The sequence below is a fragment of the Lacrimispora sp. genome (genome assembly GCF_031982545.1).
In the GTDB taxonomy this organism is placed as follows: domain Bacteria; phylum Bacillota; class Clostridia; order Lachnospirales; family Lachnospiraceae; genus Lacrimispora.
Genome location: NZ_DALYXB010000011.1, coordinates 57,672 through 223,695 on the forward strand (window position 1 = coordinate 57,672; position 166,024 = coordinate 223,695).

Below are 166,024 nucleotides of genomic sequence, written 5' to 3' on the forward strand. Positions count from 1 at the left end.
TCTGCCGTCCTTGTTCGTCAGCGTTTCTTCAATAAAAGCCTGTGCATTTCTGGCTGCCTGTAAATATATCCCCTCCAAAAGAATCTGATACCCCTTTGCCATTCCTGCAATCATCAGACCATTCCAGGAGGTCAGAATTTTGTCATCTTTATGAAGTTCAGTCCGCTTAAGACGATAATCATAGAGTTTCCTGCTAAGCGCAATGATCTTCTCATCTTTTTTTTCATAATCATCATTATTGATGAGATTTAAAATATTTTTCCCTTCAAAATTTCCATCTTTTGTAATTCCAAACCACTGACAGTAGAATGGGGCATCTTCTTTTAGTATCTGTGTGATTTCATCCTGGTCAAAAACGTAGAACTTTCCTTCTACCCCTTCGCTGTCTGCATCCTCTCCGCAATAAAACCCACCATCTTTATCCGTAAGGGTTTCCATAATGTAACCCAGTATTCCTCTGGCTGCTGACTGGTAAAATGGTTCTCTGGTTATTTTATAAGCTTCCAGATAGGCATAGGAAAGAAGGGCGTTATCATAGAGCATTTTTTCAAAATGAGGAACCAGCCACTTTTCATCGGTAGAGTAACGGGAAAACCCTCCCCCAATATGATCATAAATCCCACCCCGGTACATATGCCTTAAGGTTGATTCACATATTTCTCTGGCAGACTCGTCCTTTTCATAGATGGAATGGCGAAGGAGATAAATCAGATTATGGGGCATGGGAAACTTTGGTGCTCTCCCAAATCCACCCCATGTACTATCATAGGAGCGCTTTAACTGCGCGGCAGCAGTTAAGAACAATTCCTTACCTGGATCATCCTTACTGCCCCCACTGCTTTTTTCCTCTCCATTTAGATACTGGGTTATTTCTTCTCCGGCCTGTAGCACTTTTTTCCTGTCATTTTTCCAAAGTCCGTCTATCGCATTCAAAACCTCAATCAGACCCGTATTCCCCCATCTGCTGTGCTTTGGCAAATAGGTGGCCGCATAAAAAGGTTTCTGATCCGGAGTCATAATAATTGTCAGAGGCCAGCCTCCTGAGCCTGTAAGAGCCTGACAGACTGACATGTAAACCGAGTCAATATCAGGCCGTTCCTCACGGTCCACTTTGATTGATACATAATTTTTGTTTAACAGGCCTGCCGCCTCCTGATCTTCAAAGGACTCATGAGCCATGACATGGCACCAGTGGCAGGTAGAATAGCCGATCGATAAAAAAATTGGTTTGTCTTCAGCTTTTGCTTTCGTAAATGCTTGTTCACACCAAGGCCACCAGTCGACTGGATTATAAGCATGTTGAAGTAGATAAGGACTTTTTTCATGTATTAATCGATTGGATATTTTGCTTGTTGTCATAGGGCATTACCTCCTTAAATAAAGATACAGCCTTATTATACCCATTTATATAAACGAATGAGATCCTTCACAAATATTTCTTCGTTTGTAAATTGAATTTTATTATTATTTAAAAATCCATCCATTGACTGGATTGTTTTTTCGATCACAGAAATTTTCCACTTTTTGCTTAAATCTTTTTTAAAGCTAATATAAATTTCATTTTTTGTTGCTTCATATACGATTGAACACAGAGTATTCTCCTGACTGGTTTTCCTTAAAGCTTCAAATGCTTCATTAATTCCAAAGCCATGAATATTATTATGAATATATTCATGTGCACAAATATATCTGTCAGCACCAATCCCATTTACTTTATCATAATTTACTCCCTTAAAATCTCCATTTGGAAAATTAGTCATAATAATAAAATCATGGTGAATAGGACTTACTATATTTGTTACATCTCCTTCTTCCAGAATAAATGCATCACCAGTTTTATCAGCAATCATAGTATGTAACCCTAAATCTGGATATAATGGATTTCTAGGATACGATATGACTCTTTTATTAAGTATGTCATAAAATTCAGATGCTTTTCTTGTTTTTTTCAGTGCCTCGTCAAAAGTATTAAAAGCAAACCAATCATTCTCGTCACAACTTGATTTAAAACCCGGACTATATTGGACTGCCTGAGTACAAATAAAAAGACCCTCACTATTAAAACCAGCGATATCCCTATATTGATTAGCTACTAAGCCTGAAAAGAAAAATAAGCTCATATCATTATAACTACTGACTTTTAGTTTTAAGTCAATGTCATCAGTGTCAAAATTCATACCATAAATAGCTTTATTTTGACTGTATACTGCAAAACTTGTACACATTTTGGAACCCTCCTTTATATATATCATTTGTTCACCACTTTTTAAATTCCATCCATATGATATCACCAGACATCTCGTTGGTTCAACCTGCAACATGATTCTGAATCAAAAATGTGCCATTTAAGCATACATATCAGAGCCCTGCCCTCATAGATGAAATAAGGAGCAGACATTTCGCCTGCTCCCATACTACAGTATGATACTGCAGAATACGTCGGACTTCCATTTACTATTTTGGTACTCTCACTTCTTTCATTAAAAAAATGAGTGCGATAATATTGGGGACTGCCATCAGCCCATTCCAGATGTCGGAAAATTCCCAAACTGTTTCGAGTTTCGCCAGGCATCCCACAAATACTGCGCAAAGATAGAGAAGTGTATAGATCTTACCTCTTAAAATACGCTGCAGCGGATAGAGAATGTTTCGCTTTTTCAGGCTTTCCGCCAGATATCCCGCGGCCTGTTTACCAAGATAATACCAGGCTATTATGGTTGCAAATGCAAATACCAGCATGGAACCGGATACTACATATTCCCCCAGTCCCCCCAGTCGTTTAGAAAAGCTGAATGCGGTAAGGGCCGCGCCGTCATAACCGGAGCCTGCCGCGTCCCCTTCTGTCATACACAAAATCACAAAGGCGGTCATGGTGCAAATAATAATAGTATCAAAGAAAACTTCAAACATTGCCCACATTCCCTGTTTTTCAGGCGTGGTATTTTCAGCTGCTCCATGTAAAACAGCCATACTGCCAAGCCCGGCTTCATTAGAGAAAACACCTCTTGAAATGCCATATTGAAGGCTTTTACTGATTCCAAAACCGGCTGCTCCTGAAAAAACAGATACAGGCTGGAATGCGTCCTTAAAAATAACATGAAAAATATATGGAATTTTATCATAACAGGACATAATAACAACCATGGAGAACAGCATATAAATTCCGGAGGCAATGGGAATCATACGTTCCGAAACTGAAGCAATCCGGCTGATTCCGCCAAGAACAACGAGGCACACCAGTCCGGTCAGAAAAATCCCCACTAACCCAGTTGGAACCTGAAAGGAGTATTTAAGCGTTTCTGCAATGGAGTTAGACTGAACCATACTTCCCATTCCAAGTGATACCATGATGCAGAGAAAACTGTAAATCATACCGAGTGCCGGCAGTTTCAATCCTCTTTCCAGATATACCATAGGCCCGCAGATCCATGCTCCGTTCTGGTCTTTGTAGCGGTACCGGATTCCTAACATGGTTTCTGCATATCCTGTCATCATACCGATTACAGCAGATACCCACATCCAGAAGATGGCTCCAGGTCCTCCGGCTGTCAAAGCAGTCGCCACACCCACAATATTCCCAGTGCCTATTGTTGCTGCAAGAGCCGTACAGGCGGTTTGAAATCTGGTCACATCTCCTTTGTCTCCCTCTTCGTCTTCCTCCTGTATGCTCCCAATGGTCTGTTTCCACCAATAAGCAAGCTTTCTGATTTGAAAAAATCCGGTTTTAACCGAATAGATGATCCCAATTCCCAGAAACAGGAATAACAGCCAGGGTCCCCATACCATTTCGTGTATGTAATGAATCATTCCTTGTGCTCCCTTATGTCCTCTTTATCACATATTCGTGCCGGAATGATTGTATGAAAATTTCCATTCATTTTTATACAAATTTAACTTTACTATGATATAATCTTATTATGTGCTTAATTTTAACAACTAACGCGAGGTGAACAATATGCCCGGTTTTACCACCCACTACTTATTAGGTGTTAAAGCATACAACAATATGCCTAACACTCCTTTAAAACGAATTATTTCCAAATATCGCTGGCTCTATCAGCTGGGTCTTCAGGGTCCGGATATATTTTTTTATAATATCCCCATTCTTCGTCACAGGGATTACCGCAATGTAGGTTCCTATATGCATGAAAATCATGTAAACAGCTTTTTCGTTACCTGTATCAATCATATTGGAGCCATTGAATCAAGACAGCAGCGTGAGCAGGCCATTGCATACATGAGCGGCTACTTCTGTCACTATATTGGAGACTCCATCTGCCACCCTTATGTATATGGCAGGATCGAGTACGATATCAAAAACTCCGGGAACTATCACCATGGTCTTCATGCCATGCTTGAGAATGATATAGATGCTCTGTTACTCATGATTTATAAGCAAAAAAAACCTTCCCAGTTTAACCAGGCTGCAACCATCTGTTTAAACGGTCAGGAAATGCAGTTTATTTCCGGTTTTTTATCATCCTGCATCAATGAAACCTACTATCCCTTAAATTATCGGAATAATTATCAGGTTACCTCCCGTATGGTATCCAGATCCATCCTGGCGATGCGTCTGGGCTGCCGGACACTCGCGGATCCAAACAGCAGGAAGAAAAACAGCATAGAATTTGTGGAATCCTTGTTCCTTAAAAATCCTGTTGCTTCCCGTAAACTGGTTACTGATATCACCTCTGATCCGGTGGTAACATTTAATCTTAACCATGACACGTGGTGCAATCCCTGGGACCGCAGGCTTGCTTCTAAAGCTTCTTTTCCTGAGCTGTTCCATCAGTCCATGTCCAAATGCGGGAATGTATTTTTCCGGTTAAATGAAGAACTCACATCTCCTGTTCCGTTAAACAGCCTGGATCATAACAAATTACTGCGGGAACTGGGAAATTATTCGTATCACAGCGGACTGGCTGTCGATTCCAACTAAATTTTTATATTCTTATATTAAAAAAGCATGGATCTTAAAACGCCTCGCGTTTATCCATGCTTTTCATATATTCTTTACTTGGAAGCCTGTGTCTGCTCCGCTTCTGTTTCATCCGCAGCTTCCGTTTCATCCGCTTCTTCCGTATCATCAGCAGCGGTTGTTTCCATTACAACTGCACCTTCCTTTGGTACAATCTTCTCGTCAGAGCCTTTTGGAATATCCATATCCACCAGCCAGTATTGCTGCTCTTTCATCGTATAATCCGGCATAACAATTAAATGCAGATCATAGTCCTTAAAAAAGCCGCCGTAAGAAGTCTCAGTTGATTTCTCAAAGCTGAAATCCTGATCTGCTGCCACATCGTTTAAATAGCGAACTGCGGCATTTGCAAATGTAACTGCTTCTTCCGGAGTCGTCCCTGCTTTAACAACCAGATTTAAATCAAGTTTTTTCTCCTTCGGATCCATGCTGTAGTTTACGCTGAGAGCCATAGGATATTCTTTATTATCCACAAACTCTTCATCCATATCATTTCCAATCTGAGTCCAGTCCAATACGATTCCCTGCTGCGTTTCAAAGACAGGTTCTGCAGAGCCACCGCTTGCAAGAATATGGCTCTGGGTACAGCCCGTTAACAGCATCGCTGATACGGCACATATCATTAGCACTTTGTTCCTCATCATAATATCCTCCTTAATGAACATCACCATTATATCCGATCCTATCCTTTTTTTGTAGTGCTTTCAGCAAAAAGTCAGAAAAACTTCACAATTGCGTTAGACTTTTTGCTGGTATTAATGGCTTGTTTTTCCTCTATATTAAGGGCTGACTTGAAAGCATCCTTATCCGGGGGCATAGACAAAGAGCTATCTGCTACTATGCCCAAAACAGCATTGTGTACAAGGGTGGTTTTCTATTACCTGTTTCCAGTATGGTGCCATATCCTATTTTAATGCGCAAACACTTTCCCCATATATTTTAAAGAAATAAATTTATATGATTCAGCCTTGCATTTTTTTATAGACCGTGGTATTATGTTCAATATTAAGATATAAATATTATTTTTGAACTATAAAGGAGCCATGTCATGAACAACAAAGAGAAAATATCATTGATAAAAAAGCTGGATATTATGACCACCCTGGTACCATTTGCAGCAATCGTTTTATTATGTATCCTGTTTCTTACATATCCCAAGGCGTCAGGTGCTGTGCTGGCCTCCATACGATCCTTTATTGGAAATGAGCTGGGCAGCTATTACCTTATCGTAGGACTATTCACATTTATCTGCTCCCTCTACATGGCCTTTTCCAGATATGGAGCAATCAAACTGGGAGACTGTGAGAAACCCCAATATTCAAATTTCAAATGGGGAGCCATGATGTTTACCGCAGGTCTGGCAGCTGACATTTTATTTTACTCTCTTTGTGAATGGCTGCTCTATGCAGGGGAGCCCCATATAAAAGATATGGGTTCTGTACAGGACTGGGCTTCCACCTATCCTCTGTTTCACTGGGGTCCAATTCCATGGAGCTTCTATCTGGTTCTAGCCGTTGCATTTGGATTTATGCTTCATGTAAAGAAACGGACAAAGCAAAAGTATTCAGAGGCCTGCCGTCCGATCCTTGGTAAACTGGTAGACGGGCCAGCAGGGAAACTGATTGATTTAATCGCTGTTTTCGCTTTACTGGCAGGAACTGCTACCACATTTTCTCTCGCAACACCGCTTCTTTCCATGGCAGTCAGCCGGGTGACCGGACTGCCTGAATCCAGATTCCTGACCATAGCAATCCTGATCATTATCTGCGCAGTATATACGTTTACAGTATATTTCGGCATGAAAGGGATTTCAAAGCTTGCTGATTCCTGTACCTACTTATTCTTCGGACTTCTCCTTTATGTTCTCATTGGCGGAGGTCAGGCGAGGTATACCATCGAAACAGGAATAACAGCAATCGGTAACCTGACACAAAACTTCATCGGTCTGTCCACCTGGACTGACGCGCTTCGCACCTCTTCCTTTCCTCAGAACTGGACTATCTTTTACTGGGCGTACTGGATGGTATGGTGTGTGGCCACTCCCTTTTTTATCGGCGCCATCAGCAAAGGGCGGACGATCAGACAGACTGTTCTGGGAGGATATTTCTTTGGCTTGTCAGGAACGTTTACTTCTTTTATTATATTAGGTAATTACAGCCTCGCTCTTCAGACAAAGGGTATTCTGGATGTTATGGGTATCTATCAAGCAACACAAAACCTTTATCAGACTATTATGGCTATTTTAGAAACACTTCCATTTTTTAAGATGGGTCTGGTGCTTTTAGCTCTTACCATGATTGCTTTTTATGCCACCTCCTTCGATGCACTGACACTGGTTGCCGCTTCCTATTCCTATAAGGAGTTGCCGGAAGATGAAGAGCCTCACAAACACGTAAAGCTGTTTTGGGCTATCCTTCTGATGCTATTTCCAATTGCACTTATTTTCTCAGAAAATTCAATGGCAAATTTACAGACTGTATCCATTATTGCCGCTTTCCCCATCGGCATTATCATTATTCTCATTATCCTCAGCTTCTTTCGGGATGCAAAGGAATATTTAAAAAAGCAAGAATAATAATTTAATGAAAACTTCCGCTAAAATAACAGCAAGGAGATATGTAGTCCTTATAAGACAACGTATCTCCTTTTTGAAATTATTAACAGTTATGATTGGCTGGTAATCTGCAGCAGTCTTTTTTATTCATAAATCTGAATTTCCGTACTGGAGTGAGAGGGTACCTGCTTCTCCTTTGGAGGAAGTTTCTTATAATCTCCGTAAATCCAGGTAAGGACTTCATGCCAGCCCTTGGGAGCCATCAATTTGATATCTTCAAATTCCAGATCCACAGTTTCCTCACACCATTCTTTCTTTAAGGTCACATATAAATAATCCGGCTGATAATTACTATAGTAGCGCAGTCTGCTTTTTTTCTTCCGGTCTTTCACCGCTGCCCAGTATTGAAGTTTTCTTAAAACCCCCATAGGAATTAACTTGCCAATCAACGCCAGAATTCTGACACATATTCCATTTAACAGACTGTATTTTCTTAAATCAAGCTTATATCTGTGTCCCATGGAAAGTCCATAGATAATGGTATGAAGCAGCAAAGTTACGGTTGATGAAACCTTGTTTTCCGGCAACTCATCAATGGTAAATAAATCCACCCACAGATGATTCAGTCTGCCTTCATAATATTTCATCTCAGCAGTATCTTCATGGGTTCTGCTTTTCTTATAAATAATTCTGGCTGTGAAATCGTAAAAGGCCTTTCCTCTTCGCAGATCCTTTGGTTCAAGAAGTTCCATCTCTTCCGGCAGCTCTGACCGTACTACCTGCAAAAACGCCTCATAATTGGTACGGGTAAACGCTACATCTGCATCATCATCCCAGGGAATAAATCCTTTGTGCCTGACTGCACCCAGAAGTGTCCCGGCATCCAGTAAATATTGGATTCCGTGTTTTCGGCAGATCCGGTCAATCTCTTTTAAAATGCCCAGATTCGCCTGATGCACCTTGGTCAAATCATACTCCTTCATAACTCCTCCATTCTGATGAATCAGGAAAACGGAACTTAAGCCTGCTGGTTTAAGCCTTCTTTTATGGTCTTCGCCATGTAATCGATCATTTCATCGGTCATCCCCGGATAAACCCCAATCCAGAATGTGTCCTGCATAATCCGGTCTGTATTCTTCAGTTCACCTACAACCCGGTATCCGCTTCCTGATTCCCGCATCTGATTAAAGCATGGATGCTTGGTTAAATTGCCTGCAAAGAGCATTCTGGTCTGTACACCTTTTGATTCCACATACTGAACCAGCTGGTTTCTGTCAACGCCCTCTTTACAGGTAATAAGAAATCCGAACCAGCTTGGTCTTGATCCAGGACAGGGCTCCGGAAGAATCAGTTTTCCCTCTGTACCCTTTAACGCCTCGTAAAGACGGCTGAAATTATGGCGTCTGCGTTCAACAAAGGAGGGGAACTTTTCTATCTGTGCACAACCGATGGAAGCCTGCATATCCGTTGCCTTTAAATTATAGCCGAAATGAGAGTAAACGTACTTATGGTCATATCCCAGAGGAAGTTCGCCGTACTGGCGGTCAAACCGATGTCCGCATAAATTGTCTGTACCGGAAGGGCACACACAGTCACGTCCCCAATCCCGGAAAGAACGGATAATCCGGTTTAACAGAGAATCATTGGTGTAAACTGCTCCACCCTCTCCCATGGTCATGTGGTGAGGCGGGTAAAAGCTGGAGGTCCCAATATCTCCGATGGTACCTGAGAAATGCTCTTTCCCATCTAAAGTATAAACGGTGCCCAGTGCATCGCAGTTATCTTCCACAAGCCATAAATTATATTTATCGCAGAACGCCTTAACTGCCGTTAAATCATAAGGATTACCAAGTGTATGGGCGATCATGACTGCCTTTGTCTTCTCAGAGCGGGCTGCCTCCAGCATGGTAACATCGATGTTGTACTGGGGAATGGTCACGTCAACAAATACCGGTACTGCGCCATATTGAATCACTGGTGTTACAGTTGTGGGGAATCCCGCCGCTACTGTAATTACTTCATCTCCTCTTTTGATCTGACGCTCTTTTAAAAGCGGGGAAGTAAGTGCCATAAATGCCAGTAAATTTGCTGATGATCCCGAATTGACCAGGGAACAAAACCTTACTTTTAAATATTTAGAGAATTTCTTCTCAAATTCATCGGTATAGCGTCCTGAGGTAAGCCAGAACTCCAGGGAGCTATCTACCAGATTAACCATTTCCTTACTGTCATATACTCTGGACGCATAAGAAATTCTGTCACCGTCTTCAAACGGCTTCTTCTGATTGTGATACGTATCACAGTATTCCTTTACAAGTGCAAGGATTTCTTCCCTTGCCTCTTTTTCTGTTTTTTTATCAAACATAGAATTGTTTCCTCTCTTAATCTATTGGTTAAAAAATTCTTTGATCTGAAGATCCATTACCTCAGTCATATCTGCTCCGGCCAGATATTCTCTGGTCCATTCCACAGTCTTTTCCACGGCTTCCTTCACTCCATACCTGGGCGTCCAGCCAAAGACCTTTTTCACCTTTGAGCAGTCCAGCTTTAAAAAGCTGGCTTCATGAGGTCCTCCATCGGGTGTGACAGACCAGGTAATTCCCTGTCCCCATGCTTCACAGAATAAATTGGTTAACTCTCCGGTTGTGACACAATCCTTATCATCGGGACCCACATTATAGTATCCCTGATAAGAAGAGTCCTCATACTGCTTCATGGCAATTGTCATATATACAGCCAGAGGCTCTAAGACATGCTGGTAAGGTCTTGTAGAGTCAGGATTTCTAAGTACGATTTCCTGGTTTTTCATGGCAGACCGGATGCAGTCCGGAATAATTCTGTCATTTGCGAAATCTCCTCCCCCTATAACATTGCCAGCCCTTGAAGTGGAGATAGCTGTTTTCCCCTGGGAAAAGAAGGACTTGGCATAGCTGTGGGTCACCAGTTCCGAACAGGATTTGCTGTTGGAGTATGGATCATAGCCATCTAAGGGATCATTCTCCCTGTAACCATATTCCCATTCCTTATTTTCATACACTTTATCGGTTGTTACATTGAGAAAAGAACGGACCGTCTCAGTAAGACGGATGCATTCTAAAATATTGACCGTGCCCATCACATTGGTCTCATAGGTGTAAACCGGATCCTTATAGGAATCTCTTACAATGGGCTGTGCTGCTAAATGAAAAACAATCTCCGGTTTTGCCATATCAAAAACAGTTTTTAAATGATTTAAATCCCGGATATCTCCAATGACAGAATTCATCTGTGCGGATATATCCGCTACTTCAAACAGCGCGGGATCCGTAGGTGACTGGAGTGAGTACCCAGTTACCTCTGCTCCTGCTTTTATCAGCATACGGCTGAGCCATGCTCCTTTAAAACCGGTATGCCCGGTAAGAAGAATTCTCTTTCCTTTGAAAAATTCAGAAAGTTCCTTCCAGCGGTCATTTGTTTTATTCGTCATATTATTTCTCCCATATCTTCCAGGGTGCTTTCCCGGACTGCCATAACTCTTCCAGCTTCTTCATCTCTCTCTGGGTATCCATGCACTGCCAGAAGCCAGTGTGATGGAAGCTCATCAGTTCTCCTTCTGCTGCCAGTCTCTGTAATGGCTTCTGCTCCAGAACTGTAGAGTCATCTTCCAGATAAGAAAAAATCTCAGGATTAAATACCATAAAACCGCCGTTGATCAGGCTGGCATCTGTCTCGTCCTTTTCCCGGAAGGAACGCACAACATCGCCTTCATCAATATCTAAAACTCCCTTTAACTGGGCAATATTTACCGTTGTCATGCTTGCAATTTTCCCGTGGCTTTCATGGAACTTTAAAAGTGCGTTTAAGTCCACATCACAGACTCCGTCTCCATAGGTAAGCATAAACGGTTCTTCTCCTATAAAGGGCTGTATTCGTTTCACTCTTCCGCCAGTCATGGTATTAAGTCCGGTATCCACAAGGGTTACCTTCCACGGTTCGGAATAATTATTATGTACCTCCATGCTGTTGTTGGCAAGGTCAAACGTCACATCGGAGGTATGAAGAAAATAATCTGCAAAAAATTCTTTCACTACATACTGCTTGTATCCCAGACAGATCACAAAATCATGGAATCCAAACTGGGAATAATATTTCATAATATGCCATAAAATGGGCTTTTCACCGATTTCAATCATTGGCTTTGGTTTTAAATGACTCTCCTCACTGATTCTCGTTCCAAGACCCCCTGCTAATAATACAACCTTCATCCTGCTTCCTCCTGACATTCTCTTATTCATATTCATGGTAAGCCTTCCGGTAAAAATGCATCAGCACCTTTACAACTGGTCCCGGCCACATCTTTTTAAACATCTCTGTCTCTTCTTTTATACGGCTGTTATCCTCTATGGCTGCCTTTGTCGCTGCTTCTTCATGAACCCGGTAATAAAGAACGGGTTTCTCCACACAGATAAAACGTCCTGGCAGCTTAGACAGCTCATAAAGCGTATCCCAGTCCAGGGCAAAATGATAGGGGGAGGTAAAGAGTGGTTCCCCCAATTGTTCCTTATTATATGCACATGCAGGACAGCATATGGAATTTCCAAATAGCAGTACACTTTTTTTAACCCAGGACAGATGACTGAGGAATCGCAGCCTTAAAGGCAGACGTAAAATCCGCTTGATAAATTCAACCGGCTCAAATGCTGCCAGCTTGTCCTTCTTTACAACAACATAACCGCCGGTAAATAAAGTCATGTCCGGATAACGTTCATAACAATTCATCAGATTTTTTACATAGTCTTTCTGATACAGATCATCCTGATGGGCAATGGTCACAAATGTGGAATCTGCCATGTAATAGGCAAAATTCCAGTCATCCCGGATACTGCTTTTCTCGTGTCTGATAAACAGGGGAATCCCGTACTGATCAGCCAGACCGCTTATATAGGTACTTGGCGTGGATGTACACAATATCACATCGGATTCCACACTTTGGGTTTTAATCGATCGGATACAGGATTCCAGATAAGGCGAATCCTTATATGCACAGATTGCAAATGTATGTGGTTTCATTCTTTACCTCAAAATACGTTTGTTTTTGTCTGGCTATGATTATATCATAAAAACAATAAAACATACTACCATATTCATTATTTTGAAAGAAATTGGGGGTATCAACAGCGAAAAATAAATTTTTTATTAAATTAGCACTCACCTGTTGACAGTGCTAATAATGAGTGTTATATTACATGTATAACAAATAAATCATTTAATCATTGGAAAGGAGATATGGCTTATGATGATGCCTAGCATTTTTGGTGAGAGCTTATTGAGTAACTGGATGGATTTCCCCTTTGACCGTTCCTTTTTCGGCACAAAAGAAGGTATGAAAACTGATGTGAAGGAAGTTGATGACGGCTATGAACTGGATATCGATCTTCCAGGATTTCAAAAGGATGATATCAAAGCCCGGCTCACAGACGGCTATTTAACCATAACTGCATCAAAAGGAGAGAATAAAGAAGAAAAAGACAAGGATGGCCGTTATATCCGCCGGGAACGTTATTCCGGAAGCATGAGCCGTAGTTTCTATGTAGGCAATGCCGTAAAAGAGGAAGATATCCGTGCTAAATTTGAAAATGGGATTCTGAAGCTGTCCGTTCCAAAGAATAAGAAAACTGAGATCGAACAGAATAATTACATCTCCATAGAAGGCTGAAAAAAGGAGGTCCTACCCACAGGACCTCCTTTTTTTATATCAGTTCTATATAAGCCTCAATCAGCTTTAATGTCTGTTCCATTCCTTTCACATGGGTCCGCTCGGTTCCATGGGAAGCATGTACGCCCTGTCCGATCAGTGCAGCCCTGATGTCATGTCCGCCACGGATGGCTGCCCCGGCGTCAGAACCGTAATGGGGGAATACATCTACGGCATAATCAATCTTTTTCTCCTTTGCCAGGGAAATGAGACGGTTGGTCATTTCATAATCATAAGGTCCGGATGAGTCCAGGGCACAGATCGATACCTTCCGTTCGTCCCCTGATAAATCATCTCCAAGAGCTCCCATATCCACTGCGATAAACTCCACAATGTCTCCCGGTATCCAGCTTGCGCCAAATCCAACCTCTTCATAATTGCTGATTGCAATTTTTAACGTCTTTTTCGGCTTTCTCCCTGATTCACTGATGTCCTTTAAAACCCCTAAAAGAACTGCCACAGAGGCCTTATCATCTAGATGACGGGACTTGATATAGCCACTTTCCGTATATGAAAACATAGGATCAAAGCTGATATAATCACCTGGTGCGATCTCCAGCTTTCTCACATCTTCTTCACAGTCAGCCATCTCATCTAACCGTACTTCCATGTTCTTTGGCTTTCTTTCCAAAGTCCTGGCGTCGTCATAAGTATGAACAGAAGGCTCTTTGGTAAGTATTGTTCCGGTATAGGTCTTTCCGGTTCTGGTATGAACTTTGCAGTACATTCCCTCTATGGACTCCATCATAAATCCGCCCACTGGAACCATAATGAGCATCCCTTTTGAGGTAATGGAACGCACCATGGCGCCCAACGTATCAACATGGGCGGATAAACCAAGAACTTCCTTTTCTTCGCCTGGAACTTCAATAATCAGTCCGCCTTTTTTATTATAACAGGCAGCATATCCAAACCCTGCCGCTTCCTTCTCCACTGCCTTTAACACTTCTTTGGTGTATCCGCTGGGACTTGGAATATTCACGATTTTTTCCAATATGGTTGTTACATATGTCATTGTTTCCATCATATTTGCCTTCTTTTCTGGTTTTTTACTATTTTAGCAGATCTTATAACGGAAATCCAGTGAAATACAAAAAAGGCTGGAAAGCCATCCGGTTACCGGTATGCTTTCCAGCCAGTCATCACTTTTTATTATACTTCAAAAATCAGATCGCCGTAGCTTGGAAGTGGCCATAAATCCCTATCTACAATCATTTCCAGCTTATCTGCCGGCTCACGAAGAGCTGCCATTGCAGGTACTACTTCACTGTGGTAAGCAGCTGCCTGTTCTTTGTTTTCTCCAATTGACGCACATTTGTCAGTAATATCAATGAGAGCGGAAAGTGCTACCTTCATATCAGAAAGATATGCGCTCACCTCGGTGAGAAGTTCTTCCTGCACACTGGTATCAGCAGATGGGCATGCTGACTTAACCTTTCCTAACGAATCTGCAAGAACGGTTGTATATTTCACAACTGCCGGAATAAGCTGCTTTCCTGTCATATCAATCATGGTTCTTGCCTCAATATTAATGGCTTTTGAATAGGTCTCATATTCGATCTCAACACGGGACTCTAACTCAGCCTTAGTAAATACCTTGAATGATTCAAACATGCTGATGGATTTTTCTTTTGTAAGAGCAGGGATTGCATCAACCATTGCTTTGATGTTTGGAAGTCCTCTTCTCTCTGCTTCTTCTACCCATGCATCAGAATAACCATTGCCGTTAAAGATTACTCTCCTATGTGCTGCCAGCTGTTCTTTAATCATATCATGTACAGCCGTATCAAAGTCTTCTGCTTTCTCAAGTATATCTGCCGCTTCCTTAAATGCCTCTGCTGTAATGGTATTTAATACAACGTTAGGTGATGAGATGGAATCAGAAGAACCTACCATACGGAATTCAAATTTATTGCCGGTGAATGCAAATGGTGAAGTTCTGTTTCTGTCAGTTGCATCTTTAAATAAATCTGGCAGAGTCTTAACGCCTGTCTTTAAGGTACCGCCTGACTTGGAGTGAGTTGCCTCACCTGTGCTGCAAAGCTGATCCACTACGTCCTCAAGCTGTTCGCCGATGAATACGGAAATGATTGCTGGAGGTGCCTCGTTTGCACCAAGTCTGTGATCGTTTCCAACATCTGCTGCAGACTGACGGAGAAGATCGGCATGCTTGTCAACTGCCTTTAAGATACAGGATAATACCAGTAAGAACTGAATGTTCTCATGTGGTGTTTCGCCTGGATTTAATAAATTAATACCGTCGTCACTGGTTAAGGACCAGTTGTTATGCTTACCAGAACCATTTACGCCTGCAAATGGCTTCTCATGAAGCAGACAGTTTAATCCGTGACGGCCTGCAACCTTCTTTAAGGTTTCCATAACAATATGATTGTGATCAACTGCCACATTGGCCTGCTCATAGATTGGTGCCAGCTCATGCTGAGCCGGTGCAACCTCATTATGCTGGGTCTTTGCAGGTACGCCAAGCTTCCAGAGTTCTTCATTTACTTCCTTCATATACGCTGCAATTCTCTCACGAATGGAACCAAAGTAATGGTCTTCCATTTCCTGTCCCTTAGGAGGCATTGCACCGAATAAGGTTCTTCCGGCGTAAATTAAGTCTTTTCTCTGTAAATATTTTTCATGATCAACGATGAAATATTCCTGTTCCGGTCCAACGGAAGGAGTTACTCTCTTTGAAGTGGTGTTGCCAAACAGTCTTAAAATTCTTAAAGCCTGCTCATCAACCGCTTCCATCGATCTTAAGAGAGGAGTTTTTTTATCGAGCGCTTCTCCTGTATAAGAACAGAAAGCAGTGGGAATACAAAGTGTAACACCAATTGCATCTTCTCTTAAAAATGCAGGTGAGGTACAATCCCATGCAGTATAACCTCTTGCTTCAAAGGTTGCTCTTAATCCACCGGAAGGGAAGGAAGAGGCATCTGGTTCACCTTTTACCAGCTCTTTACCGGAAAACTCCATGATTACCTTACCTTCTGATGTGGGAGAGGAAATGAAGGAGTCATGCTTCTCGGCAGTAATGCCTGTCAGCGGCTGGAACCAGTGTGTATAGTGAGTTGCGCCTCTCTCAATTGCCCAATCCTTCATTGCATGGGCTACTACATCTGCAATGGAAGGATCCAGTTCTGCACCGTCTTCAATTGTTTTCTTTAACTTCTTAAAAACGCTTTTAGGCAGACGCTCTCTCATAACGGTCTCGTTAAATACATTCTTACCGAACAGCTCGGCTACATTCACAACTTCGCTCATAAATTTTCCATCCTCTCATATTAATTTCCACTTAATAAAATTAAGTCTGATTGTTATTTTAGTCTCCTCATTATCTGAATATGCACATAAAACAGAAAAGGCGCCCTCCTATCATAAGGAGAACGCCATTGTTCTTAATTAAAATAAACCATTTTCCTAAAAAAATCAAGTACTTTTTTCAAAAATATTTTTTTTAGAAGGTTTTTAAGCTTTTCCAACAGAACCGAATAACTCCATCTTCTCTTTTACAGTCGCTTTAATGGCATCCGTTCCTGGTGCAAGAAGCTTACGAGGATCAAATCCCTTACCCTCTAAATCTTTGCCTGCTTCAATATACTTACGGGTTGCTTCTGCAAAGGTAAGCTGGCACTCTGTATTAACATTGATCTTGGCTACGCCAAGGCTGATGGCCTTTTTAATCTGGTCTTCCGGAATACCTGTCCCACCATGAAGAACAAGTGGCATGTCACCTACTTTATCTTTTACGGCTGCCAGAGTATCAAAGCTTAAACCTGCCCAGTTTGCCGGATATTTTCCATGAATGTTGCCAATTCCTGCTGCCAGCATGGTTACGCCTAAGTCAGCGATCTGCTTGCACTCATCAGGATCTGCACACTCACCCATACCAACTACGCCGTCTTCCTCGCCGCCGATGGAACCAACTTCAGCTTCAATGGAAAGGCCCTTTTCATTACAAACCTTTACAAGCTCGGTTGTCTTTTCCACATTCTCAGCAATTGGATAATGGGAACCATCGAACATGATGGAAGAAAAGCCTGCCTCGATGCACTTATAGCAGCCATCATAAGAACCGTGATCCAGATGAAGTGCCACTGGAACACTGATCTTTAATTCTTCAATCATGGCTTTCACCATAGCCGTAACGGTTTTATAACCTGTCATGTATTTGCCAGCGCCTTCGGAAACTCCCAGAATAACCGGAGATTTCAGTTCTTCGGCTGTCAGTAAAACAGCCTTTGTCCACTCAAGGTTGTTGATGTTGAACTGTCCAACTGCGTATTTTCCATCTCTTGCTTTTTCAAGCATCTCTTTTGCTGAAACTAACATATCACAGACCTCCATATTATTTATTGTCTTACATTTTTTTATTATAACCTATTTTAACTTATTTGGAAAGATTATTTTTTTCAAGATTGTTTTTTTTATAACAAAGTTACATTTTGCTTTCAGAAACATTTTGTTCTATAATGAATACAAACAAATAAATGAACAACAGGAGAGTTTTCATGAGACATAAGATAAGATTCGCCGGTCTGGACAGCCAAAACAGGGAACAAGCTTCAGAAATCAACCCCAAACACCCGGAACTGTTTACAGGTCCACAGCTGAAACATCTGATCTTTCCTCTGGTGATTGAACAGATTCTGGCTGTGTTTATGGGAATGGCGGATACCATAATGGTGGCCTCCTGCGGAGAAGCGGCTGTATCAGGCATCTCGATCGTAGATACCATCAGCGTCCTCTTAATCGGATTATTTGGAGCCATGGCGGCCGGCGGGTCAGTCGTCACTGCCCAATATATCGGCAAAAAGGATGATAAGAATGTAGCCAGGGCTGCAGGGCAGCTGTTTCTGGCAATCGGAGGTATTTCACTTTTTTTAATGGCCTTCACACTTATATTTAACGAGCCGCTTCTCCAGGTTATCTATGGATCCATTGACAAGGATGTACTGGAAAATGCAAGAATCTATTTTTATATATCTTCAATATCCTATCCGTTTCTGGCATTTTATAACAGTGCGGCAGCACTGTTTCGGGCAGTGGGCAATTCCAAAGTTTCCATGCAGATTTCCCTTTTTTCCAATCTGTTCAACATAGCTGGAAACGCCCTCCTCATCTATGTATTTCACTTAGGTGTGGCTGGCGCAGGAATTTCTACCCTGATCTCCCGTATCATCTCAGCTGTATTAATTCTTATTCTGTTAAAAAAGCAGGGGGAATTCCCTGTAGAATTCCGGCTTAAACCGGATAAACGCATCCTTGGCCAGATCCTCTATATCGGAATACCAAACGGACTGGAAAACAGTATCTTCCAGCTGGGAAAGCTGTTGTTATCCAGTCTGATTGCCGGCTTCGGAACAGTTGCCATCGCAGCAAATGCAGTGGCCAGCACCATCTGCGGGCTTGAAATCATACCAGCCAATGCAATCGGAATCGCAATGGTAACCGTAGTAGGCCAGTGCATTGGAGCCGGTGAACTTTCACAAGCCCGCCATTATATGGGCAGGCTTGTGAAAACAGCTTACTTGTGGCTGCTGGTTCTGAATTTGTCCCTTCTGCCCTTCTTAAGAGTGATCTGCGGTCTGTTCCAGCTCTCCGCTGAGACAAGTGCACTGGCGATAGAACTTATGGTTTATCACAGCATCTGCTGCATGCTGATTCATCCTCTGTCATTTTGCCTGACCAATGGTCTCAGGGCGGCCAACGACGTCCGTTTTACCATGACCGTATCCATCTGTTCCATGTGGATCTGCCGGATCGTAATGGCATACTTATTAAGTCTGTATTTCGGACTTGGACTGATGGGGATCTGGATTGCAATGACGATCGACTGGCTGGTGCGCGCCATATTTTTCACGACCCGGGTTTTAGGCGGGAAGTGGCGCCGATACGCAATGCGAAGTTTAAATTAAGCCAAAAAGCCCATAACGGTTTCTTTCATTCTATCCCCATCGCACTCGGTCTGATGAAGAACTGGTGCGGTGCGGATTTCTTCAACTGCCTGGGGAATATCAATCCCGGATACGTTTGATAAAAGGTCGATGATCCTGAATTCATCTTCCTCCGAATTCTTACCTTCCAAAGCCTCTAAAACACTTCCGGAAAACTTATAGGGGCTGGCTGTAGAGGCGATAACCGTCTTAGTTTCATCCTTTGACTGTTCTTTATACTGACGGTATACAGAAGCGGCAACACCTGTATGTGTGTCAATCACATATCCGGTGCGGTCAAACAGATCTTTGATGGTTCTCTGATTCTCTGCCTCTCCTGCATATCCTCCAATAAAATCTTCCATAAACTTTTTCATGGCTGGTGTAACAGTATAGCTGCCTGTTTCATTAAGCTCTTTCATAAGTTCTGCATTTTCCTCTGCATTACAGCCGGTGCTTAAATAAATGAGGCGTTCTAAGTTACTGGAAATCAGAATGTCCATGGAAGGTGAACTGGTGAGAATAAAATCTCTGTTTCTGTCATAGGTTCCTGACTGAAAGAAATCATAAAGAACTTTGTTCTCATTGGAAGCACAGATTAATTTTTCAATGGGAACTCCCATCTGTCTGGCAAGATAAGCGGCTAGAATGTTGCCAAAGTTTCCAGTTGGAACAGCTACATTGATCCGCTCCCCATCTGATATTTCTCCCCCTGCCAGCAGTTTTCCATAAGCATACACATAATAAACCACCTGAGGCACCAGTCTTCCAATGTTAATGGAATTGGCTGATGATAACTGATATCCCTTCTCTTCCAATTGAGCGGCAAATTCCTTATCACCGAAGATTTTTTTCACGCCTGTCTGGGCATCATCAAAATTTCCGTGAATGGCTGCCACATGGGTATTCTTTCCTTTTTGTGTTACCATCTGAAGTTCCTGGACACGGCTTACTCCGTTCTTTGGATAAAAAACAATAATCTCAGTTCCTTCCACATCAGCAAATCCAGCCATGGCTGCCTTGCCTGTATCTCCTGAAGTAGCCGTCAGTATCACGATCCTATTCTTTACCTGATTCTTTTTTGCAGCAACTGTCATCAGGTGAGGAAGTATGGAAAGTGCCATATCTTTAAACGCAATGGTACTTCCATGATATAATTCCAGATAATACGCACCGTCTGCTTTCGCAAGAGGAGCAATCTCTTCCGTATCAAACTTGCTGTCATATGCACAGTTAATACAGCTTTTTAATTCCTCCTCTGTATAATCGGTGAGAAACAGCTTCATCACTTCATAAGCAGTTTCCTGATATGTCAATGTAGAAAGTTCTTTCATGGTCTTGTCTAGCTTCGGGATAAAGCTTGGCATAAACAACCCGCCATCTGCTGCCAGCCCTTTTAAAATTGCCTGGGAAGCCGTCACATTGGCTTCTTTGCCTCTGGTACTCTGATAGGATAATTCCATGGTATCGCGTTCCTTTCCTGCTCTCTCTTAATAAGTGTGATTGAAAAAACCTTGCCAGCATTGTAGCACACTTTAAACTCGGGCGCAAGAAAAACAGACAAAAAAGTTTTCTTATTGCGGACATATGTTCTTGTATAGAGGACATTTTTCTAATTTGCATCTCCTGCAATGATGTGGTAAGATACTGTCAGAAATGCAGAAAGGAGTTACTGTCACATTGAACTATCCTAATATTGTAAAAGGCAGTTTTATTAACCGCCCAAACCGCTTTATCGCTTATGTGCAGATTTTATCAGGGGACGGAGAAGAAAAGACCGTAATCTGCCATGTTAAAAATACAGGCCGCTGCAAAGAACTTCTTCTGCCGGGCGTTACAGTACTCCTTCAGTATCATCCGGAAGCATCTGTCCTCGGCAGGAAAACAGAATACTCTCTGATCGGTGTCTATAAAAAAAGGGAGAAAGACACACTGTTAATCAATATGGATTCCCAGGCGCCTAATTTAGCAGCTTATGAATGGATCCTTGGATCTGAGTCAGTTTGTGATGTAAAAAGAGAGGTCACCTACGGTCAATCCCGATTTGATCTGGCTTTTCAGTTAATCGGCAAAGATGAGTCTGGATGTGTGACCCACACTCCTGCATTCATGGAGGTAAAAGGGGTGACCCTGGAAAATCACAACCATGCTCTTTTTCCTGATGCTCCCACAATACGGGGTATCAAGCATATCGAAGAACTGATTCATGCAAAAAATGACGGATATGAAGCCTACCTTCTGTTTGTAATTCAGATGAAAGGAATGACCGGCTTTTCTCCCAACGAAGAAACCCAGCCCGAATTTAAAGGAGCTTTAAAAAAGGCCTTAGCTGCAGGAGTTCACATCCTTGCATATGACTGCCAGATTACGGAGAACTCCATGATTGTGGACCAGCCGGTACCTTTGATTCTGGACTAACGGGATCATTCTTCCTCACTCCAGATAGAAATCCGGGGTGCGGGATAAAAGCTCCCTGCGGTCAACAATCCGGTATACCCTGTTTTCCTTTCTTATAACACCATCGTTGCAAAGCATGTTCATAACCCGGAATGTCTGGCGGTAGCTGGCTCCAATGGATTTTGACGTATCTGCCAGTGTCTCCAGAAAAATTCCTTCCTGTTCCGCAAACAGAATAAACGCACAAAGCCGTTCTTCACAGGTATGAAGAGCGGTAATCACACTCTTTTTGGAACTTCTAATCAGCTTTGATGCCAGTTCTTTCCCTATGTCATTGACAAAAGGGAGATTCTGTTTTAATTTCTCTTCGTATTTTTTATAGGGTAGACCGATGCAGATAAACTCTGTCACTGCACTGATGGTAGCGTTTGCAATATGGGAACCCGTCATTAACTCCACATCACCAATTATCCCTTCTGAAATATAATAGCAAAGTAAAAGATCCTTTCCATTGGCAGAAGCAGAACAGACCTTTGCTTTTCCAGAAACAACCAGAAGAAAATATTTCATCTCCATACCTTCCTGCAAGATCAGCTCTCCAGGTGCAAACCGAAGCAAAGCAGAATCACCAAGATCCATATCTGATAAATGAAACTGAAAATATATATTTCTGATTCTCTGTTCCGTTAAATTCATCTGCATCCCCTTCTCCCTGTCTCTTTCTGGAGTATGACATATGTCATACCGTCTTGTCAACGGGGTATGGTATGCTTGGATTCGAAATCGGAGGTGATTTTATGTATTATTTTCTTTCTCTCCTTGCCGGCGTAATTATATCATTTATGATTGCGCTCAATGGAGGTCTGACAGCACAGTACGGGGTATTTGGAGCGGCTGTTATCATTCATATCGTAGGTGTTTTATTTGCATTTCTTCTGCTTCAGCTTCTTCGTGACTCCAGTCAGAAGTCAGCAGAAAAACTCCCCTGGTGGCTATACACAGGCGGAATCATCGGAGTGCTGACGACTGCATTCAGTAATTTCGCATACGGGAAAATCAGTATAACAGGAATTATTGCCTTAGGGCTTCTGGGACAGGCAATTGCTTCCCTTGTCATAGACTGGCTGGGACTCTTTGGAATGACAGCATATCCGCCTAAAAAGCACACGCTGGCTGGACTGATCCTGGCCTTTCTTGGCATTGTTGTCATGCTGAACCATTCGTTCTACGGAACAGCATTTCCGGTTCTGATCTCTTTTCTAAGTGGGATTACCATCGTTCTCTCCCGCACGGTCAATGCTGGTTTATCAAAACACACCGGAGCTCTTAAAGGTTCCTTTATCAATCATCTGACAGGACTTCCGGTAACGCTGATTCTTCTGTTTCTTTTTGGAAGAAATGAAGCGGTCTTTCACAGTTTTATTCTTTCCCCCCATGTCTGGATCTACCTTGGAGGAACGTTAGGAGTTATCACTGTTTTACTTTTCAATGTAACAGTTCCCAAAATTCCTTCATTCAGGCTTACGCTTCTATCCTTTACCGGACAGATTTTTACCGGAATTATACTGGATCTGATTACCAGGAAAGGCTTTACTATGGCGACCTTTTCAGGTGGTCTTCTGGTCGCCGCAGGGGTTGGGATCTCCATGGCTGGAGAACGATTTGCTTTGCTATTTAGAAGCAAATTTCCCGTAACAGACGAGATTGGATAAGATCAAAAAAACAGGGTAGAAGCTGAAAAAGCTGGGATGTATACAACTTTTCAGACTTCTATCCTGTTTTAAAATTTCCTTCCCCCACCACCCATGGTGCGGCCAGAATTTGTATGAACAGTGCTTCGCCCCCCTGAAGACATTCCGCCTCCAGATGAGCGGTTGCTTCCCCCAGTATCTCGGGGTATGATCACATGGGTCACAACGCTATTCACTAAATTGTCATTTTGCCGTGAATAATGAAACTCGCAGTCTGCCCGGTAAGCCAGAAGGGAGTTAGCTGCTCTTCCTCTCTCTTTCGTCATGGAATACTGACTTTTCACACCACCGCACACAGCTGCGGCTGCGGCTACCGCCACTAATATCGCCAACGCAGCTTCATACCACTCTATATTTCGGTAAACACTGATCTCTCCCGTATCGCTATTGTAATTATACTGGCCTCCCGGTATCCCTGCCCGGTAATATCTGGTCACTCCGGACAGATAAGTCCTGGCACAGGCTGCATAATCACCCTGGCTGATCTCTTTATACGCATCATCAAGAATTGCATTCCATCTGCTGTCAGTCAGAAAACGGTTCATCTTTCCTACAGGCAGAATATACATTTCCCTGTTATCCATATCAATTAAAAATAAAACTCCCCGGTAATCACTCCCCACTCCGAAATTTCTTTCAATATAGAAGCTTTCCGCATAGTCCTTTGCAGCTTTCCCGCCGGTATCATCAGATGTTACGATCACCACATCCATATTCATCTCTTTTTTCATAGACTGGATTGTAGTTTCAAATTCCTCCTTCTCATCTGCCGAGAAAAGATCTGCATCATCATAAACCCTTGCTTCGTTCCCGTTATGTTCCTGATTCTGCATCGCGTAAGCAGCTGGCATCTTTCCAAATAACAGGAATACAGATATCAGGAATATTAAAATGCCAGAAAATAGTTTTATTATTCTCATATAAAATACCCCACAAGCAGCAGTAACAGACACACAGGGACAAATACTTTCGCAAAGAGAAGCATCAGCTTCCCTTTGTCAACCGGGATCTCGCCGCATACCTTTCCTGTTTGTCCATTAATGGTGAAATAATAAATCCGATTTTTACTTTCATCATTATAAGTAAGCGTCCACACTGGAAGAAGTGCATATTCCCATGTCTCGTCCTCTAACTTTATATCCTGATTTTCAACCCTTACAGAATCATAAGACGAGATGCTGTTACGCAGTGTATCAGCTGCAAAGGTTCTGATCTCAGACTTTACCTCATCTGTAAATTCCTGGTCCTCCATATCTCTGCGCTCTGCAACGAATCCGGAGAGATATCCCATTGTAAAAGGTATTAATTTGTCAGTCTCAAATGGAAGTACACCTTCCACCAGTTTATGGTTTGCTTTCTTTAATGCATTGCGTGGTACAAATTTTACCGGCATGGTGCCGGATCGATTCACTTCATATGTCTTAGTCTCCGTATACCTTCTGTCACCACTTTGCCATACCCGGATCCGCTCCGCTCTCGCTTCCAGACTTCCCTGAGTGGTACAGCTATATAGAAGATAGGGAAAATAGACGCCTGTGATCTTTTCAATCTGATCCTCACTGTAAAATGCCTTGGGAATATATCGTTTCTTCTTCAGCCAGTCCCGAAAGATCGCTGTAGCCTCTTTCTTATCATAAGAAAAGGGGATCACATAATCCGGATGAAATTCCCCGCTCAGACGCTGGGATAGGATAACCGGGTTATGGCAGTAATAGCAAAAGGACGCTGCAGTGGTGCTGTCCGTTACAAGTTCAGCACCGCAGCTGGGACAAGTGTATAATAAAGTCTCTGGTTGAACCGCTGATTCTTTCTTTTCTTCCTGCGTCTTTTCTTCCTCATTCATGAGTGCTTCCTGTGCAAATTCAGACAAACAGTATTCACAGGCATACTTCTGCTTTTGAGGATTAAACTTTAACGGCCCCCCGCAGTTGGGACACTTATAGGATATAATCCCACTCATGGCCTTGGCTTTCCGCATTCAGAACAGAATTTACCGGTATTAACCGCTCCACAGCCACAGGTCCAAGGGCCTTCCGGCTTTTTGCTGCCGCAATCCGGGCAGAATTTACCTGTGTTAACGCTGCCGCAGCTACAGGTCCATGTTTCCTGTGCACCTGCATTCTTTGCTGCCTGATTCATCTGCATCTGATTTGCATTGGCTGCGGAAGCAGCTCCCATAAATCCACCTGCAGTATTCATTCCCATACCCATTCCCATAAATCCTGCCAGTGAACCATTGGCATTGCTTCCCGCTGCCTCGATTCCTCTGGCCGCGGCGCCTTGAACATAACCTTCCCGTATGCCCGGATCACTGAGCATTGCTCCCTGATTTCTCATCTGAATTAATGATTTGGATTCTTCATCGTAGGAGATGCTTGCAATTCCCACAGACTGGATTTCAATTCCTCTTCCGGCTCTCCACTGGTCATCTAACACATCTGACATGTACTGCCCCAGTTCTCTGCCCTTGGAAGCTACATAAGATATCCGGATTCCATCGGCAGACATCTGATTAATGGAAGACTGGAGGGCTTCTAAAAATTCCGATAAATACTGCCCGTTAATATCCTCCACTTCAATATGATCAGCATTCTTTGGTACAGCCTCTGCATAAAAAAGAATGGGGTCTGTTACTTTTATGGAATAAGTGCCGTGAGCCCTTAAAAACAGCTCTGCATTGTAAAACTGATCGAAATAATTAATGGGATTGGGTGTGCCAAACTTGATTCCCTTAATTTCCTGCAGATTTATGAAGTAAACCTTCTGGGCAGTCGGTGTCTGACCTCCAAAACGGATCCGGTCAAAGGATTCGCTGACTGCTTCCTTTAACTGACCATTAAAAAGAGAGGGCATGGATGAATTCTTAACGGTAAAGTATCCAGGCTCCCCTGTATAGTCAATTACCTTTCCACCGTCAACCAGAAGCATAAACTGGTTGGGGTAAACATGAATGACGGAACCGTCTGAAACCGTATTATCAGTTCCCTTTGTATTGGATCCTTTCCGAACCTTTACACCGCTGGTAAACAGGGTCTGATCTCCCATATTGCCTGCCTCTATCACTTCCAGCCACTGGTCAGCCAGTGAGCCTCCGATTGCTGAAGTCAACGCTTTTACAATTCCCATTCCGATTCCTCCTTTAGATTTTTATTACATATTATACTGCACAGATGATGTCTTGGCTATCCCCTGCCCCGCATCATGGCAATTTCTTTTGCATATCCAGGTAAATCATTGGGTGTTTCCAGATAAAAAGGCAGATTCTTAAGACTGGGATGTTCAACGATCCGTTTTAACGCATCAAATCCGATCATTCCTTCTCCAATTGCTGCATGCCGGTCCTTATGGGAACCAAGGGGATTTAAACTGTCATTTAAATGTATGGCTTTCAACCTGGAAAGACCGATGATCCGATCAAATTCATTTAAAACTCCATCTAAATCTCCGGCAATATCATAACCTGCGTCCCAGACATGGCAGGTATCCAGACAGACTCCCATGCATTCTTTTAATTCAACCTGATTAAGAATTTCGCGAAGCTCTTCAAACGTTCGTCCCACTTCGCTGCCTTTTCCCGACATGGTTTCCAAAAGAACCGTGGTTTTCTGGTCTGATCTTAAAATCTGATTCAGCATATGGGAAATATAACGGATTCCTGTTTCTGCTCCCTGGCCAGTATGGCTGCCAGGATGAAAATTATAACAATTACCAGGAATATATTCCATTCGATCCAAATCATCTTTCATGGTATCTCTGGCCAGTTCCCTCAACCCCTCGTCTGCAGAGCATGCATTGAGCGTGTAGGGGGCATGGGCAAGAATCCGGTTAATTTCATGCTCTTTCGCAAAAGAGAGAAAACGCCCGATATCTTCCGGATCAAGTTTTTTGGCTTTCGTTCCTCTTGGATTTCTTGAAAAAAACTGAAATGTATCCGCACCGATCTTCACAGCTTCTTTGCCCATGGCGAGAAATCCTTTGGATGAAGATAAGTGACAGCCGATTGTAAGCATAAAAATCTCCTTCTTATTTTTTTCTTTTTCTTCTTCTCTTGGGCTGACTGACGCCCTTTATGGCTATCAGAATAAATATGGCTGCCAGAAGAAGCTGAATCAGGATGCTTAACAGCACCCAGTTATTCATGATGAAATTATCCGGGTGAGGTCCAAACCAGTTATTTAAACTGCTTATCACCGGATTAATCCCCGCCTGTTTGTTGATCATCACGTAAAAGGTTGCCACTGGATTTAACAGTAGCAAATACAGGCAGGGACCAGAGTTTGCCTGATCTGTCACTCCATTAATACTGGAAGCATAAGAACTGTCCATATTCATTCTTGCCATGGAAAGCATAAATATATTGACTGCATAAGTTCCTGCTGCTATAAAAACCAATACCCCGTAGCTCACCACGGTGGCTACAGTTGATCGTTTTAAAAGAGAGGAAAAACAGATTCCCATACTTCCGCAAAGAAGTGCAACGGTCAGATAACAAAGCAGCAGCAGAAGCACATCATGAATCATTACTCCGCCATACACAAAGGAAACCGCAAGCAGAGGGAAGCTGGAAACCACCATGAGAAACATGGTACTGAAAGATGATAAAAGCTTTCCCCATATAATTTCTGATGGCTTCATGGTTGTGGTCAGCAAAATATCAAGGGTCTGCCGTTCCCGTTCACCGCTTATACTCCCTGCAGTGAGTGCAGGCATAATAAACATCAGCATAACAAATTCCACAACTGCGACAAATACGTATAAAGTGGTAAAGGATGAATACTGGATCTCAGCCGTCAGCTTTACCCGTTCTACTACGGAATACATATTTAGCAGAATTACCAGCGCCAGGATGGAATTAAAAATCACCAGAATCAGTGCCAGCCGGAAACTTCTGGCGCTGACCATGGTCTCCCGCTTATAAACCGGATTCGTTTTCATGTACAAGCACCGCCTTTTCTTTATCAGGATCTGTAATCTGCATAAATAAGGATTCCAGACTCCCCTGTTCCCTGCTAAATCCATGAACCATTACTTCCGCATCAATCAGCTGCTGAAGTAAAATGGCCTCATCCTGCTGGTCTCCGATAAAATTCACCCGGATATCCCCTTCCTTGACTGCAATCGTCTGCACACAGGGCTGGCTTTTTAAAATAGTAAGGGCTTTCTCCTTACTGCCCAGAATGGAAATAACCAGGGGATTGGTCGCATTCACCCGCCTTAAAATCTCTTCCATGCTTCCGCTTAAAACCATCTTTCCCTGGTCAATGATTCCGATATCAGTACACAGCTCAGACAGCTCAGACAGAACATGGGAGCTGATAAAAATGGTCTTTCCCTGTTCTTTCAGTTCTTTTAAAATCTCCTTAAACTCAAACCGTGTTCTTGGATCCAGACCAGAGGCAGGCTCATCAAGTACCAGCAGGAGCGGATCATGAATCAGGGCTCTGGCCAGACAGAGGCGCTGCTTCATGCCTCTTGATAAACTGTCTACATAGAAATCTGATTTATCCTCCAGCCCTACCTGTTCCAAAAGAGTCATATACCGGCTTCTGGCTTTGAGACCATTAATTCCGTAACAGGAAGCAAAAAACTCCATATATTCATTGACCTTTAAGTTGTCATATACTCCAAAAAAATCAGGCACATAGCCGATTTCCTGCTTAAGTAAATTCAAACCGTCAGACACATCTGTCCCGTTAATTAAGACCTGACCGCTGTCTGCAAATAAAAGGCCTGTCATAATCTTAATAGCAGTGGTTTTTCCCGCTCCATTGGGTCCTACAAAACCATACAGGGATCCTTCGGGAATCATTATATCAAGACCGTTTAAGGCATGAAATTTGCCGAATTTTTTCTTTAAATCTTTAATCTCTAATATCATTTATTCCTCCCCAGAACCATCAGCATGGGCAGTGTCACATACCAGTTGTTTTCTACGCTGTCCTCACAGACATATTTGACTGTCAGTGTATTACCCGGTGATAAATATGAGACCAGTTCCCTCGCCGAATATTCTGTTTTTCCTGGATCCATGAGATCATAATTACCAGTATCGTGATTGTAAAAGTACATTTTCCCTTTAAATATATTGGTATAATTCGTACTCTGACTGTCTAAAAATTCTTCGGAAGGATTCTCAAATATCAGTTTCTCCACGCTCACATCATTACCCAGAGAATATTCCAGCGCAACCGGATCCACGCCGTAGATGGCATTGGTATCCGAATAATACTGTCCGCTTACTGTTGAAGGCATTCGCATCAGCGCAGATCTGTAAGTCTCATCATCCTTTTTCAAATTTACATTGATGGCAGAGGTATACATAGTTACCCCATAGGTCTCATATCCCCCGTTTACAAGGAACTGATTATCCTTCTGATCCTCGCTGAACGCTACAATCCGTGCTTCCTGGTTGTAAAAAGAGGAATACCGGTCCAGATAAAAGCTTAAAATATTGGTTCTTGAAAGAGCAAGCATATAATCCGGGTCTTCTATATCCGCCTTTGAATACTGGTAGCCTCCTGTTACCCGGGCAGATACCTGGAAGGAATTATTGATGGGATAATTGATAACAGAAACCCCATCCAGCTGTTTGGTCTCCCCTGGCTTCAGCTCATCAATGATAACCATCTTGCCATACATGAGAATCCCTACCTTTTCCACAGAAAAAGGATATTCATTGGTAACCGTTCCATATACATTTCCATTAAACAGAGTGATTTTCGCCCACAGGCCCTTCCGGTTATCATTTGAAGTTCTTTTCTTCAATGCATAGTATTTAGGCGAAAATGCGGCTGCATTCTGTGCAGATACTCTTGTTCCGTCTTCCCCATAGCTGATCCGTACATTATAATCTTCACTACCTGTAAACTTTGGCACAGGAGCCCTTTCATAGGACTTGCTTCTGGTTATGGGGAGAAGGTTATAGGAGGGATCTAATAGTATGGAATAGGCTCTGTTATAAGGGGTTCTCATATTAATATAGGTATATTCATCCTCATAATTTTCGGAATTATCAAAAATTGTGGCATAGGTAAAAAAGGTGTCCCGAAACCTGGTTTTGGCACCCATGAAGTAAACCACCACAGTAAACAGAAGAGACACAGACACAATCGCAGTCCTGTAATAACGTCTCTTGTCTTTCCGTTTTAAAATCAGATAAGTACCTGGTCCCACCAGCACAATATAGGATAAAATAACGATGGAATAGAACGCAAGACCTGGAAGCTTATCCACGTCTCCAGTATTAAGCATGTTCTGAACGGACCAGAACTGGCCGGAATTGCCGCTATATAAATAAGAAGACAGATTATTTAATCTGGTTTCTCCAAGGAGAGCCGTAAACATCTTATCAACGTAGGAACGCTGTGTTTCGCAAAACGGAGCAATATCAACAAAGTCATAGGCTGCAACACCGACAACTCCTTTTCCCCTGACTGCAGCTGTTAAAACAGGAAACTGATCATTAGACAGGACACCGGTTCCTCCCTTTAAAGAGATATCGGCGCAGACAAGATTCATAAAGGAATCTCCAGGACCATTCGTGGCATACTCCACTCCCATGTCCACCGATTTTTCTGCAGGTACTTCGTAATCTTCATTGAGCAGGTCTGACCGGAACGCATACAGCGTATCATCTGCACGGGCGCCGGTTCCAAGAAGAAGGGTTCCTCCATCCTTTACCCATTCCATTATGGCAGATATCTGATCCTTTGAAAGCTTTCTGGTATCATAATCGGTTATGACAAGTACATCAAGCAGATCCAGACCGATCACATGATCGGGCAGCTTCTCCGCCTGCATAGGAAACGTTCTTATTTTCACAGCGCTGTAATTGACTCCCACGCCCTCCATGTAGGACAGTTTCTCCGGTGCGTCAGACAATATACCTGCATAAAGTTCTGCCACATCTGTGGGCACGTTCATCTTTAAGCGCTTTCTTATTAGTTCTGTACCCTGGGAATCTAACAGCTTTACATATAAAATATCCGCTCTTCCCACGGGAATATCCAGAGATTTCTCTACAGAACCCATGGCATCCAGGGTAATGGGGTAATCGTACTGATAGATGTCATAATCGGATTCCATCGCCTCGACGCGCACTGTACCGTTAAAGGGTGATGCAGACTGGCTTTTCAGTGAGAAATTCACAGGAACATAGCGGTCTGCCTTGGCGTTTCCGTCATATCCATATGTAACCTCCATGCCGATACCGGAAGTATTCTCACCAACATATTCTTCAGAATAGGAACTTCCCCCATTCCCGCCATTCTCCGTACCATTTGCGGTCATGCCGAAAACAGGCAGCAATGAGCTGCCTGCCAACGTGAGCGCCATGGCACAAATCAGGGATATCTTTCTGAGTTTCATTTTGTCACCCTATCTTTCCAAAGTTCTCTTTATTCACATCAAAATTAGTTTTCAGTTTTACCGTAAATACAGTTCCTGACAAGTCACTGGAGACATGAATGGTTCCCCCGTGCATATCCACAATGCTTTTGGATATGGCAAGGCCAAGACCTGTTCCTCCTGTATTGGTGGAACGAGACTGCTCCACACGGTAAAATTTGTTGAAGATCAGAGGAAGTTCTTCTTCCGGTATGACATATCCGTAGTTTACCACCTGGATCGATACAAGTTCTTCACTTCCATGTACCTTAACCAGGATTCTCTTTCCATCTGCTCCGTATTTGATTGCATTATTAATGAGATTATCAAACAGACGGGCCAGAAGATTGGCGTCTGCTGAAACGATCTGGACGGGGACATTGCTTTGCAGCTCATAGGAAAGGTTCCTATCCATAAAACTGGGATAAAACTCCTCCAGCAGCTGGCTTAAAAGTTTTATAACATCCACTTTTGAAACGTTCATTGAAATCTTTCCGTAATTAAGCTTGGTAAATCCAAACAGATCTTCAATCAGCTTTTCCAGCCGTTTTGTCTTTACGTATGCAATCCCTATGTACTTTTTCTGCAGTTCCTGGTCAATAACTCCATCTTTGGATAAGAGCTCCAGATAACCGATGGTGGAAGTAAGCGGTGTTCGCAGGTCGTGGGCAATATTGGTAATCAATTCATTCTTTGTCCGCTCCGCTTCCCGCTCTTTATCCATTAAATCTCTTAAATCTCCAACCATCTTGTTTAAACTGGCTGCCATGACGGAGAACTCATCATCCCCTTCAAGATCCACTGTTATGTTTAAATCTCCTTCAGAAATCCTCTGCATTGCATCGGAGATTCTTCCGATGTAACGCATGGATTTTTCCTGAAGCAGGAGAAACGTCACTGCGAATATACCAATTCCAAAAACAACATAGATAATTATCACCACCACATCAAATGAGGTGAGCATCTCAAGGAACGCATTGTCCTTTTGAGTGCTCCTCATATAAGATGCAATCAGCGATACATTGGTTACCAAAAATATCTCGATCAGAACCGTTACAATGGCACTGTAAAATATATTGGCAATGACCCGGGTATGGAAACGATGATTGATATCATTTTTCAATTTTGTATCCTACCCCCCAAACAGTTGTGATGATCTTGTTCTGTCTGGTGTCTTCCTTCATCTTTCCTCTCAGACGCCTGATATGTACCATTACCGTGTTATTGGCTTCATAAACCTTTTCATTCCATACTTTTTCAAATATCTCATCTGTACTGAACACTCTTCCCGGATTGGAAGCCAGCAGGTACAGGATATCAAATTCGATGGGGGTAAGTTTTATCTCTTCTCCATATACCGTCACCTTATGATTATCCTTATTGATGGTCAGTCCCCTGATTCCTATTTCATTCTTTGCCGATTCGTTTACCGCACTGTTGGGATTAAGCTGGGTATAACGGCGCAGCTGAGATTTGACTCTGGCAGTCAGCTCCAGTGGATTAAAGGGCTTTGTCACATAATCATCTGCACCGGTTCCAAGTCCTAAAATCTTATCTAAATCTGTTGACTTGGCACTGAGCATAATAATCGGAATGTTGTTGGTTTCCCTGATCTTCTTGCACATGGTCAGACCGTCCATCCCAGGCATCATAATGTCTAAGAGTACCAGATGGATCTGAGTCTTTGTCAGAACCTCCAGTCCTTCTTCTGCATTGTTTGCCTTGTATACTTTATATCCGTCACTGACCAGATAAATCTCCACCAGATCCGCAATCTCTTTCTCGTCATCCACAACCAGAATGCTTATTGTCTCGGACATTGAAAAATACCTCCCTTGTCGTTATGTAAGCGGCGTTCTCAAATTGAAAAAGAAAAAGCCTGCATCCATTTTACCACAAGAAAGGTATCTTTGCCTTACTATTTTCTTACAAAAAACCTATAAAAAGGTAAATCAGGAACACCCTCTCATCCCTGACTTTCAGTCGGAATAAACACCCTGCTGCCAGCCGGATCCAGCCTGCCAAGTTCCGCTCTGACATACAGAGATGCCTCCTCACAAAACTGCTCCTGGCAGTTGATCAGGGTCTTTCCTCTTTTATCCGGCTTCTCCCATGTCCCATCCGGCTGCAGAATATGAGCCTTAACATTATCCTCTAATTGTATTTTCAGGACATGCATAATTCGTTCCAGGAGCTTCTCATCTTCCACAGGGAACATAATTTCCACCCGCTTATCTAAGTTTCTTGGCATCCAGTCGGCACTTCCAAGATAAAGTTCCGGACTTCCGTCATTTTCAAAATAGAAGATTCTGGCATGTTCCAGAAAATTACCTACAATGGAATGTACTGTAATTTTTTCACTTAAACCAGGAACACCTGCTTTTAAGCTGCAGATGCCTCTTACAATCAGCTGTATGGTCACTCCTGCGCAGGAAGCTTCGTACATGGCAGCAATCACCTCTTTGTCACACAGGGAGTTCATCTTAGCTATAATGTGAGCTGGCTTACCGGCCGCCGCATTCCTGGTTTCCCGGCGTATCATCTTTAAAAATCTGGCTCGCAGCCAGATGGGTGCCACAACCAGTTTGTTCCAGTGAAGAGGCTCCGAATATCCGGAAAGCATGTTAAATACTGCAGTTGCATCCTCTCCGATCTGAGGGTTGCACGTCATCAGTCCTAAGTCTGTATAAAGCCTGGCAGTAGAATCATTATAATTTCCGGTACCCAGATGAACGTAACGGCGGATGCCATCCTCTTCCCGGCGCACCACCAGGGTTATCTTACTGTGAGTCTTTAATCCTACCAGTCCATAAATTACGTGACAGCCGGCTTTTTCCAGTTTCTTCGCCCAGTTGATATTATTTTCCTCATCAAAGCGGGCTTTCAGTTCCACCAGAACAGAAACCTGTTTCCTGTTGTCCGCAGCTTCCAAAAGAGCGGCAATAATCGGGGAATTTCCGCTGACCCGGTAAAGGGTTTGTTTTATTGCCAGTACCTCCGGATCCTTTGCGGCGGTTTTTACAAACTGAACCACGGGATCAAAGGTCTGGTAGGGATGATGAAGAAGAATATCTCCCTTACGGATATTTATAAAGATATCATCTTCATTCATCAGTTCAGGAACCTGCTGCGGAATGTAAGGGATTTCCTTTAAATGATCAAAGCCATTCAGTCCGTACATCTTCATGAGGAAGGTTAAATCTAAGGGACCTGCAATCTCAAATATATCACTGGAGTTTATATTTAATTCTCTCTTTAAGGTCTTTAACAGGCGTTTATCTATTTTATCTTCCACTTCCAGACGGATGGCTTCTCCCCACTGACGTTTTTTAAGCTGCTTTTCAATTTCTTCCAAAAGATCAACAGCTTCCTCTTCATCAATGGTCAGATCGGCATTCCTCATGACACGGAATGGGTGGGAGGTGACAACGTTGTAATTTAAAAACAGACTTCCCATGTTCCGTTCAATAATCTGTTCCAGAAGGATAAAGGACCGCTCCCCTGATTCATCGGCAGGAAGCTCCACAATTCTTGGAAGAACACTGGGAACCTGCACCATGGCAAACTCAAGTTCCTCTTCACCGCTTTTCTTTTTTAAAAGTGCCGCGATGTTTAACGATTTATTTCGAATCAGAGGAAATGGTCTGGAGGAGTCCACAGCCATAGGAGTCAGCACTGGATAAACATCCCGGATGAAATACGTATCTGCAAACATGCCCTCTGCTTCACTTAAATCTTCGTGACTGGAGATGACACGAAGTCCGTTCTGCTTCAAAGCAGGAAGTATGGAACGGTTATAGGTGGAATACTGCAAAGAAACAAGCTCATGGGTCTGTTCGCTGATCTTCTCTAACTGCTCATCGGCTTTCATGCCTGCAATATCCGGTTTGGTGTATTTTGCATGAACCATATCCTTTAAGGAAGCCACACGAACCATATAAAATTCATCTAAATTAGAAGCTGTTATGCTCAAAAATTTCAACCGCTCAAAAAGAGGCAGGTTTTTATCTCTTGCCTCACTTAATACCCGGTAATCAAACTCGATCCAGCTCAGCTCTCGATTTACATAATTATCCGGATTGTAATAAATTTCATTCATGTCTGCCATCAGGATAACCTCCTCTTCTGCCTCAGTACAGGCCTGATACCAAATATCTCCTCAAAAAAATCTGCCTTCTGATTAAACGATAATGCTTCCAGTGTCATATCTCCTTCATAAGATGTGGTTACTACAAGCTTCCCTTCCTTAACATTCATCCGGCTGTCTGATAATTTCTGTTTGTGGCTGCGATCCATGGAATTGGCAAGCCTTAATATGGCTGTCAGCTTTGCAATTAAAATGGTAATATCCTCATGAGACAATTCTCCCTTTGTATTACGGAATAATTCCTCATTGAGCTGCACCCGGTTATAATCAAATTCCAGACCGTTGTACCGTACTACATTGGCAATAATTTCCCGCTCCATATGGGACAGGCCAATTATTTCAGTTGACATAATAATGTTATAAGCGGACTCACTTGGCTTTCTCATGCTGATAAATTTGCCGCATGCATGTAAAATGGCCGCAATCTGTAAAAGAAGCCGCTCCCGTTTGCCCATACCGTGATACTTCTTCATGCAGTCGAAAATTCCAAGTACATACTTTTCCATGGAAACCGTATGAGGACCATGACACTTATAACGCTTTGCCATGTTCCTGGAGGCGGCCAGAATATCCTCAGAAAAATCATGATGAAATTTCACTGTCCTGGCTTCTTCTGCGTATTCTGCAGCAATGCTGTCGCATAAGCGGATTCCTGGAATCCAGAACATCTCAGCTCCGGTCAGTTCCAAAACACGTTTAAAAATAATCGCGGCAGGAACTAAAAGAGCGGCGTATTCTGCATTGACACCAAACCGGTCCTGAATCTGGTCCAGAGACATTAACTTGATCTTTTCATAAAAAATAATAAATTCCTCCGCAGTGATCCACTCTACCGGCTTTCCGCCATGGCTTTCTCTTGAAAGATAAAGAATGCTCTCCCCGATACCGATGAGGTTTTTAATCTCACGGTCTCTTAAATAAACCTTGCGGAACGTGTTTAACTCATTGTCAACCATCTCTTCAATCAAGGTGTTCTGCATCTGGGTACTCACCTGCATATCGCCCATCATCTCACGGATCCTCAATACTCCAAGCATCAGATTCTGGGTGGATATAAGAGCGTCCTTATCAAACAAGGATACCTGCATACTTCCAAATCCCACATCTACGATGGCAGTCCCTTTTTGTATAATTTTATTAAATTCCGCATCCTTGGAGGCGATTGCCTTGTAACTGATAAAACGCTGCTCGGAATTGCTGATAATCTGAACCTCAATGCCGGTTCTTACCCGGATCTGATCCAGTACGATCTGACTGTTTTTTGCTTCCCGAAGTGCGCTGGTCGCATAGGCACGGTATCCTGTGACTTTATAGGACTGCATAATATCTGCAAAGTCTTCAATTACCTTGCACATTTCGTCTACTAATTCGTAGCGGATTTTTCCGTTCTTATAGGTGTCCCTACCAAGGGCGATGACATGGCGGACATGATCAATCTTGCGGATTCCCGTTTTAGGGGAAATCTCATAGATGCCAAGTTCAAGTTCAAAAGATCCCACATCAATAGCGGCAAATAATCTGATTGCCATACTTGTCCTCCTCACTGCCCTCTACAGGACAGTTTTTTACTATTCTACCTTATTTTATTCCCTTTTGTGTCAAATATCGGTAAAATTTGCAAAAAGATTAATTATTTTTCTCTTTTGCCAAAAGATAGGTAATAAACTGGCTTGCAGTTCTTCCAGATAAACCGCCGTGATTCAATTCCCATATATTTGCTTTTTGGTAAAGTTCTTCTAAGGGCATGGAAATCTGGCTGCGGGATGCCAGCTGTTTTACAATCTCTTTAAATTCAGCTGGTTCCGGAGCACCATAATAAATGGTTACACCAAATCGTGCCACAAGGGAAAGCTTCTCCTGGACGGTATCATTATTATGTAATTCATCATCCAGTTGCCTTTTATCGCTGAATTTTTCACGAATTAAATGACGGCGGTTTGAGGTTGCATAGATTAAAACATTGCCAGGCTTCTTTGCAAGCCCGCCCTCGATAATCGCCTTTAAATATTTATATTCCAGTTCCGTATCCTCAAAAGATAAATCATCCATATAGATGATAAACTTATAATTTCTGTCTTTAATTTGTTCCTGCACTTTGGTAAGTGTATGAAACTGGTGCTTATATACTTCTATAATCCGTAGACCTCTATCATAATATTCATTTAAAATAGCTTTGATACTTGAAGATTTCCCGGTTCCGCTGTCGCCAAACAAGAGAACGTTATTAGCCGCCTTCCCATCTAAGAATGCTTCCGTGTTCTCAATCAGCTTCTCCTTCTGCCTTTCATATCCCACAAGTTCATTGAGATAGATGTGATCCATACTGGTAATGGGAATGATCTGAGGTTCCTGATCCGTCTCCTCCACGCGAAAAGCTTTATTCAAGCCGAATTTTCCTACGCCAAAATACTTATAGAATAAGGTTATTTTTTCTCCAAAGGCTTTCACGTCCGGAGCTTCCTTTAACTCTACTGCAAGCGTTACGATCTGATCACGGATTCGTCTGTTATAAATTTTACTGTTGCCGTTATTGGCATGGTAATCAGAAAGGGCGGACCAGATTCCCTCTTCTTCCCCGCAGTCTAATGCCCGTATGTCCTGATCAAACAGCTCCTTCATAATCTTAAAATCATGGGCAGCCAGTTGATTTAATGTTCCCAGAATGGGACCTGTTATTTCGCAGGACGTACTGTAAGCGTTTTCGTTATCTGCCAGGCACAATGCTAAAAAACAATGCCAGAGATTCCCCTCAAAGCCATAAGATGCTGCCAGCTCGATAAGCTGACCGGCACAGGCGCAGGATTCCGGCATTGTTTCTGTATTTTTTTCCTGGATAAGAGTCAGCTGTCTTAACATCTGGTCAAAAAGTTTCTGATATTTTAAATCGCGGTATAAAATCAGTTCCTTCACGTTCCTTATTCCTCCCTGTGTAAACGGAAGTCCGGCCTTAATGCAGGCCGAACCTCTCTAAATTCCTTAATAATTTCCCAGGACTCTCATATTACGTCCCTCTTCTAAAATCCCTTTCAGAGCATTCTGAATGGAACATTCACTTAAATTCCCTTCCATATCTACAAAGAAGCGGTATTCCCAGTTTCTTCCCGGAATGGGCCTTGACTCAATCATAATCATGCTGACTCCGTTATAAATCATATTGCTCAGCATGTTGTAAAGAGTACCGCTCTTATGAGGCAGTTCAAAGCTGATGCTGATTTTTTGTGCTTCCTCCCGGTAGATTCTTTTATTTGACAGGATAATAAACCGGGTGGTATTGGACTTATTATGATTGATGGAAGAATTAAGAACTTTCAGTCCATAAAGTCTGGCAGCGGTCTCACTGGCCACAGCAGCCTGAGTGGGATCTCCTTCTTCGATAATCTTTTTAGCAGCAGCCGCGGTATTCTCCACACTGATCTGCTTCCAGTTCCTGTTGGCATTTAAAAATTCTGAACACTGCATCAGTGCCTGGGGGTGGCTGAATACAGTTCGGATATCTTCCGTTCTTGAATCTTTCAACCCTAACAGCCCATGATTTACGGTTAAAAATGTCTCAGCCACAATATAATTGTTGTATTTCATCAACAGGTCATAGTTGTCGATCACTGCACCGGCAGAGGAGTTTTCAATGGGAAGCACCGCATAATCTGCTCGTCCGGACTCCACTTCCTTCATGGCATCCTCAAAGGTAACCACATGATAACAGCTGATATCAGTTCCGAAATACTGAAGCGTGGCAGCATGACTGTACGCACCCTCCACTCCCTGATAAACCACTTTTACCCCATCTGTGGGAATACTTTTTACCGGTTGAAAGGTATCTTCCCCTTTCATTCCATGCTCCGCCATCAGCTTGTACTGATAATGGCGGCTGATGGTCATCATCTGGGTAAACAGTTCACTGACTGCCTGTTTCATGAATGCATCTTCCACCATTCCGGTTACGGAATCAATTTTTTGTGTTTCCCGTTCCTTATCATAAACCGGTTTTCCGGTTTCAATCTTAAATTCAGCCACCTCGCCGCTCAGTCTCATCCTCTTTTCGAACAGTTCCACAATTTCACGGTCAATGCTGTCAAGCTGTCCTCTGATCTCAAGCAAGTCTAATTTTTTCATATGTCCATTCCTCTGCCTTATCTGTTGGTCTTTTTTACCGGCCCGTCAGCTTTCCCTGAAGGGAAATTTCTTCTTCCAGCATACTCTCAATCTGTCTTTTTACATAAGCACCGGGGAATTTTTTAGATTCCGGTTCCAGTTCTTTCACCAGAAACGGCTCACCAAATTCAATGGTTACTTTTGAAGACCGAATGAATGGAAGGTGCTTCTCAAATACTTCTGCCGTTCCGGATATGGCAACCGGAACTACCGGACAGCCGCTTTTCTCTGCTATTTTCAAGCTGCCTTCCTTAAAAGGAAGAAGTTCCATTATATCTTCATTTGTGTTCCTGGTTCCTTCTGGAAAAATCCAGACAGAGACTCCGTTTTTCACCTGCTCAATTCCCTGGAGAATGGTTTTTAACCCTTCTTTTACATTGTGTCTGTCCAAAAACAGGCAGTTCACATGCTTCATCCAGCTGGAAAGCAGGGGGATTTTTTCCATCTCTTTTTTAGCCACAAATCCCACCAGACCAGGAACTGTGGTATAGCCAACAAGAATATCAAAATAGCTTCTATGATTTCCCACATACAGAACAGCCCGGTCACCTGGTATCTTTTCTTTTCCTTTTACTGTAATTTTAACTCCTGCAAAAAACAGGATAATCTTAAAGATCCACCGGACGTTAGAAATACTTCGTTCATCGCTTGCACGAAGGTTCTTTTTACCAGCCATGTTCTCAAAAATCAGAACCGGGATGCTTAAGATCAGATAAAATATAACGGATGCTGCTACAAGAATAAATCGAATCATTGGTCTAATCCTCCATTCCATCTATTATATAGAATGGACTCTTTAATTACAATACTACCTGCCTTTCTTTTTTGTAATTTGTTCGAACAATAATCCCGTAGCAAACCACAGCGGTGCAAAATCCAGACGAATCAGGCCGTCAATGTTGGTGCTCCTGCCGGTATAATCCCATGGGCAGATTCCCCTGCCGCGTAAAAGTGTTCCGGAGAAATACTCTGCCACAAAAATCAGCACCATATAAAGGAATCCATGACGAATGGCAATATCCGTCCGGGCAGCAGCCAGACCAGTTCTGGGATTGACCCAGCGGTCAATCATCATTCCAATGGGCGCCAGAAATGCTCCACATCCATAAATAGGAAACATAAGAAGAGACGTCTGACCCATCAGACGCAAGTCATGGCGTAAGAAGGAGTCTGTTGCAGTAAACATTACTTCCAGGCACCAGCCTGTAACCCCGCATTTACAAAAATTTAAGGGTAACTCTTTTAAGTTTAATTGTGATAGTATCTTCATAAGCATCATTATGTGCCGGATATGGAGATATTATGTTGTGCTGTAAAAGAATTCTATAAAAGAGGTGAGAGAAGTCTGCTGCCCTGTTCCTTAATCCGAATGAAGATACTTCTGGCTTCATATCTCTCTGGCGTAATCTCTTCACATACCTTTAAATCTTCCAGAAATAACTCTTCTAATTTTCTGGTAGTCTCTTCATCATAGATTACTGCATTGACTTCAAAATTCAGTTCAAAGCTGCGGATATCCATATTGGCAGTCCCATAGGAACTGACTTTTCCGTCTGTCATCACACCCTTTGAATGAAGAAATCCATTTTCATAGGTATAGCATCTGGCGCCTTCCGATAATAGATCTCCCACGTAGGAATAGGTGGCCCAGTAAACAAAGGGATGGTCCGGTTTGCAGGGTATCATGAGCCTGACATCTACTCCTGACCTGGCAGCCATCCTGAGTGCAGAAAGAACCGCGTCATCGGGTACGAAATAGGGAGTCTGTATATAGATATGGTGCTTTGCTTTTGAGAACAGCCGGATATAATTATCCCGGATCTGTCTGCTTCTGGCGTCAGGACCACTTGCAATAATCTGAATTCCAAGTTTTTTTTCTACCTGATTGATATCCACTACTCCCATATTATAAAGACAGGCTCCGTCCTCGTCTTCACAAAAGTAAGTCATATTTTTAAATAAGTTTTCCCCAACTGCATAATTCCAGTCCAGAGCGAAACGGATCTGAAGGCTTAAAACAGATCCACCCTGAAGTTTTAAATGAGTATCCCTCCAGTAACCAAACTTAGGGTCTTTGGAAATATATTCTCTTCCTATATTAAATCCGCCCACATAACCAATCCGGTTATCAATCACTACAATTTTTCTGTGATTTCTATAGTTAATACGCAGGTGCAGCCTTCCAAGCACTGGTGGGAAGAAGATACCAACCTTAACACCGCTTTCCTTTAATATATCCCATTTTGATTTGCGCATAAACCTTCCACCCATACCGTCACAGAGAATCCGGACTTCTACACCGGCCTTTGCCCGTTCAATTAATATGGGAATGATGGAGTCAAACAGTTCATCATTCTTAATAATATAATACTGCAGATGGATAAACCGGCTTGCTTTTGAAAGTTCTTCCCTGAGATCCTGGAACTTTTTCTCCCCATCGGTAAAAATTTCAATCGTATTATCAACGGTCAGAACGGAACCTGAGGTTTCTAAATTGTACATGACCAGATCGGAATAATCCCTTGCAAGGGAGGAATCCAGCCCGATATCATGACTTTTTAAAAACTCCTCCTGATTTCTGGCAGAGTAACGCATCCGGTCCTCCACTTCCTTAACCCGGAACATCTTACCCTTTCTCATATCCTGACCAAGTATAAGATAAAAGAGAAACCCGAATACAGGAATAAAATACAACGCTAAAAGCCAGGTCCAGACTGCCTTTGGATCCCTTCTTTGAAAAAAAACAATGATAACAGAAAGAATCAGGTTTATATAGATTAAATGATCCATGAGCCATTTCCAGACTGCTATGCTCTGATACCAGACAGATTCCATATGAAATCACTCCTTTCTCTTTCTAACCGGTTTCATCGTTTCAAGTATTTCATACCTTCTACATGAAACAGTTTTCCTATTTTCTGCTCTTTCATTCTAATAATTTTATGGTGTGACTCCTGCAAATAGTCTCAAATCTATTTTCCAAAAAGGGTCCCCGCAGCTGCGACGACCCATTTGTATCCACTTCATTTACAAAAACTGATTTTTTTCATTGTCATACCGGTAATCAATGGAGGCCAGTGACTTTACAATCTCTTCTTCCTCGATTCCCAGGCTCAGACAGCACTCACTTAAAGATGGATAATAATCTCTCAGCTGAGTATTCATGTAACTGAGCAGCATAACCGGATCTTTGGGTATATTAGCCATTCTATTATCTCCTGCACCTGTTTGTCCCTCATTTTAGCATAGATTTCTTTTATTTTCAAGAAATGCTCTATACGAATGAAAAAAGAAATGCTACAATCAGGTTCATAATCCATCAGGAGGTATTTGAAATGAAAAAAATAATGATGCTTGGAACCGGTGGTACGATTGCCTGCAAAAGAGGAGATTCTGGTTTAAAGCCCCTTCTGACTTCAGACGAACTTCTCTCCTATGTTCCCGATGCGGCGGATTTCTGTCATGTGGACAGTCTTCAGATAATGAATATAGACAGCACCAATATGCAGCCAAAGCACTGGCTGGTAATTGCAAAAGCCATTGAAGATCATTACGATGCTTATGACGGCTTTGTCATCTGCCACGGCACGGATACCATGGCTTACACAGCAGCAGCTCTTTCTTATCTGGTGCAGAACTCCCCAAAGCCCATTGTCATAACCGGTGCCCAAAAACCCATTGACATGGAAAATACAGATGCAAGAACCAATTTATCTGACAGCCTTCGTTTTGCCAGTGATGACCGCTCCCATGATGTAAACATCGTTTTTGATGGAAAAGTTATTTCCGGTACAAGAGGAAAAAAGGAACGGACCAAAAGCTACAACGCATTTTCCAGCATTAATTTTCCCTATATTGCAGCAATCCAGGATGGACATGTGATCTTTTATCTGAATGACAAAAAAAATAACCGTTTTGGAAGTCCCCTGTTTTTTCATAAGCTGAATTTTAACGTGGCACTTTTAAAATTGATTCCATCTATGGGTGCAGATGTTCTGGATTATATGGCAGAGCATTACGATGCAGTTATCATTGAATCCTTTGGTGTAGGCGGTCTGCCCTCCTATGATAGCGGTGATTTTTATAAGGCCATTGAAAAATGGATTTCTCTCGGAAAAACCGTGGTTATGACCACCCAGGTAACCAATGAAGGTAGTAATATGTCAGTTTACGAAGTGGGTCATTCCATTAAGAAAGAATTCGGACTTCTGGAAGCATACGATATGACCCTGGAGGCCACCGTAACCAAGCTCATGTGGATTCTTGGAAAGACAAAAGATCCAAAGGAGATACGGGATACCTTTTATCATACCGTCAACAGAGATATTCTGTGGACCCTGCCAAATACCAATTCATAAAATACAGCACAAAGGGGAGTCCTGACACGGACCCCCCTGTTTTTTACTCCAGATAAGCAATCAGTTTATCCCCTTCTTCTGAAACATCAATCAAAATAGTACTTCCTGCATGGATCTCGTCTCCAAGAATCACCCTTGCAGCAAGAGTCTCCACATGTTTTTGGAGATACCGTTTTAACGGTCTGGCTCCATATACCGGATCATACCCCTGCTCCACTACAAATTCGCCCGCCTGGTCTGTCAGTTCAATCTTTATCTCACGATCCTCAAGCCTTCGGTTTAAATCCTTCATGAGCAGACTTACTATACCGGAAATGTTACTCTTATCCAGTGGCTTGAACAGAATGATTTCGTCCAGACGGTTTAAAAATTCGGGTCTGAAATGGGATCTTAGATCACCCATTACCATCTCTTCTGCCGCTTCTGTAATATTCCCATTGCTGTCTATCCCTGAAAGAAGATACTGGGAACCAATATTGGATGTCATAATGATAATGGTGTTTTTAAAATCAACCGTCTTTCCGGTGGAATCGGTGATCCGTCCATCATCAAGAACCTGTAAAAGCACATTGAACACATCCGGATGAGCTTTTTCCACTTCGTCAAACAGCACTACGGAATATGGCTTTCTGCGTACTGCTTCGGTAAGCTGGCCGCCCTCATCGTAACCTACATATCCGGGAGGAGCTCCAATCAGTCTGGATACGGAATGCTTTTCCATATACTCACTCATGTCAATTCTCACAATGTTGTTCTCTTCATCAAACAGACTCTCTGCAAGCGCCTTGGCAAGCTCTGTTTTACCCACACCGGTAGGGCCTAAAAAGAGGAAGGAACCAATGGGTTTCGTGGGATCTTTAATTCCAGCCTTGGATCTGATAATTGCTTCCGTCACCTTTAAAACAGCTTCTTCCTGTCCAATCACCCTCTTATGGAGTTCCTGATCCAGATGTAGCGTCTTGTTTCTCTCACTCTCTGTCAGACGGGAAACCGGGATTCCTGTCCATTTGGATACAATTCTTGCAATCTCATCTTCCGTTACACTTTCCCGTACCAGGCTTAAATCCTGATTTTTCACCCGCTCCTCTTCCTCTGCCAGTTCCTTCTGAAGCTGGGGCAATCTGCCGTACTGAAGCTCTGCTGCACGGTTTAAGTCGTATTTCTGCTGAGCTGTCTGGATTTCCCTGTTGAGATTTTCAATCTCTTCTCTTAAGGAGGAAAGACGTTCTACCGATGCCTTCTCATTCTCCCATTGAGCCTTTTGTGAGGCAAATTCATCATGAAGCTCTGCCAGTTCCTGCTGCAGCTCTGCCAGACGGTCCTGGCTTAAGCGGTCTGCCTCTTTCTTTAAGGCGGCTTCTTCTATCTCCATCTGCATGATCCGCCTTGACAGCTCGTCAAGCTCAGCCGGCATGGAATCCAGTTCAGTCTTAATCATGGCGCATGCCTCATCCACCAGATCAATGGCCTTATCCGGAAGAAAACGTTCACCGATATAACGATCAGAAAGGGTGGCTGCAGATACCAGAGCAGAGTCTGTGATCTTTACTCCGTGATAAACCTCGTACCGCTCCTTTAATCCTCTTAAAATAGAAATCGTATCTTCTACAGTCGGCTCATCAACCATAACAGGCTGAAATCTCCGTTCCAGTGCCTGGTCTTTTTCAATATACTGGCGGTATTCATCCAATGTGGTCGCACCGATGCAATGAAGCTCTCCTCTGGCAAGCATGGGCTTTAGCATATTGCCTGCATCCATGGATCCTTCTGTCTTTCCTGCTCCAACAATGGTATGAAGCTCATCTATAAAAAGAATAATCTGACCGTCGCTTTTTTTCACCTCATCAAGAACCGCTTTTAAACGCTCTTCAAATTCACCCCGGTACTTTGCGCCTGCCAGCAAAGCACCCATATCAAGTGCAAACAGCCTTTTATCTTTTAAGCCATCGGGTACGTCACCTCTTACAATTCTCTGTGCCAGCCCTTCCACAACTGCGGTCTTACCAACTCCCGGCTCTCCGATTAATACCGGGTTATTCTTGGTCTTTCTGGACAGAATCCGGACTACATTACGGATTTCGCTGTCTCTGCCGATGACTGGATCCAGTTTCTGATCTCTGGCTCTTTCTACCAGGTCATACCCATACTTTGTCAGCGTATCGTAGGTTGCCTCGGGATTATCACTTACCACTCTCTGGTTGCCTCTTACTGTGGATAATGCCGTCAAAAAATTCTCTCTTGTGATGCCATAGCTGCGAAACAGTTCTTTTAATGCCTTTGATGGCTGTTTTAACATGGCAAGGAATAAGTGTTCAACCGAAACATACTGATCTCCCATTCCCTTTGCCTCATCCTCCGCACTGATTAAAACCTTATTTAAATCATTGCTGATGTAAAGCTGTCCGCCGCTTACTTTAGGAAGCTTCTGGATTGCCCCTGCAGCTTCATCAAGAAATAACTCTTTTTGTATATTCATCTTGGTGATCAGTTTTAAAATCAGGCTGTCTTCAATGGTAAGAAGGCTGTACAGCATATGTTCCTGTTCAATCTGCTGGTTTCCGTATTCATACGCAAGCTTTTCGCAGTTCTTCACAGCCTCCATGGACTTCTGTGTAAATTTATTAATGTTCACGGCAATTTCCTCCTTTATCCGGCTCTATACAAAAATCGTTGCATTTGTTCTATATGTAATATAACAAATGCGTTTAAAAGTGTCAAGATACTTTTGATTAAATTTATGATTTATAAATAATATCTTACAGTTTCCTTTCCCTCATTGTTTTTTCTCAAGGGTTCGCTTATAATCGATTCATACAATCTCTGAGAAAACCGGAAGGAGGAGAATATGAACGACAGACGCCGCTTTTTTTCGGCTGCTGCCATTCGCCTGGCAGCAGCCGCACTTTTTTCCGTCTGGTTTGCTGCATACGGTGCAGACCCTTTTATCAGCTATGCCCATACAAAAGATGAATCCATTTATATTTCCGGAAACTGGGTGAAAGATGACGCCGGTTGGCGCTACTTTAACCAGTGGAATTCCAAATATCCCGCCGGACAGTGGATCGAATATCAGGGTAATTCCTATTATTTTATGGATAATGGATATATGGCTACTGGCTGGCGTTATTTAAACAGCCATTGGTATTACTTTAATCCGGAAGAAGGAAGTACACAGGGAGCCATGGTAACCGGATGGATTCGTGACTCTCATTATAATAGCACCTTTTATACAAACCAGATAGGGATTATGGTGACCGGATGGCATAAGATTGATGCTCACTGGTACTACTTTAATCCGAGTTCGGATGGTGTTGTGGGGCAGATGGCAGTCAGCCGGGTGATTGACAACTCTTATGTGAATGCAGACGGGAAGATGAATGAAGATCGTTAAAAAGGGCAGTGCCGTTAAGAAACGGACACTGCCCTTTTTTCAATTCCACGAAACCGCAGTGCAAATATAACTGCGCGGAAAAACCAGTCAATAAACATACCATACCAGATCCCCATTACTCCCAGATTCATGACCTGCACGAATAAATAAGAGGTACCGATCCGGAAAAGCCACATGGAAAATACAGAGACCATCATGGTAAACTTTGCATCCATAGAGGCTCTTAACGCATATGGAACCGTAAACGAGATTGGCCACACAATCATGGCAAAACAATGTACCACGATCATCTGGGCTGATATCTGCGCTGCCTGGGGAGACAGATTGTATATGGATACCAGCTGGTCTGAAAATAGAACCATAACCGTACAAAGGACTAATAAAATACCATAATTAATCCCTACCAAAAGCCTGGAGTAATACTTGACCTGTTTGATTTCTCCTGCGCCCACACACTGACCCACAATGGTAATTAAACCAAGTCCGATGGCATTACCGGGAAGGTATAAAAGAGTCACCAGGTTTGATGCCACTGCATAGCTGGCAATGGCCGCAGTCCCAAGAGACGAAACCAGGCTCTGAAGCGCAATCTTACCAAACTGAAACATACCGTTTTCCAGACCGTTTGGAATGCCAACCACCAAAATATTCTTTATCATTTTAAAATCCGGTTTCAGCTCGGAAAGCCGCCTGATTCTTACCACATTGTCCGGATTCTGTATCAGATAAAACATCATGACAGCTGCAACAATACGGCTTATGAGAGTGGGATAAGCCACGCCTTCCACTCCCATATGCAGACCATAAACACAAATCGTATTGCCGACTATATTCACCACATTCATAACAAGTGAAACAAACATGGATATCTTGGCATTTCCCATAGACCGAAAAAGTGCGGCACAGGAATTATAGATAGCTATAAATGGATAAGACAGGGCCGTAATCTGAAAATAAATCACAGCAGCGTCCATCACTTCCGGCTCCACATTGCCAAATATCATACGAAGCAGAAGCCGGTTGCCTGCCAATGCAGCAAAAGTAAGCACCAGGGAGAATAAAGCCGTTACTCCCATCAGCTGACCTGCTGCTTTACACGCATTCACTGATTGTTTTTTTCCTAAATACTGGGCGGAGATTACCGCACCACCGGTCGCCAGCGCGGAAAGAATCTGTATAATCAGTATATTAATGGCATCCACCAGAGATACGCCTGATACAGCCGCTTCCCCAACCGCCGCCACCATGACCACAGCCACCATACCTACCAGGACGGCCAGGATCTGTTCTACAATCAAAGGGGCCAGAAGCCCGGTTAAATCTTTTCTTGAAAACATAAATTATTCCTCATTGGTTGTCTCGAATGGGTAACGTATCCCCCACTGTCTTCTCAGCTCGTCCATCACTCTCATTACATGCAGAGTGGTCTGGTGAGGCATCTGCGGGCACTCAGTCCATCCCTGTTCAATCGCGTCTTTACTGGCCAGAACCTGATATTCATATCCGGTGATCTGTTCCGGTCTCTGATAGGAGCCCACCAGCTTCCGGTCTGTATTATATACACAAATGGATTCAAAATTATTGATGTTTTCCACAACCAGGAACCCTTTTGTTCCATAGATAATGCCCTGACGGTCAGAAAGAACCTGAACGGAACTGTTCAGTACAGCCATCTTACCGCCTGGATAAAGAAGGGTAATGCTGTTTTGGGCATCCACTCCTGTCTCCGTCTTAATCACGCTGGAGGTAATATCAGTAATCTCATCACCAAAAACAAGAGATGCAAAATTAAGGGTATAAACTCCTACATCCAGAAGCGCTCCCCCTGCAAGCTCCGGGGCCACAATCCGGTGCTTATCTGACACTAAGTAGGCCAGATTGGCAGTGAGCGTCATGGGTTCTCCGATGATACCGGAAGCAAGAACTTCCTTCAGCGTATCCGCCATAGGCATATACCGCACCCACATGGCTTCTGTAATCATCAGGTTTTTCTCCTGAGCCAGGTCAATCATCTCTTTTGCCTGGGAATAATTAGCTGCAAATGACTTTTCACACAGAACATGCTTTCCATGTTCCAGGCAAAGTCTGGCATTTCTGCTGTGCTCCGAATGGGGAGTAGCAATATAAATCAGCTGAACCTCACTGTCAGCCGCCAGCTCTTCATAGGAGCCATAAGCTTTTTTTATAGAAAAACGTGCTGCAAAATCTTCTGCCTTTTTAAGGTTCCGGGAAGCAGCACCATATAAACAGACTTCAGGCATCTGAACCATGGTCTCTGCCAAAATTGATGCAATTCTACCTGTTCCCATGATTCCAATTTTCAATACTTCCATATTTTATCCTCCAGCTGATTATTTTAGTTCTTTAAGTATAACACATGGATAAAGCCCGTACAACATCAATGCTCCTCCATCTCTAAAACCAGCTCCATAAACGCCTTCATCTCCCTGCTGAGCCATTTATCCTTATGATAAACAATCTGTCTCCAGGTTCTTAAATAAAATTCTTTCATGGAAAGAGCTGTTAAATTTCCCTGCTCTATCTCCTCCCTGATTGTAAACTCCGGAAGAAAGGAGATTCCTTCATTCTGTTTCAGCAGTTTTATAATAAATTCCGTATTCCCTATTTCCAGGTATGGGTGAAGTTTCTTATCATCCGAAGCCAGATACTGTTCCAGTATAAACCGGTAGCTGGCATCCTTTTCTGTTAAAATCAGGGGCTGAGTGATTATCTGGTCAATGGTAAGTCCGGTTTCCTTTGCAAAGATATGATCCTTTGATGCGGCAAATATGATTTCTTCCGGTTTCTCCAGTATTTTAACCCATTTGGCATCATACATTCTGCGATCCAGAAAATAAACCATATCCACCTGATTGCTGTTCATCATGTTCAGCAGGATCTCCGGAGAATCAATCACAATATTAATGTTTACGTTGGGGTACCGGTGATGATACTCCCAGATTAATGGAGGAAATAAAGTGGAACAGATGGATTCAATGGTGCCGATCACAAGAGTGCCAGTCAGCTCTGAGGACTGGCCAAGGGCATTACGGGCATAAGCCACATTCCTCATAATTTCAGATGCGTACTGGTAAAACATCTCCCCTTCATGTGTTAAAGTAGTCTGCTTCCCAATCCGGTCAAACAAATGAACGTTTAATTCTTTTTCCAGCTGTTTAACCTGAACCGTCACTGCTGCCTGAGAATATTTAAGCTTTTCCGCCGCCCTGCAAAAACTTTTTAAATCAGCAACTTCTAAAAATGTTCGTATCTCACGGAGTTCCATAACAATCCTCTCTTAATTTAAAATTATTAAACGTTATCATAAAAACATTAAATTTTACATTCATTTATATTTATGGTACATTAAAGTCACTCAGAAATCAACTCAAAGGATGAGTATTTTCAGGACACGATTAGAAAGGACTTTAAAAAAGTATGGAAAAGGCAGATTGTAAATACCGCGCCTACGTGCAGATTCTAAAGGAAGAGCTGGTTCCCGCTATGGGCTGTACGGAACCGATTGCTCTTGCTTATGCCGCTGCAGTGGCTAAAAAAACTCTGGGAGCCATTCCTGACAAGGTGGTAGTTGGTGCCAGCGGGAGCATTATCAAAAATGTAAAATCCGTCATTGTTCCCAACACCGGTCATCTGAAAGGAATACCGGCAGCTGTAGCTGCAGGAATTGTGGCGGGAGATCCGGAAAAGGAACTGGAAGTTATTTCCTGCGTTACACCGGACCAGATCACCGGTATGAAGCAATTTATGGAGGAGACTGAAATAGGGGTTGTACATATTGATCATGGAATCACATTTGATATCCTGATCACTCTGTACAAAGGACCCTCCACATGCACAGTGCGGATAGCCAATTACCATACCAACATTGTACTAATCGAAAAAGACGGAACGGTCTTAAAACAGCTGGATGCCGGCAAAGAAGAAGAGGCACTGACTGACCGGAGCATACTCAGCATGGAAGATATCTGGGATTTTATCAATACCGTTGACATTGCTGATATCAAAGAAACACTGGACCGCCAGATCCGGTACAACTGGGCCATTGCAGAGGAAGGCCTGACCAATGACTACGGCGCCAATATTGGCAAAGTACTGTTAAATAGTGCAGGCAGCGACATTTCCCTGAAAGCAAAGGCTATGGCTGCCGCCGGTTCCGACGCCCGCATGAATGGCTGCGAACTTCCTGTCATCATTAACTCCGGCAGCGGCAATCAGGGAATCACGGTTTCTGTTCCTGTCATTGTCTATGCCAGAGAATTAGGCGTCAGCGAGGAAACCATGTACCGGGCACTTGCTTTATCCAACTTAACTTCCATCCATCAAAAGACTCCCATCGGAAGATTATCCGCTTATTGCGGAGCGGTAAATGCCGGAGCGGGAGCTGGAGCCGGAATCGCTTATTTATGCGGAGGCGGCTACGAGGAAATCATACATACCGTTGTCAATGCGCTGGCCATTGTATCTGGTATCGTATGTGATGGGGCAAAGGCTTCCTGTGCGGCAAAGATAGCCTCTTCCATTGAAGCGGGGATCTTTGGATACAGCATGTACAGTCAGGGACAGCAGTTTCTCGATGGGGACGGCATTGTCACAAAAGGCGTAGAGGCTACGCTGAAAAACGTTGGCAGATTGGGGAAAAAAGGAATGAAGGAGACCAACGAGGAAATCATTAAAATCATGATAGGAGAATAGGTATGAAAAAATTAGTAAGTAGTTTACCTTTTAAATTACTTCTGGGGGTCATTGGGGGAATCTTAATTGGACAGCTGGCTGGTGAACAATTGATGAATGTTGTGGTGACAGTCAAATACATATTGAACCAGATCATTGTATTCTGTGTTCCGCTCATCATCATCGGCTTTATTGCCCCATCTATCACAAGATTAGGCAATAATGCTTCTAAAATGCTGGGGATCGCTGTTTCTGCAGCTTATATTTCTTCCATAGGTGCGGCCTTGTTTTCCATGGCTGCCGGATACATTATAATCCCTCATCTGTCCATCTCACCAAGTACAGATGGCTTAAAGGAGCTTCCCGGAATTGTATTCCAGCTGGATATCCCTCAGATTATGCCGGTTATGAGTGCTCTGGTATTTTCACTTTTACTGGGTCTTGCCGCTACCTGGACAAAAGCTGCAGCAATTACTCAGGTATTGGAGGAATTTCAGGAGATTGTCCTGTCCATTGTAACAAAGGTCGTCATACCCATTCTACCTGTTTTTATCGCATTTACATTCTGCGCTCTGTCCTATGAAGGAACCATCACAAAACAGCTACCCGTATTCCTTCAGGTAGTAATAATTGTTATGGTTGGACACTATATCTGGCTGGCAGTTCTGTATCTGATTGGCGGCGCCTATTCCAGAAAGAATCCCTTTGATGTTCTGCGCAATTACGGCCCTGCCTACATCACTGCAGTAGGAACCATGTCTTCAGCTGCCACTCTTGCAGTCGCTTTAAAATGTGCTAAAAAGTCACAGCCCACCTTAAGAGAAGATATGGTGGACTTTGGTATCCCGCTTTTTGCAAACATCCACTTATGTGGATCTGTACTCACCGAGGTTTTCTTTGTCATGACTGTATCAAAGATCCTTTACGGCTCTGTTCCGTCTCTTGGCTCCATGCTTTTATTCTGCGCTCTGCTGGGTGTTTTTGCAATTGGCGCACCAGGGGTTCCCGGAGGGACGGTTATGGCATCTCTTGGTCTGATCACCGGAGTTTTAGGTTTTGATGAGACGGGCACTGCTCTTATGCTGACCATCTTTGCACTCCAGGACAGCTTTGGAACTGCATGCAATGTAACGGGAGACGGAGCTCTCACCATGATTCTCACCGGCTTTGCAGAAAAACATGGAATTAAAAACCAGAAAATAGAATCTGGAATGTCATAAGTTACAATGTGGGTCCTGGCAAAGAATTAAGTTTCTCTGCCGGGACCCACTCTGATTGTATCCTTATTAATTCAGCTCACGCTTCAGTGTTTCTCTTACTGCTCCTGCTCCCGTAATCTGGGCACAGAACATTTCTTCAATCTTTTCTCCAATGCCAGCCTGATAAAGGTCAATTCCAAAAATATGCTCATTAGAGAGGATTTCCTTCAGCTGCCCATGATACGTCTCCGGTTTACCAAACTCAATTCCTTTGAGCTTTTCTGTCAGTTCGGGAATCATAGGGTCAGAGGAAAGTTCAAATGCCTTACCCTGGTCATCCACTGCCAGAAGATAGCGGCACCAGCCTGCAATTGCCAGCGGAATGGCTTTTAGTTTTTTTGCATCTCCGTATTTTTCCACATATGCTTTAATTGTCTCACCATAACGGATTCCCACCTTCTGAGATGTATCCGTAGCAATTCGCTGAGGTGTATCAGGCATAAAAGGATTGGGGATTCTGACACGGATCACTTCGTCAACGAATTCCAGTGGAGACAGAATTCCTGGGTCAGTTACGACCGGCATTCCTTCTACCGGACCGATCTCATGAACCAGACGGTTCAGCTGCGCATCCTTCATCTCATCTGCAATCAGGTCATATCCAAGAACGCAGCCATAAACAGCCAGCGCTGTGTGCAGCGGATTTAAGCAGGTGGTAACTTTCATACGCTCTACTTTATTAACAGTATCCCGGTCTGTCATATACACTCCGGCTTTCTCAAGCGCCGGTCTTCCGTTAGGGAATTTGTCTTCAATTACCAGATACTGAGGTCCTTCTGCATTGACAAATGGTGCAATGTATGTTTTTTTGGAAGTGATCACCGGAGCCATATCCTCTACTCCTGCTTTTTCCAGTTCGCTGCACACAGAATCTGCAGGTCGTGGTGTGATCTTGTCAATCATAGACCAGGGGAAGGAAACAACGGATTCATCTTCCAGATAGTCAACAAATGCTTTCTCTGCAAATCCCCGGCTCTCCCACTCTTTTGCAACTGTCACGATGGACTGTTTCAGTTTTTCGCCATTGTGAGAACAGTTATCCATAGAAACCACTGCCAAAGGTGCTTTATTTGCCTTAAACCGTTCAAGCAGAAGCGCACATACCACAGCCATGGCAGAAACTGCTTTTTCAGGACCATTTTCCAGATCTGCCAGGATAAATGGGAAATAACTTCCTTCGGTTCCTTTCAGTGCATAGCCTTTCTCTGTAATGGTGAAAGAAGCCATCTGAAGTTCCGGATTTACAAAGATCTCTTTCAGACGATTCCACTCAGCTGCTACACCAGACTGGGCTCTGACTGCTTCTGCCAGGGATCCGATTACCTTTTTTCCAGTAGAACCATCTGCGTTTAAGGTTACTGCAAGAACCAGATTGTCATATGGATCATAGATCTTATCAATTACATCAAAGTCAAAGGTCTCCACACAGGTAATTCCCTTGGTGCTCTCGCCCTGTGCAATTAAGATATCTGCAATTCCACCGATAAAGATACGGAAGATATTACCTGCTCCAAAATGCACCCAGACCGGTGACTCTTTTGTTTCTCTGACCACTGTCTCAATGTCATAAAGCGGAAGGCTGATTCCAGCCGCCTCCCAGGCTTCTTTATTCTTTAAACCTTCTAATGTCAGCTTCATACCGGCACTGCCTCCTTAGTTTTTTCCAGATTCCTTATCAATGGCTTCCCATAATCCCTGAAGATATACTGCACCCAGCGCTCTGTCATAAAGACCATATCCAGGCATGGCAACCTCATCCCAGATCATTCTTCCATGATCCGGACGGATTACGCCGTCAAATCCTGTTTCATACAGTGCTTTCATAATTGCATGCATGTCCATGGATCCGTCAGAAGAAAGATGAGCTGCTTCTTCGAAATCTCTGTCACTGTTATATTTTAAGTTTCTTACATGTGCAAATGAAATTCTTCCTTTTGCAGCTCTGATAATATCGCAGATATCGTTAGCCGGATTGGAGCCAAGTGATCCTGTACATAAGGTAATACCGTTGTATGGCTTGTCAACTGCTTTTAACAGTTTTACAATTTTTTCTTTGTCGCGTATGATTCTTGGAAGACCAAAGATCGGCCATGCCGGATCATCGGGATGAATCCCCATTTTAATATCATATTTTTCACAAACTTCGCCAATTGACTCCAGGAAATAAACAAGATTATGAAACAGTTTCTCATCATCAATGTCTTTGTATGCTTCAAATAATGCTTCCAGACGGGACAGACGCTCTGGCTCCCAGCCTGGCATTACAAAGCCGTTGGACATCTTTTCTACAGATTCCTTCATATGTGCAGGGTCGATTTCATCTACTACATCCTGATTATAAGCAAGTACGGTTGATCCATCCGGACGTACTCTTGCAAGATCGGAACGTGTCCAGTCAAATACAGGCATAAAGTTGTAGCAAACCATATGAATTCCTGCTTTTCCAAGATTTTCAAGAGTTTCGATATAATTAGCAATATGCTGTTCTCGTTTTTCCGTACCAATCTTAATATCATCAGAGATATTAACGGATTCAATTCCTGCGATGGTAAGGCCTTCTTCTTCCACTACTCGTTTCAGTTCAGCAATCTCTGCCTCTGTCCAGACTTCTCCTGCCTGCTTTCCCATCAGAGTCGTGATTACACTTTTCACTCCAGGTATCTGTTTGATTTGTTTCAGGGACACACTGTCATATCCTGGTCCATACCAGCGTAAAGTCATTTCCATCGTTTTGTTCCTCCTGTTTTGCAATCAGTTATCGTTTTACTTTATCATGAGGCCGGCACATAATAAGTCCTGTCCTATTATATGCTAGTATTGCCCAGCCAACCAAACATGTATGAATTTCTCTTTTACATGTCTTTCTATCTTGTATGGTAGTATATTACGGAGAAATATTCAATATGTAATTTTGTATATTTTTTATCTTGTTTTTTGTGCAATATGACATTTTTTCACTTTTAAACCTTATATCATTGACATTCACTCGCTTTCAAAGCATGATACTTGTATACAAGTTGTTGCTCATTTTCAGGGGTTATAAATAAAACAATAGATAAACTTGCTGTTCAGTAGTATACTAACCGTATGCTCCTGCCTGCAGGATTTATATTTTGATAAGAGAGGTTTTTTATGAAATTGTTCGATCGGTCTCCCGGAGAGAATGCCAGAAATTATGCGATACGTGTTCTTCTCTATAATATTATTAACTTAGAGCTTGCTCCAGGAAGTGCAGTAAGTGAAAACGAGCTTTCTTCCACTTTGAATCTTTCAAGAACACCAGTCAGAGAAGCGCTGATTGAACTTAGCAAATCCAGCCTTGTTGAAATACTGCCCCAGCGGGGAAGTTATATTTCAAAAATAGATTATGAACGAATTGAAGAAGCCCGCTTTATGAGACTTGTTTTAGAGAACGCCGTGGTAAAGCTTGCCTGCAAAAATCCTGAACCGGTGGACTTAAAGAAGCTGAAGGACAATATCAGTGAGCAGAAGTTCTGTCTGGAACAGGAAGACACTGCCAGATTTTTTCCACTGGATAATGAGTTTCACATGCTCTTGTTCCAGTCTGTGAATAAGGCCAGAACATTTGAGATCATCCAGTCCCAGATGGTACATTTTGACCGGATCAGAACTCTTTCCTTAAAGTCCAGTAAACCCACCAAGATCGTGGAAGATCACGAGAATATTATCTATGCCATCGAGCGCAGGGATACAGAGCTGGCTGAGATTCTGATGACCAGGCATATCAACAGACACCAGATGGAAAAATCAGAACTTGTGGCAGCATTCCCCGATTATTTTATTCAATAAGAAAAAAATCCCTCTCAGACAACGACTATGTCCAAGAGGGATTTTTCAGATATTTTGTTTTTTTATTGGTATATTTATAAGATGACACATATAATTATACTGGCAGGTACAAACTGCTGGCAATCGTGTATAGGGTGGTAGGCCTCGATTCTACATAGAATGGAGGTGTTGCTCATGAAGAATTATGACTTTAAGGACCTAATGTCTTTTGGTATGTTCCTTCTGGCACTGCTGACATTCGTCTTTATGACGTGTCATTAACCGCAAAAAGCCTTCCCTGTACTTTGGCCGGTCGGGAAGGTTTTTGCTTTTCAACTTAGCCAACCACCCTGTGGCGATTGCCTTTCTTTATTATATTATACCTGCAGTATATAATATTACAAGTACAGGCATTTATTTTAAATTCATTTCAGAAATTTCTAGCAATCCCCTTAATTTTCATTCAGTCTGGCAAGCTTTTCTGCCTGATCTGCTGCAATCAGAGAATCTAAAAGTTCATATATATCTCCATTCATAATGGAATCAATCTTATAAAGAGTCAGCTTAATCCGGTGATCGGTCACACGGCCCTGAGGGAAATTGTAGGTTCTGATCTTCTCAGACCGGTCGCCTGTACCAATCTGGCTTCTGCGGGCCTCTGACTCGGAATTCTGTCTCTTCTCCAGCTCAATATCATAAAGCTTGGAACGAAGCAGGCGGAATGCCTTCTCCTTGTTCTGAAGCTGGGATTTTTCCGTCTGGCTGTAAATTACAATACCAGTCGGCATATGTGTCAGACGAACAGCGGAATCCGTTGTGTTGACGCACTGTCCGCCGTTACCGGAAGCACGCATAACATCGATTCTTACGTCCTTATCTTCAATCACTACATCTACATCTTCCGCTTCCGGCATAACTGCCACAGTAGCCGTAGACGTATGGATTCTTCCGCCGCTCTCTGTCTCCGGTACTCTCTGAACACGGTGAACGCCGCTTTCGTATTTCATCTTGGAATAAGCGCCTTTTCCTGTAATCATGGCAACAACTTCCTTAAAACCGCCGATTCCGTTTTCATTGACGCTGATTAACTCTACTTTCCATCTCTGTGCTTCTGCATAATTGACGTACATGCGATACAGCTCAGAAGCAAAAAGGGCTGCCTCGTCGCCGCCTGCTCCTGCGCGGATCTCCAGCATAATATTCTTATCATCATTGGGATCCTTGGGTAAAAGAAGTATTTTCAGTTCCTGTTCCAACTGTTCAATGCGCTTTTTAGCATCGGATAATTCCTCCTTTGCCATATCCCGCATCTCTTCATCGCTCTCTTCCTCAAGAAGAGTCACGCTTTCTTCCACGGTCTGTTTTGCTTTCTTATACTGGGTATAAGCTTCTACCAGGTCTGCTAAATCCGCCTGTTCCTTCATCAGCTTCCGAAACCGGTTCTGATCCTCTGCAACAGACGGGTTATTCAGTTCCTGCATCAGCTCTTCATAATGAATTAATATATCATCTAAACGATCAAACATTGGTATCCTCCAAAATCTCACCAAAAGGGTCTATGCCCATTATTTTTCTAAACTTCCGCTCACTACGCGGTCCAGTCCCGCTGCATCGCACCATGACCGGATGTTGACAAAACCTGCTTCCCTAAGCAATGCTCTGACTGCATCATTTTGATCATAACCGATTTCCAGATAGAGCGCACCGCCAGGATTTAAGTAATCCCGGCCTTCTGCTGCCAGCTTTCTGTAAAAATAAAGACCGTCCTCTTTCCCGTCAAGAGCCAGAAACGGTTCATGATCCCGAACCTCCGGCTGCAGCTGGCTGATTACTTTGGTGGGAATGTAGGGTGGATTGGACACAATCACATCAAACGTTTCATCTGACCCAATGGCATCAAATAAATCGCTAAGCAGGAAAGTCATTTTCTCTTTCCCTAAAATTGCTTCCCCGTTTCTCTTCGCTACCTTCAGCGCTTCAACAGAAATGTCTGCTGCTACAACCGATTCAAACCCGCCAAGCTTAGCAAGGCTGACAGCGATACACCCGCTTCCGGTGCACAGATCAAGCACCCTGGGATTCCTGCCTTTATAATCCTTTAAAATCTGTTCCACCAGAGTTTCTGTATCCTGTCTGGGAATCAGAACATGCTCATTGACAAAAAAGTCCAGCCCCATAAATTCCCTGCTCCCGGTTATCTGCTGAAGTGGAATTCTCTTTTCACGAAGAGCAAGCATATGGTAAAAATCCCGGATTGATTCTCCCGATTTCTCTGTTTCATTCATAGTCCTGTTCCGGTCAATCAGAAAATGAGTCAGATCTGTATGGAAAGCTTCAAGCAGTAAATATCTGGCATCAATCTCAGCTTCCTGTATCCCTGCTTTATTAAGCCGGTGCGTTCCTTCTCCCAGCAGTTGATTTAACGTTACGCTCATGGCTGATTCTCCGGAAAATTCTTTTTAAGAAATTCTCTCCAGTCAAATACTGCTTCTACAGAAGCAATTCCTACCTCGATCATGGAATCATCTGGTTCACTGGTAGTCAACCCCTGCATCCACATGCCCGGTCTGCTTAAAATATCCACCAGCTTTGAATCACTGCGGCCTGCGATACGCAGACACTCATAGGATACCCCTGCAATTACCGGAATGAGAATAATACGGCTTAAAATCCGAAGTGGCAGAGTCTTTACCTGAATTACCATAAAAAATAAAATACTGATAATCATAACAATTAAAAGAAAACTGGTTCCGCAGCGCTTATGTTCCTTGGAACTGTTCCTTACATTTTCCACATTCAGTTCCAGTCCGTGTTCCAGACAGTTAATACATTTATGTTCGGCCCCATGATACATGAAGGTACGTCTGATATCCTCCATACGGGATACCAGCTTGATATAAGCGATAAAAATGCCAATCCGGATTACACCTTCTAAAACAGCCATGATAGTCTGTGACTTAATAAAATGGTGAAATATGTTGGCCAGAAACAGGGGCAGCACCATGAATATGCAGATTGCCATAATCACGGAAAACACCATCACCATGCTCATAAGCGCTTTTTCCATCTTTTCACCAAAGACCCGCTCCAACAGCTTCTCAAATTTAGAGGGTTCCAAATCTTCCTCATCGTCTTCAAAGAAACTGGCAGAAAAAGTAAGTGCTCTCATCCCCAGTATCATGGAGTCGGCAAAGCTGAAAATACCTCTGAAAAATGGAAGAGAAAACAGCTTTACTTTTTCTCCCATACTAATATACGTATCTTTTTTTACTTCAATGGTTCCGTCCGGCTTTCGGACTGCTGTGGCATACTCATCCCTGTTTTTCATCATAACGCCTTCAATCACGGCCTGACCGCCGATTCCTGAATACTTCATACGCCAACCACCTCTCTGTAGGAAAATAGGTGCAACAAAATTCTAATTTCAAAAAAGGTTGAGCTAAAGTGTTTCCACTAAACTCAACCTTTTCTTTGCTCCAAACTTATTCAGCCTTAACGCCATATTTACGATTGAATTTATCAATACGTCCACGAGCGGAAGCAGCTTTCTGCTGTCCGGTGTAGAATGAATGGCATTTAGAACAAACTTCTACGTGGATGTCTTCCTTTGTAGAACCAGTTACGAATTCATTACCACAGTTGCAAACAACCTTTGCCTGGTAGTAATTTGGATGGATTCCTTCTTTCATGATTTTCACCTCGCATACTCAGATTTCTATTAAATCGCGGTTTGTAAACCGACTTTGTCTAATAAACAGCTTGTACAGTATATCATAGAAAATTTCTTAATGCAAGCATTTATTTATATAAAAGATCTCAGCTTTTAGAAAAACCGCATCTTTTTTGACATATCTACGAATTCACGGTTGTTCTTTGTTTTTGCAAACAGATCCAGAATCTTTTCTACCGCATCTTCTGGTTTTAATGTATTGGTCGCCTTACGTATCACATCAACAGCCTCTGCCTCTTCCCGGGTAAGCAGCAGATCGTCTCTTCTGGTCCCGGACTTTAAGATGTCAATGGCAGGGAAGATTCTCTTCTCGGACAGCTTTCTGTCAAGCACCAGTTCCATGTTACCTGTACCTTTGAATTCCTCGTAAATGACGTCGTCCATACGGCTTCCCGTATCCACAAGTGCTGTAGCAAGTACGGTAAGACTTCCGCCCTCTCTCATGTTTCTTGCTGCGCCGAAAAAGCGTTTGGGCATATGAAGTGCGGCCGGATCAAGACCACCGGAAAGAGTTCTTCCGCTTGGTGCAACCGTTAAGTTATATGCTCTTGCAAGGCGGGTTATGCTGTCTAACAGAATCACCACATCTCTTCCATGTTCCACAAGACGCTTGGCTCTCTCAATTACCATCTCTGACACCCGTTTGTGACGGTCAGGAAGTTCGTCAAACGTGGAATAAAGAACCTCTACATTGTTTCCTACAATAGACTCCTTGATATCGGTAACCTCTTCCGGGCGCTCATCAATGAGAAGTATCATAAGATGAATCTCAGGGTGATTGAGTGTGATTGCCTTGGCCACCTGCTTTAATAACGTGGTCTTACCTGCTTTTGGCGGAGATACAATCATACCTCGCTGTCCCTTACCGATAGGAGCTAATAGATCCACCACTCTCATGGCAGTGGTACTCTTTCCTCCATCCGTCTCCATATGAAGGCGTTTATCCGGAAAAATAGGGGTCATATTCTCAAAATTCGGACGGCGCTCTGCCATATTGGTGGGATATCCGTTGATTTTCTTTACATATAAGAGCGCTGCAAACTTTTCTGCAGCAGTCTTTACTCTGCGGCTGCCATGAATAATATCTCCGGTCTTCATGTTAAAGCGACGGATCTGTGATGGCGCTACGTAAACATCGTTCTCACCTGGAAGATAATTCTCGCACCGGATAAATCCAAATCCGTCCGGCATTACTTCCAGGATTCCATGTGCATCAATACCGCTGTCAAGCTCCTGAAGCTCAGGACTTGGCTGAAAATCCACCTTTGGTTCTTCCATCACATATTCCGGTCTTGACTCGGTTCTGACAGGGTTTTCACTTCTTACGGGGTTTTCACTTCTAACAGGCGCTTCGTTCCTGCCAGACATGTCATTTCTTACCATTCCTTCATTTCTTCCGGAATTCTCATATCGGTTATTGTTTTCAGAACCGGGGGGCCCTGCAGGACGGTATGGTCTCTGCTGTGTATCCTGACGATAAGTACGGACAACAGTTTTCTTTATATTATTTTGAACCGGCGCATTCGGCTGCTCTCCAGCGGTCTGGGGCTGGGAAACGGGCGGTCTGCTCACTTCTTTCTCTGCCTGTTCGGTCACCTGCTCTTTGACGGGTTCGCTGCTTTCTGCCACAATACTCCCTGCTACAACTGCAGAATCAGAAGCTTCTCCTTCCTTTTCACAGAGTATATTTATAATATCGGGCTTTCTCATGGAACTGTAGCCCTTTATCCCCTGGGCTTTGGCAAGCTCCTTTAACTCCGCTAACGGCAATGTCTGTAATTTATCACGCATATTAATCTCCTTCATGATTCCTAATACCAGTTGTTTCGTAATCTTGGGAATGATTTACGATAGAATATCGTAAACAGACGACCGGAATATAATTCCGGCCCTAATCATGTTGAATCAGGTCGTACGATATGCCTATTATATACCTTAATATATAAAAAGAAAAGTTATTTTTTCAGAAAGCTTAAGTGTTCCCCAATTTTTTTCTCGTAACCGTTTTCCGTAGGCCGGTAAAACTCCGTTCCTACCAGTCCATCCGGCAGATATTGCTGATCCACATAGTGGTTTTCGTAATCATGAGCATAGAGATATCCCTGTCCGTGACCAAGTTTTGCTGAGCCTTTATAATGGGAGTCCTGTAAATGCACTGGTATGGGCATGGTCTTCTGATTTTGCACTGCTTCCCGGGCTTCAAATACTGCCACACATGCCGCATTACTTTTGGGTGCGGACGCCACGTAGGTAACTGCCTGGGATAAAATAATCTGGGCCTCAGGAAGTCCGATCCGTTCCACAGCCTGGGCAGCCGCTACCGCCACCATAAGAGCCTGGGGATCTGCATTCCCCACGTCCTCTGACGCACAGATCATGATTCTTCTGGCAATAAATTTAATGTCTTCTCCTGCGTAAAGCATTCTTGCAAGATAATAAACAGCGGCATCAGGGTCTGTTCCCCTCATGCTCTTAATAAATGCAGATATGGTATCGTAGTGGTTATCTCCGTCTTTATCATATCGGACCGCACGTTTCTGAATGCATTCCTGGGCTACTTCCATGTCAATATGGATGATACCATCCTGGGAGCTGCGTTCAGTCGTCATAATACCAAGTTCCACTGCATTCAGTGCAGCTCTGGCATCGCCGTTTGCCACATCTGCCAAGAAATCCTCCGCATCCGGATCAATCACTGCATGATAAGCGCCCATTCCCTTCTCATTATCATAAACAGCGCGGTGAATCAGTGTCTTTATATCTTCTTTTTCCAATGTTTTCAGTTCAAATACCCGGGAACGGGAAAGAAGCGCACCATTCACCTCAAAATATGGGTTTTCCGTAGTCGCGCCGATTAATATTAATGTTCCATCCTCTACAAATGGCAGGAGATAATCCTGCTGCCCTTTATTAAACCTGTGAATCTCATCTACAAAAAGAATGGTTTTCTTTCCGTACATCCCAAGAGAATCCTTGGCCTCTTTCACGATTTCTTCCATATCTTTTTTTCCGGCCACAGTCGCATTCAGCTGTTTAAAATCCGCACTGGTTGTATTGGCAATGACTCTGGCAAGAGTGGTTTTCCCAGTTCCCGGAGGTCCGTAAAATATCACTGATCCAATCTTATCCGCTTTAATGGCCCGGTAAAGAAGCTTATCTTTTCCAATAATATGCTGCTGGCCCACCACCTCTTCCAGGGTGGAGGGGCGAAGCCTGGAAGCAAGAGGGGATTCTTTTTCCATCGTATTTTTTCTCATATAATCAAATAAATCCATTTCCTATTCCTCCATACGTTGTGCCGTATTCAGTCAGATAAACAGGGCTTATTCTAATCTCTTTTCCTTTATTATGGGCAGTATGGCGCCTTTTGTCAAGAACATTTGTTCTCTGTATATTTATTGCATCTAATTTCATTTTAAACGGTCGCAAAATGTGTTACTCTCCAATTGTAGTAAAAAATAATTTCTTATAGGAGGGTATATGAGTACAAAAAACAGTAAATCAACAAGTACTATGTCTGAAGAGACAGGCCTTATGAATGAGACCACCGTACAAAAAGCAAGCGGTCCTTCTTCCATCCGTAATATCTCTTCCCGGGAACTGGTCAGGGAAATCCGTATCGGCTGGAATTTAGGAAATACCCTGGATGCAACAGACGGTTACGGCCTTTCTTCCGAAACGTCCTGGGGCAATCCAAAAACGAATAAAGCCATGATTGATAAAATAAGGGCAGGCGGCTTTAATACCTTAAGAGTTCCAACTACCTGGGAAAAGCACCTTGGACCTGCGCCAAACTACACCATCGATCCTGCATGGCTTAACAGAGTTGTGGAGGTTGTGGATTATGGCATCCAAAACAAAATGTTCGTTATTTTAAACCTTCATCATGAGGAATGGCATTTTCCTTCCTACGCAAATGAAGCTGCTGCCACCAGAATTCTTACAAAGGTTTGGGCACAGATTGCGGAAAGATTTAAAAATTATGATGAGCATCTGATCTTTGAAGGTCTCAACGAACCACGGCAAAAAGGTACGTCGGACGAATGGAACGGAGGAAACAGAGAAGGTCAGGAAGTCGTAAACCGTTTCAATGCAGCTTTTATAAGGACCATTCGCAGTTCCGGCGGCAACAACCCTTTCAGACATCTGATGATACCGCCTTATGCCGCTACCTCTTCCACAAATGCCTGGGATAACTTTGTTATACCAAACGATAACAAAATCATTATCTCCATACACGCTTATACTCCTTATGACTTTGCCCTGAACATTTCCGGAACTCGGGAGTGGCGCCCTGATAACCAGGCAGATACCGGAGCCATAACCTATCTGATGGACAGTATTGAACGCTATTTCACTTCCAAAGGTTATCCGGTTATCATTGGTGAATTTGGTGCAATGAATAAAAATAATTTAAAACAGCGTGCCGATTGGGCATATTACTATGTAAAATCAGCCAGAGCGAAGGGGATCCCCTGCATCTGGTGGGATAATGGTGCCGTAAGTGGTGACGGGGAGCTCTTTGGTCTGCTGGACAGAACAAATTGCAGCTTTTATTACCCTGATATTGTAAATGCCATGATGGAAGGGATTCAATAAATCAGACTGACTAAAGGAGCGATTGCTCCATAGGTGATTTATCACTTATGGAGCAATCGCTCCTCTCCCGTTTAAATGAATTCTGATTAAACGAACCGCCCCGGAATATAACCAGCCTTTTTTACAATATCTCTCATCTCTTCGTCTGTTACTCTTTCTTTCATATAAACAACAACCTGTTTTCTTTCTAAATCTGCAGCAGCATAGAACCCATCAACACTGTTAAATGCATTCTCCACCTTTTTTCTGCAGTTGGCACAGGTCATTCCATCTACCTGGAGAGTCGCAGAATAAGGATAATTGGATTTATTCGTGTCTGCAGCCTTCACTTTCTTTACTACTTCACTGCTGCTGCCGCAACAGCCCTGTTTTGTCCTTTTAATGGAACTTTTCAATCCGAAATAACAAATCACGATTAAAACCGCACAAATGACAGCTGTTGACATGGTAACTCCTCCTTTGTTATGTAATGGACATTTCTGTTCTAAGTATATTATATAACGAAAACACCGGTATGGAAGAGGTTTTAATGATACTATTTTTCACTATCCATGGTAAAGCATGATTAATCAATGGATAATTCATCCGCTGTAACAAAGGTATAACCCTGTTTGGTTAATACATCGATTGCCTCCAGCGCAGCTTCCACTGAGGTTGGGAACACATCGTGTAGTAGAATGATATCCCCTGGTTCCACATGTTTTACGATGTGACGGACAATCTTTTTCGTGTTCTGGGTTTTCCAGTCCAGTGTATCCTCATTCGATTTACCTGGAAAATCGATCTATTCTGCATCCACCCATGTTCCATATCTGAGTATCAGCCTGTTTGATTGTCCGATTATCCAGCTGATAATAACAAAAATAACAAGCCAGGGTAAAAATGTACTTCCTAAAAACCGGACATCAAACGATTCCGCTGCCTTATAGGCAAAGAACACGCTAAAAAAATCTATTAAAATATAGAGAAGTTTCCACGGAAGACTGAGTTTGATTCTGCACCCGCATTTACCACAAGGCAGATTACGAAAGAATGGTTGTGGTATTCTGAAAGAATAGCCTGCAATATACTGATGTTTGCATGATGCGGTTTCATTATTTCCCAGCCTTACATTACCTCACTATTTATTATTTTCATATCTCATTACTATTTTGTAATATTTATACTTAACTTATATCATAGCCATACAGCCCAATCTCCATAATCGTAGGTACCGCTGCCATGATGTAGCCTGCCCTCCGCTTTCAGCTGAGAAAATGCATCTCTCATACGGCTTACTATTTCCGGCTGAATATCCAGGTTATGATGTGCCGGAAATATCTTTTTTACTGGCAGTGCTGCTATTTTTTCAAGTGATGCCAGATATGCCTGAGGATCGGTGGAAGGATAGTAAGCAAACAGCGTGTCCTTATAAACCAGGTCACCGGTAAATAAATATCCCCGATCCGCTTCCCAAAAGCAAATATGCCCCGGAGAATGTCCCGGTGTATGTAACACAGTGATCTTCCGCCCTCCCAGGTCGATGGTATCACCATCTTTCAATACCCGTGTTGGCACACCCTGAAAAAACTGGTAGGTATTTACCTGATACCCTTCCGGTAAATCACACCGGTCTGTGACCATATCCCGAATTGTCTCCATTGACAGGGGAAAACCGCCAGTCAGCCAGTTAAGTTCCGCCTCATGGGCATAAAAATCCGGATAGTACTGGTGCCCGCCAATATGATCCCAGTGGATATGTGTTGCCACTGCAGTGATCCGTTTGTCTGTCAGTTTCTTTACTTCTTCTGAAATATCGCAGATACCAAGTCCGGTATCAATGAGCAAACACCGTTCGTTTCCTTCAAGCAAATAGCAGTGCGTTTCCTCCCAATGGCGGTATTCACTGACAATGTGTGTATCTGCATCAATTTGTTCCAGTGTAAACCATTTCTCCATCACAATTACTCCTTTACTCCAGTCTTTGAATAGTATTTTTATCCTTTAAACTAATTATAAGTAGAATACCACCATACTTACATGCTATCAATCTTTAATTCTCAATACTCTTGACATACCTTGGTATTCTAGGTACAATATTAATATACTTAGATAATCTATGTATTAAATCAACAACCGTGACGAAAAAGAAAGGAGACCATTCTATGGATAAACGGTATATGGCCCTGGGAACCTCCATGCTGGTTCTAAAACTTTTAAAAAATCAAAGCATGTACGGATATCAGATAATACGTGAACTGGAACAACAGAGCCGTGATGTCTTTAAACTTCAGGAAGGCACACTCTATCCAATCCTGCACACTCTGGAACAGCAGGGAGCCGTTACCAGTTATCAGCAAACGGCAGACAATGGGCGGAGGCGCAAATATTACGCAATCACCACTCACGGTCAGAAATTACTGAACGAGAAATTGAAAGAGTGGGAGGTCTATCAGACCGCCATCAATCAGGTAATTGGAGGTGTTCTGTTTGAATAAAAAAACTCCAGAATCACCAGTATCACAATTTTTAAATGAAGTAACTGACCAGATTTCCTATGAGCCGCTGCGCCCTTCCATACGCCAGGAGCTGGAAGATCATATGAATGACCGTATGGAGGATTACAAAGCGAATGGACTTTCCCATTCTGACGCAGAGGAGCAGGCGCTTCGCGACATGGGAGATGCGGTAACGATTGGTGCGGAGCTGAATGAAGCCCATAAGATACAAAAGGCCCCACAGCTTACTTTAATCAGCGCCCTTCTTTTACTCACAGGCTTTATTTTTACCAGCTTTATGTCATGGAGGCCACTTTTTATGGCAAACAGCCTCCTCTACTACATTGCTGGTGTCACAATCCTTATATTCACTGTGCTGAAAGGTTATCCTTTCCTGATCAGATACAGAAAAACAATTGCATTGTTTACAGGCTTTCTTTATCTGGTTCAAATACTGCTCTTTATTATGACGCGTGTTAATGGACGCTTGTATGGAATACCCAGCACTGCCTATTTTGCCACAATACTGTTTGTCCCCGTAATTACAGTTCTTTTATATTGCTCCCGTCAAAGTAAAAAGAAATTCCTGACTATAGCTGTGTTCTGTACCACTGTATGGATGCTTCTCATGTATGCAGCCAGACCATTTCTTGGGGATACTGCAGAGATTATTTTTCTTCTGAGTACACTGGGAACCCTTTGCTTCATGATTCACCGCGGTATACTTACTGGCCCCAAAAAATATCTTTATCCGGTCGCACTGGCATTTATAGTATCTATTGGAAGCCCCCTTTTCCTCTCAGAATCCGGCAGGTATAACATGGATACATTTCTATCTCCCCAATCCTCTGTGGACAGCACTTGGGACGATACTTACAATGGTGTTCTCATACAGGAACTGCTTTCAAAAACGCCTCTTACTCACGGTCTGAAACTATCGCCAGCGGAAATGATGGATTATGGAACAGGTGCATGGTATTTTACTTCCCGTAATCCAGGTAACATTGGAATTGATGCAACCGGCATTAAAACACCGGAACAGCAAGCGGAATTCGATAAAAAGGTGGAAGCACTCCGCCATCAGAAATATTTACCCAGGTATATTCATTACCAGGTGGAGGATGTGACTCTCTGGGATATCCTGCCTCAGCACTACTATAATAATTATATGATAGCGGTATTTATCTTTCTCTTTGGCTGGATTCCTGGACTTGTGCTAATCGGAGCAATCGGACTTTTTTATCTGTTGCTTTTATCGTATTCCTTCCGAATCAATGGAAAGCTGGCGTCCGCATTGGCGTTTAGCTGCAGCCAGTGCCTCCTGTGGCAGGGAATATTATACCTCTTGGGAAACTTTGGTCATCAATATGCCTCTTTCCCCAATCTGCCACTTATTTCAGAAGGGCAGTTAAGTATGCTTTGTAATACGATTCTTCTTGGTCTGATATTTTCGGCTTACCGGCATGACCATGTAATGGAAGAACCCGTAAATTATAGACCAATTACCTCTGGCTGAAACTATATAGCCAGGATCCAACCATATGAGAAAGCCTCAAAACCGGAAATAACATTAATAAATCCTTCCTTTGAGCCGAAATAAGATATAGTGAATAAAATTATAAATGACTAAAGAGGAAAATGACTATGAAAAAAAACAGGATACTATTATTTTCGCTTGTAATTGCTTTGGGGCTTCCCTTAACCGTATCTGCTAAAATTGAGCATGGTATTAGAAAAGGACATTCTAAACTTCAAACTGACGGTACCTACAAATTGTATCAGACATATCGCAAAGAAGACGGTAACATGGCGAGAAATGAATGGCTACAGGTGGGAGATGATAATAACTCCGTGGGTGTATCTTATTTTCAGTATTATGGCAATGATGAGAATATTTTATCTAACACTACTACTCCTGACGGATCCTTAGTAAATTATGATGGTTCCTGGTACAAAAACTGTCCATCTGCCGCAATCACGGAAACAGAGGGCAGCCGAATTGAACACAATAGTGCAATTTTTTTTCCATTTTCTTATGATGGAAGTGTTATGAGAAACGATTATTTAGGCTTTACAATGAATTATGATGAAACAGACTATCAAAAAGGTATCGAATTGGGTATGAGAAATTATACTTGCGCAAGCGATTATGCGGTATGCTGGATTTCCTTACCAGATGGTACTAAAGCAGATGTAAGAATCATCCCATTTGACCTGAGTACAGATGACGCTATCAAAGCCAATATTGAAAATGATCAAACGAATAGTTGGGCAAATATTTCGTATGACGAAAAGGTAATAGGGGGGCAATTATTTAAAGGGTATCGTTTATATTCGAAAGAGACCTACTATGATGACGAGGTGAATAAACCAAATTTATCCTCTTCCCTGATTACGCAATCCATTACGAAGATTACCAATCCAGTAATTACTTCAAGAGTATACAGGCCAATACCTGGTGGAGCAAGCCTGGGAATCGAATTTACCATAAAATCTCCTGAAGCAGAAGCCCAGCTTATGAATTGGCTTAATTCACGCATAACCATAACAAAGTAAAATTTAATAAAGAGATTTTTCTTTCATTGCTGCAAATGCCCGGAATTCCCCGCTTTGGGGTAACTTCCGGGCATGCTTATTGCAATCAATACATACTTTATACAATTATTCTTTACTCTTTGCTTTCTTTAATCCAGCAGCTTCTTTCCCGCTCATATGTTCAATTTCAAGTTCAATCATACAGACACCCATCAGTCCCTTATCCACTGCCTGAGAACGCTGGGTTTCATCAATATCAGGGGAGTATCTTGCTGTTAAAATTTCAAGCGCTCTTTTTTTCTCCTCTCCCTCCATAATGCGTGCTTTGCCGAATGCTATAACACTGCGAAAATAGGAAGTATACTCTTCCTGCACAATCTCATCCTGATCAATGACGCAAAAAGAGACTTTTTCATTCCTCATGATTCCATCTAATTTATGACCTGTTTTGGCTCCATGAAAGTAAATCTTATTATTATGGTAAATATAACTCAGGGGCACTGCATAAGGGTAATCATCATCACCTGACACAGCAAGCACGCCTGATGTTGCCCGATTTAAGACCTGAACGCATTCCTCTGACGACATTACCTGATTTTTACGCCGCATTTCTCTAAACATGTAAAACTCCTTTCACGAGAACCGTTTAATCTCTGTTTGTCAGTTATATAAGAGCTGCCGTAATAATGGACATTTTATAAACTTCGTCTGCATTACAGCCTCTGGAAAGATCATTAATTGGCGCATTTAATCCCTGCAGGATTGGTCCGAACGCTTCAAATCCGCCTAAACGCTGTGCAATTTTATAACCAATATTGCCGGCATTGATGTCCGGGAAAATAAAAACATTGGCCTTTCCTGCAACTGCGGATTCCGGAGCTTTTGTTTTTGCCACAACAGGGGAAAATGCCGCATCAAACTGCAGTTCTCCGTCTGCCGGGAAATCCACATTCATTGCTTTTAATTTCTCTGCTGCTTTCCTCACCTTATCAACCGACTCTCCCTTTCCGGAGCCCAGTGTGCTATAGGAAAGCAGAGCAACTCTTGGATCAATGGAAAACCGTCTGGCTGTCCGGGCTGTTTCACAAGCGATCTCTGCCAGTTCTTCCTCATTGGGATCCAGGTTAATCGCACAGTCTCCCATTGCATACATTTCATTTTCTTCCTTCGTCTCTCTGTACAGAATAAAACAGCTGGAAACGATTTTGCTGCCCGGTCTGGTTTTAATCAGCTGAAGAGCCGGTCTCACTGTATCTGCAGTAGAATAAGTAGCTCCTCCTAAAAGGCAGTCGGCTTTTCCCATCTTAACCAGCATGGTACCAAAATAGTTGGCCTTTTTCAGGGCTTCCCGGCAAGCAGCTTCGTCCATCTTGCCTTTTCTTAATTCTGTCATTTTTGATACCATTTCATCCAATCCGTTATAATTCTGAGGATCGATTTTCTCAATTTCATCCACCGGCCAGTTACACGCAATGGCAGCATTCTGAATCTCAATCGGATTTCCCAAAAGTATTGGAGTAAGAATTCCTTCGTGGTGCAGACGATTGGCTGCTTCTAATATTCTTGGATCAGTGCCCTCTGTAAAAACGATCCGCCTTTTTTGCATTTTCAGTGCGGCAATCATTGGTTCAAACATGATTCCTACCTCCGTATCTTATTTTTATGCAGTTTTTCCATAATTCTATTTTATATTACTTGATTAATAAAAACATTATAGCTTAAGCAGTAAAATATAACAACAGAACCTGTGTCTAAAAATCAATACAGCCCGGACCATAAAATAACAGTCCGGGCTTCTATTACTGTTTTTTCATAATTTGGAAATCAGAGGATATCATACATCCGCCAGCTTAAATTTACCCACCTCACTGTATAACAGAGCCGCCTGCCCGGACAGTTCCTCACTGGATGCGGCGCTTTCCTCCGCAGTAGCAGCATTGGTCTGTACAACAGATGAGATCTGTTCAATTCCCTGGTTGATCTGCGAAATAGATATAGCCTGTTCCGAGGATGCCTCTTTAATTTTAAGTATAATCTCATTAATTTGAGACGCTTTTAAGGAAACCCGTTCCAGAGCAGCTGCCGTGTTTTCTGCCAGTTTGGAACCATCCGATACAGCTTTTATAGAATCTTCAATAAGAGAAGAGGTTTGTTGCGCTGCTGTGGCCGATTTGGTAGCCAGGTTTCGCACCTCATCTGCAACCACTGCGAAGCCTTTTCCTGCAGAGCCTGCTCTGGCTGCCTCCACAGCAGCATTTAATGCGAGAATATTAGTCTGGAATGCAATATCATTAATGACTGCAATAATCTTATTAATTTCTCCGGAGGAATTACCGATGTCTTCCATGGACCCCAGCATCTGCTTCATGGAAGCATTGCTTTCCTTAATATCCATAACTGTTTCTCCGATATAATCGGCAGCCTCTGCCACACTGGCAGCATTCTTATGTACCAGTTGGGATACATCTGCTATGGAAGCAGATAATTCTTCTACAGAACTTGCCTGCTCTGTTGTGCTTTGAGCCAGTGACTGTGCTGTATCAGAAATCTGTCTGGAGCTGGAATCTACATGTCTGGAGGAATCCGCAATCGTAGTCAGGGTCTTATTAAGAGAGGAAGAAATTCGAAGCAGGGAATTCCTGATAGAGGAAAACCTGCCTGTATATTCCTGGCTCAGCGTAATTCTCATATCTCCTCCGGCCATAATATCCAGAACTTGCGTAATCTCATTAATATAGGAATTATATTCATTCAGCTGCCGGAGTGTTTGTCCGGTTGCAACACACAGCTGCCCCAGCTCATCTTTGGTTATCCTTCTCTCATCTAACTCGAGAGATAATTCCCCCTGGGCAATCCGCTTGCTGATTCCAGTAATGTACTGGATATTTGTCTTTAAATAACGGATGGTTTGAATGGAAAAGAGAGCAATGATAAAAATTACTGCTGCTATGCCGGCAACCGATGTCTGTATACTATGGGTTACGCTGCTTTCAATTTCAGCAGAACGGGTTTTGGCATAATCCTCAAGCAGTTCTGTCATCAGATTAATATTTTCCCTTGCTTTGGCGAAGCTGGACTGGGACATTACCATATCTCCCGTTCCGTTTTTTATGTCATATGCATTCAGCCATGTTTGAAAATCTGTCTGAAATGCTGTATTTAACTGCTCTAAGGTAACATTTGCAGTGGAATGGGGAAATTTCCGGTAAAGTGTTTCGTTGGATTTTACATTATCAAGTGCGGAGGTAACACGATCCTGAACCTGTTTGATATTTTCTTCATAATCGGCAATTAGTTTGTTTTTGTCTTCCTCTGTTAATTTATTCATGTTTAAATACAACTCTTTTTGAGCAATGGCCGCCTGATAAAAATCACGGTCTGCATTTAAAATTTCAGCGGTACTGACAAAAACTTCATCGTATAAAGCCGTTTTTGAATCTTCCATAATCTGGTTCGATCGATAGATAAAAAACACCAGCAATAATATGAGTGCGAAGATCGCGGGAAAAATAATCAGCCATAATTTGTTTGCAACTTTTAGATTTTTAATGATGTTCATAGCTTTTACCTCCACAATATTAGTCAGCTGGTACTTCTTCAGCTCTTGTGGATAATATCGACAAAAATGTGGGTCGAATAAGCCTCTAATTCTTAATATTCACTATATTTTTGATCATTAATTAACAATTACATTTTTATTCATAAATATTTCAATTATTATACATTGTAACAACAATGCAATACCTATATTACATATGTTCCAGCATTGCTTTGGTCAAGCTGTTTTCGCCCTGATAAACTCCTTAAATGCATTAAAATCACCTACTGTGAAACCAGCCGGATCTAAGATGATTCCGCTGCTTTTTGCAAACATTAAGACATAGGAATGTTTTAGTTCATATATTTTAAGAATCTGATTATATTCCATTGTCATTGAAAAAGTCCCTTGGTTAATTTTTATATTATCTCCAAACTGTATTACTGCTTCAGGATCTTTTCCATTAAGCAGCCGCTTATTGCTTTCTTTCAGTTGCCTTATGGTGAAAGGGGGCGTAATCAGAATTGTAAAAATAAGGATAAACAGACAAACTCCAAAAACTGTAACGAGAATGTAATCCTTCTTCATCATTGTAATTCCTGCCATGATAAACGCAATGGGAGCAAATACTGCTCCCATGAAATAAATTCTTTTACACAATACCTTATGTACATATTCTGATAACATTTTATCATCCGTATCGTATCTGTTTTCAAATAGAATATTCATTTTATGGCACCTCTCTTCCCGCCGCCTCCTGCTCCTTCGGACATTCACCCATTCGTGCAACAGAGATGGCATACAGATAATCTTTTATATCATCTTTCGTTAAATTCATTTGTTCCAGATAAAACCGGGACAGTGTCTCTTTGATAGTTCTTATCTCCTCCGGATTATCTGCACCGGCTGGTATCGGTGTGTATTCAATTAAATATACGGTTCTGGCAATATCATAGAGCCGGTTTCCCCTGCAGATATTCATAAAATCTATGACAGATATGCTGCCCAGGGACAGCATTAGATTACCTGGGTGGAAATCACCATGACACAGCGTTGTACCATCCTCCAGCTGTTCAGCCAGATGAAGGGCTTTTAGCCGTTCTTCCTTTGTTATGCAAGCTTTCTTAATCTGATGAATCAAGAAATCCTTATAATCCGGCACATTTCTGATATGGTGTTTTAATATGGCCTCATGGGCTTTTGCCATAAGAATTGCACATTCCTGCAGATTGCCGGTTCTTAAGGTCCAGTCAAGGAGGGATTCCCCCGTTACCTCATCATAAACAATACCATTTTTCCCTTCATATGTAATAAATTCATATGCTTTGGGTTTTGGAAAATCCATATCATTAACAGCCATGGCATTTTCATATTCCCGTATTGCATCCTGATAAGGATATCCCTCACGAAAAAGCTTTACTACTCTTCCGTTTTCCCACTCATATACAGTTGCAGTGTTGCCCACACCAACTATTTCCCCTGGATTTATTGATCCTCTCCTGTTTTTCTTCTTTTTTATCGTAATTCCAGTTTCATCTCATACTGATTTACTGTATTGTAAAAACCAGTAGCTGTAATAAACTGAAGCATTGCATCCCCACGGGTATCAATGTTCAGTATCTTTATTTGATTTGAGCTGGTTTGATTTATTAAATCTGTCAGTATGATGCTGCCGATGCCCTTGTTTCTCCAATTCTTATCCACAGCAATCTGAGGAATTTCACCAGTTGATTTATCAATTATTCCGTAACCAACAATACAATTATTTATTCGTACAGCCGAGATATCAAAGTTCTCCCGCGCCGCCTCTATCGATTGTATGGAATTTTGCCAGGAAGGCTGGTAATCCCAGAACTTAACAAACAATTCCCAATCCGGATCCATAACCTGTTCTGCCTGCTGTAACAAATCAGTTCTGTTTTTTCCCCAATCCATCTGGCAGCATAAAAATTCTCGTTCAACTGTGAATCCATTTTTAATGTAAATATTTGCAGCAGAGGTATTGGCTGTCAGAACTTCCAGGACATATTGTTCTACTCCTGATTTACCAAAGTTCTGTCTTGCTGTCTGGAGCATATGATTGGTGATTCCCTGCTTTCTAAACTGCGGTATAACTCCGGTTCCCACATCGTATGCAGTTGCTTTTCCATTCCACGTTCTGCATCCATTTAGGATAAATCCTACCAGGCTGTCTTCTTCAAAAGCCCCTACCGATACATTGGGATCAAATCCTCTCCGCTTCAGCATTTTTTCAAATTGAGAAAAAGTCATATTCATAGGAACCTGGTAATCGGAAAAAGCTTTTAAAAATGACTGGTATATTTCTTCTCTTCCCATGTGAATTAGCGATTCATAATGCAGCATAACTGCTTTCACTCCCCTCTGCCGAAAAATAGAGTCAGTCCCTTTTCTGCCTCCAACTCTGCAGCTCAATGATATTACCTTCCGGATCTCTGGCATAAACAAAGACAGCTTCCGTATCGTTAGGATAATCTGCAGTTACCAGTTCTCCCACCTGGCTTCCTCCGGCACGTATCATTAATTCCAGGGTCGTTTCCACATCATCTACCTCAAATGCAATATGGGCAAAACCAGGGCGATTTACTTCACCTATCACGGACTCTCTGACTGCATCATAGGAAAATATCTCCAGCGTAGGGTGATCCTCTCCATATCCCGGCAACAACAGATGTTCTCCAGTAATATGAGCATTATGTAAACCTGTTAACTTATCCAGCCACTGCCCTTTTAAATCCCGCTCCTCGCCAATACTTTTGCAGTGGAACACTTCTTTGTAAAATATAATCAGTTTATCAGGGTCACTCGCAATAATATTTGTATGTACGTAACGAAACATTGTTTTCATTTCCTTTCATTTCTAACATTCGCTGACGGATAATCATTTAATTTATAAATTCCAGCGTTTTCTTACAAGTATTCATTCTGGCCTGAATCCCGATTGGCAGTATCCCATGATTTTTGCCATGTCCAAAGTCATCACAGTACATGACCGGTATTCCATTTTTCTTTCCAAAACGAGTCAGAATATCTGTCAGCTCTTCATTCATTTTTTCAGAGTAATGTCCAAAAAGCAGACCCGTCACATGCTCAATTATCTCACCCTGCTCAATCTGCGCTAAATGAGCACTGATTTTTGAAGGTTCATTGAAAGCTTCGTAATTTTCAAGAAATACAATATAATCTTTTTTATTATCTAAAGAGAAATACTTATTTCCGGTTAAACAGGCAAAACGTGTGGTATAGCCTCCAATGAGAGTCCCCTCACATACCCCTTCATTGATAGCTGACCATTCACTGTTTTTCTCAAATACGAATGGAGTTTCACCTGTAAAATGTGCCTGAAACTGTTTCAAATCATAATGACTTAAATTTTGGAACACACCAGGAAACTGTCCATAATAAACCGTTAAACCGGTCTGGGCATAAACCGCATTTAAGATTGTAGTCCCATTGCTGTAGCTGCAGATAATCTTTGGGTTATCTTTTACCGCCTGAAAATTAATAGCTGGAAGGAATTCATTCCCCACATTGCCTCCGCCAAACAGGATCATTTTAACTTCGGGATCCAAAACCATGTTGTTAAAATCATCCGCTCTTTCCTGCTCACTTGCAGCATAACCATATGTATTTTTATATAAATTATTTCCTTCTTTTACCTGATATCCAAGTTTTCTGATACCAGCAAGAAATGGCACATAACGTTCCCTTTCTGCCGTATGACAGGGAGAAATAATACCTATGGTGTCTCCTTTTTCTAATCTGGATGGATTCATTTTGTATGTCCTTTACTAAATGAAATCAGCAGTTACTTTTTAAAAATATTAAAACCTGGATTTTTCATAGTTATAAGGGATACTGGTACCTACAACCACATCCTCAATCTTATCAATAATCAGCCAGTCATCCATATTTCCCTGATGGTCAAAGGTCAGCGGTGGTTCGATCTGACAGACTTCGTCAAATTCAACCAGGCACAAACATTTTTTATGCCAACGCTCTTTCTGCTTATCTGTCAGACTGAGCTTGTCCTGATTCTCCTCTAATATTTTTGTTATTTCCTCATCTGCCAGCTTTACATAATTCTGAACAGATTTTACAACGGCATGTGCAGAGATTTCACCGGTTCCTTTCTCCATAAAATAAACTATTTCATCTTCAAATACTCTGCTATGAGGGATTTTACGTCCAGCTGCCCCTCTTACCACCATTGTCTTTGTACCGGATATTATTTTATCTAAGACACGTTCTCCTTTTTTGCCCTGATTCTCGCAGTAAACCAGATGTACCATGAATCTTCCCCCTTTTTTCATTATGGATTTATAATACTTCAATTTTCCAGCTATGCTCCAGTATCCTGGTGAACGGGTAATATCATCTCCATTCCAGCGCCCCTGTTGTCACTTGGCCGGATACGAAACCCCTGTTCCTGATCTCTAACGGTTATGGTAATTAGTGAATTCTTTAATGCAGTCTCAATCTGCTGCTTTGGTAATATACTCCATCCCACAGATGCTCTAAGCCTCTGATAATCTTTCACGGTCAAATCATCTTCCTTCATTTCCAGTTCCATAAATACTCCTTACCCGAAGTCTTTTGTCATTTTATAACATAATAATATCATGTCATTTTCTTCCACTTCAAAAGTTTCTGATTTTTTGAAACCATGATTTATGTAAAATTTGATTGCCCGATCATTGGATGATAATACCTCCAGTGTGCAGCGTATACATTTTTGACGCACCATCTCATCTTCAATTTCCTGATAGAACAAATGGCCAACACCAATGCCGATATATTGGGGTAAAAGATAAAATGCATGCCATTGGGCATAGGTTTTGCCATCGACCATAGCAGTTCCAAACACAGTACTGCCGATAATGTTTCCATTATATTCTGCAATGAGGCAGGTGTCCCCATTTTGAATACTCTCCAGCAGAATAGGCTCCCAGTGATCTGCTTTCAGTGTAGATAAAAATTCATGATTCATTAAACCTTCATATGCGGACACGTAACTCAGCATGATTTGTTCACTGACTTTCTTTATATCAGCCTGTGTTGGGATTCGATACGTAATTACCATTTCAGCCTCCAGCATAAATTTTTTTATTAAGACACCGTTTATTTTATTATCTTAAAAAATTCATCCATTCCATATGTATAACAGGTTCGAGCCTCATTCAGCAAATTGTTATAAAAAGTAGCTGCAGATGCCCTTCGCTCATTGCCGATTTCAGTCGCCCTTTTAGTATGAAATTCATCATATATTTTTTCCAGCTTGTATTTATATTCGTGTAAAAAAGATGGCTGTGTATCATTAGATCCATCTAAAACAGTTCCATCGTCACCCAATGAATAAAGGGGCTCAGATGCAATTCCTAAATACAATAATGTTCGGGCAATTCCAAGCGTACCTGTTGCATCTAATTTATCAGAATCATACAGGATCTTTGCCTCAATACTCTCTGGAGAATTACCGCCTCTGTAACTGTGAGACAAAATGCAGTCTGATACATGGCGGGCGGATTCTTTTGTCCAATTATTATCGAGTAAAAAAGTGTATGCCTTTTTGCTGCCTGCCACTTCGTGCCTGATCCGGGAGTCATCAAACTGATCCTGCCGCCCTATATCATGGAGAAGACAAGCAGCGATCAGCACATCAATATTTACATCTTCTTCATATTTGGCAATCTCCAAAGCTAAATAGAGTACACGATAAATATGATCCCTATCATGAGCACAATCTTTCATACAGACCAGCATAAATTCCTCTATCTTCTTAAATTCTTCTTTGTTCAATATTCACTCCTCCATTATAGATTCAAATCACTCTCCGCTAACATCGAGGCACTTCTGTCATGAGGTGCCAGTATGGGATTGTCTATGGGATATTTGATTCCAATATCAGGATCGTTATATGCAATCTGGCGAGAAAACCGCTGATCAAAAGGTTCATCAAAACGCATTACATTCATCGTGCCATCTTCAAGAGACAAAAAGACATGACCAAACCCTTTTGGAATATAGATCTGCTTTTTATTTTCAGCACTTAATTCCACTCCAACCCACTGTAAATACGTAGGAGAGGCCTTTCGTAAATCAATTGCATAATCAATACCTCTGCCTTTGATACAATACAAAAGTTTTGTCTGGGGTTTGGGATTATTCTGAAAATGGATGCCATAGAGTGTACCTGCTTTTTCTGAAAAATACACCCGCTCCTCTATGTAATCGAAATTTATTTCTGACTGCTCCAGCTGGCCTTTGTTATAAATGCAGTATGAATACCCTCTGTTATCAGACTTCGAATCATATTCAATAATTTTAACTTCCTTCAGTTTTGTACTTTCAATCTTCATATAATAACCATCCCCCGGGATTTTACCGTTTAATACAAATTGCATGCTTTTAAAATGTAACTTAATTTGGTCAGAAATTTAAGCCTGCCTGATACGCATTTAACAGATGTTCGGCTATTCGCAGGTTTCGTTGCTCCTCATCCCAATGGGTGGTGCCATCAAATATAATCAGTTCCTTTTCAAGAGCTCTGTTTCTGATTCGATCACCCAGCATTACAATTCTCATTGCATTGGATTCACCGGTTTCTTCCAGTGATTCCATCGTTTTTCCTGCAGATACCATAAATAATGCCTTTTTAAGTATTTTCATCTGTGGATTTGGATTATATGCAAATCCGCTTGTCCATACCCGGTCAAACCACCCTACTAATTTTGCAGGAGCCTCCGTCCAAAAAACAGGATAAATGAATACGATTGCATCAGATTGCTGAATTTTACGTTGTTCTTCCATTACGTCGTCAGCTACCGGAGTTTCAGTACTATAGTAGGCCTCTCTTTCATATTCATCTTCTGACATTACCTCATTAAAATTCATCTCATACAGATCAGAAACAATAAATTTGTGATTTGCATCGTTTAGACCTTTTAAAAACTCCTGTTTCATATCATGAGTAAAGCTTTTTTTACTTGGATGGCAATACACAACAAACACTTGCATCGTTTTAACCCCCGTTCTGGTTAAGAGAACTTTTCCCATCGTTTTGGACATATGCTTTTTATTTCTTTTTATGAGCAGTAATGACGGTAAAACTATATGCGTTAATAGTTAAAATGCAGCCGTCAACAGCCACATACCAGTTCTTTCCTTTTCTATCTATGCTTTCTTAACTTTATTTTTACACCATGAAATTAAATCCGGAGTGTCCAGACTCAAATTCTTTTTAATTCTGATAGTACCTAATTCTGTTGCTTCCTCCAGTAATTATAAATATAAATCCATAAGAATCTCGTCGTAATATTTACCGTCAATTTTAAAGAAATTTTTATGCCTGCCAACCTCATGAAAGCCTATTTTTTTATATAAATTAATAGCATTTATATTATCGTTTTTCACGCCTAAATGCAGTATCTCTGTCTGCCCATTTCTTTTAGCAAACGAAATCATTGCTTCCATTAAGTACGTCCCTATACCGAAACCCCAGTATTTCTTTTTAACTGAAATAGAGAGTTCCGCCTGATGAGAGATTCTTTCTTTCGGTGAAGTCATTATACTGCCTACGCAGACAATTTCATCTTCGATTTTTCCAACTAACAGAGCAGAAACATCAGACTCCAGTAGGTTTTCTATAAAAATCTCTTCCGCTTCTGTCGTTATTTGAAAACCATTTGCTCCAAATAATAAATTATCACTTTCTCCACCTATAAGATTAAGAAATTCCACCATCCCAGCTGCATCCCCTTTGGCAGCCTTATTAATTTGTAATATCATATCATTTTTCAGTCTCATTACGCGTCCCCTGTCCTACTCAAATATTCAATAAATGCCGGATCTGCTCCTTGGTAACCCCCACATTTTCAACTGCATCCAATTTTATATCTCCCATCCTGTACGCAGGGACTGCCCATACACCGGAATGTTCAAACGCGAGTTCATTGGATTCTTTCAGTTTCTCAAGGTAGGTTCCCTGTTCTAATGAAGAATTAAATTTAGCAACATCAACCAGATCACTGACGTAATCGCCAAGAACATCAATGTCTTCAATATTAACATGATCTTGGAAAACCGCCTGATACATACGGTCATGGTATTCTATAATATCAACTCCATGTTCCAGTGCATAAAAATAACCCTGTATGCACAGATCGCTATGGGGACCGAACCGTTCTGGTCTTGGATGAGATTCACAAGGATGCCAGACTATGGTCTGATCCGGGTACTCCGGCATAAGTTCCTTTAGATAGTTATGCGCTCTCAGGCAATACGGACAGATATAATCGAAAAAGATGTGTAATTCATTTTTCATTGTAAATCACCTCACTAATCTTAATAATTTAGCAAACTAAATCGATAGATACATTTTTCCGTTTCTCCGATTTTTCTCATATCATTATCCTCTGGTATCTCCACAATCTCTTCTAATGTTCCACCAGCGTATTCACAGGTTTTCCTTGAAGCATGGTTATCGGGATTGCAGGTGATAATAAGATAATCCATCTTATGTTTTTTCGCTAACTGAAACAGTAACAAACAGGCTTTCCCCGCATAATGGTGACCCCTGTATTTCTCATCTATATGATACCCGATATTGCCGCCATAATATGCATTTTTGTTATATCCAATTCGTAAATCGCAACCGCCTACCTCATCTCCATGCATATCACAGATTGTAAAATGATAGGCCGGAAGCCATTGCTTACGGATATTACCAGCCGTCTTTTTGTCCAGCTTAAGGTAAATATCTTCACCCTTTAAAAACTCCATATTTATAACCATACGTTACCTCTCTATATATCTGTTTTTATTAATTTCCTATTCATTCATTTCAGCAATATAACTGTCCTCTCTTGCCGTGATCTGTACCCATGCCGGCCGAAACCCACTTTTTATGGCGTTTCGGGCAGATTTCAGGTTTGACCATGCGCAGCAATAAAATGGAACAATTCCTTTTCCCAATATTTCTAAAGCAAGTCTGCTTGTAAGACTGGAAGCAATTCCCTGTCTTCTATATTCCGGCATTACATCTATACCGATCTGCCACATGGTATCACAATCGGCAGATGCTCCCGCAAGTCCGATCAGTTTCCCGTTATCAAATGCTCCTACAGCCAGACTATCAAGTTCTTTCCGCTTTTCGCATAAAGCATTGCTCCATTCCGGCAGATAGTATTCTGCAAAATGCCCAGGTTCCATAACCTTAGTATCATATTGACAGGGTAACGGTTTTAATACTTCCATATCGGGTAAAAAATACTCTGCCATAAAACAGACATTCAGATGATAAGGCTTTAATCTTTCCATTAATCTATGTAGATTCGGTGTTTCAAAACAGTGCTCAACCTGATATTTTGTTATGTACCACTCCACTTCCTTTATTAACTCTTCGGAAGAAGACGCAACTATGTTGTTTCCATAAGAAGTTAAATCACAGAAAAAAGGGAGCTTTAAATATTTTCTGGCCCTGGGATTCTTTACAGAACGTACAACCTTATTTTCATTACTCTTAAAATCCTCTATACAGCAATTACTATCTATCGCAGATTGCTGCATAGCGATTTCCATGACTTCTTTATTATTCATAATACTCCTTCAAGATTTCCCGACCAGCCACTCTTTTGCTTTCTCCAGATCATCCATACAAACCATTAGAAAATTAGTATCTGCACTTCTTTTTTTTACATATCGTTTCAATTTCATCGTCAGACCTATAAACACAACCTTACGCAGCTGCCGCTTTAAACTGGAAAATTCATTTATTATCTGATCCAGAATTTCACCATCAATATCTGATTCATTCACAACCACGGCTATAAATGAACTGGAAGACGGCTTTTGAATTTGTAATAAATCCTCCATGAATTTCTGTTTCAATAATTCTGTCTGATCACAAAGGGAATCCAAGTGCTCACACCATATTTCTCCACCATTATAAGACAGAGAAAACGATTTTTTCTTTAATCCAAGTTTATATTTTTCCATTATTTGTTCACCCATCAAATCTTATGCTCCATGCAAATGGAGTCCTCCATACCGGCATACTGACCATAATTTGGAATAATCTGATAACCTGCTTTTTTATACATCATATGAGCCGCTTCCAACAGCCGCCCTGTTTCCAGAACGCACCATTTGTAACCGTTAATTCTAGCCTTTGCCTCTAATCTTCGGATTACTTCCGCTCCCATCCCCATATGACGTTGTGACGGATCCACATAGACCCGCTTTATCTCCACATGATTTTCATCAAACCGTTTATATGCTCCGCATGCAACTGGTTCACCATTGTTGTATGCCACAATTACATCATGTATGCTGTCTCTCTGATTGAACTGGTGATACTTACTTCTTTGATATTGTTTTCCCACTATTTCATCAAGCGCCTGGTCCAGCTTTGTGCATAGCATCACAAAATCAGGATCTTCTCCATCTGTATCCTTAAATTCAATCTTTGACAGATTGCTAAGTTTATCTTTCGCCTTTTTACTGAACTTACTTATTAAAGAATCATATGCCTCATCAATCATCTGAAACAGAAACTCCTGATCTGAAAATGCATCTAAATCAATGGTATTCCAATGGGGCTGTTGAACGGGAGGGCAATGGTATCCTCTTACTATTACCCCCGGGTAGAGCTGACGATAGAGATATGCTTTTTCCGGTTCACATTTTAAGGTGATTTTATAAAAATTCTCCTGGGGGTTAAGCTGGGCGAATATTTTCCCCATGACCTTGTAACAGATTGGATATTCTCCAAATGGCCTGGCTTCATAGGCACCAAGATGACTGAGACAGTATTCTTTTATGGCTTCGATTATTTTTATATGATTTTCCATAGTACCTCCCGTTTTCAATCTTTTACACTATAATATCATATTTTTTAAAAATATATAATTGATTTATCTCATAGTTTTTTAATTTATCTGCAATAAAAAAGGCTTTGTTCATAAAATTGCGAACAAAACCTTTTTTAACTTAACTTTAAATTTATTTCCGTTCTGCACGCCTGCACGCAATCATCCCATAAGCGATCACACTTTCCATTTAAGACTGATATAATCTTCCCTGACCACCACTGTTTCCAGATAAGAAAAAGCTACAGCCCGTTTGTCTTCTTTACTTAACTGAGAAAATATAATCTTTTCCGGATATACGGATTCATAGGCTAACCGTTCTTTCTCTTCCAACAGTTTTTTCTTTTTCTCCGAAAGTTCTTCCAGTTCTTTATTAACGTAATCCACTGTCAGTGGGCTGACTGTTTTTGTCTTCAAAACCTGCATTAAATTTCCAACTGCTTCCTCAATCCGGATCAGTTCCAGTTCCAGTTCATTGGTTCCATTGTTGGTCTCGATGGGAGCAGGTTTGCATCTGTCAAGAAGTTTCTGCAGTTCCGATTGTACAGAACCCTCAATCTGTTCAATTCTCATCTGAGGTTTTAAATCACAATCCAGAAAATCCTTTCCGCGGCACCTTATGGTACGGACTGTTTCCCCATCTGATTTACGCTTGTATTTACGAACCATAATTGCTCTGCCGCAGTCTGCACATTTTAACAGTCCCGTCAGCCAGCTGTTGCGGGGCCCGTCATTGGAAGCTACCTTCTCATTGGTATCCAGTTTTCTCTGGCAGCGAAGCCATAGCTCAGAATTAATATATCCAGGCCAGTTCCCAATGGCAAAGGTGGCCTCCCTGGAATCCAAAGCATCTTTTGTCACCGCTCCTTTTTTTCCTACCAGCATACCACCGTGCTCCCCATTAAAGTCAGAAAGGGAATTAATCATGTTTACTCCCAGTTTTTTAAAGTATGTGTAAACGGCATGATCACATTTCACACTGGCTGGATTTCGAAGTACCCGCCCGATGGAGCAGGCTGACCATTTCTGGCTGTTTGGTCCAGGTAATTGTCTGGTTGCCATCATTCGTCTGATATCCCCCAGACTGGTGGTGGGATAAGCGTAAACCTTCATAATCTCTTCCAGGATCTTTATGTTATCCTCTAATTTTAATGAAGACACCTTTTTATCTCCCTGAGTGACTGTTGTATTGCTGTAACCATAGGGGGCGGGACCTCCTGGCCATCGCCCCAGTTCAATCCTGTCATAATAATTATCATAGACTCTTCTTGATATCTGCTCACGCTCCATCTGGGCAAACACAGCCATAATAAATATCATTGCTTTTCCTATGGGAGTGGAGGTATCAAAATTTTCCGTAACAGAAATAAACTCAACCTTATATTTGCTCATGTATTCCCAGGTATTGGTAAAATCCAGAAGCGACCTGGTAAACCGGTCAAGTTTGTAAACAAGAATCCGGTTAATCGTACCCGTCTTTATATCATTTAACAATTTAAGAAATTCCGGTCTGTGTACCACGTCTTTCCCTGATATCCCTCTGTCTATGTATAATCTGGGTTCACCAATTGCCATACTTCTGGCAAAACTTAATTGGGTCTCAATGGAGAGGCTGTCTTTTTTATCAATTGACTGTCTGGCATAAATCGCATCCATATGGCTTTATTACTTTCCCTTCTTTATATGAACCATTTGCTCTTTTACTAAAAGAGAACCATTTTTTTCGGATTGTGATTTATGAAAAAAAACTAATTGAAGCTCTTCATATACCTTCTGCACATGATTCTCCCGGTCCTGAATGGTTTTATAGACGGGATAAATATTTTCCACTCTCATGCAGTACGAATTCACCTCATTTATGTAATTGCTTGTTTCAATATATGTCAGCCATTGATATTTAATCCACATAGACAGGCTTCTTTTTAATCCAATTGCGAGTCAGGCTCAGATTCAGATTCCGCCTTTTTTTTCTTCTTATGCAGAATCAGTATGACGATCAGCAGCAATAGTAATACTGTCATTGTAATGGTTATTGTAATCATATATCTTACTATCTTTTGGTATCCATCCCATGCCTGGCGTTCATAAGCGGCAGTCTCACTGTTTTTATCAATTAGCGGATCTGTCTGGTCTTCGGTCCTGTCCTCCTCATAAATCCCTCGGTAAATCTGGGCCTGCACAGGCGGAACTGTGACCTCCCCACCATATACAGCTCTGATATTTTTAACCAGCTTCCTCCCTTGCGCCTGAGCGTTACGGACCATATTCCCATTTCGCTCTACCGGTTCTCCAGTCCAGACAATACCCGTTATTTGATAATAGTCCCCAGGGAGATTTAAATACTTCAAAAATTCTTCTGCATAGTCTGTTAGCGGTACACCGTTGGGGATTTCTCTATTCCCCAGTAAATAGGTATCTTCCTGATAACCGGAAACCTCTATGGGAAATGTAAAATCGTAGTCCCAGTAGAAACATTCTTCCACCTGAGAAACTACAGGCAGTTCTACGGTCTGTTTCAGCTTCAAATCTTCATTTACTACCTGAACCCATGCCGTTTCCGGCATACGGTCAATATACTCCACTCCTTCATATAAAATCGAGGATTCCGAATATTCAGTTTTTTCTTCTGTAAAAATATCTAAAATCTCACTGTTGGTTAAATGATATTTTTTTCCCTCTTTCATTACAGTTTCCAAAGGTGCATATTCTTTGGCACTGCCCACAAACGCTGGGGAATCAACTGTTAAAACATCGCCCGACCTGATATCTTTTCTTATTTCAATGGATTTTTCTGCCCCGTATGACAGAACAGGACCAGTTATTAAGGACAGGAAGATTAAAAATACGGTGTTGATTATAAAATGTTTAGCTGTCATAGCCAATTTAGTTAAACGGCAAATCCGGATCATCAATTCCATCAGGAATATTCATAAATCCATCTCCCATTGCACCGGAAGGCTCGGGCCTTGGTACCTGACTTTCTCCTGATGTAAAGTTCTTACTGTCAGCAAACTCCTGCTCATCCACAATTACTTCAAATGTGTAAACCTTTATGCCATCTTTGTTTATATAGCTTCCGGTCTGTATCCTTCCGGACACCAGCACCCGCATTCCCTGGCGGAAATATTTTTCTGCAAATTCTCCTGTCTTATCGAATGATACGCAGTTAATGAAATCAGCCGTTGGCTCAGTGCTGTCCTGGTTCCTGCGTCCTCGGCGGTCAACAGCAAGTGTATATCTGGCAATTGCCATTGTACGTTCTCCTTGTGAATATCTCACTTCCGGATCTCTTGTCAGCCTTCCCATTAAAAATACCCGATTCATTTTTTCCTCCATTCTTCCCCTGTCCGAATTTGGCAGAGGAGATACTTTTGTTATTTAGTTGTTTCTCTTATATTAATAGTTCCTGTTCAAATCATCTCATTCATTTCGTTGATTGACCTGGTACCTCCTCTCAAAAAGAATTATTGATTTTTTGTAAATGCACACAACAACATGGGGAAATTGAAATAGAATACACAAAAAAAATAGAAAAATAGTCATTTAGAATAATGATCATTACAATAAGATAAAAAGCAAATAATACGTTTAAAGGGAAATTAATTTAAATACTAAAAATTTAGAAAAATAATATAATCATAGAAATGAATTTAGATTTTAACAATTTCATCCTATCAGATAAATTATATTTAGTAAAGACCTTTTATAAAAAATCTCAGCAAAAAATCCTCAGAGCAACATATCTGCCCTGAGGATTTGAGTGCCTTCACCCTTTACTTTAACGGGACTTCCCTTCCACTGTCTTCAGTAAAGAATCCATAATAAAATCCATTTGTGCGTTCATGGACGTAATATCGCTGAACCAGAACATTCCGCTGGAGTTTTGCACCAGTCGACCTTCCCTGACTGCCGGAAGGCTCTCCCACACCTCCACACCGTTCAGCTCAGCTATCCTCTCATCAGAAAATATGTAATCTCCTACATAATCCTTAAGGGTCTCATAGGAAATATCTATGAAATTCACCCCCTCTTGATCCATAACCTCTTTCTGGATTCTCTCCGGTGCTTTTAAACCTAAGTATTGATAAATGATCTCGCCGCCTCGTCCATAATTATCGCCAAAGGCCCTTAATATTCCCTTTGTCTGGTTTTCCAGAAGTATAACATTCTTATCCGCCAGTCCCTTTTCAGAAAGCTGTTTCTTAGATTCTTCTGCCTTTTTCTCAAAGTCTGACATAATCTTCTCTGCCTTTTCCGGTACTCCAAATACCTCTCCGAAAAATGCAAGCCTGTCCTTTACTTCCATATCGTAATAATTTCTTGCCAGAGTTGGTGCAATCTTTGCCAGGCTCTCATAATCATCTGTGTTGTTCCAGATAATAAGATCAGGATCCAGCTCCATAATAGCTTCCGGATTTAACTCAAAAGCATCCACAACAGTAATGTCTCCCAGCTCTTGTTCAAATACAGCGTCGTCGTTAAAGGAGGTGCCTACCGGGTGAATCCCAAGTGCAAGTAAATCCCCCTGGAAGAATGCAACTACCACCCGCTTTGGATTGGCCGGTATTTCTACATCTCCATATTCCATCTTAATGACTCTAGTGTCTTTGCCTGCAGTCGTCTCTTCGGCTTGTTCGGTAACCTTTGAACCAGCTTCGGGAGCTGCTCCTTTATTTGCTGCTCCGCAGGCAGTAAGCAGTAAAGCAGATAACGCTGCAGCTGCCAGTATACTTTTTCTCTTGTATTTACTCATGATATGAGTACCTCCCGTCTTTAGTAAGTCTCAACTAACTGGAGTTAGTATATCATAAATATATATCTTTGTACAGGTTAGAGAAAAGTTCCTTCCCAGATTTATCTATTGGCAGCTGCCTTCATAATCAGAGCACCCACGGCGGCCCCCGGATCCTTTAATACCCGGGAAGCTTCCCCTCTTGTTGCCGCCCTGCCATGAACCGCAACCATAGTCGTGGTATTTTCAAATCCTGCCCACGCGGCATCGGCTGCCTCCTGGAAGGCCATCTCAAGAGAAATACCAGCATTTAAGCCAGCTGCCAGCGCGTCTATTCCAGGCAGAAATCCATCCAGAAAAGTTTTCTCTCCTGGTTTTGCCTTACCAAGATCAGCAACTCCGTCCTGATATGCCTGAAACAGAGAAACAACATCCTGATCCGTAAGTTCCGTTTTTCCCTTTAAAACTTTTCCTGCACGCATAAGACCCGCAGCCATTAATGTCCCCATGGTTGAGGGAACCTTATTGCCCATGGTTTTACCTGCCTTGTAAAGCAGTTTTCCAAGATCCGGCTCCATTCCATCAGATACCGAATCATAGGCAGAACGGAACCCGTCAGACATGGTTAAGCCTAAATCACTGTCTCCCACTACACTGTCAAGTTCTATGAGATAATCCCGGTTTATTTCCATTATTTTGCTGATCCTGCCCAGCATGGCAATCAGTTCCTGCTGATTCATATTATTCTCCATTCATTTCTGCTTAAAAAACGGCGTATCTGCCGGGGCATCCAGATAACCTTTCAGCTCTTCATCCAGTTTTAAAAGAGAGATGGATAAACCCGCCATTTCAATTGAAGTAACATATTCTCCCACATAGCAGCGATGAACCCGGATATTCTTTTCTTTTAGTATCTGATGAACCTTTCTTGCTACAATGTACTGCTCATCCAGTGGTGTTGCCCCCAGACCATTTACAAGAACTGCCGTTTCATCCCCTGGTTCATAAGAAATATCGCTTAAGATTTTATCAACCATTTCCTCTGCAATCTGATCTGCAGATTCCATTTTTCCCCGGCGGATTCCTGGCTCTCCATGGATCCCCATACCTAATTCCATCTCGTCCTCAGCAATCTCAAATCCAGGATGACCCACTCTTGGTACCGTACAGGGTGTCAGCGCAACTCCCATAGTTCTTACATTTGAAGCTGCCTTTTCTGCAATCCGCTTTACTTCCGAAAGATCTTTTCTTAAGGCCGCTGCTGCACCCGCGCATTTATACACGAAGAAGATTCCTGCAACTCCTCTTCTGGTATTCTTCCCTCCATCTTTTGCTGGCGGAGAGGCAACATCTTCTCCGGCAACCACCTGTTCCACGCGAATTCCTTCTTCCATGTCCGCCATCTCAGCAGCCATATCAAAATTAAAAATATCCCCGTTATAATTTCCGTAAATATAAAGGACTCCAGCCCCTGCGTCTATCCGCTTTGTCACTTCCAGCATCTGATTGGCGCCTGGCGACTGAAACACATCTCCTACGCAGCAGCCATCTAACATCCCATCTCCAACATAGCCTAGAAACAAAGGAAGATGTCCGGATCCGCCTCCTGTGGCAATTCCAACCTTCCCTGCTGTCTTTTGGGTCGTTACCAGACAACGAAGATCATTTCCTGTAAAGGTAAGTTGATCTGGGTGTGTCAGATAGATTCCTTCCAGCATTTCATTTACATAATTTTCCGGATCATTCATTAACTTTTTCATTCTTTCGCCCTCTCCTATTTTGATGAAATCCCATAATAAGCGTTTACATATACCCCAATAATTTCTTCCTTTGATGGTTGAAACGGATTGTCGTCCATACAGGCGTCAGCCATTGCAAAGTCAGCCAGCTCGCCAAAAGCACCGGGATCCACAGAAAGCTCACTTAAGCATTCTTCCAGTCCGATTGCTTTTGACAGTTTTCTGATCCAGAAAACCGCCTCCTTTACAGCCTGTTCCCCTGACATGGTCTCTGCTCCCTCTATGCCCAGGCTTTGTGCCACTTTCTTATAACGCTCAGCAATGTTTTTATTACTTCCATTGAATTCCATTACATAGGGTAATAGAATGGCATTGCAGACACCATGGGGAAGGTTGAACCGCCCCCCCAGAGAATGTGCCATGGCATGAACCATCCCAAGCCCCGCGTTGGAAAACGCCATTCCCGCGCTGTATTCTGCATAAGCCATCATTTCTCTGGCAGTTTCATTTCCTCCGTCTTTTACGGCTTGGGAAAGATAGCGGCTGATAACCCCGATTGCCCAAAGGGCATCTTTATCTGTAAAAGGTGTACACCGTTTTGAAACTGCCGCCTCAATTGCATGTGTCATTGCATCCATTCCAGTAGATGCTGTCAGATTTTTGGGCATGCTCATCATAAAGTCAATATCATTGACAGCGATACTCACCATACAATTGGTGTCCACCATACACATTTTTGTGTGCTTGTCCGGATTGGTTACAATATAGAATGATGTGACTTCTGAACCTGTTCCGGCCGTTGTATTTACTGCCACAACAGGTATTCCAGGTCTGTCAGATTGATTTATTCCCTCGTAATCTTCAATCCGCCCGCCGTTTTCCAGTACAATGCTGACTGCCTTGGCTGTGTCAATGGCGGATCCGCCGCCAACCGCAGTCAGAAAATCAACGTTTAAAGCTTTTGCTGCTTCCAGACATTCATTAATTACTGCCACTGCAGGATTGGGCTGCACCAGATAATAGACCGCATACTCGATTCCTGCTTCCAGTAAAAATAGCCCCACTTTATCCGCAGCTCCGCTCTTAAACAGAAACTGATCTGTTACAATGAGTCCCCGTTTCAAACCTCTTTTTTTAAGTTCCGCAGGCAGCATTCCAATGGATCCCCTTCCAAAAAAACTGGTTGCAACTGCATTCACTCTTAAAAGCCCCATAGTAAATTCTCCCTAAAATTCTATATTTCTGAAATCACCCGGGTCGATCCGTTTTAATACAGAAAGCTCATTTTTAGTTGGAGACGGGGTGATTGCGATTCGTGAGTATTTAACAGGAAATCCGGTGTTATCCTGTACTTCCTTAAGAGATGAAGTTTCGTGTATGGTATCCAGAACCAGTTCTCCATTTTCCATTTTAAAGATGCAAAGAGGAGTTACAATCCGGTCTACATTTCCTTTTGTTGTAATGAAATCCACCTGGTTTACAAAGGTCCGTTTATCATGCTTTGTTCTCCAGATAACAGCCCGCTTTGCAGTCGGTATCAGGACTGCACTTCCTGCACCTCCCGGAAGCCTGACTTTTGGTTTCTGATAATTACCAATGACTGACGCATTCACATTGCCTCTCATATCAAACTGGACACCGCTTAAAAATGCCATATCAAGCCCTCCTCTCATTGATAAGTCAAATACCTCCATAAGAGGAAAGCAGGATTTTGCACCATCTAACAGCTCACTGCCTGCACTGGTATATTTTTTAAGCTTTCTGGGGGACGGATCGACTCCTCCCGGTATGTTTAAATGCACAGCATGGGGAGCATGGAGTTCCTTAGCAAGGAGCACCGCAATCATTGGCATATGGGAAGACACTCCGTGAAATACTTTATCTCCATCCTGAATCATGCGTGCCATTGCGCACACCATAATATCACAGATCCGGTTATCTCTTTCCATCATTTTTACCTCCCCAGCCTCTGCGGTCCGCCTTTTCATATGCTGAAAGATAAACGGCCAGACCCTCCTGGTCCTTAATCTCTTTAAATATACCAATACCTTTTGCATCAATATCATAGCTCCCCGCGCAGGAACAGGGGGCAGCACCTTTTGCTGCATGAACCACTCCACCAACCAGAAAATGAGGAATGTCCGCTTTTTTTGTACCGCTGGAAAATAAAGAACCAGGAACGATATGTTCTGCTGTAAGAATCACACTTTTTGCAGCTCTGGAAAGCAGGACATCTTCAAACTGCGGACCTGCAATTCTTGCATTACCGTCTTCATCTGCTTCCTGAACATGAATCACTGCCACATCCGGACGAATTGCTTTCACTACCGTAACCATTTCATTGGTAAACGGATCCTGTATCCTGGTAAAATAATCATTTTCTTCAATTAAATCGCTGACTGTCAGACCTTTTACCGGCATAAAACCAATTCCATAGCTGGCTGCCCGAAGTGCAGAAATAACGGTATAGCAGGCATGCTCATTTCCTTTTACCCGCCCGCTTTCCACTGCCTTTCTGTAATGCATTGCCAGTGAAAACTCACTTTCATAGCTGATAAACCCGGCATCTACGCTGGTTACGCATTCTCCCAGGCACAGCATATCCACATCCATTGCGCCCGCAGTTTTCACCAGTTTTAAATTACGCTTTCTCTGACGTACCAGTTCTCTGATAAAAGCCATAGGCGCGCGGTGAAGCACATTCCCGCCAATTCCCAGAACTGACCCGTCACTGACCAGGGCTGCCGCTTCCTGCATTGATATTATTTTGCTCATGAACTCCCCTTTCCAGCCTGTTCCCCTACTTAGCCGCATTACATGCAATCTGTATGGCATCCCAGACGCCTGCAAACGGAGGCGCATAAATAAGGTCCGTCATTCCCAATTCTTTCGTTGTCATCTTGCAGTGAATGGCCACGGCAAATACATCCGCCCGGAGAACTGCCCCTTTTTCTCCGCAGGTCTGGGCACCAAGAATACGTTTGGTTCCCTTTTCATAGATCAGCTTAATTGTAATAGGCGTAGGATCAGGATAGTAAGCCGGATGATCATTCACGGTAACAAGCAGCGTATTATAATCCACAGAGAGGCGTTTCGCATCGGCTTCGCTCATGCCGGTCCGTCCCAGTTCCAGCCCGCATACTTTAACAGCCGCAGAGCCCAGTGCTCCCTGGAATACTTCACTGCCTCCTGCCAGATTTGTTCCGGCGATTCTTCCGCATTTATTTGCAACCGTTCCAAGAGCCAGATAGCTGTTTTCATTTAGAACTTCATGATAGACCAGAATACAGTCACCTGCTGCATAAATATCAGGTATGGATGTTCTCATTTCCCTGTCTACGATTATTGCTCCGTTTTTTCCTCTTTCTATTCCGGTATCCTTTAGAAATTCTGTACTGGGTCTTATGCCAGCTGCCACAATCACTAAATCTGCATCATAGCTTCCTTTATTCGTAATCACGCGATTGATATACAATCCGTCGCCTTCAAACGCCTCCACCTTTTCATTGACATGAAGCTTTATCCCCTGCTTTAACAGTTCCTCCTGGGCGAGCACAGTCATTTCTTCATCAAACGACGCCAGAATTCTGGAGGCCGTTTCTATCATGCGTACGTTTTTACCTATATGTAAAAAAGCCTCGGCGCATTCTACACCAATGTAGCCCCCTCCTACGATAACTACATTCCGGATCTTTTCCATTTTGGAATATTCCTTTAAAAAGATGCCGTCTTCCATATTCTTTAATGCATGGACTCCCATCAGCTCTCTGCCGGGAAAAGGAGGAATTACTGCCTCTGCCCCCACGGCAATCATCAGCTTATCATAAGCGTCCTCAAACTCTCTGCCGGATTCCAGATCCCTTACCATAATCTGTTTTTTCCCAGCATCAACTCTTATCACCTCATGCCTTAAAAACGTTTCTATCCCCATCTTGTCAAAGGCCTTGCGGCTGCGGGCAATCATTTTTCTGTAATCCTCGTTAAAGTCTCCCACATAATAAGGCAGCCCGCACGCACCATAGGAAAGGAATCCGCCCTTTTCGTATACGGTTATCTGAATATCAGAATTCATCCTGCGTATCTTGGATGCGGCACTCATGCCTGCCGCTACTCCTCCAATTATAATAATCTTCATAAATTGTCCCCCATCAGGTTATATCAGCTATTTCCCGCTCTGCTGATTCCATTGCTTCCCTGGCTGATAATTCTCCTGTAAAAGCCTGGTAGATTTTTTGATAAAGGATTGCATTTTTATCCCCTGACCGGTTTATATGAGGGAGAGGTCCTGCAGACTCAATCATCATTTTCTGCACCGGAAACCATGGAGCGTTACCTTTCTGATAGCTTGATTCTCTTACAGGAGCACCGCTTAGCCTTCCTGTTTTACAGTCAATTACAGAAGAACGAAGATATCTTAAAAAATCGCTGGCAGCTTCCCGTTTCCTGCTTTCTGAGCAGATGGCAAAGGACCACGTCACATTCCAAGCCGTTGAAAATGTACTGAAGCCTAAATCCTCCGGCTCCAGACATCCATTCTCCCATACAGCTCCAAGCTGCCCGCTCCAAGTTACTGCCATGACAGCCTTTTTCTTTCGGATTGCATCAGCAATTTCTTCATTTGCAAAGTGTTCCGTACCTGCCAGTGCATATGACTTACATTCACAGTAAGACTGAAGCCCTCTTATGGCCTTTTCATCTCCACAGATTGGATTTCCTTCTGAATCATAAGCATCTCCTCCATACATGCGAAGAAAAGGAAGTGCATCGGTAAATATTTCTGAGGAATCTGCCTTCATTGCCACGGCCTTTCTCCCATATACTGCCGCTAAAGCTTTTGCCGTATCCAGGTATTCCTGTGGCGTGATGACAGGTTCCAGTTCCTTTCCAAGCACCTTATTAATCAGACTCTTACGGTACACAATCATATGACCGTCACAGAAAGAAGGTGATAAGTATGCCTTGTCCTGATAGCTCATTTCCCTGACAATGGCAGGAAGGATATCCTCCTCTTCCAGCTCAAGTTCTGCCAGATAGCCCTTTTTTACAAAATCAGACAGCCATAAATGACCCGCTACCATAATAATGTCATAATCACCGCTTCCGGTAAGGGATTCCATCATTTTGTCATAATACTCTGACCACGGTACAATTTGAAATTCCACGTTTTCCTTATATCCGTCCAGAATCCCCAATTTCTTATCCAGATAACCATTTACTGCCGGATCTGCAACTGCTAGAACCTTTAATATCTCCTGCTCCATATTAACTCCCTCCCTCTGTTTATTTCCCCAATTGAGGAGGTGCATCTACAATACCCACAACAAAAGCATCAACTGGTGCTGATCGGTCAAGGGCAAACTGGGTCGTATTGTCCGTGGTTACCAGCACCAGTTCCCCGATTCCGGCTCCCATGGTATCAGCCGCCACAAATATATTCTTTTTTTCTCCGTAATACGGTTCCACTAAAAGGAGCTTAAACCCCACCAGATTTCTGCACTTTCTTGTGGAAACCACAGTCCCCATAATTGTTCCTAATATCATCTGGCATCATCCTTTCTAATGGTGACCCACTGCCCCTGTCTGAGCAAAAATGCATTGGCATCATCTGTATCTACATGTAAATCAAGACGGCTCTCACTGGTAATCCGGACAAGAACCCGTCCAAGCACTCCTGCTTTTTCTCCGGGAACCAGCACATTCACCCGATCCCCATCTGATACGCCAAACCAGCTGGCCTCTTCCGGGGTCATATGGATGTGACGGTCGGCAATGATAACACCCTCTTTTAAAGAGACTTCTCCCACAGGGCCCTTAAGCAGGATTCCCGGAGTTTCCTTTAAATCTCCGGAAGTCCTGACAGGAGGCTTAATGCCCAGGATTCTGCAGTCACTCAACGCCATCTCAACCTGACTTTGTTTCCTTTCGGGACCCAGAATCCGGACTTTCTTAATGAACCCTTTGGGACCGCAGACCTCAACCTGTTCTTTGCATGCAAACTGTCCAGGCTGGCTTAATAATTTTTCTGGTGTCAGCTGATATCCTGCTCCAAACAGTGTTTCCACGTGATCTCTTGATAAATGTACATGTCTTGCCGATATGCCAACCGGAACCTGATAGGGATCAGTACTTAACCGGTTCCAGTGTTCCAGAACCATTTCTGTTATTTTCTGTATCAGTTCTTCCCTGTTATCCATCAGACACTGATTCCTTATTTAATCAGCGGGATAATTCCTGCTATGGAATTATGGGGTCTTGGAATTACATGAACAGCCACCAGTTCTCCCACTCTGGAAGCAGCCTCTTCGCCTGCTTCTACCGCTGCTTTGACCGCTCCCACATCTCCCTGTACCATAACGGTTACCAGACCTGAGCCAATCTTTTCTGTTCCCACCATTTCAACATCTGCTGCTTTTAACATGGCATCTGCCGCTTCAATGGATGCGGTCAGACCTCTTGTTTCAACCATTCCCAGTGCCAGCATACCCTTCTTAACCGATATCTCTGCCATTTCCTTCTCCTCCTGTTTTATCTTCATTTTCATGTTCCTTACCTGTCTCAGTTTTTGATTCTTCCTCATGTCTGTCTATCATATTTAGCAGTTTCCACACCTCATGATGCGGGTTATTAATGGAGACACATACTTTTATGTTGCTCTCGCCCACGATCCGACCGGAATCTCTGGCCGCTTCCATTGCCGCATAAACTGCTGATGTCTCGCCTGCCAGCACAGTATGGCACATCCTGCCGCCCAGTGTCTTATGACAGCTTACAAGTTCCACCTGCGCCGCTTTCAGCGCCTGATCAACCACAAAAACTGTATTGGCGTAATAATTTATTTCCAGTACTCCTATGGCGTTTCCGTTTCTTTTCATGATAACCCACCTTTTCTGCCGGAACTATTATCACTATTTTGCTTTTGGCAGAATTTTGTCTATATCCTGATGTGGTCTGGGAATCACATGGACAGCTACCAGCTCTCCGATTCTGGAAGCCGCCGCTTCCCCTGCTTCGGTAGCCGCCTTAACTGCTCCGACTTCTCCGGTTACAATAACGGTCACCAGCCCGGAACCGATCTTTTCCGTTCCCACCAGTTCCACGTCTGCCGCCTTCAACATTGCATCTGCTGCTTCTATGGAGGCAATTAATCCCCTTGTTTCAACTAAACCGATTGATGTGGATGCCATACCATTCTACCTCCTCTAATTATTTATATTTTCTTCCGTGAATGTTACCTTTGTTATGCGGGCCAGTTCTTTTGTTCCTTCGTACGGCCTTTCGATCATCCGGACCAGGACTTGTTCCGGGCTGTTAAGTTCAAGCGCTGCCCGCCTTGCTGCTTCACAGGCTTCCTTTACATCATCCACCCCACCCTCAAATTTCACCTGGGCAGTAAGAGGGATAAATGCTGCTGCATCCTTGGGATTTATGGTATCGATGCCAATGATTTTCACGTCTGCAGCCTTGCACGCTTTATCCATGGCATACAAAACCGCTCCATATCCTGCACACTCCAAAAAGCCAATTGCCATATGTACCTCCTTAAATGATCCTTAAGCCGCCTTCTGCCAGCATACATCTGCGTCTTCTGGTAAAGCTTTTCGCACAGGTGAGACCTTCACCCGTAGGACCTGCGATTGTCATTGTGGTATGTCCTTCTCCCCCGATACCCACACCTCTTAGCGTAGCTCCGTTCTTTGTAAAGATCGTGGTTTCGATCTCCTTTGCAAATCTGGTCATGTTCTCCACATTCCTGGAAAACATGGATGCAGTATGGCGGTTTCCTGATTCTGCCGCTTTTGCGCTTTCCATACATTCCTCAAAGGTGTTTAAACGGACAATGGGAAGAACCGGCATCAGCTGCTCTACCATGACAAAGGGGTGATTCCGGTCTGTCTCACAAATCAGAAGACGTACATTCTTATCACAGTGTATTCCAATTGCATGAAGGAACAAAGCTGCATCCTTTCCAACCCATTTTTTATTTACTTCATAAGTGCCGTCCTTCTCAATCATGGCAAGTTTTAAAATCTCCTGCAGCTGATCTTTTTGAAGCAAAAATGCCCCTTCCTGCTGCAGCTGGAAAATAAGTTCCTCGGCAGCCTGCTCCATGACAAAGACTTCTTTCTCTGCCAGGCATAAAATATTATTATCAAAAGAGGCGCCCCGGTAAATCTCCCTGGCTGCCAGCTTTATATCTGCGGTATCATCTACGATAACAGGCGGATTGCCTGCACCCGCTCCAATCGTCTTCTTGCCAGACCGTAACAGCGCATTCACCATCCCCATTCCTCCGGTTCCAACCATCAGACGGACTCTTGGATCAGAGGTCATAATATTAACCGCTTCCATGTCGGGTTCTCTTTGCATGGTAATAAGATTTGCTGGCCCGCCGCTTTCCACAATTGCCTGATGAAGCAGCTTCAGGCAATGAGCACAGCAACGTCTGGCACCTGGATGAACATTAAACACAACCGAATTGCCCCCGGCAATCATGCTGATCGTATTGTTAATAATGGTCTCTGTAGGGTTTGTAGACGGTGTAATCGCTCCAATAACTCCAAACGGAGCGTATTCTTCTATCATAAGGCCGTTGTCCCCCGAGATTGCCTCTGTTGTCAGGCATTCCACTCCCGGTGTCCTTTCAATGACTGCCAGATGCTTCTGAAGCTTATCTTCCACGCGGCCCATACCGGTTTCTTCCTGCACCATGGCTGCCAGTGATTGGGCGTGTTTTCCTGCAACGGATCGGATCGCCTCAATAATCCTTCTCCTGTCTTCTACCTTATAATGATTGATCCAATCCCGCTGAGCGTTGTAAGCCGCCTCAATTGCGTCCTCCACCCGGTCAAATACTCCGTTGTCGCTCGGGGAAGGAATCACAGAAGGCGTCGGACTTTTCTTATCCAGCCCTGCAAGCACTTCTCTTACGATCAGTTCAATCTCCCTTGTCCCAATTTCCATTTTTTCCTCCTAGTTAAACTGCCCCATGACTCTTCTGACAACCTCAGCAATAATTTCATCCTTTGCCTTGCTCAAATGCTCTGTCTCTTTCTTTTCCACCGTTTCTTTTGGTATAGAAGAAATTCCACAAGAACATCCCCCTTCTTTAAGAGGGGAAGACTGCCCAGGTTTCACAAGCGGGGTTACACCTTTTAATTCATGAACCGGCGGATTAAGTGGAGCCTGAATCGGCGAAGCTGGCCAGGCTGGCCGGATATCGGAAGAAGTAATTACATCTCTCATATTGGTTTCCTGTAAGGAACAGGGTGGAATTCCGCCTGCAGTAATGCCCAGTTTTTGCCGGATATCAAGCAGTTTATTTACCTGGTCACAGGAAAGTACGTTCTGACGGCCGATGATATTCCCTGTATACATCAATATGGTTGCATAATATTCAATGGACTCCAGTCGGTAAAATGCCTGAAAAATATCTTTCCCCCAGGTTAATGCTCCATGATTTGCAAGGAGTACTCCATTGTGGGTATTTACAAACGGTGCAATGGAATCAGGAACTTCTTCCGTACCGGGTGTTGCATATTTTGCAATGGGAATGGAGCCAAGCCCCAATACTGCTTCCGTCAAAACAGCCGCATCCAGACTGATACCTGCAATGGCAAAGCTGGTTGCCACCAGAGGATGGGCGTGTGTAACTGCCTGTACATCCGGATTTTCCTGATAGACCCTTAAATGCATCTTTACTTCTGATGAGGGTTTTGAGTTGCCCATAAGTACCCTGCCGTTTAAATCCATCTTTACAAGCATTTCCTGTTTCATAAATCCCTTGGATACGCCGGTGGGTGTTGTCCAGATCGTATTCGGTCCCACCTTACAGCTTATGTTTCCATCATTGGAAGCCACAAAGCCTTTGTCATACATACGCTTGCCAATATCCAAAATTGCCTTTTTGGCTTCAAAATCAGACATGTATTTCACGCCCTGAACTGTCATCATAACGATCCCTCCAAAGTTCAAACGACTGGATACATGGCTTGTCTGAACTTGTCAATTTTTGCTGTATTTTAGCAAATTTATATTTGTTTTTATGTGTTTTATTTTGTTTTGTTTTTATTTTGATCATTTTTTCTTTACATTTAGTCAAAAAAAATATACAATATACATATATGTCACTGTATTCTTATGGTTTCATACTGCATTTCAAAAAATTTGTTCGCAGAAAGAAAGGAACATGCCTATGTTAGCAGTAACAAGGAAAGCCAAAATCAAAGATATTATATTAGAAAAGAAAAGCGTTACAGTAACGGAATTATCTAAAATATTTTCCGTAACCGAGGAAACGATACGCCGAGATTTAAAGCAGCTGGAAGACGACGGTTTCCTTACCAGAACTTACGGAGGTGCATTCATACAGGACGGGGTGGAGAACAATGTAGAGCTTACCATAAGGGAAACCGCATATATGGAGAGTAAGAAGTCCATTGCTAAAAAATGCCTCTCATTGATACATAACGGCGATTCCATCTTTTTAGATGCCTCCACAACCGCTCTCCAGATTGCCCGCGAGCTTCAGGGAATGCGCCTGACCGTGGTTACCAATTCCCTTCTCATTATCAATGAGCTTCAGGATAAAGAAGATATACGTCTTATAACCCTGGGAGGCTCCTATGCGCCAAGAGATAAGGCATTTGTCGGCAATACAGCAATCCGGAATTTGGAGTCTTTCTATCTGGATAAAACCTTTATGTCCTGCAGAAGCATATCCATGGAACACGGAATCACCGATTCCAACGAATCAATTGCAGCCATACGGCAGACTCTGCTTACACGCAGCAATTATATCTATCTGGTAGCGGACCATTCCAAATTCAATAAAACCTCTTTCATCACCATATCTGGCTTTGATGCAATTACCGGATTGATCACCGACAAAAATCTTGACAGCCAGTGGACCGAGTATCTGACTAAATATAATGTCACCCTGTATGAGGCCATCGACGCCTAACCCGGTCTATCAGGAGGATGTCCCTTAAAGTAAGGCATCCTCTTTACCGTGACTCACCTTTTAACGCTTCCTGCTTCCTTCTGAATATCTCTTTCAGCGACTCACTATATGGCTCTCTTGCGATTCCATACTCCGTCACAATTCCTGCAATTAAATCATGATCCGTCACATCAAATGCAGGATTAAAAACCTTCACTCCTTCGGGAGCCATTGGTTTTTCATACCACATCTCCACCACTTCCGCTGCAGGACGTTCTTCAATGTGGATTTCCTTACCAGTCGGTGTATTTAAATCAATTGTAGAGGTCGGTGCGCAGATATACATGGGCACGCCGTAGCGTTTCGCAGCCAGTGCCACCATGGAAGTTCCGATTTTGTTCGCAGTATCTCCATTGGCCGCCACTCTGTCACACCCTACAAACACTGCATTGACCCATCCCTTACGCATAACAGAAGCGGACATATTATCACAGATAACGGTTACATCAAGTCCGGATTCCTTTAACTCAAAGGATGTCAGTCTAGCTCCCTGGAGCAACGGCCTGGTTTCGTCTGAGAAAATGCGGAAGTGATATCCCCGTTCCTGTCCCAGATACATGGGTGCCGTTGCAGTACCATACTTTACAGTGGCAAGCTGCCCTGCATTGCAGTGCGTCAGCAGACCATCTCCTGGTTTTACAAGGGTAAGACCATATTCTCCAATCGTCTTACACACCCAGATATCCTCTTCTCTTATTTTTACAGCCTCTTTATGCAATTCCTCTACGATCTCAGAAACAGACTTGTTTTTATTGTCTAAAACAATTCCTTCCATTCGTTTTAAAGCCCAGGAAAGATTCACAGCCGTCGGACGGGCTGAATCAAGATAATCCTTTGCTTTCCTGAATTTCTGTAAAAACTCTTCAAAATCAGAAGCCTCAATCTCTCTTGCTGCCAGATAAATGCCAATTGCTGCCGCCACTCCGATTGCAGGCGCCCCTCTTACTTTAAGAAGATAAATGGCGCTCCAGATATCCTCCTGTTTTGTTAATGAAAGAATTTCCGTGTTATACGGAAGCTGTGTCTGATCTATAATAACCAGGGCATGGTTTTCTTCATCAAGTGCCACTGTGTCATAATCCATAATGGATTTCTTTTTGTCTTCACTCATGTTTTTGCCTTTCCCGTCTTTTATGATTGGTACTTACCTACTGCCTCTTTAATCGCTGTTAAATAGTCTGCACCACAGCGGAAGGTATCCCGGTTCATAATATATTTTTTGGCCAGCGTGACCACAATTCGCTCTGCTCTGGTACGTTTTGTTTCATCCGGAATGGTTGTAATATCAATTACATTGGCCATGCCCACAATCCGGCGGATTGATTCCAGTCCGGCAACGCCTGCTGTATCAGAAAGGATCCGCTCCAGATACCACGCTTTAAATCCCGGTACTTTTGCCATACGGTCAGTGGCATATTCATCAAATACCTGATTATATTTTTCAATAAAAAGATCCACCACATCGGAAATGGTCTGAAGGCACCATGTACAGAACTCTGCTTTCTTTTCTTCATCAGAAATGACAGCATCTCCATTGCACCATGCAAAGAATATATTTGCTATTACATTGCCGATATCGTAACCCATTGGTCCAAAAAATGCGAATTCCGGATCAAAAATGAATGTGTGCTCTTTATTAATAAAAACAGATCCTGTATGCAGATCTCCATGAATCAGCGACTGTGCATGATTCATAAATTCAAATTTCAGTTTTGAAGCTTCCAAATGCAGTGCCTGATCCTCGTAGAGCTCTTCCCTTACAAAATCCAGATTGGGTGAGAATACATTGTTTCTGTGGTTATAGTCAATAAAAGGTTCGCTGTACACCAGATCTTCGCTGATCTCACATAAATCTGGATTGATAAAGCTCTTTACCAGTTCCTTTTTTTCCTTATGCCCCATTACCACATCCGTGGTTCGCAAAAGGGAATTTACCATAAATGTGGTCACATGATCTGCAAACAGAGGGTAAATTTCATGATTGATCAGGCCGGTACGCATCATGGTATGTCCGGTCATATCTTCCATGATCATGGCGCACATCACACCATCGTAAAGATAAACCTTAGGAACCAGTCCCGGCGCGTACATCTCCTGAATGCCCAGAATCTTAGCCTCTATTCTTCCTCTGTCCGTGGAAATATGCATATCAGCAGAAATTCGAAGAGCCTCGCCTGCCTGTTTTACAATTATTGATTTACCGCTTTTTCCATCCTTTACCCGAAATACATAGTTTAAGTTTCCGTCACCAATTTCCTTACATTCCAGCTCGGCTCCTTTGTCAAAATAGGAAAGCTTTTCCCGTACGTAATCTGGAACTTCTGGTGCCTTCATTAAAAAATAACTGTCGTATTTAGACATTTTTGTCACCTTCCCCGTTCATTTTATAATTCTCTGCTTAGTTTGCATTCTTTGTTTTTCCGCTGGCATAGGTCATGGCAAGTGCAATTGCCAGAACTGCGCCCTTAATTATGTTCATTGCATAATACGGAACGGACATCATAATAAGTCCATTTTCCAGCATACCTACTAAAACCGCCCCTGCAAACGTTCCAAAAGCATTGGCCTTACCAGCCCCTAATACGGAAAAGCCAATATAAGCTGCGCATACAGACGGCATTAAATATGCATCTCCGGCAGAGATCTGTGCTGTTCCCACACGTGCTGCCAGGCAGATGCCGCCAATGGAAGCAAAGGTTGCTGACAGAAAATAGGCCAGAATCTTATACCTTGCCACAGGAATTCCCGAAAGCTCGGCTGCCTCAGGGTTACCTCCTACCGCATACATATATCTGCCATGCTTTGTAAAATTCAGAAAGAAATAAGCAAACAGCACGACACAAACCATGATGATAATCAGCCACGGTTCTTTTCCCAAAGCCCTGAATGCCTCGGGAACAAGACCTGGCGCCTGAGTTCCATCCGCCCTGGTCATGCGCTCCGTAATGGCGCCGCCCTTTGAATAAGTCATGGAAACACCCTGATACATAAACATAACGGAAAGTGCAGCAACCATATCTGGTATCTTAAACTTAACAATCAGAATGCTGTTAATCACCGCAACGCTTAAACAGATTAAGACGGTAAGAATTATCGAAACGCCGATGTTGATGTTATGCCATACAAAACAGGTCATTACAAATACATTTGCCAGCTGCGCCGTAGCTCCTATGGAAAGATCCATTCCATTAACCGCCAGTGCAAAAGTTAGACCAATCGCAATAATTGTAGTAATCGACACGGCACGTAAAATTGTGATCATATTGGATTGAGTCAGAAACATGCTTGTCCCCGTATCCTTACTCCAGTTACCAAACGTAAACAGAATAAACAGGATTACCATTGTTGCAATCGTACCCCATCTTGTTATAAAATCCCCTAAATTACCTTTCTTTTTTACCTTCTCTGCCCCAGACATATCATTTACCTCCCGTCGAATAATAAAGCAGTTCCTTCTCATCCGTATCCGCTGCTTTTAGCTCCCTGATGATCTCTCCGTCATACATGACATAGATCCGGTCACAGATACTTAATATTTCCTGAAATTCGCAGGTTGCATAGATGATGCCTTTCCTTTTGGCAGCTAGTCCTTCAATCAGCTCATACATATCCTGTTTGGCACCTACATCAATTCCCTTTGTGGGCTCATCGAAAATATAAACTTCCGAATCTTTATTCAACCACTTTCCAACTACTACCTTCTGCTGATTTCCTCCGGATAAAAGAGAAACCACCTGGTTTTCAGACGGTGTCTTGATCCCAAGATCACGGATCATACTTCTTGCATCCTCTTTCTCCCGTTTTTTATTGACAACCGATAATTTGTTGGTATATTTCTCCATAGCCGCCACGGAAATGTTGGATACTACCGTATCTGAGATTAAAACGCCTTCCTTCCTGCGTTCCTCCGGAACCAGAGCCAGACCGTTTTTTACCGCCTGTGTGGGACCTTTCGCACGGATTACTTTTCCCCGGAGCTTCATAGTACCGCTTTTAAGCTGATAGGCAGAAAACAACGTCTTACATAGCTCTGTCTTTCCGGCTCCTACCAGACCTGCCACACCTACGATTTCCCCTTCACGTACGGTTATGGTTATATTCTTCACCTTGCCGTCTTTCTCGGTAAGGTCCTCTATTTCAAGGAGCGGTTCCCCAATTTTACATGCTTTTTTAATATAATTATCCTCATAGCAGCGTCCCAGCATATATTCCACCAGGGTATTTACCTCCAGTTCTTTCGTAAGAGGCAGATTTGTTACCAGCATACCGTCTCTCATGATGGTGATGCTTTCACAAATTTCGTATAGCTCACTCAGCCTGTGAGAAATAAATACCACACCAACATTTTCTTTTGCTAATTCCCGGACAACACGGAACAATTCCAGTGTCTCGGAATTAGAAAGAGGCGCTGTAGGTTCATCTAATATGAGAAAACGGCACTTTTCCACCACACACCGTGCAATTAAAACCATCTGCTTTTGTGCAAGTGTCAGCGCAGATACCGGCTTATTAATATCAACTGCCACATTTAACTTTTCAAGTACTGCTTTTGCCGCCCGTTTGATTTCCTTCCAATGTACAATCTGTTTTTTTCCCATTTTATTGACCAGGGTGTTAAACATCACATTTTCAGCAACAGTCAGATATGGGATTAAAGCTGTGTCAACCTCCTGAAACACAATTTCTATTCCCAGATTTTTTGCATCTTTGGGGCACCGGATTTCCACCGGTTCCCCTCCGACACTGATTTGTCCTGTATAATGTGTGTTAACACCGGCAAGCACTTTCATCAGCGTAGACTTGCCGGCACCATTGGCTCCAACGAGCGCATGAATGCTGCCACTTGTCAAACTAAAATCAACTCCATTTAAAGCCTTAACCCCTGGAAACTCTATGGATATATCCTTCATTTCAAGCTTTATCTCGTTCATGACGTCTCTTCCTTACCTATGTAATGACTGTGAAATGAATCCCGCTATTCTACATAAAGCCCTTTAATCACATCGGTAAACAGGGCTCCTTTCGGATCTTCGGCATCGCCCCAGCCATCTACAATCTTGCCAAGATCACCCATGGTGGTCTCTGCACTCAGCTGCGTTGTTACGATGTTGCTGGCATTTAAATCAAAATAACTTGGAGTCTCTGCTCCTAATAACTTAAGAGCAAGAAGGCGGGTATCCACGATTCCAATCAGCTTTGGATCAACTGCCGCAGTCGATTTCCACACCTGAGGATTCTTAACCATCAGCTGGATATCATCATTGGATACGTCAATGGTATACATCGGAATATCTGTTCTGCCTGCATCATTGAGTGCCTGCAGAACTCCCTTGGCAAGCTCATCATAGCATCCCCAGATTGCATCTACGGATCCTTCCGGATACTTGGGAAGAATCGCTGCTGTCTTATTGGTCATATCTCCTCTTGCATTGGCAGAGTCAGATGGTGCAATTACTTCCAGAGTCTTAATCTTTCCTTCGTCTTCCAGCTTTGCATAAATCTCGTTACGCCTGTCCAGAGGAGGAATGCCAGGACCCATAAATGTTTTCAGCACCTTCATGGGATATTTACCTCCCTTTGCCTCAAATTCCTTCATCATATAGCCCAGGGATAGTTCTGCAAGTGCCTGATCATTCTGAGCGGTTGATGTTACGCCATCCAGAAGAAGACCATTTGCATCTCCGCCTTTAAATGGCATGGTATCAAACGTAACAACTGCCATTCCCTTATCTCTTGCAGGCTTTAACATATCGTAAGAATAAGAAAGCTGTCCATGAGATACAATCAAACCATCATAACCTTTTGCAATTACCTGCGCTACCGTCTCCTGTGCTTTTGCATCGTCCCCATCTGTAACAAACGTATCCACAGTCCACCCAAATTTTTTGCCTTCTGATACACAGCCATCGAGGAATTGCTGTGTATGATCGCCGGCAGCTAAATTTCTGACTACAGCTACTTTCTTACCTTTCAGAGAACCGGCAGCCTGTGCGTCTGCTACCTTCTGCGCTGCTGTTGTGGTTTCTTCTGTTTTTGAAGCTTCTGTTTTTTTCTCAGTTTCTGCAGCCGTAGTTGCTGCTGTTGTCCCGCTGCCGCATCCCGTTGCTGATAAAATCAACGTTGCCGCAAGGACCATTGCTAACCCCTTTTTCATAAAAATAAACCTCCTTAAAATGAAAAAATATAGTTTATTGCTCCGGACACACCCCGATATGTCCTTTATGTGGAAATTGTAGCATATTATTTTTGCTTTTTCAATATTTTTATTTATTTTTATTGATTTATTTTTGTTTTAAGTTGTTTTATTGTTGACTTTGTGTTGTTTTTACATTTTTTCCTTTTGTATTTTAACATATTAGAGATTCAGACAATTTTCAACCATCAAAACAAAATCAATCAACAAAATAGTTTAATAACCAAATTAATTTCAATCAAATAAGGAAATGGTAAGGTCGGATCCGGGTTAATTTGAATATAGAAAAATGTCGCATTATGGCTAAAATTGTATTACGATTTATAGCTGATTATTATGGATTACAGTTGCATTTTACGAAGCAAAGTTATATATTAAGGTTATATCATTCATTTAATCGACGAAGAAGTCAGAACGCGCGCGTTTTGACTTCTTTTATTATTGAAAACTTAATTCTAACTAATTAACGATGGAGTTTATGCCTTCTCAGGCTAGGCTCTTTTTTTATTTGATTTTAAAGGAGGAATTTATGAAAAAGCAAAACCAATCAACAATCTTAAGACAAAAAGCCCTGACACTGACAGTACTTTTTGGATCAGCCTTATTTATTATTTTTCTTGGTATGTTTTTTTGTGCTTTTAGTTTTTTCAATCATATTAGCATTAAAGTTTTAAATTCACAGATTCCCGGAGCGATATTGGGTTTATTGGTGATGTATCTGGGTATCCGGTATTATTTCTCGGTAGGCAGGCTTAAGGAGGAAGTTTACAAAAGTACGTCGGAGTTTTGCTGGAATCATTTTATGAAGGAAAAGAAGAAGTAAGATTATTGGGAAGTAAAAAATGTTTCAATAAAAAGGAGGTTATTTTCATGAAAAAAACAGGAACAATCATTGGTTTACTGATCGTATTAGGAATAGCAGCAATCGCACTGGCTTTGGCTTTTTCTTCACCAGGCAGTGCAGATCCAACAGGTGCTTCCTATGTAATGCCTACCGGAAAAGAGACAATTACAGATGTGGCTACGATGGCCAACAAAGCCTATTATGGTGCTAATTTTACCTGGATTATGATAACCGGCTTTATGGTATTCTTTTTCCAGTGCGGTTTTGCCATGGTTGAAACCGGATTCTGCCGTGGTAAAAATGCAGCTCACACTATGACAATGAACTTTATGGTATTCTTAGTTGGCGCTGTAGGATATTTTCTTGTTGGTTTTGCACTCCAGTTTGGCGGCTCCGGCGGCGCTGCAGGCCTGGGAACAGGGGGAGGTGCACTTAACGCCATGTTGTCAATACCCGGAATTGGTGGTATTCTGGGTTATAAAGGATTTCTATTATCAGGTGACGGTGTCTATGATCCTGGTATCTATGCATTATTTTTCTTCCAGATGGTATTTATGGATACCACCGTTACGATACCAACCGGTGCTGTTGCAGAACGAATAAAATACTCCGCAATTGTTATTACTTCATTTTTTATTTCCATGTTTCTCTACCCTCTGTTCGGAAACTGGGTATGGGGCGGGGGCTGGTTGTCAACCCTTGGTAAAAACTTTGGTTTGGGACACGGCGTGGTAGATTTTGCCGGTTCTGCAGTCGTTCACTCCATGGGCGGCATGCTTGCTCTGGCTGGCGCAATTGTTATTGGTCCAAGAATTGGTAAATTCAAAAAGGACGGAACTACAAGGGCATTTCCGGGACACGATATTCCTATGGCCATTATTGGAACCATTATCCTATTCTTCTGCTGGTTTTCTTTTAATGCCGGTTCCACGCTGAACGCTTCGGATTTCAGGCTTTCTGTTGTTGCTACTAACACTATGATAGCCGGTGCAATCGGTGGTCTGGCAGCCATGTTTTATATGTGGATCAGATATGGGAAACCAGATCCTTCCATGACGGCAAACGGTGCACTGGCAGGCTTGGTTGCCATTACTGCACCCTGTGCGTTTGTAAATGCCGCTTCTTCTTTTATTATTGGACTAATAGCGGGTATATTGGTTTGTCTGGCAGTATCTTTTGTAGAGAATCATTTAAGGCTGGATGATCCCGTAGGCGCCATTTCTGTTCACTGTGTAAACGGTCTCTGGGGAGTTCTTTCTTTAGGCTTATTTGCAGATGGGTCCTACGGAGATGGAATCAACGGTGTTGCAGGTGGGGTGAAGGGTTTATTCTACGGTGATGCTTCCCAGTTTGCAGCCCAGTTTATTGCAGTAATTGTTCTTTTTGTATGGGGATTTGGTGCATCTTATGTATTCTTTCGAGTTCTGGACAAAGTTTGGGGCTTAAGAGTATCACCAGAAGCAGAACTTGCCGGACTGGATATTCCAGAAATGGGTGTAGCCGCATATCCGGATCTTCAGTTAGTAAAGTCTGAACTGGATTTTGACTCTGCTGACAACGCGGAAATTAAGCAGTTACACAGATTTAAAAAGGGGTAACTAAATATTAGGGCAATATCCAAAAGGAGGTATTTGTATGAAGAAATTAGAAATTATTATTAAACCCGAACGATTGGAGGATGTAAAGAAAATTCTCAATGACAATAAGGCAAATGGTTTAATGATTTCAAATATTATGGGTTATGGCAACCAGAAGGGTTATAAGACAATCTACAGAGGAACGGAAACTACGGTTAATCTGCTTCCAAAATTAAAAGTTGAAACTGTTATACCTGCAGAAATTGCAGAAGTAATTGTTAATGAAGTAGTGGCACAGATTAATACCGGTAATTACGGTGACGGTAAGATTTTTATCTACGATGTAGATGACGTAGTCAGAATCCGCACTGGAGAACGTGGGAAAGATGCATTATGAGATAACCAAATCAACCAATGGGAATCTGAACGCCTTATAAATCAAGGCATACAGCTTCCCATTGGTTGCGTTTACCTGACTCTATCGCACATGAACAATATTTACAACGCATATTGCAAATTCCGCTGTCAGGTTTTATCATGATATTAAGATTTTTCATAGCATTTTTTCATATATGATATAATCTGTAATGGCAAAAATAGATCAGGCAGGGATCGCATAATGAATAATCCGATTGAACTTCTGGAAACAAAATACTGCATTAATCATATTTACCGGCAGAGAGCCATAGCAAGAGAGAAACTCTTTGGTATACTGGATGATTCCATGAGCAGCAAACTGACCTTTATCAGTGCGCCGGCCGGATTCGGAAAAACAACTCTTTTAAGTTCCTGGATAACAATGCATAAAAAAAGATCATTAACTGCATCATGGCTCACTCTGGAAGCAGATGATAATGAAGAAAACAGATTCTGGATTTATTTTATATCTGCGATAAAATCAACAATACCAGAAATTGGCGAAAAGTCATTAAATCTATTAAGCGCCTCCCGAATAGGCGGTATAGAAACAATGATTACAGTACTAATCAATGAGATTCTGGAGAGCAGAAAAAATTTCCTTTTTATAATTGAAGATCTGCATGTAATAAAAAACAGACTGATTTTTAATGGACTGAAATTCTTCATTAATCACATGCCTTATAATATACATCTGATTCTTACAAGCCGCCTGCATATAACATCCCAGCTGTCAGGAATCGTGCATCAAAATAGTATCATTGAAATTGGAGAAAATGAGCTTAAGTTCAGCAAAAAAGAAGCAGCAGCATATGCAAACGAGATCATGGAGTTAAAGCTTACATACGATCAGTTAACCCGGCTTTATGAATTAACGGAAGGCTGGCCGGTAGGACTTCAGATTGCCGCTTTATATTGTAAACATAAGGGTCCAGAATCATTATCAGACATTGAAACAATGATATTTCAGTCAAATTTTGCAGCTTATTTCATGGAAGATATTTTAAACAGCCAGTCTCCTGCTCTCTATGAGTTTCTGATAAAGACATCACTGTTAGATGTGTTTTCCCTTGAACTGTGCCAGGCTGTGACTAATATGGAAAGCAGCGGTGATCTGTTAAGGCAGGCGCTTGAAATGAATCTATTTCTCTCCTGTTTTGATCAGAAAGAGGAATGGTACCGGTATCATAGTCTTTTTGCAACTTTTTTAAGAAAGAAAGCATACGAAAATGAGCCTGAATTAGCAAAAGATATATATGGGAAAGCGGCACAATGGTACGAATTAAAAGGCTACACACAGGAAGCCTGCACCTGCTATCTGAAAGCACAATGCTACGAAAAGGCAATTTATCTGATTGAACAGAACAGCAGTCCTCTGATTTATCAGGGACATTTCACAGTAATTGAAAAATGGATCGAATCTGTGCCGGCACAATATGTATTCGGGAATATACGGCTGATGCTGGATTATGTGTGGATTTATTTAACCAGACATAAAATCAGTGACGCCAGTTATTATATAGAACTGATTGAAAATAAATATGAAGAGGAAGCATTAAATAAACAGCTTGATATGAAAGGGGAATATCTTATTGCAAAAGCATTTATTAAAATGAATCACCTGGAAGAGAGTATTCAGCTGCTGAAAAGTGCCATGGAGCTGGTGGATCAGTTTAATCCCAACTATGCGGCTGCCTTAATGAGTATTGCAACTACATACATCGTTCATGGAGATAATTGGGAGGCAGAACAATATTATTTAAAAGCACTAACCGCAAGCCTTAAAATAGGAAATCTTTATTCGGCTGCTTATTCATGGGGAGGTCTTGGCATGATGTTGACCTGCCAGGGCAGATTAAAAGAAGGGGAAATTCTATATCAGGAAGCAGAAAAATACTTAAAAGAAAAAGGAGGAAACTCCATCCCTTTATTAGGTATTATCTATTCCGGATTATCCGAGATCTTTTATTTAAAAAATGATATAGAACTCGCTGCTGATTATTCAGATAAAGCAATTCAAATGTTTGAACAAAGCGGTATCTTTGATATAAAAAATAATTGCTATGTAATAAAAGCCCGCTCATTGTTAGCAAAAGGGAAGGACCACAGAGCAATTGAAGTAATTAATAAAGCTTTGATTCTTTCAGAAAAAGAAAACACCTATGGCTTTAAAAGACATATTGAGTACTGCAGGGCAAGAATTTTTCTGGATATGGGTGATATTGAAAAAGCAGAAGAATTCATTGAGCAATATCAATTGTCCCCTACGGATAATTTGCAAAAATACAATTTGCATGATTATGTTTTACTGGCCGAGATACTGGTTAAACGAGAGGAATATGAAAATGCACTTCTTTATATTGATAAAATATTAAAACTGGACAGTATTGGGGGGCTTTATGAAACTCAGTTAGAAATACTGAAATCAGACGCGTGGCTAAGATTATCAAAACCTGAATCTGCTTTTACGGAGTTGCACAAGGCTCTTATTAAATGCCGGAATGAAAATTATTTAAGATTATTCATCAATTACGAAACCCGAATGAAATCAATACTAACTGAATTTCTGACCAAGGAAAATACCGTCTCTGATAATAGAAGTATCATGTATGCCAAAGACATTTTAAACTACTTTAAAAATACATCTAAAAATACAGTCAAAGGTGATCCACTTTTAACCAAAAGAGAATTAGAGGTTTTAAAACTGATCAGTTCCGGGGCAAGTAATGAGGAAATCGCCCAATTGTTATATATTTCAATCAGTACAGTAAAAAGTCATGTACTGAATCTGTTTACAAAGCTGGAGGTGAATAGTCGTTCTAAAGCAGTTATAGAAGCAGAAAAAAGAGGAATAAATCATACTATTTACTGATTTATTCAGCTTCAAAATGTTGTAACATAATTGTTGCAAAGAATATTTTGGAGGAAAAATCATGAAAATTACAGCAATTATTGGAAGCCCCAGAAAAAACGGTGATTGTTTCAAAACTATTAAAATGATAGAAAACAGCTTTAACAGAATCAGCGAAACGCAGGTAGACTATATATTTCTCAAAGACTTAGATTTAGGATTTTGTAAAAGCTGTCTCTTATGTTATACAAAAGGAGAACAGTATTGCCCCCATAATCAGGTTACCGGTTTGTTACTTGAAAAAATGGCAGACAGCGATATGGTGATTTTTGCCTGTCCTGTTTACGAGCAGCACGTTACTGCATTAATGAAGAATTTTTATGATAATTTTTCCTTTCTGTTTCATAGACCACGTTTTTTTGGCAAAAAAGCAATTCTTCTTTCTTCCACAGGAGGTTCTGGTTTAAAAGGAACACTGAGCTATATGAAAATGGCGGCAATCGGCTGGGGATTTGATATTGCAGGTGTGGTAGGCGTCTGTGGATCTTCACTTTCAACTGATGAGAAATATAAAATGATTGTGCAGAGTAAAATTGACAAACTGGTAAATAAAATATGCAAAAACAAAAAAGAAGGTCAACCCTCTTTATATCAACTGGCAATGTTCCGGGCGATGCAGTGTAAAGCCATCAAATCAGCACAGAAGAAAAATGTGGAATATAATTATTGGCTGGAGCGGGGCTGGTTAGATAAAAATTATTATACCAGTAATAAAATAGGGCTTGCCAGACAAATTTACTCTGAATTTTTAAAACATGTAATGAAAAAAATGATGAATGGAGAAAATATATTAATTAACTAACTGGATATGGAGAATATCCCAGCGATCGAGTAAACCTCCAGATTGATACAAAATAGAATTATCAGTTTGGAGGTGTTTTTTACAGAGAAATTTTTATACTAAAGCTGATTGGGAATAATACCTATAACAATATCGTAGTTCTTTGCTAATTCTCTTTTATTATCCTCAAACTCCAGTTTAAAGATAGTAACCTTCCGTCCTCCAGCCGCATAGAACACATCTTGAAATGCTTTTAATTCTACCGCTGTTAAGTCAAAAGGGATACATACAGCCATAGTTGGTTTAAATATTTTATATTTTATTCCTGGAAGAATATTTTTAAAAATCCATTTCACTACTGTGACAGTCTCTAAAAATTCTGCAACCACATTTCTCTTAAAAGTGGAATAAACAAAAATCTTACCCATACCAGCACGTTCAAAATCATTGGCATATTGGTATACTTCTTTCCCAACTGCTATGACTTTATGCGATTCATTCATAGCGATAACTGTATAATCAGAGTATGTTTGCATTGACCTTAAAGTATATCCTCGTATTTCAACGGGAGAGAAATCCCCCTCTATTCGTTTGTTCCCCATACCTATATTACCTGCCGTTTTTAATTAGATATTTTTCATTATATCTATATTGTACCTTTTTTTCAATTGCCAATATTTATTTACATTAAATATGTTAGGTCTCTTTTAATCATTTCTATATTTTACATCTCTGTGCAACGTATCTATATTCGATACACTTGGCCAGGCAACTCAAGTATAATTTAATCTAAATAAGTGATAGTGTAGAATATATTCAATAATCCTCTTTTCAATCAATTTCTTCATTTGTATAGTAGGAGGTGGTTTTGGTATCCATAGAATTTTGGTAATAATTATTTGCTATTAATTGTAGACTATCAGCAATTATATTTAAACACTCTTGTTGTTTTTTTGATATTTCTAAGGATTTTTCTTCCATTTCCTCAACAGAATATACCGGGAGTTGCTTGCTTAAATCCAAACAAAAGCTTTCGGAGAAGTTATCTGTTTCACTTTGGTATTGAATAGTCATCTCAAACGGTACACTGGGCTTATGATTTACGTCTGAAAAAAAGAAATCAAACTTTTGACCGATACCAACAAGTCTATAATGTGAATTGTTCAGTTTCCCGAAATCGAAAAAACGGTTCGGATGTAGTGAATCTACAAATTCTTGGCGTATAGAAAATGTCAAATCTTTTGCAACCATATTTCCGTGATTACATATACTAATACCACAGAACAGCCGGTTTTTCAGTATATATTCACAAGTTATATATGGGCGGTTAGATTTCCTATATTGTTGTTGCATTTCATCAACTTGCCTTTGAGATGCATTTGCAGCTTTGTAATTAGCGCGGCAAATAAGTATTGTTGCAACAACATAAACTACGGTAATTAATACTGTAAGTGACCCACTGTGTTTATCTAAAAATGTGATAATTTGTTTTACTGCTTCCATCTCAAGTTATCCTCCCCTTATATGTCTGTTTAATAATCAACTTTCAAGCTTCTTTTTATATTTTATCTCTTTTCTTCTTAAAAACCAATATTTTTCAAATAAATTATCGTAAATCTATTTAGCTTTTTTAAATATTGAATTTTATCAATTTTTTTACCTAATAATCTTACAAGCTGTACTTTTGATTAGTTTAGCAGTTTACTTTATTAATCGCACCATTTATAATTATAAGAAATATTATAATGGAAGGAAAATATTATGCTTATAATATATACACTTATGTATATTGGACCAACGTATGCATTACTTTTTGAAATAGAGAAATTAAAATATAAATTCCGTTTACGAAGTTTATTATTTTTGCTAACATTGCAGTATTTAAACATAGGACTATATTCATTAAATATTGGAGTTATGCCCAATAGTCTTAATTCAGTAATACTAATATTTGCATTTTTTATTGCATTAATATATATGATATATACTAATATTATTGAAGATACTATTCTTTCAATATTAACATCATTTATCTTTATTTTTGTGTTGTTACTGTTTATCCTATTATTTTGCATAGTTATTATTACAAAAGGAATATTATTGTGCGTAATTTCATTTTCCATATATCTTGTCTGTATGTTTTTTTTGGAGTCAGGTTTAAAGAAAATAACAAAATCCTTTAATCGTTTTATTTATAGCATCTTTAATCTAAGTATCGGTATAATCGGATTTATAATACTTGTAATAGCTTATAATAATCCTACAGAATTAACACTAAGTAGCATAAATAAAGCATTTTCACAGTACTCAAATAATTACTCACAGAGTATCTTCCTATTTATTATATTTGCAATATTTAACTTAATAGTCTTTTCACCATTGAAATCTTCAGCATTAGATATCCTTGAGAGATTTCTATCCAGTAATTGATTGTTTGTATTCACTAAAATTTAACAGCAGATCTTGAACTTTTGACGTCAACGCATTTATACTAAAATTGGCTCCAGGAAGATTAGCTGCATATCCGCACACATATGGAGTGAATCTTTGTATCGTTTCATTTAATTTCTTTTTAAATTCACCTGCTAATTTTCTTTACTTGCAAAGCATCCAAAGTCAGTAAGAAAATTAACTTCCTTTATTGCTCCTCCAGTTCAACTACCAGTAAGAATAAACAGATCTCCCCTTACCCAGTAACCGCATCAGGTATCAATGTTAATTCAGATTTATTTTCAGCAGAAATAGTATCACCTCCATATACTTCTATCATAATGGAGTGAAGCAGATTAAATATTCCTTTTGTACATTCCATAATAGGTCTAAAAAAGAGACCTAACATTTTTTAGATCTCCTTACTTGATTCTCCATTGTCTAACTGTATCGAACGTATCCACATCCCACAATACCACTGTCATATTGGTTGTGCACTCCAGTTCCTCGTTCCACGACCCATATGGCGGCCGGAGGTACTGGGGTCTGACTCCAGTAATCGCTTCGATCTGGCGATTATTTTCTTCAATCTGTTCACAGGCATTGGCTACAGCCTCTCTGCTCATCTGTACATGACTGTATCCATGGTTTCCGATCAGATGCCCGTCTTCCTGCATCTGCTTTACAATTGCTTCCTTACCCTTTACGTTTTCTCCCAACAGAAAAAAGGTAGCATGGACACCCCGTTTACGAAGGCCATCTAAAAGCAGGGGCGTATAAACAGAATGCGGTCCGTCATCAAACGTCAGTGCAATCTGCTTACTGCCGGAAAATTGTTCCCGAACTTCCTCCTTTGCTTCTCCTCCGGCATCTGCTGGCAGAAACAACGTATTTTTCGCCTCACTATAATTAAAAAACAACGCCCCTGCAAAGACGATATCAAGTACAATGACCGCCAACAGACAGGCCAATTTCCATCTGATTTTCATAAACTTTCAAGCCGGCTTTCTGCTTTTATTAATCAATCTATGGGCTTTGAAGCGAAAATACAACCAGAATATTTCTGTTTTTTTCTATCTTTTCCCTCTAAAATGCGTTATAATTATGTTATTAGTAATATATATTTAAATATTGTGTACAATCCCTAAGTGGAAGGAGCGGATTTAAATGGAGCACAAGATCATTGCAATCGGCAGACAGTTTGGAAGTGGAGGGCACGAAATCGCCTTCCGATTATCTGAGGAACTGGGGATTCCCATGTATGACCGGGATCTGGTGGAGATGGCAGCGGATAAACTGGGTTTGTCAGAAATAACGGTGGAAGCAGTCGACGAATCTGTATTTAACTCATTTCTTTCTTCCTACCGTTATAACGGTTTTGCCCCAAGAAGAGTACCATTAAATGACAGCACATTCGAGACACAAAGTAAAATCATAGAAAGCCTGGCACAAAAAGGGCCGTGTATATTCGTAGGAAGGTGCGCAGACTATGTTTTACGGGAATATCCCCAGTGCATGAACATATTTGTCTACGCATCACTAAAAGACCGCACAGAACGCATTATGAAGCGCTACAACATCTCAAAAAAAGAAGCAGAAACTTCCATTAAAAAGATGGATCACCGCCGCAAACAGTATTACGAAACATATACAGACCAGGGCTGGGGAAGTATTGAATCCCATCAGATTCTGTTTAACATCAGCAAGCTTGGTATTCCACAAACAATTGACACAATCAAACATCTCTATGCCGACTCCTTATTATCTGATCCGACTAAAACTAATACATAATCCCACTTTTAATTATTTTACAGAACAAAAACAGGCAGAAATCAGAAAAACCCTGTATTATTTCTGATTCCTGCCTGTATTAATTTTCAGTAAACCGGTATCCCACTCCCACCTCAGTTATAATGAACCGGGGATTGGCAGAGTCCTCTTCAATTTTTCTTCTGATGTTTGCCATAAAAACACGTATGGACTGATAATCATCATTTGTATCGTATCCCCAGATCTCATTCTGAATAAAATGGTGGGTTAAAACCTTTCCAGCATTTAAAACCAGCAGTTTCAGCATTTTATATTCAATGGGAGTAACGTGAACCTCTTCCCCTCTGACAATTAGCCTTCTCTTTTCAAAATCCATAAAAAACCCATCCAGTTCAAAAGCTGCTTCCTGTTTTATCATACCGCTTTTGTGCCTTAATGCCACGCGGATACGGGCCAGCAGTTCTCCGGCATGAAAAGGTTTGGTCAGATAATCATCTGCCCCCTCATCAAGAGCAGCTACTTTTTCCTGCTCCATCCCTCGTGCAGATACGACTATAATGGGAATATCAGACTCTTTCCTGATCTGGGATAAAACCTCCATACCGTCAATATCCGGCAGACCAAGATCCAGAAGTATAATGTCCGGGTTATTGGCATAAAAGTAAGAAATCCCAGTAAGACCATCATCTGCAAAGACAGAGTTGTATCCCTTGCTTTTCAGGGTAATTCTGATGAAATTCTGAATGCTCTTGTCATCCTCGATCACAAGAACGCTGATATCATTGATCATAGGTCTCCTCCATAGGCATCTCAATTCGAAAAGCTGCGCCTTTTTTGGGGCTCTGGTGAATTAAAATTTTTCCGCCATGAGCCTCTATAATTGCCTTACATATAGCAAGCCCAAGACCAGCTCCCCTCTGACGGTCTCCTTCCCGGTAAGCGGCTGTAAAAAAGCTGTCAAAAATATGATCCAGCTTATCCTCTGGAATACCTGTTCCATTGTCACTTACCGTAAATACCATATTCCCGCCCTCCGCTCCTGCAGATACGGTAATAACCGTATTATCTCCTGAATGGCGAATTCCGTTATCAATCAGATTTACCAGTACCTGGGTAAATAGTCTTGCATCTACACTTATTAGTTCTATCTCTGGTGGTGTTGCTGTCTTTAATGTGTGATCTCCCAGTCGTTTGGAAACCAGTGCGGCTGCACCCGATATCAAATCATCCACTACTTCTCTTTTCTTTCGTATTTCCAGTTTTCCTTCCTGAATTCTGGTCATGTTTAGCAGATTCTCAACCATGGAATTAAGCCACTCCGATTCTGTACTGATATCAAGCAGCATGCTTTTGGCACTTTCTTCATCTACCAGATCGTAATTCTCATAAAGGAAATTGGAGTTGCCTGCAATTCCGGTCAGGGGAGTTCTTAAATCATGGGAAATGCTTCTCAGTAATGTACTTTTAAGTCTTTCCCGTTCAATTTGAAGTCCTGACTCCTCTTTTTCCTCATTCAGCTGTTCCCGTTCCAGCACAAGAGTAATCTGTGAAATAACCATTTCCACATACATACGCTCCTCTTTTGTAAGCCCTCCATTGCTGCACCAGAAGATAATTACACCATACGTCTTACTCAGACTGCAGACCGGTACATAGAGGCAGGAACTATCCCCAAACTGGACTTCTCCATAGCCGCACACTGCGGAATTTCGAAAGCACCACTCAGCTGCCTGGTCGGAGAATCTCTCATCTTTCATTTTGAGTAACAGTTCCGTTTTTTTCCCCGTCAGATTTTGAAGGCTCTTCCTACTGTAGGAAATAACTGCCTGCCGCCCGGAAAGATTTAAGAAACCACTTCCTATGGTATTTAGTTTAAGCAGAATCTCCGCCCGTTCCCGGTCCAGATTCATTTGCTTTTGCAGCTTATCGGTTAATGATGCCGCAATAAATGCAACAATAATAAAGATCAGCAAAGAGATAATATAGTTGGGGTCATCCACCTGGAAAGTAAATCTGGGTGAGGTTAAAAGAAAATTAAACGTGAAAACAAACACAATGGAAGATGAAATACTCCAAAGCATACTTCTGGTCTCCACGCTGCAAAGAATGACACCTACCACATAAATCAAAAGCAGATTTTCAGCCCTTACGCCTATATGGCTTAAAACAATGGCAAGCAATGTAGACAATACCCAGATAACCGCTATCTTTCCGAAATTTCTTAGTTTTTGGAATCCAGTAAAGATCCTTTTTTTCATCTCCATGAATGATCAGCTGCTTCCTTCCCGTTTTATTTCTTCTAACATAGCACAAACCGGGTAATTCTTCAATCCTCCATCATGATGACTGTGTGAGATACTGTGCCAGCATATGAACCGGGCTGATGACCTGATCAATTCCAAGCTCCTTAAAAATCTCCACATTTCCAGGATTCTTTACCATGCAGACTGTTTTCCTCACAGAAAACATCTGTTTTGCCAACTGGCATATCTCCAGGTTATCTGCATCTTTACCGCTTAATGCAATCATTACTTCTGCTCCTTTGATGCCTGCGTCATTTAATACTTCTTCGCTTCCAGGATTACCGTAAACGATGGACACTTTATCATACTCAGCAGCAAGATGTTCGCAATATGCTCTGTCGTCATTTATTACAATCAACCTGTGTTTGTCTTTCATAAGAAGTCCAATCAGGTAATCCGATTCCTCTCTCCCACCCGCTATTCCAATTTTCATGATGCAGATACCTCCTCATATAATTTCTCTGTAAGGCGGTCAAATTCATCAGCTGATAGAGCAAATGGATAGATTGGTTTCATATTATACTCCCGAATCAGCTTCTCCTTGCTTTTATCGTTTAATCTTAAAAATACTTCCGGTACATGAAATATTCTTCCTGCAATCTGGGCTGCCAGCAAATTTACATTATCGTCACCAGTGGCCGCAACAAAAATCTGTGCCTGACTGATGCCTGCTTTTCTTAACAGCTCTGCATCCGTTCCGTCTCCCAGCACCTGCTCACCGGCAAATACTCCGGGCAGTCTGTGAAATGATTCCTCTGTCAAATCTATCACTATCATTCTTGTATTACGTGTCGAAAGCCGGTTGGCCAGTCCGATACCGAACTCGCCGGCTCCAACAATCATAATTGTCTTCATTTTTTGAAATAGCATATAAGGTCGTCCTTCCCTTCTGTCAGTTCATACTCATTTTCAACCCTATTTTACAAAATATACTCATAAAAATGATAGTGGGGATATGGGATCAGATATAAAGATTCTATAAAGAACAAAATAGTTTTGCTCATGCAAAAAGGGCTGCCCTGCCATAAAAATGGGGACAGCCCTAAAAGGCTTATTTCAGCTAAAGATTTAATTAAGCCATGCAAACATTAACTGCCTGCAGACCGCGATTTCCTTCTGTTGTTTCATAAGTTACCTTCTGGCCCTCTTCAAGAGTCTTGTAACCATCAGAAACGATTCCGGAGAAGTGTACGAATACTTCCTCGCCTGTTGCATCATTAACGATGAAACCATATCCCTTAGCACCATTAAACCATTTTACTGTACCGTTGTTCATAACGTGTACCTCCTATAATAAATAAAAAATAATTTGATATATCGATGAAACAAAAAATCACATATTTTTGTAAACCATCATCCGAAAATAATGACTTACAAAAATATGTGAAATCATAACTCCATTCGATATTACACGTACATTCTACCCCGAAAACGCAAAAATGTCAAGACAAAACTAATATTCCCCAATATTAAAAACAGGATCCGTTCCCTGTTTAAGGAGGTACGAACCCTGTTCAGTCATAGACGAAAATTTTATTACTTTAAAGTAACTTTTGCGCCTTCTGCTTCTAAAGCAGCTTTAACCTGCTCTGCTTCTTCTTTGGAAGCGCCAGCCTTTAATACCTTAGGAGCTCCATCAACTACGTCTTTCGCTTCTTTTAAGCCTAAGCCAGTAGCTTCACGAACAACTTTGATAACTTTAACCTTGTTAGGACCAACTTCTGTTAATTCTACGTCGAATTCAGTCTTCTCTTCTGCTTCAGCTGCTGGGCCTGCTGCTGCAACTACTACGCCTGCTGCTGCAGATACACCAAATTCTTCCTCACATGCCTTTACTAATTCGTTTAATTCTAATACAGATAATTCTTTGATTGCTTCGATAAATTCAGCTGTTGTTAACTTTGCCATGATAATATACCTCCGTAATTAATATGTTTGATTTTTTTAATGGAAGTTCAGCTCGCCTTTGGCTCACTGAACAGCTAATTTTCTAAATTCAAGCTGCGTTACGCCTGCTTTCATTAAGAAAATTATGCTTCTGCGCCCTGTCCGTCTGCAATCTGCTTGAGAACACGTGCAAAGTTTGTAATAGGAGACTGGATGCTTCCCAGTAACTTTCCAAGAAGAATTTCTCTGGAAGGAATATTGGAGATCTTCTCCATAGCTTTTGCATCATAGAATACGCCTTCTACAACGCCGCCCTTGATTTCAAGAGCTGGAGCTTTCTTTGCGAATTCAGCCAGAATTCTTGCTGGTGCTGTCGCATCTGTCTTGGATACAGCGATTGCTGTAGGTCCTTCCAGAACTGGACCCAGTGCTTCAAAATCTGTTCCCTTAGCAGCGAAACGGATCATGGTATTTTTATATACCTTGTAAGAAATTCCAGCCTCTCTTAATTTCTTACGAAGTTCTGTATCCTGAGCAACTGTGATACCACGGTAGTCTACAACTACTGCAGTCTCAGCGCCTTCCAGTAATTCCTTAATCTCGCTTACTACTGGCTGTTTTAATTCAACTTTTGCCATTATGGTTTACCTCCTGTTTAGTCTAAGCCCTGCAGTTACCTGCAAAAGCCTGTTCGTATAAACTGCAAAGGAAGTCCGATTAGCCCAGAGGGCTAACTGAACGGCTATTTTCCCAAATTCAGTCAACGCTTACGCATGACCTCACTTAGAAAAATATACCAAAGAAAAACCTCTCCGCCAAATGGACAGAGAGGTTTACAATTCATTTACAAAAAATGATTCTTGTACATTCCTCGGCAGGCGTTATCACCTTATGCCTTGCGGCACCTGCTGTCTTCGGCAGTTAATACTAAAATAGTATAACATTATCTATAATACATGTCAACCACAAAGCAAAATTAGTTCATTAACTTTGCTACATTCAGCTTTACGCCAGGTCCCATGGTGGAAGCAAGGGTAACGCTCTTTAAATAAGCACCTTTAACTGTACTTGGTTTTGCTTTAACGATTGCATCAACAAGCGTCTGGAAGTTGTCCGCTAACTGCTCTTCTGTAAAAGAAGCTTTTCCAACTGGCACGTGGATAATATTTGTTTTATCAAGTCTATACTCAACCTTACCAGCTTTGATATCATTGATTGCTTTTGTTACATCCATGGTAACTGTACCAGCTTTTGGGTTTGGCATTAAGCCTTTAGGTCCAAGGACACGTCCTAAACGACCAACTACACCCATCATGTCTGGAGTAGCAACAACTACATCAAAATCCAACCAGCCTTCGTTCTGGATCTTCGGAATTAATTCCTCTGCTCCAACGTAGTCTGCTCCTGCAGCCTGTGCTTCATCAGCCTTAGGACCCTTAGCGAAAACTAAGATGCGAACAGTTTTACCTGTACCGTGAGGAAGTACTACGGCACCACGGATCTGCTGGTCTGCGTGACGTCCGTCACAACCGGTTCTGATATGAGCTTCAATGGTTTCATCAAATTTAGCACTTGCATTCGTCTTAACTAAAGAGATTGCTACTGGTGCATCGTAGAGAACAGCACGATCTACTGCCTTAGCTGCCTCTGCGTATCTTTTTCCTCTTTTCATTCTAAATAACCTCCTAGTGGTATTGTCGGGGATTTTCCCTCCCACGTTACAAAACATCGCCATCCAAGATAAAGGAAGTCCGATTTGCCTTACGGCTCACCGAACGGCATGAGTTACGAAACTCTGCCGGCGCTATACTTGGCTTTGATTAAGAAGCTTAAGCCTCTACTGTGATACCCATACTTCTTGCGGTACCAGCGATCATGCTCATAGCTGCTTCAACAGATGCAGCATTTAAATCTGGCATCTTAAGTTCAGCAATCTTCTGTAACTCAGCCTTGGAAATGGTAGCTACTTTTGTCTTGTTTGGAACTGCAGATCCTGATTTAAGCTTGCAGGCTTTCTTCAGTAATACAGCAGCTGGCGGAGTTTTGGTTATGAAGCTGAAGCTTCTGTCCGCATAAACAGTAATAACAACCGGAATGATTAAATCTCCCTGGTCAGCTGTTCTTGCATTGAACTCTTTTGTAAACTGTACGATGTTTACACCATGCTGTCCAAGTGCCGGACCTACAGGAGGAGCTGGTGTAGCTTTTCCTGCTGGAATCTGCAATTTGATATATCCCGTTACTTTCTTTGCCATAATTAGGCACCTCCTAAATAAATGTGGTATTGTCGGGGATTTCCCTCCCACGAGCCTATACAACGGTATAAGCCGCTTTTACTTGTTACATCTTCTTTATCTCGCTGAAGTTCAGTTCTACCGGAGTCTCCCGGCCGAACATCTCAACGTTAATGGTGATGGTTTTCTTACTTTCGTTGATGGACTTGATAGCACCAACAGTATCCTTCCATGCACCGGAAGTTACCACAACGGTATCTCCCACTTCAAAGCCAACAATGACTTCTTCATTCTTGAATCCAAGCTTTTGCATCTCATCTTCTGTCAGAGGAACCGGTTTTGATCCAGGACCTACAAAGCCTGTCACACCACGGGTATTACGTACAACATACCATGTATCATCATTCATGAACATGTGTATCAGAACATAACCGGGGAACATCTTTTTATCGGCCTTTTTCTCCACGCCATTCTTCAGTTCGATGACGGATTCAAGAGGAACCGATACTTCCAGAATCTGATCCTGCAAGTTTCTGTTTTCGATTGTTTTTTCAATGTCAACTTTTACTTTGTTTTCATAACCTGAATAGGTATGGACTACATACCAATTTGCTTCTGACATAAACTCACCTTAACCCTTACGAATTATAAGATAAAACTGAGACCAAACTTGATGATCAGATCAAGAATCGCAATAATCAGTCCTAGAGCAACCGCAGATGACATAACAGCGATTGTTTGTTTCGTTACGGTTTCTTTGTCAGGCCAAACGATTTTGGTGAACTCAGACTTTATGCCTTTAAAAAAGCTTTTTTTCTGAACTCCCTCGTTGTTCACTGTATCTCCCATAAACTGCCTCCTAAACTAATTACTTCGTTTCTTTGTGCATTGTATGGCTCTTACAGAATCGGCAATACTTCTTGGTTTCCATTCTGTCCGGATGAGTCTTCTTATCCTTGGTCATGTTGTAGTTACGCTGTTTACATTCAGTACATGCCAGTGTGATTTTTGTGCGCACGACTTCCACCTCCACTTAAATTATCGTTGTTGTGTTTTCAGTCCCTTTTTTTCTGCTTCAAGAAATTTTGAGCATAAAAAAAAGACCTAAGCTCTTCCATTCGCCCAATTACTATAACATACGGGACTGGATTCGTCAATCTTTTTTTGTAAAACCTGTTAAAATGTAGATTCAGACATTATAACACGGGAAATTTAAAAAAGCAAGTCTAAAGTTTCCCGTGTCTGTTTTAATACTCGATCTCTGTCAGATAACGCCTTAGCGCATCCTGCCAGGAAGGCAGCGGCTGAAAACCGTTTTCTATCAGCTTATCCTTGCTGATACGGCTGTTCATGGGGCGTTTTGCCTTGACTGGGAACTGATCGGAGGTAACCGGTTCAACTGTAACATTCATACCTGCCTGTTTAAAAATCTCACAGGCGAAATCATACCAGCTGCAAAGTCCTTCATTGGTCGCATGATAACGGCCATACTTTTCTGTTTCAATCATATCTACCAGAAGGCGGGCAAGGTCAAAGGTATAAGTAGGAGAACCAATCTGGTCTGCTACAACGCTGAGTTTATCTCTGGTTTTTCCCAGATTCAGCATGGTCTTTATAAAGTTTTTGCCATTTACTCCGAATACCCAGGCAATACGTACGATAAAGTACTTTTTAAGGTTTTCTTCAACTTCCAGTTCTCCCTCGTACTTGGTCTGCCCATAGATATTTAACGGTTCTCTTTGATCGTCAGGCTCCCAGGGACGGGTTCCCAGACCGTTAAATACGTAATCCGTACTGATATACATCATTCGGATATCCAGTGCTTTACACACCCTGGCAATATTTCCGGTTCCCCTGGCATTCACAGCTCTGCATAATTCTACGTTGTCCTCTGCAGCATCTACAGCTGTATATGCGGCACAATGAATGACTGCATCAGGAGCAGCTTCCCGGATCACCCGGTTTACGCTTTCCTCATCCGTGATATCCATTTCTTGAATGTCCACGCCCACTGCCTCATGGCCTCTTTTTTTCAGCTCATTTACTACGTCATATCCAAGCTGGCCTTTTACGCCAGTAACTAATACTTTCATCGCTGCCTCACTTTACCATTGGAATTTATAAACGTTTTCCGTACATATTATCAAAATAATTCTGGTATTCTCCGTTTACAATGTGTTTCCACCAGTCTTCATGATCCAGGTACCACTGAATGGTCTGGCGGATTCCGGTGTCAAAATTGTATTTCGGCTTCCAGCCAAGCTCTGTTTCCAGCTTCTTGGGGTCAATGGCGTAGCGTCTGTCATGACCCGGACGGTCTGTCACATATTTAATTAAGCTTTCCGGTTTATCCAGTTCTCTTAAAATAGTTTTTACCACTTCTAAATTGGTGCGCTCGTTGTGTCCGCCTACATTATAGACTTCTCCTACTCTGCCTTCGTGAATGATTAAATCAATCGCCTCACAGTGATCCGATACATGAAGCCAGTCTCTTACATTCTCACCTGTTCCATATACCGGAAGATCCTCATCTGCCAGCGCACGGCTGATAATAAGCGGAATCAGTTTTTCAGGAAAATGATAAGGGCCGTAGTTATTGGAACATCTGGAAATAGTAACAGGAAGTCCGAACGTTCTCTGATATGCCAGAACAAATAAGTCTGCACTGGCTTTTGAGGAAGAATAAGGACTTGATGTATGGAGCGGAGTTTCTTCTGTAAAGAACAATTCCGGACGGTCAAGAGGTAAATCACCATAAACTTCATCGGTGGAAACCTGATGGTAACGCTGAATGCCATAGGTGCGGCATGCGTCAAGTAATGTGGTCGTACCCATTACATTGGTTCTTACAAAGCTTTCAGGATCCGTGATAGAACGGTCTACGTGACTTTCTGCTGCAAAGTTAACCACCATATCTGGTTTTTCTTTTTCAAACAGCTCAAATATAAAGGCTCTGTCCGCAATATCACCTTTGATAAAGCGATAATTCGGTTTGTCTTCTACCGGTTTTAAGGTCTCTAAATTACCTGCATAGGTTAAGAGGTCCAGATTGATAATCTCATAGTCCGGGTATTTATTTACCATATGATGTACGAAGTTTCCGCCGATAAATCCAGCTCCTCCGGTTACAATTATTTTCATTGATTTACTCCTTTACTTATCGATATATTTTCCTGCAAGCACATCCATCAGATACTGGCCATACTGATTCTTTTTTAATGGCTCTATGCTCTTTTCCAGCTGATCCTGTGTGATCCAGTGGTTTAAATAAGCAATTTCCTCCAGGCAGGCAATTTTTCTGTGCTGATGAGTTTCCATGGTACGAACAAAATTAGTGGCATCTACCAAAGACTCATGAGTCCCTGTGTCAAGCCAGGTGAAGCCCTGACCCAGAAGTTCCACATCAAGCATTCCCTCTTCTAAGTAAATGCGGTTTAAATCTGTAATCTCCAGCTCGCCACGGGCGGAAGGCTTTAAGTTCTTCGCATATTCCACAACTTTATTATCGTAGAAATAAAGTCCTGTCACGCAGTAATTGCTCTTAGGAGCAGATGGCTTTTCTTCAATGGAAATCGCTTTTCCTTCGGAATCAAATTCTACAATACCAAAACGCTCCGGATCATCCACGTAATAACCAAAAACGGTTGCTCCATCTTTTTTATTTGCTGCATGAAGAAGTCGTTTGGTAAGGCCGTGGCCTGCAAAGATGTTATCTCCAAGAATCATGGCAACGCTGTCGTCTCCGATAAATTCTTCTCCGATGACAAACGCCTGGGCAAGACCATCGGGAGAAGGCTGTACTGCGTAAGTTAACTGAATTCCAAACTGGGAGCCATTTCCTAACAGTGCCTCAAACCGTGGTGTATCATCGGGCGTGGATATAATCAGGATATCCCGGATTCCTGCATTCATTAAAACGGAAAGCGGATAGTAAATCATGGGTTTATCATAGATAGGCAGTAATTGTTTCGACGTTACCATGGTAAGTGGATACAGCCTGGTGCCGGACCCCCCGGCAAGAATTATTCCCTTCATTATTTGTTTCCTCCATATTCGTTCATACAGCTATCATAAAGGGTGACGTAACGTCACGGTCAAGTCTTTTTCTATTACTTTTTTCTTATTTTCTGCAAATAAATACTCCTGCCTGCTTTGTAATAGGAATATATCCCTTTTTTCCCATCTTCTTTTCCAGATAGTCCCGGAATTCTTCATATCTGTCGCTCAGAAACTCCTGCTGATTGCCGTGGCAGGATAATATATATTCCATCAGTGCACCTGCATCCGTCACTTCCAGATGGTCATCGTATATTTCTTTTCTTACAGATTTAAAATGTTTTCCTAAGATCTCTTCTCCATTTTCCAGCCCGAACACATCATAAAGATTTACCTCAGAAAGAGCGATTCTGGAATCAAACTCCATTACCAGCTGTCTGATCTCCTTCATATGTTCCCTGCCATAGGTGCTGCAATAAAAGATTCCGTCTTTTTTTAAGACGCTGGTAACCTGAGTCAATGCGGCATCCAGATTGGTTAAATAAAACAGCACATGATTGGCAGCGACAGCATCAAAGCTTTCTTTCGGTTTTTTAATCTGTCTGCAGTCCAGAACTTCAAATGCTATCTGCCCCTTTACCTGTTTTAAGTTTTCCTGGGCGTCACGAACCATGCCCTTGGATACATCCGTAAGGCATAGATTCGCATCGGTAGGAATCCGTTCTTTATTTACCCGCCATAATTCTCCGTTTCCACACCCAAGTTCCAGGATGTGTCTGCCATTTAGAGGCTCCATCTGTTTATAAAGCCACTGGAACCAGCCAACGGGATTGGTGGCATATTTTTTATGAAGACCAATCCGGATGCTCACATTGGCGGCATCCTTATATTGTTCCACCAGAGTCTTTTCCATATTTGTAATATGGATTAAGTGAAGAATTTTATTCCAGTCCGCAGCCTGGCGGTCGTCCACCAGTTTTGAGGTTTCTGTTAATGTCTGTTCTACCAGTTTCAAATGTTCAATTCTCTTACGGATCAGACTCAGCTGAAGCTTGATTGATTCTCCCACGTAGTCATGATCCTTATCATTAATGGTAATGGAGCGGATTTCATCCAGTGAAAATCCAAGATATTTAAGAGAGAGTATCTTTTGAAGTTTGGCAAAATCCGAATCAGTATAAAGCCGGTATCCGCCTGTACTCATGCATGCCGGCTTTAACAATCCCTGTTTGTCATAATAACGAATCGTCCGTATAGAGACACTGGCCTTCTTTGCAAACTCCCCGGAAGTATAATATCCCTCCATATGGTTCATATTCCTCTCCCCCTCTCCATTTAACCCTTATTACAGAATAATCTGATAATTTTCTATATCCAGAATTTTTCCAAACTTTTTCCCTACTTCACGTATTGTACCGCAATGAACGAAACCAAGCTGTTCGTGAAGTTTCACGCTTGCATCATTGCCTCCTGTAATTACAGATACAACTGTATGAATATCTTCTCTTTCTCTGGCCATATCAAGAATCGCCACCGCCAGCTTTCCGGCAATTCCTCTTCTGCGGTAATCCTTATCAACGTATATCGAAAGTTCTACTGTTTCTTTATATGCTTCTTTTGGGCGATAAGCGGAGAGACTTGCATAACCGACTGCTTTCCCATCTTCCTCTGCCACAATCAGGGGGTGATTTTTCACATTATGCTCACGAAACCAGACCATACGTTCCTCCATGTTTTTTGGAGTAAAATCAAAGGTTGCTAAACCATGTTCTGCCTCATAATTATATATATCCAAGAGCTGCTGCATATCTTTTTCTTCTGCGGTCCTGATATTCATTCCCATTCCTCCTGAGTTAATCAGTATTATTTATTTTAGTATCATACATCAAACTACTGCCCTCGTCCAATACAAATTGTTAAAATATACACCTTATTAATTCCCGATTTTTTCAGTACACGGGTACATGCTTCCACTGTACTTCCAGTGGTATAAATATCATCAATTAAAATCACATTTTTTACACCAGGAACTATTTTTCCCGGCATAAAAGCTTCCTCCAGATTTTTTAAACGTTCTGTGGGATTGAGGGCTTTCTGAGGCATGGTTTTTTTATTTCTTACCAGCATATCAGGAAAAACGGGAATATGAAGTTTTGCTCCGATTTTTTGCGCAAGAACTTCCGCCTGATTAAATCCTCTCTCTTTTTTTCTCGAAGGATGAACCGGAACGGGGACCAGACCGCCGGCCTCCATACGTCTTATCATCTTCTCATAACGCAGACTTATGGCATCTCCGTAAAAATCCAGATACTCCCGTTTGTTTTTATATTTTATTTTTGCCATTGAGGTTTTTGCGTGCTCATCATAATTAATCAGAGCCCTGCCATACTCAAAGGTTCTTTTGTGTTTTACGCAGTCAAAACAGTATTCCATCTCACTGCTAAAAAGTTCCTTTCCGCATTTTTTGCATACAGGATCCTTTACAAAGGAAAGCACTCTGACACAATCAGGGCAGATCAACCTGCCTTTGGGCATGACGATTCCGTCACAGACGGGGCATCTTCTTGGAAATAACAGATCGATAAAAAAAGAGGATTGCATAAGGATTGATTCTCCTTTTAAGAATGGAAAGACGGGCAGACATAGATTCTTGTCTGCCCAAAGAATTTAAGGCAGCTTATATATTTCGCAGATACGATCTTTCAGACCGGAATATCTGCGCTGTTCCATTTCATTGTTTACCATATCCTGAAACGTACCTGGCAGACCAACCAGGCAGACGCAGGTCTTTGCACGGGTAACTGCTGTATAGATTAAGTTTCTCGTCATCAGCATTCTTGGTCCGGGGAAAACAGGAATTACCACTGCCGGATACTCACTTCCCTGGGATTTGTGAATGGTTATGGCATAAGCGAGTTCTAATTCTTCTAACTGCTTATAGCTGTATTCCACCAGCCGCCCCTCATCAAATTCCACAGTCACAAGCTCGGCAAAGGAATTCATCTCACGAATAATTCCTATGTCTCCGTTATAAATTCCGGTTCCCTTTTCCACCGGAATCCCATACTTGTTTCTGACTTCCCATTCCATATTATAGTTGTTCTTAATCTGCATCACTTTATCGCCGGTCCGGTAAATCACTCCTGCCGATTCCCGTTCCTGCTTTGCCTCGGAAGGGGGATTTAAATATTCCTGAAGAATGGTATTGAGCCGCTCCACTCCCATAGCACCTTTTCTCATAGGTGTCATAATCTGAATATCAAAGGGATCTGCCTGCACATAGGAAGGAAGTTTACTTTGTACCAGTGTAATCATGGCATTGATAATGGTATTAGGTTCTTCCCTTTTAATAAACAAGAAGTCATTACTCTTTTTCCCAAGAGGAACCGTTTCTCCCCGGTTAATCATATGAGCATTCACAACAATATCACTTTGGTTCGCCTGACGGAAAATCTTTGTCAGCATTACCACATTAAAACTTTGGGATTCAATTAAATCCCGCAGCACATTCCCGGGTCCAACGCTGGGAAGCTGGTCCACATCTCCCACCAGTATCAGCCTGGTTCCGGGATTTATGGCTTTTAAAAGAGACTGCATCAGATGAATATCCACCATCGATGTCTCATCGATGATCACAGCGTCAGCATCCAAAGGATTCTCTTCATTCCGTTCAAAATGCATGGATACGGAACGCTCGTCTCCTGGAACACCGGACAGTTCTAACAGCCGGTGTATGGTCCGCGCCTCATAACCAGTGGCTTCTGTCATGCGCTTTGCTGCCCTGCCCGTAGGAGCTGCCAGCAATATCTCCATCTCCTCGCTTTCAAAAAAGCGGATAATGGTATTAATGGTCGTGGTTTTTCCGGTTCCAGGTCCTCCCGTAATAATTAAAAGGCCGCTGTTTACCGCTTCTACTACCGCCATTACCTGCTTTTCATCCAGCTCAATCTGCTCTTTTTCCTGAATCTTAATAAGCCTGGTTCTGATCTCGTCCTCAGGCATGGTTCCTCTTATATTTAAATCATGAAGCATCTTCGCCACATTTAATTCCATATAGTAATACTGGGAGGCATAGACAGTCCGCTTTCCGTCCGTCTCTCTGATCACAAGACGTTTGTCCAGCTGCATGTCCATCAGATGCTTTTCTATGGATGCCTGCTCCACTTTCAGCAGCTCAGAGGCAGATGAAAGAAGCTCGTCTTCCGGCAAATAAGTATGACCGTTTGAAGTCGCCTGCAAAAGGGTATACAAAACTCCGCATTTAATCCGAAAATCCGAATCTGTAAAAATACCTGCTTTTCTGGCAATCTCATCCGCCATTTTAAATCCCACGCCGGATATGTCATCTGCCATCTGATAAGGATTTTCCTTCACAATGCTGTAAAGCCTGGGGCCATATTCCTGGTAGATCTTCACTGCAAGATTCATGGAAATGCCATATTCCTGCAGGAACATCATAGCCTGGCGCATCTCTTTCTTTTGTTCCACCTGATTGGAAATAGACATGGCAAGCTTTTCGCTGACGCCCTTTACCTCGGAAAGGCGTTCCGGCTCTTCTTCCATAATCCGGAAGGTATCGGCTTTAAACCGGCGGACAATTCTGGCCGCCAATGCAGCGCCCACGCCCTTAATCGCCCCGGAACCTAAGTAACGTTCCATGGCAGCAGTATCCTCAGGAGCTTTAATTTCATAGCTTTCCACAGACATCTGCTCCCCATAAACAGGGTGTTCCGTTAAAATTCCAACCGCTTCAATCCGTTCCCCTTCACTGATAAAATGAAAATTGCCTACCAGCGTATACTCCTCACCGTCTTCTGAAAGGCTCAGCACTGTATAACCGTTGTCTTCGTTCCTGTATTTAATTTTTTCTACAAATCCGCAGACTGTCGCCATGTTTCCTCCGTAAATGGTAAGAGACTGCCGCAAAAGGAACCCTGCCGGAATCAATGGATACCGCCAGGGCTGTTAAGAGCAGTTTTATTAATCATCAAAGCTGATTAAAATTCTGTTTTATTGTTTCCGCCATGCATAAATTCAATAAATTTACCGGTTCCAATAGCAACTGCAGTCAGCGGATCCTCTGCTATCATAGTTGTAATGCCTGTCTTCTCTTCGATCAGTGCATCTAATCCGCTTAATAAAGAACCGCCTCCTGTTAAAACAATTCCTCTGTCAAAAATATCGGCAGCCAGCTCTGGCGGTGTTCTCTCCAGAACATTATGAACGGCGTCTACGATCTGCATCGCCGGCTCTTTTAACGCATCAAGAGTCTCGTCCGAAGTAACTACAATGGTCTTTGGAAGGCCTGTTACCAGGTTTCTTCCTCTTACTTCCATGGTTAAAACTTCTGGTCTGCGATAAGCAGCTCCAATGTTGATCTTGATCTCTTCTGCTGTTCTCTCACCAATTAAAAGGTTATGCTTCTTACGCATATAACGGACAAGAGCCTCATCAAAATCATCACCAGCCACCTTAATAGAAGTGCTGACAACTGTACCGCCTAATGAAATCACTGCAATATCGGAAGTACCGCCACCGATATCAACGATCATATTACCGCATGCCTTGGAAATATCAATTCCAGCCCCAATCGCTGCTGCAACCGGCTCTTCAATAATCGCTACTTCTCTGGCTCCTGCCTGATAAGTTGCATCTTCTACTGCTTTTTTTTCAACTTCAGTGGCTCCGCTGGGGATGCAGACACTGATTCTTGGCTTTCTTAATGTTTTCTTTCCTACTGCTTTGTTGATAAAATATTTCAGCATCTTTTCTGTTACTGTGTAATCAGAAATAACACCCTGGCGCAAAGGTCTGACTGCTACAATATTACCGGGTGTTCTTCCGATCATCAGCCTTGCTTCTTCTCCGATTGCCTTTATTTTATTGGTATCACGGTCTATGGCCACAACTGACGGCTCTTTTAAAACTACACCTTTTCCTTTGATATAAACCAGTATGCTTGCTGTACCTAAATCAATTCCAATGTCATTAGACATCATCATAATAATCTTCCTCCTGTTCGCTGTATCCTGTTCCCAGGGTTTCCTTTATCTTCAAATTTATGTTAATTGGTAAATGAAGTCACATTTTCTATCTTATTATATACAATAACATTACGTTTTGAAAGGGTTTTTTTAATTTTTATTTTGTTTATGTTTTTTTAATGTACGAGACACATTTTCTTCACATTTATATCATATACTGATAATACGTTATCCGAAAGGATGACGGGCCTTTTGTTTCAAGTAACTTACTTGAAATCACAAAGCTTTTTCATACTCATACCGGACGGTGCAAACCGTCCGGCCCCCCTAAAAAATTAATGAATCTGTTTCCCAATGGCGGAAGCGGATTTTTTTTATTCAAAATCGGGATTTGATTCTTTTTCAAGAAATCAAATCCCGTCTTTTTGTATTATCAGGATAACTTTAATGCCCACTCCCGACAGTCAATTACTTTCGTTGCAACTCCCTCATAAAACTCCGGTTCATGGCAGATCAAAAGGATACTGCCCTTATATTCCTTCAGCGCCCTTTTTAACTCTTCTTTTGCCTCCACATCAAGATGGTTGGTCGGCTCATCCAGCAAAAGAACATTGGTCTCTCTGTTTAACAGCTTACATAAACGAACCTTTGCCTGTTCACCTCCACTGAGTACCCGCACCTGGCTTTCAATATGATTGGTGGTAAGTCCGCATTTGGCAAGAGCAGAACGAACCTGATACTGGGTATAGGAAGGAAACTCTTTCCAGATCTCTTCAATGCAGGTAGTCGTGTTTCCAGGAGCCATCTCCTGCTCAAAATAACCAATGGACAGATAATCTCCCAGTTCCACATTTCCTTTTAAAGAAGGTGTCAGTCCCAGAATGCTTTTTAATAAAGTAGTCTTTCCAATACCGTTGGCTCCTGATAAAACTACCTTTTCTCCTCTTTCCATGATCAGATTCAGTGGTTTTGATAATGGTTCCTCGTATCCAATCACCAGTTCCTTTGACTCAAATATCAATTTTCCTGCTGTACGGGCTTCCATAAAATGAAACTCAGGCTTTGGTTTATCTTTTGTAAGCTCAATTACATCCATTTTGTCCAGCTTTTTCTGTCTGGACATGGCCATATTTCTGGTGGAAACCCGGGCTTTGTTGCGCGCCACAAAATCCTCCAGCTCTGCTATTTCCTGCTGCTGCCTCTTATAAGCTGATTCCAGCTGAGCCCGTTTTACAGCATAAACTTCCTGGAACTTGTCATAATCACCTACATAACGGTCTAACGCCTGATTTTCCATATGATAGATAATATTTACCACGCTGTTTAAGAACGGAATATCATGGGATATCAGAATGAATGCATTTTCATACTCAAGAAGATAACGTTTCAGCCATTCAATATGCTGTACATCCAGGTAATTGGTAGGCTCGTCCAAAAGAAGGATATCCGGCTTCTCTAACAAAAGCTTTCCCAAAAGAACCTTGGTTCTCTGGCCTCCGCTCAGTTCCGTTACATCCTTATCAATACCCATATCACTTAATCCCAATGCTCTGGCCACTTCTTCCACTTTGGAATCAATGATATAAAAATCATGGGCCATTAATAAATCCTGAATGGTACCAAGCTCTTCCATCATGGAATTCATGGTCTCTTCGTCTGCCTCTCCCATACGGTCGCAGATCTCATTCATCTGTTCTTCCATCTGAAACAAAAAAGCAAATGCGCTTTTTAATACGTCGCGGATGGTCATCCCTTTTTCCAATACAGTATGCTGGTCTAAATAGCCCACACGGACTCTCTTTGCCCACTCAACTTTTCCTTCATCCGGCTGAAGCTTTGCCGTTATGATATTCATAAATGTGGATTTACCTTCTCCATTGGCTCCGATCAGGCCGATGTGCTCTCCTTTTAATAACCGGAATGACACGTCATGAAAGATGGCGCGGTCTCCAAATCCATGGGTCAAATGTTCTACGTTTAATATACTCATCAAAAAACTCCTTCATAAGTGCAATTCCACTAACCGAAACATCATAATTCTACATGAACCGAGCAATTAAGGCAAGCATATTTTGCCTGACTCTTTCTCATTTTGGTTGCAAAAACGTACAAAACCGTATATGATAGATCCAACATAAATACATGAAGAAAGGAATCTAAGCATGTACGTATATACATGGTATCAGTGGCTGCTGTTTTTTTTCATTTACTGCTTTATCGGCTGGGTAATCGAATCGACTTATGTTTCCGTAAAAAGCTTTCATTTCGTAAACCGTGGATTTTTAAGACTTCCCTTACTCCCGCTCTATGGCAGCGGCGCAATCCTTATGCTTTTTCTGTCTCTTCCTGTGAAAGGCAACCTGCTTCTTGTTTTTCTCTTTGGTATGGTCGGGGCTTCTGTTCTTGAGTACTTCACCGGTTATATCATGGAACGATTATTTAAAATGAAATACTGGGATTACAGTAAAAACCCTTTTAATTTAAACGGATATGTCTGTCTGGGAACTTCCATTGCCTGGGGCTTTCTCACCATTCTTCTAACAGAAGTGGTACACCGCCCTTTAGAATGGCTGGTATTTCGCCAGAGTGCAACCACATGCATCTTCCTGGTAACTGGGATTGGCATCTTATTTGTCTATGACACCGTTCAATCCACCAAGGCAGCTCTTGATCTGGGCAAGGTACTGGAATCCTTAACTAAAATCAGAGCGGAGCTGGAAGAGGTTCAGGTACAGATGTCACTGTTAAAAGCAGAGACTGCCCAGAAAGTTTCCGAGTTAAAATCGGAGACTATGCAAAAGGCGGCTTTTGTAAAAGAAGAAACCATGGTAAAGCTTACTTCTCTTAAAACAGAAACCACCAATGTGATCAGGGAGTCCACATTGGCAGAGCGGCTTCAGGCCCTGACTGAAACAAGGGAAAAATTAACCAGCCGGCTTACATTTTACCCGAAAGGTCTTCTGAGACGAAATCCTTCTGCTTCATCCCGTATGTTTGGGGAAGCGCTTCGAGAATTAAAGGAATATTCAAAAAAATTTAAAAAATAGCAAAAAAGAAGGATATCCATTGAGAATATCCTTCTTTTTTGTATTTATACCATCTGATCTACCATTGCCATAAGAGCTTTCCCCAGCTTCGCAGATTTCTCTTCTGCTTCTGCCATCGAACTACCCTTAATACCATAATAGAACTTAATTTTAGGCTCTGTTCCGGAAGGTCTGACGCATAACCACGCATCCTCTTCCAGTTCATAATAAAGCACGTCAGAAGACGGCAGACCAGTGGGTCCCACAGCTCCCGTTTCCATATTCTTTACCGTATCTGCCTTATAGTCTCTTGCTGAAAGAACTTTATATCCGCCAAACACCGTTGGTGTATTGCTTCTCATGGCTTCCATAATTGCACGGATCTTTGCCTGACCCTCAATGCCTTTTAATCCGATTGAATTAACCGCATCTTTATAGTATCCATATTTCTCATACATTGCAATCATGGCATCCCAAAGACTCATGCCTTTTGTCTTATAATAAGCGGCAGCCTCACAGAGAGCGGCCGTTGCAGAGATTGCATCTTTATCCCTGGCATAGGTGCCGATCAGGCATCCATAGCTTTCTTCCAGACCAAACAGGTAAGTACCATAACCGGTAGCCTCTTCTTTTAAAATCTGCTGCCCGATATACTTAAATCCGGTGAGTACCTCAATGAGTTCACACCCGTAAGACTTCGCCACTGCATCTACCAGATTGGTGGTTACAATGGACTTTACCACCTGTCCGTCAGATGGGATGTCACCACGTTCCTGTCTCTGGCTTAATACATATTCGCAGAGCAGGGAACCGGACATATTGCCGGTGAGAGGAATATACTCTCCGGATTTATAATCCTTTACATAAACACCCAGACGGTCTGCATCAGGATCAGTCGCTAAAACCAGATCTGCATCCTTTTCTTTTGCCAGAGAAAGTCCCAGCTGAAAAGCTTCCTCCGCCTCTGGATTGGGATAGCTGACCGTGGGAAAATCTCCATCTGGCAGTTCCTGCTCCGGCACCACATATACCTGGGTAAATCCAAGCTCTCTTAAGACTCTTCTTGCAGGAATATTGCCTGTACCATGGAGAGGGGTATAAACAATGGAAAGTTCATCCTTCATCTCATGGATTGCAGACTGATTCATAACCTGAGCCTTTACCTGTGCAATGTAAGCATCATCGACTGCCGCACCGATTATCTCATATTTATCTGCTGCAACAGCTTCTTCTCTCGTGATGGTCTTAACCGTAGAAATATCTGTGATCGCTAAAACCTCAGCAGTAACTCCCCGATCGTGAGGAGGTGTAAACTGTGCACCATCTTCCCAATAAACCTTATATCCGTTATATTCCGGAGGATTGTGGCTGGCGGTAATATTAAGACCTGCGATACAGCCCAGTTTTCTCACAGCAAACGAAAGCTCCGGAGTAGGGCGCAGAGATTCAAACTTATACGCTTTGATACCATTGGCAGCAAGTGTCAGTGCAGCCTCCTCTGCGAATTCCGGAGACATATGTCTGGAGTCATATGCTATGGCTACGCCTTTGTGGGCTCCGCCCTGTTTTATGATATAATTTGCAAGACCCTGGGTGGCTTTTCTAACCACATAAATGTTCATGCGGTTGATTCCTGCTCCGATCACGCCTCTTAAACCGGCGGTACCAAATTCCAGATCCTGGTAGAAACGCTCTTTGATTTCATTGTCATCATCTTTAATTCTTTGGAGTTCTTCTTTCGTCGCCTCATCAAAGTATGGATTTGATAACCATTCTTCATAGATGCTTCTGTAATCTTTCATAAGCAAAATGCTCCCTTCTCTCCACTTCATATTATGGTTATTATAAATCATAACATGGCAAAAGGAAAGCAGATTCCCATTATTTTATTCTCGACAGGAAAAGATTCCGCATCGGCTGCTGAATCTCCAAATCCCTTAGTTTTTCGATATTTCTGGCCGGTATCCAGGCCTTATTGGCATTATAATAAAAGTTAATCTGCTTCCAGTATTTTTCCGGATACAAAAACAGATAATACAGGCAGGTTCTGTCTGCACCTGATAAAGGAAGTACTTTCGAATAAGTATCAAGCATGGACATACCCAGCTTTAAATTCCAGTCATGCTTTTCCATCGCCTTCCTCATAAAGTGATAAAGATCCTCCATCTGCATGCCTCTGTGCATCCGGTTAAATTCTACAATTGCAACGTCATGGGTGCACATCAGAATATGATGCTGGTTTAAGTCCCCATGACACAAATACCCCTCCCCAATCCCGCATTCCTCGCAAAAGCCTGCAAGTCCTTTACAGGCTTCCATAGCCTGATCAAAAAATACGTCATAATTTCCCATGACACATAGTTCAAATTCGGACTTTTTTCTTTTACTTCGGATAAAACTGCGGGCTCGTATCAGTTCCCTGTTGTGACGTTCCATCTCCTCAGCCGGCTGCTGTACCAGAATGGAGCCTAAGTTCCATTCTTCTTTAAACTTTACTTTGCGAAACATTTTATGTAATAAAGCAATTCGTTCAATGGCGCAAAGCACCTCTTTACTATCCTTTAAATTGCATTCCCGGTCTGAATACCAGTTTTTCACAATCCATCTGGTGCCATCCTCTGCACTGGAAAGAATTTCACCTTCTTTATTTCTAACATAGCGATCCACACTCAAGTGGCCGGTTTCTTCCAGTTGTAAAAATACCTGATCCTCAAATTCCAGGCGCTTGATGGTTCCTTTATATTCCCTCAGCAGCTTAAGCCCCTGATCTGTTTCACACAGCCAGGCGCCCCGGCCGCGTTTCACATCCAGAATTTCAAGCTCATACTGCGAAAGCACCTCTGTGTATTTCTCGTTCACAACCACCCCTCCAACTCTTAGCTAATCAGCTACTTCTAGGGTATGAAGGGGCGGAAAAAAATATGCAAACTCCAGGGGAAAGTTATCCATGCCCAGGTCTGTTTTCAGAAGAGATCTTTGGAATAATTCAGAAGATATTCACGGCTGTTATATTCCGGATTTTCTAAGACCTGGTTAAATAATGCTTCTAGTATTTCACCCATCTGGGGACCGGGTTTTACACCTGCTTCAATCAGATCCCTCCCGGTTACTGCCATATCCTTCAGGCAGATACAGTCTCCATTATCAACGATTTCCCCGGCATACTGTCTCACTGTTTTTAGCTGTTCCAGATAAGAACCGTTTAAAAATACAGTTTGGAAATTAAGGAGATCATCAAATAATGGAGCATTAATTCTGCTCATAACTTTTCTGATTTCGGGCTTTGACGCAGGAATTTCACTCTTCCATAGTTCTGACAGGATTTTAACCTGATCAACAGTATCATTGTCCAGCTTCAGTTCTTTTAAAATTCCTGCTGCCTCCTTTGGATCTAAGAAGCGCAAAAGACCAGACCAGCGTACATGCTTGCTGGAAGGCAGCATTTTAAGCTTTTCAAGCTGGAGGAGGCCTCTTTTAGCGGTGTTAAAATGCTGGGAAACATAAGGTGCAATCCCGCGTTCAAATACAGCCACCATTTTCTCAGGATAGTCAGAGAGAAGAAGCTTTGTCAGCTCCACAGCAATCCTCTCTTTGCTGACCTTTTCCATATTTGGTGCAATTGCAGAAATGGCTTTATTCGTTTCCTCTTCAATCTCAAATCCCAGCTGTGCAGAAAACCGGATCGCCCTGAGAATTCGCAAAGCATCCTCATTAAAACGATCCATGGGATTTCCCACACAGCGGATAATCCCGGCTTCTAAATCCCTGACTCCGCCAAAGGCATCTACCAGCCCGTCTCTTTCACTGTATGCCATCGCATTAATGGTAAAATCCCTTCGTTTTAAATCTTCCAGCAGATTGCTGGTAAATTCCACAGACTTGGGGTGTCTTCCGTCTTCATACTCTCCATCAATGCGGTAGGTTGTCACTTCATAGGCTTCGTGTTCCATCAGCACGGTTACTGTACCATGCAAAATTCCCGTATCGACCGTTCTTGCAAATATTTCCTTAACCTGTTCTGGTTTTGCGGAGGTGGTGATATCCCAGTCCTTTGGTACCCGTAAAAGCAGGCTGTCTCTCACACATCCGCCCACCGCATATGCCTCAAACCCATGGGTATTCAGTTGTTTTATGATCTTTCCTGCTGCATCTGGTACCTGAATTGTTATCACTGTATTTCCTCCTGCATCTTTATATTTCCTGATTAATAAGCTCTGCCCCAATAAACCATTTTTACTGCCGGCTTGCCGCAGCAAATGCAGGTATCGGACAGATGATCCTGCTTAAATGGCATACATCTGGATGTCGCGCCAGTCAGTTCCTTGATCTTATCCTCACACTCCTGGGATCCACACCACATTGCCTTAACAAAGCCTGGCTTCTCTTCCACAGTTTTTACAAAGCTATCCATATCCACAGCCTCATAAGTATGGGCATCCCTATGAGCACGGGCACGGGCAAGCATATCGCTTTGAATGGTACTTAAAAGCTCTCCAACTTTTTCATTTAATTCATCTAAGGATACTGTCATTTTTTCATGAGTATCACGGCGCACAAGAACAGCCTGATTTTCAGCAATATCTCTTGGTCCGATCTCAACACGAACCGGGATTCCTCTCATCTCGGATTCGCTGAATTTCCAGCCAGGACTCTTATCTGTATCATCTACCTTTACTTTATAATTAGAAAGAACCTTCTTTAATTCACACGCTTTCTCAAGAACGCCTTCCTTCTGCTGCTGTACCGGAACGATTATAACCTGAACCGGAGCAATTCTTGGAGGAAGTACAAGCCCGTTGTCATCACCATGGACCATAATAATAGCTCCGATGAGTCTGGTAGTTAATCCCCAGGAGGTCTGGTGAACGTACTGAAGCTTATTTTCCTTATCTGAATACTGTATCTCGAAAGCTTTTGCAAATCCGCTTCCGAAGTTGTGGCTGGTTCCGGACTGAAGAGCTTTTCCGTCATGCATCAGGGCTTCAATTGTATAAGTAGCCTCTGCACCGGCAAATTTTTCTTTATCCGTTTTCTGTCCGCGTATGACGGGCATTGCAAGTACTTCTTCGCAGAAATCGGCATATAAGTTCAGCATCATTTCTGTTCTTTCCTCAGCTTCTTCGGCAGTAGCATGAGCGGTATGACCTTCCTGCCATAAAAATTCTCTGGAACGAAGGAATGGTCTGGTTGTTTTTTCCCAACGTACTACGGAGCACCACTGGTTATATAACTTTGGAAGATCCCGGTAAGACTGAATCTCTCTGGAATAAAAATCACAGAATAAGGTTTCAGATGTAGGTCTTACACAAAGTCTCTCCTGTAATGGTTCCAGACCTCCATGAGTTACCCAGGCAACTTCGGGAGCAAATCCCTCTACGTGATCTTTTTCTTTCTCTAATAAGCTTTCCGGAATGAACATGGGCATATAAACGTTCTCTACGCCTGTTTCCTTAAATCTAAAATCCAGTTCCTTCTGAATATTTTCCCAGATTGCATAGCCTGCAGGTTTAATTACCATACAGCCTTTTACACTGGAGTAATCGATTAATTCTGCTTTTTTAACTACGTCTGTGTACCACTGTGCGAAATCCACATCCATGGATGTGATTGCCTCTACTAATTTCTTGTCCTTTGCCATGACTAATCTCTCCTTTCATTGCTAAAGCCCATGCTCTTTGGGCATAAAGGGATACCCGTAGGGTGTTTCATTGTTAAAGCCCATGCTTTTTTGGGCATAAAGGGATACCCGTAGGGTGTTTCATCGTTAAAGCCCATGTACTTTGGGCATAAAGGGATACCCGTAGGGTGTTTCATTGTTAAAGCCCACGCTCTTTGAGCGTAGATGGATACAAAAAGAGCCATCCAATCCCTATAAAAGGGACCGAACAGCTCGGCGGTGCCACCCAATTTAGCCGTTGCTTTCATGCGGCTCACTTTGAATCCGATAACGCCGGATACGCGCCGCAGTTTTCTGCGGGACTCCGAGGCAGGTTGGGTGATGAGTGGTATAAAGGCTTTTCAGCTAAGGGCCTTCTCTCTGTGATACATCATTACTTATTAATCCTCTTCAACGTCATATTTCCTATAATTTTATAGATCGTATGGTTGATTTTACGTTATTTACATATGTTTGTCAAGAGGAGGACAGAGCATTTTCCCAGACATTTCCTATAAAAGTGCTTCAAACGCCCGTACTGCAGATTCCATAATCTCATCTGGAAATTCATAGGCAGCCGTATGAAGGCCCGGACAGTCCTCTCCTGCTCCCACGCCAAAAAATAATCCAGGAGTTTTCATTAAATACCAGCCAAAATCTTCCGACCAGCGAAAGGGCACATTCTCTTCCAGATAAGGAATTTTCCCTTCCTCAAATCTCCTTTTACAGGCATCAGCCATATCTTGTTCATTATATGTATCAGGGAATTCATCCAATATCTGATACTGAAACTTTAATCCTCCTTCAACCGCACGCTTTTGGGCAAGCGAAAGTATGGAAGACTGAAGTCGGTTTAATTCCGACAAACGCTCTGCGCGGATCGTTAATGCCAGCTTCCCGTCAGCAGGAGAAACTCCAAAATTTTCTCCTCCTGCCTTTACTTCAATAATGGTAGCAAGCACCATTCCCTGAGAACCAGCCTTTTCTGTCAGTGATGGCAGACTGCTGATCAATTCAGCGATCAGCCATGCAGGATTGATTCCCTCCTCCGGATAGGCCGCATGGCACTGCCTGCCTTCCAGATTCAGTATGAGCCCTCTGGAAGCACAGGCAAAGGTTCCTTTTTTCACCACTGCTTTTCCTGCGGGATATCCAGGCAGATTATGAAATCCATATATTTCCCGAATTTCTTTCTCCTCCAGAAGTCTGCTGCAGATCTTGGCTCCCTGGCCGGTTTCTTCTGCTGGCTGAAAAATCGCATATACATTGCTTCCCGTCTTTCTTCCCTCCAGCAGAAGACATAATCCAGCCAATACGGCGCTATGACCATCGTGCCCACATCCATGAAAAAGCCGGCCGTCCTCCCCCATTACCGCATCCATATCAGCTCGGAAAGCCTTGCTGGTCCAGGCTCCCTCTTCCTCATGTACAGCGTAAAACCATGTATCACAATCTATAATCTTAATAGAAGTCCGGGTTTTCAAAAAATCTTTCAAATGCTTTATGGTCTCCTTCTCAGATCCAGATTTTTCCGGACAGGCATGAAGTTCTTTTCTTAAGTTCTTTATTTCTTTCAATATCTGTTCATATGTATCACTCACGATGTTCTCTTTTCTCCTCATTGATAATCCGTAACGTATGCTCTCTTACTTTGTCACGAAGCTGCTGCGTCTTTTCAAAATGCCCGCAGACTTCATTGCCATAAGATAAGTTCAGATCGTATTCCAGAGGCAGCCATGTACCGGAACCTGCTTCGTTATGCTGAATTAATGTTTCTGTTTTGTCAAGAGCCTTTACCAGTATGGCTTCATCCGAGGTAAGATCCGACAGTTCCTTAAACATGGTTAGAAAACCAGAAGAAATCGTTTCCGGCAGATTCTTTAGCAGTGTTTCAATCGCATCGGCCTCCTTCTCTTCGTCTGCCTCTGTCTTAATAAATGCTGGTATATCTCCGGTAACAGCTTCCCCCCAGTCATGGATCAGACACATGCGAATAACCTTATTCATATCAAGCTCAGGAAACTCATCTTCCATCAGCATCGCAAGCACAGCCAGCCGCCAGCTGTGCTCCGCCACACTTTCCTGCCTTCCGTTCGTCGTCCAGTTATGCCTGGTGTTGCATTTTAATTTTTCCAGGATTCCTAAAAATTCTATTAATTGTTCAGGGTTCATGGCACCTCTCCTCTTTCATTTTTCCTGTCATTCTTTTGGTCATTATAGCACGTTCCCTCATAAAGCTCCACGATATCTTCAATAATCAAAAGCCCGATTGGTCCCAGAATGAATCCCAGAATTCCAAATAACTGCAGTCCCACATACATGGCAACAAGAGTTTCCAAAGGTGTTAACCCCACCTTTCCTCCCATAATCTTAGCTTCCATTATTTCTCTTATAAAATAGCAGATAATATAAATAATAATAAGGCCTACTCCGGTAAGCCATTTTTTTTCAACAAGAGCAATCAACGCCCAGGGTATTAAAACAGTTCCGGTTCCGAATATAGGCATGGCATCCAGTAATCCGATTATTATTCCCAGCAAAATAAAATATGGGTTTTTTAAAAGAAACAATCCCACAGAACAGATTATCATTGTAAACAGCATAATGGTTGCCTGAGTCTTTAACCATGCACTGCCTACTGTCATCAGACGGTTACCAAGCATTGCATATTCGTAACAAAACATGGAATTATCCCGCCGGGTACGGATATCATCCATCTCCTGGAGAGATAAAACAGTAGCAATCATTAAAATCACCAAAATAACAGTCAGCTGAACCACCCATTTTAATACAGTCATGGAATTTGACATTAAAAAAGGCATTGCTCTGCTTTTCACGGCAGCTTCCCCGCCAATTAAAATGTCACTGACCACGTTCACCATATAACCCTCAGGCAGCTTTAAGAACCGTTCCATAAAGGAACAGTTATCCATAAGCCAGGCGTTAATCCCGTCTAATATCTGAGGAAGATTTTCTAACAACAGCTTTGCCTCTAAGAAAAGCTTTCTGCCTGCAAAATAAAGAAAGACGCCAAGAACGATCATAAAAAGAAGGATTTCAATTCCGCCAATCAGGGCAAGAGGGAGAGAAATCACTCTTTTTTTATAATTGAACCGGGTTTTCCTTTCAATCCAAAGGGCAGAGGGCCGGAGGGAAAGGGCAAAAACATATGCAATCAAAAAGGGAATCACTAGAGGCAGCAAAAATCGAAAGCTTAAATAGACCGCCCCTGTAACTCCCAATATTAAAATTGTTTTCTTCAGTTTCCTGCTCGGTTTCTCCATGGACTCACCTGTTTCTGATTTGTACTTCTTTTGTACACTGTTATTATGAATCAAACGGCGAAAAATATGCAGAAACCATGATAGTAAAAAATTCCTTTTATAATACATCCTGCCAGGAAAAAAGCTCAAACAATCCTTCTTTTGGCTTTACGGAAAAAGTCATTTTCTTTTTTGTTTTTGGGTGAATAAACGAGAGACCGGATGCAAAAAGAGCAACATTTCCTTTTGTATAATGATTTTGAAATTCAGGATTATACTTACGGTCTCCCCATAAAGGTGTGCCATGACCTGCCATCTGTACACGAATCTGATGATGCCGCCCGGTTTTTAACTTTATTTTAAGAAGGCTTATTTCCTTACCATCATAAATTTTGCTATCCACAAACCAATAATCCAGTTCTGCAGGTTTTGCACTTTTTATCCCCTTTTCCACAATTTTTGAACAATTATTTTTTCCATCTTTCCACAAATAATCCACGTAGGTGCAAAAGTTATCCACAGGTTTTCCACAAACAACAGCATAGTAAAATTTTTCCATCAGATGCCCGGAAACCTGTCTGCTTAAAGCCTCTGCGGCAATTTGAGATTTTGCATAAACCATTACGCCGCCAACAGGTTTGTCCAGTCTGTGGATAACTCCCACATATAGCTCCCCATTCTTTGTGGATTGTATGTTGATATGTTTCTTTATTTCACTGACCATATCCGGTTCAAACGTCTTCCCGGACTGAGACTCAATTCCTGCCGGTTTTTCCACCACAAGAATATCATCATCTTCAAATAATATATTAAGCTTCATCCGTCTGCTGCTCCTTATTTTCCCACTGGTCCATCATAGCCTTAACTGAGCGGCCCATTTCAATACTAAAGTCGCTATTCCATTTGCGCCCGCAAAATGCACGAATCCACCGTTCAAACTCTTCACCTCTGTCTGTGGCTTTATTTAATTCACGCTGAAATTCTTCCGGCTCCATGCGGCGGTAAGTGTTCTCAAAAACAACCGCCTCCGGTCTTAATCGTTTTGGCTTCACTCTCTCTGTTTGCTGGGGAACAGGATAGCCAAAAACCACCATTGCAGCCGGCACTGCATATCTGGGAAGAGAGAATAATTCCCGGTGAGTTTCGTACTGTTCTAAAATATCCCCAATATAACAAGATCCAATTCCCATAGACTCTGCTGCAACCACTGCATTCTGTGCTGCGATTAACGCATCGTCGGCGGCCAGCATAAAATCTCCCATTCCGGGAGTTCTGACTGTATCTTCATATCTGCAAAACAGATCGTACCATTTCTGATAATCTGCCACAAACACAAGAACCATGGGAGCCTTTGCAATAAATGGCTGATTGTCACAGGTTACAGACAGTTTCTGCTTTAGCTCTGGGTCCGTCACATCTATAATGGAATATAAGGTCATATTACCAGCCGTAGGTGCCTGGAGTGCTGCTTCCAGGATAGCCGCTTTCTTTTCCTGCTCAATCTGCCTGTCTTCATATACACGGACAGACTTTCTCTCCATCAGTTCTTTCACCGTATTGTTCATATGATTATATTCCTCTCTTTTTAACACTTTTGTTTCATTGATTATATTTCAAATGGTTAATAATAGCAATGAAGATTTTTACTTTGAAACTCAAAAAATACTTGCATTCTTTTTCCCGAAAGTGTATAGTATATAAAAAGAGATAACATAGTTTTCATTACTACATCACGCGTTTTCATTTCTCATGCAAGGAGGTTTTACTATGAACATAAAAATTAAAGATCCCGTCAGCGCAGGCACTCATTTTATAGCCATGCTTCTCGCCCTGATCGCCGCTACTCCCCTGCTGATAAAAGCTTCTGCAGACGGAGAACTTCATCTTGCCGCCCTGGCGGTATTCTGCATCAGCATGGTGCTTCTCTACGCAGCCAGCACCATCTATCATACCCTTGATATTTCACCTAAGATTAATAAGCTGTTGAAAAAATTAGATCACATGATGATATTTATCCTGATTGCAGGAACCTACACTCCAGTCTGTTTAATTGTTCTGGGTGACAAAACCGGTTTAAGCCTTCTTGCTCTTGTATGGGGCATTGCCATCTTAGGAATGATTATTAAAGCGTTCTTTGTAATGTGTCCAAGGTGGTTTTCATCCGTCATTTATATTGCCATGGGCTGGATCTGTGTCCTGGCTTTTCGTAAAATCGTATTAGCACTTCCTCCTGCTGCCTTTATCTGGCTTCTGGCAGGCGGACTGATTTATACAATCGGAGGCATTATCTATGCGTTAAAGCTTCCTCTGTTTCAATCCAGACATAAGAGCTTTGGCAATCATGAACTGTTTCATCTGTTTGTAATGGGAGGCAGTTTCTGTCACTACATTCTCATGTATCACTTTGTGGCTTAACTTAAAATAGAAAGAAGACTGAGTGCATTCAGCCAGAATGCCTGATCAGTCTTCTTTTTTCTCTATTCCTTTATATAGGAACAGCAATAATCCGTTACTTCATCCGTTGAAACTTTAAATCTGCTGGAAGCGGGTACTGTAAAAGCCTGTCCTGCTTCATAAATTTCCCAGTTATCGCTTCCTGGAAGAAGAGCTTTTAAGTTACCACCAAGAATTTCCATGTGCTCTTTCTCATCTGTCCCGAACTCATATTCTCCCGGTAAAATGATTCCCAGTGTCTTTCTGGTTCCGTCTTCAAACAAAACTGTGCGGCTGGTTACCTTTCCGCCATGGTAGATATTTGCTTTCTTTATTACTGCTACACGCTCAAACTGATCCATTCCAGATTCCTCCGTCAATATAGTGTTTCCTTGATGTAATAATTTACTATACTAAAGTAAGAAAGTAAAAAAGTCAATGGAGACTTTCAGATTTTTCGATCAGAAACAGCTTTTCCTTTCTGGAAAGCTTTTTAATCTGCACTTCACGGCGCATAGCCTCTTCCTTTGTTGGATAAGATTCATAATAGACCAGTTCCACCGGTCTCCTTGTCTTTGTGTATTTGGCACCCTTTCCCTGGTTATGGGCTTCCATTCTTTTTTCTAAGTGGTTTGTCCAGCCGCAGTAAAGAGTATTATCCGCGCATTTGACCAAATAAGTATAATTCATTTTCCTTCTCCATCTGTAAATATGATGCTATGTAAACGGTAATAACGCCTTGCAATCGCGTCACTACCGCCCAGGCTAACCTGTCATCTATCTTAAGCACCAGCTGGATGCGTTATGGCGCCGTCGATGGTTGAACAAAGCTTAAGCTATAATATATTATATAACAGGACTTGCCGATATGTGAATAACAATCTTTATATTACCCTGTTTTATTAAAATCATTCAGTAGATCCCTGTCAAAAGTGCCAGACAAAAGCAGGTGCTTTCGTCTGGCACTTATTTTATGAAACTTCTTTTACAAGAATTAAGCGGTCTCCTGGTTTAATGGTACTTTCCGTAAGACCATTGGTGGTCATAATGGTATCAACCGTTGTATGGAATTTTTTAGCAATTTTCCACAGAGTATCGCCAGGCTGAACAATATAACCGACAATTCCAGGAAGTTTTTGCAAATTATTAAAATCCATGGGCGAATCCGTTACTCCGGTAATAATTTGTTCACAAACCGGCTGTAAGGCCAGAAGATCAAGGGAAATAGTTGCCTTCACCTCAACGTTTCCTCCGCCAATCATAACGGCACTTAACTGCTCCAGCCCTGGATTCAGCTGAGATATGGTGGACTCATTAATTCCAGGAGCCTCGATCAGGAAATGGAACGGAATATCTTCTACTGCACATTGAATGGGCTGTGCGTCATCAGAGGTCATATAAAGGATCTTTACTTCCAGAACACCCTCCACATGAAGTCCGTCTTCCTTCACTTCCGTATCGTCAATTTTAACGATACCCTCACTATGACAGATCTGAAGGATCCGATCCGCCTGATCCAGGGTTATTTTCTCAACTATTTTACATTTACTCATATTCCTGGTCAGGATCTTATCAAAACAGGCTTCTCCTGTCTGGAGTGCAAGATCACGATTAGTCGAATATAAGTCATTTAAAAGCTCCATACTTTCTTCTTTATAAAGCTTCATATCCAGTTCCAGAACCGCATCCACATCAATTTCACGCATCTCACCGTCTGAATCAGGCTTCGCCTCAATATCCTTGTGAATCAGCCGTACTGTGACTACCGGCACCATGTCTTCTGTTACATCCGGAACCTCTATTTCTCCAGAAAATGGAATACTTTCTTCCATCCACTGAACGGGAGCATTTTCCCCTTCTCCCTGATAAATAATAAAGACCATCAGTTCGCCGTCAAGCATCATCTTTCCGTTCGTAGGCCTGGTGGTTACGCCTCTTAATATCATTTCATTCCACAATATATGATCAATATTAGGCTTATTCCCAGACAGGCTGATGGTATCCTTTATCCGAAACGTGTCCTTATGGTGAAGAGCAACGGTTGCAACATCCACCTTTTTGCGAAGAGTTTCTACACTGGGAGCATCGCCTGAGGTTGGTTTCGTGTCCACTTCTACGGCAGCATCTACGTCGCAAAGGGTCTCAACCTTTACCTGAAGCGTAACAATCGCCTTTACACTTAATTTTCTGGAATTGATGATCCCTGCGTTTAAATCTTCCAAGTCGCAAGTAACTGAAACTAAATCTTTCTCATCAAGTCCCGGTACATTAATCGGTTCTTCAAAATTAATGCTCCCGCTTAACGTACAAAGTCCGCCCTCTGCTCCCCGATACAATATGGTAAAATCCATCTTTCCCCGGACTACTACCCGCTCCGTCTGGTTCTTAACGGAATCCATGGTAATCTCACCGGAACTAAGAATAATCTGCTCCACATCATCCATGCTGTCAGGGACAATGAAATCATCGTCAAGCGTAATCTGGGATGTGGCGTTTCCTTTCCAACGATTCATATGTATGTTTTTCTTCACCAGCTCCAACATGAAAAAGCACCTGCCTTACCTTCTTTTATTCCTTTAAGAAAGTGTATGCAGGTGCATGTTCCAATATACTTTTTTTATTCTAATCCTGGGATTTCTCCTCTTCCTCTGAATTTTGTGTTTCCTTTTCTGAAAGCGGGTTTTCCAGTTTATGAAGTTTCTCTTCCAATTCCTTTACACGTTGTTCCATCATGCAGTAATGCTCCATGGTAACCATATTGCTTTCTTTCTTTGGTATGGGAACTCCGTCAATTTTTACCGCGCGGGCGGGGATTCCCGCTGCCGTCACATTGTTCTCCAGAGGCTTTAACAGTACCGCATTGGCTGCTATGGTACAGTTATCTCCTACTTCAAAAGAACCAAGAATCTTAGCTCCTGCTCCCACCGTCACATTATTCCCAAGGGTAGGATGGCGCTTTCCTTTATTTAAACCAACGCCACCAAGAGTGACTCCCTGATAAATTGTACAGTTATCCCCTACAACCGCAGTTTCTCCGATTACCACGCCGCAACCATGATCAATCAGTATTCCATGCCCCATTTTTGCACCGGGGTGAATCTCAATCAGTGTAAAAAATCTGGCAGTCTGGGAAATCATTCTTGCAATAAAAAACATCTTGTGCTGATAAAACCAGTGGGCAAAGCGATGCCAGATGAGTGCATGAACCCCCTGATACAAAAGCAGGACTTCCAGTTCATTCCTGGCTGCCGGATCCCGCTGCTTTACTGCCTTCACATCAAGCCATATATCTTTTAATATCATACGAACCTTCCTCTTCTCCTTACTTTCGACTCCTGTTTGATGTAGTATATCATATGGCGGCAAAAGAAAAAAGAGAAATTTAAAATAGCTGCTCTGCAACTTATTTACAGAACAGCTATTTTCTTACATAATTACTTATTGAAATACAACTGGAAGTTCGGACATCTCCGTCTTGATCACGATAAATGGATAAGATGGTTCTGAACCTGTGTTCTCGCCCTTATCCGGACCGATTAACTCCGTATCAAGCACGATGGAATTGTCAGTGAGATAAAGATCATTGACTGCTATGCTGTAACCGCCGCTGGCCTGCTTTCCATATCCTACTACTATGTAAAGATTTTTATCATCACTGTAAGTCAGTTTAAAGGGTGACTGTTGCTTTTCCGCTATTATCTGTTTGAGTTCCTGCGGAATATCCGTATCTGCAACCACAGTGAAATCCAGATCCCGTACTTTGTTTCCATTATCCCCGTTTACTGTACACCCGCTCAAGGTACGAACCACCAGCACCCACATAGCGAGGCCGAAAAAAATCATCCATTTTCTGTTAAACAGTCTCTTCATAGCGCACTCCCCAACTTATTGATTATTACTATTTATATGGGGAGTAAGCCATTTTTATGAAACTTATTTGATTTTTCCTGAAATAATTTCGTACTGTTTCGGTCTTCTGTCCCGGAAAAGTCCCCAGTTTCTGCGGTCTCTGCTGATCTCATCCAGATCAAACTCTGCCAGGATCACACCTTCCCCTTCTCTTCCCATAGACTGAATCAAAGCACCCGTACTGTCTGTAATAAAGGATGATCCGTAAAACTTTAAAGAAGAACTCTGATTGCCATTTCCCTCACAGGGTGATACCGATTCCTCTCCGATGCGGTTTGCGGCAATGACTGGTATAATGTTGCAGGCAGAATGCCCCATCATGCAGCGTCTCCAGTGTTCCATGCTGTCACATTCCAGTATGGGCTCACTTCCAATGGCGGTGGGATAAAAAATGAGTTCTGCACCCAAAAGTGCAAGACTTCTTGCTGTCTCCGGAAACCATTGATCCCAGCAGATCCCAACCCCTACTTTTCCGTATCTTGTATCAAATACTTTAAATCCGGTATCTCCAGGAGTAAAATAAAATTTTTCCTGATAATAGTGGTCATCGGGGATATGGGTTTTCCGGTAGATCCCCAGATTCGTCCCATCTGCATCAAGAACTGCAACGGAATTAAACATGGTGTTTCCGGACCGTTCATAAAAACTGACCGGAATTACCACAGAAAGCTCTGCTGCGATCCTGGAAAAATGAATGACTGCATCATTTTCCTCAGCTGGCTTCGCATATTCATAATATTCGTAGCGTCTCTCCTGACAGAAATATTGACGTTCAAACAACTCCGGAAGCAATATGATTTCGGCTCCCTCTGCTGCTGCCTTCCTTACAAGCTTCTCTGCATTGGCAATATTTTTATCAACGTCCTGGCAGCACTTCATCTGAACTGCCGCAACTGTTACCTTTCTCATCTATTTCTCCTTTTGGTATCTGCTGCGTGATGCAGTGGATATTTCCTCCGCCTGCAATAATATCTCTGGCATAGACCGGATAGATCTTTCTGTCGGGAAAACAGTCAGACAGAATACGGACTGCTTCCCTGTCATTTTCATCTCCAAACTGAGGGACAATTACCCCTCCGTTTGAAATATAAAAATTCACATAGCTGGCAGCCAGCCGTTCACCAGGTTCCCGTTCATCTTCACCTGGTTCGAAGGCAAAGCCCGCCAGTTCCTCTTTCGTAATACAGACAGGGATCTTAGGAATTGACAGCTTATGAACGACAAAATGCCGGCCCCTTGCATCGGTCTCTTTTTCAAGAATCCGTAAATCTTCCATTGACATTTCATACTGAGGATCTTCCCTGTCATCAGTCCAGGCTAAAACCACTTCACCAGGACGTACAAATGCACAGACATTATCCACATGCTCATTGGTTTCGTCCTGATAGATGCCATACTTCAGCCAGATAATTTTCTCTGCTCCCAGATATGCCTTAAGCTTTGCCTCAATTTGCTCCCTGGTCAGAAGTGGATTTCTCCCCTTACTTAAGAGACAGCTTTCTGTTACCAGAGCCGTCCCTTCTCCATCTGAATGAATGGAACCGCCTTCCAGAACGAAATGTCCGGCATCATAAACTTCATATCCCAGCTTTTCACAAAACCGGCCTGCAAGAAGGTTATCCTTCTCCCAGTCCTGATACAGACCATCAAAGGTACCTCCCCAGGCATTAAACTGCCAGTCAATTCCCCTGATGCACCCTGACTTATCTTTCACAAAGGTAGGTCCAACATCTCTGGCCCACGCATCATCAGATTCCATCACCATTACTTCAATCCGATCAGAAAGCATGGCTCTGGCATTGTCATAAGTATCCTCATGGGTCAGCATGATTAACTGTTCACTGTCTGCAATGGCTTCTGCAATTTCCGCAAAAGCCTTTCTTGCTTTTACCGCCCCATATGGCCAGGACCCCGGCCTTCTGGGCCATATCATGATGCAGCCCCTGTGAGGTTCAAATTCCCCCGGCATGTAAAATCCTTCCTCTGCCGGCAGTGTGGATCGCTTTATCATATTTCATTCCTCATATCAGGCCCATTAAGACAGCCTGTTTTTAAAATCTTCGTATCCAAATTCTTTTATAATGCGGCATTCTCCGTCCTGATCCATAATCGCTATGGAAGGAAGGGGCATGCCGTTAAATGTGTTGTTTTTAACCATGGAGTAAATAGCCATATCCATAAAATACAGTTTGTCTCCAGGGTTTATCTCATAGTCAAAGGAATAATCTCCGATTACATCTCCAGCCAGGCAGGTGCAGGAAGACAGGCGGTAAGTAAACGACTTTTCTCCCGGATCTGCGCTGTCCTTTAACGGCGGACGATAAGGCATTTCCAGTACATCCGGCATATGACAGGATGCGGAAGCGTCAAGAATTAAGGTTTTAATTCCGTTATCCACCACATCAAGCACTTCTGTCACTAAATAACCAGCATTGAAAGCAACTGCCTCTCCAGGTTCTAAATAGACACGAAGCCCGTACTTGTCCTGAATTCTTTTCATACAGGATTCCAAAAGCTCCAGGTCATAATCCTCTCTGGTTATATGATGTCCTCCCCCCATATTAATCCAGGATAACCGGGGGAAATATTCTCCGAACTGTTCTTCTACTGCATCCAGAGTGGTTTTCAGTGCATCTGCATTCTGTTCACAAAGAGTATGAAAATGAATGCCTGAGATATAAGGCAGATATTCTTCCTCAAACTGCTCCCTTGTCACACCCAGCCTGGAGCCGGGTGCACAGGGATCATAGATAGCATGCCCATCCTGTGTGGAGCATTGTGGATTTACCCGGATGCCGGCATTTACACCTTTAAGGCAGTCCTTATACTTTTTCAATTGGGAAAAAGAGTTAAATACAATGTGATCACAGATTTTTGTCAGTTCTTCAAAATCCGCTTCCTTATAAGCAGGGGCAAAAACATGGTTTGAAAGTCCCATCTCCTCTTTGCCAAGTCTGGCTTCATACAGACCGCTTGCAGTAGTTCCATCAATGTATTTTGCAATTAACGGATACTCTGCAAAGCAGGAAAATGCTTTTTGTGCAAGAAGAATGCTGCAGCCGGTTCTCTCTCTCACCCCGTTTAAAATTTTCAAATTATCAGTCAGCCTGCCCTCATCAATTACGTAGCAGGGAGTCTTTAGTTCCTCTATCTTCATGATTATTCCTGTCTCCACACAGTTACAGTCTCAGGATCTTCGCAGACTACCCAGGGAAGTCCCCATTTGTTTAAAGCCTCCATATATGGATCGGGATCAAATTCCTCTACATTGAACACTCCTGGCTTTTTCCACTGTCCTGTCACCACCATCATGGCTCCGATCATAGCCGGAACTCCGGTTGTATAGGAAATTGCCTGTGATTCCACCTCTTTGTAGCACTCCTGATGATCGCACACGTTGTAGATGTAGATGGTTTTCTCTTTTCCGTCTTTGATTCCTGTAAAAATGCATCCGATGTTGGTCTTTCCAACTGTTCTTGGTCCCAGAGACGCCGGATCAGGAAGAAGTGCCTTTAAAAACTGAATCGGTACAATACTCTGACCATTAAACTCAATGGGAGCCGTTGAAAGCATTCCAACGTTTTCAAGGCATTTCATGTGTGTTAAGTAGCTTTGTCCAAAGGTCATAAAGAAACGGATTCTCTTAACACCAGGAATATTCTTAGCCAAAGATTCAATCTCTTCATGGTGAAGGAGATACATGTCCTTTTCTCCCACCTCTGGGAAATTGTACTTAGATTTCAATTCCATAGGTTTGGTCTCTACCCAGTGGCCATCCTCCCAGTAAGATCCATTTGCAGATACTTCCCTTAAATTAATCTCAGGGTTAAAGTTTGTTGCAAAGGGATATCCGTGATCTCCACCGTTACAGTCTAAAATATCAATGGTGTGAATTTCATCAAAATAATGCTTCAGGGCATAAGCGGAAAATACACTGGTAACGCCAGGATCAAATCCGGTTCCAAGAAGAGCCGTAATGTTTGCCTTTTCAAATCTCTCTCTGTAATTCCACTGCCAGGAATAATCAAAATAGGCTGTAAAACCAAGCTCCTCACACCGCTTCTCATAGATTGCCCTCCACTGGGGATCTTCCGTATCTTCCGACTCATAGTTAGCCGTGTCGATGTAATCCACCCCTGCAGCCAGGCAGGCATCCATAATGGTTAAATCCTGATAGGGAAGTGCCACATTTAATACGGCATCGGGCTGATAGCTCTTAATTAAGGCAATGACTTCCTCTGTATGATCTGCATCAACTCTTGCGGTTTCAATTCTTGTTTTTGTCTTTCCTTCCAGCTTTGCCTTTAACGCATCACATTTTTCCTTTGTTCTGCTTGCTATGCAAATGTCTGTAAATACCTCGCTGTTCTGGCAGCACTTGTTGATTGCCACTGCGGCAACTCCGCCGCATCCAATTACTAATAATCTGCTCATTCCTTTTCCTCCTCTTCCAGTAGATCTTCCACATACTTTGGAAGCATAAATGCTCCTGTGTGAAGATTGGTGGTATAATACCATGTCTCTATTTTCATTTTGTTCCATTTATCGGGTTTAAAGTCATTAATCGGGTGATATTTTTTTGATGCAAAACCAAACAGCCAGTAGCCTGACGGGCAGGTTGGAATATGAGCCTGATAAACACGGCTGATGGGGAAGGAACGATAAACCTTCCTGTGCATGCTTCTGCAAGCCAGCTCATCTTCGTCATAAAAAGGACTGCCATGCTGATAGACCATGATTCCGTCGCTCTTAAGCGCCTTATAGCAGCTTCCATAGAACTCTTTGGTGAAAAGTCCCTCAGTATGTCCAAACGGATCGGTGGAATCATTGATAATCAGATCGTATTCTTCTTTTTTGTTTCTCAGAAAACGAAGTCCGTCATCGTAATAAACCTTTACTCTCTTATCATCCAGACCGCATGCCACCTCAGGAAATATATCCCGGCATACATCAACAAACAGTTTATCCGTCTCTACCACATCAATGGATTCAATGGAAGGATACTGCAAAAGCTCCTTCGCCACACCTCCATCGCCTCCACCGATAATCAGCACATTTCTCACATCAGGGTGAACTGCCATGGGTACATGGGTTACCATCTCATCATAAATAAATTCATCTTTGTCCGAAAAGACAATGTCTCCGTCAAGAGCCACAAACTTTCCGAATTCCTGGGATTCAAATACATCGATTCTCTGATATTCACTTTCGCCGGAAAAAAGCTGCTTGTCAATCCGGACGGAAAGCTTAACATTGGATGTATGCAATTCCGAAAACCATATCTCCATATTTCCTCCATCTTTCCCACTTACCGGAAATTACTCTGTCAGTACCATTAAATTCTCCACCGCCGGATCTTCTGTTCCCTGCATGGAGCATCCCTTCTCTCTTGCGTAGACGATATATTCCACAATTTCCTCCGTAATCATCTCTCCAGGCGCCAGAATCGGGATTCCAGGCGGATAGCACATCACAAACTCTCCGCTGATCTTACCAGCTGATTCTTTTACCGGAACAGATACCTTCTTTGAATAAAATGCCTTCTGGGGAGATATCACCACTTTTGGTGCTATGTACTCTCCTGATAGCATACCTGTCCGGTCTTTTTTATAAAGACGCTCTACATCTGCCAGAGCACCTACCAGGCGCTCTATGTCCTGTATTCTGTCACCAATGGAAATATAGGCAAGGATGTTGCAGATATCTCCGAATTCAATCTGAATATCATATTCATCCCGAAGGAGGTCATACACTTCAATTCCTGCCAGACCATTTCCCAGGGTATAAACGGAAAGCTTGGTCACGTCATAGTCGAAGATGCTGGTACCATTTATCAAATCTCTGCCATATGCATAATATCCCCCAATGGAATTGATTTCTTCCCTGGCATACTCTGCCATTTCGGTCACCTTTGCAAAGGATTCTTCTCCTCTGAGTGCCAGGTTCCGTCTGGAGATATCAAGGCTGGAAAGAAGAAGATAGGACGCACTGGTCGTCTGTGTTAAATTAATGATCTGACGCACATAATCCCCGTTCACACCGGTATTAAGCAGGAGAAGCGAGCTTTGCGTCAGACTTCCTCCTGATTTGTGCATGGAAATTGCGGCCATGTCTGCCCCTGCCTCCATAGCAGAAACAGGCAGGTTTTTACCGAAGTAAAGATGGGTTCCATGAGCTTCATCCGCCAGAACCTTCATACCATGTGCATGAGCCAGACGCACAATGGAACGGATATCGGAACAGATTCCGTAATAAGTGGGATTATTAACAAACACTGCCACTGCATCCGGATTCTCCTCAATTGCCTTCTCAACCTGGCTGATCTCCATTCCCAGGGAAATCCCAAGCATGCTGTTTACTTCTGGATTAACATATACAGGAACTGCTCCGCAAAGCACTAACGCGTTAATCGCACTTTTATGAACATTTCTCGGAAGAATAATCTTATCTCCGGCTTTGCAGACAGAAAGAATCATGCTCTGTACTGCCGAAGTAGTTCCTCCTACCATCAAGAACGCATCTGCCGCTCCAAAAGCCTCCGCAGCCAAACGTTCTGCATCCCGGATCACTGACACGGGATGGCACAAATTATCAAGTGGCTTCATGGAATTCACATCAAGCCCCACACAACGCTCACCAAGAAGCTGTGCCAGCTCCGGATTTCCTCTTCCCCGTTTATGCCCGGGTACATCAAAGGGCACTACTCTTTTCTTTCTAAATGTCTCAAGAGCATCATAAATCGGAGCTCTCATCTGATCGTCTCTGTTCATATGGCAAATTACCTCTCTGCAATAAAATTCCTTACAATCAAAAAAAGCAGGTGAATGTACATCACCTGCCTGAAATTCCATGAATCTTAAACGGAATCATCCTCCGTCTGCAAACTATTCATGACAATAACCGTTTTCGAGTCTACATAGCAAATATACTGTCCCTGCTATTATTGATCGTTTCACAAGTGATGTGCAATTGCACTGATTATAAAGTAATCAACTTATAAAATTTGAGCTTCTAACTCAATCAATAATGTGGTTTCCCACGTTCGGCAGCTGACCCGCCTGTCCGTCTGGGCTTAACTTCTTACGAAGTGGTCAATATTTGCATGAAAACGATAATGTCTCTTCATACTGGGGTAAAGAATAACATATTTTACGGATTCATGTCAACCAGTTTTTTGTAAAATTTTTGTCTTTCATGAAATAGAACAGCCGCTGTCTGAGAACGTCTACCATTTCTCAGACAGCGGCTGTCTCCCCACTCATTTGTTTATAAATCTTTTTTACTACACATCTGAAGGCGGTGCTGATACTTTTCCTTGGTGGCGAGGCCGCCTCTGATATGGCGCTCGGATTTGTTAATGTCCAGGATGACCCTGGCCCGGGCTGCCAGGGACGGATTGATGTGCTCTAAACGATCTGTCACATCCTTATGTACCGTAGATTTGGATATCCCAAATTTCTTTGCTGTCTGCCTAACGGTTGCATGGTAGTCTATGATGTAGTTGGCGATCGCAACCGCGCGTTCTTCAATATATTCCTTCAAGAAAATCCCCCTGCTAGGACGTTTTTACATACTTATGCAGGATGACGGTCAAGTATGAATGGTTCTATTTTAATTTCTTATGAATTAATTTTATATTATAATTACCATAATTTACCACCGTATAATATAATTGTACAAAATGAAACCACAATTTTCTACAATAATCCACCTGTCAGATAGCAAATTTTCATTGACGCATTTGTCAAATCCAACTATAATTTAAGATATTAATATACAATTATTTCTAATTATAACATAAAAAGGAAACTACTGAACAGAAAGAAGAGACTGCCATATAGTCTGTTGAGGTGCAAAGAATTGATTTATTTACCAATTGAGAAATTGACTGCAGGTATGGAATTAGCCCGCAACATACCAGGTTTAAACCCAATGCTGCCTTTCGCCGTAACTGGCTACATCCTGAATGAACGCACAGTAAACAGAATGATGAGTATCGGAATTCAGGGCGCTTATATTCAGACTGAACTGACTGAAGGAATTGAGCCAGTAGATATTGTGGAACCTGAATTAAAGGCCAAAATGCTGATCAGCATACAGGAAACATTTGAAGAAAGCCTGAAAAAAGTCACCTTTCAGACCAGCAGACAGATATATGAGAATATTGCCGACGTAGCCAAAACCGTCGTTATGAATGTTTTAAACATGGACAAGTATCTTTTTCAGATGATCGACATCAGAGACTATGACAGTTATACCTATTCCCACAGCCTGTATGTGGGGATTTTAAGTGTACTCATAGGGCGCTATATCGGACTCCCTATATCCAAGCTGAATGACCTGGCTCTGTGCGGTCTTCTCCACGATATCGGAAAAACTGATATTCCAATTGAAATCACCAATAAGCCAGGACCTTTAACCAACGAGGAGTATGAGGTTATGAAGCAGCACCCCAGCCTTTCCTATGATAAACTTTTTGACTGTAATTCCATCTCCCAGGCAGTGCTCCAGGGGATTCAGACCCATCATGAGAAATATGACGGAAGCGGTTATCCATTTGGTCTTGCAGGGGAGAATATTCCCCTATACGGACGTATACTTGCTATTGCAGATGTCTATGATGCCTTGAGTGCCACGAGACCATATCGAAAAGCTTGGAATCCAAGAAAGATATTTGACTATCTGACCAGCTGCTGTAATTCCCATTTTGACCCGGAACTGTTATCCGCCTTTTTCCAATGTGTTTCTGCTTATCCAATTGGTACAATTGTCAGATTAAGTGATGGAAGCACGGCTGTCGTCAAAGATAATACTCCAGGATTTGCACTACGGCCAATCATCCGATTCATTAATCCTGCCAGTGTGGCAGGCAAGGAAATCAATTTATCAAGTGAGGCGCTTAACATAACCATCATAGACCTTGATGATTAACAGGAATATATTAAAAGGTGGACTTCACCAAAACTGGAGAATGTCCATCTTTTTTTCATCCTTCCATTGATCCAGACAATGGAAGATTAATTATAACCTTCTGACTTAAGAATGAAATCCAGTAAAGCTTCACACCCCTCTTTTACATCGTTATATGTCACATCAAAATCACCGGTATACCATGGATCAGCAATATCTCTTGGATTAAGACCATAATCCAAAAGACGTTTTACCTTTCCCTTCTGGTCACTCCCCACAATTCTCATAATTCCGGTAATATTCCTCTGTTCCATTCCCAGTATATAGTCATAATTTCCATAGTCTTTTTTCTTTAGCTGTACCGCAAGCTTGCCCGCTGTGGAGATGCCCAATTCCTTTAACTTATTGCGGGTACCGTGATGAACAGGATTCCCGATCTCTTCTGAACTGGTTGCTGCAGAAGTGATGTAGAATTCAGTTGTTAAATGTTTCTTTTCTACCAGATCCTTCATCACAAATTCTGCCATAGGAGATCTGCATATGTTCCCAAGGCATACAAATAGTATCTTTATCATAAGTTTAAACTCCTCTCGTCTCTTCCTGCATGCAAAAAATTATGATTGCCTGCTGTATCTCCATCAGGCATTTCTTAAAATGATATCCTGCAAAATAAGGGCTGTCGATTACATCATCAGATACTTCTTCACCCCTGTAAAACGGCGGACAGGGATTTAATACTGCATCTTTCCTGGCCCGCTTCATATGCTCCAGCGTAACCTGAAAATGCCTGAAATTTTCTAAATTATTACTTCCAAAAGAATCAGTGCAGATGATGTCTTTATCAGCTATTGCATCATATAAATGATTGCATGTTTGTAAGCCTTCCATCTCGTAGCCCTGGGGACAGCATTGTATCAGGGAAAATCCCATTAATTCCGATGCCTCTTTCCATGCATAACCAATATTGCCGGCTGCTCCAACGAAGAGAAACTGATCCGTTGTTAGGTCCCTGCGAATCTTTGACAAAGCATACATATCAGCCAGCATCTCACACGGGTGATTTTTATCCGTCATACCATTGATAACAGGTACCTGAGCATTATCTGCGATCTTCTCTAATAAGGAAATATCTTTATGCCTTACAATCAAACCATCCGCCCAATTATTTAAATATCCGGTCACGTCTTTAATATCTTCTTTTTTATCCAGAGTTTCAGGAGCAAATAAAATTGATTGTCCCCCCAAAAGATGAATTCCCTTCTCAAATGTCACCCTGGTACGGATGCTGGAAGCAGGAAAGAACATTACAATCGTCTTTTCTTCCAGGTATCTCTTATAATTCCCCTGCAAAATATCATCTGCAATCTGAAATATCCTTAATACATCATCTCTCGTAAAATCACTTAACCGTATGAAATTTCTCATTGAATACCTCTTTCAATTTCCTGATATACAATCATATAATGCTTTGATAATCCCATCTTTATTATAATCCCTGCCAATAAATACGATCTGATTCATACGGTCACCATAGATTTCATCCCAATCTTCCAACACATCCGGATAATCCTGAAAGATCTCCTCTTTTTCGTCATTTGAAAGTGCCGCCACCCAACTGGTAGCTTCCGATATTGAGGCGTTTTTTCCTGCCTGTTCAAACAGCTGGGCATGTACCGAATCATCAGAAAACCAGATATATCCTTTAGCCCGTATCACTGTTTCCGGGTAATTCTCTTCCAGAAATCTCATGAATTTCTCACGGTCAAAGGCCTTTCTTTCCTCATAAACAAAAGAAGAAACTCCATAACCATCTGTTCCAGAATCATCCATATGTCTTTCCCTGGCAAGTGCTTTCTGTAAAGATGATGAATTCATAACTCTATCATAATCGAACTCTTTTCCATTAAATATAAGCCTGGTATCAACTTTTCCCCACGTCGTCTCAATGATCTCTGCTTCGGGCTGAATCTGCTTTATTATATTTATTACCTGCTCAATTTGAACTGGCGGCAATAAGTCACACTTATTTAAAATAATTGTATTGCAAAATTCTATCTGATCCATAACCAGATTTATGATATCAGGTGCCTCTTCCCCATCATCGTTTAGCTGTTCTTCCATTTCACCCAGGAACTCATTATAAATCCGGTCTGCATCTATAACTGTTATAATGGAATGCAAATAAACGCCGGAACAATCCGAACCTTTTTCAGATGGCAAGAAACCTTCCGCAATTGATGCCGGATTGCTGATTCCTGAGGCCTCCACTAATATTCTTTCGACCCTTTCATCTTTAGAAAGTTCTTCTATCTGGTTCATAAATTCTTCCCGCAAAGAACAGCAGATGCATCCATTCTGCAATTCCACCATTTTTGCAGTTTCTTGTGAAGAATCTTCACTTTTTATTACTTTACTATCCACATTCACACTCCCCATATCATTAATAACAAGTGCAAGACCACTGTTATCACCGCTCTCCAGCAATCCCTGTAGCAGTGTGGTTTTCCCTGAACCAAGATACCCGGTAATTAATATGACTGGGGTTTTCTTATTTACTTTTTTATTCATTATAATCATCTCACTTTTTCCATGATTGGTAACAGTTCTTTTCAAAAGCAAAAAAAGCGCAAACCCACACTTGGATTTACGCATTCCTATTTTAAGCAGTATTACATATAATACATATACCCTCAAAACCACACATTGTTATATATCTTCATCCGTTCTTTCCTCTTA

At 42.1% G+C, this 166,024-nt stretch carries 162 protein-coding genes, 2 pseudogenes and 1 other annotated feature (1 of these 165 running past the window's edge); of the genes and pseudogenes, 25 read left to right on the forward strand and 139 right to left on the reverse strand.

From position 1 onward, the window contains the following. The 3 genes from ABS301_RS18395 to ABS301_RS18405 form a co-directional block, all read right to left on the reverse strand. Nucleotides 1-1,359: the 5' portion of a thioredoxin domain-containing protein gene (locus ABS301_RS18395; protein WP_349673601.1), read on the reverse strand. 687 nt of this gene lie to the left of the window's left edge; the window shows 1,359 of its 2,046 coding nt (coding positions 1-1,359); the start codon lies at nucleotides 1,357-1,359; its stop codon lies off the left edge, out of view. 35 nt (nucleotides 1,360-1,394) lie between these two features. Beyond that, nucleotides 1,395-2,225 carry a C45 family peptidase gene (locus ABS301_RS18400; protein ID WP_349673602.1) on the reverse strand — a complete coding sequence of 277 codons (831 nt, stop codon included), beginning with the start codon at nucleotides 2,223-2,225 and terminating at the stop codon, nucleotides 1,395-1,397. Nucleotides 2,226-2,454: 229 nt separating this feature from the next. After that, nucleotides 2,455-3,807: an alanine/glycine:cation symporter family protein gene (locus tag ABS301_RS18405; RefSeq protein ID WP_349673603.1), complete on the reverse strand. Its 1,353-nt coding sequence runs from the start codon at nucleotides 3,805-3,807 to the stop codon at nucleotides 2,455-2,457. Between the two features lie 148 nt (nucleotides 3,808-3,955). Here ABS301_RS18405 and ABS301_RS18410 point away from each other — a divergent pair, with 148 nt between their 5' ends. Next, the gene (locus ABS301_RS18410) at nucleotides 3,956-4,939 is read left to right on the forward strand and encodes a zinc dependent phospholipase C family protein (RefSeq protein WP_349673604.1); all 984 of its coding nucleotides are present in this window, start codon (nucleotides 3,956-3,958) and stop codon (nucleotides 4,937-4,939) included. Between the two features lie 74 nt (nucleotides 4,940-5,013). Here the strand turns inward: ABS301_RS18410 and ABS301_RS18415 are convergent, their stop codons facing one another. Continuing rightward, nucleotides 5,014-5,622, reverse strand: a complete 609-nt coding sequence (locus ABS301_RS18415) for a hypothetical protein (RefSeq protein ID WP_349673605.1) — start codon at nucleotides 5,620-5,622, stop codon at nucleotides 5,014-5,016. Between the two features lie 404 nt (nucleotides 5,623-6,026). Between ABS301_RS18415 and ABS301_RS18420 the strand changes: the two genes are divergently transcribed. Further along, entirely contained in the window at nucleotides 6,027-7,553 is a 1,527-nt protein-coding gene (locus ABS301_RS18420; protein WP_349673606.1) for a BCCT family transporter, read from the forward strand. A gap of 122 nt (nucleotides 7,554-7,675) precedes the next feature. On the opposite strand, the gene ABS301_RS18425 is transcribed toward ABS301_RS18420, so the two are convergent. The 5 genes from ABS301_RS18425 to ABS301_RS18445 are packed head-to-tail and all read right to left on the reverse strand — an operon-like array spanning nucleotide 7,676 to nucleotide 12,581. Then, nucleotides 7,676-8,515 (reverse strand): LicD family protein, encoded by an 840-nt coding sequence (locus ABS301_RS18425; RefSeq protein ID WP_349673607.1) that lies wholly within the window; start codon nucleotides 8,513-8,515, stop codon nucleotides 7,676-7,678. A gap of 35 nt (nucleotides 8,516-8,550) precedes the next feature. After that, nucleotides 8,551-9,897 carry a lipopolysaccharide biosynthesis protein RfbH gene (gene rfbH, locus ABS301_RS18430; protein ID WP_349673608.1) on the reverse strand — a complete coding sequence of 449 codons (1,347 nt, stop codon included), beginning with the start codon at nucleotides 9,895-9,897 and terminating at the stop codon, nucleotides 8,551-8,553. A 21-nt stretch (nucleotides 9,898-9,918) separates the two neighbouring features. After that, the gene (gene rfbG, locus ABS301_RS18435; protein ID WP_349673609.1) at nucleotides 9,919-10,998 is read right to left on the reverse strand and encodes a CDP-glucose 4,6-dehydratase; all 1,080 of its coding nucleotides are present in this window, start codon (nucleotides 10,996-10,998) and stop codon (nucleotides 9,919-9,921) included. Between the two features lies 1 nt (nucleotide 10,999). Beyond that, on the reverse strand, nucleotides 11,000-11,776 hold the full coding sequence (gene rfbF / locus ABS301_RS18440; protein ID WP_349673610.1) for a glucose-1-phosphate cytidylyltransferase: 777 nt from the start codon (nucleotides 11,774-11,776) through the stop codon (nucleotides 11,000-11,002). 22 nt (nucleotides 11,777-11,798) lie between these two features. Next, entirely contained in the window at nucleotides 11,799-12,581 is a 783-nt protein-coding gene (locus tag ABS301_RS18445) for a glycosyltransferase family A protein (protein ID WP_349673611.1), read from the reverse strand. A gap of 223 nt (nucleotides 12,582-12,804) precedes the next feature. On the opposite strand from ABS301_RS18445, the gene ABS301_RS18450 reads away from it, so the two are divergent. After that, complete coding sequence (locus ABS301_RS18450) at nucleotides 12,805-13,227, forward strand: Hsp20/alpha crystallin family protein (RefSeq protein ID WP_349673612.1); 423 nt, start codon at nucleotides 12,805-12,807, stop codon at nucleotides 13,225-13,227. Between the two features lie 34 nt (nucleotides 13,228-13,261). Here ABS301_RS18450 and ABS301_RS18455 read toward each other — a convergent pair whose 3' ends face one another. The 3 genes from ABS301_RS18455 to fba all read right to left on the reverse strand — a co-directional run bounded on the left by ABS301_RS18455 (nucleotide 13,262) and on the right by fba (nucleotide 17,604). Then, nucleotides 13,262-14,290: a M42 family metallopeptidase gene (locus ABS301_RS18455; protein WP_349673739.1), complete on the reverse strand. Its 1,029-nt coding sequence runs from the start codon at nucleotides 14,288-14,290 to the stop codon at nucleotides 13,262-13,264. Nucleotides 14,291-14,418: 128 nt separating this feature from the next. Beyond that, a complete protein-coding gene (locus ABS301_RS18460) occupies nucleotides 14,419-16,536 on the reverse strand; it encodes a glutamine synthetase III family protein (protein WP_349673613.1) in 2,118 nt (705 codons plus the stop codon). Between the two features lie 204 nt (nucleotides 16,537-16,740). Beyond that, the gene (gene fba / locus ABS301_RS18465) at nucleotides 16,741-17,604 is read right to left on the reverse strand and encodes a class II fructose-1,6-bisphosphate aldolase (RefSeq protein WP_349673614.1); all 864 of its coding nucleotides are present in this window, start codon (nucleotides 17,602-17,604) and stop codon (nucleotides 16,741-16,743) included. A 179-nt stretch (nucleotides 17,605-17,783) separates the two neighbouring features. Between fba and ABS301_RS18470 the strand changes: the two genes are divergently transcribed. Further along, entirely contained in the window at nucleotides 17,784-19,190 is a 1,407-nt protein-coding gene (locus ABS301_RS18470) for an MATE family efflux transporter (protein ID WP_349673615.1), read from the forward strand. On the opposite strand, the gene thrC is transcribed toward ABS301_RS18470, so the two are convergent. Beyond that, nucleotides 19,187-20,671, reverse strand: coding sequence for a threonine synthase (gene thrC, locus ABS301_RS18475; RefSeq protein ID WP_349673616.1), 1,485 nt, complete (start codon nucleotides 20,669-20,671; stop codon nucleotides 19,187-19,189). The genes ABS301_RS18470 and thrC overlap by 4 nt on opposite strands. Before the next feature lie 217 nt (nucleotides 20,672-20,888). Here thrC and sfsA point away from each other — a divergent pair, with 217 nt between their 5' ends. Continuing rightward, complete coding sequence (gene sfsA, locus ABS301_RS18480; RefSeq protein ID WP_349673617.1) at nucleotides 20,889-21,626, forward strand: DNA/RNA nuclease SfsA; 738 nt, start codon at nucleotides 20,889-20,891, stop codon at nucleotides 21,624-21,626. Nucleotides 21,627-21,641: 15 nt separating this feature from the next. Here the strand turns inward: sfsA and ABS301_RS18485 are convergent, their stop codons facing one another. Further along, nucleotides 21,642-22,301 (reverse strand): cyclic nucleotide-binding domain-containing protein, encoded by a 660-nt coding sequence (locus tag ABS301_RS18485; RefSeq protein ID WP_349673618.1) that lies wholly within the window; start codon nucleotides 22,299-22,301, stop codon nucleotides 21,642-21,644. Nucleotides 22,302-22,402: 101 nt separating this feature from the next. Here ABS301_RS18485 and ABS301_RS18490 point away from each other — a divergent pair, with 101 nt between their 5' ends. Further along, nucleotides 22,403-23,317, forward strand: a complete 915-nt coding sequence (locus ABS301_RS18490; RefSeq protein ID WP_349673619.1) for a DMT family transporter — start codon at nucleotides 22,403-22,405, stop codon at nucleotides 23,315-23,317. Between the two features lie 68 nt (nucleotides 23,318-23,385). Here the strand turns inward: ABS301_RS18490 and ABS301_RS18495 are convergent, their stop codons facing one another. The 17 genes from ABS301_RS18495 to ABS301_RS18575 all read right to left on the reverse strand — a co-directional run bounded on the left by ABS301_RS18495 (nucleotide 23,386) and on the right by ABS301_RS18575 (nucleotide 43,247). Next, complete coding sequence (locus tag ABS301_RS18495) at nucleotides 23,386-24,276, reverse strand: TPM domain-containing protein (RefSeq protein ID WP_349673620.1); 891 nt, start codon at nucleotides 24,274-24,276, stop codon at nucleotides 23,386-23,388. After that, nucleotides 24,273-25,316, reverse strand: a complete 1,044-nt coding sequence (locus tag ABS301_RS18500) for a TFIIB-type zinc ribbon-containing protein (protein WP_349673621.1) — start codon at nucleotides 25,314-25,316, stop codon at nucleotides 24,273-24,275. Before ABS301_RS18500 ends, ABS301_RS18495 begins: the two co-directional genes overlap by 4 nt. Continuing rightward, nucleotides 25,313-26,482 carry an SPFH domain-containing protein gene (locus ABS301_RS18505; RefSeq protein ID WP_349673622.1) on the reverse strand — a complete coding sequence of 390 codons (1,170 nt, stop codon included), beginning with the start codon at nucleotides 26,480-26,482 and terminating at the stop codon, nucleotides 25,313-25,315. Before ABS301_RS18505 ends, ABS301_RS18500 begins: the two co-directional genes overlap by 4 nt. A gap of 56 nt (nucleotides 26,483-26,538) precedes the next feature. Beyond that, nucleotides 26,539-27,366 (reverse strand): deoxyribonuclease IV, encoded by an 828-nt coding sequence (locus ABS301_RS18510; RefSeq protein ID WP_349673623.1) that lies wholly within the window; start codon nucleotides 27,364-27,366, stop codon nucleotides 26,539-26,541. A 13-nt stretch (nucleotides 27,367-27,379) separates the two neighbouring features. Then, complete coding sequence (locus tag ABS301_RS18515) at nucleotides 27,380-28,291, reverse strand: ABC transporter permease (RefSeq protein WP_349673624.1); 912 nt, start codon at nucleotides 28,289-28,291, stop codon at nucleotides 27,380-27,382. Continuing rightward, nucleotides 28,269-29,231 (reverse strand): ABC transporter ATP-binding protein, encoded by a 963-nt coding sequence (locus ABS301_RS18520; protein WP_349673740.1) that lies wholly within the window; start codon nucleotides 29,229-29,231, stop codon nucleotides 28,269-28,271. The genes ABS301_RS18515 and ABS301_RS18520 overlap by 23 nt, the downstream gene beginning before the upstream one ends. Next, on the reverse strand, nucleotides 29,231-31,723 hold the full coding sequence (locus ABS301_RS18525; RefSeq protein WP_349673625.1) for a DUF8725 domain-containing protein: 2,493 nt from the start codon (nucleotides 31,721-31,723) through the stop codon (nucleotides 29,231-29,233). The genes ABS301_RS18520 and ABS301_RS18525 overlap by 1 nt, the downstream gene beginning before the upstream one ends. Before the next feature lie 4 nt (nucleotides 31,724-31,727). Further along, complete coding sequence (locus tag ABS301_RS18530; protein WP_502877984.1) at nucleotides 31,728-32,852, reverse strand: sensor histidine kinase; 1,125 nt, start codon at nucleotides 32,850-32,852, stop codon at nucleotides 31,728-31,730. Between the two features lies 1 nt (nucleotide 32,853). Then, entirely contained in the window at nucleotides 32,854-33,561 is a 708-nt protein-coding gene (locus ABS301_RS18535) for a response regulator transcription factor (RefSeq protein ID WP_104439107.1), read from the reverse strand. Between the two features lie 146 nt (nucleotides 33,562-33,707). Next, the gene (locus ABS301_RS18540; protein WP_349673627.1) at nucleotides 33,708-35,849 is read right to left on the reverse strand and encodes an RNA degradosome polyphosphate kinase; all 2,142 of its coding nucleotides are present in this window, start codon (nucleotides 35,847-35,849) and stop codon (nucleotides 33,708-33,710) included. Beyond that, nucleotides 35,849-37,417, reverse strand: coding sequence for a Ppx/GppA phosphatase family protein (locus ABS301_RS18545; RefSeq protein ID WP_349673628.1), 1,569 nt, complete (start codon nucleotides 37,415-37,417; stop codon nucleotides 35,849-35,851). Before ABS301_RS18545 ends, ABS301_RS18540 begins: the two co-directional genes overlap by 1 nt. A 97-nt stretch (nucleotides 37,418-37,514) precedes the next feature. After that, the gene (locus tag ABS301_RS18550; protein ID WP_349673741.1) at nucleotides 37,515-38,744 is read right to left on the reverse strand and encodes an ATP-binding protein; all 1,230 of its coding nucleotides are present in this window, start codon (nucleotides 38,742-38,744) and stop codon (nucleotides 37,515-37,517) included. A gap of 120 nt (nucleotides 38,745-38,864) precedes the next feature. Continuing rightward, nucleotides 38,865-40,001: a bifunctional chorismate mutase/prephenate dehydratase gene (locus ABS301_RS18555; protein ID WP_349673629.1), complete on the reverse strand. Its 1,137-nt coding sequence runs from the start codon at nucleotides 39,999-40,001 to the stop codon at nucleotides 38,865-38,867. A 34-nt stretch (nucleotides 40,002-40,035) separates the two neighbouring features. Next, complete coding sequence (locus ABS301_RS18560; protein WP_349673630.1) at nucleotides 40,036-40,794, reverse strand: lysophospholipid acyltransferase family protein; 759 nt, start codon at nucleotides 40,792-40,794, stop codon at nucleotides 40,036-40,038. A 54-nt stretch (nucleotides 40,795-40,848) separates the two neighbouring features. Then, complete coding sequence (locus tag ABS301_RS18565) at nucleotides 40,849-41,319, reverse strand: putative ABC transporter permease (protein WP_349673631.1); 471 nt, start codon at nucleotides 41,317-41,319, stop codon at nucleotides 40,849-40,851. Nucleotides 41,320-41,363: 44 nt separating this feature from the next. Continuing rightward, nucleotides 41,364-42,875, reverse strand: a complete 1,512-nt coding sequence (gene cls / locus ABS301_RS18570) for a cardiolipin synthase (RefSeq protein ID WP_349673632.1) — start codon at nucleotides 42,873-42,875, stop codon at nucleotides 41,364-41,366. A 192-nt stretch (nucleotides 42,876-43,067) separates the two neighbouring features. Then, nucleotides 43,068-43,247, reverse strand: a complete 180-nt coding sequence (locus ABS301_RS18575; RefSeq protein ID WP_104439114.1) for a DUF4250 domain-containing protein — start codon at nucleotides 43,245-43,247, stop codon at nucleotides 43,068-43,070. A gap of 128 nt (nucleotides 43,248-43,375) precedes the next feature. Here ABS301_RS18575 and ABS301_RS18580 point away from each other — a divergent pair, with 128 nt between their 5' ends. Further along, nucleotides 43,376-44,398 (forward strand): asparaginase, encoded by a 1,023-nt coding sequence (locus ABS301_RS18580; RefSeq protein WP_349673633.1) that lies wholly within the window; start codon nucleotides 43,376-43,378, stop codon nucleotides 44,396-44,398. A 43-nt stretch (nucleotides 44,399-44,441) separates the two neighbouring features. On the opposite strand, the gene clpB is transcribed toward ABS301_RS18580, so the two are convergent. Continuing rightward, entirely contained in the window at nucleotides 44,442-47,030 is a 2,589-nt protein-coding gene (clpB, locus tag ABS301_RS18585) for an ATP-dependent chaperone ClpB (protein WP_349673634.1), read from the reverse strand. 213 nt (nucleotides 47,031-47,243) lie between these two features. Here clpB and ABS301_RS18590 point away from each other — a divergent pair, with 213 nt between their 5' ends. Continuing rightward, nucleotides 47,244-47,789 (forward strand): glucan-binding protein, encoded by a 546-nt coding sequence (locus ABS301_RS18590; protein WP_349673635.1) that lies wholly within the window; start codon nucleotides 47,244-47,246, stop codon nucleotides 47,787-47,789. A 14-nt stretch (nucleotides 47,790-47,803) separates the two neighbouring features. On the opposite strand, the gene ABS301_RS18595 is transcribed toward ABS301_RS18590, so the two are convergent. The 3 genes from ABS301_RS18595 to ABS301_RS18605 all read right to left on the reverse strand — a co-directional run bounded on the left by ABS301_RS18595 (nucleotide 47,804) and on the right by ABS301_RS18605 (nucleotide 51,075). Then, a complete protein-coding gene (locus tag ABS301_RS18595) occupies nucleotides 47,804-49,126 on the reverse strand; it encodes an MATE family efflux transporter (protein ID WP_349673636.1) in 1,323 nt (440 codons plus the stop codon). A gap of 3 nt (nucleotides 49,127-49,129) precedes the next feature. Next, complete coding sequence (locus ABS301_RS18600; RefSeq protein ID WP_502877981.1) at nucleotides 49,130-50,122, reverse strand: Gfo/Idh/MocA family protein; 993 nt, start codon at nucleotides 50,120-50,122, stop codon at nucleotides 49,130-49,132. A 65-nt stretch (nucleotides 50,123-50,187) separates the two neighbouring features. Beyond that, the gene (locus tag ABS301_RS18605) at nucleotides 50,188-51,075 is read right to left on the reverse strand and encodes a LysR family transcriptional regulator (protein ID WP_349673637.1); all 888 of its coding nucleotides are present in this window, start codon (nucleotides 51,073-51,075) and stop codon (nucleotides 50,188-50,190) included. A 152-nt stretch (nucleotides 51,076-51,227) separates the two neighbouring features. Between ABS301_RS18605 and ABS301_RS18610 the strand changes: the two genes are divergently transcribed. Together ABS301_RS18610 and ABS301_RS18615 are read left to right on the forward strand one after the other, a co-directional pair. Then, on the forward strand, nucleotides 51,228-52,502 hold the full coding sequence (locus ABS301_RS18610; RefSeq protein ID WP_349673638.1) for an L-cysteine desulfidase family protein: 1,275 nt from the start codon (nucleotides 51,228-51,230) through the stop codon (nucleotides 52,500-52,502). Between the two features lie 2 nt (nucleotides 52,503-52,504). Continuing rightward, on the forward strand, nucleotides 52,505-53,701 hold the full coding sequence (locus tag ABS301_RS18615; RefSeq protein ID WP_349673639.1) for a dicarboxylate/amino acid:cation symporter: 1,197 nt from the start codon (nucleotides 52,505-52,507) through the stop codon (nucleotides 53,699-53,701). Between the two features lie 66 nt (nucleotides 53,702-53,767). Here ABS301_RS18615 and ABS301_RS18620 read toward each other — a convergent pair whose 3' ends face one another. Beyond that, a complete protein-coding gene (locus tag ABS301_RS18620) occupies nucleotides 53,768-55,378 on the reverse strand; it encodes a mannitol dehydrogenase family protein (protein ID WP_349673640.1) in 1,611 nt (536 codons plus the stop codon). A 15-nt stretch (nucleotides 55,379-55,393) separates the two neighbouring features. After that, nucleotides 55,394-56,467: a mannonate dehydratase gene (gene uxuA / locus ABS301_RS18625; RefSeq protein WP_349673641.1), complete on the reverse strand. Its 1,074-nt coding sequence runs from the start codon at nucleotides 56,465-56,467 to the stop codon at nucleotides 55,394-55,396. A gap of 405 nt (nucleotides 56,468-56,872) precedes the next feature. Here uxuA and ABS301_RS18630 point away from each other — a divergent pair, with 405 nt between their 5' ends. Further along, entirely contained in the window at nucleotides 56,873-57,550 is a 678-nt protein-coding gene (locus ABS301_RS18630; protein WP_349673642.1) for a GntR family transcriptional regulator, read from the forward strand. 431 nt (nucleotides 57,551-57,981) lie between these two features. On the opposite strand, the gene prfA is transcribed toward ABS301_RS18630, so the two are convergent. The 6 genes from prfA to ABS301_RS18660 form a co-directional block, all read right to left on the reverse strand. Next, nucleotides 57,982-59,055: a peptide chain release factor 1 gene (gene prfA, locus ABS301_RS18635; protein WP_349673643.1), complete on the reverse strand. Its 1,074-nt coding sequence runs from the start codon at nucleotides 59,053-59,055 to the stop codon at nucleotides 57,982-57,984. Nucleotides 59,056-59,094: 39 nt separating this feature from the next. Beyond that, entirely contained in the window at nucleotides 59,095-59,964 is an 870-nt protein-coding gene (gene prmC / locus ABS301_RS18640) for a peptide chain release factor N(5)-glutamine methyltransferase (RefSeq protein WP_349673644.1), read from the reverse strand. Beyond that, entirely contained in the window at nucleotides 59,961-60,905 is a 945-nt protein-coding gene (locus tag ABS301_RS18645) for a DUF1385 domain-containing protein (protein ID WP_349673645.1), read from the reverse strand. Before ABS301_RS18645 ends, prmC begins: the two co-directional genes overlap by 4 nt. 106 nt (nucleotides 60,906-61,011) lie before the next feature. After that, a complete protein-coding gene (rpmE, locus tag ABS301_RS18650; protein ID WP_104439128.1) occupies nucleotides 61,012-61,218 on the reverse strand; it encodes a 50S ribosomal protein L31 in 207 nt (68 codons plus the stop codon). Nucleotides 61,219-61,352: 134 nt separating this feature from the next. Next, a complete protein-coding gene (gene rho / locus ABS301_RS18655; protein WP_349673646.1) occupies nucleotides 61,353-63,050 on the reverse strand; it encodes a transcription termination factor Rho in 1,698 nt (565 codons plus the stop codon). Between the two features lie 164 nt (nucleotides 63,051-63,214). Next, nucleotides 63,215-64,534 (reverse strand): replication-associated recombination protein A, encoded by a 1,320-nt coding sequence (locus ABS301_RS18660; protein ID WP_349673647.1) that lies wholly within the window; start codon nucleotides 64,532-64,534, stop codon nucleotides 63,215-63,217. A 205-nt stretch (nucleotides 64,535-64,739) separates the two neighbouring features. Here ABS301_RS18660 and ABS301_RS18665 point away from each other — a divergent pair, with 205 nt between their 5' ends. After that, complete coding sequence (locus ABS301_RS18665; protein ID WP_349673648.1) at nucleotides 64,740-65,858, forward strand: glycoside hydrolase family 5 protein; 1,119 nt, start codon at nucleotides 64,740-64,742, stop codon at nucleotides 65,856-65,858. Between the two features lie 86 nt (nucleotides 65,859-65,944). Here ABS301_RS18665 and ABS301_RS18670 read toward each other — a convergent pair whose 3' ends face one another. The 3 genes and pseudogenes from ABS301_RS18670 to ABS301_RS18680 form a co-directional block, all read right to left on the reverse strand. Further along, on the reverse strand, nucleotides 65,945-66,304 hold the full coding sequence (locus ABS301_RS18670; protein ID WP_349673649.1) for a heavy-metal-associated domain-containing protein: 360 nt from the start codon (nucleotides 66,302-66,304) through the stop codon (nucleotides 65,945-65,947). 119 nt (nucleotides 66,305-66,423) lie between these two features. After that, nucleotides 66,424-66,615 (reverse strand): annotated as a pseudogene (locus ABS301_RS18675) (polysaccharide deacetylase family protein); the annotation flags it as partial. Nucleotides 66,616-67,034: 419 nt separating this feature from the next. Beyond that, a complete protein-coding gene (locus tag ABS301_RS18680) occupies nucleotides 67,035-67,796 on the reverse strand; it encodes an MBL fold metallo-hydrolase (RefSeq protein WP_349673650.1) in 762 nt (253 codons plus the stop codon). A gap of 206 nt (nucleotides 67,797-68,002) precedes the next feature. Here ABS301_RS18680 and ABS301_RS18685 point away from each other — a divergent pair, with 206 nt between their 5' ends. The 3 genes from ABS301_RS18685 to ABS301_RS18695 all read left to right on the forward strand — a co-directional run bounded on the left by ABS301_RS18685 (nucleotide 68,003) and on the right by ABS301_RS18695 (nucleotide 70,891). Continuing rightward, nucleotides 68,003-68,335 (forward strand): PadR family transcriptional regulator, encoded by a 333-nt coding sequence (locus ABS301_RS18685; RefSeq protein ID WP_349673651.1) that lies wholly within the window; start codon nucleotides 68,003-68,005, stop codon nucleotides 68,333-68,335. Beyond that, complete coding sequence (locus tag ABS301_RS18690; protein ID WP_349673652.1) at nucleotides 68,319-69,851, forward strand: permease prefix domain 1-containing protein; 1,533 nt, start codon at nucleotides 68,319-68,321, stop codon at nucleotides 69,849-69,851. Before ABS301_RS18685 ends, ABS301_RS18690 begins: the two co-directional genes overlap by 17 nt. Before the next feature lie 128 nt (nucleotides 69,852-69,979). Then, complete coding sequence (locus ABS301_RS18695) at nucleotides 69,980-70,891, forward strand: hypothetical protein (protein WP_349673653.1); 912 nt, start codon at nucleotides 69,980-69,982, stop codon at nucleotides 70,889-70,891. 105 nt (nucleotides 70,892-70,996) lie between these two features. On the opposite strand, the gene ABS301_RS18700 is transcribed toward ABS301_RS18695, so the two are convergent. The 40 genes and pseudogenes from ABS301_RS18700 to ABS301_RS18895 form a co-directional block, all read right to left on the reverse strand. Continuing rightward, a complete protein-coding gene (locus ABS301_RS18700) occupies nucleotides 70,997-71,491 on the reverse strand; it encodes a pyridoxamine 5'-phosphate oxidase family protein (RefSeq protein ID WP_349673654.1) in 495 nt (164 codons plus the stop codon). 43 nt (nucleotides 71,492-71,534) lie between these two features. Then, a complete protein-coding gene (gene pta / locus ABS301_RS18705; RefSeq protein ID WP_349673655.1) occupies nucleotides 71,535-72,506 on the reverse strand; it encodes a phosphate acetyltransferase in 972 nt (323 codons plus the stop codon). A gap of 198 nt (nucleotides 72,507-72,704) precedes the next feature. Continuing rightward, entirely contained in the window at nucleotides 72,705-74,429 is a 1,725-nt protein-coding gene (locus ABS301_RS18710; RefSeq protein WP_349673656.1) for a methyl-accepting chemotaxis protein, read from the reverse strand. Between the two features lie 216 nt (nucleotides 74,430-74,645). Next, nucleotides 74,646-75,137 (reverse strand): YcxB family protein, encoded by a 492-nt coding sequence (locus ABS301_RS18715; RefSeq protein ID WP_349673657.1) that lies wholly within the window; start codon nucleotides 75,135-75,137, stop codon nucleotides 74,646-74,648. 1 nt (nucleotide 75,138) lies between these two features. Further along, nucleotides 75,139-75,873 carry an aminoglycoside phosphotransferase family protein gene (locus ABS301_RS18720; protein WP_349673658.1) on the reverse strand — a complete coding sequence of 245 codons (735 nt, stop codon included), beginning with the start codon at nucleotides 75,871-75,873 and terminating at the stop codon, nucleotides 75,139-75,141. A gap of 50 nt (nucleotides 75,874-75,923) precedes the next feature. Further along, nucleotides 75,924-76,841: a GNAT family N-acetyltransferase gene (locus ABS301_RS18725; RefSeq protein ID WP_349673659.1), complete on the reverse strand. Its 918-nt coding sequence runs from the start codon at nucleotides 76,839-76,841 to the stop codon at nucleotides 75,924-75,926. Next, complete coding sequence (locus tag ABS301_RS18730; protein ID WP_349673660.1) at nucleotides 76,807-77,265, reverse strand: VOC family protein; 459 nt, start codon at nucleotides 77,263-77,265, stop codon at nucleotides 76,807-76,809. Before ABS301_RS18730 ends, ABS301_RS18725 begins: the two co-directional genes overlap by 35 nt. Nucleotides 77,266-77,311: 46 nt before the next feature. Further along, a complete protein-coding gene (locus tag ABS301_RS18735) occupies nucleotides 77,312-78,202 on the reverse strand; it encodes a S66 peptidase family protein (RefSeq protein ID WP_349673661.1) in 891 nt (296 codons plus the stop codon). Nucleotides 78,203-78,250: 48 nt separating this feature from the next. Next, complete coding sequence (locus ABS301_RS18740; RefSeq protein ID WP_349673662.1) at nucleotides 78,251-78,718, reverse strand: hypothetical protein; 468 nt, start codon at nucleotides 78,716-78,718, stop codon at nucleotides 78,251-78,253. Between the two features lie 50 nt (nucleotides 78,719-78,768). Then, nucleotides 78,769-78,999 (reverse strand): hypothetical protein, encoded by a 231-nt coding sequence (locus tag ABS301_RS18745; protein ID WP_349673663.1) that lies wholly within the window; start codon nucleotides 78,997-78,999, stop codon nucleotides 78,769-78,771. Between the two features lie 9 nt (nucleotides 79,000-79,008). Next, entirely contained in the window at nucleotides 79,009-79,509 is a 501-nt protein-coding gene (locus ABS301_RS18750; protein WP_349673664.1) for a GNAT family N-acetyltransferase, read from the reverse strand. A gap of 38 nt (nucleotides 79,510-79,547) precedes the next feature. Further along, nucleotides 79,548-80,225 (reverse strand): HD domain-containing protein, encoded by a 678-nt coding sequence (locus ABS301_RS18755; RefSeq protein WP_349673665.1) that lies wholly within the window; start codon nucleotides 80,223-80,225, stop codon nucleotides 79,548-79,550. Between the two features lie 14 nt (nucleotides 80,226-80,239). Beyond that, on the reverse strand, nucleotides 80,240-80,785 hold the full coding sequence (locus ABS301_RS18760) for a dTDP-4-dehydrorhamnose 3,5-epimerase family protein (RefSeq protein WP_349673666.1): 546 nt from the start codon (nucleotides 80,783-80,785) through the stop codon (nucleotides 80,240-80,242). Between the two features lie 70 nt (nucleotides 80,786-80,855). Further along, nucleotides 80,856-81,443 (reverse strand): NAD(P)H-dependent oxidoreductase, encoded by a 588-nt coding sequence (locus tag ABS301_RS18765; RefSeq protein ID WP_349673667.1) that lies wholly within the window; start codon nucleotides 81,441-81,443, stop codon nucleotides 80,856-80,858. Nucleotides 81,444-81,501: 58 nt separating this feature from the next. Further along, nucleotides 81,502-81,704, reverse strand: a pseudogene (locus ABS301_RS18770) (DUF3781 domain-containing protein). A gap of 3 nt (nucleotides 81,705-81,707) precedes the next feature. Continuing rightward, nucleotides 81,708-82,232: a GNAT family N-acetyltransferase gene (locus ABS301_RS18775; protein WP_349673668.1), complete on the reverse strand. Its 525-nt coding sequence runs from the start codon at nucleotides 82,230-82,232 to the stop codon at nucleotides 81,708-81,710. Between the two features lie 19 nt (nucleotides 82,233-82,251). After that, complete coding sequence (locus ABS301_RS18780; RefSeq protein WP_349673669.1) at nucleotides 82,252-82,749, reverse strand: DsbA family oxidoreductase; 498 nt, start codon at nucleotides 82,747-82,749, stop codon at nucleotides 82,252-82,254. 20 nt (nucleotides 82,750-82,769) lie between these two features. Then, entirely contained in the window at nucleotides 82,770-83,219 is a 450-nt protein-coding gene (locus tag ABS301_RS18785; RefSeq protein WP_349673670.1) for a GNAT family N-acetyltransferase, read from the reverse strand. Between the two features lie 36 nt (nucleotides 83,220-83,255). After that, on the reverse strand, nucleotides 83,256-84,023 hold the full coding sequence (locus tag ABS301_RS18790; protein WP_349673671.1) for a GNAT family N-acetyltransferase: 768 nt from the start codon (nucleotides 84,021-84,023) through the stop codon (nucleotides 83,256-83,258). 9 nt (nucleotides 84,024-84,032) lie between these two features. Next, nucleotides 84,033-84,422, reverse strand: a complete 390-nt coding sequence (locus ABS301_RS18795) for a hypothetical protein (RefSeq protein ID WP_349673672.1) — start codon at nucleotides 84,420-84,422, stop codon at nucleotides 84,033-84,035. Between the two features lie 14 nt (nucleotides 84,423-84,436). Beyond that, the gene (locus tag ABS301_RS18800; protein ID WP_349673673.1) at nucleotides 84,437-85,276 is read right to left on the reverse strand and encodes a GNAT family N-acetyltransferase; all 840 of its coding nucleotides are present in this window, start codon (nucleotides 85,274-85,276) and stop codon (nucleotides 84,437-84,439) included. Nucleotides 85,277-85,471: 195 nt separating this feature from the next. Continuing rightward, a complete protein-coding gene (locus ABS301_RS18805; RefSeq protein WP_349673674.1) occupies nucleotides 85,472-86,950 on the reverse strand; it encodes a recombinase family protein in 1,479 nt (492 codons plus the stop codon). A gap of 266 nt (nucleotides 86,951-87,216) precedes the next feature. Next, nucleotides 87,217-88,212 (reverse strand): hypothetical protein, encoded by a 996-nt coding sequence (locus ABS301_RS18810; RefSeq protein WP_349673675.1) that lies wholly within the window; start codon nucleotides 88,210-88,212, stop codon nucleotides 87,217-87,219. Then, nucleotides 88,178-88,618, reverse strand: a complete 441-nt coding sequence (locus ABS301_RS18815) for a single-stranded DNA-binding protein (RefSeq protein ID WP_349673676.1) — start codon at nucleotides 88,616-88,618, stop codon at nucleotides 88,178-88,180. Before ABS301_RS18815 ends, ABS301_RS18810 begins: the two co-directional genes overlap by 35 nt. 454 nt (nucleotides 88,619-89,072) lie before the next feature. Next, nucleotides 89,073-90,047, reverse strand: coding sequence for an ABC transporter substrate-binding protein (locus ABS301_RS18820; protein WP_349673677.1), 975 nt, complete (start codon nucleotides 90,045-90,047; stop codon nucleotides 89,073-89,075). Nucleotides 90,048-90,148: 101 nt separating this feature from the next. Continuing rightward, nucleotides 90,149-90,766: a dihydroxyacetone kinase family protein gene (locus ABS301_RS18825; RefSeq protein ID WP_349673678.1), complete on the reverse strand. Its 618-nt coding sequence runs from the start codon at nucleotides 90,764-90,766 to the stop codon at nucleotides 90,149-90,151. A gap of 12 nt (nucleotides 90,767-90,778) precedes the next feature. Beyond that, a complete protein-coding gene (locus ABS301_RS18830) occupies nucleotides 90,779-91,786 on the reverse strand; it encodes a dihydroxyacetone kinase subunit DhaK (RefSeq protein ID WP_349673679.1) in 1,008 nt (335 codons plus the stop codon). Between the two features lie 14 nt (nucleotides 91,787-91,800). After that, nucleotides 91,801-92,979, reverse strand: coding sequence for an iron-containing alcohol dehydrogenase (locus ABS301_RS18835; RefSeq protein ID WP_349673680.1), 1,179 nt, complete (start codon nucleotides 92,977-92,979; stop codon nucleotides 91,801-91,803). A 12-nt stretch (nucleotides 92,980-92,991) separates the two neighbouring features. Next, the gene (locus ABS301_RS18840; RefSeq protein ID WP_349673681.1) at nucleotides 92,992-93,717 is read right to left on the reverse strand and encodes a CoA-transferase subunit beta; all 726 of its coding nucleotides are present in this window, start codon (nucleotides 93,715-93,717) and stop codon (nucleotides 92,992-92,994) included. Next, entirely contained in the window at nucleotides 93,701-94,540 is an 840-nt protein-coding gene (locus ABS301_RS18845; protein ID WP_349673682.1) for a CoA transferase subunit A, read from the reverse strand. Before ABS301_RS18845 ends, ABS301_RS18840 begins: the two co-directional genes overlap by 17 nt. 25 nt (nucleotides 94,541-94,565) lie before the next feature. After that, complete coding sequence (locus ABS301_RS18850; RefSeq protein WP_349673683.1) at nucleotides 94,566-95,900, reverse strand: CoA-disulfide reductase; 1,335 nt, start codon at nucleotides 95,898-95,900, stop codon at nucleotides 94,566-94,568. A gap of 13 nt (nucleotides 95,901-95,913) precedes the next feature. Then, on the reverse strand, nucleotides 95,914-97,026 hold the full coding sequence (locus tag ABS301_RS18855) for an extracellular solute-binding protein (protein WP_349673684.1): 1,113 nt from the start codon (nucleotides 97,024-97,026) through the stop codon (nucleotides 95,914-95,916). A 19-nt stretch (nucleotides 97,027-97,045) separates the two neighbouring features. Then, a complete protein-coding gene (locus ABS301_RS18860) occupies nucleotides 97,046-97,306 on the reverse strand; it encodes a EutN/CcmL family microcompartment protein (protein ID WP_349673685.1) in 261 nt (86 codons plus the stop codon). Beyond that, nucleotides 97,303-97,959, reverse strand: a complete 657-nt coding sequence (locus ABS301_RS18865; RefSeq protein WP_349673686.1) for a phosphate propanoyltransferase — start codon at nucleotides 97,957-97,959, stop codon at nucleotides 97,303-97,305. Before ABS301_RS18865 ends, ABS301_RS18860 begins: the two co-directional genes overlap by 4 nt. Before the next feature lie 14 nt (nucleotides 97,960-97,973). Continuing rightward, nucleotides 97,974-98,273: a BMC domain-containing protein gene (locus ABS301_RS18870; RefSeq protein WP_104439173.1), complete on the reverse strand. Its 300-nt coding sequence runs from the start codon at nucleotides 98,271-98,273 to the stop codon at nucleotides 97,974-97,976. Then, complete coding sequence (locus tag ABS301_RS18875; RefSeq protein ID WP_349673687.1) at nucleotides 98,254-98,637, reverse strand: BMC domain-containing protein; 384 nt, start codon at nucleotides 98,635-98,637, stop codon at nucleotides 98,254-98,256. The genes ABS301_RS18870 and ABS301_RS18875 overlap by 20 nt, the downstream gene beginning before the upstream one ends. 33 nt (nucleotides 98,638-98,670) lie before the next feature. Continuing rightward, the gene (locus tag ABS301_RS18880) at nucleotides 98,671-98,949 is read right to left on the reverse strand and encodes a BMC domain-containing protein (protein WP_104439175.1); all 279 of its coding nucleotides are present in this window, start codon (nucleotides 98,947-98,949) and stop codon (nucleotides 98,671-98,673) included. A 15-nt stretch (nucleotides 98,950-98,964) separates the two neighbouring features. After that, nucleotides 98,965-99,294 (reverse strand): BMC domain-containing protein, encoded by a 330-nt coding sequence (locus tag ABS301_RS18885; protein ID WP_349673688.1) that lies wholly within the window; start codon nucleotides 99,292-99,294, stop codon nucleotides 98,965-98,967. 10 nt (nucleotides 99,295-99,304) lie between these two features. Continuing rightward, entirely contained in the window at nucleotides 99,305-100,726 is a 1,422-nt protein-coding gene (locus tag ABS301_RS18890; RefSeq protein ID WP_349673689.1) for an aldehyde dehydrogenase family protein, read from the reverse strand. 9 nt (nucleotides 100,727-100,735) lie between these two features. Then, nucleotides 100,736-101,716 carry a class II aldolase/adducin family protein gene (locus ABS301_RS18895; RefSeq protein WP_349673690.1) on the reverse strand — a complete coding sequence of 327 codons (981 nt, stop codon included), beginning with the start codon at nucleotides 101,714-101,716 and terminating at the stop codon, nucleotides 100,736-100,738. 241 nt (nucleotides 101,717-101,957) lie between these two features. On the opposite strand from ABS301_RS18895, the gene ABS301_RS18900 reads away from it, so the two are divergent. Beyond that, complete coding sequence (locus tag ABS301_RS18900) at nucleotides 101,958-102,725, forward strand: DeoR/GlpR family DNA-binding transcription regulator (protein ID WP_349673691.1); 768 nt, start codon at nucleotides 101,958-101,960, stop codon at nucleotides 102,723-102,725. 43 nt (nucleotides 102,726-102,768) lie between these two features. Here the strand turns inward: ABS301_RS18900 and mtnA are convergent, their stop codons facing one another. The 5 genes from mtnA to ABS301_RS18925 are packed head-to-tail and all read right to left on the reverse strand — an operon-like array spanning nucleotide 102,769 to nucleotide 108,918. Next, nucleotides 102,769-103,875: an S-methyl-5-thioribose-1-phosphate isomerase gene (gene mtnA / locus ABS301_RS18905; RefSeq protein WP_349673692.1), complete on the reverse strand. Its 1,107-nt coding sequence runs from the start codon at nucleotides 103,873-103,875 to the stop codon at nucleotides 102,769-102,771. A gap of 20 nt (nucleotides 103,876-103,895) precedes the next feature. Further along, a complete protein-coding gene (gene mtnK / locus ABS301_RS18910; RefSeq protein WP_349673693.1) occupies nucleotides 103,896-105,125 on the reverse strand; it encodes an S-methyl-5-thioribose kinase in 1,230 nt (409 codons plus the stop codon). 37 nt (nucleotides 105,126-105,162) lie between these two features. Continuing rightward, the gene (locus ABS301_RS18915; RefSeq protein ID WP_349673694.1) at nucleotides 105,163-106,182 is read right to left on the reverse strand and encodes an ABC transporter permease; all 1,020 of its coding nucleotides are present in this window, start codon (nucleotides 106,180-106,182) and stop codon (nucleotides 105,163-105,165) included. Between the two features lies 1 nt (nucleotide 106,183). Further along, nucleotides 106,184-107,695: a sugar ABC transporter ATP-binding protein gene (locus ABS301_RS18920; protein WP_349673695.1), complete on the reverse strand. Its 1,512-nt coding sequence runs from the start codon at nucleotides 107,693-107,695 to the stop codon at nucleotides 106,184-106,186. 44 nt (nucleotides 107,696-107,739) lie between these two features. Then, on the reverse strand, nucleotides 107,740-108,918 hold the full coding sequence (locus ABS301_RS18925; RefSeq protein WP_349673696.1) for a sugar ABC transporter substrate-binding protein: 1,179 nt from the start codon (nucleotides 108,916-108,918) through the stop codon (nucleotides 107,740-107,742). Nucleotides 108,919-109,486: 568 nt separating this feature from the next. Here ABS301_RS18925 and ABS301_RS18930 point away from each other — a divergent pair. From ABS301_RS18930 to ABS301_RS18950, 5 genes are all read left to right on the forward strand, one after another. After that, the gene (locus ABS301_RS18930; protein ID WP_349673697.1) at nucleotides 109,487-109,780 is read left to right on the forward strand and encodes a hypothetical protein; all 294 of its coding nucleotides are present in this window, start codon (nucleotides 109,487-109,489) and stop codon (nucleotides 109,778-109,780) included. Between the two features lie 47 nt (nucleotides 109,781-109,827). Continuing rightward, a complete protein-coding gene (locus tag ABS301_RS18935) occupies nucleotides 109,828-111,399 on the forward strand; it encodes an ammonium transporter (RefSeq protein ID WP_349673698.1) in 1,572 nt (523 codons plus the stop codon). A 37-nt stretch (nucleotides 111,400-111,436) separates the two neighbouring features. Continuing rightward, on the forward strand, nucleotides 111,437-111,775 hold the full coding sequence (locus ABS301_RS18940) for a P-II family nitrogen regulator (RefSeq protein WP_349673699.1): 339 nt from the start codon (nucleotides 111,437-111,439) through the stop codon (nucleotides 111,773-111,775). A gap of 222 nt (nucleotides 111,776-111,997) precedes the next feature. Beyond that, complete coding sequence (locus tag ABS301_RS18945; protein WP_349673700.1) at nucleotides 111,998-114,667, forward strand: winged helix-turn-helix domain-containing protein; 2,670 nt, start codon at nucleotides 111,998-112,000, stop codon at nucleotides 114,665-114,667. A gap of 61 nt (nucleotides 114,668-114,728) precedes the next feature. After that, nucleotides 114,729-115,508, forward strand: coding sequence for an NAD(P)H-dependent oxidoreductase (locus tag ABS301_RS18950; protein WP_349673701.1), 780 nt, complete (start codon nucleotides 114,729-114,731; stop codon nucleotides 115,506-115,508). Between the two features lie 98 nt (nucleotides 115,509-115,606). Here the strand turns inward: ABS301_RS18950 and ABS301_RS18955 are convergent, their stop codons facing one another. From ABS301_RS18955 to ABS301_RS18965, 3 genes are all read right to left on the reverse strand, one after another. After that, nucleotides 115,607-116,089, reverse strand: coding sequence for a rod shape-determining protein (locus ABS301_RS18955; protein ID WP_349673702.1), 483 nt, complete (start codon nucleotides 116,087-116,089; stop codon nucleotides 115,607-115,609). A 229-nt stretch (nucleotides 116,090-116,318) separates the two neighbouring features. Further along, nucleotides 116,319-116,990 (reverse strand): DUF8453 domain-containing protein, encoded by a 672-nt coding sequence (locus ABS301_RS18960; protein WP_349673703.1) that lies wholly within the window; start codon nucleotides 116,988-116,990, stop codon nucleotides 116,319-116,321. 1,349 nt (nucleotides 116,991-118,339) lie between these two features. Further along, entirely contained in the window at nucleotides 118,340-118,906 is a 567-nt protein-coding gene (locus tag ABS301_RS18965) for a polysaccharide deacetylase family protein (protein WP_349673704.1), read from the reverse strand. Nucleotides 118,907-119,084: 178 nt separating this feature from the next. On the opposite strand from ABS301_RS18965, the gene ABS301_RS18970 reads away from it, so the two are divergent. Then, nucleotides 119,085-119,708 (forward strand): cytidylate kinase-like family protein, encoded by a 624-nt coding sequence (locus ABS301_RS18970; RefSeq protein WP_349673705.1) that lies wholly within the window; start codon nucleotides 119,085-119,087, stop codon nucleotides 119,706-119,708. Nucleotides 119,709-119,787: 79 nt separating this feature from the next. Here ABS301_RS18970 and ABS301_RS18975 read toward each other — a convergent pair whose 3' ends face one another. From ABS301_RS18975 to ABS301_RS19075, 21 genes are all read right to left on the reverse strand, one after another. After that, nucleotides 119,788-120,477, reverse strand: coding sequence for a response regulator (locus ABS301_RS18975; protein ID WP_502877982.1), 690 nt, complete (start codon nucleotides 120,475-120,477; stop codon nucleotides 119,788-119,790). Then, nucleotides 120,467-121,951, reverse strand: a complete 1,485-nt coding sequence (locus tag ABS301_RS18980; protein WP_349673706.1) for a sensor histidine kinase — start codon at nucleotides 121,949-121,951, stop codon at nucleotides 120,467-120,469. Before ABS301_RS18980 ends, ABS301_RS18975 begins: the two co-directional genes overlap by 11 nt. Nucleotides 121,952-122,024: 73 nt before the next feature. Beyond that, entirely contained in the window at nucleotides 122,025-122,423 is a 399-nt protein-coding gene (locus ABS301_RS18985) for a potassium channel family protein (protein WP_349673707.1), read from the reverse strand. Next, nucleotides 122,420-122,860: a potassium channel family protein gene (locus ABS301_RS18990; protein ID WP_349673708.1), complete on the reverse strand. Its 441-nt coding sequence runs from the start codon at nucleotides 122,858-122,860 to the stop codon at nucleotides 122,420-122,422. Before ABS301_RS18990 ends, ABS301_RS18985 begins: the two co-directional genes overlap by 4 nt. A gap of 202 nt (nucleotides 122,861-123,062) precedes the next feature. Further along, nucleotides 123,063-123,266 carry a cold-shock protein gene (locus tag ABS301_RS18995; protein WP_158377501.1) on the reverse strand — a complete coding sequence of 68 codons (204 nt, stop codon included), beginning with the start codon at nucleotides 123,264-123,266 and terminating at the stop codon, nucleotides 123,063-123,065. 260 nt (nucleotides 123,267-123,526) lie between these two features. Beyond that, nucleotides 123,527-123,898, reverse strand: a complete 372-nt coding sequence (rplL, locus tag ABS301_RS19000; RefSeq protein WP_349667489.1) for a 50S ribosomal protein L7/L12 — start codon at nucleotides 123,896-123,898, stop codon at nucleotides 123,527-123,529. A 122-nt stretch (nucleotides 123,899-124,020) separates the two neighbouring features. Next, a complete protein-coding gene (gene rplJ / locus ABS301_RS19005) occupies nucleotides 124,021-124,515 on the reverse strand; it encodes a 50S ribosomal protein L10 (RefSeq protein ID WP_277405759.1) in 495 nt (164 codons plus the stop codon). 154 nt (nucleotides 124,516-124,669) lie between these two features. Continuing rightward, nucleotides 124,670-124,813, reverse strand: a sequence feature (ribosomal protein L10 leader region). A gap of 40 nt (nucleotides 124,814-124,853) precedes the next feature. Then, nucleotides 124,854-125,549, reverse strand: coding sequence for a 50S ribosomal protein L1 (gene rplA / locus ABS301_RS19010; RefSeq protein ID WP_349673709.1), 696 nt, complete (start codon nucleotides 125,547-125,549; stop codon nucleotides 124,854-124,856). 157 nt (nucleotides 125,550-125,706) lie between these two features. Next, on the reverse strand, nucleotides 125,707-126,132 hold the full coding sequence (gene rplK / locus ABS301_RS19015) for a 50S ribosomal protein L11 (RefSeq protein ID WP_097002672.1): 426 nt from the start codon (nucleotides 126,130-126,132) through the stop codon (nucleotides 125,707-125,709). An 85-nt stretch (nucleotides 126,133-126,217) separates the two neighbouring features. Then, nucleotides 126,218-126,733: a transcription termination/antitermination protein NusG gene (gene nusG / locus ABS301_RS19020; RefSeq protein ID WP_104439195.1), complete on the reverse strand. Its 516-nt coding sequence runs from the start codon at nucleotides 126,731-126,733 to the stop codon at nucleotides 126,218-126,220. Nucleotides 126,734-126,756: 23 nt separating this feature from the next. Continuing rightward, nucleotides 126,757-126,960 carry a preprotein translocase subunit SecE gene (gene secE / locus ABS301_RS19025; RefSeq protein WP_349673710.1) on the reverse strand — a complete coding sequence of 68 codons (204 nt, stop codon included), beginning with the start codon at nucleotides 126,958-126,960 and terminating at the stop codon, nucleotides 126,757-126,759. Between the two features lie 19 nt (nucleotides 126,961-126,979). After that, a complete protein-coding gene (gene rpmG / locus ABS301_RS19030) occupies nucleotides 126,980-127,129 on the reverse strand; it encodes a 50S ribosomal protein L33 (protein WP_013271142.1) in 150 nt (49 codons plus the stop codon). A gap of 229 nt (nucleotides 127,130-127,358) precedes the next feature. Continuing rightward, entirely contained in the window at nucleotides 127,359-128,204 is an 846-nt protein-coding gene (gene rfbD, locus ABS301_RS19035) for a dTDP-4-dehydrorhamnose reductase (protein ID WP_349673711.1), read from the reverse strand. Nucleotides 128,205-128,229: 25 nt separating this feature from the next. Further along, the gene (gene rfbB, locus ABS301_RS19040) at nucleotides 128,230-129,252 is read right to left on the reverse strand and encodes a dTDP-glucose 4,6-dehydratase (protein ID WP_349673712.1); all 1,023 of its coding nucleotides are present in this window, start codon (nucleotides 129,250-129,252) and stop codon (nucleotides 128,230-128,232) included. A 12-nt stretch (nucleotides 129,253-129,264) separates the two neighbouring features. Beyond that, on the reverse strand, nucleotides 129,265-130,146 hold the full coding sequence (gene rfbA / locus ABS301_RS19045; RefSeq protein ID WP_349667485.1) for a glucose-1-phosphate thymidylyltransferase RfbA: 882 nt from the start codon (nucleotides 130,144-130,146) through the stop codon (nucleotides 129,265-129,267). 85 nt (nucleotides 130,147-130,231) lie between these two features. Then, a complete protein-coding gene (locus ABS301_RS19050) occupies nucleotides 130,232-131,413 on the reverse strand; it encodes a MerR family transcriptional regulator (protein WP_502877985.1) in 1,182 nt (393 codons plus the stop codon). Between the two features lie 39 nt (nucleotides 131,414-131,452). Beyond that, nucleotides 131,453-131,944, reverse strand: coding sequence for a GNAT family N-acetyltransferase (locus ABS301_RS19055; RefSeq protein ID WP_349673714.1), 492 nt, complete (start codon nucleotides 131,942-131,944; stop codon nucleotides 131,453-131,455). A 53-nt stretch (nucleotides 131,945-131,997) separates the two neighbouring features. Beyond that, nucleotides 131,998-132,708, reverse strand: coding sequence for a ComF family protein (locus tag ABS301_RS19060; protein ID WP_349673715.1), 711 nt, complete (start codon nucleotides 132,706-132,708; stop codon nucleotides 131,998-132,000). 66 nt (nucleotides 132,709-132,774) lie between these two features. Next, nucleotides 132,775-135,000 carry an SF1B family DNA helicase RecD2 gene (recD2, locus tag ABS301_RS19065; protein WP_349673716.1) on the reverse strand — a complete coding sequence of 742 codons (2,226 nt, stop codon included), beginning with the start codon at nucleotides 134,998-135,000 and terminating at the stop codon, nucleotides 132,775-132,777. A gap of 104 nt (nucleotides 135,001-135,104) precedes the next feature. After that, nucleotides 135,105-136,115, reverse strand: coding sequence for a rod shape-determining protein (locus ABS301_RS19070; RefSeq protein ID WP_349667511.1), 1,011 nt, complete (start codon nucleotides 136,113-136,115; stop codon nucleotides 135,105-135,107). 409 nt (nucleotides 136,116-136,524) lie between these two features. Beyond that, nucleotides 136,525-138,081, reverse strand: coding sequence for an ABC-F family ATP-binding cassette domain-containing protein (locus tag ABS301_RS19075; protein WP_349673717.1), 1,557 nt, complete (start codon nucleotides 138,079-138,081; stop codon nucleotides 136,525-136,527). Nucleotides 138,082-138,253: 172 nt separating this feature from the next. Here ABS301_RS19075 and ABS301_RS19080 point away from each other — a divergent pair, with 172 nt between their 5' ends. Next, nucleotides 138,254-139,138 (forward strand): putative ABC transporter permease, encoded by an 885-nt coding sequence (locus tag ABS301_RS19080; protein WP_349673718.1) that lies wholly within the window; start codon nucleotides 138,254-138,256, stop codon nucleotides 139,136-139,138. A gap of 44 nt (nucleotides 139,139-139,182) precedes the next feature. Here the strand turns inward: ABS301_RS19080 and ABS301_RS19085 are convergent, their stop codons facing one another. From ABS301_RS19085 to ABS301_RS19125, 9 genes are all read right to left on the reverse strand, one after another. After that, the gene (locus ABS301_RS19085; protein ID WP_349673719.1) at nucleotides 139,183-140,919 is read right to left on the reverse strand and encodes a phospho-sugar mutase; all 1,737 of its coding nucleotides are present in this window, start codon (nucleotides 140,917-140,919) and stop codon (nucleotides 139,183-139,185) included. A gap of 79 nt (nucleotides 140,920-140,998) precedes the next feature. Next, the gene (locus ABS301_RS19090; protein ID WP_349667477.1) at nucleotides 140,999-141,976 is read right to left on the reverse strand and encodes a spore coat protein CotS; all 978 of its coding nucleotides are present in this window, start codon (nucleotides 141,974-141,976) and stop codon (nucleotides 140,999-141,001) included. Nucleotides 141,977-142,080: 104 nt separating this feature from the next. After that, entirely contained in the window at nucleotides 142,081-143,286 is a 1,206-nt protein-coding gene (locus ABS301_RS19095) for a CCA tRNA nucleotidyltransferase (RefSeq protein WP_349673744.1), read from the reverse strand. A 35-nt stretch (nucleotides 143,287-143,321) separates the two neighbouring features. Next, the gene (gene proS / locus ABS301_RS19100; RefSeq protein ID WP_349673720.1) at nucleotides 143,322-144,755 is read right to left on the reverse strand and encodes a proline--tRNA ligase; all 1,434 of its coding nucleotides are present in this window, start codon (nucleotides 144,753-144,755) and stop codon (nucleotides 143,322-143,324) included. Between the two features lie 530 nt (nucleotides 144,756-145,285). Next, the gene (locus tag ABS301_RS19105; RefSeq protein WP_349673721.1) at nucleotides 145,286-146,374 is read right to left on the reverse strand and encodes a M20 metallopeptidase family protein; all 1,089 of its coding nucleotides are present in this window, start codon (nucleotides 146,372-146,374) and stop codon (nucleotides 145,286-145,288) included. Next, on the reverse strand, nucleotides 146,367-146,945 hold the full coding sequence (locus ABS301_RS19110) for an HD domain-containing protein (protein WP_349673722.1): 579 nt from the start codon (nucleotides 146,943-146,945) through the stop codon (nucleotides 146,367-146,369). Before ABS301_RS19110 ends, ABS301_RS19105 begins: the two co-directional genes overlap by 8 nt. Then, complete coding sequence (locus tag ABS301_RS19115) at nucleotides 146,942-148,057, reverse strand: AI-2E family transporter (protein WP_349673723.1); 1,116 nt, start codon at nucleotides 148,055-148,057, stop codon at nucleotides 146,942-146,944. The genes ABS301_RS19110 and ABS301_RS19115 overlap by 4 nt, the downstream gene beginning before the upstream one ends. A gap of 97 nt (nucleotides 148,058-148,154) precedes the next feature. Further along, nucleotides 148,155-148,856: an RluA family pseudouridine synthase gene (locus tag ABS301_RS19120; RefSeq protein WP_349673724.1), complete on the reverse strand. Its 702-nt coding sequence runs from the start codon at nucleotides 148,854-148,856 to the stop codon at nucleotides 148,155-148,157. Next, on the reverse strand, nucleotides 148,846-149,601 hold the full coding sequence (locus ABS301_RS19125; RefSeq protein ID WP_349673725.1) for a nitroreductase family protein: 756 nt from the start codon (nucleotides 149,599-149,601) through the stop codon (nucleotides 148,846-148,848). The genes ABS301_RS19120 and ABS301_RS19125 overlap by 11 nt, the downstream gene beginning before the upstream one ends. Nucleotides 149,602-149,803: 202 nt before the next feature. Between ABS301_RS19125 and trhA the strand changes: the two genes are divergently transcribed. Continuing rightward, nucleotides 149,804-150,451 carry a PAQR family membrane homeostasis protein TrhA gene (gene trhA / locus ABS301_RS19130; protein WP_277405751.1) on the forward strand — a complete coding sequence of 216 codons (648 nt, stop codon included), beginning with the start codon at nucleotides 149,804-149,806 and terminating at the stop codon, nucleotides 150,449-150,451. Between the two features lie 62 nt (nucleotides 150,452-150,513). Here the strand turns inward: trhA and ppnP are convergent, their stop codons facing one another. The 12 genes from ppnP to spoIIID form a co-directional block, all read right to left on the reverse strand. Then, nucleotides 150,514-150,831, reverse strand: a complete 318-nt coding sequence (ppnP, locus tag ABS301_RS19135; RefSeq protein ID WP_349673726.1) for a pyrimidine/purine nucleoside phosphorylase — start codon at nucleotides 150,829-150,831, stop codon at nucleotides 150,514-150,516. Nucleotides 150,832-150,904: 73 nt separating this feature from the next. Further along, nucleotides 150,905-151,159, reverse strand: a complete 255-nt coding sequence (locus ABS301_RS19140; RefSeq protein WP_349673727.1) for a GIY-YIG nuclease family protein — start codon at nucleotides 151,157-151,159, stop codon at nucleotides 150,905-150,907. Between the two features lie 281 nt (nucleotides 151,160-151,440). Next, a complete protein-coding gene (locus tag ABS301_RS19145; RefSeq protein ID WP_502877983.1) occupies nucleotides 151,441-153,012 on the reverse strand; it encodes a DUF3794 and LysM peptidoglycan-binding domain-containing protein in 1,572 nt (523 codons plus the stop codon). Nucleotides 153,013-153,091: 79 nt separating this feature from the next. Beyond that, complete coding sequence (cysE, locus tag ABS301_RS19150; protein WP_349673728.1) at nucleotides 153,092-153,772, reverse strand: serine O-acetyltransferase; 681 nt, start codon at nucleotides 153,770-153,772, stop codon at nucleotides 153,092-153,094. A gap of 135 nt (nucleotides 153,773-153,907) precedes the next feature. Further along, the gene (locus tag ABS301_RS19155; RefSeq protein ID WP_349673746.1) at nucleotides 153,908-154,291 is read right to left on the reverse strand and encodes a protease complex subunit PrcB family protein; all 384 of its coding nucleotides are present in this window, start codon (nucleotides 154,289-154,291) and stop codon (nucleotides 153,908-153,910) included. Between the two features lie 111 nt (nucleotides 154,292-154,402). Next, nucleotides 154,403-155,287, reverse strand: coding sequence for an N-carbamoylputrescine amidase (aguB, locus tag ABS301_RS19160; protein WP_349673729.1), 885 nt, complete (start codon nucleotides 155,285-155,287; stop codon nucleotides 154,403-154,405). Then, the gene (gene aguA / locus ABS301_RS19165) at nucleotides 155,235-156,389 is read right to left on the reverse strand and encodes an agmatine deiminase (RefSeq protein ID WP_349673730.1); all 1,155 of its coding nucleotides are present in this window, start codon (nucleotides 156,387-156,389) and stop codon (nucleotides 155,235-155,237) included. The genes aguB and aguA overlap by 53 nt, the downstream gene beginning before the upstream one ends. 24 nt (nucleotides 156,390-156,413) lie before the next feature. After that, nucleotides 156,414-157,535 carry a carboxynorspermidine decarboxylase gene (nspC, locus tag ABS301_RS19170; protein ID WP_349673731.1) on the reverse strand — a complete coding sequence of 374 codons (1,122 nt, stop codon included), beginning with the start codon at nucleotides 157,533-157,535 and terminating at the stop codon, nucleotides 156,414-156,416. Between the two features lie 2 nt (nucleotides 157,536-157,537). Next, complete coding sequence (locus tag ABS301_RS19175; protein ID WP_349673732.1) at nucleotides 157,538-158,812, reverse strand: saccharopine dehydrogenase family protein; 1,275 nt, start codon at nucleotides 158,810-158,812, stop codon at nucleotides 157,538-157,540. Beyond that, complete coding sequence (speE, locus tag ABS301_RS19180) at nucleotides 158,809-159,666, reverse strand: polyamine aminopropyltransferase (RefSeq protein WP_104439223.1); 858 nt, start codon at nucleotides 159,664-159,666, stop codon at nucleotides 158,809-158,811. The genes ABS301_RS19175 and speE overlap by 4 nt, the downstream gene beginning before the upstream one ends. A 30-nt stretch (nucleotides 159,667-159,696) precedes the next feature. Continuing rightward, the gene (locus ABS301_RS19185) at nucleotides 159,697-161,148 is read right to left on the reverse strand and encodes an aminotransferase class I/II-fold pyridoxal phosphate-dependent enzyme (RefSeq protein ID WP_349673733.1); all 1,452 of its coding nucleotides are present in this window, start codon (nucleotides 161,146-161,148) and stop codon (nucleotides 159,697-159,699) included. A gap of 496 nt (nucleotides 161,149-161,644) precedes the next feature. Then, the gene (gene spoIIID, locus ABS301_RS19190) at nucleotides 161,645-161,920 is read right to left on the reverse strand and encodes a sporulation transcriptional regulator SpoIIID (protein ID WP_104439224.1); all 276 of its coding nucleotides are present in this window, start codon (nucleotides 161,918-161,920) and stop codon (nucleotides 161,645-161,647) included. Between the two features lie 318 nt (nucleotides 161,921-162,238). Between spoIIID and ABS301_RS19195 the strand changes: the two genes are divergently transcribed. Then, entirely contained in the window at nucleotides 162,239-163,309 is a 1,071-nt protein-coding gene (locus tag ABS301_RS19195; protein ID WP_349673734.1) for an HD-GYP domain-containing protein, read from the forward strand. Nucleotides 163,310-163,395: 86 nt separating this feature from the next. On the opposite strand, the gene ABS301_RS19200 is transcribed toward ABS301_RS19195, so the two are convergent. The 3 genes from ABS301_RS19200 to ABS301_RS19210 are packed head-to-tail and all read right to left on the reverse strand — an operon-like array spanning nucleotide 163,396 to nucleotide 165,856. Then, nucleotides 163,396-163,863, reverse strand: a complete 468-nt coding sequence (locus ABS301_RS19200; RefSeq protein ID WP_349673735.1) for a low molecular weight protein-tyrosine-phosphatase — start codon at nucleotides 163,861-163,863, stop codon at nucleotides 163,396-163,398. A gap of 4 nt (nucleotides 163,864-163,867) precedes the next feature. Continuing rightward, nucleotides 163,868-164,713: an ornithine carbamoyltransferase gene (locus tag ABS301_RS19205; RefSeq protein ID WP_349673736.1), complete on the reverse strand. Its 846-nt coding sequence runs from the start codon at nucleotides 164,711-164,713 to the stop codon at nucleotides 163,868-163,870. A 12-nt stretch (nucleotides 164,714-164,725) separates the two neighbouring features. Then, nucleotides 164,726-165,856 carry a CobW family GTP-binding protein gene (locus ABS301_RS19210; protein ID WP_349673737.1) on the reverse strand — a complete coding sequence of 377 codons (1,131 nt, stop codon included), beginning with the start codon at nucleotides 165,854-165,856 and terminating at the stop codon, nucleotides 164,726-164,728. Between the last annotated feature and the right edge of the window lie 168 nt (nucleotides 165,857-166,024).

Excerpts from the sequence above, each read along its gene's own strand:
- ABS301_RS18400 (WP_349673602.1), bottom strand. The coding sequence starts at position 2,225 with ATGTGTACAAGTTTTGCAGTATACAGTCAAAATAAAGCTATTTATGGT.
- ABS301_RS18405 (WP_349673603.1), bottom strand. The coding sequence starts at position 3,807 with ATGATTCATTACATACACGAAATGGTATGGGGACCCTGGCTGTTATTC.
- ABS301_RS18410 (WP_349673604.1), top strand. The coding sequence starts at position 3,956 with ATGCCCGGTTTTACCACCCACTACTTATTAGGTGTTAAAGCATACAAC.
- ABS301_RS18415 (WP_349673605.1), bottom strand. The coding sequence starts at position 5,622 with ATGATGAGGAACAAAGTGCTAATGATATGTGCCGTATCAGCGATGCTG.
- ABS301_RS18420 (WP_349673606.1), top strand. The coding sequence starts at position 6,027 with ATGAACAACAAAGAGAAAATATCATTGATAAAAAAGCTGGATATTATG.
- ABS301_RS18425 (WP_349673607.1), bottom strand. The coding sequence starts at position 8,515 with ATGAAGGAGTATGATTTGACCAAGGTGCATCAGGCGAATCTGGGCATT.
- rfbH (WP_349673608.1), bottom strand. The coding sequence starts at position 9,897 with ATGTTTGATAAAAAAACAGAAAAAGAGGCAAGGGAAGAAATCCTTGCA.
- rfbG (WP_349673609.1), bottom strand. The coding sequence starts at position 10,998 with ATGACGAATAAAACAAATGACCGCTGGAAGGAACTTTCTGAATTTTTC.
- rfbF (WP_349673610.1), bottom strand. The coding sequence starts at position 11,776 with ATGAAGGTTGTATTATTAGCAGGGGGTCTTGGAACGAGAATCAGTGAG.
- ABS301_RS18445 (WP_349673611.1), bottom strand. The coding sequence starts at position 12,581 with ATGAAACCACATACATTTGCAATCTGTGCATATAAGGATTCGCCTTAT.
- ABS301_RS18450 (WP_349673612.1), top strand. The coding sequence starts at position 12,805 with ATGATGATGCCTAGCATTTTTGGTGAGAGCTTATTGAGTAACTGGATG.
- ABS301_RS18455 (WP_349673739.1), bottom strand. The coding sequence starts at position 14,290 with ATGGAAACAATGACATATGTAACAACCATATTGGAAAAAATCGTGAAT.
- ABS301_RS18460 (WP_349673613.1), bottom strand. The coding sequence starts at position 16,536 with ATGAGCGAAGTTGTGAATGTAGCCGAGCTGTTCGGTAAGAATGTATTT.
- fba (WP_349673614.1), bottom strand. The coding sequence starts at position 17,604 with ATGTTAGTTTCAGCAAAAGAGATGCTTGAAAAAGCAAGAGATGGAAAA.
- ABS301_RS18470 (WP_349673615.1), top strand. The coding sequence starts at position 17,784 with ATGAGACATAAGATAAGATTCGCCGGTCTGGACAGCCAAAACAGGGAA.
- thrC (WP_349673616.1), bottom strand. The coding sequence starts at position 20,671 with ATGGAATTATCCTATCAGAGTACCAGAGGCAAAGAAGCCAATGTGACG.
- ABS301_RS18485 (WP_349673618.1), bottom strand. The coding sequence starts at position 22,301 with ATGAATTTAACGGAACAGAGAATCAGAAATATATATTTTCAGTTTCAT.
- ABS301_RS18490 (WP_349673619.1), top strand. The coding sequence starts at position 22,403 with ATGTATTATTTTCTTTCTCTCCTTGCCGGCGTAATTATATCATTTATG.
- ABS301_RS18495 (WP_349673620.1), bottom strand. The coding sequence starts at position 24,276 with ATGAGAATAATAAAACTATTTTCTGGCATTTTAATATTCCTGATATCT.
- ABS301_RS18500 (WP_349673621.1), bottom strand. The coding sequence starts at position 25,316 with ATGAGTGGGATTATATCCTATAAGTGTCCCAACTGCGGGGGGCCGTTA.
- ABS301_RS18505 (WP_349673622.1), bottom strand. The coding sequence starts at position 26,482 with ATGGGAATTGTAAAAGCGTTGACTTCAGCAATCGGAGGCTCACTGGCT.
- ABS301_RS18510 (WP_349673623.1), bottom strand. The coding sequence starts at position 27,366 with ATGCTTACAATCGGCTGTCACTTATCTTCATCCAAAGGATTTCTCGCC.
- ABS301_RS18515 (WP_349673624.1), bottom strand. The coding sequence starts at position 28,291 with ATGAAAACGAATCCGGTTTATAAGCGGGAGACCATGGTCAGCGCCAGA.
- ABS301_RS18525 (WP_349673625.1), bottom strand. The coding sequence starts at position 31,723 with ATGAAACTCAGAAAGATATCCCTGATTTGTGCCATGGCGCTCACGTTG.
- ABS301_RS18535 (WP_104439107.1), bottom strand. The coding sequence starts at position 33,561 with ATGTCCGAGACAATAAGCATTCTGGTTGTGGATGACGAGAAAGAGATT.
- ABS301_RS18540 (WP_349673627.1), bottom strand. The coding sequence starts at position 35,849 with ATGGCAGACATGAATGAAATTTATTACAATCCGGATAATTATGTAAAT.
- ABS301_RS18545 (WP_349673628.1), bottom strand. The coding sequence starts at position 37,417 with ATGGCAATCAGATTATTTGCCGCTATTGATGTGGGATCTTTTGAACTT.
- ABS301_RS18550 (WP_349673741.1), bottom strand. The coding sequence starts at position 38,744 with ATGTTAAGACAGCTGACTCTTATCCAGGAAAAAAATACAGAAACAATG.
- ABS301_RS18555 (WP_349673629.1), bottom strand. The coding sequence starts at position 40,001 with ATGAAAAAATTAGACTTGCTTGAGATCAGAGGACAGCTTGACAGCATT.
- ABS301_RS18560 (WP_349673630.1), bottom strand. The coding sequence starts at position 40,794 with ATGATTCGATTTATTCTTGTAGCAGCATCCGTTATATTTTATCTGATC.
- ABS301_RS18565 (WP_349673631.1), bottom strand. The coding sequence starts at position 41,319 with ATGATGCTTATGAAGATACTATCACAATTAAACTTAAAAGAGTTACCC.
- cls (WP_349673632.1), bottom strand. The coding sequence starts at position 42,875 with ATGGAATCTGTCTGGTATCAGAGCATAGCAGTCTGGAAATGGCTCATG.
- ABS301_RS18575 (WP_104439114.1), bottom strand. The coding sequence starts at position 43,247 with ATGGCTAATATACCCAAAGATCCGGTTATGCTGCTCAGTTACATGAAT.
- ABS301_RS18580 (WP_349673633.1), top strand. The coding sequence starts at position 43,376 with ATGAAAAAAATAATGATGCTTGGAACCGGTGGTACGATTGCCTGCAAA.
- ABS301_RS18590 (WP_349673635.1), top strand. The coding sequence starts at position 47,244 with ATGAACGACAGACGCCGCTTTTTTTCGGCTGCTGCCATTCGCCTGGCA.
- ABS301_RS18595 (WP_349673636.1), bottom strand. The coding sequence starts at position 49,126 with ATGTTTTCAAGAAAAGATTTAACCGGGCTTCTGGCCCCTTTGATTGTA.
- ABS301_RS18600 (WP_502877981.1), bottom strand. The coding sequence starts at position 50,122 with ATGGAAGTATTGAAAATTGGAATCATGGGAACAGGTAGAATTGCATCA.
- ABS301_RS18605 (WP_349673637.1), bottom strand. The coding sequence starts at position 51,075 with ATGGAACTCCGTGAGATACGAACATTTTTAGAAGTTGCTGATTTAAAA.
- ABS301_RS18610 (WP_349673638.1), top strand. The coding sequence starts at position 51,228 with ATGGAAAAGGCAGATTGTAAATACCGCGCCTACGTGCAGATTCTAAAG.
- ABS301_RS18615 (WP_349673639.1), top strand. The coding sequence starts at position 52,505 with ATGAAAAAATTAGTAAGTAGTTTACCTTTTAAATTACTTCTGGGGGTC.
- ABS301_RS18620 (WP_349673640.1), bottom strand. The coding sequence starts at position 55,378 with ATGAAGCTGACATTAGAAGGTTTAAAGAATAAAGAAGCCTGGGAGGCG.
- uxuA (WP_349673641.1), bottom strand. The coding sequence starts at position 56,467 with ATGGAAATGACTTTACGCTGGTATGGACCAGGATATGACAGTGTGTCC.
- ABS301_RS18630 (WP_349673642.1), top strand. The coding sequence starts at position 56,873 with ATGAAATTGTTCGATCGGTCTCCCGGAGAGAATGCCAGAAATTATGCG.
- prfA (WP_349673643.1), bottom strand. The coding sequence starts at position 59,055 with ATGTTTGATCGTTTAGATGATATATTAATTCATTATGAAGAGCTGATG.
- prmC (WP_349673644.1), bottom strand. The coding sequence starts at position 59,964 with ATGAGCGTAACGTTAAATCAACTGCTGGGAGAAGGAACGCACCGGCTT.
- ABS301_RS18645 (WP_349673645.1), bottom strand. The coding sequence starts at position 60,905 with ATGAAGTATTCAGGAATCGGCGGTCAGGCCGTGATTGAAGGCGTTATG.
- rpmE (WP_104439128.1), bottom strand. The coding sequence starts at position 61,218 with ATGAAAGAAGGAATCCATCCAAATTACTACCAGGCAAAGGTTGTTTGC.
- rho (WP_349673646.1), bottom strand. The coding sequence starts at position 63,050 with ATGCGTGATAAATTACAGACATTGCCGTTAGCGGAGTTAAAGGAGCTT.
- ABS301_RS18660 (WP_349673647.1), bottom strand. The coding sequence starts at position 64,534 with ATGGATTTATTTGATTATATGAGAAAAAATACGATGGAAAAAGAATCC.
- ABS301_RS18665 (WP_349673648.1), top strand. The coding sequence starts at position 64,740 with ATGAGTACAAAAAACAGTAAATCAACAAGTACTATGTCTGAAGAGACA.
- ABS301_RS18670 (WP_349673649.1), bottom strand. The coding sequence starts at position 66,304 with ATGTCAACAGCTGTCATTTGTGCGGTTTTAATCGTGATTTGTTATTTC.
- ABS301_RS18680 (WP_349673650.1), bottom strand. The coding sequence starts at position 67,796 with ATGGAGAAATGGTTTACACTGGAACAAATTGATGCAGATACACACATT.
- ABS301_RS18685 (WP_349673651.1), top strand. The coding sequence starts at position 68,003 with ATGGATAAACGGTATATGGCCCTGGGAACCTCCATGCTGGTTCTAAAA.
- ABS301_RS18695 (WP_349673653.1), top strand. The coding sequence starts at position 69,980 with ATGAAAAAAAACAGGATACTATTATTTTCGCTTGTAATTGCTTTGGGG.
- ABS301_RS18700 (WP_349673654.1), bottom strand. The coding sequence starts at position 71,491 with ATGTTTAGAGAAATGCGGCGTAAAAATCAGGTAATGTCGTCAGAGGAA.
- pta (WP_349673655.1), bottom strand. The coding sequence starts at position 72,506 with ATGTTTGAACCAATGATTGCCGCACTGAAAATGCAAAAAAGGCGGATC.
- ABS301_RS18710 (WP_349673656.1), bottom strand. The coding sequence starts at position 74,429 with ATGAACATCATTAAAAATCTAAAAGTTGCAAACAAATTATGGCTGATT.
- ABS301_RS18715 (WP_349673657.1), bottom strand. The coding sequence starts at position 75,137 with ATGAATATTCTATTTGAAAACAGATACGATACGGATGATAAAATGTTA.
- ABS301_RS18730 (WP_349673660.1), bottom strand. The coding sequence starts at position 77,265 with ATGTTTCGTTACGTACATACAAATATTATTGCGAGTGACCCTGATAAA.
- ABS301_RS18735 (WP_349673661.1), bottom strand. The coding sequence starts at position 78,202 with ATGAATCCATCCAGATTAGAAAAAGGAGACACCATAGGTATTATTTCT.
- ABS301_RS18740 (WP_349673662.1), bottom strand. The coding sequence starts at position 78,718 with ATGGTACATCTGGTTTACTGCGAGAATCAGGGCAAAAAAGGAGAACGT.
- ABS301_RS18745 (WP_349673663.1), bottom strand. The coding sequence starts at position 78,999 with ATGGAACTGGAAATGAAGGAAGATGATTTGACCGTGAAAGATTATCAG.
- ABS301_RS18750 (WP_349673664.1), bottom strand. The coding sequence starts at position 79,509 with ATGGTAATTACGTATCGAATCCCAACACAGGCTGATATAAAGAAAGTC.
- ABS301_RS18760 (WP_349673666.1), bottom strand. The coding sequence starts at position 80,785 with ATGAAGATTGAAAGTACAAAACTGAAGGAAGTTAAAATTATTGAATAT.
- ABS301_RS18765 (WP_349673667.1), bottom strand. The coding sequence starts at position 81,443 with ATGCAAGTGTTTGTTGTGTATTGCCATCCAAGTAAAAAAAGCTTTACT.
- ABS301_RS18775 (WP_349673668.1), bottom strand. The coding sequence starts at position 82,232 with ATGAGACTGAAAAATGATATGATATTACAAATTAATAAGGCTGCCAAA.
- ABS301_RS18780 (WP_349673669.1), bottom strand. The coding sequence starts at position 82,749 with ATGAAAAATGAATTACACATCTTTTTCGATTATATCTGTCCGTATTGC.
- ABS301_RS18785 (WP_349673670.1), bottom strand. The coding sequence starts at position 83,219 with ATGGTTATAAATATGGAGTTTTTAAAGGGTGAAGATATTTACCTTAAG.
- ABS301_RS18790 (WP_349673671.1), bottom strand. The coding sequence starts at position 84,023 with ATGAATAATAAAGAAGTCATGGAAATCGCTATGCAGCAATCTGCGATA.
- ABS301_RS18795 (WP_349673672.1), bottom strand. The coding sequence starts at position 84,422 with ATGGAAAAATATAAACTTGGATTAAAGAAAAAATCGTTTTCTCTGTCT.
- ABS301_RS18800 (WP_349673673.1), bottom strand. The coding sequence starts at position 85,276 with ATGGAAAATCATATAAAAATAATCGAAGCCATAAAAGAATACTGTCTC.
- ABS301_RS18805 (WP_349673674.1), bottom strand. The coding sequence starts at position 86,950 with ATGGATGCGATTTATGCCAGACAGTCAATTGATAAAAAAGACAGCCTC.
- ABS301_RS18810 (WP_349673675.1), bottom strand. The coding sequence starts at position 88,212 with ATGGAATTGATGATCCGGATTTGCCGTTTAACTAAATTGGCTATGACA.
- ABS301_RS18815 (WP_349673676.1), bottom strand. The coding sequence starts at position 88,618 with ATGAATCGGGTATTTTTAATGGGAAGGCTGACAAGAGATCCGGAAGTG.
- ABS301_RS18820 (WP_349673677.1), bottom strand. The coding sequence starts at position 90,047 with ATGAGTAAATACAAGAGAAAAAGTATACTGGCAGCTGCAGCGTTATCT.
- ABS301_RS18825 (WP_349673678.1), bottom strand. The coding sequence starts at position 90,766 with ATGAATCAGCAGGAACTGATTGCCATGCTGGGCAGGATCAGCAAAATA.
- ABS301_RS18830 (WP_349673679.1), bottom strand. The coding sequence starts at position 91,786 with ATGAAAAAGTTAATGAATGATCCGGAAAATTATGTAAATGAAATGCTG.
- ABS301_RS18835 (WP_349673680.1), bottom strand. The coding sequence starts at position 92,979 with ATGGGGCTTTTAAGAGTGAATGCAGTTGCAACCAGTTTTTTTGGAAGG.
- ABS301_RS18840 (WP_349673681.1), bottom strand. The coding sequence starts at position 93,717 with ATGATGGAAAGAGATAACCGGATCTGTGATATTATGGTGTGCGCAATG.
- ABS301_RS18845 (WP_349673682.1), bottom strand. The coding sequence starts at position 94,540 with ATGAGCAAAATAATATCAATGCAGGAAGCGGCAGCCCTGGTCAGTGAC.
- ABS301_RS18850 (WP_349673683.1), bottom strand. The coding sequence starts at position 95,900 with ATGAAGATTATTATAATTGGAGGAGTAGCGGCAGGCATGAGTGCCGCA.
- ABS301_RS18855 (WP_349673684.1), bottom strand. The coding sequence starts at position 97,026 with ATGGAGCAGGAGATATTAAAGGTTCTAGCAGTTGCAGATCCGGCAGTA.
- ABS301_RS18860 (WP_349673685.1), bottom strand. The coding sequence starts at position 97,306 with ATGATATTAGGAACAATTATGGGGACTGTGGTTTCCACAAGAAAGTGC.
- ABS301_RS18865 (WP_349673686.1), bottom strand. The coding sequence starts at position 97,959 with ATGGATAACAGGGAAGAACTGATACAGAAAATAACAGAAATGGTTCTG.
- ABS301_RS18870 (WP_104439173.1), bottom strand. The coding sequence starts at position 98,273 with ATGGCAGAGATATCGGTTAAGAAGGGTATGCTGGCACTGGGAATGGTT.
- ABS301_RS18875 (WP_349673687.1), bottom strand. The coding sequence starts at position 98,637 with ATGAAAAGAAACGGAAACGCCATAGGAGTACTGGAAATAAATTATTAC.
- ABS301_RS18880 (WP_104439175.1), bottom strand. The coding sequence starts at position 98,949 with ATGGCATCCACATCAATCGGTTTAGTTGAAACAAGGGGATTAATTGCC.
- ABS301_RS18885 (WP_349673688.1), bottom strand. The coding sequence starts at position 99,294 with ATGGCAATTGGCTTTTTGGAGTGTGCAGGATATGGAGCGGTTTTGTAT.
- ABS301_RS18890 (WP_349673689.1), bottom strand. The coding sequence starts at position 100,726 with ATGGAAATTGGGACAAGGGAGATTGAACTGATCGTAAGAGAAGTGCTT.
- ABS301_RS18895 (WP_349673690.1), bottom strand. The coding sequence starts at position 101,716 with ATGATGACAGTTCAGGGCGTGAAATACATGTCTGATTTTGAAGCCAAA.
- ABS301_RS18900 (WP_349673691.1), top strand. The coding sequence starts at position 101,958 with ATGTTAGCAGTAACAAGGAAAGCCAAAATCAAAGATATTATATTAGAA.
- mtnA (WP_349673692.1), bottom strand. The coding sequence starts at position 103,875 with ATGAGTGAAGACAAAAAGAAATCCATTATGGATTATGACACAGTGGCA.
- mtnK (WP_349673693.1), bottom strand. The coding sequence starts at position 105,125 with ATGTCTAAATACGACAGTTATTTTTTAATGAAGGCACCAGAAGTTCCA.
- ABS301_RS18915 (WP_349673694.1), bottom strand. The coding sequence starts at position 106,182 with ATGTCTGGGGCAGAGAAGGTAAAAAAGAAAGGTAATTTAGGGGATTTT.
- ABS301_RS18920 (WP_349673695.1), bottom strand. The coding sequence starts at position 107,695 with ATGAACGAGATAAAGCTTGAAATGAAGGATATATCCATAGAGTTTCCA.
- ABS301_RS18925 (WP_349673696.1), bottom strand. The coding sequence starts at position 108,918 with ATGAAAAAGGGGTTAGCAATGGTCCTTGCGGCAACGTTGATTTTATCA.
- ABS301_RS18930 (WP_349673697.1), top strand. The coding sequence starts at position 109,487 with ATGAAAAAGCAAAACCAATCAACAATCTTAAGACAAAAAGCCCTGACA.
- ABS301_RS18935 (WP_349673698.1), top strand. The coding sequence starts at position 109,828 with ATGAAAAAAACAGGAACAATCATTGGTTTACTGATCGTATTAGGAATA.
- ABS301_RS18940 (WP_349673699.1), top strand. The coding sequence starts at position 111,437 with ATGAAGAAATTAGAAATTATTATTAAACCCGAACGATTGGAGGATGTA.
- ABS301_RS18945 (WP_349673700.1), top strand. The coding sequence starts at position 111,998 with ATGAATAATCCGATTGAACTTCTGGAAACAAAATACTGCATTAATCAT.
- ABS301_RS18950 (WP_349673701.1), top strand. The coding sequence starts at position 114,729 with ATGAAAATTACAGCAATTATTGGAAGCCCCAGAAAAAACGGTGATTGT.
- ABS301_RS18955 (WP_349673702.1), bottom strand. The coding sequence starts at position 116,089 with ATGGGGAACAAACGAATAGAGGGGGATTTCTCTCCCGTTGAAATACGA.
- ABS301_RS18960 (WP_349673703.1), bottom strand. The coding sequence starts at position 116,990 with ATGGAAGCAGTAAAACAAATTATCACATTTTTAGATAAACACAGTGGG.
- ABS301_RS18965 (WP_349673704.1), bottom strand. The coding sequence starts at position 118,906 with ATGAAAATCAGATGGAAATTGGCCTGTCTGTTGGCGGTCATTGTACTT.
- ABS301_RS18970 (WP_349673705.1), top strand. The coding sequence starts at position 119,085 with ATGGAGCACAAGATCATTGCAATCGGCAGACAGTTTGGAAGTGGAGGG.
- ABS301_RS18975 (WP_502877982.1), bottom strand. The coding sequence starts at position 120,477 with ATGATCAATGATATCAGCGTTCTTGTGATCGAGGATGACAAGAGCATT.
- ABS301_RS18980 (WP_349673706.1), bottom strand. The coding sequence starts at position 121,951 with ATGGAGATGAAAAAAAGGATCTTTACTGGATTCCAAAAACTAAGAAAT.
- ABS301_RS18985 (WP_349673707.1), bottom strand. The coding sequence starts at position 122,423 with ATGAAAATTGGAATAGCGGGTGGGAGAGAGGAATCGGATTACCTGATT.
- ABS301_RS18990 (WP_349673708.1), bottom strand. The coding sequence starts at position 122,860 with ATGCTATTTCAAAAAATGAAGACAATTATGATTGTTGGAGCCGGCGAG.
- ABS301_RS18995 (WP_158377501.1), bottom strand. The coding sequence starts at position 123,266 with ATGAACAACGGTACAGTAAAATGGTTTAATGGTGCTAAGGGATATGGT.
- rplL (WP_349667489.1), bottom strand. The coding sequence starts at position 123,898 with ATGGCAAAGTTAACAACAGCTGAATTTATCGAAGCAATCAAAGAATTA.
- rplJ (WP_277405759.1), bottom strand. The coding sequence starts at position 124,515 with ATGGCAAAAGTTGAATTAAAACAGCCAGTAGTAAGCGAGATTAAGGAA.
- rplA (WP_349673709.1), bottom strand. The coding sequence starts at position 125,549 with ATGAAAAGAGGAAAAAGATACGCAGAGGCAGCTAAGGCAGTAGATCGT.
- rplK (WP_097002672.1), bottom strand. The coding sequence starts at position 126,132 with ATGGCAAAGAAAGTAACGGGATATATCAAATTGCAGATTCCAGCAGGA.
- nusG (WP_104439195.1), bottom strand. The coding sequence starts at position 126,733 with ATGTCAGAAGCAAATTGGTATGTAGTCCATACCTATTCAGGTTATGAA.
- secE (WP_349673710.1), bottom strand. The coding sequence starts at position 126,960 with ATGGGAGATACAGTGAACAACGAGGGAGTTCAGAAAAAAAGCTTTTTT.
- rfbD (WP_349673711.1), bottom strand. The coding sequence starts at position 128,204 with ATGAAAGTATTAGTTACTGGCGTAAAAGGCCAGCTTGGATATGACGTA.
- rfbB (WP_349673712.1), bottom strand. The coding sequence starts at position 129,252 with ATGAAAATAATTGTAACCGGAGGAGCTGGATTTATCGGCGGAAACTTC.
- rfbA (WP_349667485.1), bottom strand. The coding sequence starts at position 130,146 with ATGAAGGGAATAATTCTTGCCGGGGGGTCCGGCACCAGGCTGTATCCA.
- ABS301_RS19050 (WP_502877985.1), bottom strand. The coding sequence starts at position 131,413 with ATGGAGGGATATTATACTTCCGGGGAGTTTGCAAAGAAGGCCAGTGTC.
- ABS301_RS19055 (WP_349673714.1), bottom strand. The coding sequence starts at position 131,944 with ATGAATATCAGGACCGCAGAAGAAAAAGATATGCAGCAGCTCTTGGAT.
- ABS301_RS19060 (WP_349673715.1), bottom strand. The coding sequence starts at position 132,708 with ATGCAATCCTCTTTTTTTATCGATCTGTTATTTCCAAGAAGATGCCCC.
- recD2 (WP_349673716.1), bottom strand. The coding sequence starts at position 135,000 with ATGGCGACAGTCTGCGGATTTGTAGAAAAAATTAAATACAGGAACGAA.
- ABS301_RS19075 (WP_349673717.1), bottom strand. The coding sequence starts at position 138,081 with ATGAGTATATTAAACGTAGAACATTTGACCCATGGATTTGGAGACCGC.
- ABS301_RS19080 (WP_349673718.1), top strand. The coding sequence starts at position 138,254 with ATGTACGTATATACATGGTATCAGTGGCTGCTGTTTTTTTTCATTTAC.
- ABS301_RS19085 (WP_349673719.1), bottom strand. The coding sequence starts at position 140,919 with ATGAAAGATTACAGAAGCATCTATGAAGAATGGTTATCAAATCCATAC.
- proS (WP_349673720.1), bottom strand. The coding sequence starts at position 144,755 with ATGGCAAAGGACAAGAAATTAGTAGAGGCAATCACATCCATGGATGTG.
- ABS301_RS19110 (WP_349673722.1), bottom strand. The coding sequence starts at position 146,945 with ATGAACCCTGAACAATTAATAGAATTTTTAGGAATCCTGGAAAAATTA.
- ABS301_RS19115 (WP_349673723.1), bottom strand. The coding sequence starts at position 148,057 with ATGGAGAAACCGAGCAGGAAACTGAAGAAAACAATTTTAATATTGGGA.
- ABS301_RS19120 (WP_349673724.1), bottom strand. The coding sequence starts at position 148,856 with ATGAAGCTTAATATATTATTTGAAGATGATGATATTCTTGTGGTGGAA.
- ABS301_RS19125 (WP_349673725.1), bottom strand. The coding sequence starts at position 149,601 with ATGAACAATACGGTGAAAGAACTGATGGAGAGAAAGTCTGTCCGTGTA.
- trhA (WP_277405751.1), top strand. The coding sequence starts at position 149,804 with ATGAACATAAAAATTAAAGATCCCGTCAGCGCAGGCACTCATTTTATA.
- ppnP (WP_349673726.1), bottom strand. The coding sequence starts at position 150,831 with ATGGATCAGTTTGAGCGTGTAGCAGTAATAAAGAAAGCAAATATCTAC.
- ABS301_RS19140 (WP_349673727.1), bottom strand. The coding sequence starts at position 151,159 with ATGAATTATACTTATTTGGTCAAATGCGCGGATAATACTCTTTACTGC.
- ABS301_RS19145 (WP_502877983.1), bottom strand. The coding sequence starts at position 153,012 with ATGTTGGAGCTGGTGAAGAAAAACATACATATGAATCGTTGGAAAGGA.
- cysE (WP_349673728.1), bottom strand. The coding sequence starts at position 153,772 with ATGATATTAAAAGATATATGGCTTGATGTGAAGGCAGTAAAGCAGCGG.
- ABS301_RS19155 (WP_349673746.1), bottom strand. The coding sequence starts at position 154,291 with ATGTGGGTGCTGGTGGTTCGTACCTTGAGCGGGTGTACAGTAAACGGG.
- aguB (WP_349673729.1), bottom strand. The coding sequence starts at position 155,287 with ATGAGAAAGGTAACAGTTGCGGCAGTTCAGATGAAGTGCTGCCAGGAC.
- aguA (WP_349673730.1), bottom strand. The coding sequence starts at position 156,389 with ATGATAAAGCGATCCACACTGCCGGCAGAGGAAGGATTTTACATGCCG.
- nspC (WP_349673731.1), bottom strand. The coding sequence starts at position 157,535 with ATGAAGATAGAGGAACTAAAGACTCCCTGCTACGTAATTGATGAGGGC.
- ABS301_RS19175 (WP_349673732.1), bottom strand. The coding sequence starts at position 158,812 with ATGAGCAGATTATTAGTAATTGGATGCGGCGGAGTTGCCGCAGTGGCA.
- speE (WP_104439223.1), bottom strand. The coding sequence starts at position 159,666 with ATGGAGATATGGTTTTCGGAATTGCATACATCCAATGTTAAGCTTTCC.
- ABS301_RS19185 (WP_349673733.1), bottom strand. The coding sequence starts at position 161,148 with ATGAACAGAGACGATCAGATGAGAGCTCCGATTTATGATGCTCTTGAG.
- ABS301_RS19200 (WP_349673735.1), bottom strand. The coding sequence starts at position 163,863 with ATGATAAAGATACTATTTGTATGCCTTGGGAACATATGCAGATCTCCT.
- ABS301_RS19205 (WP_349673736.1), bottom strand. The coding sequence starts at position 164,713 with ATGAGAAATTTCATACGGTTAAGTGATTTTACGAGAGATGATGTATTA.
- ABS301_RS19210 (WP_349673737.1), bottom strand. The coding sequence starts at position 165,856 with ATGAATAAAAAAGTAAATAAGAAAACCCCAGTCATATTAATTACCGGG.